Raw genomic sequence first — 230,686 nt, forward strand, 5'->3', positions numbered from 1 at the left:
AGCTAGAATTTCTCGATCGCCAGTGAGATGATGAAGTCGACTCACTGCTGTTTTTACATGATGTTCGCCAGACCTTTTGTACGTTCTTTCTATCATATATTTCGATGCGTTTTCTTGTTGGCCTAGTTCGAATGTAAAAGACACAAACATCTCGTCTTCCGCTTGATTTATAATGCCGTGAGTATTATTTGGGGCGCGCTCTACTTTCCCGTAAAGAGCTAAAGTCATCGCGTCTAATAAAGAAGATTTTCCGCTCCCTGTCGGACCAAATATACCGAAAACACCACCCTTACATAAATCGGAGAAGTTTATCGTTTGTTTTTCTCTAAAACTGTGAAGGCCTTTTATAGATAATTCAATTGGACGCATTAATTGCTTTCTCCTTCCTCTTCTATCATTTCCATAAACAAACGTATAAGGTCATCATCCGGTTTAGCACCTCCTGTTTGCTTTTCATAAAACTTTTGAAATAATTCATCAATAGGAAGATTATTTTTTTGTGTTGTAACGGCACGTTCTTTCATTTCTGGAAATATAGGATAAATATGAATAATACCCGGATGCGATTTTCTTATAAATTGTATCTCTTCCATACTAGGAGTTTCATTCATATGCAAACTTAATTCTATCCATGCATTTGTGTCCTTTTTTTCATCCAGCCATTGTTTTACTTGACTCATTCCATGCGTAGCTTCCCAGCGAACAAGGGGTTTTCCACTGGAGAGAGGTATTTCTTTTATGCTTGGGGTCTCGTCTTCTGATTTTACATCTACTACAGTAACAGACTTTGTAACTCCCGACTCGGAGAAGCTGAATGCGAGTGGAGATCCAGCATACCTAGTAATAGTTTTAGTATGACGAATATTCTGCGGACGGTGTAAGTGACCTAATGCCGTATATTGAATATTTTCTGGAATCGCATCTGCTGTAATTGTATACGCCCCTCCTACTTCAATTGGTCGTTCCGAATCACTGGCAGAACCTCCTGCAACAAACATATGACTCATAGCCATCCGAACGTGATTTTTTTTAAAAGAATGCGTTAATCTTTGAAAAATAGATTTTATTTTTTCATTATAGGCATCACGAAGTTGTTTTTCTTCACTTGATTCAGTGAGCACCGAACGCATCCGTGATTCGGATGGATAAGGAAGAGCTGCGAGTTGCAAAACGTCACCGTTAACTGGAATCTGTAAAGGCTCTACACCCGGGTAACCAACAATGTAGATTCCCTGAGTCTGTGCAATTTTCCTGGCAGCTGCAAGACGTTCTGGGTGATCATGATTCCCTGCTATAATGGCAATAGGAAGGTTGTATTGACGGCTTATTTTAGCAATACTTTCATAAAATAGCTCTTCAGCAAACGCAGGTGGATTTACTGAATCAAATACATCTCCAGCCATTAACAGTACGTCAATCTTTTCATCTTTTATTATGGTTTCTAGTTCTTCAAAAAACGCTACATGTTCTGCAAATCGGCTTCTTCCTTCTAATGTTCTGCCAATGTGCCAATCTGCTGTATGCAATATTCTCATACGTTCCAACCCCTAGTTAATCATATCTATTACGTATGCTCCGTCAAATGCGTATATATAGGCTTCTTTGATGTCTTTATTCCAGATGGAAGAAAGAGCTTCTCGATAAAGATCTATTTGAGATTGATATCTATTTTTCATCATCTCTATCCCTTGATCTATACTAGAAGAAAATCTGTTTTTAAATGCATCTGTCTTAAAATCCAATAACACGAGATTATCATCGGCTTCCTTAAATACACAATCGATAGCCCCTTGAATTAGAATCATGTCGTCTTCAAGGTTGTCTCGTTTACCATAACTAAACGGAATTTCTCTTTTTACCTGTTTTGCCTTTTTCATACGTTCACCTAATTCAGATTGAAAAAATGTGACAACACCATTTATGTCAATCATATCAGCTTGATCTGCAGTCAATAATTCTTTTTCCACAAGCCGACTCGTAAATTCTAGACAATACTGCTTGGTCACGTCATCTTGTATGGGCAAGTGTTCCATAAAGGTATGCAGTGCTGTACCTTTTTCGGCAGGTCGAGAACTTGACTGTTGCATAAACAAAGGCCTTTCCGCATATTTAGAATGAAAACCCGTTTGGAAAGACGATTCGCTGTATTCATCTTCTATCGTTCGTTTAAACTGACTTACTGTCTGTTTTGAAGGCTGAATAACAGCTTCTTCGTAAGGATATTTCCAAGTCAATTGGGAGTGGATGTGTTCATATTCACCTGTATTGGTTTCGATGATGTCTTGATTTATCAAAGCTTGCTCTGTAGCTTCGATTGAAACTTCGTCATCAGTTTCTGGTTCTGCTATTTCGTGCCGTTCAACAAAATGAATCTGCCATGATGAAGGATAGTGAAATAAGGCGTGATTTCCAACAATGTCTTTATTATGCCAAGCATTAGCCGCATTGTGTCGAAATACAGCTGGACCAACCCAGTCCAAAAATGATTTTGCTTTTAATCGTTCAAATTCCGGCAATAACCAATTCTCTTGATCCGTCCATTCAAGCCAAGACTCGATTGTTTTTTCTGCTTTTCTTAATGTTCCAATCATATATAACTTTTCTTTCGCTCGTGTCATTGCTACGTATAGCACTCTCATCTCTTCAGCAATGCTTTCCCGGTGATTTCGTATTTTCAAAGCTAATTGAGGGATAGAATTCTTCACTATTCGTTGTTCTGGATCTATATACTTACTTCCGATACCAAGTTGTTTGTGCAATAACATTTTGTTATTCAAGTCTTGAAAGTTAAACTGTTTATTCATTCCAGCAAGAAATACAATTGGAAACTCGAGCCCTTTACTTTTATGGATTGTCATAAGACGTATGACATCTTCTTGTTCACCTAAGGCCCTTGCTGTACCAAGGTCATCTCCTCGTTCTTGAATACGTTCGATAAATCTTAAAAAACGAAACAGGCCACGGAACGAAGTTTTTTCATACATACGTGCTCTATCATATAGTGCTAGCAAATTAGCTTGACGTTGTTTCCCTCCAGGCATACCACCAGAAAAATCATAATAACCTGTCTCTTGGAGTAAGTCCCAGATAAACTCTGACAAGGCTTCACTGCGTGCCCTCTGTCTCCATACACGAAGATTCTCGTAAAAGGAAACAGCTTTTTTCCGCCAATTTGCGTCAGGACCATGATGAACTGTTTCTTTTAAAGCGTCATAAAAAAGACCTTGTCTATCCATCATTCGAATATTAGCCAAATCTTCTTCATCCATCCCAACTATAGGAGAACGCAATACGGAAGCAAGGGGGATATCTTGTCTCGGATTATCAATGACCTTCAATAACGACAACATGACATTAATCTCTACTGCTTCAAAATAACCTCCGCTTAATTCTGCATAGACAGGCAGTCCCTGCTTCTTACACTCTTCCATAAAGGTAGAGGCCCAAGGCATAGAACGCATTAATATGACAATGTCACGAAAAGTCATTTGCCGCATCTGTTTGGTCTCTTTATCTAATACTTGATGCTTTTCGTTTATTAACTGCTTGATTTTTTTAGCTATCCAGCGTGCTTCTAGTTGAGCCGTTTCCATATCTTCTTCTGCATCTTCCTCATCAGAAGTCGTTTGTTGGATAGGATCTCCTTTATTAAGAAGCACAAGTTCTGATGTATTCGTTGTATCTGGATAATCTTCATTGCCAACCTTCAATTCGGCTGTGTCATCATACATCACTTCACCGGTACGTTCATCCATTAGCTGTTTGAAAATAAAATTCGTCGCATCAATAATTTCACGACGGCTCCTAAAGTTTTGGTCTAGATTAATCCTCCAACCCGGTATCCCATGTTCCCGATTATATTGCTTGTATTTATCTAAAAACAATCCAGGATCAGCAAGACGAAATCGGTAAACGCTTTGCTTTACATCCCCAACTAAAAATAAATTATTACCATTAGAAATCGTTTGTAAAATGGCTTCTTGAGCATGATTTGTATCTTGATACTCATCAACCATAATTTCTGCAAAGCGATGTCTAAAATCTTCAGCGGCTTCAGAACCTTCTTCGTTCAAAATAGCAAGACAAAGCTGTTCTAAATCAGAAAAGTCAACGACACCCTTCTCTTCTTTTGCTGCCTGATAACTTTGTGAAAACATCTCTACCGTTTCTACTAATGTATGAATGGGAACAGTCATTTCTTTAATATCTTGAAGCAGTTCCTGTGGAGACTGATTAAAAGCTTCTTGTTTTACGCTTGTCACTTCTTTTTTTATTGTTTCACGAAGTTTTTTTGCTTTTGATTGAAGGTGTTCGTCTACTTCTTCATCCTTTTTTATCGTTTTCAAGCGTCCGAAAGTAATATTTTGAAAAGAACTATATAAAGTGTTCCAATCAGTTGCCTCGATTAAGTTGTTCAATTGCTTTTCATCTTCTTCAAAGTTTTCTAGATACGGTAGTGGACCTTCTGTTTCCAAGCAAATATTTTTCGCCTTCTGAAGCATCTCCACGGAAGCGGTAAGTCTTGTCATTGCATCCTTCCAAATTTCTTCTCCCCACACTAAATCATCCATCGATTGATCAGTATCTACCTCATAATAATCAGCTGTCTTTTGCAACCAAGAACTTGGATCTGGATGAGACCTTGAAAAATGAAACAGCTTTCTAACAACATTTCTTAATCCCTCATCACTGCGATCTCCACTAAACCGTTCTGCTACATCTAAAAACTTTTCCTCGCTTTCTGATTTATATCTTTCTTCAAATACATCCTCTAATATTTCTTCTCTCATTAATTCCCCTTCCGTTTCATCCAATATACGAAATTGGGGGTCTATATTAAGTTTGTAATAATACTTCCTGATCACAGCCATACAAAAGGAATGCAACGTTGAAATATGTGCTCTGTTCACTAAAGATAGTTGTCGTTGTAAATGCAATGAGCCGGGATCTTTATTGATTTCCCGCATAAGTGCAGCAGAAATTCTACTTTTCATTTCAGCAGCTGCTGCTTTCGTGAACGTTACAATAAGAAGTTTATCAACGTCCACCGGTGGATCATTCTGTGTTATTTTATATATAATTCTTTCCACCAGTACAGCTGTTTTACCACTGCCAGCTGCAGCAGACACAAGAAGATTGCTTCCTGATCCGGAAATGGCTTCCCATTGACTGTCCGTCCAGCCTGATCCGTCAGGCTTACTCTTCCACTGCATATTACAATTCCTCCTTCTCTTGCGAAAATAATTCAGATGTAATCGTTCCTTTATCTTTAGATAAAAAACGATAGTCATTTGCTTCAAACGATGTATCAAATTGGCATACCGATTTAAAGGAGCAAAAAGTACATGCTTTGGCTTGTCCATTTTTAAAAGGATTGATGTTTGTATTCCCTTGCATGATCATCTCGCCGTCTTGTTGCAGTTTCTCTCGAATAAAACGCCGCAGGGATTCAAATTGTTCAACCGGAAGAACAGAGGAAGTTGAATAAAAGGACCCATCTTTTTTCATGGCAGCCGGAATAATTTGAGAGTGTCCCGTAGTCAACGTCTCGTCCATTAATCGAACGGGCTCTTCCTCTGCCATTAACAATCCTTTCATCTTAAACCTTTTTAAGAACTCATTCTCTAGTTCTTCTTGTTCCATATGTTGTTTGGCCAGAACAAATGGGTTATGAACATGGAAATACAATACTCCTGCTGGTTTGACAGGGCTTCCAATCCAATCTTGTGAAAAAGATAATACTACATCAAGATACACGAGCATTTGTAAGGCTAAACCAAAGTATACATCAGCTAACTGAATATCTTTTTCACTGGATTTATAATCTATAATTCTTACGAATACACCGTCTTCGCCTTGAGCACCATCAACGCGGTCAATCCGTCCTGCGACTTCCATTTCGGTACCATCCGACAATGTAAAACGAAGAGGAGGCATTTGTTCTCCAGGGCCAAAACCTAACTCAAGACCAATTGGAGAAAATCCAGACACTTTGGCTTGTCTGCTCAATATTTCAGAAGCGCGTACAACAGTATCTTCTAATTTCTTTTGTAAATACTGATGTCTGTGACTGCTCAATAATATCTCTCTTTGAATAGTCGGAACAATTCGTGCTACGCAACGGCGTGCAATCGTCTGACATTCTTGTGAAGTCAGAGCTCCCCATTCTTTTCCTTCATTTTTAATTTGCTCTGTCATATTTTTTAAAGCAGCATGGAACAATTGACCGATATCTGGTGCTTCAAGTTTATATATATCCCTTTCTTTTAGGCGTAGCCCATAAGAAACAAATTGCGAAAATGCACATGATTCGAAAGTTTCCACACGTGATACACTTGCTTTTAAGGTTTCTCCATACAATTGCTTACTTATCATGGATGATAATTGTACTGGCTTGTTTTTATAAAATAAACTGTTAATAAGGATAGACAATGGTGCCGATTGATTTTTTCTGACGTACCAGTTGTACACATCCCACCAAATGGGTGCTACTGGATAACCTTGTTTCCATCGTTGAAGCTGATAAGTTAAAAACGACAGAGTTTTTCTATTTGGGCCTATGAAGGCTTTTTGTTCTGTTTCGTTATATTCTTGTGGTTCATTAAATAACAGTTTTTCTTCGATATCGGGAAATATATCTTTTATTTGATTAATTAATACCGATGGTTGCAACGTTTTTCCTTCTTCATCTGCTAAAGGATAGCTTAAATAAAGTTTTTCCTTTGGTAAACTAAGGGCTCGATAAATGAGAAACTGTTCATTCAATAACCGTGTTCCAGCATCATCTGCAAGCTCAATACCCTGCTCTGCAAACCATTTTCTCTCTTCATCATCCAGCATACCCTCTTCTTCAAAAGAGGCTGGCAACAACCCTTCGTTCACCCCTAACAAAAAAGTAATGTGAACATCTGATATTCTCGAGCGTTCCATATCTGCTATCGTTACTTGATCAATAGCTGGAGGAACAATAGCAAAGGTCATTGACTCTAGACCTGTTTCCACTACCTGATAAAAGGTTTCAAATGTAATCTTTTCATCTCCAGCCATTTCTACCATTTGTTCTAGCATTTCAACAATGGAACTCCACACTTGTTCATGCTCTCGAGCTTCCGATAAATCATTGCGATCTAGAGCATCATCACGAATTCGTTCAATTTTTTCAGGGATTCGAAGTTCTTCCAAGAACTCATAAAGAACGACACTGTATTCTTTCATCGTTGATGCTGCTTTTATATGTTTTTCTAAATTCAATAAAGGAGCTGCATATTTCTCCCGTAAATGATTAAGATGACGTTCTGTTTCCATATCTTCCACTTTTTTTTGCGACACACCGTCAGCTGGTGTTCGTTGACTTGTATACGTCCAAGGCTGATCTTGCTTCCAATGCTTTTCAGAAACTCCATAAGCAAGCACGTAATTTTCCAGATAGTCTATTTCTTCCTTTGCTGTCTCCCAATGCTCATTCAATGAAAAAAACATATCCGTTTTCCATGCTCTAAAAAGCGGTTCGTATCTCCAACGCACGGAAAGAGTTTCTAATGAAGATCGAATACATTCCATGACAGGATGATTTAACATCGGACGCTGTTGATCAAGAAATATTGGAATATCATAATCTTGAAAAACGGTTTGAAGCATATCACCATAATTTTCAACGTGCCGAGACATCACGGCAATATCTCTATAACGATACCCTTGCTTTTGAACCAATCTGTTGATTTCTCTTGCGGTCGCTTCAATTTCTGTCCTTCTGTTCACAGCCGCACTAAGGTGTATATAATTATTAGCTTGCCCTGAGACAACCGGACGTTTTTCAAAATAATTCTCTGCATGTTGTAAAGCCTGATTTTTGTATTTAAAAGTCTGTACGTTCACCGTTACGTCTGATGCTTCATGTGAACTGTTGTCTGCTAAAGTTTTAACTTTCTGATAAGTAACAGCCGGCTGACGAAATAAATCTAAAAGAGGTGGCGGCTCTTCATCGTAAGGTTTATCCAACGTCAATGCAAATGTCATATGGTATGCTTTTTCCATTAAAGCCTCTAGAACACTTAGTTCTTGAGGAGTGAATGAATGAAAACCATCAACATAAATATCGGCACCGTCTAAATAATTAGATGCTTGTACTTTTTCAGACAATAATCGCAAGTAATCTTCTGCACCAGCGTACCGCTCCCCTAACATGATTTCCGCTTTCTTCCAAACTATCGCAATATCATGTAATTTATCAGATAACACTTGTTCCTTTGCTGTTTTATTCTCTATTGCTTCCAATTCTGCTTGGTTTTTTTGTAATTGTTCAATAGATACTATTTGCCGTTTGAATTCAGTGATTAATCGTTGCATATGATCAACGAATCCTGTTTTGTCTGCAGCTTTTTCATACAAACGAAATTGTTGTTTCTCTTCTTCTATTATCTTTCGAATGAGCATATACAGTCCATTTTGCTGCAAATAGGTTTTCGTAATACCACCCGTCTCTTGCAGCACTTTCCATGCCATTCTAGAAAAACTTAAAACTTGTGCCCGTGTTATTCCCGTCTGACTTTTTAAAACAAGATCCTGTTCTGCCTGAAACGTCATTTGGTCCGGAACTAGATAAATAATTGGCCGTGTCTCATCCGGATGATCCGCAAGTTTGTCCAACATCTCTTGACGAATCGCATGTGTTTTTCCAGTACCTGTCCTTCCGAGTAGAAATCGAACCCCCATTATTATCTCCTCCAGATTTCGTTTGTAAAGCTTAAATATTCACACGAATCATACGTTCGCCTCTTATATATTCTATACATTTTCATAAAAAAGATAAAGCCTTGTCATCTATGAAACTATTCCCACCAATTATACGGTCTTACGTTAAAAAATAAAAAGATTGTTATCCAACATAATGGTTAACAATCTTTTTAGTAGAGGAACTCATAAAACCTTGAACCTTCCGCATTATTTTATTTGTGAAACGAATTCTGCGAAATATAAAAGAATTCTGAATAATTAAACGCTTGTCTTTTTGTGAAAATGTTTAATCCCACTGCAACTAAGGTGTTTGAATGGACCAAACCCTGTAATGCGTATGCGTAATTCTTTTTTTATTTTTAACTGTTCATGAATGTAAATGTTAATACCTTGATAAGAAATTATCTCATACCTTGCTTCGTTTTCCGGTATATCAAAGGTTAACATTACATCAACCAGTCCTCGCTGTTTATTTTGATTAAATATAAATAATGGATTCAATGTAACAGATCCGTTATTCTTTTCAATCATATCTACTGTTTTATTATCTATATTAATATTGTACATTAAAAAAACCCCCTATTAATATCGATTCAATTAGATTATAACACGAAGATATAAGTATTTATCAATAGATATAAAGAGAATTTTTGATATGAAATGATTTCATTACAATTGACAAGGGTATATAACTTTTAAAAAGAACTCACTACTAATAATTAATCTTGTCTATATGTTCTGACGAATAAATTGACCAAAATGTTTGGAACTTAGGAAGTTTAGATTAAAAAAACCGTTTTCACTTTTTTTACGCTAGATCCGCCCACATAAAAAATTCTTATCTATTAATAAAAAGGGGCTGGGACTAAACCTTTATAAGATAGAAAAATGCCGAACGATTTTACAAAATCGTTCGGCATTTTTCGTTCTGCGCCAAAATACTTCGCTTTCCGCGGGCACGGCTCGAGCCTCCTCGGCAGAAAACCCCTGCCTGCGGGGTCTCGAGACACGTGCTTTTCCCGCAGGAGTCGAAGCATTTTGGCTCCGCTAATATGCAACTCTTGACCAGCGCAAGACATTCGTGTTCACTACCGCATATTTTTCTTTTGTCCCAACCTCTTTTTACATTAGCCCTCTAGAAGGAGTGACTCTGGATCTTCTAGAAGTTCTTTTAATTTCACAAGGAAGCTGACTGCTTCTTTTCCATCTACGATACGGTGGTCATAAGAAAGAGCCACATACATCATAGGGCGGTTTTCCATTTTATCTTGATCAATTGCAACGGGGCGCCATTGGATTTTGTGCATGCCTAAGATTCCGACTTGCGGTCCATTCAGAATAGGAGTAGAAAGCAATGACCCGAACACTCCACCGTTTGTTATTGTAAATGATCCACCTTGTAAATCTTTTAACGTTAACTTGTTATCTCTAGCTTTTAATGACAAATCGACAACCTCTTGTTCAAGTTCTGCAAATGATTTTCTATCGGCATCACGTACAACTGGAACAACTAATCCGTCGTCAGTTGATACGGCCATACCGATATCATAAAAATATTTTTGAATGATTTCATTACCACTTATTTCAGCATTAAGAAGTGGAAATTTCTTCAAGGAGGCAATAACTGCTTTCGTGAAGAAAGACATGAACCCTAATCGTACATCATGCTGTTGTTGGAAAGACTCTTTCCAACGCTTTCTCACATCCATAACAGCTGTCATATCAATTTCATTAAATGTAGTGAGCATAGCAGAAGTTTGTTGAACCTCTACAAGTCGATTTGCAATCGTTTGACGGCGTCTCGACATTCTAATCCGCTCAACTGGCTTTCCTTCAAATTCATCTGTAGGAACTGTTTCTTTTTTGGCCGTCTTTCCTTGTGAAGCTGAAGACGCTGCTATATTTTTTTCGTAGTCTTCTACATCTTCTTTTCTTACCCTGCCTAAAGGATCTTTTGTCGGTACTTGATTAAGGTCTAGTCCTTTTTCACGAGCCAGTTTTCTTGCTGATGGAGATGCAACCGGGCGATCCTCAGCAGAATCTCCGCCTTCTTTTTGAGCAGGTTGTGATGGTTCAGAGGATTGTTCTGGTTGATTTTCTTCTTTAGAGCTTTCTTTAGCAGCCGGTGGTGCCTGTCCTGCTTCGCCACTCTCATCAATATGACCAATAACATCTCCAACCTCTACTGTATCTCCCGCTTCTTTTAGAAGGTCTTGAATGACGCCGGATTGGTCTGTTGTAATTTCAACATTAATTTTATCTGTTTCTAACTCAGCTATGTTTTCTCCTTTTTCTACCTTATCGCCGGGTTGCTTTAACCATTCTGCAATCGTGCCCTCTGTGATTGATTCCGCAAGCTCTGGTACTTTAATTTCAGCCATGAATGAGTCCTCCTTATTCTTTTCCTGCTAATGCTTCATTTATAATCCGGTTTTGTTCTTTTTTATGTGCATTCGGATCTCCTTCAGACGGACTGGAACGGCGGCGTCTGCCAATATAACTTGTTTCCGCACCTTTTGGAGCAATGTCGCGCAGAAGCGGTTGAATATAACTCCAAGATCCCATGTTCTCAGGTTCTTCTTGTACCCACTTAACCTCTTTCACGTTAGGATAATCAGATAAAATGGCTTGTATTTCTTCTGCTGGGAAAGGATATAATTCTTCTACTCGAATAATGTGTAACCAATCAGGAACATTGTCATCAGCTATCGCTTCATGTAAATCTACCGCTACTTTCCCGGAAGCAAAAATAATACGGGTGACCTTCTTTTTAGATTTTCCTGTTTTAGGTTCTTCTACAACTGCGTGAAAATGTTCATTGGTCAGTTTCTCAGGTGATGATGCAACATTTTGGTTTCTTAAAAGTCCTTTTGGTGTCATTAAAACGAGTGGACGCATTTCTTCGGTTCCCAAAGTAGCTGCCTGCCGACGTAATAAATGGAAATATTGAGCGGAACTGGTCACATTCGCAACGTTCCAATTGTTCTCTGCTGCTAAAGTCAAGAAGCGCTCCAAACGCGCACTAGAATGTTCAGGACCCTGCCCTTCATAGGCATGTGGTAAAAGGAATACAATACCAGATTTTTGACCCCATTTAGCTCTTCCTGCTGAAATAAATTGATCAAATACTACTTGGGCCGCATTAGCAAAATCACCAAATTGCGCTTCCCATAATACAAGTGTTGTTGGTTCATGAACATTATATCCATACTCAAAGCCTACAATAGAAGCTTCCGACAAAGGACTATTGTAAATGGCAAAAGAAGCATTCGCGTTGGACAGAGTATGAAGTGGTGAATAAATATCGCCATTTTTATAATCGTGCAATACAAGATGGCGGTGTGCAAATGTTCCTCTTTGGGTGTCTTGGCCTGTCAATCGAACCGGCGTACCTTCTGACAAAATCGTCGCAAAGGCCAACGTCTCAGCGTGAGCCCAATCAACTTTACCGCCTTCTTCTAGAGCATCTTCTCTCCGCTCAAGTATTTTTTTCAACTTTGGAAATACGTTAAACCCGTCCGGCCATGTAATTAATTCTTTATTAATTTGTTTTAAATCGTCTGCATCATAGCCTGTTTCCACAACAGGTAATCGCCGCTCTACTTCTTGAGGAATTTCTTCTTCCTCTGGTTCAGCAGATTTATTGTCAGCAACTTTTTCATATTGATTAGCTAAAAAGTGATCTGTATCTTCTTTAAGCTTGTCGACTTCTTCTTGTGAAAACACATTGTCTTTTACAAGCTGATTAGCATAAACTTCTCGAACTCTTGGATGCTTTTTGATTATTTCATACATATATGGCTGGGTTGCAACAGGTTCGTCCATTTCATTATGTCCAAAGCGTCTATAACCAATCAAATCAATAAGAAAATCTTTGCTAAAGCGGTTTCTGTATTCATAAGCAAGCTTTACCGCTGCCATACAGGCATCGGGGTCGTCAGCATTCACATGGACGATTGGTATCTCATAGCCTTTTGCCGGATCACTTGCATACGTGGTAGAACGTGAATCGTGTGTATCCGTTGTGAATCCGAGCTGGTTATTGGCAATAACATGAAGGGTTCCGCCGGTTTGATACCCTTTCAATCTGCTCATGTTCAGCGTTTCTGTGACAATACCTTCTCCAGGAAACGCAGCGTCTCCATGAATAAGTACTGCTATTGCTTTAGAGGTGTCCTGTTGAGGGAAGCCTGCTTCTGAACTATCATCTTGTGATGCTCGAGCGTATCCTTCTACCACTGGGTTTACAAATTCTAAGTGACTTGGATTATTGGCTAAAGTTATACGAGAATCAAAAGGCTCTTGTTGTACTTTTTTATGGGCTCCTAAATGATATTTCACATCGCCCGTCCAACCATAGTTAATACCAATAGATCCTTCAGAAGGAACGAAATCCTTATTAGGGGCGTGCTGAAACTCTGAAAATATAAGGTCATAAGGCTTTCCTAAAACATGGGCAAGCACACTCAACCTACCACGGTGTGCCATGCCAATCATGACGTCTCTAGCACCATCTTGAATCGCATCTTGTGCAAAGTCATCAAGCATCGGTACAAGCGCGTCTACCCCTTCAATCGAAAATCTTTTTTGACCGACAAACGTTTTGTGGACAAATTGTTCAAAACTGTCCACCTCTGTCAAACTGTTTAATGTTTTTTTTCGTTTCTCAGGGGACAAAGAACGATAAATGTGCCCTGATTCCACTTGACGATTCAACCACTGATGCTCTTCTACATCATGTACATGATCAAACTCAAAAGCTATCGATTGGGTATACATTTCCTTTAAATGATTAATAGCTTCTAATCCGTCATTTATGTGATCTGGAGCATCAGGGCAAATCATTTCGACAGGGAGTTGTCTCAAATCACCTTCAGTCAACCCATACTCATCAATTTTTAAAAAGGATGTTTCACCGCTTGGCTCCTGAAGTGGATTAACATCTGCAGAAAGATGACCATGAATTCGGATATTATCCGTAAGTTTAACTGCTGCTGCAACTTTTTTTGCCATGTCCATGTCCGTTTTTTTGTCTGTAGTTACAGAGGTCTGTCCATTAGTAAACGATTGTTCAACTTGTGGAGCACCGTATTGATCAAACCACTTTTTTGTTTCGGGATCAAGCGACTCCGGATTTTCTTTATAGTCCTCGTAAAGATCCATTAAATAGCCAAGGTTCGGACCAAAAAATTCCTGCCATGGCTCTTCGTGCTTGGCTGCGTTTTTGCTCATCTGGCTATACCTCCAAATGGTACGTGATAGTTGGTTCTTGGAAAATATGTAGAATCTATTCCTCTTCAAAAGATTAACTTGTTTCTATCCCTTTCCAATCACCTCTTTCACTTGTTATACCTGCTTATTCTATATCCTTATTGCCTAGTTCTTTGTTGATACTTTTATTCTAACACGATACTAAAGGGTTCTCAAAAGTCGTCGCACATAAATATAACACGGAATGCAATAGAATATAAATATGTAGAAACAGGTATGAAAAAATATTTTTAGTAAAAAAATTTTTGTACAATTATTCTGGATGAAACTCACGTCCACACTGTTATTGTACAACAATTCAGTTATAATAACAGTGTCTCTTATAAAATTTTTAATGATTATCGTTATTTCAAAATGTATAATGTCGTTATGCAATAGAAAGGAGTACAAAAAATGATAAAAGCGTTAATGTTTGATCTTGACGATACATTATTGTGGGACAAAAAAAGTGTTAAGGAGTCTTTTCGAGCTGTTTGTTTAGAAGCAGAAAAAGAGACGGGTATTGATCATGAATCCTTTGAGCAAACCGTTAGAGATAAGGCAGCAGAATTATATGCTACTTATGAATCGTATGATTTTACTAAGAAAATCGGCATTAATCCGTTTGAAGGTTTATGGGGAGAATTTGATGATAAAACTAATATCGGGTTTCGAAAAATGCATCAAGACATGCCTGATTATCAAATAAAAACTTGGGTCAACGCCCTTAATGAACACGGTATTAATGATGTTGATTTAGGTAAAAAACTTGCTGCTCGTTTTCCCTATCATCGAAAAAAGCTTCCATTTGTATACGAAGATACATTTGAAGTACTAACAAAGCTTAAAAATAATTATCGACTTTTCCTACTTACCAATGGATCACCCACTCTTCAAGACAAGAAACTTGAAATGACACCTCAATTAATTCCTTACTTTGACTATATTTTAGTTTCAGGTGCATTTGGTGTCGGTAAACCTGATCCTTCTATCTTTGAACATTCTTTACAATTATTAAACCTAAAACCTTCCGAAGCAATAATGATCGGAGATAACCTTTTAACAGATATAGATGGAGCAAATAAAGCCGGGATGAAAAATATTTGGATAAATCGAGAGGGAAAACAACCTTTAGGTAATATCCCGTGCACCAATGAAGTGAGCAGCCTTTCGGAACTTCTCACATTATTATAAGACCGTCATTTTTAATCATAATTATTTGAAAATAGTTTAATCTATTGTCTCTTACCATCATCTCCTTTATAATGAATTACGAAATTTTATACATTGAACGCAATCTTTTTTTGTGTTTTTTCCCTCATTTCAAAGAGGATTAAGTATAAGTATACATTATATTTTATAAAGAGGTGGAACAATGGACAATAAAATAAGAGAAACAAAAGAAAGATCACTTATACGATTTCTCCTCCCCTCTTTAATTGGAATCTTTTTGTTCATGATACCGATTAAAGTGGATGGAGAAATAACGATTCCAGTAGCGATACTTGCTGATAAACTAGGTGGATTAGCCGAAAATGCTTTACCGGCTATTGCTGTATTGTTTATGGCTGTTGCTGTGGCTGGTTCATTCATTGTAAAAAAAGTAAAACCTGTTTCAACATTTGTTCAATCTTTATTTGAAGTAACCATACCTTGGTTGGTCATAAGAATTTTGGGGTTAATTTTCTCTGCCATGGTGTTGTGGAACATTGGTCCGGATTGGCTTATATCAAGTGCAACCGGCGGGCTATTATTAGAATCATTAATACCACTACTCATTACAGTATTTTTATTTGCTGGATTATTTCTTCCGTTATTATTAAATTTTGGTTTATTAGAATTTTGTGGCGCCGTATTCTCACCAATTATGCGTCCTCTTTTCACCTTACCAGGACGTTCATCTATTGATTGTGCCGCTTCTTGGCTGGGGGATGGGACCATTGGTGTGTTGCTCACAAATCAGCAATATGAACAAGGGTACTATTCTAAGCGCGAAGCTGCAGTGATTGGAACAACTTTTTCTGTTGTATCCATCACATTTAGTATAGTAATCTTGTCTGATCTAAATTTAACGGAATACATCATCCCATATTATTTAACAATAGTAGTTGCTGGATTCGTCGCAGCATTAATTATGCCACGCATCCCTCCATTATCAAAAAAGAAAGATGACTTTTATAATCAACCCAATCGAGAAAATGAAAGCAAACGACCTTCTCAATTAAATGTGTTTCAATGGGGGATTCGGGAAGCTTCGAAAAGGGCTGCACAAAACAACTTTTCATCCGTTTTGAAAGGCGGTACAAAAAATGTACTGGATATGTGGATTGGCGTCATTCCGGTTGTAATGGCACTTGGTACAATCGCGGTTGTCATTGCAGAAAGTACACCTTTCTTTTCGATTATAGGAACTCCTTTCGTTCCTTTATTGCAGTTATTCCAAGTTCCTGAAGCTGCCGAAGCTTCTCAAACAATGCTGGTCGGATTTGCTGACATGTTACTGCCTTCTATTCTGGGGGCAGAAATCGAGAGTGAAATGACTCGTTTTGTTATTGCTTCTTTATCTGTTACGCAGTTAATATATATGTCAGAAGTCGGTGGGCTTTTATTGGCATCAAAACTTCCGCTTAAATTCACGGATCTCGTTTTGATTTTCTTAGAAAGAACCATAATAACTCTTCCGGTTATTGTTGGTTGTGCTCACCTTATCTTTTAAAAAAGACTGGGATGCCTTTTGAAGGCTCCCAGTTTTTTAAGCTTCTTTACGTTTTTTTCCGTACCATTCGTCTAACACTTTCGCATCCAATACTTTATTTTCAATAAAGTGTCTTTGCGATTCATTAAATTCATCATGCCATGGAACGCTTAACTCTTCTGCCAGGCTCACAATGGTAAGTAATTCCTGCCATGCAACATATCGTTTATACCAAAAAAATTGAGGTTGCTCACTCATATAAGGATAAAGATCATCAAACTCCGTATGTTTGCAATCAATCGTACGTTCAAATTGGTCTTTCGCCCCTTGTATTTTTTCTGTAAAAAAATTCGGAATTTCTTGGTTCATCTCTCTCCCTCCAACCTTCACTATTTATACTACCAATTTTCTCATAGCCGGGGTTATTCGAAAAGCGTTTATATAGAATCTAAACATTATCGTTTAATATGGCGTGAATTAAAAAAACAGAACCTAGATTATCACCTAAGGTTCTGTTCATTAATTTTTATCCAATTTCGGTCATCCTTTTTTCTAACCTAGTCACTTTATAATCTTCAGAATGTCTCTTCTCTAGAGATTTTATTAATTTAATCATTTTCTTTTTTGTATAATCAGGCGAAAGTAAACCTTTGTTTATTAAATATTTTCTTAAAAAATCAATTCTACCGCTTTCAAACTTGTTTTTATCATCTGCAATTTCTAAGTATTTATATACAGCATCTTGTAATGTATCATTTTCATTTACAAAATAACCATAGCGATCAACGTAAATACGATAGTTATTCTCACTTAATTTATTCAAAAGTGCCGTTAAAAAAAGATTTTCATTTCCAGTCAGTTGGAATCCCTTCTTTTCCAACAATCGAATGAAAATCGAAAGATCTGTATTATAAAAATCAGTCGCTAATCTCATTTCGCTTATGACATGAAAGGAGAAAAAAAACTTCCCGTGTGAACGGGCAAACAATCTATTTTGCAAGACCTTCGCTGCATCAGGGTTCAACAAAAATGAAGGATGTATAGTATAAAGATACTTATCTATCTCCTGATGAAGTAAATGATTTGCTGTTTCTTCTCTTTTCATTTTCTCAAATGCTTCTCTATGTTGATTCTCTGCATAATCCTCTATTCTTTGAGCTGTTCCTTCTGCCAACATAATTCTTTTATGGTTCAGCTTTTGTTTCATTGCCTTCAACATTTGAAAGCCTCCCTCCACATTATTTTCTCTTCCCGCCACAGCGGTCACAAAAATCGTTCTGTCGATTTCCATAGATGAGTGTATCACATCAAATGTAAAAAGAAAATAGAGTAATTAAAAGTTTTTACACTTATTTGTGACTTATACAACTCTCATTCGAATTGAACACTATTAAAGCCCTCAAATCGAAAATAATCACCCGTAATCTGATGAAATGAAAATTTTCAGCAAACTTTAGGAGAGTGAAATTTTCGCTCTTACATTCAAAAATATATGATAAAACAATAAAAAGGAGCTGGGTATTACCCAACTCCCTTTTTCCTTCTTTATTTAATAAACAGCTTTATCGTACTTTTCCCAACCAAAAAAGCGCCGATTACGAATGCTTCTGCTTCTTCTTTAAAACGTTTAAAACCTGTTGGTCCTTTTTTTACTAAAACGTCATAATTTTCAGTTGTATCAATGGTATCGTTTTCAACTTTATTTAGAAATTGTGCCGATTCTTGTAAGGCCTGATCACCACTACTCATGACTTCATAAAAAGATACAAACCCATGCATAACACCATTGTATCTTGTGGTTTTCACCGTCACTCCTGAATTATGCAGTTTTTTTACCATACAGCTCTCCTTCATCTCGTAAAGGATCAAATTGAGCAGTAATAATATAAGCAGGCGGTAAACCACTTAAATCATCTGCATATAGTGGTGAACTGTATGGATTTTGCCACATTTCTTCTTCTGGTGTATAAGAGTTACGCGCTTTTAACATAACTTGCTTTGATAACAAATAATATCCTCTATCATACATAGTGCGAGAATCAAATTCCACGTCCCGAAACGTGGTTAGAGGATAATATAAGATTTGAGCAAACAATTTTGGACCATCTAGATTTCTAGACTTTAATGCTGTTACTGCTGCTAAATTCCCCCCGGCACTATCACCAGCTACAGCGATTTTATCAGGATTACCTCCATATTTTTCAGCATTTTCATGTGCCCATTGCAATGCTTTATAACTGTCTTCTACAGCAGTCGGGAAAATATGTTCCGGCGCGAGTCGATATCCTGGACTTACTACCACAGCCCCTGTTTTAGCAGCTAACGATCGTATAAGACTATCGTGTGTTTCTAAATTTCCATACCCTTCTAAAAAGGCACCACCGTGATAATACATGATTACCGGCGCGTTATCTGTATCAGAATAATGATAAATACGAACTGGAATTTTCGTGTTTTCCTCTACAGATATTGTAATGTTGTGTTTTTTTATTTGGTCTTTCGACGATGAGTCAGGAGATAAAAATCCAGGTGCTTCTATATTTGTGTTTAGTGACACTAAGTTATTGTTTATTGCGTGCAATATCACAGCTGTCTTTGAAGGAAGCTGTCCATGGGCTGTTTGTGACCAGTTTTCAATAGAAAGAGCGGTAACAATAGAAAATATCACCGTGGTTATAACGATAATTTTTATTCCTTTTTTCCACAATAGACTCCCCCTACCCTTCTTCTACAAGTTCATTATACCAAATTATCCGATGATTTATTTAGAATTATACATACTTTCTCATGATTACACATAATTGGGCGGCAATGAAAATAGCAAAACATCGATACTCATTACTTTGATATTCGTTTTGACATAAAAAAACAAGTCAGCGCAAACTTTCACTTTTTCATTATACAAAAAGACTGACCTTAAAAGTCGTTATTACAGACTTCGGCCAGCCTTTGTTTCTAAATTATTTAAATCAATTTCATAAGTACCATACTATTCGTATTTAATATTTAAGAAGTGAATAATGAAATTAATTTATTTAAGAAAACCTTTTTGTTTTACAAACTCATTTAAATATAGTCGTTTTGTCTTTTCAAGCGTAGAAGAAGTTTGTCCAGTCCACGTCACTTCTTTTTTAGTATTCATCCTTGTGCGGTAATATTCTAAAATACCGTCGTCGTATCGTAAAAGGCTTGATTGAGTTTGTCTTTTATCGTTTTGATATCGATTTTCATGAAAAACAACATCTTCCGGAAGCCTAGGTTTTTGTTCTTGATAAGAATCAGGGTAGCCAACGGCCATACCAAATAAAGGAAGTACGTTTGCAGGGGTTTCTAACAAAGAACTCACTTCTTTAAGATTGTTTCGTATACCTCCTATATAACATATACCTAAGTCTAAAGATTCCGCCGCTATAGCTGCATTTTGTGCAGCGAGTGCAGCATCAATGATAGCAATCATGAAACCTTCTGTACTTTCAATTGCAGTTGAAATATCTTTCGTTTGTATATCGGCGGCTTCTTGAAGTCTGGCAAAATCCGCACAAAACACAAAAAAGTATCCATTTTCAGCAACATAAGATTGGTTTCCAGCTAACTCTGCAATCTTTTTCTTTTTATTTGGATCCGTCACCCCAATAATAGAGTAAGCTTGAAGAAAGCTGGATGTTGAAGCTGCTTGTGCCGATTTAATAATATGATGTAATTGTTCTTCCGGTATAGCTTGATTTGTAAAAGAACGCACAGATCGATGATTCAATATAGTCTCTATTGTTGTATTCAAATTACCCCATCCTTGCTTATATGATTTCTCATCGCACAGATTATAACAAACGAAGCATGCTTCCCGCGAGAAACATGCTTCGTTGTAAATTATGTATGTCTGATTCATGAAGCTGTCCTATTTACATTTCTTCCACACCGAGACTGATTGCCAGCCCATTTTTCACCCGGTTCATTGTATCTTCATCCAGGTGTGTAATTTTATCGGTTAAACGCTGCTTGTCAATTGTTCTAATTTGTTCAAGCAGAATAACACTGTCGCGGTCAAACCTATGTTTTGCCGCATCAATTTCCACGTGGGTTGGGAGTTTTGCTTTCTTTATCTGAGCTGTAATGGCAGCAACAATGACGGTCGGACTGAACCTGTTGCCGATATCATTTTGAATAATCAGCACAGGTCTAACACCGCCTTGTTCTGAACCTACTACCGGTGAAAGATCAGCAAAAAAAACGTCTCCACGCTTTACAACTTTTTTGGATTGGTGATGATTATGACTCGTATCGCTCAAATCATCCATTCACCTCCTTCACCGGTTCCATTAAAAGGATATGCCGAATAGAAGAATCTTATTCATCCTTTGACGAATTAATTACTTTTTCTCCTTCAAGCAACGCCTCTTCTTCCACTTCCTCAAATTCTCTGCAAAGTTCCATATTAATTTGAGCCATTTCTAAATAACCTTGTTTCATTTGATTATGAAAATCCGTAGATTTCCTCTGCTGAATCTGTTCTTGTAACACGTTACGAAAAAATGAATTTTTTTCTTCCTCCGTAAAGTGCTCAATTTCAGAATATAGGTCCTCTGGTAATTCTAGTGCAATCTGCTGAAATTGAGACATATCCAGACAGCCCCCTATGCATGGTTTATTCCCATACACCATTATAAAGGATTTTGCTTATAAAATAAAACGTATTTTTTTAATTTTTTAATTACGGCGGCAAATCAATCCTAATCGAAATATAAACATTTAAATATTAATTGCAAATGTTATGATCTTCTGTTAAAGTTATAAGTAATTAACATTCTTAATATCCTACTTCTATTAAGAAGTGAGGTTAGAGGTGCAATGACCATTAGTAAGTAATAGGAGGAGCATGAAATCCTTTGATTATTACTGAAAGGGGAATTTGCCGAAGTGGACAGCTTTTCATGAGCTTGAAGCTGGTTTCGTATTGAAAAAATGCGAAACTGTCATATAGCATTTTTTTGCTATATGGAGGGCTATCTCACGCATAAACGGTTCTGAATAACTGAAACGTTCATGCAGCAATGATACCCTCATTGCTGCTTTTTTGTGAGAACATGGAATTCCGGAGAGAACCGGCCCTCATCCGTCTATTGGAATGCTGGATATATATAATGCGGAGGGTGATGAAAAATGAACGTTGGAAAAATAAGCACAGCAATGGTAACTCCTTTTGATGAACAAGAAGAAGTTGATTACGGGGCTGTAACAAAGCTAGTGAATAACCTTATTTCAAATGGATCAGATAGTCTTGTTATTGCAGGCACTACTGGAGAATCTCCTACTTTGTCTACAGAAGAAAAAATAACATTATTTGAACATGTTGTAAAAATTGTAAACGGAAGAGTACCTGTCATTGCAGGCACAGGGAGTAACAATACAAAAGCATCCATTGAACTAACAAAAAGAGCAGAACAAACGGGTGTGGACGCTGTTATGCTTGTGACTCCTTACTACAGCAAGCCTTCCCAAGAAGGAATGTATTTGCACTTTAAAAAAATAGCAGAGTCTACACATCTTCCAGTCATGCTTTATAATATACCTGGACGCAGCGCAGCTGGATTGAATCCCGAAACAATCGTACGACTATCGCGTATTGAAAATATTACTGCAGTAAAAGAAGCCAGCGGTGATTTAGACGCCATAGCTTATATCATTGAAAATACACCGGAGTACTTTCATCTATATAGCGGAGATGATACTTTAACGTTGCCGATCATGTCTATCGGCGGTACGGGAGTTGTATCCGTAGCTTCTCATATTCTTGGTAATGAAATGCAGGACATGGCTCAAAGTTTTGCTAACGGACATCCTCAATATGCTGCGAAAAGACATAGAGAACTGCTTCCTACCATGAAATCATTTACTGTTGCTCCAAGTCCAGCTCCTATTAAAGCGGCTCTTGAGCTCCAAGGTGTCATTTCTGCAGATGTTCGACTTCCTATGATTCGTTTAAATGAAGAAGAAATGAATGTTTTGCGGTCTACGCTTCACCCCACAACAACATTTTTTGTCAGCTAGTACTAGAGAAATGAAAGACAAAAATTTTCATATTAAAAAGGCTGTGGTCCTTCATTTGGATCGACAGCCTTTTTCTTTCTACAAATGTAATTTTAGCGTACAATCATAATTATAGGAAAGGGGAGACATCAACGTTGAAGCGACTGTTACTTTTTTTGATTTTGGGATATCGTAAATTTATTTCCCCCATCACTCCCCCCACATGCCGTTTCTATCCCACTTGCTCTCAGTATGGCAAAGAAGCCATAGAGATACACGGAGCATGGAAAGGACTTTGGCTTACTGTTAAAAGAATCAGTAAATGCCACCCCTTTCACCAAGGAGGGTTTGACCCTGTTCCTAAAACAAAACGTAAACATCCTCATCAGCATTGAGACAATATTACAGTAGCTGCAGCCACTTCATTAAACTTAAAATAAAAGTCATAATCACCATTAACGTAACAATAAAGAATGAATTTTTTCGCACGACATTCCATGGTGATTCCCTCATTATATTAGAGGCCATTAACACAGAACCTGAAAACGGAGAAATCTGAACGGCCAACATCCATGCACTTAGTAAAAGCACCCCCATAAACGCCGGGGTGACCCCAAAATGTTCTGGAGTTAAAGAATTACCAAGTCCTAATACAATGATGACGGGGTGAATACCCAACAGGGCGAGTAGCATGGCTGTCATCATCAATATTACTACAAAAACAGGAATGACTCCTTGTGAAAGTTGCAAAACAACATTGGATAACCACTCCCCCACGTTACTATGTGATAATGCTTCTCCAAAAAAACCAGCTGTTATAAAAATACCTATTTCATTATATAATCGCTCAAAGGAGTGCGTAATGTGGCGTACAGCTTCATGGATATAGGATTGAAAAAGTTTAATCATATAAGCCCAAATAAGTGGATAAACAATGGCAAGAACCGATACTATTGTTAACATATTTACCGGTAATATTAATTCCATTATGAAGGAAAATAGTAATAAAATAGCTACATATAGTAAAAATGATTGCAATAGAGACTTTGTTTGTTCAGGATCTTTTTGGAAAGATGGTGCATTAACCACTTGTTTATCATTAGCAAAACTAGAGAATGGAAAAAACAATATTACAACCCCTGTATAGATGAATGCTAAAACAATACCATATCCTCCTATCTCTCCCCAAGAAAGATCATAGAGAACAAGAATAAGTCCTACGTTCACAAAATAAGGAGACCAAAGCATACAAAAACCAAAACCTCTTAAAAGCATAAGCGTAAACTTTTTATTTTCAAATGAAGAAAAACTATCATACCCTATATTATAAACAAGCGGCATCGAACCTAAATTCAGTAACGACCCCATCGCTGCGGTCAACATATATCCCATGCGATAAGGGTGAGCTTTATGATTTTCTTCTCTTTGTAATAAAAATGTTTGTAGTGCCTTCAAGTAACCCGCTTCTGACATCAACGTACCAAATAGTGGTATTAATAAAAATAATCCAATGAGATTAAGGTTTTCACCAAAGCTTTTCAATACAACAAAAACAGATACTTCATAAAATAAAAAAAGAACACTTCCTATCATAAGAAGTAGTACCACGATTAATCGATTAATTATATTCATTTTATATATAGAAAATAACAATAATAAACCGGCAATAGTACTATAAAAAGCATGCAGTATGTCAGAATGATAAAAAATACTTATTAAATAAAGGATAACAGCTATAAAGGCTGCGACACCTAGATATCTTTGTATCATCGTTATTTCCGCCTTTCAGCACATCCTACTGTTTATCATCTTACCACGATGTCTTGTTATTGCACATAAAAACTCTGCAGTGACTTCTCACTACAGAGTGATAACTTTAAGAGCCCATTTCACCATCATTAGATGCAGTAATAGAGGACACACTAGACGGCTTTTTTATATGAAGATCTCGTGGAATCTTAGCGAACGTTTCACAACCATTTTCGGTAATTCGTATTGATTCTGTTATTTCCACCCCATAATTATCGAGCCAAATTCCAGGCATTAAATGGAAAGTCATATTTGGCTGTAAAATCGTACGATCTCCCTTTCGAAAACTAACCGTATGCTCTCCCCAGTCCGGTGGATAACTCAAACCAATGGAATAGCCCAGACGTGACTCTTTGAAGTATCCGCGTTGAGCAATTGTTTTACTCCATATATCTTCTACTTCTTCAGCAGTCAGCCCTGGTTTAATAGCATCCATCGTCGTCTCAATGCCTTCTTTCACAACATTCGCAAGGTCTTCCACCTTATCAGGGGCTTCTCCAATTGCCATTGTTCTCGCCATCGGAGTGTGATATCGATAATATGCTCCTGCTATTTCAATCGTTAAATAGTCACCATAATTATAGCGTTTATCTGTCCATGTCAGATGTGGACTAGCCGTGTTTTCGTTAGATGGAATCATTGGCACAATGGATGTATAGTCTCCCCCAAAGTCCGCAGTTCCGCTTATTTGAGCTTGATAGATTGCAGCAGCCACATCGTTCTCCCTAATTCCTATATCAGCTGTATCGTATGCTGCATACATTGCATTTTCCAAAATTCTAGAAGCCTTTTTCATACATTCAATTTCACTGTCTGACTTTATGAGCCGTACCCAATTAACAAGTGTACTAAAGTTTCGAAATTCCGCATTAGGAAGCCCTTGTGTGATTCTTTCATAACACATTGCCGTGAAATAAAAAGCATCCATTTCCAGTCCAATTTTTCGATTACCTTGACCAATTTCATTTAATATATTAGCTACAAAATCCATAGGATGTTTTATAGTAGATTGAACAAATTCATCTGGATAAGGAATAATATGATTATCATCTAACCATGTCGTGACTTGGGCACTATGTGCATCCATTTCTCTGCCGATCCAAATAGGCTGTTCTTCATCAATCATGACGACTAGAATTTGATGTACATAAAAAGACCAAGCATTATATCCAGTTAGATAAAACATGTTAGATGGGTTAGATACAAGCAGCACCTCAATACCATATTCCATCATTTTCTGTTTTGTATGATTCATCCTGATTAAATATTCTTCATTGGTAAACAAATACTTCACCCCTTTTCGCCAGTTCTTGTTATTGATTGAAATAAGGGGCGGAACTGTCCCACGATATGGGATAGCTCTATTTACTAAGCCATTGAAATACATGTAAACTCCTATGGAACAGAAGTAGCTGAAAATTCCAACGCTTCCGCTGAAGCATTGCCCGCGGAAAGCGGAATGTATTTCAACTGGATAATCCCTTTTAGGACAGTCCCTTTCCTATTCATCTAATATTTTAAAAGCTATGATTCGCTCTTCTGACATTTCCTTTATAGTATACTCTACTCCCTCACGACCGAGACCGGATCCTTTTATTCCTCCAAAAGGCATCGCGTCAATACGAAAATCACTACTGTCATTTATCATTACCCCACCAACACGAAGCTTTTTAGAAGCTTTCAATGCAGCGTTAACATTTGCTGTAAATATTCCTGCTTGTAATCCATAATTTACGTCGTTGGAACGTTTAATGGCTTCATTAAGATTTTTCACTTTGAATAAAAGCACAACTGGGCCAAAAATTTCTTCCTTAACAAGTGTTGCACTTTCCGGTACATTTTCAAGGACTGTGGGGTCATAATGAGCTCCTTTTCTAGTACCGCCGCTTAGAATCAAAGCACCAGCTTCTGTTGCCTCTTTCACCCATTGTTCAATACGCTCTGCTTCCTTTTCATTAATAACCGGACCCATCTCGGTTGATTCAGACAATTTATTTCCGGTTTTAACTTCTTTAACTTCCTTTAAAAATAACTCTTTAAAGGATTCGTACACATCTTCTTCTACATAAATTCTTTGTACCGAAAGACAATTTTGTCCTGCCGCTGCAAATGCTCCTGACGTTGTAGATACAGCCGCTTCGTATAAGTCCGCATCGTTTAAAACAATGGCTGGTGAATTTGATCCAAGTTCCATAGACAATTTTTTTAATCCAGCTTTTTTTGCTATTTTTTCGCCTGTTTCCATCCCACCAGTAAAGCTAATCATATTGACCTCTTTACTTTCAATAAGAACATCACCTATATCTCGAGCACGGCCGGTAATGACGCTTAAAATCTTATGAGGTAAACCGGCATACATAAACGCTTCTGCCATTTTCAAAGCACTCAAAGGTGTTTCTGTCGCAGGTTTAATGATAACTGCATTTCCTGCAGCAATGCCGGGACCAATTTTGTGAGCAATTAAATTAAGAGGGTCATTAAAAGGAGTAATAGCAGCTATAACACCTACAGGAAAACGGAAATAATACCCCATTCGATTCGTATTTCCAGGCATTTGGTCAAAGTTTATTGATTCTCCAGTTAAACGCCGTGCTTCTTCTGCGCTAATTCTTATTGTTTCAGCAGCTCTTTTCGTTTCACTACGAGCTTCATTTATTGTTTTACTACCTTCTAAAGCGATCGTTCTTGCAAAATCTTCTAAATTATCTTCAATATAAGTTGCGGCTTTATTTAAAATGTCCATACGCTCACGTATTGAGAGATTTTCTGCTATTTCCTTACCTTCTTGGGCAAGTGTTATGGCATCAATCATATCTTCTGCTTTGCCTGCTGGGATTGAACCGATAATCTCATTATTCTCAGGATTGTACACATTAATTTGTTCCGTTCTTTCGATCCATTCTCCCGCTAAAAGCATTCTTCCTCCCATCATTTCTGTTGCCATCATATCCGCCACCTTTCTATCGAAGATTTTTACAAATTATTACGCTCAAGGTTAATTAAATCAATCAATAAAGCAAATCCTGTTTCAGGGATACCTGCACCAGCTCCAATAAGCGTTACGGGCCCCGAGAGATCACACTCATACGTAATAGCATTTAGTGCACCTGATATTCCAGACAAAGGATCTTCTTCTGGAAGCATTTCAGGTGATACAGTAGCGTTTATCTGACCATTCTCATTTTTCACTTTACCTATTAACTTCCACTTTTTATTTTCCTGTTCAGCTCGATTCATATCCTCACGGGTTAAACTAGAAATCCCTTCACAAACAACATCTTCTTTTTTTAAGTCTGCGTTCATGATAACGTTAGCTAGAATAACGACTTTATAAAGAACGTCATATCCTTCGATATCACTTGTAGGATCTGCTTCTGCAAAACCTTTCGCTTGTGCTTCTTTTAAAGCATCATCAAAATCCATTCCAGCTTCCATTTTTGTAAGCATATAATTGGTGGTTCCGTTAAGGATACCTCGAATTTCTTTAATGTCATTTCCGACTAACGAAGTAAGGGGCATTCTAATAGCTGGAGTACCGCTCATTACTGTTCCTTCGAATGAAAAACAAACATTATTTGCTTCTGCGATTTCGTTTAGTTCTTGGTAAGCCAATGCAATGGGGCCTTTATTTGTTAAAACGGCATTCTTCCCTGAATTGAAAGCTTTTTTACAGTGATCAATAGCCGGCTGTCCCGTATTCACATCAGTGAAAGTAATTTCCACCATTGTGTCAGCATTAGATTTTTCTATAGTGGTTATATTATCCCAACCGCGAACCAATCCTTTAGTTTCGGGATAGCTATCAAGTGTCCCGTCTTTTTTTAATGCCTGCAACACTTTATCAATGTCTAATCCTTCCGAATGATGCAACGAACCTTTATATAAGTCAGAAATGGAGACAATTTTAAAGTCCATACCAAATTGTTTTTGCAACCATGTACCTTTGGTTTGAATAATTTCAGCCAATCCCTGTCCGACTCCTCCAAATCCAATAAATGCAAGTTTATGCGCCATGATACCCCTCCTTCGCAGACTTCCTCATTGCTTTACTGTAAATAACGAATAGCGGAACCAACTAGGATAGAAACTCCCACTGGCAATATATTTTCTTGTATATCAAAACCAGGCATGTGTAACCCCTTGTTACTTTTATCTGTAAAACCGGCACCTAAAAACAACATAGCGGCTGGAACCCTATCAGCGATATACCCGAAATCTTCTCCTCCTAATCCATATGGCTCATGCTTAATATAAAAGTTTGGAAAGATTTCTTCTATCGTTGACTCCAGTATTTGAACTGATTTTTTATCATTGTTTAAGGCCGGTTCCCCTTTTTCAACTTCCAATTTGTAAGAACCACCCATCGATTCTACGATAGAGAAAGCTTGATGCAATTCTCTTTCTAAATGGATTCTCGTCTGCTTATCGTAACTTCTCAGCGTCCCTTGAATTTTCACTTCCTCTGGAATGACATTTGTTGAGGAACCTGCTCGTATTTCACCGATACTGATAACAGCAGGGTCCAAAGGAGAAGTTCTTCGAGAAGTTATCCCTTGAACCGCTTGTATGACAAAAGAAAGCATCCACACAGGATCCGTTCCAAGGTGTGGATAAGCACCGTGCCCGCCTGTGCCTTTTATAACTGCTTGAAATGTGTCTACATTTGCCATACTTGGACCCTCATGTAATCTTATATGGCCCGGTGTAAACTCTGGATCCATGTGTAGCGCAAATGCAACCGATACATCATCCAGCAACCCGTGATTAATAAAGTATGGCGCACCTGAACTGCCCGTGTCGTCCGTCGCTTCTTCAGCTGGTTGAAATATAAATTTTATTGTTCCCGAAAACGTACTCTCCCTTTCAGACAATACATGAGCTGCTCCCAATAAAATAGTAGTATGAGCATCATGACCGCAGGCATGCATTACTCCCTTGTGTTCAGATTGATACACAGCTTCCGTTTCTTCTGTAATAGGAAGGGCATCCATATCAGCACGCAAAGCGACCACAGGCCCCTCCCCTTTTTTTAAGATTCCAACCACGCCTGTTTCAAGACCCGTTTCTTCTTTTCCAACTAGAACATTTATTTCCGGTATATTACGAAGTTGTTTTGCTACAAAAGAAGCTGTGTTATTTTCATTGAAGCTTAATTCCGGATAACGATGGAGATAACGACGCCATTCTGATAACTGTGAGAATATAGATTCGGCCTTTTTAAATATGGCGTGTTCAGAATGCATTACAAAGCCTCCTTTGTTTCGTTACGTGTTCGTATTGGTCTCCGGTAGATTAGAGAGAGCCTGATTGAGATCATTGATTAAATCATCTGCATCCTCAATACCTACAGAATAGCGGACTAAACTTTCTGGTATGCCTAAAGCAGCTCTTTCTTCCGGCGTATTTTCTACGTGACTAGTTGTTCTTGCTGGCCCTACGGTTGTCTCTACAGCACCTAAGTTTGCTGCCCGATTTGCAAATTCTAGTTTAGGGAGAAAGTCACGAACAGCTTCTAATCCACCCTTCATCGAAAAACTTAGCATTCCGCCAAATTGTCTCATTTGCCTTTGGGCAATATCGTGTCCAGGGTGATTTTTTAATCCAGGATAGAACACTTTGTCAACTTGTTCATGGGATTCTAAAAATTCAGCTATTTTCAATGCAGATTCACACGATTGTTTTAACCGAAGATGAAGTGTTTTCATACCCCGTAACAATAGATATGCAGCCATTGGATCCATAGTTGCACCATTGATTTCTCTGTAATGAAAAATCTTTTCTACGAGATCTTTATTGCCACACACGGCTCCCCCTAGTGCATCAGCATGCCCTCCAAGAAACTTTGTGGCACTGTGAATGACAAGATCGACCCCATATTCAAGTGGGTTTTGATTAATAGGAGTTGCAAACGTATTGTCAACAAAAACTAGTGCTCCTACTTCTTTAGCAACCTTCACCATGCGCTCGATATCGGTGATTTTTACAGTAGGATTCGTTGGCGTCTCCAAATAAAGTATGTTACATCCTTTTCTTACTTCCTTCTCAATTTCTTCATGATTACCGGTTTCACAAAGAGTAACGTTAATATTTAGCTGAGGCAAAAATTCACTGAATATTTTATTTGTACCGCCATACGTATCATTCATAGACACAATCCGATCCCCTGGTCGTAAGAATGTAGATAGTGAGTTACTGATAGCAGCCATTCCCGTTGAAAAACTGGTTGCTGCTTCTGCTCCTTCAAGCTCTTTTATCTTTTGTTCAAATGATTCAACTGTCGGGTTTGTATTACGGCCATAAATGTGACCCTTTTCGTTTCCGATCGCTACTTCATACCAATAATCTAAATCATCATAGGTATAAGCTACACTGTGTACTACAGGAACTTGTGTTGCTCCATGTGCTCTATATTCTTTCTCTCCAGCCCAAACCGCTTTCGTAGAACGCTGGATGTTACGGGCATCTTGATTCATCATAACAAACACTCCTTTTCTCACACTTTCTTTGTAACTATTTTTATCATATGATAGATAAGGAATAAATCCATTCATCAATTTGTATGAAAGTTTATATTGCTTTTCAAACAATATGGATAAAAGGTTTTCTGACATTCATTGTTTTAGGCATGAGGAGGTTTTTATGTTTACTGTTTACAACATGCTCCAACTTCCAATTATGAAACGAGCCGTTTCTCAAACGAATTCAAGTTTTGGTATGCAAACCCCTGTCGAATGGGTCTCTATTATAGAAATGCCGGTTGAAAATTTTGTTCGAAAAAATGAAGTCGTATTAACCGCAGGTATAGGATGTGAAAACGATGAAAATAAATTGCTGTCATTCGCACAAGAAGTTATAGATGCTGAGGCTGCTGCCTTAATTATTGCCACAGGAAGATATTTAAACGTCATTCCAGATAACGTTATTCAATTTTGCGAAACGCATGATTTTCCATTGATTGAAATCCCTTGGGAAATACGCTTTGCCGATGTTAGTCATGCCATTTCTACCGCATTACATCAACGAGAACGCAGTTTTGTCGAACACTCCGACAAAGTTCGTAAAGAATTATTAGAAATTATATTAAATGGCGAAGGTGTTGCACGCATCGCTTCCTATCTGGAAAAATCTCTATTCATGCCTGTTGTTATTACAGATCGGCAAGGGAATATAAAGACAAAAAAAAGCAAAAGCACTCAAGATTTGGAGGAACGGTGGAATGCACATTTGTTGCAACGCGGAGATCCCCTTTATTTTAAATTAGAAGAGTCCAGTGATAACAACACGCTTCCAAATAACATGCACTGGCTTATTATTGATAATAAAGAAGTGCTGCAACTTACCGTTCAAAGTGCTCGAGAAATTCAAGGTTTTATATTACTTGAGTGGCCCGAACATTTGCCGGAAGATGAAGTATTTCAAGAACATACTCTTATATTGCTTGAACATGCTGTAACGACTTCTGCCTTGTGTTTTCTCCATGATCAAGCTGCCTTAGAAACAGAAATGCGGTTAAAAGATGACTTTGTTTGGAGTCTTGCTAAAGGAAAATTTGATTCTAAAGATAACGCCTTATCCAGAGCGAAATCATTAGGATACAATTTAAATATTCCATATCTGTGTGTTGTCGCTAAACCTGAAAACTTTCACTACCTGTTTGAGAATGATAGTTCCCAAGATATTTCTTTTGAAAATTGGCGTAAACTTATCGGAGAGATGATGGAAGAAGAAGTCAATCATACAGGTAGAACCATGTACTTGAAAACGATGTCGACTTTTCAAAAAGAAGAACTGATTATCTACGTTGAGTTACAATCTGAAAAAAGCGTCGAGACAGCCTACCCCTTTATTGAATTACTACAATATAGGATAGAACAAAAAAAACCCAACATTATTGTATCATGGGGAATTGCCAAGACATATGGAGAAGATTTCTTTCATGTCGGATTCGAGGAAGCTTATTCCGCATTAGACATAGGCAGACGACAAAAAGGGAACGGATATATTACAACTTATGCTAATACACGATTTGATCGTGCTCTTCTCGCCTTAACAGAGAATGAAGAATTAAGAAATATTACAGAGGTTATCATCGAACCACTGCAACGATACTCGCTAGAAAGAAAAATTGACTTGGTTCATACTTTTATCATTTACAATCGTCATAAAGGAAATGTAAGCCAGACAGCTAGAGAATTAAATCTCCATCGTCAATCCTTACTATATCGGCTTCGAAAAATCGAAACCTTAACCGGTTGTAGTCTCGATGATTCCGATGAAATGTTTTTAATAGACCTGTCCATCCGTCTTCATACTATTAGTGTGAACAAAGACAAAAATACAAATCACCATACTAAGTAATACCGCCTTACCAACTTCATGGAAGGGCGGTTTTACTTATGAATAGTTAATGTAATAATCTCAAGTTATTTTAACTGATAATCGTGTTCTAGTCCTTTCAATGTCTCAAGAGACTTTTGAGAGTATTCGTCTATCTTTTCTTCTAGTTGTTGTTTAAGTTCATTGTAAGCTGAAATTAATGATTCTCTGTAATCTGGTACCTCCTCTTCATATATTTTTGCGTTGGCTGTAGGTATCCAAACTTTTTCAAACTTTGCAAGAGCCTTTCTTTCGTGGAATAACGGAACATCTACTTGTTTAGGATTGTGAAGATCTCCCTGCATTGGATGCTTTAATACGGCAACAATTTTAATAAGTGTTTTATCCTCTTTTTCTTGTAAAGGTTCTCCAATGTACACACCTGTTTTGTAAGCAGCTTTAACGAATCTATTTTCAGTCATTTATTATCCTCCTGTATTTTATGGTCTTTATTCATTCATGTTAACAAATTTAATACATAATATCATTTATATATTAAATACGGTACGTGAAATTTTAATAAAAAACAATAAAACTCAGCGCATTGTGTTAACGCTGAGTTTAAACATGTTTATGGTAAATTTGTCGTGCCCATTAAATGTCTGTCACATTCTCTTGCAGCTTCACGTCCTTCATGAATTGCCCATACTACAAGACTTTGACCTCTTCTGTTGTCACCGGCCGCAAAAATGTTTTCCTTACTTGTTTTATATACGCCATACTCTGCTTTTACATTACTATTATCATCTGTCTCTATTTCCATTTTCTCTAACAGTTCTTGTTCTGGTCCTGTAAAACCAACTGCTAAGAAAACAAGATCTGCTTTCCAAACTCTTTCGGTACCTGGAATTTCTTTTCGTATCTTTTTTCCATCCTCATAAATCGTATCGACATCAACGGTATGCAATTCTTTCACACGACCGTTTTCGTCTCCTACGAATTTTTTCGTCATTACTTTATAGGCTCTTGGATCGTCTCCAAATACAGCCTCTGCTTCTTTATGACCTTCTTCTTGGCCGTACACAATCGGATAAAGTGGCCATGGATTATCCTCATTTCTTTTCTCATCTTTTTCAGGATGAATGTCGAATTGAGTCAAAGAATTACAGCCGTGACGAATGGAAGTTGTGATACAATCTACTCCCGTGTCACCTCCACCAATAACGATTACATCTCTATTTTCCGCAGAAATATAGTTCCCATCATCGTGTCTTGAATCCAGCAATGATTTCGTATTAGGACGTAGAAAATCCATTGCATAATGAATTCCTTTCAGCCCTCTCCCTTCTGCCGGAACATCACGATGAACTTGAGATCCAGTGCATAACAGAACAGAATCAAAATCATTATTTAATGACTCTACGGAATAATTTTCACCAATTTCTATATTAGTAACAAATTCAATTCCTTCTTCTTCCATTATATCCAAACGTCTTTTGATGACATCATAAGATAGTTTTACATCTGGAATACCATACGTTAATAATCCACCAATCCTATCATCTTTTTCAAATACCGTTACCCAGTGTCCAGCTTTATTTAGTTGTGCAGCAGCAGCCAAACCTGCTGGTCCGGATCCGATGACCGCCACTTTCTTACCGGTTCTTTTTTCTGGTGGATTTGCTACAATCCATCCTTCTTTGAAACCTTTTTCAACAATATTAAATTCAATCGATTTAATCGTTACCGAATCATCATTTAGCGCTACCGTACAGGATCCTTCACAAGGCGCTGGACACACTCTTCCGGTAAACTCAGGAAAATTGTTTGTCTTGTGTAATCTTAGTAAAGCTTCTTTCCATTTACCTCGATAAACAAGGTCATTCCATTCAGGTATTAAATTGTAAACAGGACATCCTATCTCACCAGAACCATCCATTGTAGTACCAGCTTGACAGAAAGGAATTGCACAGTCCATGCAACGTGCACCCTGCGTTTGTAATTTCTCTTCAGGCATGACTAGTTGAAATTCCTGCCAGTTTTTCACACGTTCCATCGGTTTTATTTTCGGAGGAGCTTCACGTTCATACTCCATAAAACCCGTTGTTTTACCCATAACATCCACTCCAAACAATATATATCTTGATGCCGTTTATTACTTACCGCCAACTCTGGCTTTGTTCGTTTTTGTTTCATTAAAAGCACTCATGATTGCTTCTTCTTCTGTTAACCCATCATTCTTCGCATTTTCTATAGAGGCAAGCATATGCTTATAGTCATTAGGAATTACTTTAATAAACATAGGAAGTGAATCATTCCATTGTTGTAAAATACTTTCGGCTAGGGAGCTTTCTGTATAGCTTGCGTGACGCTCAACCATCGTTTTCAACTGTTTAACGTCTTCTGGATTTTCTACTGGTTCTAAATTGACCATTTCCTTGTTGCAACGTGTGGAAAAACTTCCATCTCTATCCAAAACGTATGCAACGCCGCCGGACATTCCAGCTGCAAAGTTTTTACCAGTAACACCAAGGTTAACAACCGTTCCACCGGTCATATATTCACAACCGTGATCTCCCAATCCTTCTACAACAATATTCACTCCGCTGTTTCGAACGGCAAATCTTTCTCCTGCAACACCTCGAATATATGCTTCACCAGAAGTTGCTCCGTAAAAGGTTGTATTTCCTATTAAAATACTTTCTTCTGGTGCAAAAGTTGAATTTTCCGGCGGATAAGCAATGATTTTTCCGCCTGACAATCCTTTTCCAAAATAATCGTTAGCATCGCCTATAAGGGTTTGAGTCATTCCTCTTGGTATAAATGCACCAAAACTTTGACCTGCCGATCCTCTGAACGTGAACCGGATTGTATCTTCAGCTAGCCCTTCCAGACCATATTTCTTTGTAACTTCACTTCCGACTATCGTTCCGACAACTCTGTCTGTGTTACGAATTGTAAATTCACCAAATACCGGTTCATTTTTACTAATAGCATTCTCAGCAGCCTTCAGTAACGTTGTAGAATCAAGTGATTCCTCAAGCTGGTGGTCTTGCTCTTCGTTGGCAAAGTGTTTTGATTGATCTAATCGTTTCGGACGATACAGTAAGTTAGATAAATCTACTGAATTTGCTTTCCAGTTGTCAATTTGATCCTTTTGTTTTAAAAGATCAGTTCTACCAATCATTTCGTTCAACGTCTTAAATCCTAGTTCGGCCATTACTTCTCGCAATTCTTCTGCGACGAAGTGCATAAAGTTAACAACATGATCCGGACTGCCCATAAACTTCTTACGTAACTCTGGATTTTGAGTTGCTACACCTACAGGACACGTGTCGAGATGACAAACTCTCATAATAACACAACCAAGTACAACAAGAGGTGCAGTAGAAAATGCAAACTGTTCTGCTCCCAACAATGCAGCTACTGCTACATCTCTACCAGTCATCAATTTCCCATCTGTTTCTACAGATATACGATTGCGCAAGTTATTTTCAACTAATGTTTGATGAGTTTCTGAAAGACCAATTTCCCAAGGAAGACCTGCATGTTTTATACTCGTTTTTGCTGCAGCTCCTGTTCCTCCATCATATCCGCTAATTACAAGTCCATCTGCGCGTCCTTTTGCTACACCAGCAGCGATAGTTCCAACGCCAGTTCCTGAAACAAGTTTAACGCTAATAAAAGCAGAAGGATTTGCATTTTTCAAGTCATGAATCAACTGTGCCAAGTCTTCGATAGAGTAAATATCGTGATGAGGAGGTGGGGAAATTAAACCAACACCAGCCGTGGTTCCACGCACCTTAGCAATCCAAGGGTACACCTTGTTTCCTGGCAGCTGTCCGCCTTCACCAGGCTTTGCCCCTTGCGCAATTTTTATTTGTATTTCATCAGCATTAACTAAATAATGACTTGTTGCACCAAAACGGCCAGATGCTATTTGTTTTATTGAACTGCGGCGTAAGTCTCCATTGGCATCCGGTGTAAAACGGTCCGGGTCTTCCCCACCTTCGCCAGAGTTTGATTTTCCACCAATTTTGTTCATTGCTATTGCTAAGGCTTCATGTGCTTCTTCAGAAATAGCTCCAAAAGACATGCCGCCCGTCTTAAATCTTTTAACGATTTCTTCAGCACTTTCTACTTCATCTAGAGATATAGAGTTCCTTCCATCTGTGTTAAAAGTAAGCATACCACGCAAAGAAGTTTGCTTTTTTTCTTGATCGTTTATAGCGTTTGAGTACTTTTTAAACAATTCATAATCATTTTTCTTTGTTGCATGTTGTAACATGTGAATAGTGTGAGGATTATATTGATGCGGTTCTCCGTTTCGTCTCCATTGCAGGTCATCACCGGGGTCAAGCGTTTTATCCTGCCCTTCTTGTTCCGTGAATGCACGGGAGTGACGAATCAATACTTCCTCAGCTATCATTTCAAGTGTTACGCCGCCTATTCTTGAAGGCGTCCATGTAAAGTATTTATCTACAACTTCAGGTGCAATTCCAACAGCCTCAAATATTTGAGCACCACGATAACTTTGAACTGTGGAGATACCTATTTTCGATAACACTTTCATAATTCCCTTGGTTGCAGCTTTTATATAGTGTTGAACAGATTCCACATAAGACGTATCTTCAAGAATTCCGTCTTTAATCATTCCATCAATGGAATCAAATACTAGATAAGGGTTAATCGCTTCTGCACCGTAACCTAAAAGCACAGCAAAATGATGAACCTCTCTAGGTTCCGCTGTCTCTATCGCAATACTTACCTGTGTTCTCATCCCATTTCGAATGAAATGATGATGCAGACCTCCTACGGCAAGTAGAGCAGGAATAGGAGCATAATTAGTGTCCACGTTACGATCACTCAAAATGATAATCGTAGCGCCATTTGCTACAGCTTGATCCGCTTCTGCAAATAGATTATCTAATGCTTTCTGCATAGCTTCTTTCCCTTTAGAAGCCTCAAAAACCATGGAAAGCGTTACAGATTCAAACCCTTTATCCTTATTAGTACGAAGCTTCGCAAAATCTTCATTGTTTAAAATCGGTGTCTTTAAATACAGATGTCTTGCACTTTCCGGTTCCGGATGCAAGAGATTCCCTTCTTTACCGATTGTAGTTCCTACAGCTGTCACTAATTCTTCCCGAATAGCGTCAATAGAAGGATTCGTTACTTGTGCGAATAGTTGTTTAAAATAATTATATAAAAGCTGAGGATTTTCAGATAATACTGCAAGTGGCGAATCATACCCCATTGATCCGACTGGATCAGCTCCACCTTCAGCCATCGGCTTAATCATTTTGTCTAGCTCTTCATACGTGTAACCGAAAGCCAACTGTTTTTCAGTTATTGATTCAAAGTCTGTATTATAGACCTCTTGGCTTTCCAGCACGTCTTCTAAATCCGTTAAATAAGTGTCTACCCACTCTTTATATGGTTTTTCTGTAACAATATCCTGCTTAATTTCTTCGTCTGGTACAATTCGGCCTTCTTCCATATCTACAAGCAACATATGCCCTGGATGAAGTCTTTCTTTATATAATACATCCTCGGGATCGATATCAAGTACGCCTACTTCTGAAGACATTAAAATATGATCATCTTTGGTTACATAGTACCTAGCTGGACGCAGACCATTCCTATCAAGACAAGCACCTACCTTTTGCCCATCCGTATACGCAATAGCCGTCGGACCATCCCAAGGTTCCATCAACGTACTATTAAATTGGTAAAACGCTTTTTTCTCTGCTGACATCAAGGAATTATTCTGCCATGGTTCAGGAATCATCATCATTGCCGAGTGCGGCATAGATCTTCCTGCCAACGTCAAAAATTCAAATGTATTATCAAACATAGATGAATCACTGCCATGATGGTCAATGATAGGATGAACTTTGTCCAAATCTTCCTTGAATTTCTCTGAACGGAAAATAGCTTCTCTTGCATGCATCCAATTAACGTTTCCTTTTACGGTGTTGATTTCACCATTATGGATAAGATACCGATTTGGATGTGCACGTTCCCAACTAGGGAATGTGTTCGTCGAAAAGCGCGAGTGAACAAGAGCAACAGACGTTTCAAAAGAGGAATCATGAAGATCCAAATAAAATTGCGGAAGCTGTTCGGTCGTGAGCATCCCTTTATAAACGATGGTGCGTGAAGACAAACTAGCAAAATAAAATGAATCTCCTTCTTCCACACTAGTTCCCACTTCTTTTTCTATACGTTTGCGAATAACATATAATTTTCTTTCAAAATCATCTCTTGTTTCTATATCTTCATTCCGGCCAATAAATACTTGAAAGATGGCAGGCTTTGTTTTGTAGGCTGCATTACCAATCATACTGTCGTCAATCGGGACTTCTCTCCAGCCTAACAAGCTTTGATTTTCTTCTAAAATCAATTGTTCTATTTCTTTTTCACAGTTTAAACGACTCTGCTCATCATTAGGAAGAAAAGCCATTCCGACACCATAATGCCCTTCTGATGGTAAACGGAATTTTAGCTCGTCTTCATATTTTTCAAAAAAACGATGTGGAATTTGGAGCAACATTCCTGCACCGTCCCCTGTATTTGGCTCATCACCTTGACCGCCGCGATGTTCAAGATTAGCCAGAATAGTCAACGCATTTTCAACAATATCATGCGATCTTTTTCCTTTTATATTGGCCAAAAACCCAATTCCACAGTTATCGTGTTCAAACTCGGAATTATAAAGCCCTTTTCTCTGTGAAATATAAGGCTGTGTCATTACCTTCTCCACCTCTCTCAAATCTTTCTAACAAATAAAGCTGTCTACTTCTTCAGTGTAATATACAAAAGCATATCATTTTTCTGACATTTCGGCAAATTATTTCACAATATTTTTTCTCTTTGTAAGCGTTTACTATGCGCTTTTAACCTGCATTTCTTTTATTACGGTCAAGAATTAATATAGTATGTTTATACCTATTTATGCAACAATATTCATAATTGTTGCATTTGAATTTCAATTCTAGTGTGACGGTCTAATATACCTTGTTCACGATATGTTTTTTCTTCCATAATCATAGAACCGTCTTTTGAAACCATTAAAACCGTTTGAGACCGAGTACCGTACTCTTTCATATTAATAAAGAGAGGAGATAGTTGCTGCTCTAAAGACAGCTCCACTCCGGTATTTGGTAACGATTCTACTTCTGCCTGCTTTGTATCCGTTAACATGTCAAAGAACACATCACATGTTAAATGATCTTCCCTATTTTTCAAAATATGTGAAAATCGATTCTTTGCCTTTTTAACTTTGGGCCACGGTGTATCTAAAAAAGCATTGCTTAAACCGTAAACACCAGATTTTAGAACATATTTACCATAGTTATTTTGATTCGTAGTATAGAGAAGTTCATCTAAGTTTCCTCCAATAAAATTGTAACCTCCGTATTGATCGCCTTTTTTGTTACAATTTTCTAAAAAAACATCTGGTTTCTCTGTCTTGAGATAATCTTTAACTATATCTCCTCGTGATTTTTTTGAGGGTGCTTCGTATGGATTTCTCACATTGGTTATAGCAGCAAACCGTCCGCTTTCCGTTACACCCATCCACGTACCGCCTTTTGCTTTATCCCGGCCAGCTATAATAGGTGAATTCGGCCAGCAGTGAAGAGATTCAGCAGGCCTTGCATAAAATTCATCACGGTTTGCTGCGATAATCAACGGGAAATCTTCGTGAACATGATACCCGCAAACAATAAGACACATTTTTTTCCTCCCTTAATCATCATCTGTTAAGGTGATTTTTTTTCTGTGATTAAATGTTTCGAACCATTCATGGTAATAGGAAATATACTCTTCTCCCTGTCTCCAGCAGAGAAAAATAGATTTTCCATATAATCTGGCCGGAAAATCAACAAGCCCATCATCAATACTCTTCACATAGATGCTATGTTTTTCTAACTGTTGAATAAAGTGTTGCGCTTGTATTTCAAGAAAGTCGATCCAAGCTTCAAGCATAAAAATATCTTCTTTATTTGTTATTTCATCTTCAAAACTTCCCTTTTTTATAGCTTGCAGATGATGATAAGCTGTCTTAAACTCTTTTTGCAAATGCTGAAGATGAGCCATGCTTTCTCGTATACTCGGTAGTATGTTGTTGGCTTCATGAAGCGCAAAGTACTTATTAAACATGATACATCCTCTCCTTATTCATAGAAAATTAACTAAATTTGAATCTAATTATAAATTACATCGTATCTAAAATATAGAATAAAGAAAAGCAATATGCTACGAAGGGTGTCAAAAAATGATATAATATAATGACAACACTTGATTAATATGGTGATTTTTAAATTTTTTATATAGATAATTTTTTAGTTTGGAGGGACAACGTTGAGCCAAAATGAACACAATCAACCGTTAGAACAATCTTCTGATGAAACTCGCAAGCAAGCAGAAAAATTTATGGAACGCTTTAAAAATGAAGCTGACTCCAATGAACTATTATCTGCTATTGGCAGCCTTGGAGAAACAGAACAAAAAAAGGCAGGTGACTCTTTAGATGCGTTAAAAAGACCTGTCCGTGAAATGATGAATCAAAAAGATAATGAATTACCAGAAAAATTACACGAGTTAAAAGGCGTAGTAGGCGAATTAGAGCCTGAACATTTAAAAGAGGGAAAATTGAAAAAAACATGGAATAAGTTACTAAGAAAAAGTCCCATGGAACAGTATGCTCAAAAATATGAGACCGTCGAAGCACAAGTCGAAAATATAATAGAAGCCCTACTTTCTGGTAGAGATAAACTTCAAGAAGATAATGTTATGCTGGAGCAACTTAAAGAGACTGCAAAAGAACGAATCACAGACCTTGAACAACAAATCGAAACGGGAAATGCATTAAATGAAATGCTTGAGCAAGAAATGACAAAAGAAGAATGGCAGGATAATCCGACATCACTCCAAAAAGGGCAGGAGAAAGTTATATCGCGCGTAAAAAACATGCATCAAGCTGTCATGGTCCTTCAACAATCCCTTGCTTCTGTCGACTTAATTTTAGACAACAACGAAAAACTCGAGGAAGCTATTTTCAACGCCATAACGATGACAAAAAATATTATTACCGTTACTGCATCTATCCAACTCGCACTAGGGAACCAACGCAAAGTCATTAATGCCGTCCAAAATGTTAATGAAGCGACAGAAAATATGATTTTAAATAACGCCCAGATGTTAAAAACGAATACAGAAGACACTTTAAAAACGTTAGAGGAACCAGCCGTAGCTATCGAAACGTTCCGCAAGGCATATGAAGACGTGTATGCTGCCATTCAGTTAACGGAACAATCTAATGAACGTATCGTTCAATCTGGCAAAGAATTTATTAGTGAATTAGACGAATTAAATCAGCAAATGAAATCAAAATTATTAAATTAATATAATGAATCCCTTCTATTGAAAGATTTGTAGAAAAAGGTGATTAACATTGTCAAAAGATTGGCTTATGCATCCTTGGTTGGAGAAATTTTTACCAGATCACCTCCGCCCCGTAGACGATCATATTTTTTCAGAAGCTCACGGTATAGTTCTTATCCAAGAAACAGAAGCAGCTTTAAATCGGTTAATCGAATATGGAAAACAAGTAAAATCGGCACAAACATTTAAAAAAAATGGAAAAAATTTTCAGTTCCGATTAAAAATTAATCAAAAGCGAATGAAATTATTAAGCTACGAAACCCACAAATCAGAAGCAGCCCTAAAAAAAAGGATTGTCATCGAATATATACGTAAAGCGTATGCACCAAAAAGCAAGCAGAAACGCTATAAAGAGGCGACTGTTCAATATATTAAAAATGGGCAGACATACGTTAGAGGTATTCAAAAATCTAAGTATTTCAATGGGATTATGGATAAACTCGAATTACTTGATGATGCCCTCCTTGGAGGATTAATTGAAAATAAACCAACGGAAACAGTGACATCTTCTCCAGCTCAAGAGCCTAAGGAGGATAAAGAGTTTATTCATTCTTCAGAAGAACCGTTTCATTTTATTCAACAGCTTGACAATAAAATAAAATCGGATTGGAAAACACTCGATGATCTATTGGAAAACCGTTTAAAACAACTTTTAGAGGAAACCCACCTCACTGGTTATATGTTCGATTCTTTAGACATCGAAGAACGTTATACGATAAAACGTATGCTCCAAACCGACATTCCTTCACTCGTAGATACCTATCTTTCTCTTTCTGAAGAGAATAGAAAGGAACAAATCGAACAAATTTATGAGGCGCTTGTGAAAATGGAAATAAATACCCGTTCACTAAGAGAAAAAGCAGAGTATGCCAAAGTGAATAAGATGGAACAGTTGCTCGAGCTCAATCAAAGAAGATATCGAGTGAAAAAAAACAATAATGACTCAGAATAATTGTTCACTCACTGAGATAGATGGATGTCCTTCTTGCCGAAACCCCCTTTTATTTCGTATAATAAATGTATTGAACACAAATACGTATAGTACATGTTAAAGTGAGGGTTTTCATGAAGCGTCTAGAAGCTACAAAAAATATTGGAAACACGGTCCTCGTCAATATCGGATCAGAAGGAATATATTACGGAACCTTAGAGGAAGTCTTCACCCCTCCTAAAAAAATTTGGTCTGGTCAAGTTTTTATATTAGGGGTAGCTGAAGCGCCAGATATCGAAAAAGCAGACACGATTAAACAGAAAAAAGATTCCTCCATCGTCGTTACGGGATCAAAAATTACGCTTCCTGATCAAACGTGGAATATGGACTTTAATACATCTGTCATTGCTGCTATTCAAACATTAATTGATGATTTTGACGAAAAAATTAACGATTATACTCAGCTAATTAGTAAGTGGAAAGAAATAGGGTCTTACTATGGAGAAACCTATGAGTCAGATGTAACAACACCTGAACTTGGACACAAAGATCAATATGTGTATTACTATATCGATAAAAAAGATGGCCATGCCTTTTTGTATGAACCTACCTACGGTGATGAACTCGAATTAGAAGGATGCCCTTTTGAATTTGAAATTCATAAATCAGGGAAATGGTTGAATGTATCCCATGATCATGGTTTTACATTTAAAGATGAAAAGGGAAAATCTTACAGTCTTCACCAAAACGAAACAATACGAGTTCATCAAGAACAATTCCAACCATTTACTATTTTATTGAATGAATTAGAACATCCCGCTCGTAAAAGTATTCTGCAAGACATTGAAGTTCTTGGCTTTACACGAGATGACTTACTTCACTGCCATAACCGTTTATTGTATGAATTACTACAATCCGAAGGGGCTTCTTCATTTAAAGGAGTTAACTTCATTACATTTCAGAAGTCAGGGAAAACTTTAATTGTTCAGCATCATTACGAAAGAATATTAAAAGCTGAATCACAAGACTATGTATATGATCGGTTTGAATATACAACAGACAATGGTGAACGACGGATATCTACCTACACTAGCGCTTATTCAAAAGATCATGAATCATAAGTAAACAAAAAACGACAGGTTAAAATACCTGCCGTTTTTTGTTATTTCGTTTTGCATACCAGTTAAACAAATTAGGATAGACTCCTGTTTCAATATCTTTCAACCTGTAAGTGCGTCCTCCTGTTGTCGATAAAATATTAGCTGATAAACTGTAGAGCTGTCTGTGCTTTTGAAAGTAAGATTGTTGGTAGGTCAAAGAATGAATTTTCATCCGAGGTAAAATATTGCGTGCTAAATTAAAATTTCTCGCTTGGATTACTAAGTATTCTGAAGATAAAAATATACCTGCGTCTTTATAACGCTGCCAACCAATATAAGTGAAAAGTATGGGAACAAGAATAAATAACCAACCACGAGGAACCCAAACAACGATAGCAAAGAAAAGAATCCACCATACGAAAGAAGCTCGAAGCATATATCGCAACGCAACCCTTCTTGGTAACGAATTTATTTCAGTTTGGAAATTAGTTTCTGGAAGTATCTGTTCTGCCAATCGTTGCACCCGATTTTTATCACCCAGCGGTAATAAAACTGTCGAAAATTGTTCTTCTTCTATTCCACCACCAGCACTATCAACGTATATGCTCCAGTAACCAAACCATTGCCTAATTGGATTGCTGACATATCGAACACCAGTTACTCTATCTAACTGCAATGTCAATTCTCGTTTTTCTAATAAACCTCTGGATATGATTATCTTATTTCCTGACTTTATGACTTTAAAATTTCCGTACTGTATGACAGTCAAAAGTACAGAAATCCCCCAGGCGATAAGTGCTAGCATTAAAAATGCCCCTATCAACAGAAAGGTTCCCATCGATAACAAAGCACCATATGATTTTTCGTAAAATCCCGCTGGCAACAATTGATCTATTTGAGAAAAGACTGCGGCTGCTGCTGAAAAAACAAGACCTACCTTACCTGAAGTGACCCCTGAAAGTATGATTGTTTTCATCGGTACATCCTCGATAATCGTACCGTCATTATCAGCTACTCGTGCCTCGTCTTGGGAATCACTATTTCGCTCTCTTTGATTTACTTCCATCTGTTCTCTTTCTTCTTGCTTTCCTAAACTCTGTCTTATATCATTTATCTGTTTTTCAGGAATCGCTATAAGTTCAACCTCTGCTTCCATCCCTCCACCTGCTGTTTCAATTTTTATTTTTACAACGTTAAACATTCGATGAAGTAATGGGGAATGAACAGCAACTGATTGAACCCGGTTTTTTTGTATATAACGGCGTTTTTTGATAAAAATTCCTTTTTCTATCCTTAGTTCATTATTTTCAAGCTGATATTTAAAATAAAACCAGTAGAAAAAACAATAAACCAATAGCACAACTATGAAAACAGGAAATATCCACCCTGTTATTTCATTTATTCCACCCGCAAACAATGAAACAAATAAAGGAATGAATAACTGTTTTATTTTCATCATGAACATTAACAAGATCGAAATTTTATTCATTCTATTCCAATCAGTCATCATTTTCATCCGTTCCGGCCAGTTCTGCAATCTGGTCTCTAAGTTCAATACCAACCTCTTCTGTTAAAGCCGGAATTTCATGAGCGCCGGCTGCTGTTGAAATCATTACCGTAGTCAAACCATACTTTTTATAAATGGGTCCCTGTTCCGTATCAACATGCTGCACTCTGGACATTGGAATAAGAGTATGTTTGACAATGAAAATCCCTCGTAACAATTCCACTTCTTTTTCAAAAACCTCATAGCGCCATATTTTCCATCTAATATGTGGAAGCAGAATAATTTCCCAAATTCCAGCTAATATAACAACACCGCTACTTATATATAAGTAATACATCGAAATGTCGTACCAAGAAAAAATGAAGAAAAGTCCTACGAGCAGCAATAAATATAAACACGAATCAATGGCACCTCGAATTCTCCAAACAGATATTGCTTTTTCAGAAATATTTCGTCTCGGCATTTTTCGCATTCAACCAATACTCCTTTTATTCCTCAGCTGGAATGTAAGTTATCTTCACCCCTTCTTCTTGTAAAACGTTAATAACTTCGCTATTCAACGTATCATTACGAAGCAGCCCTAATGATTCAACTAATTCTAATTCTCCTAGCTCTCCTTGTTCTGCTTCCTCAATAAGTTCTAGTACTTCGTCTAATTGTTCCTCTTGTAAACGTTCTTTGACTTCTGTTTTTGTCATCTGTATATCCTCCCATTAGATATAATATAACCAAATTATTATAAAAAAGTATCCAGGTTTTTCTTCTCAAAAAGCCGCCTCTTTATTCATCAAAGGCGGCCAATTTCTTATATTTTATCTCTTTCCATTCGTTCGGCCATTTGTTTCCAGACAGAACCTTTCGCTTCTTCTCCGCCTTCAATTCGTTCTAATGCCAATTTTGCTTGTAACGCCACTTCAAATGCAGGATCATCAGCAGCTTCCCGGAGTGATTCTATTGCTGTCTCATCACCTACTTCATATAAGTACATTGCAGCTCTCCAGCGCACTAGTTTGTTTTTATCCTGTAAAGATTCTATCATAGCTGGGATTCCGGCGGGATCGCCTAGGTCAGAAAAACAATCGGCTGCTGTCCGTCTTACCGTCACCGAATTATCCTGCATTGCCTGCCTTAACAATGGTAAAATGATTGGTTCTTCAATCATGCCAATGTGAACAACAGCAAGTCTTCTCACTGCAGATTTTTCATCATGCAACGCCTTTTCAAGAACGGGTAAGTCCTTTTCTTTCGGATTCATTTTATCCAACGCTGCATATCTATTTTTCCAGTCCGAATCGTCAAGCATTTCTTCGGTTACTTCTATAAATCTTTCTTCAAATTGCTGTGCGTTTTCTTCACCGGATAAAGATAATTGAATAAGTGTATCAAGTCTCTCTTGAGGATAAGCAGCTGCAATTTCTTCAGCAACTTCTTCTCCAATTTCTTCTAAATCGGCCCCATATCTAACACTTTGGTCTTCCCAGCTTCTTTGCATCACTATGTTGTCTTCATCCGTTTGAGCTTTAAATGCTGCTGTTTGAAAACGTTCTGGTAAACCTTGACGTTTCTCTTCTTCCGCATTTATTAACTTTATTTGCATAGGAATGGCTTTGAACATCTGAAGCTGTACTTTCACTTCACCAAACGCTTCTTTAGCGTCCATTTCCGTTTCAGAAATATGGGACTGCTCTTCACCGAAAGCAGTTCGAACTTGAGAAAGAAGTCCCTCCCAGTCCGATTTTGGATGTCTTTCAACTGCCATAAAATCCGAGACATGATAAACACCAGTAATCCCTTCAATTTCAAGTATTGGCTTTATAAAATCAGGTGCTTCTTCAAGTTTTTTTGATGTATAATTATTGCTTTCACCAACCGGCAGTGTCTCATCTAATATTAATTTCATTGTATTTGGACTCGGAGTCGGTTCTATAGATTTAATCTTCATTATATAGTTCGCTCCTTTCTAATATCTTTTGTTGTATCTAGTCAATTGCATACCACTGATTGTAACACAATACAATTGTTTTCTTCCAACTGGAAATAACGGAAATGATGGGTTATTGCAATCCGAATTCTAATGTATAATAAAGATATGTACACTTATAAAAACTATACATTTAACTAGGGAGGTTTCATTACATGCAAATAGCACTGTTATCTGACATACACGGAAACGCACGGGCTTTAAAAGCTGTTCTAAATGACTTGAAAGATAAAAATATCGATCAAATATATATACTGGGCGATTTATGCTATCGAGGACCAGAACCCAAAAATGCTTTAGAAACAGTTCGCTCTACTCCGGCAAAAGTACTAAAAGGTAACGCCGATGAATGGGTGACAAGGGGTGTTCAAAAAGGTGAAGTACCAGAGTCTGCACTAGCATTGATGAATCAAGAGAAAGAATGGACAGTCGAACGTTTATCATCAGATGATATAAACTACTTAAAACAATTACCAGAATCTTTTCTCGAAACATTAAATGAAAATGTAACAATGCATGCTTTCCATGCTACTCCAAATAGTTTTTTCGATATCGTAACCGTGGATGCTACAGATGAAGAATTATTTGAAAAATTAACTATCAACAATGGTGCTAATGTGATTGTTTATGGACATATTCATACACCATATATAAGAACTGTAGGGGATACAACATTTATTAACACCGGAAGTGTCGGATTACCGTTTGATGGCGACCCTCGCCCTTCTTACGTCTTGCTGCAAGTCGATAATTCCTCTTTTCATGCTGATATTCAAAGAGTTTCCTACGATACTGCACGAGTCATGGATCAATATGACGCAAATAATTATCCGAACAGTCAACAAATGAAACAAGTTGTGAAAACAGCAAAAAAACCTTAAAAAATCTTCACCCGACCTTTCTCATAAGATCGGGTGTATTAGTTTATTAAAGACTTTATCCCGTTCATAATATCTAAAAATGTTGCTTTGTCATTGTATCTGTTTATAATATTCAGCTCTTCATCAAGAATAAACGTTGTTGGCACACCCATACATTGATAGCGATCATATGTTTTAGTGTTATTGTCTCGAAGGACCGGAAACGTGTAGTTACTACTCTTCATAAAAGAAGCGGCATCTTCTATTTTCCCTTCCCTTCCCGTTACATTTATAGTTAAAAATTGCAACTTTGTATCATCAAGATTATCATAAAATGCTTGCTTTTGAGCTAAATCTTTTTTAGAGTCTGGGCACCAAGATGCCCAAAACGTGAGCATTATCGGTGTTCCTTTGAAATCTTTAAGCTGCACCTGCTTTTGATCAAACATATCTTCCAATTCAAACTCCGGGGCTTGCATTTACTTCTCTCACTCTCCTTCTATTTATTGGTTTTTATAAACTGTTTTAAATTCGGTTGTAACCTTTTAAGTAGAGAAGGAATAGAATGAAACGCATAAATTGTTTCCATAACTTGTCCGTTTTTATATAGTTTTAAACAAGGAACACTTTCAATCTTTTCTTTTTTTGCTATATCGGGCATCTGATTTATATTAGCTTTATAAAATAAAGAACCACCATAAATTTTTTCTACATGCTCCATCATTTGTTGAGCTAATTTACAAGTTCCACACAAGGGAGTGTAAAAAAATACAACTGCCGTATTTCCCTGATTTTGATTTTTAAATTCATCACTATCTATTTCATTCATTTAAAACCCTCTCAACATTAAAAAAATACTGCCTTACATATTATAGGGGAAAACCTGCTCTTGGAACCAGGTTCTCCGTTTGTCCTAATTATTCATAAACGCTTTTACAAGTTCCTTACAATATGCTGGAATATCAGGTGGGCGGCGGCTCGACACAATGTTGCCGTCAACAACTACTTCCTCATCACTCCAAATCGCACCAGCATTTTTCATATCGTCCTTAATTCCAGGTGTACTTGTTACTTTCTTTCCTTCTAAAATATTTGCTGACACGAGCACCCAACCCGCATGACAAATTTGTCCGATAATTTTTTTATTCTCTTCCATATGCTGAACCATATGAATCACTTCATCAAACCGACGTAATTTATCAGGAGCCCAACCTCCTGGAACAAGAATACCGTCAAAATCTTGAGGATTGATATCACTAAAATTAGCTTCCGCTTCTGCAGGTACACCGTACTTCCCGTAATATGTTTTTCCTTTTTCCTTACCAGTTAATATGACATTTGCCCCTTCTTCACGTAAACGCATTACTGGACCCCACAGCTCTAAATCTTCAAAATCTTCATCTACTAATGCAATGATTTGCTTTGTTTTCAATGACATTGTTAACCCCTTTCTATACATTGTTGGTGTTAGCTTCCGTTGTATTAGAATATACAAACCGAAATTGCCTAACGCATGGTTTGCCATCGCGATAAGCCTTTTTCATCCCTTTTTCAACTAGCTTTTGTTTTTGAATAATAATTCCATTTATCGTTATCTCGAGGTTTGAAAACAACGGAAACGGCTCTATATTTATTGTATCATTCGTATGGAAATGAGCATGTATTTTTTTATTATTTAAAAATACAAATCTTTGTCGAAACCCATTTTTAAACCAACTTACTTCTTCATTCTTGGCTGCTCCTGGTTTGTTCATACAAACATATAATGAAATATCATCACAGAATTGTAACACTTTCATGTGAAATTCTTCCGTATGAGGATGATGTAACTCTTTCCGTATATTATCTTGACGTTTCCGCTCTGATTGTAAAAACGTCCGGCCTGTCACTGTTTGACTCGAATCAAAAAAAGATGCGTAATGACGACTAACTAGGAGACCGCTATATAAATCTTTGTCAGTTACATCCTCAATTCCGTTTTCATAAGCGTTTATTTTCTCTTTTTCTGGATAATCGATGAAGGAATATGGTTTGAAGTGACTATCTAATAACGGCTCAGCATCAAGCGGTATCCATGCTCTATCATGGTGCCGTACAGCAAACAACAGTTCATTCCACCGCTTCCCGTTATATAAGGCAGGGTCTTTCCAATGCTCCAAAAACAGCGCAGCTATTCTGGCATGTTCATGCTGTGGAATTAATTCAAAATATGAACCAGCGTCATTTACAATCACCACAATCCCTCCTATATTTTATTTTCCTTCCTTTTCTTTTATTTAAACATTACTCAAAAACCTCATATCATAAACGTAAAATTGCCCCAAATCACTGCAGCTTTTTGACTGCAGAAAAAAACCTTCCTTTGGTTAGGAAGGTTAAATAAGAAAATGAAATAAACTTTCATCTTTATTTATTTCATTGTACTGGAATTTTTTCTTTTGCAAACTTTCAATAAGAGGCTGATAATCATTTGGATCTTTCAATTCAATTCCCACGAGTGCGGGTCCATTTGATTTGTTATTTTTCTTTGTGTATTCAAATCTTGTAATGTCGTCTTCTGGACCCAGTACTTCATGCAAAAATTCTCTTAACGCCCCTGCTCTTTGCGGAAAATCAATAAGAAAATAATGTTGAAGCCCTTCATAACGTAACGATTTTTCTCTCATTTCTTCCATCCGCCCAATATCATTATTTCCACCACTTACAACACACACTATAGTCTTACCTTTGATTTCTTCTTTGTAGAAGTCAAGAGCTGAAATCGGCATAGCACCGGCCGGCTCTGCCACTAAAGCATTTTCATTATATAACTCGAGGATAGTTGAGCATATTTTCCCTTCTGGAACAAGAGATATATCATCTACAACTGATTGACAGACTTCGTAAGGAATATCTCCAATCCTTTTCACCGCGGCTCCATCAACGAACTTGTCCATGTTCTTTAATTCCGTCACTTCATTCTTACGAAGCGACTCCTTCATTCCGGGAGCACCTGCTGGTTCTGTCCCTACAATTTTTGTCTCCGGCGAAATCGATTTAACATACGTTCCAATTCCAGAAATCAGTCCGCCTCCACCAATGGAACAAAACAAGTAATCGATTTGTTCTTCAATATCATTCATTATTTCCATACCCGCCGTTCCTTGACCAGCTATAATTTTTTCATTATTAAACGGGTGTATAAATGCCATTTCATGTTCTTCGCAATAAGATGTTGCTTCAGCATAGGAATCATCAAATGTGTCGCCGGTTAAAATGACTTCAACATATTCCTTGCCAAACAGTTTTACTTGTCCTATTTTTTGTCGCGGTGTTGTTGTCGGCATAAATATTTTCCCTTGTACTTGTAATGCTTTACACGAATACGCTACTCCTTGCGCGTGGTTACCAGCACTGGCACAAACCACTCCATTTTTCAACGTATCCTTTGATAGACTGTGCATTAAATGATAAGCTCCTCGAATTTTAAATGAACGAACAACTTGCAAGTCTTCTCTTTTTAAATAAATATTCGCATCGTAACGTTCTGATAATACATGGTTTTTTTGTAAAGGGGTATGGGTGACTACATCTTTTAAAGTTTGATTAGCAATGATGATATCTTCAATGTGAATCCTGCTCATATTTATTGTCCTTTCTATGTCCTAAAAACTCTTTTATTCTATATGTTCAAACGTTCTAAAAAGCCGTTACCTATTATAACATGTTTTCCAATCATGAAAAGTTTTGTACTTGTTAAGTCGGAAAGGGATAATCATTTGATTATATTGATAATTTTTGTTTCTATCGATATAATAAGTGATGATGGAATAATTCTATGTAATGATATGGATACTGCAAAATTGATTATATCCTATCTTTGATTACACTTTTGTACATACTAACTTCAAAAATTGTAAAAGGAGGAGTTACTTATGAGAAACAGACTGACCATGTTATTGCTTGCCTTTGCTCTCTTTATCGTACCGTCAAATGCGTATGCTTCGGTTAATGCTTGGAACGATGCTGAACCAGCTTTCATAACAGGACTCACGATTTTATCTGTTATAACTTTGATTTTGTTTATCTATTTAATGATTAGAGACAACGGTTAAAGATGTAAATAGTACTTGCAAAAAAAGGCTTGCCTGAATAGACGGATCTATTTACAGGGAAGTCTTTTTACACTATTTTATAGCACTTAAAAAAGGAGCGTTTCCCCATGAATGAAATGTTAAAAAAAGGGTTTTTCCTAGGACTAGGAGCTGCATCTTATGGTAAAGAAAAAGTTCAGCAATATGTTGATGACCTTGTTTCAAAAGGAAAAATCACACCGCGAGAAGCAGAACAGTGGAAAGATGAACTAGTGAAACGCGGAGTGGATACTCAATCCGAGTGGACCGGTCAAGCAAAAGATAAAATGCAGGATTCCTTTAAGGAAATGGGATTGGCTACGGAAAAGGATATTGAACGTATCGAAGAAAAACTTCATTCCTTAGAACAACAATTATCAACAGACAATCATAACCGAACGGATGATGAAAAGCAGTAAGCACCAAATGGATTGTTGATATTTAACTTTCTATTCGGTGGAAAGGAATTTTCATATGGAATTAACACGTGGTTTAAAACATGCCAATCGATACAGAAAAATAGCAGCCACACTTGCTCGTCATGGATTCGGTTATATTTTACAAGAAGTAGGACTTTTCCATATATTATCTCTTCCGAAAAGACTCGCTTCTGATCCAAATGAATTTAATATGCATTCAATCGGTGAACGCATTCGTCTCGTATTAGAAGAACTAGGTCCGACTTTTATCAAACTTGGCCAGTTAATCAGTACAAGAAAAGATATATTTCCTCCTTCTGTCATTGAAGAATTGGAAAAGCTACAAGATGAAGTACCCCCATTCGCATTTGAAGATGCTAAACAGATTATCGAAAACGACCTTGGGCATCCACTTACAGAGATTTATGATTCGTTTGACGAAACACCGATTGCTGCCGCTTCTATTGGACAAGTCCACAAAGCTGTTCTCTATGATGGAGAAGAAGTAGCTGTCAAAGTATCTAGACCTCACATTAAAGAAGTTATCGAAAAAGATATCGATATCCTTCGTGATTTGGCAAAATTGTTCACACAACGTTTTCAGTGGGCACGATACTATCGTTTACAAGACATCGCAGAAGAGTATATTGATGCCATAAGAGACGAAGTCGATTATTATGTTGAAGCAAGAAATACGGAGAAAATGAGGGCAAACATGGCTGACTTTCCTCATTTGGAGATTCCCGCTGTGTTTGAAGATTTTTCAAGCCGCCGTGTGTTAACCATGACCTTTCTAGAAGGAATAAAGCTTTCAGAATTGACTTATTCCAATAAAAAATTTAACAAAAAAGCACTAGCCCGTTCATTAACGGATGCCTTTTTACATCAAATATTGATAGACGGTTTCTTTCACAGCGATCCCCATCCAGGGAATATTATTTTTACTGACTATGAAAAAGCAAGTTTTATTGATTTTGGACAAATCGGTCGATTAAATAAAGAAATGCGAAAACATTTTATTAATTATGTAATCGCAATGACACGAAAAAAGCCTGATCAAGTAGCCGCTGCTATATACGAGATGGCAGATATTCCTGATACGATAGATCACGATCAGTTTGCCGAAGACGTTCATTATTTACTTTCAAAGTATTATGATCGCCCATTTCATGAGATACGTTTTGGTGAAGCTATCAATGATATTTTTGCAACGTCTCATCGCTATGAGATTCAAATTTATAAAGAATATACGATGCTCGCTAAAGCATTTATCACTTTTGAAGGTATCGTCGAACGCCTTGATCCTGACATTAGTATTGTAGAAATTGCGGAACCTTACGGAAAAAAACTCGCGAAAGAGCAGTTTAATCCTAAAAATAATGTAAAAGATTGGATCAAGGAAGGCCAACGACAAAAAGAATATTTCTTCGATATTCCAAGAGAAGTTAGGGATGCACTGGCGAAATTAAATAACAGCCATATTGGAATAGAGATGAAAGTACCTAAAATCAACATTTTCCTCAATAAATTAGATCGTATAAGTAATCGGTTATCGTTTAGTATTATCTTACTTGCCTTTAGTATCATTATGGTCGGTATGATTATTGGTTCTACTTTTGGAGATTCTTCCTCTCCCCTAGTCACCTTACCTGTCATTGAGATAAGTTCTATCGTTTCTTTTCTTATGTTTTTATGGTTACTGTATGCGATTTTTAAATCGGGAAGATTTTAGCTTATGCTTGGCCCATACAAAGGCCAAGCTCTTTTTTGGAACGGCATAATATTATATGTTTCTTCATGGAAAGGAGAAAGTTTTCTTGACTTGGGATATATTAAACGTTATCGGAACCATTGCTTTTGCTCTTAGTGGAGTTTTTGTCGCAATGGAAGAAGATTATGATCTTATGGGAATATATATTCTTGGCTTTGTTACAGCATTTGGCGGAGGAGCAATTAGGAATATCTTAATTGGCGTACCTGTTACAGCGCTTTGGGAACAAGGAACATTATTCTTTATTGCCTTTTTAATTATGACCTTTGCTTTTCTCTTACCTGCATTTCTATTTGAAACTTGGCAGAAATGGGGGCTTCTCTTTGATGCTATAGGTCTTGGAGCCTTTGCGGTTCAAGGAGCTATATTTGCTCAGGAGATGAATCTTCCTCTAAGCGCCTCGATTGCAGCTGCCGCTCTTACTGGAACAGGGGGAGGCATGATTCGTGATTTGTTAGCTGGGAGAAAACCTCTATTTCTAAAACATGAAATATATATAGCTTGGACGATGCTTGCCGGTATTGGGGTAGGCATGGGATGGATACAATCTATGCCAGGTTATTTAACATTATTAGCTGCTATCATCCTCTGTCGTATGCTTTCTGTTCAATTCAACTGGCGTCTTCCTAGAAGTAAATGGCATGAAAGACGAACGTGACGGCAAGCCATTTTACAGCTTGCATGCATCATTTCTTCTGTTGCTCAAAGTAAACAACCCTTCTTCTTAAAAGGTTTCAAAAAATTGATAAGTGCCGCAGAACGAACAGTAATCGAAAATCACCTCAAACGGGGAATCCCGTTTGAGGGAAAGTGAGGCGCTACCTGCAGAAAACGTTTTGGTAAGTCTCTTTATAATATTAGCCTTTACTTATTGGGAGGTCATCATAAGATGTCCAATCACTCCAGCTCCCTGCATAAAGCCTCGGAGAATTATAGCCTGCCTCCATTAAAGCTAACACGTTTACACATGCAGTAACACCAGAACCACAATAAGACACTATTTGATCAGCGTCAGCTACATTTTTAAAATGAGCCTGCAATTTTTCAGTGTTTTTCCAAACTCCATTTTCATCAAGGACGTCTTTCCAAAAGTATTGTTTTGCTCCAGGAATATGACCAGGAACTCCATCCACATTATCTTCTATTCCTTCATACCGTTTATCATCTCTTCCATCGATTAATTGAATTTCATCTTGTTGTAATGATAGCTTGACTTCTTCTAAATGTACAAGATTGTTCGGCTCTAATTGTGGTGTGAACTTTTTATTTTCATAGAAAGGTACTTCTTGTTCCAGCGGATAATCCAGTTGCTCCCAATGAGAAAATGAGCGGTCTAATATGAACGTTTTTTGATGTCCAAGATACCTCAACATCCACCAAAATCTCGCCGCCATAGCTCCACCCTGATTGTCATATGCAATTACCGTAGTGTCTTGGTCTATTCCGGCTTCCGAAAGACAATTTGCAAAATCGTCTATTTCAGGTAAGGGATGCCGTCCTCCATGGATACCAACAGGCGCCGACATATCTTTTTCTAAATCAAAGTAAACAGCACCAGGTATATGTGCATCTCTGTATTCCTTTCTTCCTTGTTCCGGATTTTCTAAATGAAAACGACAATCTACTATTCGTAAATTGTCTCTATCGAGTTGATTTAGCAGCCATGACGGAGTAACTAGATATTTCAAGTTCCCACCCCTTTACTTATCTATCTCTTTTTCAATTCCCGATAAAATATAATCTATTGATTGAATCATTTCCCGGAACCGTTTTTCTTTTGTATCTGATTGAAATGCTCTTACGGACGAAATCAATATGTTATCATGTGTATCTTCAATCTGTTTCAAATAAAAATATGCAGGTTTTTCTTCTATAATCCATTGTTCAGCCAATGGTTTCCATTGATCAGCGCACTCTTTCACTTTATCTGCAAATGGCTTAACTTCAGAAAAAAAATCAGGGGAATAATCCGGTGATTGGGCTATATTTATATAGGCATTTAGAGTTTCGTTATTATATTCTTTCAACTGTTCTGTTCTATAAATAAGTTTTGATTTAATATCTTCCACTAGTTTGATTCCCCTTTCATATGTCCATCTTATCAACGGAAGTCCTATCAATCAAATAAAAACAAACTTGGTATCAAACGTCTGCTCTTTTTTGTATCCTTTTCAAGTTCAGACTTTTTTTCTTCTTTTGGCTGCAAGTTGTCCAATTTTTCTTCGAGTTTCTGAATTCTTTTATTCAACTTTTCAACTTTTTTTCTATGTTCCACCAATTGAAAAGTAACGATGTCATCAGCTTTATTTCCTATCATTCGTTCAAGTATTTGGACTTTTTCTTCCGTAGTAGCAAGCCTATCCATAACATATTGCGAGGATACGACTTCCTTATGATTCAAATCTGATGGATTATTTTTTTGGTTTTCCTTTTTTATTGTATAAAACATAGACATGGTTTCTTCTTTGAAACAATAATGACCATATAAGTTTACAGAATAAGGTATGTCGTGTTTTTTCACCCATTTTAAAATAGTTGCAGGAGAAACATGTAATTTTTGCGCTACTTCTTTTGTTTTGTATGATTGTTCGGTCATGATTCACCCTCCTCGTTTTTAGATATCTACTATTTCTAACGAAGAAGACAAATGCCTGCACCATTGACAGAACTAGTGTTGATTCGAGTAAGAAAGAAAAAATAATTAATTATTCTACACGTAAAGCAAAGTTGTAGAAATTCGAGCACTCAGCGATAAAAAAATCTGATGGAAAAATATTTTTCCATCAGATTTTTTCATTCTAAGACCCACTATCGTTTTCATTTAATCGCTGTGCTACCGTTTCAGGTTGAATAGCTGATAATAAGACATGATCACTATCCGCTAAAATAATGCTTCTTGTTTTTCTTCCATTTGTAACATCAATAAGCATTTTTCTCTCTCGAGCTTCCTGAATAAGTCGTTTCGTCGGAGCGGAATCGGAGCTGACAATAGACACAATTCGCTCAGGCGGCATCATATTCCCAAAACCGAGATTAACCGGCTTTTCATTCATCGAATCCCTCACTTTCTGTACCCTCTTTATCGTAACATGACTATCCCCATTATTGTAAACTTTCACGAGGTGTTCCTACTTTAATACTGTTCTTTCATAAGGTAAGATATGCTAAGATATATAAATGGAATAATACGAAAAGGATGATGTCGTTATGGCCTTCCGCTACCCCGGGGGAAAAAAATATATTAAATCTAATCACTCAAAAGTAACTGATACACCAGCTCGTTTTGCAAACCGGGGTATGTCACTTGAACAAGATATTAATGAAACGAACAAACACTACAATGCAACTGGTAAAGCGGTCATCCATAAAAAGCCTACTCCAGTTCAAATAGTAAATGTTGATTATCCAAAACGAAGTGCTGCCAAAATAACAGAAGCTTATTTCAAACAACCATCAACGACAGATTATAACGGAATATACCGTGGGAAATATATTGATTTTGAAGCAAAAGAGACGAAAAATAAAACGTCTTTTCCATTTGGGAATATTCATCCCCATCAAGTAGATCACATGAAACAGGTATTGTATCATGGCGGGGTGTCATTTTTTATCATTCGTTTTTCTATTCTCGATGAAACCTATTTATATGATGCCTCCCATTTTATTTGGTGGTATACTGAACAAACTCAACGTAAATCGATTCCTAAACAACACATTGAAGAAAATGGACACCGTTTAGCCATCAAATATGCTCCACGTGTTGATTTTCTTGATATTGTAGACCATGTTTATTATTAATGTAACCTTTTTTTAAAACAGTCGACTAATGTTACGGTCTAAAGAGGAATGGATTTAAAGAAATAGAAAGGAAGAAACAGCTGATGAGTGACAATTATCGTTCCAGACAAGAAAGACGTAAAGCCCAAGAATCTTCCAACTCTAAAAGTACTAAATCAAAAGCTTCGAACAATAAAAAACCTAAACGATCCATCTTTAAAAAGATAGTTCTAACTGGTTTTATTGCAACAATCTTATGTATAATTGGTGGCGGAGTTGCTGCCGCTGTCATGATTAGCGGTGCACCTGAGCTGGATCCAGATGAACTGGTTTTTTCTCAAGCAGCAGAAATATATGATCAAAACGGGGAAGAAGTAACTCAGTTACAATCTGGTGAGAACCGAGATCTAATTGATATTAAAGATTTACCGGAACATGTAAAATCAGCCTTCATTGCTGTTGAAGATGAACGATTTTATGATCATTTTGGTATAGATATTAAACGTGTTTTCGGAGCACTTGCTGCTAACGTGACGGAAGGGTTTGGTGCAGAAGGAGCAAGTACTATTACTCAACAAGTCGTTAAAAATGCATTTTTGACATCTGAGAAAACCATTACCCGGAAAGTGCAAGAACAATATTTAGCAATTCGACTTGAACAACAATATTCAAAAGAACAAATTCTCGAAATGTATTTGAATTTAATATACTTTGAACAAGGTGCTTATGGCATAGGGGAAGCTTCCAGTGTGTATTTTAATACATCCGACGTTTCCGAACTTACCATTGAAGATGCAGCACTATTAGCTGCTATACCAAAACGTCCAAATCATTACGAACCCATTCAAAACCCTAAAGTTGCAAAAGAAAGAAGAAATACAATTATTGATTTGATGCAAGAAAATGATTTCATCTCCAGCGAAGAACAAGAACAAGCAAAAAGCGTTAATATAAATGAACAAATCGATTATAACCCGACAGAAGAGGGCATCGTATATGATTCTTTTATCTCACAAGTTCAAAACGAACTTGAAGATGTGGATGGCATCTCCACTTCTGATCTTTACTCGGCAGGGTTAAAAATCAACACGACACTTGATACGGACATTCAAGAGCATGCAGAGCAAGTCATTCAAACAGATGAATACATTAATAATTATCCAAACAATGAAGAATTTCAGGTCGGCTTTACACTTATTGATACAAAAACGGGAGCCATTAAAGCAATGGTTGGTAATCGTCAAAGTCAAGACATTGCAAAAGGGTTTAACTACGCAATGAACGGAAATGCCCAACCAGGTTCTACGATTAAACCATTATTGGATTATGGACCTGCCATAGAAAATAATCAGTGGTCAACGTATCATCAACTGGTTGATGAACCCCATTACTATACGGATAGTGAGGAAACCCAAATTCAAAATTACTCTGGTACTTACCGTGGGTCTGTCAGCATGAGAGAGGCTCTCAGAGATTCTATTAACGTACCAGCAGTGAAAGCTTTACAACAGACAGGGTACGAACAAGCAGGAGAATTCGCAAGAGACTTAGGTCTTCCAATGGATAATGTGAATCCAAGTGCCGCACTAGGCGGAGTTGACCCTGGGTTTTCCAGTGTAGAAATGGCTGGTGCTTATGCTGCTTTCGGTAACAATGGGACGTATTCCGAACCGTATTCCGTTCGCAGTGTGGAGTTCCAAGATGGGAGAGAAATAACTCTTGACCATGACTCCCATCAAGCCATGAATGATTATACTGCTTATATGATTACTGATATGTTAAAAGATGTTGTCGATGAAGGAACAGGTCAAGCAGCTAATATCCCAGAACTTCCTTTAGCTGGAAAGACTGGTACGACAAACTTTACTGATCAAGAACATCAAGAATACGGTATTCCAGCAGGCGGAGATCCAGACGTATGGTTTTCTGGGTATACAACTCAGTATACTGCGGCAGTTTGGACAGGATTCAGCGGTGACCGAGGCGAGAATTATTTATCAGGTAGTGATAGTGATATTGCAAAAGAGATTTTTCGACTTATTATGAGGGATGCCTCGGAAAATACAGACACCCCTGACTTCACTCAACCTGATTCTGTCGAAGAAATTGAGATTGAACGCAGTACTGGTCAAAGGGCAAGTGCGTTTACTCCAAATAATGAAATCATTACAGAATTATTCGTCGAGGGAACTGGACCAGAAGATGTCTCTGATGAATTTGCAAAACCTAGTGAAATTAATGGTTTAAACGCTGTTTATGACGAAGAAGCAGATGAAATTCAACTAAGTTGGAATTATAACGAAGATGAACTAGAAGGTAGATCGTTTGAAATTGAGCACCGCTTAGACGGAGAAGATTATCAATCATTAGACAACCAAACGAACACGACGCTTAACTTTTCTGAACCTGAAAAAGGAATGGCCCACGGATTTAGGGTAACCGTTGTGAATGAAGAAGGCCCCGACCAATCCAGTGATTCGGCCGAAGTGGAAGTGAACGTTCCTGATGAAGATGAGCTTGATGAGGAAGATGAAGCAGAAAACGACGATGACAATAACGAAAACGAAGATGAGCCCGATAACGGAAACCAAGATGAAAATAATACTTCTAATGAAGATAATACCAACAATGATGATAACGAAGAGAATAATGCAAACAATGGTCTAGATAACGATGACGATGATGGTGAGAATAACGGGAATCCAAATAACAATGAAAACAATGACGATAATACTAACGAAGGTTCTGACAACGACAATGAAGATGTCGAAGCAAATGCCAACAATCAAACAAATGATTCTACCAATAATGATAATGACTAAATGAGAAATCCCCAATTGCTAAGAGATATAACATAGCAATTGGGGATTTCTTCTATAGACTGGCTTGAATATAATCGTATTCTTCTTTAATTTCTTCTTTTTTGGAAATATCAAACATCCAATTTGCTTTTGACTTATCTTTTTCTACTTCATTTGCCAAATGAACTTTTGTAGAGCTTGTGAGTTCTTGTAAATAGCTTATTAAATAGTGTTCAACTTGGGTTTTAAATGGTTCCACCACTTCCCCTGCTTTTCTTTGAACATCATCAGCAAATGCCTCTTTTAACGTTTGAACTTTTTTATTTTCAAAGAAGTCTTTACCGGAATGATAGAACGAACTAAAATACTCTTGATCCAATACCATGTCCACATTTTTTTCTATCTTGTCGTTAAACTGAATGTTCTGTTGCGGCTCTAACATTGGAATAGAGTCCGGTTTTCGCTTTAATAAAAAATCACGAATATACCGACTAAATTCTTTCTTCATACGCTCTTCTAAGCGGATAATTATTGTTTCTTCTTCCTGGAAGATATACGTCCTCGCCAGCCCTTCAAGTTCCTGCAATGCCCCTTTTAATTGATCTTTTTGCTTGTTTTTAGTCGAAGCCGTAATAACTGTGGGATTTACTGCTTGTGAAAAATAGTCCTGCACAATATACCTTGTGCGATCTTTTAAATACGTACATTGCTGTTCTAATTCTTCCTTTAGCAACGGAGACAAAAACGAAAGATCAAACTCTTTCGATCGATGTAAAAATTGATCAGCAAGCGCATGTCTGTCTTCTAAATGTTGTGTTACGTTTTCTTCCTTGTTTTTAAAGGAAGATATAACAGCTCCAAGTTGTTTGTTCATTTGATTCCAGTAAGCCTTCATTTTCTTTACATGTACCGCCTTTAATTCGTCCATTATTGTATGAGAAAAGTATTTTTCAAAACTTCGAAATGCTTCTCCCTCTTCACTGGTTGCCGAGGTTTGTTTAACGTTTAGTCCACTCTTACTTGACAGCGCAAATAACCTTGGCTCTTGAACACCATTTTGGATGAGTTGGTCTTGAACATGATTTTTTACTCCTTGTAACTCGCGTTTATCCGTCGCAAGATCTGATGCATTTATAATGAAAAACAGCTTATCGGTTTCAAATTGTTCGTTGGCCCTGGCCATCTGTGTTAAAAACACCTGGTCTGCTTTAGAGAATGCATGATTATAATAAGTCACGTAAAGAATTGCGTCCGACTGCCTTAGATGATCAAACGCTACATTTGTATGCCGGCCATGAATAGAATTTACACCGGGTGTATCCACCAGCTCCAATCCTGCAAGGGTCCAGCTACAATTATAGTGAACAATGACTTCTTTGATAAGGCACGCTTTTTCTTCCTCTGCCACCCATTCTTCAAGTTTTTCAAGTGGTACCTCTATTTGACTATTTGGAGTAGCAATATTTTTTTTAATGCTTTGCTGTAACGTGTACAAATATGAAGCATACGTGCGCTGATAGTCGGTCATATTCGCAAGACTTGGCTTTTTCCATTTTTCCAAGGACTGAATGTCTAAATCTTTTCCTAGTTCTCTGGAAACGGTTTTTATCTCGTCATTTAAGAATTCTTCTTCTTTTATTTGGATAAGTGCTGTTCCATGTGAATAGGTATCATTGCTTTTTCTTATTTTATTCACTGCGGAAGTTGTCGGATGCGGAGAAACTGGTAAAATGTCATCCCCAAGCATTGCATTAATAAAACTCGATTTACCTGCGCTAAAAGCGCCGAATAACGAGACAATGGCGGTGTTATTATCAAACTGGTCTAACAATTCTCCTAATTTTTCCTTTTCTTCAGATAATAACGGACGATTACTATATTCAGTTAAATACTGACGTAAGTGGTATATAAAAGAGTCATCCACTTCCGTAAATGATTCTGAGACATACGAGATTTCTTCAGTGCCAATGATACTATCATCTGTATCCGTTATATAAATAACAGGTGCTTCCTCATTTGGATATCCTTGTTCAGACACTGTTCTTAGCGACTCAAAAAAAGAGGACGAATATTTTCTATCCTGTAACCATTGCTGACATGTTTCAATGGTCTTATCAAAATTTGCAGCGATGGATTCCCATCTTTCCCATTCCTTTTTCACTTCCGACGAATGAGTCATTTTGTTTCTTAAATTATTTGTCTTGTTATTTATTTGATTTTTGATTGCTTGCTCATATTCTTGAAACAAATGGTTGGAATCTGCTTTCACGCGTCTGACGATGGCAGAAGTAACTTGATCTGTAAATGTATACACAAAATTTCTATCAAACTCAGATGCAGGAGCAAACGATTGTAACATTTGCTCATCTACAGTGAACGATAATTGTTGTACGCGCTCGTCATATTGTTTTGGATTATTTAATGACTCTTTATCCACCGAGGAAAGCAACTTTTTTAGGTGAAATATAAGTTGCGTTTTCACCTTTTCATTCAACTCTTCTAATAACGATTTCAATCGTTTTCTTTGTTCTTCAGCAGTTTTTTGTTTCGTAAATAATAATCCAACTTTAAAGTTTTTACGTTTACTATCTAACCAAAATCCTGCTTTTTCGGTAGTTGTATATGGAAAAACATTAACATTCTTGAATAATTGATTTCTCTCTTGATATAAAGCTTTGATTTGTTCCTGTTCTTCTGTTTCAATATTATTCAGTTGTTGCTCTTGTTTTTCATTATCTTTAGCATCTTCAGGAGACAAACCTTTTTCTATTACGTCATTTCTCCATTCTTCGTAAGCTTCCTGCTTTTCGTCTTGCAACCGTTCAATTAATCGATGAACAGATCCATTTTCGAGTAACGGAACTCCTTCAGCTCTCAATGAATCACTATTGTACATAATCGATTTCAGCTTACTCTGAAAACTTTTAAATTGGTTAAGAGGATGATTCTCTTCTTTCATGGACGTAAAAAACATTTGAAAAGGCTTAATGCCGTTTCGGGCAAGCATAACTTGTAATGCATTCTCAAACGAGGCATGACTTAATTCCTTGTCATCGTGTTTATCTATTTGATTGATAACAAGAATAATAGGTTTTTCTTCGTCTGCCATTTGTTTTAAAAAGCGCACATTCGTTTCAGATTGAACATGGTTGTAATCCGTTACATACACGATTACATCTGTTGTATACAGCTGTTCTGCCGTAACTAATTGATGATTTGGATCTGTAGAATCTACACCCGGGGTATCCATAATTTTAGTCTGACTAGAAATAAAAGGGAGGGGTGCATAAATAGAAATCGATTGAATTCCTACTCCATCCATCCCCCATTCTCTGACTTTGTTCCAAGGGATTTCTTCAGCCCAAGTTTGTCGTTCTCCTTCTTTATCAACTAGTTCCAACGTCGTATCGCCGTATAAAATGGATATAATATTCGCACTAGTCGGAATAGGACTAGTCGGTAACAATTCATTTTCCAACAAACGATTTAATAATGTTGATTTTCCCGCAGAAAAATGACCGCAAAAAGCTATCTCAAAATACGGATGTTTCTTTTTCTCTTCTAATGCTCGAAGTCTTTTTTCATCTTCCGGATAAAACGGAAGGTCACGCAACGACGAAGTTTTCTTCGTTTGCACTTCCGGCATTCTTTGTCCCTCCAAGTTCTCAAAACTATTCTGTGTTATTTTGGCGTTCCGTGATTTTAACCATTGCAAATTGTTTTTTGCTTTCTATAAATAGTCCTTTAAGTTGATTAAAACTCAAATAATGGTCTGGACTTTGTACGATAAAGGTGACTCTCTCTCCTAAGTTCATTGGTACTTTTCCTATCCCGTCCATTTTCGTTTTTAATAATGGAGGAGTAGCCGCTGGTACTTCTTGACGATTCATCCATGAAATAGCACTTAATAGATTAGCTGTATGCTTAATCATATAAGGACGAGCTGCTTTTCGGTCTCTCTTTGAAAAAAAAGACTCAATGATTTCTGCCTCCTCGTCCCACGCTGCATGAACCTGTGGTACATAACGTAAAGGTAAATCCCAAGGAGGAACTGTAAGCTTTCGATTATGCCATAAAATTTCTGCTAAAAAAGGATAATGAAAATAATCATCATCCTTCCACTCGTATTGATCTTCTATACGAGTGTCCTCATAAAAAGGCAATACTGCGAACTTCTCCGGAATGACTAATTCAGCCATGTTTAACCTCCTGTTTCCGCATCCGCTTCTTCCCTTCTCGACACATATCCAATAAAGGGCATATTGAACATTGAGGATCCTTCGCTTTACAATGGTACCTGCCGAAAAAAATCAAACGATGATGAGTATCTGCCCACTTCTCTTTTGGTACTTTCTTCATTAACGTTTCTTCTACTTCACGAACATTGTCTTTCCATCTACATATTCCTAACCGCTTCGATACTCTTTCTACATGTGTATCTACAGCAATAGCAGGTGTTCCAAACGCCACGGAAGCTACAACATTCGCTGTTTTTCTTCCTACCCCAGCTAAACTCATCAATTCTTCTCTGGTTTGTGGCACTTCACCGTCAAACTGTTCAATTAAAGACTCGGAAAGCTTCTTAATATTTTTAGCTTTATTTCTATACAACCCAATGGAACGAATATCATGTTCTAATTCTTCTTGTTCTACAGCAACAAAATCCCGAGGTGCATGATATTTAGTGAATAAGTTTGGTGTAACTTTGTTTACAAGAGAATCTGTACATTGGGCGGACAACACAACCGCTATTAAAAGTTCAAATGGATTAGAATGAATCAATTCACATTCTGCTTCGGGATACATCCCTTCTATTATGTGAAGAGCTTCATTAACCTCTGTCTTTGTTAGCATTTTCTCCCCTCCTAAGACTCATCCAGCCAGTTAATATTTGGATATTGAGGTGGTTTGGTTTTGTCTTTCATTGTTGTTTTGCTAGTTTGATGTTTACGAAATTTTTCTCCATATGCCTTAGCCTCTTGATGTGTTCGAATCCCGTTTTTATGCCATTCATGTAATATCCTATCAATGTAGCGGAGATTCAATTTTCCTGCTAATACTGCTTCATGAAGGGCCGTTTTTATAAGTTCTGGTCTATATTTATCTTGATCCATCCATACATTTATCGTCTCACATTCCATCGGTGACAATGGTCGTGAAAATTCCTGTTCAAAAATCTCGTACAATTCTCCTTCTTGATTCGAAGAATCCTTTTCGGTTTCTCCCCCTGCTTCACTAAATTGTTCTTGCACAATTCTCCTGAATAGGGGAGTTAACGAGTATGTCTCATACATCACTTGATCGTCATCTTGATTTTTCTGCATTTCTAAATAGTCATTTTTAATCAATGACCGGAGCAGCTCTGTACATTCACTTTCAGACATAGACATCCGTTCTGACAATTCTGCCGGTGTCGGGAATGGATGGTTATCCTCGATGAAACGATGAATATGTAGTAATATCATCATTTGCGGCTCATTTAAGCCTATTTTAGCATAATAATCAAGCAATAGCTTAGAAACAGCTGTATGACCGTACTGCAATAACGAAATAATTTGTGGTCGTTCCAATTTGTTCTCTCCTTTCCGAGAACTTTTTCAATCCTTTATTCTTTTCTCAAGAAACACATTGACTCTACCTACACAAAAAAGAAAATCCCCCAAATAAAAAAGGGGGGACTTCACTCACCTGTTTTAAGACTGAAACATCATAATTCCCGCATTATTTCGTGATAAAGTGTTCTATTCTTTCTAACGCTGCCTCTAATAAGTCTAAAGATGTAGCATAAGACAAACGTATATTATCGGGTGAACCAAAGCCGCTCCCAGGTACAACTGCTACTTTTTCTTTTTCTAAAAGAGCTGTCACCCAATCATCAACAGATTGAAAACCAGCTTCAGATGCTGCCTGTTTTACGTTTGGAAACAGGTAAAAAGCACCTTTAGGTTTCACACAAGTAACTCCAGGGATTTGTATTAACTTATCATATACTTTATTTAAGCGATCTTCAAAAGCGGTGCGCATGGTTTCTACTGAACCATCTTCTTTAGTGTATGCCGCAATGGCCCCGTATTGGGAACTTGCCGTCGGATTTGATGTCGAATGACTTGCAAGATTCGTCATCGCTTTGACCAAGTCCTTATCGCCCGCTGCATAACCAATACGCCAGCCTGTCATTGAATGGGACTTAGACACTCCATTAACTACCACAGTCTGAGCTTTTAGTTCCGTTGAAATTTGCGCAATGGAATAATGTGCTGCATCTCCATATATAAGTTTTTCATAAATTTCATCGGAAACAATTAGTATATTATGTTTTAATGCAACCTCTCCAACTTTCTGCAACTCTCGCTGATTATACATACTACCAGTTGGGTTACTTGGAGAATTAATGATAACTGCTTTTGTTTTATCTGTCACAGCATTATCGAGCTGTTCAGGGGTTATTTTAAAGTCATTTTCCTCTAATCCATCTACGTATACAGGTTCACCTCCAGCTAATTTAACTTGTTCCGGATAGCTTACCCAGTAAGGAGTTGGAATAATCACTTCATCCCCTTCATCAAGCAACGCTTGAAATAGTGTAAATAATATATGTTTTGCGCCGGTACCAACGATAATTTCTTCATGAGAATAATCAAGATTTTGGTCGTTTTTGAATTTATCAGCAATTGCTTCTTTCAATGCTGGCAGTCCACCTGATGGAGTGTATTTTGTGTGACCTTCTCTCATCGAAGCTGCTGCTGCTTCAATTATGTAAGATGGAGTATTAAAATCAGGTTCACCTGCTCCAAGGCCTATAACATCATGCCCTTGTAATTTTAATTCTTTTGCCTTTGCGGTAATAGCAAGTGTTGAAGATGGGGTAAGCGCCGATACTCTTTTCGATAACTCCATGTTTTTATTCCTCCTATGGTTTACAAAACTGTATGCATTAAAATAAGTTTATAAAAATTGTGTCGCTTATTCAAGATTGGTTTTATTCCTTGTACTGCGATATATTATCTTTACATATCCTCAGTTTAGCCGAAGCTTCTTATTGTCATGATTTCTGCACACTATACCTTTTGATAAATTCTCCGTCCTCAAACGTCATATAATAAAAATACAGAGTATTGTCTATCTCAAAAGTTGCTTCATATAAAGCTTGCCGGTCTTCCATTCCTAGTTTTAAACTTCGTACTTTTTCAAGGTCGAAGCGGTCGAGTACAGTGTTTTCTGCTTCGGCGCGGCTTAATCCATCCTCTTTATTTATTCTGTCAATGACAGAGTTTTCTTGAATGAAAATCCACTCTTCTGTTCCATTATCACGTATCGTATCTGCTGTATACACCTCTGTTTCCCCGTAATAATAATCAACATCTTTTACTGTTTCAATACCCTCTTGAGCTTCGAGTTCATCTTTTACTGTTCCGGTTTCTTTTGCAAGGGGATGATGGGCTGTGAAAAATAGAATAAAACCTGCTGTTAGAACAATAAGGCTTAGAAATCCCGCTCCTAAAATCAAGCGTCGCATGAAACGACTTCCTTTCTGATATCAATCATAATAATAACACTTCATGTTTTTAACTCATTCTCTAATGCCTGAAAACAAGCATTTGCTTCAAATCTTATTTTCTCTTCATCTATTGTTTGAAGTTCTCGATTTTTCATTAGTTGTTCACCATTAACAAAAACATCTGTTACGTCTTTCCCACTTACCGCGTAAACGATATGCGAAAGCATATTTTCTTCAGGCTGTAGATGTGCTTCTTCTGCATTTACCATAATAAAATCAGCAGGAGCTCCTTCTTGCATGATACCATGCTCTGAAAAACCAAGCATATTAGCTCCATTTACCGAAGCCATATCAAATACTGTATCCGCCGTTATGACAGCGGGATTCATTTGATTTGCTTTTTGTAATAGAGCAGCAAAACGCATTTCTTCAAACATATCTAATGTATTATTGGATGCTGTACTATCCGTCCCTAAACCTACCATTATTCCAGCATCTAACATATCAGGAATAGGAGCAATACCTGATCCTAGTTTGGCATTACTCATTGGGTTATGGGAAATAGAAACGGGTTTATTTTTTAATAGTGTCATATCTTCTTCTGTAGGATGAACAAGATGCGTTAAAATTGTCGGTTGATCAAAAAAACCAAGTTCATGTAAATGAAACACAGGTGTTTTTCCATACTTATCTTGATGATTCATCACTTCTGTTTTTGTTTCTGCTAAATGAGTTCCAAGCATTAGATTACGTTTATGAGCCTGTTCCACTACGCTTTCTAGAAACTCCGGCGGGCAAGTATAGGGTGCATGTGGAAATAGCATTCCCTTTATCTTTCCTTCTCCGGCATCGTTCCACATCTTTGCCATACTACAAGCAGCCGATAATTTTGATTGAAGTTCTTGACTTGATCCAAATCCAATCATCCCTCTACTTAAGACTGCTTTAAGTCCGGATTCCATCACTAATTCAAACACACGGTCCATCTGTAAATGATACATGTCTAAGAACGCAATAGTTCCAGACTTTATCATTTCAACAAGTGCAAGAGACGTGCCAGCTTCTACCCGATTTTTAGTCAAAAGTGCTTCGCGAGGCCAAATTTGTTCTTCAAGCCATTTATTTAAAGGAACATCATCAGCTACTCCTCTAAGTAATGTCATAGGAGTATGTCCGTGTGTATTATACAGTCCAGGCATCACCCATTTTTCATTACAGTTATGTATTAAACCTTCCTTATTTTTTGGGACGGGAGTTTTAGCTATTTGTTGTATCGTTCCATTTTTCACTTCTATATAATGGTCCTTTAATATTCGCTCGTCTTTATTCGTTGTAACAATATGAACATTATCAAGGATAAAATGATTCATTATTATCCCTCCTCCCTATTCTTCGTAAAAAAATGTAGCAATTTCACTTAATAAATCATCGGATGGTTTTTGCATAATTGGTAGCGCAGGGAGTGATTTAATAAAGTCTGTTCCATAATTTGACTCTAATATTCTTCTATCGAGAACAACTACTACCCCTTTGTCATTTTTATGCCGAATGAGCCTCCCAAATCCTTGTTTAAAGCGTAAAACAGCTTGAGGAAGTGTCACATTCGCAAAAGCATTCTTTCCTTCCCTTTTCATCTGTTCGATTCTCGCTTGTGTCTGCGGTTCATCAGGTGGTGGAAAAGGTAATCTAACAATCACAAGACAGCTCAGGTCTTCACCTGGAATATCTATTCCTTCCCAAAAAGCATTTGTGCCAAGTAGTATTGCTTGTTTGTGCTGCCTGAATGTTTTCATCAATTTAGAACGGCTGCCACTTTTAACCCCTTGTGCTATTAAAGCAAAATCGCTCTCATCATCCCACTTTTTTAGTTGGTAATAAGTTTTTCGAAGCATATCAAAGGAAGTAAATAAAACTAGCATTTTGCCTTCTGTGATGGAGGCTGCATGATAAATAAATTCTGCAGTAGCCTTTATGAACTCTTTTTCTCCATTCTTTATAAGAGCCATATCCTCAGGTACTAATAGTTTTGCTCGCTTATCATATGAATAGTTGGACGTTAACTGCAATTCGGACGGACCAAAATCCTCCAAACCCCATTTTTTAATGACGTAGGAAAAAGAATCTTTTATGGTCAACGCAGCAGAGGTCAAAATAACGCTGTCCTTTTTAGCAAATAGGCGGTCTGCTAAAAGATCTGACACCTCAACAGGACGTGAGTATAAATAAGTAGCATTGGCTGCCCCTTTATTATCCACTTCCATCCAATATACATAGTTGTTATCTTCTTCGAGTAAAAGGGAAACAAGACTTTCACAAATCTCTTCTACCTGCTCAACAGCTGTCTTGAAATCATAAAGTTTGCCTTCTTCATTTGAACCTGAAGGTACACGCGAAGAAAGAAAATGATAAAACGATAACCATGCTTTCTCTTCTTCTTCAAATAAAATCAGGATTCTTTGAACAGTATCTTTAATAGTCTGCCACTCAGAAGATTTTTCGTTCCCTGGATTATAGCGGATAGAAAGTCGCCCAACATCGGTATGTTTTTGAATGGTCTGATCACGACAAAATTGATGAAGCATTCGAAAAAGCTCATCCATTTCGTACTTTAATAAAGTATAATAGTCTTCCCTTCTTTGATACCATGAAGATGAAAAATAATGTTGGGTGACTTGTTCATGCTCCAAAAGTTGTTGAAATAACCCTGGTTGGTCCTGGGAACCAATCCGCTGTAAAACTTGATTTAAATAAAAATAATTAAGGTCAGTGCCAAGATTTTTAGAAGCTAATTCATCTAAGTGATGGGCTTCATCAATCACAATATGTTTATATGATGGAAGCAGATTCTCTTTCTTTTTTATATCTGCAAACAATAGAGCGTGATTCGTAATTAATAAATCAGCTTTATCTGCCCTCGCTTTGGCACGTTCATAAAAATTTCGAGAGAACCATGGTTGGGATGCTTTTGAAAATATCGAGTCGTCTGTGCACACTTTTTCCCAAAAAGTACTGCCACTCCCACCTGCTATATTTATTTCTTCTACGTCACCTGTTTCTGTTTCAAGAATCCAAACAAGAATCTGTGATAATCCCAGTACTTCTTCATATGTAGATGGTGCAGTACTAAGAAATTGTTTAAATTTACGCAGACAAAGATAATGACTTTTTCCTTTTAGTAAAACACTATCAAAAGAAAACGGTACTGTTTCGCGGAGTAAAGGGATTTCTTTATGCATTAATTGCTCTTGTAAGGTTATCGTATGAGTGGACACAACAACTCTTTGACCCGTTTTTTTGCTATAATAAAGAGCGGGAATAAGATATGCAATCGTTTTTCCAATACCGGTTCCGGCTTCAATTAGCGCATGTTCCCTACTTTCTAGCGCCTCTTTTATCTTTGTACTCATTTGCTCTTGTGCTTTTCGATATTCATACTGATCCCATTTGGACGCTAACAATCCGTCCGTTGAAAAAAAAGAGGATTCCCCTTCCACCTGTTCTTCTTTATTACTCGTTTTTGTTGTCACTTGTTTTTTTAATGCAATTCCTTTAAATTCTTCAATTTGATCATTGTCCTCGATTGAGAATCGTACCTTTTCATTCTTTCTAGCCTTAATCAACCGTCCAATATCACTTTCTAGACCTAATGCCAAAGAATCAAGCCATGCCAATGTTTTTTTGGGGAGACTTTTTAACTTATTCAACAGTTGGATCAACACAGACGCTGTTACAATGGCATCACTATCTGCTTGATGAGGACGATCATGCGATATTTCAAGCCACTCGGCCAACTGAGAAAGTTGATACCCAGGAGCGGAAGGATATAGAATACGAGCACACTCGACCGTATCTATTATTTTTCCATTAAAAGGGTAAAAACCTGCATATTCAAGTTCTTGATTAATGAATTTTAAATCAAATGGTACATTATGTGCAACAAAGTAGGCATCATTCAATAAGTCCAGTATTTTAGGGGCGATATCGACAAACGATGGGGCGTCCGCTACATCATCATCTTTTATTCCGGTTAATTGTTGAATAAACACTGGAATATGCGTAAATGGGTGCACAAAAGAAGAGAACGTTTCCGTTATACGATCTCCTTCAACGACTGATATCCCTATTTGAATAATTTTGTCTCCATTTTTAGGAGCATTCCCTGTTGTTTCTGTATCGATAACTACAAATTTGTTTGACATGGCTTTCACCCCGGCTGTAAAAACTTAAAAATAGCGGATTTAATAAATCGTTGAAGAAGTTTCATGAGTTAACATGTCTATAATGTTATTATTTTCACCAAGAACGGCAACATTTGGTACAAAATCTTGACATTTATCCGTTTCAATACTGGCGTAGGCAATGATTATAACGATATCCCCAGGCTGGACCATTCTTGCTGCTGCTCCGTTTAGGCATATCACACCACTCCCTTTTTCCCCGGGAATGACGTATGTTTCCAACCTTTCACCATTATTGTTGTTAACAACCTGTACTTTTTCATTTGCCACTATATCCACTGCCTCTAACAGAGATTCATCTATCGTAATACTGCCTACATAATGAAGGTTTGCCTCCGTGACTTCTGCCCGGTGTAATTTAGATTTCATCATCGTTCGAAACATAATCCTTATCCCCTTTCACATGAACGATTAGATTATCAATGAGCCGGGCATTAGAAAATTGTAATGCAGCAGCTATAATTATTTGTCCGGATACCTCATCTTGATGTTCCAATTCGGGAAATGTGACTATTTCACAATAATCGATTGAAGCATCCGTATGAGTTAAGAGATAAGATTTCATTTCATCTTTTAAAACTGCGGACGACCTGTTTCCAGCCTCCAGTTTCTGTTTTGTTTGTTGAAGGCTGTCATACAATAATGGAGCCTGCATTCGTTCTTCTTTTGTTAAATTGATATTGCGTGAACTAACTGCCAGACCATCATCTTCTCTTATTGTTTCACAAGCGATAATCTCTACAGGCACGTTAAAATCAAAGACCATATTTTGAATGACAGCCACTTGTTGAGCATCTTTCAAGCCGAAGTAAGCACGATTCGGTTCTACAATGTGAAATAACTTCAATACTACTGTTGCTACTCCATCAAAATGACCTGGTCTATTTTTCGCGCAAAGCACTTGAACCCCTTTTTCAACACGAAGTTTACTATACATCGAACGTGGATATATTTCTTGAACGGACGGTGCAAAAATTATGTCTACTCCCAACTCATCCGCTCGTATTTTATCTTTGGTCAGTTCTCGAGGATATGAATCATAATCCTCACCGGCCCCAAATTGAAGAGGATTCACAAAGATACTCAAAACAACAATATCATTCATTTGCTTTGCAGCTTTTATTAAAGAACAATGACCTTCATGAAGAGCTCCCATTGTTGGCACAAAACCAATGGATTGATTCTGTACTTTGTGTACTTGAAGTTCTCGGCGGAAATCTGATACAGAGGTTATCGTCTTCATTCCTTCATTCCTCCATATAAATTTCCTAAAATATCTTGATCTATCACAAATGAATGTTGCTTTTCAGGAAATGCGGATTGTTTTACTTCATTGACATATGTCATTAATGCTGTTTCTATTTCTGATTGTATATGGGCATATTGTTTAACAAATGAAGGGACGTAGCCATCATTAAAACCGACAACATCGTGAAAAACAAGAACTTGACCGTCCGTCTCAACTCCCGCTCCTATCCCTATAACAGGAATAGTAAGTAAGTTGGCGATATAGGTTGCTAATTGTGCAGGAACACATTCTAAAACAAGAGCAAACGCACCGTTTTCTTCAATAGCCGCTGCGTCTTTCACTAATTTATCTGCAGCAGCCTGCGTTTTTCCTTGTACCTTATAACCGCCAATCGTACCAACAGACTGCGGGGTTAATCCTAAATGTCCGACAACCGGAACACCGCTTTCGGTTAACTTATTAATAACTGAAAGCGTCCTTCCCGCTCCTTCAAGCTTCACTGCTTGAATGCCAGTTTCTTGCAACAATCTTTTTACCGATGCTAACGTTTCAGAAAAATCTCCATTATACGTTAAAAAAGGTAAATCCGTCACTATGAAACTGGACGGAGCCCCTCTTTTCACAGCTTTTGAATGGAGAACCATATCATCTAGTGTCACCGGAATCGTGGAATCGTAGCCGTGTACAACCATTCCTGCCGAATCACCAACTAGTATTATATCCATTTCTGCTTTTGCTGCTGCTTTTGCAGTAGGAGCATCGTAGGCAGTCACCATAGCAATAGGATCACTAGCGGTTTTCATTTTCATAAACGATGTAATACTTTTCACTGTTTCTCCTCCTTTTTATTATGGAGAAGCAGAAGACACCCTTTTGAGGACTCTTCTTCTCCGTCCTTGTCCAACCAAATAGATCAAGGCAGAACTGTCAAAACCCAAGTAAAAGTGCAATTCCTAACGGATATTGCCTGTAATAAGTATAACAAATCTTTCCCTTTTGACGTTAATCTATATCTGCACTATATATATACTCTATTGTACCATCTTGTTTTTTAAGTAAAAGAACACCATCTTCTGTGATTCCTTCAGCTATACCCGAAACTGTTTCTTTCATCGTAGAAGCTTTTATTTGTTTTCCAATCGTAACAGCCAAAGACTCCCAGCGTTCCCTCACTTCTTTAAAGCCATGCTGCAAATAATGAAAATACCATTGTTCCAAGCGTTTTAAAATCGCAGATATAACAACTGCTCGTTGATAAGTAACTCCGTCATTTTCTAATGCAAGAGATGTTGCTTTAGGTAATAACTCTTCTGGAAAGTGTTCAACCTGTTGGTTAATATTCAATCCTATTCCGATAATGATTGCTTGCACCCGATCCGGTTCGGATTGCATTTCCGTAAGAATCCCCGCAATTTTTTTGCCATCAATTAAAATATCATTCGGCCATTTAATTTGTGCTTGTATACCGGTCGCTTCCATAATTCCCTCAGTAACGGCTACAGCGGTCATCAATGTTAATTGAGGAGCTTTCTGTGGAATAATATCCGGTCTTACTATTAAACTGAACCATAAACCTGTTCCAGAAGGAGAGTGCCACTCCCTATTCATCCTTCCTTTTCCTTTATATTGTGTTTCAGCAACAACAACCGTTCCCTCTTCTGCCTCATTACGTGCTAATTCATGGGCCACTTCCTGAGTTGATGTCACTTTCTTTTTATAAACAATAGAGGTGCCAAAATGTTCCGTATGAAGGCTTGCTTTGATTTCATCAATACTTGCTAAATCAGGCGCATGAGTCAATCGGTACCCTTTTCTCGGTACAGCTTCTAATTCATATCCGTTTTTCCTCAATTCCTCGATATGTTTCCAAACAGCTGTTCTTGATATCCCCAGCTTTGTACTGATTTCTTGCCCTGACACAAAAGAATCAGTTGCTGTTAACAGTTGCAATAACCTATCTCTCATTTAAACGTTTCTCCTTTATATACGCTGCCAGTTCCGCTTTTTTATTAGGTATGCTTCGACGAATCACCGCTAATTCCAATATATTAAGATAGCGTCCAATTTCTTCCTTTTTGATAGCAGGGAAAAGTTCCAGCAAATCTCTACCGTTTATATATAATTCTTTCCGACTTTTAATAGGCAGCGAATAATAGACGGAAGATATATATTGTAATCTTTTATTTGATTTCGTCCCTTTTAACCATTGATGAACTCTTTCGGTTTGAAGTGCTAACATCTCACCTGTCTCATAAATCAATGTTTCATCCCAAGGTATGCTTTCAGGATGTCGGCTGCACCTTTCGAGAATAGATTGTATTTTTTTCGTGTCACGTTTTGGTAACAACCATTGTTTACAATGGAATTTCGCATCTTCTTTATAGAGAAGCCACATGAAAGCAGACCATTTTTCGATGGATTGCTGCAACCTACACATATTATAACGTTTTTTGGACGAATCTTTTGGACTTACTTGAATTCTCTCCGGAAAATAAGCAGGGAAGCCATAAAAAAACATGAGATACAAGGCATCCGAATGTTTATTTCCTGCAAGCAACTTAACTATCTCTGTTTGGATTCTCTCCACTGGAACTGTTTCCAATTGTGATTGTTGGCAGAGGCATGCATGCCATGTAGTGGCCTCTATTTTAAACTCGAGTTGAGAAACAAATCGTAATGCTCTCATAATACGTAGTGGATCTTCTGAGAATCTTTTATCAGGATGAATCGTTCTAATTATTCCATTATCTAAATCTTCTTTCGCATTTAGAGTGTCAATCATAACTCCTGTTTTATCTATTGCCAGTGAATTGATTGTGAAATCTCTTAACTTTACGTCTTCCTCAAGCCGTTTTGCCTTAGACCGATACGGGGTTACCTCAAATAACAAACCATACCAACGAACAATCCACGTATTAAACCGATGAGTGGGAGTGATTACATGTGTAAATAAATTCTCTATATCAGATCGAGACGCATTTGTCACAATATCAAAATCATGGAGAGGACGATTAAGATAATAATCCCGAACGGCTCCTCCGACAATAAAAGCCTCCAGACCTGATTCACTGATATATCGAATAAAATCAAGTGCAATATGCCACTGTTCTTGACCCTTCATTAATTTGCATCGCCGCCTTTGGCTTCATCATAGATTGCTTCGTATTGTTTTACAATACTTTTTGATGAGAATACATCATTCGCACGCTTTTTTGATGCTTCAGCAAATGCTTGATATAAATCGGGATTCTTCAAAAGATAAGTACCAGCTTTCCCTGCGTTCTCAGCATCACCTATGTTACAAATATATCCGGTTTCTTCATCAATAATAACTTCAGGAATACCACCTGCATCTGTACCAATAACCGGAACGCCACAAGCCATTGCTTCAAGCGCCGATAAACCAAAACTTTCTTTTTCAGACAAGAGCAACATAAGATCAGATATGTTTAAAAAATCAACGACATGATTTTGATTTCCCACAAATAATACTCGATCTTCAATACCTAATTCTTCTGCTCTTTGACAAGCCCGTGTTTTTTCTGGTCCGTCTCCAATCATCAAAAGAGTGGACGGCATTTCGTTATTTATTACATAAAAAGCATTCACCACGTCTAATACTCTCTTAACAGGTCGGAAATTAGATATATGAATAATAACTTTACTCTCATGTGGAATGTTAAAGGATTTTCGTAAATCTTCATCAAGAACTTGTGGGCGGTATATTCTCTCATCTATAAAATTATATACCGTTTCTATAGGACGTTGTGATTCAAGCATATCTTTGGTTTGAGTAGCGAGAGCCCTGGAAACGGCGGTCACTTTATCGGAACGCTCTATCGCATAGCGAATAATATCTCGCAATGATGGATCATGCCCCAAAACCGTTATATCTGTCCCATGTAATGTTGTAACTACTTTCACATCATGATCAACCATATCTTTTGCCAGCAGAGCACATACTGCATGTGGAACGGCATAGTGAACATGAAGGATGTCCAATTTTTCTCTTTTTATAACTTCAGCCATTTTACTTGCTAAAGTTAATGAATAAGGCGGATATTGAAAAACCTCATACTGGTTCACTTCAACTTCGTGATAATAAATATTTGAATACGTTTTATTTAAGCGAAAAGGCAAACTGGTTGATATAAAATGGACATCATGACCTCTTTCAGCCAATAATTTACCTAGTTCTGTTGCTACAACACCAGAGCCTCCCACTGTTGGATAACATGTAATTCCAATTTTTTGTTTCATTATGTTCTCCTTTTCGGAGTAGAAGCGAATACGAGCGGTGCAGCACTCTTAAATCCTTCTGCGTAACGTACGCCTGCCTGTTTTCCGAACATAGCATCTCTGGATCGAACGCTTTCTATATACCCTTCTGTTAATGGAGTAGCCACACTTTCTGCCTGTAAGAGAAATTGACTTTCATAACACAAAAGAGCGCCCTCTTTTCGCTCTTGCTCCGATGAAATATCTAAATAAAAATCCGGAACATCAAATCCGTTAATAAAATAGTAGAAGAATGAATCTACTTTAAACGAAGGATACTGCACTTCAGGGTATTTTTTTATTCCAGCATCAAACACCGCTTGCCTTACTAACTCACTACAAGCAGAATGATCAGGATGTCTATCTTCAAAATAAGGTGCAAACACGACATCCGGTTTTACCTGTCGTATCATATCTAAAAGAACAATATATTCATGATGATTACTCGAAATACCCCGGTCTGGAAAGTGAAGTTGATACCTTCCTGTCACTTTCAACTGAGTTGCGGCTGCTTCTGCTTCTCTCTGCCGACTTTCCACAGTACCATTAGATGAAAGTTCTCCCTTCGTTAAGGAGCACACATAAACATCATCACCTTTTTTAGTATGCATGGCAGTTGTCCCACCCATCCCTATTTCTACATCATCTGGATGAGCTCCAATACAAAGAATAGTCATTTTACTCATAGGCAGAACCTCTGTCTTGTTTCAAAACCGTTCGAAACTCCAGTAAATCATTATCCAACCCTTTAACCAACACTTCCGCTGTTGCCATATTCGTTGCGAGCGGAACACCGTGGACGTCACACAATCTCAACAAGGCAGTGATGTCTGGTTCATGCGGTTGAGCGGTGAGAGGATCACGAAAAAATAAAATCATATCTATATTCCCTTCCGCCACAAGCGAACCTATTTGTTGGTCTCCACCAAGTGGTCCAGACAAATGTTTATGAAAATGAAGACCGGTTTCATTTTCTAACCTAGATCCCGTAGTACCTGTTGCATGCAACCCGTGTTTTTGTAACACGGGTTCGTAGGCTTGGACAAATCGAATCATGTCTTCTTTTTTCTTATCGTGAGCAATCAATGCAATGTTCAAAGTGGCTCCCCCTAATCCATTATATTTTCAAGACCGTAAACAAGTGTTTTCAAGCTTAGAACGTTTTCTACAGCAAGTTTCACCCCTGGCATAAAGGACTGACGATTCATAGAATCATGACGTATTTTTAACGTTTGTCCAGATCCACCAAACAATATTTCTTGATGAGCAATAAGACCTGGCAGACGTACACTATGAATACGTAGTCCATCTACATCAGCACCTCTAGCACCATCTAAATCTTCTTTCTCATCAGGGTGACCTTGCGTTTTATGTGGTCTCACTTCATTAATGAGAGAAGCTGTCTTAGCTGCAGTTCCAGACGGGGCATCTAGTTTATTATCGTGATGCATTTCGATGATTTCAGCATCCGAAAAGTATTTAGCGGTCATTTGTGCCAATTTCATCATTAATATTGCTCCGACAGCAAAATTCGGCGCAATGATTGCTCCTATTTCTTTATCTTCCGCCTTATCCCTCAACCTTTCCACATCTTCCTCTGAGAAGCCAGTTGTACCTACTACTGGACGAACATTATAATCCAATGCTAATTCCAAATGTTTTTTTCCCGCAGCAGGAGTCGTCAAATCAATTAAAACATCAGCTTCCGTTTCTTCTAGACAAACTTTCATGTCATCATACACAGGAGCTTGTTCGTCGGGCATATCAGGCAGTTCTTTAAGTATTTTTCCTGCATTTTTTGAATCAACGACGGCTTCTAATTGAAACTCTTCAGTTTCTCTTACAAGTTGAACCGTTTCTTTTCCCATTTTACCGCGCGGTCCTGCAATAATTATTTTGGTTACTTTACTCATAGCCATCAATCCTTTTCATCTTTTTTAGTCCAACGATCAGCATCTCTTGTTCGAAATTTGTTCATCACTAAATCAAACGCTTCGTCTAAATCAATATGTAAAGAATTTGCAAAGCAGATTAACACAAATAGAATGTCACCCATCTCTTGTTCGAGTGATTTTTCCGTTTCTGTATCTTTTTTAGGTTTTTCTCCGTAATAATGATTGATTTCTCTAGCCAGCTCTCCTGTTTCTTCACTCAAACGAGCCATCATAGCTAGAGGGCTAAAATATCCTTCTTTATATTGTCCAATATGCCTTTCTACTTCTTTTTGCATATCTTCCATTGTTTTCGTGTCCATCCTTCATCCCTCCCTATATCCCTTATCGTACCCGAATGTTATACCATTTGACAATCGTAGTAATGTTGCTCCTTGTCCTTCATTTTCTTATAATGAATGAAGCTCCATACAAAAAAAGGAGGGACATTATGACTTGGCACCTTAAAAATACATTCTTTATAATTTTTGGGTCAGCTATTATGGCTTTTGGGCTTGTTTATTTTAATATGCAAAACAATCTAGCGGATGGTGGATTCACAGGAATTACTTTACTTTTATATTTTATATTTGAGATAGATCCAGCCATTTCTAACTTAATATTGAATATCCCATTTTTTATCTTAGGATGGAAAATTTTAGGCAGGGATGTATTCCTTTATACAATCATCGGAACTCTGAGTATCTCATTATTCTTATGGTTATTTCAAACATACGTACTTATCGAGCTGACCTTGCAACAGGATATGACGCTAGCCGCTCTTTTTGCAGGTGTCCTCATCGGTACAGGACTTGGGATAGTATTTCGATATGGGGGGACAACTGGCGGTTCAGATATTATCGCAAAGCTCGGTGTTCGATACTTAGGTTGGAGTATGGGCAAGACACTATTTATTTTTGATGCTATGGTCATTACATCTTCCCTTGTCTATTTAAACTACAGAGAAGCAATGTACACGTTAGTTGCTGTTTTCGTTGCTGCAAAAGTCGTTGATTTTATTCAGCAAGGAGCATACTCTGCCAAAGCTTCCTTTATTATTTCTGAAAAACCGACTGAACTGGCGGATACCATTTTAAAAGAAATGAACCGCGGAGCTACCGTTCTTCGTGGCAGAGGTACTTTCACAGGTTCTGAAAGAGAAGTACTTTATTGTGTTGTTGCAAGAAACGAACTAGTTCGCCTTAAGAACTTAGTTGAAAAAAAAGATCCTCATGCATTCGTTACCGTCAATGACGTCCAAGATGTTATCGGGGAAGGTTTCACATTTGATGAAAACAAAAATCCTCTCCACACTTCTTAAACCACAAAAAAGCACCCTATAAAGTAGCCTTTTTTTCAAAGTGTCTACTCTATAGGGTACATTTTATAAGGCAGTCCTTTTTTACTAATTGTCCATAGCGAAATACATAAATATAAAACGTGCAAGTTCAAGAACAGCTACTACTGCTGCAGCTACGTACGTAAGAGCTGCGGCATTGAGTACTTTTTTCGTTTTTTTCTCTTCATTATTTCTAATAATCCCTGTAGAAACAATTTGTTCCATAGCACGATTACTTGCATTAAATTCAACTGGCAGTGTGACAAACTGAAACAAAACAGCGACTGACATGAAAACAATACCTACAAGTATCAAGTTTTGACTTGTCAATAAAACACCTGCAATAATTAAGAAAAAGGACATGTTTGATCCAAGATTTGCTGCTGGGGCGAGTGTGCTACGAAATCGCAGAAATCCATATTCTTCGGCATCTTGAATAGCGTGTCCTACTTCATGAGCAGCCACCGCTTGCCCGGCAACACTAATTCCGTAATAATTATCTTCGGATAAACGAACCACTTTTTTGGCTGGATCGTAATGGTCTGAAAGCCGTCCTTTAACAGGTTCAACCGCCACATTATAAATCCCATTTTCGTTTAGTATCCTTTTAGCTACTTCAGCGCCGGTCATACCGGATGAATTGGATACCCTAGAATATTTTTTATAGGCTTTTTTTACTCTGAACTGAGCCCAAATTGGAATAATAAGCAGAGCTACAATATATATAATCCACCAAAGTCCCATCAAATGACCTCCTCCCCATATTATTCTCGTTAATCATTATTTTATTTAAAACGTCAAAGAAAGTCAATAAAACTGCACGCTTATATTTGACAGTTATTTTACGGTTAGTCTCTCATTTGATGACGTTCTTTTTCCCCTTTATATTTTTTCCACCCCGCATAAGTTAAAGAAACGAACAATACTCCTCCTATCGATAATATAACAGCCCACAAGGAAGGATCTACATTAGATCTTTCTTCATTTGACAACGCCTTTTGAAATAGTTCTTTTAATTTTTTAAGATTGTCTTGACCATCGGTTTCTATCCATTCTTCATTATCCAAGTGCTGAATGTAGGATGTAAGCGGCAAGATTTCTTCTTCCTTCATTCCTGTGTACATAGCCGGTCTGATTGTTTCAAATTGATGCCGCCACTCTCGAAAAGCTTGAACAGCTTCATCCGTATTTCCATTTTCTATTTGCTTATTGATATCATCAAGAAGGAGAATCAGGCGTTCCCCTGACTTTTTCCATAATGGATGATCTTCGCTAATAGATGCATCAACAGCTAAACGAAAAGCAGTAATATACTGAAGACGAGTTCGTTCGTCTAGTCCTGCCCTTGTCACCGCTTCCCCGGCCCTGTCAAAGGAACGAAATAACTCAGACAATTGGTAAGTATCCATATTATATTCATCAAAAGAAACAGACGGAAATCGAACAACCAGCCAGCTGTGAATCTGCTTTGCTTCTTCGTATTGATTATTCAACGCCATTTCATGCATCAATTTTGCCTTTTCTTCAACGGTTTGCATGGATACGTCTTTATTTTCTTCCGCTATAGTTTGTCCAACGTTTCCGAAAAATAAAGTGAAAAGTAAAAAAGATAAAAAAAACACTTTTTTACATAGATTTTTGCCCATAAAAAAGTCCCTCCTTTCTCCTTTTTCCATACTATGAAGATATGGACAAGAGTAGACCGGAAGGGACGTTCCTTTTTCACAAACTATTCTACAAAAACGTCTTACGTTTGACACTTGCTACATATATTAAAATAAGAGAAAAAATACTTAACCAAAATGTAAAATAGCCGATATGCGAGATTTGATCTGCAATCGCCGAAGACACCCACGGATACATGCCATATACGTAATCTATAATATCATTATGTATTGTCCATAGTGCAACAATAAGAAGATGCCATGGTTTTATCCGATAATAAGGTGCAAACAACAAACCTTGCATAGCCATTCCAAAGTGCGAGATGATCAGCATATAATTTTGCCAACTCAATTCATCACCCGCTACTCCGCCTGCAATATTCATTACTACCGCCCATAGTCCATATTTAATCAACGTTACACTGGCTAAAGCTTCTAAAAGTCCGTTATTCCTTTTTAATAGAAAAAGAAACAACACAATACAAAAAAAGAGACTAGCGGTCGGGCTATCCGGTACAAATACATAAAAAACAGGCGGCGTTTGTTCTAGTTGGATCTTATACCACCAATACCCATAAATCGTTCCAAACAGATTAACAATAAGTAAAGCGGCAATCATTGAAGGCATTCCTAAAAAGCGTATAAACATACCCATTTATTTCACCACCATCATTTCTAAAAAAGTGCCACGTACATTTTTTAAATCTTTCAAGAAAAAGGGGGCTGTATCAAAAATCAAAAGTCTACTACTAGCCAAAAAATGCTTCACTAACATTCAGGGCATACGCTGCAGGCGGACGCTTTCACTCCAGAGCACAAGAGCGACATCGGCTCCCTGCGGATCACCGTGTCTCCTTTGCCGCGGACAGCGCCTCAGCTTCTCTTCCCGCAGGAGTCGCCACCTTACGCTTCTGCCCATGGTTGAATTCTCTTTGTTATAGAAAAGGAGCTGTACCTTTTATACAGCTCCTACCAAACACGATGTATATGTTTATTCTGCATTTTCTTCGTTATTATCTCCTGAGGATTCTTCTTCTGATTCTTCCTCAGACCCACTATCGCCGCCACCGTTTCCTGGATTACCACCATTGGAAACAAATTCAGCCAGCACTTCTAACTCTTCATCACTTCCGTCAAATTGATCAGCCGGCATTTCACCAATACCTTCTACCGCAATTTCTTGAATCATATCTGCATCATATTGCGTGTCGTATAAGGAAGGCCCGGCAGCACCTGTACCTTGAAGCTGATCACCATGACAGCTGATACAGCCTTGATCTGTGTATATCTCATAGCCTTCTGCATTCGTATCTACGTCTTCGAGTGCTTCTTCTTCTTCTTCATCGAGCATTTCACCTTGTTCTGCTGCTGCTTCCCAATCGTGGTGATCAACTGATTCCCACGTGAGATAAACGGTTGAAATGATACCAAAAATCATCAAGCCGGAAGCTATCGGTCTTCGTGACGCTCTTCGCTCTGGTCCTTTATCAAGCCAAGGAGCCAACAACAACGCCCCAAAAGCAAGCCCCGGTATGATAACCGCCCCGATAACTGTGAAATCACTAGATGCAAACTCATACTTCAATAGTTGATACAAAAACAGAAAGTACCAATCCGGTAACGGTATATAACCAGAATCAGTCGGGTCCGCAACTCTTTCAAGCGGAGCTGGATGAGCTACCGTCAAACACAAATACCCGATAAGAAAAACAGCCCCTACTAACCATTCTTTTAATAGGAAATTTGGCCAAAATGCTTCTGTTTTCCCGGGGAACTCCGAATAGTCTTTCGGAATATTAGGTTTGCGATCGGCGGGTACACGTGAATCCCCAACGAATTTCATACCTTTTCCACGATGCATCTGTTTCCCTCCTTAGTTTATCTTGTCTTATCATTTGCGTTGTCTTGTCAATTTTTACAATGGTCCGGAGATACCTTGTCTTCGGATCATAATAAAATGAGCCGCTAATAAGCCAAGCAATGCCCCTGGAAGGAAAAACACATGGATAGCAAAAAAACGTGTCAACGTCTGTGCGCCGATAATTTCAGGATCACCCGATAATAAGGTTTTTGATAGAGTACCTACCAAAGGAACGCTTTCTGCAATCTGTAATCCAACGACGGTTGCAAAATATGCTTTCATATCCCATGGAAGCAAATAGCCTGTAAAACCTAATCCAAGCATAACAAAAAAGATAAGTACACCTACGACCCAGTTCAACTCACGAGGTCGTTTGTATGCACCTGTGAAGAACACACGTAATGTATGTAAAAAGATCATTACAATAACTAAACTAGCTCCCCAGTGGTGCATGCCTCGAACAATTGTACCATACGCTACGTCTCCTTGAAGATAACGTACAGATTCATAGGCGTTAACAATGTCAGGCACATAATACATGGTTAAAAACATTCCGGACAATATCTGAATGACGGTTATGAAAAAAGTCAATCCTCCAAAACAATAAACAAACGCTGAAAAATGATGAGCAGGGTTAACATGTTCCGGCACTTCATGATCAGCTATATCCCGCCACATTGGAGTAATGTCCAGGCGTTCATCTACCCATTCATAAACTCGTTGTAACATAAATGACGCCCCCTCCTAAACTTGTGATTCTGCTTTTCCAACATAGACTGTACCTTCCTGTACTTCAACTTCATATTTATGAAGAGGTTCTGTTGGCGGAGTACCTTCAATATTCGTACCATCTTTTTTAAAACGTCCACCATGACAAGGACAGAAAAATTCTTCCGGATGATCTTGATTGGCCTCCCATCCTACTGTACACCCTAAATGAGTACAGGTTGGCGAGAGTGCTACAATTTCATCCCCTTCCTGATAAATCCATGCCGTTTCTGTTACCTCCGATGTATTCCAAGCATCTTCCTGCTCGTAGGAAAAATCAAAGCGCTGTGGTTGATCGGTAAGATCATCGACACTTGCCACAGCTTTCATATCTCCTGCACTTTCTGCTTGGAGAACCGGGTCAATAGCAAAACGAGCCATCGGTAAAATAATACCTGCCGCCATGAAACCGCCAACACCTGTAAGCGTATATGTTAGAAATTGACGCCTCGACACATTATGATTTTGCTCTTCACTCACCAGTATCCCCCCCTACTATATAAGTTCAGTCCTCCCGGACAATCGTTACACACACACTTTTACAAAACTAGGACATACTCATGATAGCCTAGTGAACAACAGGCTGTCAATCTTTTGTGTATGCATTTTCCGAGTAATTTTGCAACTTTTACTGACCCTTCCATTTATCCATGACTAATGGAAGTAACTGTTTTATTTGTTCCGAGATAACTTGCTTTTTATACTCAGCATCCATATTCTCAAACGGAACCAACGGCATCCATACCAAAAGTTCATCTAAGTCAGCCTCTACTTTTTTCCAAGACGGATCCGCTGTAATCATAACGACATGTTTCACTTGTTCTTTTTTCATGTGTTGAATCCATTGCTCTATTTCTTTGTGACATTCTTCAATATCCTTCGTCTCCAGGTAAGTAAATGGGGGGACTAATAACATTCTCCCTCTGAATTGTCTTTCAATTTCAGCGGTCATCACCGTGATAAACTCTGTCATGGCGGAACTTTGTCTAATGCCATCCCCAAAGTCTATCGGTAACATGGGGACTAATGCAGTATCTACATATTGTCTTTCTTTAACAAAAGAAGGAATGTCATCTGTTGACCATCTCATTTTATTGTAACCCTCTCTCCATTTAATTATAATAATAATATCCCCGCACATAACGGGGATAATAACTATTTATCCATCCATACCATCTGTATCTTCCAAATCTGTTATCAATTCTTGTAATGTTTCGTTAGCAGACTGTAAAGAAGCCGCTTGTTTAAAATAAGCTAAGGCGTCAGACCGGAAACCTTGCTCTAGCAGCAAACGTCCATAGTCTTCGAGGAAATCTTCATTTTCAGTATATACTGTACGAATACCTTCGTAAGCCTGATTGGCACTTTCAAACTCCTCCATTTCCCACATCGCCTTTCCATAATACCAGTCAAAACGAGGGTCATCTTCACCTATTTCTTTCAAATAGGTAACCATTTCTATCACTGAATCAAAGTCTTCTTGCTTGTTCCAAAGTTCCAGAATGGTATATGCCGCTTCGATGTTACTCGGATTTAAAGAAATCGCTTCTTTCAGCCTGTCTTCAGCAACGGATTCATTTCCCAAAGCCATTTGTAACTTTCCGGCCTCAACATACAAGACATCGTTATATTCATCCACAGAAAGTCCATTTTCGGTTACCTGCAACGCTTTATCGTAATTCTCCATACCTTCGTAAGCTCGGATGAGATATGGATATAATGTAACAAATTCAGGATCCATATCTTTTAATGCTTCTAACTGTTTAATCGCTGTTTGATATTCACCTATTTGGAGTGCGGTATATCCATAACCAAACAAAGAATGCGGCTCTTTCTTTTCTTTTATTCCTCGTTCATAGTACGATAGAGCATCTTCAAATTCTCCAGTGGAACTATATGCTTCGGCAAGTCTCAGATCTAGACTTCCTTCCGGAAATTCAAATCCTAGTCTCTCTGCTTGTTTTAAATACGGTATACTTTTTGAAAAGTCGCCGCGCTCTAAATAATAATCTCCTAAACCTGCTAATAATACCGGTTCTTCCGGGGCTTCTTGAAGCGCCGTTTTCAGCTTTGTTTCTGCCACTTCATCAAGTCCCTGCAGTTGATACAAATCAGCCAGCAACATTTGTGCCCTAATAAATACTTCATCTTCTTTTTTTACTTCAAGAAGCCATTCAATCGCTTCTTCTTCTTGATCCAAATCAACCGCTAGTTCTGCTGCTATTGTAAGTAACTCTCCTTCATCAGGATAATTACTAATCAGTTCTTCCACGATAGGTTTTGCTCTATCAGGTCGACCTAGTTCATCATATAATTGAGCAATATCATATTTTTCCTGATGATCAGCTTGTCCTTCTAATTCATCCAGCATTTTTAACCCTTTTTCAGCATCGCCTTTCTGAATCGTTTCCATTACGCTTTCTAAACTGTTTTTCATTCTGTAACCCCCACATTGTTCATAACAAATTAATCGATCGAAGGCGTCCAGGAAAAATGTTATCGCAGTTTTGTCCATTCTTTAAAGACAAGTAGTAGTTGGAGCCTGCTTTTATAACTTTTCCTCTAAGCACTACAATATCCGGTTCTTGATTTGTTTGTTTTGTTGAGTTGTCTTTATTATCTTCGACACTATAGTATAACAAATAATCAGCATCACCTCGAACAAGAGACCCTTTTTTCGGATAAATTCCTGCCATTTGCATTTCATTTTTATTTAACAGCGGCCCGTTATCAAAAGGAAGAACATGAAACATTGAACGTAAATGCGCCTCCCATTGCATTTTTCTTATTTTCTCCTTTTTCGTTTTTACAACAGGGAAACGGAAGATAAAACTTAAAGTTGCAGGGCCTACCGCTTGTCGAACCCAATCCCATGGAACATATTTACATTCACTTAAAGATGAAAAACAAACTTCAATTACCGGAACTTTTTTTAAGACAAGCGTTTGTGTGAATTCAGAACTCAAAATGTGGCTAGGAACAGACGGAACGACAAGATAATCTATCGGGGCATTCAACTTGTCACTAATATCTTGATAATATTCTTCTAACTCCCGCGGCTTAGAAATATGCATTAATAAAAAAATAGTAGTTATTCCTTTTGAAATAATGGTTTTCCACTTTTCATCATTATTTTTTATATAATAAAAATTTTTAACATTTCCACCAAGTGCCACTTTACTAGATTCAATTCTAAAACCATTCGCATTCATTTTCATCGATGTTTCTAGGTCATGATAGTCTTTATGAACAATTGTTTCGTTTTGCACCTTTATGTTCATTTCCTCTCCTTTTTCTTCATAACGCGCATACAAAATCCAATAATTCATAGTCTTCCTCCCCCATTTTAGTTATAGCAAGACTATGAGAAGAAAGCATATATTATGTGAAATAAAAAAACACCCGGAAAGTAAACGCTTACAAACCGGGCTAACAATAAGTGTTAAAAAAGAGTATGGATAGGAGTGGAGAGAAACCATACGCTGACTACAATTATATAGAAATTATGTGTATTGTCAATGTTTTAATTAGTATTTTTAAGAAAACTGCAAACGCCCCGTAAGCCGAGACTTCTGTATCGGGATGAAGGGCGCTTACAACTAAAATGTGCAGAAATAATCTTGAGAGACAACGTACTGTCTCTTCAACATATATCTTTAATCTATAATATATGTCTCATACAAAGCTTCTTCTAAAGAGGTTCTCCCTTGTCCCCTATCTTCACCTGTTCGAAAGGTCAATTGAAGAACCCCCATAATATCCTCTCTCGTTTCGATAATACGAATATTTGTAATGCTTATTTCCGCTTCTGCAAGAATACTTGTCACATCGGAAATGACACCTGGATGGTCCGGTACATCGACAAACAAATCAAAAAATGAAGGAAGTGCTCCTTGATCTTTAACCGGGAGTCCATCCCGAAATGTTTTAGCCTCTTCAAAATAGTCATAAATAAAAGCTGCATCTTCAGATTCGAGCATTTGTTCTATGCGCTCCATCTCTATTTTCCAATCTCGAAGCAAATGAAGCATTACATCTTTATTGTGTAGTAAAATGTCTCTCCACATAACTGGATTAGCTGAAGCTATTCGCGTAATGTCACGAAAACCTCCCGCTGCTAATCTAGAAATGAGCCCGTCTTCGTTCTCTGTATTTTTTACTTGATGAACTAAAGCGGAAGACACAATATGAGGGAAATGGCTGATGATCCCAGCTAAATTATCGTGTTGTTGCGGGGAAAGATCAATAAACTTAGCGTTCGTTCCTTTTAACCAGTTTTGAAGCTGAATAATTTTATTTGCAGGAGTTTCTTCGGTAGGAGTTAAAACATAAAAAGCATTCTCAAATAAGTGAGGCTTTGCTGCTTGTACTCCACTTTTATGCGATCCTGCCATCGGGTGGCCACCTATGAATACAACACCTTGTTCCTGTAGACCTTCCGCTTTCTCGACAATTCGTTTTTTTGTGCTTCCTACATCCGTTATAATAGCCCCTTTTTCCATAGGGACAGATTTTAAACTTTCCAATATATTTTCTGTTTTAGTTACTGGAACAGCGAGAATAACCAATTCTGCATCTTTAACACCCTGAATGACATCGGTTGTCCCTTCGTCTATCACCCGCAGGGATTGAGCTAATTTTAATTGATTTTCATTAATATCTACACCCATTATATGTACGTCATGTTCTTTCTTTATAGATAAAGCGATAGAACCGCCTATTAAACCCATGCCTACTACACAAATTTTCCGTGTCACAGCTCTGTCCTCCTTCCTTTTTCACCACCTTGTTTCATTATAAAGCACAAGGCACGTTTAACGCAGACAATCGTTGGACTCCCCAAAATAGGTGAAAGTGTCTTTGGGTACCTAGAATTAGATTAAAAAAGCCGCCCTACCTCCTTGGCAAGACGGCAGCATTTCTTATTTATTTTTCTGCGACAAATTTATTTTCCTTTAAACATTCACTTATTGCCTTTAGAAAAGTCTGATTTTGCTCTTCTGTTCCTACTGACACTCTAATAGAATGCGGAAACCCGAGTGCTTCTCCAGAACGTACAATGACACCTTTTTTCAATAATGCGTCAAACATGGCATCTCCGGAAACTCCAGTATCCATTAACAAGAAGTTAGTTTGAGACGGTAGGTAAGAAAAACCTTTTTCTTCACAAAATTTTTCGAACGCATTGAGTCCTTCGCGATTTTTTTGTCTACAGTCTTCTATAAACGCTTGATCTCCTAAAGCAGCGGCAGCAGCATATTGAGCCATCGTTGTCGTATTAAAAGGGGGACGCACTGGATCAAGTGCGCTGATTAAACTTTCTGAAGCTACACCGTACCCCATACGCAACGAGGCAAGTCCGTAAGCCTTCGAAAAAGTTCTCAGTATCATTACATTAGGATGCGTTTCTAAATAGGAAAGTGTATTCGGAAAGTCATCTGCCGTCACATATTCAATATAAGCTTCATCAGATACAACAAGTACATCTTCTGGCACCTGTTTTATAAACGACTCAAACTCTGCTTTTGCCGTATACGTTCCCGATGGATTGTTAGGATTACATACCCAGACAATTCTCGTATTTTCATCAATTTGGTCAAGCATACTAGTAAGATCATGACGGCCATTACGAAGGGGAACTTCTCTTATCTCAGCCCCTTCAATAACAGCGTTATGTTTATATTGAGAAAATGTCGGTGTTGCCATTACCGTGTTAGTCTCGGGGGTTAAAAACGCACGACATAGCATCAAAATGACTTCATCAGACCCTGCGCCAAATATTAATTGACTCGGTAAAACATTTAAATGAGAAGCGACAGCGCCACGAATCTCTGTTGCGTATCCATCTGGATAAATTTGCGGTTGTTCCGCCATTTTTTTTATTGCTTCCTGTACGGCCGGCGAAGCTCCATATGGATTTTCATTCGAAGCCATCTTGTGTACTTCCGTAAGGCCGAGTTCTCTTTTCACTTCTTCCATTGGTTTACCAGGCTTGTACGGTTCCATACCTAGTATTTGCGGTTTCACTTTCATACTTTAGCACCTCACATCGGCAAATTCTGTCTTCTTCTATATTACGACGAAATGAGGGAAGACACAAACGATTTTATATTATCCAAGCCTTTTTGTCTGTTTTGCTGACTGGATAAAAGAGAAAGATTATCTTCCACCGTTTTCATAATAGCACTGCCAACAATCACACCATCACACACATCGCGTAAACGCTCTACTTGTTCTTTTTTAGAAATACCAAACCCTACGGCAACAGGAACTTGGCTGTTTTCTTTTACGTTTTCAATAAATGTGTACGCTTCTGGCGGAAAGGAGTCCCTAGTTCCGGTCACACCTAAGCTGGATACACAATATAAGAATCCTTCTGCATTTTCAGCGATTTTCTTTATTCGTGAAGCAGAAGTAGGAGCTACAAGAGAAATGTTCACTAATCCCTTGTCATGTGCAGCATCATTTAGTGATCTGCTTTCCTCAAAAGGTAAGTCTGGTATGAGTACACCATCTGCTCCTTGTTTTTTAACGGTATCTAGAAAATTCTCTATCCCCATTCTCATAACAGGATTATAGTACGTAAAAATAATAACAGGTATGGTCAATCCTCTTTTTCTCATCTCCGGCACTAGCATAATGGCTTTTTGGAGACTCATATCTTGTTCTAATGCCCGTTTAGCGGATCGTTGTAACAACGGACCGTCCGCTAACGGATCAGAATATGGAATACCCAGCTCTAAAATATGTGCTCCTGCCTCCTGCAATTGTAATGCAATCTCTATAGTTGTTTGTGCATCAGGATCTGCAGCCATTATAAACGGAATAAAAAGTGGGTATTCCGCCTTTGATGCAGCTTCCTCTACTTTCGTTATTTCCATTAAAAAGACTCCTTTTCCATAAATGCTTTTATTGAATTGACATCCTTATCTCCTCTACCAGATAGAGAAATAACTATGGTTTGGTCTTTTTTCATCTGTTTTGCTTTTTCAAAAGCGATGTGGAGCGCATGGGCGGATTCCACTGCTGGTAGAATACCTTCAACTTTAGTTAAAAGGGAAAGGGCGTCTAGTGCTTCTTGATCTGTAACTCCTTCATAATTAACTCTTCCACTTTTAGCAAGATGGGCATGTTCGGGCCCAATACCCGGATAGTCCAACCCTGCCGAAATCGAATACGGCTCAATAATTTGGCCGTTTTCATCTTGGATTAAATATGTCAAGGATCCATGTATAACACCTTTTGTTCCCATTGTAATAGTTGCGGCATGTTTGTCAGTGGACAGGCCTTTCCCTGCAGCCTCTGCTCCATATAACTGCACATTGTCTTCCAAGAAAGGATAAAACATGCCGATTGCATTGCTTCCACCGCCTACACATGCTACCACAGCATCCGGTAGAATGTTATCTTTTTCGTTCAGTTGTTCTTTGGCTTCATCCCCAATAATTCTTTGAAAATCTCTTACCATTCTTGGATAAGGGTGAGGTCCTACTACAGATCCGATAAGATAAAAAGTATCTTCTACATTCGTAACCCAATACCGTATTGCTTCGTTTGTAGCATCTTTCAACGTTTTACTTCCTGAATTTACAGGGATAACTTCTGCACCTAACAATTCCATACGAAATACATTTAGTTCTTGCCTCTGTGTATCTTCTTCACCCATAAATACTTTACATTCAAGACCTAGTTTTGCACAAATCGTTGCAGTGGCCACTCCGTGTTGTCCAGCTCCAGTCTCGGCAACAATCTTTGACTTTCCCATACGCTTAGCTAGTAAAGCCTGCCCCACCGCATTATTCAATTTATGCGCTCCAGTATGAAGAAGATCCTCTCGCTTCAAATAAATGGATGCTCCTCCCAACTGATCTGTTAAACGATCTGCATATGTTAATGGGGTTGGTCTTCCAGCATACTCTGCCAATATCTCTTTATATTCTTGTTGAAAGGACAAATCGTTCCATGCCTCATCCAAATAGGCTTCCAACTCCTCTAACGCAAACATTAATGTTTCCGGAACGAATTTTCCTCCAAAATCACCATAACGACCATTTTCATCTGGATATGTTTTGTTCATATTCTTTCAACCTCTTTTCTAACTCCATCAATCGGTGTTTATCTTTTTTACCGTTTGCCTCTATACCGCTTGAAAGATCTATGCCCCAAGGATCGTACGCCAATACATTATCAACATTTTCCGCAGTAATTCCACCTGCTATAAATACAGGCAGTTGTTTTTCCTGCCCAAACGCGACATACTTCGGTACGTGAGACCAATCAAAACTTTCACCAGTCCCACCCCATGCGTGTTTCGCTTTTGCATCTACTATAAAACCATCTACTGCCTCTGTATATTCCATCATTTTGTTTAAAGAGCCTTCATCATGCGGTATTGCTTTCCATACTTTTGTTCCAGTCGTTTGTTTTATCTTTTTTATTTCTTCTACCGATTCCGTACCATGACACTGGATGATATCTGGTGACAACTGATCTGCTGCTACTTGTATTTCTCCTGAAGTCGCATTAACAAAGAGAAGAACTATCTCCTTCTTATGAAACTGGTACCTTTGTAACCATAAAGCAGCATCTTCTGGTTTCACTTCACGTTTACTTCTTGCCATCACAAAACCTACATAATCAGCATCCGACTCCACAGCCAATTGAACATCTTCTTCAGAATGTAATCCACACAATTTTAAAAAGGGACGTGACATCGGTTTATTCCCCTTTCAAATGACGTAATGCTTTCTCTACATCAGCTTGCTTCACTAAAGATTCCCCTACTAATACTGCCCTTGCGCCTGATTGTTGAACAACCGTTATATCTTCTTGCGTATGAATACCACTCTCACTTACGACAACGCTCTGAGAAGGTACTTCATTACGCAAATGTTCTGTAACCGATAAGGATGTTTCAAATGTGTTTAAATCGCGATTGTTAATACCAATAATCGCTGGTTCAAAGACACGGAGGACATTTTCCAGTTCTTGCTTGGAGTGGAACTCAACCAGTACCTCCATCCCCTGTTCTTCAGCACTTTGGTATAACTCAAATAATTTTTTTGGATCAAGAGCAGCAGCAATCAATAAAACCGCGTCCGCTCCCATTCGTTTACTTTCTTGTATTTGAACATCCTCAATAATAAAATCTTTTCTTAAAACAGGCAATCCCACTTCTCTTTTTATTGCGGTTAAATAATCCCGATGACCTTGAAAGTAGGATACGTCGGTTAATACTGAAAGCGCAGCTGCCCCGCCTGCCTTATAACTTCGCGCTATTTCTACAGGATAAAAAGGGCTTCGTATTACACCTTTTGATGGAGAAGCTTTTTTCACTTCAGCAATTACTTGCACTTTTTCCTTTTCAGCAGTTAGAGCCTTTTTTAAAGAGTAAGGAGTTACATCTGCTTGGTCTGGCAAAATTAATTTCTCTACTTCTTGTTTTTTTGTAGCTAGTATTTTATCAAGCATGATTTTCTTCCACCTCAGCATCTTGTAACCGATATAAATGTTGTTGTACGGTCCTCTTTTCAATTGCTTCTATAGCCTTATCCGCTCCTTCTTTCAAAGAAGACGCATTATTCGATATATAAATTCCAGCAGCCATATTCATAATTAATATGTCTTTAGCGGCTCCCTCTTTTTCTCCATCAAAAATGTCCTGAATGAGAGCAGCACTTTCTGAAGCATCGCTTACTTGAACAGAATGAATATCTGCTGTATTTAAGCCAAGATCTTCTGGTGTAACAGAATATTGTTTAATTTCGCCATGCTTTAATTCGGTGATGAATGTTGTTCCGGTAATTGTTAATTCATCCATCCCATCTTCTCCTGTAACAAACATGGCTCTTTTGGCTCCAAGACGCTGCAACGTTTGTGCCATCATTTTCCCGTACTCTTTATTAAATACTCCAATCACTTGAGCTGTAGCATTTGCTGGATTTGTAAGTGGGCCAAGTAAGTTAAAAATCGTGCGAAAGCCAATCTCTTTTCTCGGCGCAACAGCGTGTTTCATAGCAACATGATACAAAGGAGCGAATAAAAACGCCATGTTGTAGTCTTTTAGTGAGGAAATTGCTGTTTCCGGTGTTGTTTGGACAGATATACCAAGTTGTTCTAAAACATCTGCACTTCCACTTTTCGAGGATACAGAACGATTTCCATGTTTAGCGACCTTCACTCCAATCGCAGACAGCCCGATGGCAGAAGCCGTTGAAATATTATAAGTAGAGCTCATATCACCGCCTGTTCCACATGTATCGATGACTTCTTTTTCTTCATGAGGGATGGAGATAACATGGTCTCGCATTGATGCCGCAAAACCAGTCATTTCATCAACCGTTTCTCCCCGAAATCTCAGCATTGTTAGTAGGCTAGCAATTTGGCTTTCTGTTGCGTTACCGTTCATAATTTCATCCATTGCTGCTTTTGCTTCTTTTTCTGATAGAGAATAACCTTCAATACACTTGTTCAGAATTGACTTTAACATCGTGTTCATCCTCCTTTTGCCCAAACATTGCTTCAGCTGCCTCAATCGCTTTTAATAATGCTGCTGCTTTATTTTGCGTTTCTTCGTATTCATTTTCTGGAATAGAGTCAGCCACGATACCGGCACCTGCTTGAATTTTTGCCTTACCATCCTTCACTACCATTGTCCGGATTGCAATACAGGAATCGATATTGCCATCATAGCCAAGATAGCAAACAGCACCTGAGTATATCCCGCGCCGGTGGGGTTCGAGCTCTTTTAAAATTTCCATCGCACGAAATTTAGGAGCGCCAGATACTGTTCCAGCAGGAAAAGATGCCTCAAGTGCTTCAATAGGCTTCACATTGGTAGCTAATACTCCGGTTACTTTTGAAATGATATGCATGACGTGTGAAAATTTTCCAATATCTAGAAGAATAGGCGTCTGAACAGATCCATATTCTGCTACTCTACCTACATCATTTCTAGCAAGATCTACTAGCATATAATGCTCGGCTTTCTCCTTCTCATCATGAAGAAGTTCCTCTATCAATCGGTCGTCTTCTTCCATCGACTGCCCTCGTTTTCTTGTACCGGCAATCGGATGAATTTCCACGTGTTTTTCTTGAACTTGAATAAGCCGTTCAGGTGAACTACCAACTACTTCTTGATCACCAAGCTTTAAGTAAAATAAATACGGGGACGGGTTAATCATTCGTAATGACCGATAAATATCAAATGCAGTGACAGATATATCCCTTTCAAAACGTTGAGATAACACGGCTTGAAATATATCTCCCGCTTTAATGTATTCTTTAATTCGTTCTACATCTTGTTTAAATTTATTTTCTGGATAGTTTGAGGTAATTGCTTGATAATCAACTTGTGTTTCTTTAGCCATCGGGGCAAGAAATACTTCCTCTTTCATACCCGACATAAGATTATTCATTAAATCTGATACAATCGTTTGAGCATTCTCATACCTAACCTCTGTATCTTTGTTATGATTTGCATCATAATGGATGAACGTTAATTCTTTCGTCTCATGGTCCATTGCTATAAGAGTTTGACAAAATAGCAATGATACGTGATCTTCTCTTTGATCTTCATTTTCCGTTTGTAAGTCCGGCTCAAAATCTTCGACACTATCATAAGGAATAACTCCAACTGCTCCGCCTTTAAAAGGTATATCTATCGAAGCTGGAGCAGGGTTCAATAATTCTATTGTTTGTTCAAACAAAACGGCCAGCTGCTTTTCTTCTAACAAAACTTGACTCTTGTTATCAATCAGCTGATATACTCCTTCTTGTTTATCTCTTATTTTGTATTGGGGAGTCAACCCAATAAACGAATATCTCGACCACGGAGAAGCTTCATCTTTACTTTCGAGCAAAAATACCGCTTCATCTTTCAGCTTTTGAAATACTTCGATTGCAGTAAGAGTATCCGTAAAAAATGTTCTTACATAGGAAAGCATACGATAGTTCTGGGATTGTTCTTTGAACACTTGAAATGATGTTTCAGACATGGGCTCACCTCTTTTAATTAGTAAGAAGAGAGCAAAAAGAGGGGAAAGAACAAAAACTTACATAAGGGGCATGTATTCAGTATAGTAGGTATAAATAGACACTGTTCATGCTAATATAAAATGCCTGAAACAGAAACAGTTTCAGGCATTCGAATACTACAGCCACTCTGCTCCACTGTTCTCTGCTCTTCTCATCACTCTCTACTCTGCTAAAACAAATAATTTAACTCATCTCATCTATAACTAATTCCTATATTACATGTTCTTTTTCTTTTTTGTCAACTCAAGATCCGGACGCAAACTAACCGCATCATTTAAGTAAACATGGTGTATTTCTTCCTGACTGACATCAGTTTGTGCCGTCAACATTACTCTAATACATAAAGGCAAACTGCCAGGAACAGGAACCTCTTGCGCACACATAACCGGAACAAATTGCCAGTCATCAAGTAAACGTGTCGCTTTCGCTGGAAAAGCTGCATCAAGATCTGTAGTCGTCGTAAACCATATATGAGAAACATCTGCAGAAGAAATATTATTTTCATTAATCATTTTTTCGAGCAATCTTTTTGTACTGCTTACAATTTGTTCTTCCGTGTTTTTTTTGACAGTTGTTGCTCCCCGAAACCCTCTAATCATTGGAAGTCTCCCCCCTTTTTATATCCTTTTAGTAAAAATAAAATATCTGATTCATTTACGGTTTGTAAAAAAGGAACTCCTGGTTTTTCGGTCAATACAAAAGTAAGTTTACCAGCATTCGATTTTTTATCCAGTTTCATCGCGTTTATTAATGTTTCTGGTGAATAAAGGGTAGGCGCATCGATGGGATAACCAAGTTGTTGAAGCCATTTTTTTTCGTTATTGATATCCCAATCTGATAGTTCTAAGTAATTACTTAAGCGCATAGCGAAAATCATGCCCGCAGCAACGCCTTCTCCATGAGTAATTTGGCCATACCCTGAAACTTTTTCCAGTGCATGGCCTAATGTATGACCAAAATTCAAAAAAGCTCGAACACCTGCTTCTTTCTCATCTGTTTTAACAATTTCAGCTTTTATAGATATGGAGCGTTTCAAAAATTGAAGCAGTTTACTATTTTTCATGTCTTCCGTTGTTGACACATTACTTTTTAACCAATGTAAAAACTCTGGATCTTTAATGTAGGCGTGTTTAATCATTTCAGCAAAACCAGAACGCCATTCATTATCAGATAACGTTTCTAATGTCTTTGTGTCGTACACAACTGCTTCCGGTTGATGAAAAGCACCGATAAGGTTTTTTCCCAACCGGTGATTAATACCTGTTTTTCCGCCAACACTGCTGTCTTGAGCCAATAGTGTTGTCGGCATTTGAACAAAAGAGATACCCCTCATATATGTAGCCGCAACAAAACCAGATAAGTCACCCACCACACCTCCGCCGAAAGCGACAATGACAGAATGTCGATCTAAGTTTTCTTCGATACAGGCAGTCAGTCCTTTTTCATACGCTTCGATAGATTTGGATTGTTCCCCTTCAGGAAGGGTGAAAAGGCTTGTTGGAAGTATTGTTTCCAGCGTTTTCTCTAGCTCTTCTCCGTATAAAGCACCAACCTTTGAATCAGTAATGATGAGCGCTCTACTCTTTTTGGACAATAAAGGTTTTAACAGTTCTGCACTATCACGTCTTATATTTTCCCCAATATAAACCGGGTAAGTTAAACTAGGGGTTTCTACCAACAATTGTTCCATTAAAACTCCCTCGCCCATTTAAAATGTTCGGTAATATTTTGTTGAATAGCATCAACACGATCTGATCCAAACATATCAAGTAAGCCTTGTGCTACTTCAAAAGCAATAACATTTTCCATCACAACGGAAGCGGCTGGTACAGCACAGCTGTCCGAACGTTCTATACTTGCATTGAACGGTTCCTTGGACTCAATATCTACGCTTTGTAACGGTTTATACAACGTTGGAATGGGTTTCATTACTCCTTGAATAACAATTGGCATACCAGTAGTCATTCCGCCTTCAAAACCACCCAGATTATTTGATTTTCTGTAGTAACCTTGCTCTTGATCCCACGCTATTTCATCATGTACTTGACTGCCTGGGATACTAGCGGCATCAAAACCTATCCCTACTTCTACACCTTTAAAAGCATTAATACTCATGACAGCACCTGCTATTTTAGAATCAAGTTTTCGATCATATTGCACATGACTGCCCATGCCAACAGGTACTCCAGTAATCACTGTCTGAACAACGCCACCAATCGAGTCACCATTTTGTTTGGCATCATCAATTGCCTGCATCATTTTTTCCTCTGCTGATTTGTCAAGACAACGAACAGGAGATGATTCTGTACGCTCTTTTAAATCATAAATATCTTTATAATCTATATCCTCTGCTTCGATTCCGCCAATTTCCAGTACTTGGCCTCCCACGTCTATTCCGAACGTTTGTAAAACTTTTTTTGCCAATGCTCCAGCACAAACTCTCGCTGTCGTTTCACGAGCTGATGAACGTTCGAGAACATTTCTCATATCACGGTGATTATACTTTATTGCACCATTCAAATCAGCATGTCCAGGGCGGGGACGACTAATTTTTCTTTTAATATTTTTTTCTTCTTCTTCCGTTAACGGGTCTGAACCCATTATTTGTTCCCAAGATTTAAAATCATTATTTTCAACCACCATCGTGATTGGCGCTCCCGTGGTTTTGCCATGACGTACACCACTAAGAAATTGTACCTTATCTTTTTCTATTTGCATGCGCCTTCCTCGCCCATACCCGCCTTGTCTCCGTCTAAGCTCCTTGTTTATATCTTCTTCAAGCAGTTCCATATTAGCTGGAACCCCTTCGACAATTGTTGTTTGTTGAGGACCATGCGATTCTCCGGCTGTTAAATATCTCATATGTTCCACTCCTTTTTATGGCATAACAATTCTCTTTAGTGCTTTTATGCATTAAATAATAACATACATCTTTTATTCTGTGGCGATGTTTTGATTATTTTGTCATTTAAAACAAAAACATATTACAACTATAAATTATTAACTTTTTTATAAAAGAAAGTATCTTCGGCTTCGAAACCATAGCGAGCTGGATTGAAAATTTGTTCGGTACTGCCGACAAATAAGATACCACCAACTTTTAATGCTCTGTTGAATTTTAAGTATATTTCTTGTTTCGCTTCTTCTGTAAAATAAATTAAAACGTTACGGCAAATGATTAAATCAAATCCAGTATCATATGTATCGGCAAGAAGGTTATGTTTTCGATATGTAACGGTATTTTTCACTTTATCACGAACCCGATACCCTGGATCTTCACGTATGAAGTATCTGTTAATCACTTCACTTGATAGCTCTTTTAATGCCCGATCTGAATATAAGCCGGATCGTGCACGTTTTAAGATAACTTCATCAATATCTGTCGCTAAAATTGTATGACGGTTTTCTCCGAATTTTTCCATCAAAATCATCGAGAGCGTATACGGTTCTTCACCGGTAGAACACGCGGCTGACCATATTTTTAGATGGTTAGAGTTTTGTTTTAACCTCGGAATAATCTGTTCAGACAATACATCCCATCTTTTTGGATTTCGATAAAATTCTGAAACGTTAATAGTCATTCTTTCCAAAAATTCTGCTAAAATGTCTTCATCTTTATTTAGACCATTTTGAAAAAAATCCTGAAAACTTGTAAAACCACGTTTTTCATAGAATGACATAAGCCTTCGTTTCATTTGTGCCTCTTTGTACAGCGCTAAGTCTATGCCTGTTTTTTTCTTTACTTCTTTAATGAAATGATGATAGTCATTTTGACTATAACCACTATCTTCTAAGTTTTTCATTTATGCTGTCCTCTCCAATATCCATTCGAAATGATGGATATATTATATCATGAGTCAATGCAGGTGAATAGTACTAGTAATGTCGATACAACTCTAACAAAAATCGTTGATGGTGGCTGAGTGGCCTGCAATGCAGACGAATGCCCCTCAAGATCTGCTCTCGAGGAGGCACCTCATGTTGTTTCCGCCATACTTGCTTGTCTTCCGCATCTAATGAGTATTGTATTTGATGCACAAACTCCAAATGTTATCAATTCTTATCTTTTAAAAAAACGAGGTTGTTCCCTCATACAGGGAATCCTCGTTTTTTCGTTAAATCCAATCATTTACTGTTTTTTTGTAATCAACAATGTCATCGTTATTAAAAAATAATTTGATTTCTCTTTCTGCACTTTCGCTGGAATCAGAACCGTGAATGACGTTCATACTGACCCTAACGCCATAATCACCTCGAATAGTTCCTGGTTCTGCTTCAGCAGGATTGGTGGAGCCCATCATTTTTCGAGACGTTTTAATTACGTCTTCCCCTTCCCAAATCATCGCAAAAACAGGTCCAGAAGTAATAAAAGAAACCAAGTTTTCAAAAAATGCTTTACCTTTATGTTCACCATAATGTTGTTCTGCTAGTTCAGGAGAAATAGTTATTAACTTTCCAGCAACTAGTGTAAATCCTTTTTTTTCAAAACGTTGTACAATTTCTCCGATAAGATTACGTTGTACTCCGTCTGGCTTTACCATTATGAAAGACTTTTCCATATCAATCCCTCTTTCTATTATGGCTTGTAAATCTATCTGATTATATCAAAACATGAAAGCGTTAGCAACATACGGTAAAGGGCGAAACGTTAACTGCTTCTACTCCCTATGTATTTCGCAATATCCCGAAGCGATTTTTTTGCTGAAATATCACTGAGGTCATCTAGTGATTCAAAAGCTTTGTTCAAATATTTTTTGCTCAATTCCTTGGAATATTCAATTCCTCCTGATTGTTTCACGATATTAAGAAGCGGGACCATATCTATTTCTGTTTTATTTTTTTTCAACGTTTCTGCAATAATATTTTTAGCTTCCGTGCTGTGGCACATGGCATACAGAGCAGGTAAAGTGATATTTCCTTGTAGTAAATCATCACCCGCTGGCTTACCTAACTCTTTTTCACTTCCTGTAAAATCGAGAATATCGTCAATGATTTGGTATGACATCCCCACATTGTAACCATATTGAAACAATCTCGTTTGATCGGTTAGTGAGGCTCCTGCACTAATTGCACCTAGTTGGCAACTTACTGCAATTAAAAGAGCCGTTTTACGTTTTATTCTTCGTAGATATGTTTTTAAATTTTGGTGCCAGTTGTATTGATCACGGATTTGTTCAATTTCACCTGAACACATTTCATACATCGCATTTGATATTACTCTATGTATATCTTCATTTTTAAAATAAGCTGCTCTTTCAATTGCTTTTGCAAAAATATAGTCACCCGTATACATCGCTACTCGATTATCCCATTGTGCCTTAATTGTTTTTTTTCCCCGCCTTAAATCAGCGTTATCAATAACATCATCATGGACGAGGGATGCCATGTGAATTAACTCTAATGCTACAGCTATATGTTTGATTCGCTCAATATCATAGTTTCCAAATTTAGCACTGAGCAATACAAAAACAGGGCGAATTCTTTTTCCGCCCGCTTGAAGCAAGTGAAGAGAAGCTTCTTGCAAAACCGGATGATTTGCCTGCACAGCTATCTCGAGTTCTTCTTCTATTCTCTCGATATCAGATTTTAAAAATAAATACAAATCCGTCAACTTCATGATATTCACCTTCAAGATAAGTATTGCACCTCGTTCCCAGATGACCATACTTCTATTTCTGTCACCGGGTGTTTTAAATACCCATGTTTGTAGTTAAGTTCATAATAATACAGTAGGCCTTTTTTTTCATTATCCTGAAAATCGTAATGAAGGCCGCGAAAATAGTTTTTCCAGAAGGTTGTTGTTCCTTTGTGACTTATTTGAACATCATTCACCATATCATCAAAATAAGAATCCAAGGAAAGACTTTTACTGGATAACATTTCTTTATAAAGCTTATTTACTATATCGGGTTGATGTTTCGCTGCTTCTTTTCTCACCGCAAACACAGCATAGGTCATAGGCAGACCGGTATTTTGATACCATAATTCCCCTAGATCATAACAATACCAATTTTCGGTTGTATTCCACGATGCCTGTATAGCGTCATCCCCTATTAATAAAAAGCCATCATTTCCTTTTTTCATTTCTACAGGGTCTGGACTCATTGTTTGATAAGTGATTTCTTTATAACCATAAAATTCTTTTAAGATTAATTTCAATAAATGAACAGACGTAGCACTAGAAGAAGTTAATGCAATATTCGTTCCTTCCATGTCTTCGATTCGTTTATTACAAAATAAAAAAATCGAACCTACTTTTCCATAAGAGGAAACTGATAAATGAGGTAATAATTCATACTCCCCAACAGATTGTCCAAATGCAAATGAAGAAATACCCGCCACGTCAATATCTCCATTTTTCATACCTTTGTTCAGTTGAGACGGAACCTGTGGTTGAAACTGACAGCCTTGAGCCTTTAATTTTTTCCGATCAACACAATAAAATGCAGGAATAATGTTAGTATAAGAAATTTCACCAATAGTAATGCTCATTTTAACTCCCCCATCTTGTAAACAACGAATGATCAACGTGCAGGGAATCTAGTACCTTACCTACAACAAAATTTATAAGATCGTCTTTCGTTTCAGGTAGATGATAAAATCCAGGCATGGCTGGAATAATATGAGCTCCATTTTTTTCTGCTTTTACTAAGTTATCCAAATGAATACCGTTTAAAGGAGTTTCACGTGGCACTAGAAGAAGAGGGCGCCGTTCTTTTAAATTAACATCGGCCGCTCTTTCCAGAAGACTTCCAGATGAAGCATGTGCAATTTTAGATAATGTTCCCATCGAACATGGAATAATAACCATACCGTCTGTTCGATACGATCCGCTTGCTATCGGGGCTTTAAAATCATAAAGATCATGCGAGTCTAATAAATCGGTGGAGGAAAACAATTGATAAAGACATTCCTGTCTATCCGACGTATCCAACTCTAACTCTTCTCTGAATACTTGCCAGCCGGCTTCACTGATTAATAAGTGAACATGATGCTTTTGTAAAAGCAGTTCTTCCGTTAAACGAACCCCATATATCGCACCACTTGCTCCAGTTATAGCTACAGTAAATGTCTTTGTTGCTTTAGTCATAGAAGCATATCTCCAATCGTAAATATAAGCATTACTATACTAATGATACCGTTCATAGGGAAGAAAGCAACGCCCACTTTTGAAAGGTCATGTGGTTTTACCATAGAGTGCTCATACGTCATAATTAAACCGGCAATGATAACTCCGGCTAAATAAAAGACAGATAGCGGCGAAACAAAATGAAGAGTTAATAAAGCGAATAAACTAATAGTATGAAAAGAACGAGAAATATACAGTGCTTTCGTTATACCAAAACGAGCTGGAATTGAATAAATTCCCTCTTTTTGATCGTGTTCCTGATCTTGTGTTGCATAAATGACATCAAAACCGGCAATCCAAAAGGCTACGGCTATAAACAATAAAAAGGCCTCTCCTTGTAGAGTGCCAGTCGCTCCAACCCATCCGCCAAGCGGGGCGATAGCTATTGTAAAACCTAGAAATACATGGCATAACCAAGTAAATCTTTTCGTATAAGAATAAACAGTTAAAAATAAAACAGCTATTGGTAGTAAATAAACGGACAACATATTTAATTGGAAAGCAGATAAGAATAATAACAGAAAAGAAGCAGTTATAAATAGAATGCTTTGACCGACAGATATAAGTCCCGCCGGAATGGCTCTTTGTGCCGTCCGTGGATTTTTTTTATCAATTTCAGCATCTATCAAACGGTTTAAGGTCATAGCTGCGCTTCTCGCCCCCACCATCGCCAACGTAATCCAGATCCACTCCATAAACGATGGCCACACATTTTCTACCATCAGATTACCCAGAGCCGCTCCAAGAAAAGCAAAGGGAAGTGCGAAAACAGTATGTTCAAATTTTATCATTTCTAAAATAATTTTTAATTTTTTCATATAACGATATCCTCTCTTCAGACAGAACCCATTTTTCTCGCAAAATGAGCGGCAGCAGTGCCCATAGTAAAAGGGGTTACATCCACATGATTAAATCCCGCCTCAAAAAACATAACTGCTAGTGAACTTTTATTAGGAAAAGACATAGTCGATTCCTGCAGCCATGAATATTCCTTATAATTTCCAGCAAGATACTTTCCAAGAAGAGGCATAATATGCGTAAAGTAAACGGAATACATTCTATTAATTTTTTTATTTTCAGGTTGAGATGTTTCAAGGCAAACAGCAAGTCCATTCGGTTTTAATACACGGTGTATTTCATTTAGTACTGTTTGATAATCAGATACATTACGAAGTCCAAAACCAATCGTTACAAAATCAAATGATTCATCATTATAAGGCAATTCCATTGCGTTTCCGGGCATCAACTCTACATTAGATAGACGTTCTTTCTGAATCTTTTTTTTTCCGATAGAAAGCATATTGTCACTAAAATCCAGACCGACGACATGTCCACTGTTTCCTGCTGCTTTAGCTAATTCAATCGTCCATTCTGCAGTACCACAACAAACATCCAAAGCCGTTGCTCCTTCAAAAACATCCATCGACTGCATCGTTTTCTTACGCCACGACTTATGAAGCTGAAAGCTAATAACAGAATTCATTCGATCGTATTTCGTATAAATGGTTTCAAAAACATCATGAACTCGTTCTTCCTTAGACTTTTGCACCTAATCCCTTCTTCCATTATTTGATCTCAAGTTTATTATCAAACGAAACCCATTCCTGCATTCTATCGTATAATGGCGTATTGTGAATAAATGAATATGTTTGCAGCTTATAGTATAGTTGTTGCTGCAGATGATATATTGTTTCTGACATCCATCTTTTTGTGTTACTAGGAGGCCATTCTCGGACTATCTCTTTCTCTTCTCCTTCTTGATAAGCATGAACAGCAAAAGTAAAGGCTGAGAGATATTTATTATTAGCCGGCTTTTGTTCATCAATAAGCTTTTTTAAAAGAAAAAATACTTCAGCGAGAGAACCAAGTTCTTGTTCTCCATAGTAGGTTGCGATTTCACTCAAAAAACTGCCTTCCACTGCATACAAACGATTCATGAGTTCCTCTTCCGTACGAATGTCATTAAAATGTAAACTCATTTTTTCTTCATTAATGATTTGAATGGCATTGCTAAAAACCGGTATGATACCGGAGTGTACTTCTTTTACGAGCATGGCGTGATATAAACTACTGAAAAAATCGCCGGCTAAAACAGTTAATTGTCTCGTTTTTTTTCGTTCTGGTTCATTTTCATTATGAGACTGTACTTTATCATGCGTTTCAAAAGCTGCTTGTACTAATAAAGCTGATAGAATTTGTTCTCTTTTATCTGATGGCAAAAGGGTTGAATACTGCATTATTTCCAAAAGAAAATAAATAATATCTTCTTCCACATCAACATCATCAATGTACTGCAATAGATAAGGGTGAGTCGTAACTTTTCGAAACTCATTTTCAATAATGTGCACTTCATGAAGTGATTGCTGCAAGTTCACCATGCCTCTCCCCCTATCTTTCTATATGTATGACCTTTATATTAATTAAAAATTGCGTTCAGCCTATTATAGCATAGAAACAAATAGCCCTGTACCCCGTAGGTTGACATAACGAGGCGCCAGGTGCCATTATTACTCTTCGGTTTTTACTTCTCCATGACTAGTTTGAATGAGCGCTTTTCCCCTTACTTTCACCGCGGAAGTATGTTCAGTAAATTGCGCAATCATCACTTCTCCCGTGTCCAGTTTTTCTGAATGATGAAAACGTGTATCTGTTCCCCTTGTCAAACCGATAACATTGACACCATCTTCTTCTGCCTTTATCACAAAAAAATCATCTTTATCAGACATTTTTGCGTACTCCTCCTTTTTATTTGCGATTAATTAATGATAGCACCTCGGCTCTTGAAGCCTCATCCTTTTCAAATGATCCTCGAACTGCAGAGGTTACGGTTTCGGTTCCGGGTTTTTGAATCCCTCTCATTGTCATACACATATGTTCTGCTTCCACTACGACTATTACACCGTGTGGATCTAATGTGTCTATTATCGTATCAGCTACTGTTGATGTAATTCTTTCTTGCAACTGTGGTCTTTTTGCTACTGTTTCAACAGTTCTTGCTAATTTGCTCAAACCAGTTACTTGTCCACCTTTTGGTATGTAGCCGACATGCGCCTTTCCGTAAAAGGGAACAAGATGGTGTTCACACATAGAATAAAACGGTATATCTCGAACTAGTACCAATTCTTCATGGTTTTCGCCAAAAACGGTTTTTAAATGTTCTGACTCATCTTCATGAAGTCCTTGGAAGACTTCTTCATACATTTTTGCTACTCGTTTAGGTGTATCAATTAATCCATTTCTGTCTGGATCTTCTCCGACTGCCTCTAGAATTAGTTTGACTGCTTCTTGTATTTTATCATGATTAACGGTAGACACTTTAATTTCCCCCTATCGACAGTAATGTGACCTTTGAAAAATTTTAGCATAAGGGTATATATAAAGCAAAGAATCAGTGCTTTTATCTCGATATTAGTTTACACATATTATATTATGTAAACTTAACTTAAACATAAAAAGAAACAGCTTCTTTATACTAAAGCTGCTTCTTTTTATAAAATTTAGAGGATAATAGCAATTAACCCTCCGGAACCTTCGTTAATAATTCTTTCTAACGTTTCTTTTAGCTTATACCTCGCATTTTCAGGCATGAGGGATAATTTGGCTTGAATCCCTTCTCTAACAATCGAATTTAACGATCTTCCGAAAATATCCGAATTCCATATCGATAAAGGATTTTCTTCAAAATCCTGCATTAAATAACGTACCAACTCTTCACTCTGTTTTTCTGTCCCAATAATTGGTGCAAACTCTGATTCCACGTCCACTTTAATCATATGAATGGACGGTGCAACCGCTTTAAGTCTGACACCGAACCGTGATCCTTGCTTTATAATTTCCGGCTCATCCAAGCTCATGTCAGTTAAAGCTGGTGCAGCAATACCATATCCCGTTTGTTTTACCATTTTCAATGCTTCACTTACTTGATCATATTCGCTTTTGGCATGAGCAAAATCCTGCATCAGATGGAGCAGGTGATCTTTGCCTCGTATTTCTTCACCGACAACCTCTTTTAGTATTCGGTCATATAAATGGTCTGGCGCAAACAAATCGATTTCAGCTATTCCTTGGCCCATCTCAATGCCCGCAAGTCCAGCTTCTTCAATAAATTCAAATTCCGTTGAAAATTGATGTACCACTCTATCAACGTCACGAAGACGTTTTATATCCTTTACTGTATTGCGAACCGATTGTTCATAATCTTGACGTAACCAATGGTTATCTCTTAAAACCATAACCCAACTTGGTAAATTTACATTAACTTCATGAACAGGAAATTCAAACAATACTTCTCTTAGCACATTGTGTATGTCGTGCTCAGTCATGCTTTCAACACTTAGGGCTAACACCGGAATATCATGTGTTTCCGAAAGTTCCTGTCGAAGCGACTCCGTTTCCGGGTGATGAGGGCGTACCGAATTAATAATCATAATATAGGGTTTTCCAACTTCATTTAATTCTTCTATCACACGTTCTTCTGCTTCTAAATAATCAACCCTTGGGATATCTCCTATTGTTCCATCTGAAGTGATGACAACGCCGAGTGTGGAATGTTCTTGAATGACTTTCCTCGTTCCGATTTCAGCCGCTTCCTGAAAAGGGATAGGCTCTTCATACCACGGTGTATTAATCATTCGTGGTCCGTTTTCGTCCTCATACCCTTTTGCACCATCTACAGCATAACCAACACAATCAACGAGCCGGACATTCACATCCAGCCCTTCATCAACTTCTAGTGATACAGCAGTATTTGGTACGAATTTCGGTTCCGTTGTCATAATCGTTCTACCGGCTGCACTTTGTGGTAATTCATCTTTAGCCCTCGCTTTATCTGCTTCACTTCCCATATTCGGAAGCACTACGAGTTCCATGAATTTTTTAATAAAAGTGGATTTACCGGTACGGACGGCCCCGACTACTCCTAAATAAATATCTCCTCCAGTCCGTTCTGCGATATCTTTAAAGATATCAACTTTTTCCACTAGATCCCCTCCTGTTCAATATAATTCCGATACCGGTCTTACATGTATGACAATATATATTTATGATTGTCTCAGGAAGATATGACCTATTTTGTGTTTGTGTGAATTAAAACTTTTTCAAGATTGTAAGTTATTCCTCTTGTTTAAACGTTGGTTCTTTCTTTTCATCTAACGTATACGGTACAGAAAACGCAGGGACAATAGGATAATTTCTAGTTAAGACAGCACGAATATCGTCGCCTTCTTCAAAGTCATGATCGAAGTCTTGAAGAGCAATATTTATATCTATAGCATAGTCTATTCTCACTTCTCCACGTTCATTCATTAACAACGGAAGGGACGTGTCATCGTGATAAGGGCTTTCGACTACCGTATCTCCATTATAATCGAGCCGGTCAAAATCAATTTCAAATAATCCAGGTCCTACAGACTCTTTAATTGGAGCATAATCATTTTCACCTATGTACATATTAATTGCTCTTTGTAATTCTTGGATGTTTCTCATCACACTTAAATCAATAACTTTAACTTCTGCTTTGTCTTCCGGATCAATGATGACATATTGATAGCTTCCACCATTTTCAAATGAATTACCTGGAGGCTCCTGCATATACCTTGGAATTAATTTGCCAAAATCTATAGTATACTTTTGATATGTAGGAGTCTCTTGTTCCGTTGTTTTAATTGGAAGAACATTGTTATCTTCACGAAATTGATCCAATGCTTGCTGCACCGATGAAAGTTGACTATCATATGGCACTTGGTTTTCAGCTCTTTCTCCCTGCGGAAACATGCAACCTGATAAAAGGAGAGCAAAACTTATGGATATCATAGTAATTATCTTTTTTGATCCGCTCACTCATTTGTCCCTCCTTAACGTATAGAGTAATTTTTATAATCACGTCATGCTTGATATATTGTTAGTCTGCAATTGGTCCTCTAACTACAATAATTAAAACAATCAGCCCTGCTACGATAAGACACATGAAGGAAAAGGTAAGGACTACAATCCTCCAAAACCCTGATAATTTTTGGGACAACATAGTGGACCCAACTGATACAAACATTAAAAAAATCCCAAAAAAAGCAAACCACATATTTTGTAAGGCTGTCATCTATTTTTGCCTCCTTTATTCAGACCACATTATAACATAACTATATCCCATGCGGCAGGTCATTAAATAAGGATTTACAGATGAAAATTGTCTAAAAAACACTAAAGAAGTTCGCCTAGGCTCCATCCTTTTTTAATCCTATATGGTAACTGAATGATCTGAGCTGCAGGCGGACGCTTTCCGCAAGATTGATCTTAGTCTCCTTTAAGCTCTTCGAAAGGGGGCGCTTCATGCTTTTCCCACTTGATTCAATCACCCTTTGATTCAGCTCACGTAGAGGATGCTGCCGCAACGTGCATCACCTTCATTGTCAAAAGTTAACAGAAAACTCGCAGCGTCAGTACACGTTTACACTTACCCAACTTAAGAATAAGAAAGCCAGCCGGAATCGGGGCGAATCCGGCTGGCTTTGGCTATATTCTTTCCGTTTTTAGATACAGCCTTTGGTCTATTCTGTTTACTGTATTCATAAAAGTGACTATTGGAATGAGCATATGCCTTTGAAGCATAAAGAAATATGCAATTATTTTGATTGGAACCATTTACTTAATGAAGCCAAATCAAGCGGGACGTTATTGTTCATAATTGCTTTTACTAAGTCATCTTCCTGTTTGCGTGATACATTCTTGCCAGCCAGCTTGGCTACATCACCTATAACCTTTCGCACCGTGTTTTCGTCTTTAAAATCTGCACCATTTAATGATTGTACTAATTTAAGCAAATCATCCTGTTTCACATTCGTATTTTTCTCAATCTGATCAAAAATTGAATGTTGCTGATGTCTCATGCGGCTTCCTCCCTTAATCACTTGTCACGTTACTATATGCGTGATTTTGAAAGAAGTGCCTCGCCTAACCATCCCGTTATTCAAAGTCAGTTCCTAGAAGGAGAGACATGTTTTCCACCTCATGCTTTCTCACTCTACCCATAAGTTGTTGTACCGCAACCTCTGGTTTTTTATTTTCAAACAAGACATCATATAAAGCCGTTGTAATTGGCATATCGACATCGATATCATTAGCCAATTCATAAACAGCTTTGGTCGTCCGCACACCTTCTACAACCATTCCCATTTCTTCAAGTACTGTTTGTAAATCATTACCGCTTCCTAACTTATAACCAGCTCTCCAGTTACGACTATGTTGGCTAATACATGTAACTATTAAATCACCCAACCCCGATAAGCCCGTAAAAGTAAGTGGATTTGCACCCAGCTTAACACCAAGGCGTGCAATTTCAGCCAACCCTCTAGTCATTAACGCGGCCTTCGCATTATCGCCATAACCCAACCCATCGGTCATTCCGATACCTAAGGCTATAATATTTTTTAAAGCTCCACCTAGTTCCACGCCAATTAAATCTTGATTTGTATATACTCGAAATTGGTTGTTCATAAAAAGTTCCTGTACATCTTCAGCGGCTTCCATGATATGTGAAGACACTGTAACAGTAGTAGGTTGTCTTTCACAAACTTCTTCAGCATGGCTTGGACCAGACAATACGACCGTAGCTTTAGCTTTTGTTTCTAACAATTCTTCTTCCATCATTTCAGAAATACGTTTGGACGTACCAGGTTCAATTCCTTTAGAAGCGTGAATTAATACAGTATTTTTATGTACAAATGTACGTATTTGATGAATCATTTCCCTAACAGCTTTGGTTGGAACAACTAATAAAATGTAATCTGCACCATTTATGCAATACTCTAGATCAGCCGATGCTTGTATAGCTGCAGGAAGTTCAAATCCTGGTAAGTACTTATGATTCGTTCTATTCTGATTTATCTCTGTTGCTTGTTCTTCTCTTCTCGTCCACAATCTAACATCGTGATTATTATCAGCTAGCACTCCGGCTAGGGCTGTTCCCCAACTTCCCGCACCAATAACAGCGATTTTTTCACTCATAACGAACCACCTTTATGAATTATGAAATCTTTTTGCCGATCTTGTTTTCGGTCCCTTTCAACAATCGTTCTACATTTGTTCGATGCTTCCAAATGGTCAGCAATCCAAAAACAGCTGTTAAATAAAAATAAGGGTCTGGGTGCCCATAGTGTGATTTTGTGAATCCTATTAGTATGGGAGTTCCCACCGCAAAAATGAGAGAGCCGAGGGAAACATATCTTGTTAAAACAATCGCCAAAATAGCAACTATACCAACATAAATGGATGGAAAGAAAACAAGACTGGCTACCACTCCAATTGTTGTAGCGACTCCTTTACCACCTTTAAAACCATAATAAATCGGCCAATTATGCCCTAAAATAGCTGCAGCTCCCGCCATTGCAGATGCCAGCCCTTCTATTTCACCTAATGTGGTGAATGTGGGCAATACTTCTGTTAACTCCAGCCATTTTGCTATCCATACCGCTGCCACACCTTTTAATACATCAAGAGAGAGCACTAAAATTGCCGGCCCTTTCCCCAAAACTCTTAATATATTGGTAGCACCCGCATTGCCACTTCCATGTTTTCGAATATCAATTTTTTTTACTTTCCTAGCAATAACGTAGCTAAAGCTGATAGAACCTAGTAAATAAGCAATAATAATAGAAATGATAAGTTCCACAAGGATTCTCCTTTTCTCTCTTGCGGTTACATCATTCATTGAAACGAATTCAGTCGTTTTTCTTTCTCGCTAATACTTTTAACGGAGTCGCTTCAAATTGAAAGGCTTCCCGCAGTCTATTTTCTAAATATCTCCTATATGAAAAATGTAATAACTCCGGATCGTTCACAAACAAAACAATCGTTGGAGGTCCTACAGCAACTTGTGTTGCGTAATTAATTCTTAAACGTCTGTTTGCTTCAGTCGGTGTTGGATTCATAATTACCGCATCCAAAATAACATCATTTAACACGTTAGTCGGCACTCGTAGTTTATGATTATCCGCTGCCTGTTTGACCATAGGAAGCAAATGTTGCATACGCTTTTGTGTTTTTGCAGATAAAAACAAAATTGGCGCGTATGACAAAAATTGAAATCCATCTCTAACCTTCTCTTCAAATTCAGACATCGTTTTATCGTCCTTATCCACTGCATCCCATTTATTGACGATGATGATAATAGCCCTTCCGGCATCATCTGCATATCCGGCTATTTTTTTGTCTTGTTCTCTAATACCTTCTTCAATGTCAAGAACCATTAAAACAACATCTGAACGTTCCATCGCTCGCAAAGCTCGTAAAACACTGTATTTTTCCGTATTTTCGTATACTTTACCTCGTTTTCTCATCCCTGCTGTATCAATTAATGCATATTCCTGGTTATCTCTTTCAAAAACGGTATCGACTGCATCTCTCGTCGTTCCTGGGATATCGCTTACAATCACTCTCTCTTCTCCAAGCACTGCATTAACAATGGATGATTTGCCGACATTGGGTCTACCAATCACCGACATACGAATAGTATCTTCGTCATATTCTACTTCATCTTTTTCTGGAAAATGATGAATAACAGCATCAAGCATATCTCCTATTCCAAGTCCGTGGGACCCTGAAACAGGATATACATCTTCTATCCCCAACGCATAAAATTCGTAAATTAATTGTTCCATTTCATGATTATCTATTTTGTTGACAGCGAGAACAACCGGTTTGTTTGATCGGTGAAGAATGGCAGAAACTTCTTCGTCTGCACCTGTTATGCCATCTCTTCCATTGGCTAAAAATATAATAACATCAGCTTCATTAATAGCCAATTCTGCTTGTTGTTTCATTTGCGAAAATAAAGGCTCGTCTCCTAAATCTATGCCGCCTGTGTCTATAACATGAAACTCTTTGTTAGTCCATTCGGCTTTGCTGTATATTCGGTCACGCGTCACTCCTGGAATATCTTCTACAATCGCCATACGTTCTCCTATAATGCGATTAAATATCGTCGATTTTCCAACGTTTGGTCGGCCTACTATTGCAACGACGGGGTTTGGCATATATGTTCTATCCTTTCTGCTTAAAAAACACATTCATTCTATAATCAAAGTATTTTTAGGTTATATTTAAAAAGTAAATCTGTAAGGTAATTTTTACTATCATACCAATAAAACAACTTTCTTATTTTAGCAGATGAATCGTCATTGAGGCAAGTTTATATTACGAGGAGATATCAACCGCTGCAGATGTAGCAAAAGAACACTTAACATATTCCATCCATAAATGAATGAAATCATTAGAATGATATATTGTAAGATAAAATCCTGCCCCAAATAAACTGTAGAAGTTAACGGATATAAATGAATTTGATACAATATTTCTCCGGCAGATGAAGCTATTGTCACAATGGACAATCTTTCTTTAAAGTGTTTACTAAAAATAAAAAGTAAAAATGAAAAGCTGAACGCATAAGTAAAATAGTGCCCAAACAAAAATAGGATTGGTTCATACCACTCAGTCATTCTCATGGAAGCAAATAAAAATGCAAATGCTGCCGCAATGATAAATGTTCGCCATTTTTTTCGTCCCTTACAAGTGGCAAGAAGCATAAAACCAGCTAAACACAGAATAAGAAAAGATGGTCTGATAATAACAGTTTCAGTCGACCACTCCAATGGAAAAGTTATAATCAACCACAATATAAAAATCGTTGTTAACAACCGAAACTTATCTTTTGATGCTAAAAAAGTCTGAAACAGCCACAAATACCACAATAACGTTAAATAAATAATCCCACTCATTTTTTTCCTTTTTTTATTCATAGTCTTATCAATCAAACCATTTTTTAAACAAAAATTGGTTTATCCTTTTTGATAAACCAATTTTTGTTCAGATTATGCGCGCTGGCTGTATTTTTTCGTATCGACTCCTCTTTCTTTCAACCATTCTCTTGAACTACCTGTTATAACTAACGGAGCTCTTTTCAAGTCCGTAATGTTCTCTGCACCAACTGCAGCCATTATCATACTTAATTCACGAAGGCACCTTTCGATAAATTGTTCTGCTCCTGCTTGTCCACCTTGTTGTACTGCTGCTAATATATTTCCTGCCATACCGCCTGCATCAGCTCCAAGCGCTATCGCTTTAGCTACATCTGCTCCATTTCTGATTCCACCAGAACCAATAATCGACAAAGAAGTGTCTTCGTCCACGGATTCTACTATAGAAGTGACAGTAGATATGCCCCATTCATTGAAGAATTGAAATGGTGCTGTTCTTCGCTCGTTTTCAATCGAAGCAAAATTAGTTCCACCATTCCCTCCTGTATCAATGGTCGTAATACCAGAATCTTTTAATTTTCTGACTACCTCGCCTGACAGACCAAATCCAACTTCTTTAACAATTACTGGTACGTCTATAGCTTCAGTAACTGCACGAATACGGTCTAAAGCTCCTGTAAAGTCTCGATCCCCTTCTGGCATAACTAGCTCTTGAATCACATTAAGATGAATTTGCAAGGCATCAGCTTGAAGCATTTCTACAGCTTGCTTTGCTTGACTAATTGTTAATTCACTTCCAAGGTTAGCAAAAATCACTCCATCTTTATGGTGTTTCCTCACCGTCTCATATGTATTTTGTTCGTTGGAATCTTTAAGTGCAGCCATTTGAGAACCCACAGCCATAGCAATTCCTGTGTTATTTGCAGCAGCTGCTAAACGGCTATTGATAACTTCCGTTTCATTACCGCCGCCTCCTGTCATCGCATTAATAATAATCGGCGAACTTAAAGAAAGTTCGCCGATTTTTACAGATAAATCAACATTAGAGACAGAAGTTTCCGGCAAGCTGTTATGAACGAAATGAACATCATCAAAGCTGTTCGTTTGTTGAACTCCGCTCGCTAGTGCATAGTTAATGTGATCTTTTTTTCGTTCAGCTCGTGACACTTCACCAAACTCCTTATTCTTTATACTTTTTTAGTTTATCTCCAATCATATCTCCTAGGGAAAAACCAGAATGATCTTCTTCTGGTGCTTCATATTCGTTTAAAACTTTCTCATCAGGAGTGTCTTCCCTTTCAAGCTCACGAATACTTAAAGAAATACGTTGTTCTGCTGGGTTGATATCCAACACTTTCGCATTAACCGATTGACCTTCTTCAAGAACTTCGTCTGGTGTACCGATATGTCGGTTAGCTATTTGTGAAATGTGAACAAGTCCTTCAACACCCGGAGCTACTTCGACAAATGCTCCAAACGAAACTAAACGTTTAACTGTTCCCTCGATAATATCTCCCGGTTCCATTTGTCCTTCAATCGTAGTCCATGGACCAGGAAGCGTTTCTTTTATTGAAAGAGAAACCCTTTCGCTCTCGGAATCAACCGCAAGAATTTTAACGTCAATTTGATCTCCTTCATTGACAATCTCACCGGGGGATTCTACGCGATGATGAGCCATTTGAGAAATATGAACGAGACCGTCAACGCCTCCAATATCAACAAAAGCACCGAAATCGGTTAACCTTTGTACTGTTCCTTTGACAACATCACCTACTTGAAGCTTGTCTAATAAATCTTTCTTTTGGGATTCTACTTCTTCATCTAAAACAGCTCTTTGAGACAAAATAAGTTTATTATCATCAGGATCAATTTCTGCGATTTTCAACCGCAGAGTACGACCTTTGTACTCACTGAAGTCTTCAACAAAGTGACGTTCAACAAGGGAAGCAGGAATAAATCCTCGCACTCCTAAGTCCACAACAAGTCCACCTTTGACTACTTCTGCTACTTCTGCTTCAATAATTTCTTCAGCATTAAATTTGTCTTGTAATTCTCCCCATGCTTTGTCAGCAAGTGCAGCACGACGGGATAAAACAAGTTCATCATCTTCTACTTTTGTAACTTTACATTCTAACTCATCACCTTCAACTAGAATGTCGCTCACTTTTTCTACATGCAGGCTTGACAACTCGCTTATCGGTATAACGGCATCTACTTTATATCCAGCATCTGCATATGCCTGTTTTTCTTCTACTTTTGTAATCTTCGCTGTTACGAGTTCTCCTACATTTAAATCTCTCATACCTGCTAGCTCATTGTTCATTTCATCTACCATGACAACTGCCTCCTTCGCTATCCTTAGAGAACTTCAAATCATTTAATATCATAAATTCTTATGCTAAAAGAATTTACATGCTAATCTTAATTTTTTATTTCTTCTATATGTTTTTCTTTTAATGCTTGGATTCCACCCATTATTTTTTTGGTAGCCTCTGCTGCATTCACTTTTTCATCCCGAAGTTCCTGGAAGTTCATGGGTTCACCATAAGCGATAGTAATCTTGCCAAATGGCTTATACGGACCAAAAATGACGACCGGAACAACTGCCGCTTTGGATCGGATTGCAAAAAATCCTGAACCCGATAACCCCTCGCCAATTTCTCCCGTCTTGCTCCTTGTACCCTCTGGAAAGAGACATAAAACTTCTCCTTCTTCAAGTAAATGCAATCCTTTACGCAATGATTGGCGATCTCCAACTCCTCTTTTTACCGGAAATGCCCCCAATGACGATAATAACGGCCCTACAATTTTTTTACTAAAAAGTTCTTGTTTTGCCATAAAGCGTATTTTACGCTTCATAAATGTTCCGACTAATGGTGGATCCAAATTGCTAATATGATTGGAACAAAGTAAAACAGGACCGTCAGCCGGTATATTATCCTTTCCGATGACGGTGACTCGTGTGAAGAGAGAAAAAAACAACTTGCACAACGTTTTGCCTACAGGATAAAGGTTCATAAAATACGAATCCTTTCTTCGGCTAAATTAATAACACGACTTGCGACCTCTTCAGCGGATAGTTTGGTAGTATCAATCTCTATTGCATCTTCCGCTTTAATTAACGGAGATATTTCTCGACTGGCATCTTTTTCATCCCGAGATTGAATATCACGCCTAATCGTTTCTAAATCGGAGCTTCTTCCTTTATCAACGTGTTCATCATGACGTCGTTTTGCCCTCTGTTCAACAGAAGCTATTAAGTAAACTTTCAACTCCGCATCAGGTAGTACCGTAGTTCCAATATCTCTACCGTCTAAAACGGCCCCTTTCCCTTCAGCAAGCAGTTGTTGTTTCTTTACCATTTGCTCTCTCACTCCAGCATGAGCCGAGACGTCAGAGACCGCCGCAGTTACCTCGTTTGAACGAATCGCATCGGTTACTTCTTCTTGGTTAACAAATACCCTATTTCCTATAGAAGAAGGTTCTAAAACAATATTTGTATTTTGAAGCAATGCAGATAGACTCCAATCATCCTGGGTATCCATGTTGTTTTTTAAAGCGACCCATGCTAGAGCACGATACATGGCACCAGTATCAATATAAACATATTGTAATAGAGAGGCAACGGCTTTTGCCACCGTGCTTTTCCCCGCTCCAGCTGGTCCGTCAATAGCTATATTAATCTTATTCATAGTGCACCTCATTGTTACAATATGTAATGGTGTGATGAGAACGGTTGATTCTCTATAATTATTATCGATTATAGGTTATCATACCATAATCGTTTGAACAACTCTAACGATTCCGACTGTGACTATTAAGCCCAACTTGTAATTGTTGCTCGAAACAATATTTGATAATTTTTTGCCGATCAGCTTCATTTATTTTTTCAAATTTTAACGAACAACGATCATTTGTACCTGATTCTCCATGGGTTATTCGGATGACTTTACAGGATGCCTTTGCGTAATTAATGGCATCTTCTTCACCGGGCAACACAATCCATGTTTTAATCACATCTGCTTCTTTGAGACCGTAATTTGTAGGAAGCGATAAAGCCATTCCTCCTCCACTGATATCAACGGAAGAAGTTACAAAGGCAGGAAAATCTCTGTCTATAGAATCAACAGCAACGTCAATAGACGTGTCGATTCGAACATAATTTCGTCTTTGGATTCTTGTATATTGATCAAGTCCCGGGTCACTTAGTATTAGTGATCTAATTTTATCTTTTGATCTTCCCAATATTTCTGTTTTAAAAGAGTAAACAGCATTATCCGTTCCAATAAACCATCCATTCATCTGTTCCCCATCCATTAGGAAACTTGTTTGTCTCGTAGATTCATTTACAGGAGGATCTACAATAAAAGAATCCTCTTTTTTATCTATTAGTTTACAACGATATTTTTTCAGAGAATCAGCTGACCTTTGATTTTCTGTTATGTTCTCTTTAGTCATTAATTCTAAGTATATGGTGTCGCCTATATTTAACAATGTCATTCCCCCTAATAGAAACCAACAATACATTTGAAAGTAAATCAGCTTCTAAATGGAAAAAGAAGGAGCTGTCCCATAAGTCGGGATAGCTCTATTTTATTAAGCGATTCAGTTGAAATACAGGTAAATCCCTGCGGAAACAGCAATAGCTACGTCTCCCTCAGTTAGCGACTTTTGCTCACAAGAAAGCTAAAGCATTGCCCGCAGAAAGCGGAGTGTATATCAACTGGATAACCCGTTTTGGGACAGCCCCTTTTTTCCTTCATTTTTCTATTACATCGTATCATATACTGGTTCTGCATGCTTCATTTTTTCTACAATTTCCTCTTGCCCATCTTCAGCATTTATATATATTCGATACGTATCGTCATTTATTGTACCAAAAAACTCATAACAGAGCACTTCTTCTTCATTTTGATTCTCAATGACAGCTAAATGAGATTCCATAACTTCCACATTCGGATTAATTTTTTCTTGAGCCTCTTTTTTGCTTAAGACCGGTTCCATATTCTCTCTTTCCTTGTGATTTGCTACATATTCAACACCTTTATATCCAACTACTTCTCCATCATCTAAAGCTGTCTCAACATAAACACTCTCCGGATATATTCTTACGCCATCTAATACAGGTGCAAATTGAAAATTCCCAACCGTATCATATTGTTTACCGTCTATCATTTCCATGTTTTCAAATCCATTATCTTCTAAAAATTGGAGTCCCTTTTTCGAAGCCTTATTTAGACTTATTTCTTGGTCATCAATCGGTCTAGATTGCAAAAGCCATAGTGGATATCCTCCTCTTTTTGTCATATCCAAGTAGATGACATCCTCCCCTTCTGGCTCTTCTATCGTTAAAGCATACCCTTCAAATTCTAACGATTTCCCTAACTCTTCGACATCAACCTGCATAGACTCAGGAATATCAAGAAACTGTTTTGCTTTTTCTGCTGCCTCTTCTTTAGTAATTCGTTCTTTTTGTTTAATTTGTTCTGCTAATTCTTCATCTAAATCGGCCGAAAACCCTGTTTTTGTACCAATATCTGCTTCAGAATAACCTTTAGCCTTATCATCTATATTCTGGAATCCATTCACGATTGAATTATCCATCGGTTCTCCTTCAGACGACATGGCTTCTTCTGCTTCTGTCCACTTTAATTGATCTTTTATCGAGGAAGCTTGCAATTTTCTCAATTCTTGTTTGATTTCCCCGGATTGATCGTAATACGTTTGAAGTTGATTATACTCTTCATCTGACAGAGGTTCATTTCCTAAATCTCGAATCGTCGTTTCGTAACTAAAATCACCAATTTTATTGAGTAACGCTTCGGTCTCATGTAAAGCCATCATTCCGAGCGGAAGCTGCCCCAATTCACTTTGAGCCATAGAACTAATTCGCCATACGTCAGCAAGTGAACTCGAAAGTTGTTCTTTTGAATTCATCGCTAAGGTTGATCCGACTTCGTCTTGAATTTGATCGATATGAAACGTTAAATCGTGAAAAGCTCGTTGATAGTTATTTTCATTATTAACAAGCAGTGACTCCTTTTCACTTGCCTGGTTACTTCCCCAAATGCCCGTACCAATTAGGGCCACAGCAAGTAATCCTATTATCACATTACGAATCATTTATTCGTTCACCTCCATTATTCACTAAACCTGTGTTTCCCGATTTTTTTGATTGTTTCTCGTCCAAAAACCCAATCAGATGTTGCAGTATCAGGATTGTAATAATAAAGAGCCCCTTCCGAAGGATCTTGCCCATTCATAGCATCCAACACTGCTTTTCTTGCCTGTTCATTAGGTGTCATGTAAATTTGACCGTCAGCTACAGCCGTAAAAGCTCGCGGTTCAAAAATGACACCTGAGGCTGTATTTGGAAATTCCGCACTTTCAACCCGATTTATTATTACTGCAGCTACCGCTACCTGGCCTACATAAGGCTCTCCCCTTGCTTCTCCATAAACAGCATTCGACATAATTTGTACTTCATTTTCTGAATAGCCATTGGGAACATTCATTGCTTTTTGAATGTTTGCATCGTTAGACTGATTTTCATCAGCCTGCTCTGCAGTGTCTGATTGTTGGTCACTTTCAGGTGTAGAATTCTCACCGTTTTGACCTCCGCCTTGTTGTTTTCCTTTTCCATTTCCTCTATTATTGCCGTTTCTTTGTTGATTGTTAGGCTGCCCTCCGCTTTCTTTTTTGTTTTCGGGTTGAGGTTGTTGATCGGGAGTTTCATTTCCCGCACTTCCTTTTTCGCCTTTCTGTACATCTTTAGGCGTACCACCATAATGAGTGAACTCGCGCCCATTTTCTAAAGCTTCTTTAACGAACGCCTCATCGTATTCGGTTGATTTTTGAAGCATATTCTTCATGTCATCTCCAACTAGGCCATCCGTTTCGAGTCCAAACTCTTCTTGAAAATTTTTAACTGCCCAAAAAGTGGTCCATCCGTATACCCCATCAATTGTTCCGTCATAAAATCCGTTATGTTGCAATCTTGCTTGTAGTTCAACCACGTCATCACCCGTTGCTCCCTTTTGAATCAATTGCTCAGAAAAGGCATCTGCCGATTTATAGGGATAAGCAAAAGTTGTGATGAGTAGAATGAACGAAAAGACAATTAAACAGTTCCGGCGCTTCTGATGTAACATTGCTGTCTATACCTCCTTATACTTACATAACCCACTAAATCTTGAGGTTACGATTATTTTCTTCCAACTGCCCTTTTTTATTCATAGTCCACAAATTTTGAGTGATTTTAATGTAACTATAGAAAGACATGTAAAAAGCTCCTCCCGACTTATCATCGAGAGGAGCTTTTTCAGATTATAAAACGCTGAAATATCTAGCTTCAGGATGCGCGAATACCATCGCTGATACCGAAGCCTCAGGCTCCATCATATATTCATCCGTCAGTTGAACACCTATTTTCTCGGGTTGAAGAAGGCGAAACAGTTTTGCTTGATCATTTAAATCGGGACAGGCCGGATAACCAAATGAAACCCGAATTCCCTGATACTTGGCAGAAAATCTTTCTTCCATGCTAAGGTCGGGTGAATCCGGAATTCCCCATTGATCTCTCATCATTTGGTGAAGTCTTTCTGCAAAACCTTCCGCTAATTCTAAAGCCGTTGCCTGTACTAAATGACTAAATAAATAATCACCGTTCTCTTTTGCAGTTGCTGACAATTCACGTACACCTTCTCCAGTAGTAACTGTTAAAAAACCTATATAATCGATTTCCCCACTTTCAACCGGACGAACAAAATCCGCCAAACATAAGTAAGGGGAACGCGGTTGACGTGGAAATGAGAAAGTTTCCAATACGTTTTGTTCTACCTCATTGTCATAGATAAAAATAGAATTTCCTTTAGACTGCGCCGGATAAAACTTGTACATACCGTGTGCTTTCAATAAATCTTCCGTTTTAATTCGTTCAATCAATTCATCTACCTTTGTTTTCAAGGCCATAGCCTTTTCATTTTCTTCAGACAATAAACGGCTGACTTTACCTTGTAAGCCTAGATGCTTACCCATCAGCATTTGTAAATTAATATAAGGTTCCAAGTGTTTTGGGCTGAAATTTTTCAATACATGTTCTTTTAAATCTGGAGGTGACTGAACAGGTACTTCCAACGAAACATTGGAACGGTTCGGGATTTCCTCCACAGGTTGAACAACTTTTTTATTTCCAGTCTGCTCTGAACGCTTTTTCCGCTTTTCAATGATATCTTGTTCTAACTTTGACTTTTCATCCGGTACTGCTAATTTATTAGCAATGTCTAATCCATTCATAGCGTCTTTTGCATATAAAACCATACCTTCATACTCAGCACTAATCTTTTCATCTGTGAATTTTCTTGTGAGTGCGGCCCCGCCGACGAGAACTGGTATGGATATTTGCTGATTTTTCAAATCTTGAGCGGTGAGTACCATTTGCTGAGCAGACTTGACCAATAAACCGCTCAAACCGACAACATCTGGTTTTTCTTGATTAATCGCTTCAATCAATTCATTAGATGTAACTTTTATACCTAAGTTAACGATTTTAAAACCGTTATTTGATAAAATAATATCGACTAAATTCTTGCCAATATCATGTACATCGCCCTTAACTGTAGCTAATAATATCTTCCCTTTGCCAGAATCATCCTCTTCTTTCGCTTCCATATGAGGTTCTAAATGAGCGACAGCTGCTTTCATTACTTCAGCGCTTTGTAATACTTCTGCTACAATTAGCTCGTTGTCGTTGAATAATTTACCAACTTTATCCATCCCAACCATTAATGGGCCATTAATAATATCCAATGGCGTGTTATACGTCGCAAGTGCTTTATCTAAATCTATGAATAAGCCTTCCTTCGTACCTTCTACTACATATTCTGCGAGCCTGTCTTGAAGCGAAAGGTTTTTTTCTACTTTTTTCTTTTCGGCTTTTTTTCCACGGTAATGTGCAGTGAATTCTGCTAATGTAGCATCAGACGTTTCAAATAGCAGTTTTCTGGCAAGCTCTTTTTCAGCATCTGGTATGCTCGCAAATCGTTCTAGTTTCTCTGTATTTACAATGGCATAATCCAATCCTGCGTTCGTACAATAATACATGTATGCTGCGTTTAGTACCTCTCGTCCAACGGGAGGCAAACCAAAAGAAACATTGCTTACCCCAAGAATTGTCAAACAATCTGGAAGTTGTTCTTTAATCAATTTAATTCCTTCAACTGTGGCTTTGGCTGAACCTATATATTGTTCATCCCCTGTCCCGACTGGAAAAACAAGCGGATCAAAAATAATATCTTTTGGATTCATCCCATACTTATCAACGAGTAAGTCATGAGACCGTTTGGCAATTTCAAATTTTCTCTCTGCTGTTACAGCCATTCCATCCTCATCAATCGTGCCAACTACAACGGCAGCGCCAAATTGTTGAATAATTGGAATAATATCTGCAAATCGTTCTTCTCCATCTTCTAAATTAATGGAATTGATAATAGCTTTTCCTTGAGAATATGTTAATGCTTTTTTTATAACTTCAGAATCGGTTGAGTCAATCATTAATGGAACTTTTACTTTATTCACTACATAACTTAAGAAAGCTTCCATATCTTTCAATTCATCTCGATCTGGATCAGCAAGACAAACATCAATGACGTGTGCCCCTTTTTTCACTTGAGCTCTTGCTATTTCGGACGCTTCTTCAAACTTTTCCTCATTGATGAGTCGTTTAAATTTGCGAGAACCGATAACATTGGTCCTCTCCCCTACAAAAAGAGGTCTCATATCTTCCTCATAAATAAGTGGTTCAATACCCGAAACACTATGAGAATGTGCTTCTGCTGGAACCCTCGGTTCATAATCTTTTATTGTTTCTCTTAATACTTTAATGTGTTCTGGTGTTGTTCCACAACAGCCACCTACGACGTTCAACCACCCTTTTTCAGCAAAAGTTTTCAACTTGGAAGCCAGTGATTCTGCTGATTCATGATAATGACCTTCTTCATCTGGAAGACCCGCATTCGGATAACAGTGAACGTGTGTTGTAGCTAGCTCAGATAAAGACCGTAGATGATCTCTCATAAACTCTGGTCCTGTTGCACAATTAAGACCAACTACAGTTGGTTTCATATGTTCTAGCGAAATATAAAACGACTCAATTGACTGCCCTGCAAGCGTTGTTCCCATTGGTTCAATCGTTCCCGAAATCATTAACGGTAACTCTGTGTTCTGATCTGTTTCTGCTTTCTTGATACCCAGATAAGCAGCCTTAACATTTCTCATATCCTGACTGGTCTCTAATAGGAAAATGTCAGAGCCGCCTTCTATTAATCCGATTGCCTGTTCTTGGTAAGCATCTACAAGTTCATCAAATGTAGCTCCACCTGTGACAGACAATGATTTCGTGGTCGGCCCCATTGCTCCTGCCACAAACCGTGGCTGATCAGTGCTTGAGTATTCATTTGCTGCTTTTTTGGCTATTTTGGCAGCTTCGATGTTCAACTCTCTTGCTCTTTCCTGTAAGTCGTAATCGGCCAATACAATACTTGTAGCACCAAATGTATTCGTTTCAATAATATCAGCACCCGCTTGTAAATATTCTCTATAAATCCGATCAATAACGTGGGGCGCTGTTACGTTCAAGTATTCATTACAGCCATCGTAATGCTCTCCACCAAAATCCTCCGCATCTAAATTTGCATTTTGGAGCATTGTTCCCATTGCTCCATCTAAAAATAGTATGGATTGTTTAAGTCTTTCTTTAAAATCGGTTGTTGTATTCAAATTCCCCACTCCTTCGTATATCTGCCCACTGCACTGCCGCTATAATTTTTTTGTCGAACATATGAAGTTAATTCGGCCGTAATATCATAGCGTAAAAATGGAGTAATAAAATATAACCCGTTAAAATATTGCAAAGCTTTGTCAATCAAATCTTTAGAAATAGAAATTCCTTCTTTTTTTGCTTTATCTTTATCTTCTCCGCATTGAGCCATGCGTTCTCTTATATCGTCTGTTAACGTGATACCCGGGACCTCATTATGTAAGAATTCAGCATTTCTACTGCTAATTAATGGCATAATTCCAACATAAATCGGTGCAGATAAATGTTTGGTCGCTTCATATATCTCTTCAAATTGGTTTTCTCCGTAGATAGGCTGAGTCATGAAATAGTCTGCACCTGCTTCTATTTTCTTTTCCAACCGCTGTACTGCTTTATGAAGGTTTCTAACATTCGGGTTAAATGCAGCCGCTACAGTAAAAGACGTTTTTTCTCCAAGTGATTTTCCTGAAAAAGAACGTCCTTCATTCATCTCTTTCATTAACGACATCAATTTAAGCGAGTTCATGTCATATACTGATGTAGCACCAGGAAAATCGCCCACTTTAGTAGGATCACCAGTCACTGCTAACACATCTTGGATACCAAGGGCATGTAGCCCTAATAAATGAGATTGCAGCCCAATTAAATTTTTGTCTCGGCAGGCAATATGTAAAAGCGGACGCGCATTTGTTTGATTTTTAATAATAGCACCCATTGCAAGATTATCTATACGAGGCGTTGCTAGTGAATTATCAGCCATCGTTACAGCATCAGCTCCTGCGTTATACAACGCTTGTGCCCCTTCCACAAATTTCTCTGTGGCTAGCTTCTTTGGCGGATCTAATTCCACAATGACAGATGGTTTTTCGTCGCTTACATCATCAAGTTGATAAGAAAATGATGAATCAGAAGAGGAGGTTGGAGTTTCAACCTGCGCTATATATTCAATTTCTTTCGTTTCAATAGGTGCACTATTTTTAACTGCTTTGGCAACTTCTGATATATGTTCAGGTGTTGTGCCGCAACACCCGCCAATTAAGCGAACTCCCTGTTTTTTAAAATCTAACGCTCTTTCGTAAAAGTAATTAGGATTAGATTGATAGACAAAACGACCATCATCTAAATCTGGCAAACTTGCATTCGGATAAGCTGAAAAATAGACATCATCCATTAACGGTACTGGTTCAAGTGATCGTAGAATATGATAAGGTCCCATCCGACAATTCAATCCAACGATATCGGCCCCTACTTCTTTTAATTGCTCAAACGCTTCTTTTACAGAAATACCTCCGTGCATGACACCCACTTCGCCTAACGCTGCTTGAGCAATAACAGGCATCGTTGTTATGTCTCGTACAATTTTAATCGCATCAAGAAGTTCCGATAAATCATAAAATGTTTCTAATAATAGACCATCCGGATTCTCAGACAAAAGGGCCTCCGCTTGTTCTTTGAAAGCAGCTTGAATTTGCTCTTTGGTTTTATCGTTTTGTTGAACTCCTTTGATTCCCCCAATCGTTCCCACAACAAATGTATCGTTTGTTGCGGCTTTTTTAGCAAGCTTAACACCCTCTTGGTTGATTTTAGCAACCTCGTCTTCCAATTGATATTTTTCCAACTTTACCCTATTGGCAGCATATGTATTAGACTGAATAACATCTGCTCCAGCTTCCACATATTCTTGATGAATTTTTTCAATAACTTTGGGCTCTCGGACATTCATCGCTTCAAACGAACCAGTATATCCTTTTTCGTATAAATACGTCCCCATTGCCCCGTCACCAATCAATATTCTACGCTTCACTTCACTTATTATATTCAATGTGAATTCATCCTTCCTCCGTATCATGTATCTGTTTAAAGTATAGAAAGGGCTTGATCCAAATCAGCTATTAAATCTTCCGCATTTTCAATACCAACGGAAAAACGGAGAAGTCTGTTACATACACCATTTGCTATTCTAACTTCTTCTGGCATATCAGCATGCGTTTGAGTTGCGGGATATGTCATGAAACTTTCTACTCCACCTAAGCTTTCAGCAAAAGTGATGACTCTCAATTCCTTAAGAAGTGTATTCACCCATTCTTCTTTTTGTAGGCGAAACGACAGCATACCGCCTTTTCCTGGATATAAAACGTCTAAGATCTTATCATGATTTTCTAAATATTGAGCTATTTCCCTGGCATTCTGGGTATGTTTTTCCATGCGAAGCGATAAGGTTTTCATTCCACGCATTAACAGCCAAGAATCCATGGGTGATAGAATAGTTCCCATTCCATTTTGAAAATCACCAAGACGTTTACAAACCTCGTCATCGTTTGCAACTAACAGTCCGGCAATGACATCATTATGTCCGCCTAAATATTTAGAAGCACTATGAACTACAACGTCCGCCCCCATTTTGATAGGTTGCTGCAAAAGTGGCGTATAAAACGTGTTATCTACAATAAGCAATATATTATTTTCCTTCGCTATCGTAGATAAAGCATGTATGTCTGCTTCCTGCATTAATGGATTTGTCGGTGTTTCAATAAACAAAGCACGTGTCTTTTTATTTATTAGTAATTTGAAATCTTCTAGATTCCTTGGGTCTCCGTATTGGATGGAAACGCCCCAGTTTCTCCAGCCTTCCTCAAATAATCTGTATGTTCCTCCATATAAATCTTGAGAAGCTACTATTTCATCATCTTTATCAAAAATGGCAAACAGAGTCTGTATCGCAGCCATTCCTGAACTAAACGCAAAACCCTGCGTTCCGCCTTCTAGTTCGGCAATTGAATTCTCGAGAATATCTCTTGTTGGATTACCAGTTCTCGAGTAATCATATCCCGTTGACTCACCGATTCCGTGATGACGGTATGCTGTTGAAAAATAGACTGGTGGATTAACTGCTCCTGTTTTATCATCTTGATTGTTCCCAATTTGCACTAAGTTTGTTTCTATGTGATAGTTATTGCTCATATTTTTCACACCTTTATAACGTTTTTTTTAATACGAAAGCCTTCTTCAAGATAGAAGAAGGCCTGCTTTTAAATGCATGTTCACTTCATCCTATCTCTCAGACATAACATCTGACGGAATTAGCACCTGACCACTTTAGGCTGGTTGCTGAGATTTCTCAGGGCCTGTCCCTCCATCTCTCTCGATAAGAATACAGAAAATTTAGTTGTTATTAAAACCGTACACGATACAAAGAAGTTTTGCAACAGTTATTATTACTCTGGTGTAGCATCAATATGAAGATTGGATTCATTTCCACATATACACTGTTTAAATCCTGTCTCCAATTCGCCTTTTTCGTTATTTCGGCCGCGAAGAATATATCTTTCACCACATTTCGGGCACCGAACAATGACCCGATAACGAGTTTCCCCAGTCATAACCTGCATCCTTTCTAAGCCATTTTTTCGTTTGCTTTTTTTGTTCTGGATAAAGCAAACCACCACAAAAAAAACATAAATGGCACAATAATAAACATCACATTTTCGTGAATTGTTAATAGTATCAAGTCGTATACACCATGCAAAATAATAGGTACAACAAGTGATAAACTAATCCAAAGTTTAAAGTTATTAGGCTTGGATTTTTTTGCACACCCCATATAATACCCCATTACCACACCAAATAACGCATGACTTGAAACAGGAAGAAATGCTCTGCCAATAGCAGAATCTATTCCTAACGCCATTAAATACATTACATTTTCAGCTGAGGCGAATCCTAATGATAAAGCAACTCCGTAAATAATACCATCATAACGAGATTGAAATAACACAAAACGATATATTGCAAAATACAAAAGAAACCATTTAAAAAATTCTTCCAGTCCTGCAACTCCAACAAAAGCATGTAACCACTCTGCCTCAAATATCGATTCTGCTTCTAACGCATATTGAAGCACCATAATAGGGAACACAAGCAGCGCACCAATAATGAATGCTCTTAAAACTTGTGTAAAAGTCCTTGATTCATATTCATTACGTAAGTAAAAATAACTTAATAAGGCAATACCCGGTGCCAGAGCTGCTGTTACAAGGGCAATCACTTTTGCATCCCATCCCCTCTTCTTATAATAATAGTAACACGCTGTTTTCACACCGGAAAAGAGAGCTTATGATAGAATATAGCAATAATACATCAATGAAAGGAATGAAATAAGTGAAAAAAATACTTATTCTTCATACAGGCGGAACTATTTCTATGCAGGAAAACAAAGAAACAGGAGGAGTCACTACAAGTGATCGAAACCCCTTACACCAATGGGATGGGATTGCAAGCGAAAATGTCGACATTATATCAGAAGATGCTTTTCACCTTCCGTCTCCACACATAACATCAGAACATATGCTGAGTTTATTCCAACTAATGAATAAACGCTTGCAAGAAACAAACGCTGATGGTGTGGTGATTACACACGGAACCGATTCACTTGAAGAAACAGCCTATGCCATTGACCTGCTTCACAGCAGTAGTATTCCGGTTGTGTTCACGGGTGCCATGCGTTCAAGTAATGAAATTAGTTCAGATGGCCCTTACAATTTTATTACTGCTGTTCAGACTGCTGCGAATGAAAATGTTCAAGGGGCTGGGGTTCTCGTTGTAATGAACGAACATATTCATTTAGCAAAATACGTAACTAAATCGCATTCATCAAATGTTGCTTCCTTTCAAAGTCCAATGACAGGTCCGGTTGGAGAAGCTACAAAACATGAAATACTTTTGTATCAACAACCAGAACGTATAGATGAATCTTTTAATGTTTCATATTTTAATAAAAAAGTATTGTTAATGAAAACGTATGCCGGGATGGAAGAAAATGTTTTTCAGCACATTATATCTCAGCCTTTGGATGGCGTTGTCATCGAGGCAATGGGACAAGGAAACGTGCCTTCTTCGCTGTTAAAACCTATTCAATCACTAATTAAACAACAAATCCCAGTAGTAATAGCTACAAGATGTTTCAGCGGCAGCGTCCACGCTGTATACAGTTATGAAGGGGGCGGCCAACATTTAAAAGAAATAGGAGTTATATTCGCCCATGGATTGAATGGACCCAAAGCACGTTTAAAACTTATGGCTGCGCTTGAAAGTTCTTTTTCGTTAGAAGAGATGAAACGCAGTTTTGAAAAGAAGTAACGAATCATCAATCAACCGGAAGGGTCACAACCCTTCCGATTCTATTGACGCAGCTATTTTCTCCCCATGGTGACGCCCATTTTCTATAAATATTTCATTGGCATCGTTACCAGCGGCAATAACACCTGCTATGTAAATACCTTTCACATTTGACTCCATTGTCTCTTTATTGTGTATAGGTAGGCCCGTATCTCCCTCTATTTTGACTCCCATCCGCTGCAAAAAAGTATGATTCGGATGATATCCTGTCATGGCCAAAACGAAATCCGTCTCTACTGCTAACTCTTTTCCGTTTTTCTTATAGTGGACATGAGACGAAGTAATTCGGTTTACTTCAGCTTCATATTCCATTGTCACAGCGCCGTGACGAACTAGAGAATGAAAGTCAGGGAGTATCCACGGCTTCACCTCTTTAGTAAACTCTTCCCCTCGATAAAGGACAGTTACTTCTGCACCTGCTTGTTCGAGAGCAAGAGTTGCATCTACCGCCGAATTTTTACCTCCTATGACCGTTACCTTTTTTTGAAAAAAAGGATGGCTCTCTTTGAAGTAGTGATAGACATGTGGCAAATTCTCACCTGGTATCTCCATCAAATTAGGATTATCATAATATCCCGTAGCCACTATTATTTTACTCGCGTTATACATCTTGTAAGCTCCAGTTTGTTTTTGTGTCTTCACATAAAAACAGCTCTCCTCCTCAACGATGTCTTCTACTCGCTCATACGATTGAATTCTCAACTTACTTCTGTTCGCTACTTGTCTATAATAAACAAGTGCTTCATGTCTTTTGGGCTTTCGTTCTATTGAAGGAAACGGAAAGCCGCCAATTTCTAACTTCTCACTTGAACTGAAGAACGTTTGATGCGAGGGATATTGATATATCGAATGGACAACATTGTTTTTCTCTATCAACAATGGATCATATCCTTTGTTTTGTAGAGCAAGCCCTGCCGCTAATCCGCAAGGACCAGCTCCAATGATAATAATTGTTTCCTTTTTCATCCTTATGTCTCCTTGCTTTTCCTGTTATTTTACTGTTTTAGACTATTCAAATTTGGCGAAGATAAACTGCAAGGCAGAATCATTGCTAATAATTTTTCCTTTTTCTCTAATATAATCTGGATTTAAAGGAGATCTTTCCCCATATTCTTCTAATAACATAATAATTTTATCAGCATTTTTAAAGAGAAAAGGATCGAATAACAAATAATAACATGGGTAAAAAAAGATATATGTTCCACCTGTCAATCCATGAATTTCGGCTCGTTTGGCAAAAGTTAACACATCTTCTTCCCGTGCAAACCGAAATAAAATACTGTATGGCGATGTAGATTGTTCCTGTTTTAATTTGTTTCCTTTTTCATCTAAGCAATCAATAATGAGAAAAATAGCATCTTGCTCCGATTCTCTAATTTCTGCATCAATGTGTATATCGGTGTTCCAATTAAAATGATTACAAATTGTGTGAAGAAGTTTAGAAAAAAACAACTCTGCTTCATGGTTACTGACAAACCCTTGATGCGGATCTAAACCATTTTCAAACAACTCTTTTTTATTTATTAGTATTTTCACTCTATCTTCCGGCCAAGTATATAATTCCATCTTTTATTCCTCCTGCTCTACCTTGCTTAAAAATAAGCAAATAACTGGGCGCGATAATACTACATGGTATTCACAAACCAGAAAGAGGTGAGAAAGAGAAAGAAATCATTCTGTAAAAACTTTGCTTTTAGTGTAAGAGTCGTTTTATTGATTGTAAAATTTTATGGCTCCTTCTTCCTTTCGTTTTAAGGTAATAAGGTGAGTTTCAGCTGGAGCTCCCCAACGTAAAGGCAACGTTGTCGTTCCATATCCATTACTAATTAATAAAGGAATCCCGCGTCTAACCTTCCATCCTCCTTTTTCTCGAAGTCCAAACGGCCCTAGGCGAATTTGTCCACCGTGCGTGTGTCCTGTAAGAGCCGCACAAATTGATTGCAAATGGGAAAGTTTATTTAATACCGCTGGATCATGTGTGACTAAAATGGAGATATCACTGGACCTATTACCACTCAAAAAACGATCATCAACAACTTGATTTTGATCGCTTATTCCTGCAATTTCAACTTTTTCATTGTTCACTTCCCAAGAAATACACTCATTCTCAAGAATGATAACTCCCTCGTCTTGAAGCAAATCTCGCAGTATTTCAGGTTGTTCTTCTATGTCATTGTTTCCCCATACAAATACAACTTGAGCGACTTTTTTTAACTGACGTATGTTGTGTAAAACATTTTGCAACGGAACATCCTTCTCCGTTAAATCACCACCAACAATAACGAAGTCCGGTGTTTTTTCAATATTTTGCAATAACTTTCCTGGAATTTTGCGAAAATGAATATCTGAAATAAAAAAAATGCTTCTTCCTGAGAAGCTTTCGGGCAAGTCGGTAACAGGCAAAATTTCTGATTTCACAACGTTTTTTTTGGCTTCTTGGAACATCCAAAACAACCACAGCAGCAAAAGTATAGGTAATAACACTAACTTTTTCATCTTTATCGACCTTTCCACTTGATTTATTTCATCATGTTTCTATTACCTAGCATTTTGTATGTGTAATAGCTATAATAATATCAAGTAATATTCTTGGAGGAACTTTACATGGATTTGATAATTTTTTTAATTGGAGCCGGTTTATTTGGAATTGGATTTTTTTTATTGTTATTTTTCTTAATGAGAAAAATAACATTAGTCATCCCTTTTATTATGATGGGAATAGGCGTCATTATTTGTTTTGTCGGATTAGCTCTGTCTTCTCCATTGACAGAGGAAAGCGCCACACTCATTTTAAATAAATAGTTTTATTTATAGGGCTATTGTTATTACAATCCTTTTCTCTCTTATTTGCTTCATAGTTTGCTTTCGCGCAATTTTAAAAAACGGGTTTCTTACTGATCAAGCCATAGCGGAGCAAACACTGCAATTAAGACAAGCAGCACAAATAAGATAAGTAATAACCGCGCTAAAGGAAAACTGATTCGTACTTTCATTTTATTACGTTTATTTTTGTGGGTTTCACTTCTCGATGGTAAAGAAGAGACAGACATCTGCTCTTCTTTACTTTCTTTTTGAGAGCGACGCTCGGATCGTTGACGTAATTGTTCCGCCTGATCCTCTTTATAATTTGGTTCCATCCTTCCATCATCCTTTATGTGTCTGTTGTTGTAATAGCGCGTATAGTCTGTCCTGCCATGACATCATTGGAAAGCCAGCATCTCCCGCCTCATCAACATCTTCCAACGGTTCTGTTATACCACATACATCACAGCATTGTTTAGCGGGAGATTGTAGCGTTTCTCCAAACGTTTCGAGTAGTGTTTCCCGTCTGCACTTATTGTTATTGCTTATCCATTCTTCCATTTGGATGAGCTTATTGAATTTCCAGCCTTTACGCCTTTTTATAACCATGTTTATGAACTCTTCCTGAGAACGAGCATCTTCCTTATTTCTCCATTCTTCCCAATAATGCGATATAAAACGGGCATGAACATCTTCAAAACCATAAGATTCAACCCTTTTTCGCGTAACGTCATGGCTATCATCTGTGCGTAACACTTCACAAATATATTGTACCTCTTCTTCGGTTGGAAATTCCCATTCAATCATTTTCCTCGGAAAAACGTGATCAATCTCTGTGTACAATAAAATCGAGGTGCTTCGTTGTCCGTCTCTTCCCGCTCTTCCCATTTCTTGAACATAAGACTCAATATCTTTTGGATAATCAAAATGAATGACAAACCGAATATTAGGCTTATTTATCCCCATACCAAAAGCATTAGTACAACAAATAATTTGTACTTCATCTAATAAAAATTGCTGTTGAATAAGGTGGCGATCCTCTTTAGTCATGCCTCCGTGATAAGCTGAAGCAGCAAATGGCATCTCATTTTTTATCGCTTCCGCTAACTCCTCTGCCTTTTTACGACTCCCTACATAAACCATGCCTGGTTTTGGTAGTTTTCGCACGCAATCTATTAACTCAATTCGTTTTTCTTCTTCCGTTTCTTTTTTTATCGTGCGAATAGATATATTCGTTCGATCCACAGTATCGCACTTAATAACGGGATCTTTCATATTCAGCTTATCTAGGATATCCTTTCTCACTTCTGGAGCAGCTGTAGCTGTTAATGCTAGACATGGTGGACTTCCCATCTTATTTCGCGCTTCACCGATTTTTAAATAATCCGTTCGAAATTCGTGACCCCATTGCGAAATGCAATGTGCTTCATCTACAGCAAGTAACGACACATTCAATCTAGATAATTTATCTAGTACATCTTTTTGCTGTAGACTTTCCGGTGATATGTATATCAGCTTATATTCAGGCAGTCGATTTAATACACTTTTTTTTTCTTTTAAGCTCAAAAAACTATTATAGGATGCAACATTTTTTATCCCAAGCTGTTTTAATTCCTGTACTTGGTTTTCCATTAAAGCGAGCAGAGGAGACACAATAATTGCCGTACCTTGTTTCAATAAAGCTGGTAATTGGTAACAAAGCGATTTCCCTGAACCTGTTGCAGTCATCAAAAATACATCTTCACCCGATAAGACAGATTCTATGATTTCCCGTTGATTGTGTTTAAATGAAGAATAACCAAACCATTCATATAAACGATTATCAAGTGTTCCCATGATTACCTCCATAATAAGCGAGCGTCAAACGAATGATAAAATAATTTACTCCTGGCTCTGGTAATGCTTCTTTTATCGTCTTTAACTTCATTGTTTTTTCCGACTTCATTTTATTTACAATCAAATTTTTCCAGTATTCAGATACATACTGATGTATCTGAAATTCCTCATCCTCCGAAGCAATTTCCACTACGTGATCTTCTATTGTACTTCGCTTTAACTGGCGAATGTATGATATTTCATCCATCGTAAAACCTTGCTTGAGATAATAGAGTGTATGTTTAGTGGTTCTGGTTAAGACAGTTTTTTCTATTAAATTATAAGCGGCTTCTTTAAGATACGTTGTTTGATCAACATGTTCCAGTAAATAGTGTATTACTGCTTGAAACCGGAAGTAACATTCATCTTCCTCCAACAAAGTCATTTCCGAAAGCTGGCGCATGGTAAGACCTGTATAATTATAACCGGATAAACGATAACTAAATAAAAAAGCATCCTGGTTAGAAAGCTGTTCCAGCAATTGAAATAACTCCCCCAACAACGCATCTGCTAGAACTTGTTTCGTTTTATCATTTTTAGGCCACCGTTGTTTCAACCATTGCTGTACTTCTTCCTCTTCAAATACCGGTAAAAACGAACGATTTTTTGCTAACGCATAAGATAAACATTGAATAAGCAAGGATACTCTTTTCCAAAACAGCGATTCTGCTTGTCCATATTTCCAGCCGTTAAAAAAAGCAGGCCAGTCATAATGTAATAGAAAATCAGTAAGATATTGTTTACCTTTTGCTGTCATTCTTACTAAGTTTTCATTTGTGTCAATAAGTTCATATTTCACTAATTCATCGGTTTCTGCTGTGAAATCCGAGATTTTCCAGTAAGGAAACATATGAAAATATTTTGTAAGATTATACCATTTTATATCTTGAATCGTTTGCGACGATCTTTTGCCAGTTAATATGTGAAAGATGGAATTAACAGAACGTTCTCCATCTAGATGATCTGATAAGTATAAAAAAATAGTTTGGCGAAAGGAAAGATTATTCAATACACCAACCTCACCTTTTTAATTTTATAGGAAATAGAGATTTTGGAATATGTCTTAAATCGTTCACTTCTTCTATTTTGTCCCTATTGAAAAGTTTATCACGAAAGCATACAATATGAAACAGAATACTCTCAGAAACATGAATATACTTGTATACTTATACATTGTATCTTTTAGAGGTGATATATATGGCAAGCTTCACTATAGTAGATAAAGATACCTGTATAGCATGCGGAGCATGCGGAGTTGCTGCTCCGGACATTTATGATTACGATGACGAAGGGCTTGCCGAAGTAATCATCGACGATAATACAGGAACTTCTCCTATCTCTGACGCGTTGGAAGAAGATATGTTAGACGCTTACGAGGGATGTCCTACTAATTCTATTCAAGTCTCTAATACGCCTTTTGAAGGTGATCCGTACAAAATTGAATAAAGAATAAACTTTTATTTTTTTCTTGTTTTTATTTTATTGCCATTCCTGCTATAATTCTTAGTGAAATTGTTTACATATTAAGGAGGCTGTATGATGTCAGCAGAAAACAGAGAAGTAGAAGCAATTATTGAAATTCCAACCGGTAGTCAAAACAAATACGAATTTGACAAGGATAAGGGCCACTACAAATTAGACCGCGTTCTTTTTTCCTCCATGTTTTATCCAGCAGAATATGGATATATCGACAACACACTTGCACTTGACGATGATCCTTTGGACATCCTTGTACTCGTTACAAATCCAACTTTCCCAGGATGCGCTATTGATTCACGTGTCATTGGATACTTGGAAATGGTTGATGATGGAGAAGAGGACCAAAAGCTTTTGGCTGTCCCTACAGAAGACCCAAGATTCGATAATATCCAATCCATTAAAGACGTACCTCAACATAAACTCGATGAAATCTCCCATTTCTTTAAAACATATAAAGACTTGGAAAACAAAAAAACCGAAGTTGGTAAATGGGAAGATGCAGCCGCTGCTGCTAAGCTGGTTGACGATTGCATTGAACGCTATAAAAAATAAAACTAAAAAAAGCATTGGGATGTCTCTATCCTAATGCTTTTTTTAGAGAAAAAAATATATCCCTATTTCTGGGATTTCATTAGACATGCACATCTCTCAAATCATGAGAAATCTGGAAAAGTAATACTCTCCAACAACAAGGGCAGACAAGTTATCCAAATTCTTTTAGACGCTTCTAACGGTAATGGATTCTGACCTGTTCCAGTTTCGACAGTAAATCCAGGACGTTTAAATTCTTTGATGAACCAATCTTTATACCCTGCTTTACTATCCGCTGTTTTAACAGCCCTATACGAACTAGCTCTAGCGAGACGATTCGCGAGCTCCTTACTTTCATCAGGTTCTTGATTCTGATAGCCCCAATAAATTTCTTCACCTTGAGAGTGTAGGGCAATGACATGGGAAAATTCTTCTTTCGTTGATAATTCATGAATTGCTTTCGTTTCTGGTTCAGATAAAGGGGAGTACCCTCCAAAATGCCTGAAAAAAGGTCGTCCCGGACTCGATCTCGCTTCTTCGTACCAGTCTGCTGGCCATTGGTGATTTAAATCTACACCCGATGCATTAGCCGACCAATGTCTAAAATCTTTGTAACCTTCATTTATTTGCAAAATATCTTGCTGATAATTGTTTAACCCATAAATACCTTCTTGAACTAATTCAACCCCATCAGGATTCACCAATGGTACTACAAATAACGTAACATTTTGATACAGTTCTTCTATATTTAACCCGAACCAGCTTTTTCTTTTATTAAGTCTTGTTTCCCATTCTTGCAAAAACTTCATTAGCAACCACGTGTTAAGCCACTCATTTCCGTGCCATGCAGCAGAAATAAATATTTTTTTCTTCCCTGTTCCAGTGCGAAATAGCCAAATAGGTTTACCAAGAACTGATAATCCGATTTTTTCACAATGTATGGACGGACCGACTTTCAAGCGGTCATTTTCCAACTCTCTCCACCCATATTCGTACAAACATCCGTTATCTTTCTCAGAAAGATTGTATGAATTATCTGTTGGAATTCGAAGAAAAGTACCAGGTTTCAAATACGAATGAAAAGCAGGATTACTTTGATTTTCATACGTTAATGCTTCCAGCCTGACTTTATGATTAAATGCAATTTTTGCCTGTGTGTCCCCTTTTTTAACCTCATACCACCTAATTAGCATCCTCCCCTTTTTCATTCATTTGTTCCTGTTTTAGTATATTGACTTTTTATGTCACCTATGATACATTTACAAGCAATGAATAGAGTATACATACTTTATTAAATGATTACTAGTAACAAGTGAAAGCTACTGTAATCACTTTCATGAACACTCCTCGGTTAGAGTGTTCTTAGAATTCACAAAAAATTTAATTATTAATGCGTAGATGAAGAATGACGAAATGAATGTTTATCTCAGAGAGCCGGGAAAGCTGAGAACCGGTATAACACATTTCTGATAGCACTTCTGAGCATTCGCTTTGAAACAATAACAGTAGAAGCGAACGGCTAATCCGTTACCTTGGAGCTTTAGCTCCCTAAGAAAGTATTCATTTGCTTAAAAATGAGGGTGGCACCGCGGAAACTTCCGCCCCTTGCGAATCTTATTCGTGTGGGCAGGGAGTTTTTTTTGTACCATAAATGACTGAGTGCTAGTCATTCAATACATGGACCTTGCCATTAGGAACAATCTTTTGAAACATAAAAAGGAAATATAATTCTAAAAAGGAGTGGAGAGATCATGATTCAACAACCAGCTGAGGAAACAAAAAAAGAGGCAAACAATCAAATTTCCAGAATTTTAGTGTCTGATTCAATGAGTAAAGAAGGACTTGCCCCACTTTTAGGAAATGAAGGTGTAGAGTGTGTCCAAGAAAATGTTCATGATGTGAATGATCTTGATAGTTATGAGGCCCTTCTAGTAAGAAGTGGAACAACAGTTACTCCAGAAATCATGGACAAAATGACCAGCCTGAAAATTATTGCACGTGCAGGGGTTGGAGTTGACAATATAGATGTTGATGCAGCAACGAAACGAGGTATTGTTGTAATTAATGCTCCTGATGGTAACACCATTTCGACTGCAGAGCACACATTCGCAATGATTATGTCTCTTGCTAGAAATGTGCCGCAGGCTAATGCATCGATAAAAGGAAAAAAATGGGATAGAAAAGCATTTCAAGGTGTGGAACTTCGCGGAAAAACGCTTGGTATTGTTGGCTTTGGACGTATCGGTTCGGAACTAGCGAAACGAGCCCGCAGTTTTGATATGTCTATTATTGTGTACGATCCTTTCTTAACACAAGAAAGAGCGGAAAAACTTGGTATTGATATAGGAGAATTGGAGGAAGTATTGGGTGCAGCTGATATTATCACTGTTCATACTCCATTAACTAAAGATACAAAAGGATTATTAAATAAAGAAAGTATCGCGAAAACAAAACCTGGTGTATTCCTTATTAATTGCGCACGTGGTGGTATCATTGATGAAGAAGCTCTTTATCATCACCTTGAAACAGGACAAGTTGGCGGTGCAGCACTTGATGTATTTGAGGAAGAACCAGCACAACACAATAAACTATTAACGTTTAAAAATGTTATTGCTACTCCGCATATAGCCGCTTCTACTAAAGAAGCACAGTTGAATGTGGCAGCACAGGTGTCAGACGAAGTTCTTCAATTTTTAAATGGAATGCCTGCCTTGAATTCGATTAATTTACCTACTATGTCTAAAGAAAAATTCGAAAGACTGCAACCTTACTATGAGCTATCGAAGAAAATGGGATACATTTTGTCACAAAGTATGAAAAGCCCAGTTCAAGACGTTGATGTTCATTACAGTGGAGAAGTGACAGAATTGGAGACTTCTGTCCTTACCCGTTCATTGGTAGCAGGTTTCTTAAGTACTAGAATCGACGCACCTGTTAATGACGTAAACGCATCAATCATCGCAAAAGAACGCGGAATTACGTACGGAGAAAAACACCATACAAACGCTCTCGGATATTCTAATCTTATGCAGGCTACCGTAAAAGGGGAAAACCGTAGCTTTACTATTCACGGAACATATGTAAAAGAATATGGACCAAGAATTGTACGTATTAACGATTTCAACGTAGACTTTTATCCAACGGGGCACTTAATTTATATCCAACATTCCGATAAACCTGGTGTCATTGGAAAAATGGGACAACTACTTGGAAAACATGAGTTGAATATTGCAACGATGCAAGTTGGTCGTAAAGAAGAAGGTGGAGATGCTATAATGATGCTTGCTGTGGATAAAGAGGCTACAGAAGAAGTATTAACTGATTTGACATCTATTGAAGAAATAACATCTTCTGAAAAAATTGAAGTGTAATGCTAGTAGGAGCTGTATCAAAAGGTGCAGCTCCTTTTCTATGACAGGGAGAAGTCGACTATGGGCAGGAGTGGAAGCGGAGACTCCCCACCCATAGGAATGCTCCAGCTCATCAGAGAAGCGAGGCTGCTGAATAAGGTTAAACAAAGTATTTTGACGAAGCGATGTATTACAATCAGAAATGAAAAAGTCCGAATGGATTCAAGAGAATCATTCGGACTTTCCTTATGAATAAAACACTTTTGTCCCAACCTTTTTAAAAAATATCAAGTTCGTTATTGTTGAGGCCATATGTATCCTAATATTTGATTCCACTGTGCTTTTCTTGGTAAACGCAAAAAAGCTTCTCCCTTATCAGTGATAGAAGCATAATAAGAGTCTTTTATTATCCATTCTTCTGTTATTAATACCGTTTCGATAAAGTGATATAAAACAAAATCACCTGGTTTTTTTCTTTTTGTTAATAACTTATAACGAAATGGAAACTCCATTCCTTTCCAAAAACGACGGTGTAAATAGAAGTCTTTGTCCAGCCGGATAAAGTTATGTCTCGAAATTTTTCGCAATGAAAATAAAAAGGCATCAAGCATCCATTCTTCATTTTCAAGATAATCCGTCTGCTTATTAAGCCATAGCAAAAAAGAGGCATCAAGATTAATATCATCGTATAAATATGGTTCCATATCATAAGCTTCCTTTACTCTTTAGAGTACCCCTATTCTATCACAACTTTTTTTGTTATTCATGGGGAGGTCTTAATTAATCGTCAATTCTTGATCTGGATATATTAAAGAGCCTGCAATATCATTTGTTTCTTGTAATGTTTCCACCGTTACATCATATGTTTGCGCTATTCCCCATAATGTATCTCCTTCTTCCACCGTATAAGTAGTTTGTTCTTTATGTTCATTTGTTTCCTGCATTTCACTTCTAACCAAGGACAATACTTCATCGGTACGATTATTTTTATTTGTAGTATCTACAGACTCAATTCCCTTTTTTAAAAAGGACAATGGATTAACAGCATAAGATTTAGATGGATTCCACTTTCCTTCATGGAGTTCAAAATGCAAATGCGCTCCTCTGGAATGCCCCGTATTTCCTACTTTACCGATGACTTCCCCTTTTGATACTATGTCTCCGTCCTCTACTAATCTTTCTGACAAGTGAGCATATACGGTTTCATCATTATTTTCATGAGAAATGAAAATGACATGTCCATAAGAAGCGGAATAATCAGAACGTATTATTTCCCCGGAACCTGAAGCGACGACATTTGCCCCTTTTTTTGCTGCAATGTCAATACCATCATGATTTCCTCCTCTTGTCCCAAAAGTGTCCGTGATTTCTCCATCTGTCGGCCACATATAATCATCATCAACTGCATATGTAGAAGAAGCACCAATAAAAAGCATCAGACAAATGAGAATGGCAGTAAATAATCCAACTACTAAAAACCGCTTCATATAATCCATGAGACAAACCTCCAGATATATTTTCTGTATTTACTATAATGATATGAAGGCTTGTCTCATTTTATGATATATTTTTGTCCAATACTTATTTTATAGTAGTATCCAAAACATTAATGGGGTATATTGTTTTATTTTTCTTTATTCGATGTATGAAAGACGATAGCGCTGCGTTCATATTCAACGTCCGCTATTTCTAAACGATAATTAACTACCCTTGCTGCAGCAAAAAAATAATCGGATAGCCGGTTAAGGTACTTAAAAACATCCTCATTCATTTCTTCTTCTCTCATTAGTTTTGCTGTCAGCCTCTCTGCTCTTCTAGTAACAGTACGGCATACATGAAGTTCCGCTGCTGCACTTGTTCCACCAGGTAGAATAAAACGCTGTAATGACGGAGCTTCTTCTGTATAATCATCCATTCTCTCTTCTAGGAAAGTAATCATTGATTCGTCTACCTTAAACGTTGTATCTTTTTTTATAGAAGAAAGATCGCTACCGCAATCAAATAATTCGTGTTGAATTTGGGCTAATTCCATTTTAATGTCAGGAAACCGTTCATAATCTAATAGTGCTGCGGCTCTCCCAACAAAGGCGTTCAACTCATCACATGTTCCATACGCCTCGATTCGAATATCATCTTTATCCCTTTTGCCACCAATAACACTCGTTTTTCCTTTATCTCCACTACGTGTGTACAATTTCACGTTACGACCTCCCTGACTTTAATTGTTGTGATATACCAAACCATATACGGTGAACTTCTTCCGCATTTTGATAAAGTTGTTGATATAGACGGCCTGTTTCATCACGCCATTCTCTCGTTTCTTGGTTTAAAGGAACGACACCTTTGGTTATATCCGTTCCTATTATAATAACCTTTCTATCAACATTAACCTCTTCCCATTTTAACAAGGGCAGCAAATACTGATTAAAAAAGTGTGAGGCATCTTTTTTATCGTTTGCTAACGTTTGTTTTAAACCTTGTTCAATTCCCTGGATCACTATTATATTATTTTCTAGTTCTGTAACAGGAAGCCACTCGTATGCAGTGTATTTATAAAGATCAAACCATTCATATCTATTCGATGTAAGAACAAACTCTGCTAATACCCAGTCTTTTTTTCCATTAAAGGCGCCTCCTGTAACAACGTACAATGCCACTTCCCTCCCTTTCTTTGAAACGATGCCTTTATTCCTGCTGCATATGGAATATGCCATAAATTATTCAATGGATGATCTTTCACATACAGCTGACACCACTCTCTTATCCACCCACTGTGTGTTACAACTGCAATACGTTTACTTTTGGTTTGTTTTATTTTTTTCCAGGCCTGGTGTATACGATTATGAAAATCATCCATTGTCTCTCCATTAACCGGAGCTCTTTCTTTCATATCATTCAACCAATATCTATATTCAGACTGCTTTTTTAATTCATTATAATCCTTTCCCTCGAAATCCCCAAAATACATTTCTCTTATCATCCACGTTTGTCTTAACGTATGGCCCGGGAACAATACGTTAGAAGTTTCCACCGCTCGTTTTAAGTCACTACACCATACCTCGTCAACAACTGGTGCTGACGCATGTTTTAAACGAAAACGTTCACTTGGCAAAATACAAGGATCTGACCAGCCTGTGTATTGTTTTAAACGATTCCCTTCCGTCATCCCATGACGAATGAAATAAATAACGCACTGCTCAGCCATAAAATAGTTTCCATCCCTTCACACATTGCCCCTGCAGTATCCCCGTTTATCCCACCAAACATCGTATAAAAGAATAAGCGTCCTATCCAGTAAAAAAGAATAGCAACAACTAGAATAAATACAAAAAAGAAAAGGGGTGTCATCGTACTATACATCATCATTCCTGTTATCATAACACTTACGGTTAAAACCATCCATTTATCCAAAGGTTTTGTTTTTTCACGAAACCAGGCTGCCAACCCCTCTTGTTTTAATAGCGGAGCAGTTATTAGTAGATGGGCCATCGCTGTTCTTGAAAAAACGGGAATAATCACAAACAAAAACCAATGAGACACATACTGTATGTCAATGACATATAAGATAAATAAAAATCGTCCCCCAAGTAATAACATGGTGGACCATACCGCAACTGCTCCAGTATAACTATCTTTCATTATTTTAATTTTTTTCTCTTTATCCTGCCAAGATCCAGCAGCGTCTGAAACATCCATCCAGCCGTCAAGGTGCAATCCGCCGTGTAGACCGATCACAATAATGATTGCAAAAAAAGCAATAATATAAACCGGCAACGAAGACATCATTAATACAGATATCGTGATTGCTGTAATGAGACCGATCACTACCCCGCAAACGGGAAAAAAGAAAATAGAATGTCGAGCTGTTTTTTGATCCCAAGAAACAGACCCACAGGGCAAAATAGTTAAAAAAGCAAAAGCCATTTGTAATCCTTGTATGTATAAAATCAGCCGTCTTTTCATTTCTTTGCACGCTCCATCACGCGTATAATTTCGTCCAAATCTAAATAAGTTTCAAAAGTATCCGCTAACTTATCTAATTGTTCATTTTTAGAATCCTTAAAGGGGATAGGGTCTTTCCTTTTTAGTTTTTTACTAAGACGTATCTGATTTAACCAGTGCGATCTCCATTTGTCATTATAAAAATGATGATGGATGTACGTTCCTATTAAACGATAGTCACTGGACCGCAACCCTTCCGGCTCCCCATATTCATCATAAAATAATGGTATACAAGCTGTTTGATTGTTGCAATCAGTCTGACCTGTATGAATTTCGAAACCAGAAATAGGGTAACGCGAACTATCTTCCGTTATAAAATATCCATTCCATTGCGTAGTTTTTTTATTGTCCATGAAATACGTTCGTGCCGGAAACAAGGACGCTCCCTTAACGACCGTTCCGCTCTTTTTACTATCATGCCCTTCGTTATCCTTTAATTCTTCCCCTAACATTTGAAATCCACCACAAATCCCAACTACGTAGCCTTTTTCCATTTCATAAAATGAAATAATTTTGCTTATAAGCCCCTTTTCTAAAAGATACAAATAATCATGAATCGTGCTTCTAGATCCAGGCAAGATAACGGCATCTGGAAAGCCAAATTCATTACTATTTCTAACAATACGAACAGAGACATCAGGTTCAGCAGAAAATGGTTCTATATCCGTATAATTTGAAACGTATGGAAGTGCAATGACTGCTATATCAATACTGGGCTCAGTTGAAACAGAAGAGAATTCTATAGCTGAAAACGACAACGAATCTTCCCCTTCGATACGTATATCAAGTTTCGGCAGTATGCCATGAACGGGAAGTCCGGTACGTTTCTTAAGCCATAGCTCCCCGTCTTTAAATAAGCGGCGATCCCCTCTAAATTGATTTACAATCAATCCCTTAACTCTATCTCGATGGGGGTGCGGAAGAAGATTCAAAGTTCCTATGACACTGGCGAATAGTCCACCTTTTTCAATATCTGCTATTAAAAGAGCTGGTACATTTGTCATGGACGCCGTGACTAAATTAGCAATATCTTTGTCCATTAAGTTCACTTCTACTGGGCTTCCTGCCCCTTCCATAATGACTAAATCATATGACTGTTCTAATATTGACAGTGATTTCTCCACTGCAGAGGATGCTTTCCCAAAAAAATCTTGACGGTATTCCATTGCTTGCGGACTTCCTAAAGATTCTCCATGAATGATTACTTCTGCAGTAGAATCTCCGCGAGGCTTTAGTAAAACAGGATTCATATGTACTGTAGCCTCAACTCTAGCCGCTTTTGCCTGTAATCCTTGTGCTCTGCCAATTTCATGACCCGAATCCGTGACAAAAGAGTTATTAGACATGTTTTGTCCTTTGAATGGAGCTACTTTATATCCTCTGTTAGACAATGCGCGGCATAGACCAGTTACTAAGTAACTTTTACCAGCATCTGATGTCGTCCCCCATATCATCAAACCTTTAATCATAAGTATTCTCCTTTTCTCAGCAAAGGTTTTCCTGCTTCCATTTCAATAACATTTTTTGCTTGTTGCACGAAATATTGATGTAGTTCCCCAAGTATTTGCATGTATAGATACGTTTCTTTATGTACTGGTACAGGTTCATGAAAAATATCATTACTAATAATGATTAAATGAGCACACGATGCCTCTAGTTGCTCCACCGTTTCTTTCATATAATGTTTGATATGATTAGAACAGATATCCGAATAATCGTAAAACATTTCATTACTAAGCCATGTCGTTAAACAATCGAGAAATACAATATCCTTTTTTTTAAGTCTTCCTACTATTGTATCTATGTTGGTAGGTTGCTCTATCGTTATCCAATATCCATTTCTATTTCTTCTATCTAACTTATGATGTTGAATTCTTTTAATCATTTCTTCATCTGTATAACGGCAGGTTGCTAAATAAATAAGACGGCTTTCATTCGTTATTCTGTTCTTTTCCGCTATGTTTTCCCCTATTCTGCTTTTTCCGCTTCGAACTCCACCACAGATAAACGTTAGCATTTGTCGTTCCACCTTAATAAAGTATCAATCAAATAATCGTTTTCAGGCTTTGTCCTTACAGCAAGTCGAATGTATTTTCCTTCTAACTTAGGAAAATGATAAGTGTGTCTTGCGTGAATATTATTTTCAGCTAGAAATACGAGCAATTCTTTTGTATCCCGAAAATCTCTATGACAGAGTAAAAAGAAATTGACATCCGCTGTAAATATATAAAATGACGTATGATGATCAAGTTCCTTTTTTATTCGATCTCGTTCTTGTGAGATAAAAGAAACCGTATGCTCAACAAATTGTTTTTGATGTAAAACAGAAGACATTGCTTTTTCTGCAACGATATTGACATTCCAAGGTGGAAAAAATCGGTTTAGTTGATGTATAACATTTTCTGAAGCTACCATGTAACCCGCACGTAACCCGGGAATAGTAAACATTTTAGTTAAGGAACGGAGTTGCACTACTGGATACTCATTTTTTGTGTACGCCAAAAAGGGGAAAGGTTCTTGTTGAAAATCGTAAAAGGCTTCATCAACAACTAACGTTTTTTGCTTCTTCTTACAATATTCTAATAGCTTCATTAATTCCGATTGATCAGCCGCTTTACCGGTAGGGTTATTAGGATTACAAATCCACACACCGTCAGCGTTTTCCAAATAAATCTTTATATGTTCAAACGACCATTTCCATTCAGATGACTCTGAAACATAGATAGGCACAATAAAAGCTTGGTTCGCTTCAAGTGCTTTTCGGTATTCGGTGAAAGTCGGCTCTATGAGAATTACTTTTTTTTGTTGAAAAAGTCTTGCTGCTGCGTAAATAAGTTCCGCTCCACCGTTTCCAGGAAGAACTTGACCTGGCTTCACATTTAGTGCTTCGGAAATAGCTTGCTTTATTGTCTGTAACGAAGGTTCAGAATATTGCGTTGATAGCAATACCCATTTAGGCATATTATGATATAGTTCATCCGGAGGTCCCAATGGATTAGTATTTACACTAAAGTCCATAGGTTGATCTTGTCTTACTTGATTCAACTGTTTCATAAGTGCATGTGGCATCGCGCCATGTTCAGGCCAGGACAAAATAAATTCCTCCTATCATCCATAAAAAAACAAGAACCATTACTCCGCTCCAATTCCATATAATTATACCGTCATTTATGCACTGGTGATTTAACACGCGTTTTCCGTTTCCAAGATAAGGACGGGATACAGTTTTTCCGTGATAACTAGTGGGACCACCTAATGTCACATTTAATACTGCCGCCATTGCAGCTTCTCCGTATCCACTGTTGGGACTGTCATGAAAAGACGAATATTTTTTCATTATCAAAAACGCTTCTTGCCACGTCGCTTTTTTTATCTTCCATGCAGTAAATATCATCAGAAATGCTGTCAATCGTGCAGGGATATAATTTAACACATCATCAAGGCGAGCAGCAGCCCAACCAAAATCGATATATTTTTCTGTTTTATAACCTACCATCGCGTCCGCCGTATTAACAAATCGATACCAAACAGCAAGTGGGGCCCCTCCAAGCAGAGCATAAAACATTGGAGCCGCCATACTATCAGAAATATTTTCCCCCGTACTTTCAAGCACCGATCTCGTAATTTCTTGATCATTCATATGTGTAGTATTCCTTGATACTATCATGGCAGTCTGTTTTCTAGCGTTTTCTATATCATTATTTTTTAAACAAAGGTGTATGCGATTTACGGATTGAATCATGCTCTTACCGCCAATACTAAACCAAATCAGACACGTTTCAAATACAAATCCTGCTGCGATGTGAAGACGATACAACACTAAAGTTGTTGACAAACTAATCCCAAGAAAAAAAACAGTTCCTAAAATGACGACTAAAAGACCTTTTTGTTTTATATGTTTTCCCTTATTAAAAACATTATCGAAAATAGAAACGATTTTCCCCATAATGGACACAAGATGCCACGGAATTCGTGGGTCCCCAAGCAATCGATCAAAAAAATAAGCCAACGTTACGGCTCCTAAATGTAAAAAGATTATCATTTTTTATCCTCGTTTTGACGAACATGATAGTTATCTAATGCATGGCAGACTGCTTCATATATAGATTTTGCCACTTTTTTCCCAATGGGGATATTGTACCCCCGTATTCAAAAGTCGGACCGGTTTGTGAGGCAGCTACTAATAAACTATCCGTCGATGTCCCTGTCGCCATGGTCCCTGTTTCTTTATCAAAAATATTTTTATCAAATAACGCTTTTGACTTTGCTTCTGTCGCCGTCATCATCACTTGAGCATAAGCTGCTTCTGTTAATGTGCCATCTATGAATATCCATCCATTTATTGTACCATTTTGATTTAATGTTGTTTCTTTTTGATTAGCTAGTGAAGCATCTACGGCATTTGATATACCTGCGGTCACATATACAAAAATATCTGGGTAACCATGCACTCTAACAAAAGATCCATCATAAAGTACAGCTGCAGTCATCATAGCAGCTGTGTCTGCCACATCATATTTTTCTTTTTGTAAGTAATATTCAAATTCTGCTCGTACATCATCAACATGATAATTTTTTTCGACGTGTCGATTCACAAAATAACGATGCCATCCAAAACCAGCTCCTATCACCGCTGAAGAGAATGTTTTCCAATAAAAAGGAGATTCTATGCACACTAGTTTTTCCGTTTCATTAACTGTTAGCTGGTCTAAAGACAAATTCATCTCCGAAAGGTTAGAATAAGCAGGTTCAAGTGAAATTAACGGTCGTGGAACCGATGCATGTTCTTCCCTTTGCAAAGATGCCTTATATACATTTTCCAACTGTTCTTTTTCCAATACATACCCTGGTTTATCTAACGCTTTTTGTTTTCCATTCTCTAATAATAACAATCGGTCACTATAAAGCCCTGCCATGTTTAAATCATGGAGAACCGCAATGACAGTCAAGTTTTTAGATTTGGTCCATTGTTTTAACGTATCCAATAAACTTAATTGGAAAGATATATCAAGATGGTTTGTCGGCTCATCTAAAAGTAAAATTTCTGGTTCTTGTGTAAGTGCTCTAGCCAAAAATACCCGTTGCTTTTCACCACCGCTCAAGCTGTCTAAAGAATGATTAGCAAAAGAATGGACGTTCGTTTCCTTCATCGCGTTCTCCATTATCTTTTCGTCTTCCATCGTATGGCGGCTGAACCACCCTTGTTGATGAGGATACCTGCCAAGTTCAACAACATCACGAACTGTATACGAAAAAGTTTCCTCCATATGCTGAGGCAGAACAGCAATTTTTTTAGCTAACTTTTTTTGAGAAAAAGAGTGTAGCGGTTTTTGATGTATAGAGATGTTACCAGAATCAAGTTTTATGCCTCCATAAATCATTTTTAACAATGTGGATTTTCCACTTCCGTTGGGACCGATAATTCCTAACGTTTCTCCCGGTTCAACCTGGAAACTGACGTCCTCAACGGCTAAAATGGAGTCATATCCCCCACTCACATGTTCTACGTTTAACATATCATCACCCTTTTCTTCGATGGCGTCTTTGATGGTATAGAAGTATCCCAAATACAGGCGCTCCTAAGATAGCTGTAATTACCCCAATCGGTAATTCCGTTGGAGCTATGATGGTGCGGGCTCCTAAGTCCGTTAGAACAAGAAACCCCGCTCCAGCAAATATTGAAAGAGGCAGTAATAAACGGTGATCTGGACCATATAACAAACGAACTACATGAGGGACTACAAGTCCTACAAATCCAATGGTTCCAGAAACAGCAACTGCCGAACCTGTCAAAAGAGACGCACCTGCAAGAATTACAATTCTGCGTTTATCCGTATCGACTCCTAATGTTTTAGCTGTTTCCTCCCCGAACACTAAAGCATTCAATTCTTTACCATTTAGTAACAACAATAAAACACCAATGATAAAAAAAGGAAACATTAATCCGAAATACTCCCATCCTCTCATCGACACACTTCCCATTAACCAATTGATGATTTGTCGAAGTTCTTCTCCGGTCAATGCGATAAGTAGAGAAATAAAAGCACCTAAGAATGAACTTACAATAATTCCTGCTAGAATAATTGTTTCTGTTCGTAACGTTTTTTCAATCATTCGGACAAAACCCAATATAAACAGCAAAGTTAGAAAACCAGTGATAATACTTATCACTGGTAAAGTAAAGCTGCCCAATAACGGAAGTGATAATCCTGAATACAGCACAATAACCGCACCTAGGGCAGAACCTGATGATACCCCTATCGTATAAGGATCCGCTAATGGATTCTTTAACAACCCCTGAAATGCAGCACCAGCTATTGCTAAGGCAGCACCAACAAGTACGGCTAACATCACTCGTGGCAGCCTAATATTCAAAATTATCGATACGTCCGTTTCATTCACAGCAGCCGGCATATTTAAGTTCCATAGTGAACGCCACAAAATGTCAGCACTTGTTGATAACGGAATCGATACACTTCCAACAGATACCCCTATTAAAACGCAAATACAAACAAATGCAAATCCGCTTAAATAGGCAAGATAAATATTATTCCGCAAAAACATCTGGATACACCAGTTCAGCTAATTCTTGTACCCCTTCTACAAGACGAGGACCAGGTCGGCTGACAGTATCATTATTTACGTCATAAATTTCATTATTTTCAACCGCCGGTACGTTTGACCACCCTGATCTTTCTTTTATTTTTTCAGCTGGATTTCCCTCTGAATAACTGCCATAAGTTGTAATAATAACATCTGGATTCAAGTCAACAGCTTCTTCTTCACTATATGGAACCCATCCCTCTTCCTCCGCAGCAGCATTTTCAGCGTTAATAGTTTCTAACATCTCATGTACAAATGTTCCTTGACCAGTAGTAAAGATTTCAGGAGCAGGCTGGACTTCCATCCATACTTTCTTTTGTTCGTCTTCTGGTATTTCTTGAGCTGTTTCTTCCAATTCTTCCATGTCATCTTTCATGTCTGAAACGATGGAGGTAGCTTGTTCCTCGGTTCCAGTAGCTTGTCCTATCATTTCCATTGATTCATATGCATCGTCAAATGATGAGGCATTATTAACAATGAGTACATCAATACCAGCTTCTTCAAGTTGATTGAGTCCACTTTCTGCTTGTTGTAGAGAGGAAGCATCTGATAATACTAAATCAGGTTCTAAGGAAATAATGGTTTCCACATCAAAATCCAGTCCCCCGACTCTTTCTTTTTCTGTTGCCTCTTCTGGATAATTAGCATGATCTGACACACCAACTATTTCATCCCCCAGTCCAAGAGCAAATGCTATTTCTGTATTACTTGGAACAGTGCTGACAATGCGTTCCGGTTTCTCCTCAATGGTTAGAGAATCATCAACAGCATCTGTTATTTCCACAGGAAATGCAGAATTTTCCTGTTGGTCATTGTTTTGGTTTTCTTCCGTTTCATTTACGTTTTCTTCGTCTGAACTTTGATCCTCTTGACCATCACCACAGCCTGAAATCACCACTAAACTAATCGACAATAGTCCGCTATACAACCATTTTTTCATTTAAAATTCCCTCCTATGTAAAATAAATGACCCATATTTGCTAGAAAAACGAAGAATAAAAAAGCTCTCCTTATTATGAAGGAGAGCGGAATTATCCATTAAAAAAAGAAAAACACTTTTTAATAACAAAAAACTCCGGCTGTTCCTTTCCTCGAAGGATAACCACCGTTTAGAAAGGCAGGTTTCCTGACTCGCATTGTGAAACTGTTAAAACATTTATTTAACAGTAACAAAGAGCACCTTCCCATCTAGATTTACTAGACAGTGGTCTATTGCTCACTTACCATGCTTACAGTGGCGGGACCGTACCGGATTTAAACCGATTTCCCTTTTAACACGTATCTTTCACCACACGTGACCTTTCTATCCCATTCATTCAGTTTTAACAAAACGTTCCTTATTATATAAGATAACGTATAAAATAGAAAGCTATCCATTTAAGGTGACCGTTTTCGACAAATAAATATTTGTCGAGGTGATTCATCTTCACGAAAAGGTGTCGCGTCATAGTCGCCAAACATATGTTCAATTACAAAACCATTACGGGACAGCATTCTTTGTAACTCGAACTGTTCATATAATTTCACACGTTCTCTATATTCCCGTTTTGACTCTTGTTCTTGAATCGTAATACGTTTGTTAACAAAACCTGAAGAAATACGGCGCTCCTGCGTAATCTTAAGTCCATCTTTCTCAGAATAATCTTTTGGGACAAGATTCTGCTTCACATAATTAGGATTTAAATAATCAAAAAAGAACCAACCATCTTCTTTCAACGCTTCAAATGCTCTCACAAACACAAGTTCATTTTCCGCATCATCTGAAAAGTATCCAAAACTTGTAAATAAATTAAACACGGCATCATGCTCAGCTTTAAAAGATATATTTCTAACATCCCCGCGCATATATTGAACAGGAAGATCTGATGTTAAATCAATTGCTTTCTTCAAAAGAGCCGGTGATAAATCAACAGCAGTCACATGAATGCCGAGTCGAGCCAGCCAACGGGAATGCCTGCCATTACCACAGCATAAGTCAACTGCATTCATGCCCCTTTGCAAAGGTATATATTGCATAATATACGAAAGCTCATCCGCAGCCTTTTCTTCATCCCTGTGATCATAGACTCTTAAATAGTCTTCTTGAAAATGTTCTTCAAACCAAGCTTTCATATATACCACCTTTCACATCGGTTATTGTTTATCATCGTCACTTTTGGGTAAGTAGAAACGGAATGTTGTCCCTTCCTGCCACTTACTATGAGCAGAGATTTCTCCATCGTGTGCCTCTACTATATTTTTGGCGATTGCAAGACCGAGACCCGTTCCTCCGTTTTCTCTTGTACGCGCCTTATCTGCTTTATAGAACCTTTCAAATACGTTAGGTAAATCTTCCTCTGGAATTCCAGAACCTGTATCTTTTATTTCTACTGTTATTCCTGATTGATTAGTAATAACGATTATTTTCACAGTCCCATGTTCACTTGTATGTCGAATAGCGTTGTGTACTAAGTTTGTCATCACTTGTTCAATGCGGTCAGGATCGATATAGACAAGTCTTTGTGTTCCTTGTTTATCAAGAGTCATGATAACTTCTGCATCTCTTGCTAACCCTTGAAACTTTTTATAAATTTTGTCTGAAAATGCGTGGAAATCAATCCAATCTTTTTCCAGTTGAATATGGCCTGCTTCCATACGAGCAATATCTAATAATTCATTGACAAGACGTCCCATACGTAGTGATTCGTCATATATAATTTGCCCTATTTCTTTCTTTTCTTCTTCGCTGCCAGCAATATCATCAATAATGGCTTCACTATATCCTTGAAGCATAGATATTGGAGTGCGCAGTTCATGAGATACGTTAGCAATAAAATCTTTGCGTAACTTGTCATGCTGACGTTCTTCGGTCATGTCGCGAATAACTGCTACTACGCCTCTCACAAATTCACCATCGTATAATGGAGTCATGAGTACAACGTAACTTCTTCCTTGAACATCCATTTCTGTAAATTGTTCTTCTTCAATCGCAACGACTTTTTGAAATAATTTTTTCACTTCTTTAGGAAGACGATCATTAGCATCAGGGATACCACTATCATAATAATAAGCTTGTAAAAAGCGGTGTGCCGGCGGGTTTGTTACTACAATAGCACCTTTTCTATCAATCGTAATAACACCATCTGCCATACTGCTTAAAATGCGGCTTAGTTGTTCTTTTTCCTGGTTTAATGCCATAATACTGCGGTTCAGTTCACGTCTCATTTTGTTAAATGCATTTCCAAGCTGCCCTATTTCATCATTTGTCAAAATAGGCACTCTCGTTTCAAAATCACCTTTGGATACATTAAGAGCCAATTGTCTCATCTTTCGAAGTGGTGCTGTTATTCTGGTTGACAGAAAAAAAGCGAAAACCGTTGTCAATATAATTGCAATACCAGCAGATAATAAAATTATTTGTTTTGTTTCGCCTGTTGTATCTTCTATAATTTCTAATGATTGATAAAGATAAAGCGATCCTTCTTCACCGTTAATGGACTCAAACGGCATTCCTACAACAAATATTTCATTATGGATTTCTTCTCCATTTTCTTCTGTAGGAAAGTCACCATGTGTAATAACCTCAGCTCGTTCTTCCTGTACAGAAGTTAATCGTTCATCCTCTTCAAAAAGAGATAGTGGTAAATGCACATCTGCCTCGTCATTCTTTTCAGATTCCCACTTTTCATCATTTTGCATAATAACAACTGATGTATTATACGAACCTGCTATTTTCTCAACAGTATCAAGTGATTCAGGCGGTCGTTCGTACTCTTCTAGTACTGACACGATCGCATTGGCGTGATTGGTTAATTGTTCTTCTGCCTCGGTAATATGAAATTGCTCAAAAAATTGCAGCAAAAGAATTGTTAAAATGACTAAAACAACTGAAACAAGAAGCAGAATCGTCCCCCAAACCTTGCCAACAACACTTCTCCATAGCATTATTCGTTCGCTGCCTCAAACTTATATCCTATTCCCCAAACTGTGGAAATCATATCCGCTGCTTCTTCAGAAACATTACTTAGTTTCTCGCGCAGCCTTTTTACATGGGTATCTACCGTACGTAAATCTCCAAAGAAATCATAGTCCCATACATCTTTTAACAGTTGTTCCCGTGAAAACACTTTATCCGGAGCTTGCGCCAAATATAAAAGCAGCTCATATTCTTTAGGCGTCAAACTAATAATGTTTTCATTTACCGTAACTCTATGAGCATCGTTATCTATGGTTAAATGAGGATACACTAATATATCCTTCGTCTGAGTTTCTGTTTGAAGAAACTTTGTAGTCGAAGATCTTCTTAATATCGCTTTCACTCTTAAAACAACTTCTCTCGGACTAAAAGGTTTGACGATGTAGTCATCTGTACCTACTTCAAAACCTTGTACTCGGTTATTCTCTTCTCCTTTAGCAGTCAACATAATTACCGGGGTTGCTTTTGTTTTGCGCAATTCTTGACATACTTCTATTCCATCTATACCAGGCATCATTAAATCAAGTAGAATAACATCATAATCTCTATTTAATGAAAGGTCTAGCGCCTCTTCCCCGTTTTCTGCTTCTTCCACTTGAAAATCTTCTCGTTCTAAATACATTTTCAACAAACGACGAATTCGTTCCTCATCATCCACAACAAGAACTTTTGCTTCATTTTCCATCACGCGTTACCTCCTGTAACGTTTATTATAGCTTATTTGAAGAAAAGAGATCGCATCAAAGTCATACATCGTATCCTTTTACGCATATGAATGTAACCCTGCAATTACAAGATTCACGAATACTAAGTTAAACATAATAATAACAAACCCGATTACACAAAGCCAAGCTGAACGCTCTCCGTGCCAGCCGCGTGATAATCGCAAGTGTAAATAAGCCGCATAAAATAAAAACGTAATTAAAGCCCAAACTTCCTTAGGATCCCATCCCCAGAACCTGGTCCAGGCTATTTGAGCCCATATCATTGCGAATATGAGTCCACCCAAAGTAAACACAGGAAATCCTATCGCAATCGCACGATAACTTACTTCATCTACGGTATCAGGACTAATGCCTCTTAAAAGGGGTTGAATAGCTCCACCCAGTGGTTTGCGTAAAACCAACCTTAATAAGAAGTAAAAAATCAACCCTGCTCCTAGCGACCAAATGACCGTATTAGCATCATCACTGCGAAGCCAAGCGGGCATTGATATTAATGGTTCCATCATACCATTTGTCAAAAGAGTTCCTTCGTTTGGACCCAATAACGCAGGCATATTATATGTCATTTCGGCTGACTCACCTGCTTCGTTTACATACTCAAATGTTGCTTGATATTGTAATAATTCAAAGGCATACCGAATAATAATAAAACTAACAAGACTGACTAAACTGTACATGATAAATTCGAGCCAGAACACTTTTTTATTCCGTTTTGTAAAATCTAAAGTCCTGATAAGATATATCAGTCCTGCCGCAAAACCAATGGAAAGAATTCCTTGACCTAATGCTGTAGTTGTAACATGAATTTTTAACCAGTTGCTTTGCAATGCTGGTATGAGAGGCTCAAGTTCTGTTGGAAAGACAGAAGCAAAAGCTATAACTAGTAAAACAATCGGCATCGTAAACATACCGAGTACATTCGTCCTATAAATACCATATAAAATGATAAAAGCTAAGCACAAAGTTGTACCCAGAAACGTGGTATATTCAAACATGTTACTAACAGGAACGTGCCCCGCAGCAATCCACCTTGTTATGAAGTAGCCCACAGAAAAGCAAAATCCCAAAATCGAAAACACATAACCAACTGTTCCCCATCGATTTCCGATTACATCTCCTTGTTTATCACGCCATTTTCTTCCTGTTACTGAAACAGCAAAACAAATCGTCGCGATTAAATACAGGAAGAATGCAATTAACAATAAATTAGCACTAATTTCGGCCATTGCCGTCATCCCTTCCATTTGATTGTTCATCTTCCTCTTCCTTCAACTGCTGTTTATCCTCTGGAACATCCAGTTTCGTTTCCTTTGATAGAGCCCTGAATTCCTTTTTCAACGATTCCCAATGCTTGTTCGTATGACCTGCAATCCAGACTTCATTGTCGAACCTGCGTATCCAAACTCTTCGATGCGACCAATACGAACCTTGAACAAGACCAATCATAAAAATACTCCCTCCCACTATCAAAAACGGAAGAGTTAGGTCTTTTCTAACAGTCAGTCCTGTTACATCTTTTGTTTCTACCCCTTCAAAGCTCATCTGGTAGTCATTTTCGTTAAAGATATCTTCATTACGCTGTATTCCAACAAAGCTGTATTCTCCATCTTCATCATGCTCTGGAGAAAACATTTGAAATATAAAAGCAGGGTTATCAGGAATATCCGAAACCGTAGATGGTTCTCCTTCATCATCAAATTCAAAATTAGGGAAATAAGAATCAATAACAACACGGTAACCATCCCCTAAATCATACTCTGCTTGGGGATCAAATAAGTCAATTTCAATCGTTCCTATGCTCTCATCTGTTTCTCTATCGGTCATCGACAATGACATTTTATTAAATTCATTAACCTTATAGTCAGATTGATAAAGGGAAAAATTGTTAAAGCGTAACGGGTGATTGACTTCAATTTCTTTCGATTTCACCTCATTCAAATCCGGTTCTGCTCCAACAGTTCCCCCTTCTTCCCGTTGATACAGGATTGCATTTGTTTGATATGTTTCGACAGTTTGCCCGCTTGCTCTCTGCATAGCAGGACCGAACACTTCATCGTTTTCGTCATAAAGATCCACAAAAAACTCATCGTTTTCTATAAAATATTCTCCATCTGTACCAGGAATAACTTCGGTTTCTCCTTCTCTCACCCAAACCAGATCATCTACATACATCCCAGGAAAAAAACGAAGCATACAGCCGGTTAAAAATACAATCAGACCAATGTGATTAATATACGGGCCCCACCTTGTAAAACGGTTTTTTTCAGCTAACAAACTTCCGTTTTCTTCTCTGACATTGTATTTTTTTCTTGCAAAAAACTGTTTCGCATCCGTCATTGTCTGTTCCGGATCCTCCGAATGACTAACACCAAACATACGCTGTCTGCTTAAAAAACCTTCATTTCTTGATACACGTTGATGCTTTAAGACTCGATAAAGTGGGACTACTCTATCTAAACTTGCAATAATTAGGGAAATTCCTAAACTTGCAATTAAGGCCATATACCACCACGAGCCGTACAAATTGTGAAAGCCTAGAGTATAATATACTTGTCCCGCTATTCCATACTCATTTTCATAGTGTTGCGCTGCACTTACATTACTTGGTATGTACATCTCTTGCGGGAAAATGGTGCCAATAGAAGATGTAACTAATATTAATATAATTATACTTATTCCGATTTTAACAGACGAAAAGAAATTCCAAATTCTATCCACTATTTTCTTATTATACGTTTGTGAGCGCCTAGCTACACCATCATAGCGCATATCCACCATGGTTGCATTCTTGTCTTTTTCTTCAAGCGGTTTCCCACATGATTCACAAAGATGAGTACCATATGGATTTAGATGCCCACATTCACATTTCTGTTTTTCCATGAGCACACCTCAATTATCATCCGTATCATATACACAAATACCTATTTTCTATTATAACGCTTGAAGGTATGTTATTATAAGTTGGATTTTTTGAAACTTATGTGACAGCACTTTCTTTTAATTTTTTAACTTCAATTGGTTTCAACTCTCGTTTTTCTCCAGGCTTCAAGTTACCTAATGTTAACTGATCATATTTTTCACGCTTTAATTTAATAACTGGATGGCCAATTGCTTCAAACATTTTTCTAACTTGATGATTTCTTCCTTCGTGAATGCTGATTTCAATAATCGATGAATTTGTTTTTTTCGTTGTTGACTTAACTCTCGCTTTGGCCGGGGCTGTTTTTATACCTTCTAGTTCTATGCCTCTTTTTAACGATTCAATTTCTTCTTTTGTCGGTTTTCCTTCTACCTTGGCGATATACGTTTTATATATTTTGTTTTTAGGATGCATCATCATGTTGGCAAACTCTCCGTCATTCGTTAACAGAAGTAGACCTGATGTATCATAATCCAGCCTGCCGATGGGAAATATCCGCGCATTGACATCCTCGAAATAATCAGTGACTACTTTACGATTTTTATCATCACTGACAGCCGAGATAACTTGTTTTGGCTTATAAAGCAAGTAATATACGGGTTCTTCTTTATCAATAAGAATATCATCGACTTGTACCGCATCCCTATGGGAAACTTTAGTTCCTAATTCGCGGACGACTTTCCCATTTACTTTCACTCTGCCATCTTCTATAAAATTTTCAGCTTTTCGTCTTGAAGTAATACCTGCATTAGCAATAACTTTTTGCAATCGTTCCATTCACTTTTCACCTCATTCCCCATCTTAACCATCTATAGTTGTTTTCACAAGCTTAAGTGTAGTTAATAAATATTTAAAGAAAAATCAGTTAATAATAATTAAGGAAGGATCTCCTATAGAAAAACTGAACATTCTCTCACAGCAGATGTTAAATCAACCTGAACAAAAGATAGAAAATCTGTAAATCACAACAAAAAATTGCCGCCTTATAATCGTAAGGTGGCAATTTTTTAATATTTTGTTTGTAGGTGAAATGACTTCCATTATTTATATAAATACCATAGTAACAATAATAATAGATGCCACAACCCCTACTGCATCTGCGAGTAATCCTACCTTAAGTGCATCTCCTATGTTTTTAATACCGGCAGCCCCAAAATAGATAGTAAGTACATATAACGTTGTATCTGTACTACCTTGCATTGTGGATGCCAGCCTTCCTATAAATGAATCAGGACCATGTTGACTGACAAGATCACTCATCATTCCAAGTGCCCCCGTCCCCGAAATTGGACGAATTAAGGCAAGGGGAACAATATCAGCTGGAATCCCTAGCAGAACAAGCAGCGGTTTTATGAGGTTTAAGATTAAATCCATAGCACCAGACTCTCTAAAAACAGATATAGCAACCATCATTCCTACTAAATAAGGAATCAATGAAACAGCAAGCTGAAATCCATCTTTACCACCTTCTACGAAACTATCATAGGCCGGCACCCTTTTTATCGCTGCGTGAGCAATGATCACTAACAGGAAAGCGGGGATAATCCATAATGATACTGTATTCATCCAACTCATGTGAATCCTTTCCTTTTCCTTAACCTCCGATAATAAAAATAACGGTCAATACATAAAGCAGCTATTGTCGAACAAGCAGTGGCCATTATAGTTGTACCTACAATTTCTGCCGGGGCGGCCGACTCGTAATTCATCCGTATGGCAATAACCGTTGTTGGAATAAGTGTTAAACTTGCTGTGTTTAGTGCCATTAATGTGACCATAGAACGGCTTGCTTCCTCTTTATCATCATTTAGTACACGTAATTCTTTCACCGCTTTTATTCCCATAGGAGTTGCAGCATTTCCAAGACCCATCAAATTAGCTGTAATGTTAGATAAAATGTATCCCATCGCTGGATGTTCTGGTGGCACTTCTGGAAACAAACGAATCGCAAGCGGCCTCATCCACTTTGTGAAAATATTTAATAGACCACTGCTTTTTGCTAAATTCATCATTCCCAACCAGAAAACCATGACACTTATCAAGCCAAAACAAAGTGTTACTGCTTCTTCTGCTCCGGTAAAAATGGCCTCCGATACATTTTCCATTCTTCCGTTAAACATGGCTGTGATAATTCCAACTGCTAACAAGAACATCCAAATGATATGGACCAATCATTACTCCCCCCTTATAAAGAAACGTAAAATTTTTCTAAACCAACCTTCCTTTTCTGTTCTCTCCTTTTCATACATAATTGGAATACTATATATATCTTTGTTATCCAAGGACCACGTTACTTTCCCAGCAGGTGATATCATGTGATTATGCTGTAAGTAATCTTCTTTAAGCGTTACATGTTTTTTCAGTTGATCCTTTTCTTCATCTGCTAAAGGGTAATGATAGGAGTGAGGATAGAAAAACCTGCCGTTATGTGCTTGTTCAACTTTTAATTGTTCTTTTTTTTCAGCTAATTGTATGAATTCAAAACGATCGAATCCCCATTCAAACATTTCAATATGATCTTTCCAATCGGAAGGAGCATCCAACGTAACAGCAATTAATGACATATTATTTTTTTCTGCTGTCGATACAAGCGTCCTTCCAGCAGCTTTTGTGTAACCCGTCTTTCCACCCGTAGAATAATCATATAAGGAGGTTAATAATTTGTTTTTATTTCGCCAAACTCTTTCCCATTTTTCTCCTTCCTGAGGAGCCTTGTAGCGTTCAGTTGCGGTTATATCTCGAAATGTTTCATTTTTCATTGCGTATTTCATTAAAAGTCCCATATCATACGCTGTTGAATAATGATTGTTTTCGTCATCAAGTCCGTGAGGGTTAGTAAATTGAGTGTTTTCCATACCAATTTCGTTCGCTTTTTCATTCATCATATAGATAAATCCATCTAGACTCCCACCAACATTCTCCGCAATTGCTACAGCAGCATCATTACCTGATCGCAACATCAGGCCGGTCGTTAAATCCTTTAATTTTATGTGTTCTCCGGGCTTAAGAAACAAAGATGACCCTTCTACTCCAGAGGCTTCTGCACTCACTTCAACCATTTCTTCCATTTTTTCTGATTCAACCGCTAAAATAGCAGTCATAATTTTTGTTATACTTGCGATTTTCCGCGGTTCGTGAGCATTTTTTTCAAACAGAACCCGTCCACTTTCTTGTTCTAATAATACCGCAGACTTACCAGAAACGGGTACACCCTCCCCATGGTCAGCAAACATTGGAACTGGTGCACTTGCAAATAAAATAATAAAACTTAGAACTATTTTTAATGAAGTTTTCATAAGCGACCTCATCTTCCTTATCGACTTGTCCATTTGTTTTACATTGTATGTCCATGCGTATGAAATATGCTTTTTAGAACACAAAACCTTGTATAGAAGGAAGGACTTACTTTTTTAACCGTAGAGAGATAAAGAGAATGCTAACCTTTATCCTTTTGGCTTGAAACAAAGGGCCGCCAAAAAAGAAAAAATAATCGCAGCTGAAATCCCGGCACTTGTTACTTCGAAAATACCAGTAATAACGCCAATAAAGCCATTTTGTTCCGCTTCTGCCATTGCCCCATGAACTAAAGCATTTCCAAAGCTTGTAATAGGAACAGTAGCTCCTGCTCCGGAGAAATCAATGAGTGGTTCATAGAGCCCCAATCCATCGAAAATCGCTCCTAAAACGACGAGTGTACTCATCGTATGAGCTGGAGTTAATTTAAAAGCATCCATCATCAGCTGACCAAGTACACAAATACCTCCTCCAACAACAAATGCCCAAAAATATATCATGATTGCTCAACTCCTTTTTGTTCAATAGCAACAGCATGAGCAATACATGGGATTGATTCTTTTTGTTGATAGGTAAGGGGACTCAATAGTGCACCTGTCGCAACTACTAATATTTTTTTCATTTGATTTTTTTTCATTCGGTTTAACATATGACCATATACAACAGCTGCTGAACAGCCTGAGCCGCTCGCACCTGATTGTACTTTTTGATTTTCTTTATATATGAGCATTCCACAATCTATGCATTGTTCATCTGTCACCATTATCCCACGCTCTCTTAGTAATTCTTTCATAAGAGGGAGTCCTACTTTCCCTAAATCACCTGTCACTATAAAATCGTAATAAGAGGGATCCCTGTCAAGATCCGTAAAGTGAGCTTCCACTGTATCAGCTGCAGCAGGAGCCATCGCCCCCCCCATATTAAAAGGGTCAGTCAGTCCCCTATCTATCACTTTTCCGATGGTGGCAGCAGTCAAAACAGGGCCTTCTCCATCTTTTCCGACAACAGCAACACCCGCCGCTGTTACCGTCCATTGCGAGGTCGGGGGCTTTTGTGCGCCATATTCCGTCGGATAACGAAATTGCTTTTCTACAGCAGCATTGTGACTAGCCGAGCCCGTTAATATATAATCTGCGCCGTTATTATCAATCACTAATCCGCCAAGCGCCAAACCTTCCATCGAGGTTGAACAAGCTCCAAATAATCCTATATACGGTATTCCAAGTGTACGGCAGGCAAGGCTAGTTGCTGTTATTTGATTAATCAAATCACCGGCAAATACGAATTGAATATCTTCAGCCTTCTTGTTTATTTTTGACAGAGCAATAGTAGAGGCTTCTTCCATTAAACGTGTTTGAGCATTTTCAAATGATGACTCAGACATCCAAATATCCGAAAAAAGATGATCAAAATCTCTACTTAACATTCCTTTACCTTCAAATGGACCTCCCACTACTCCTGTTGATTGAATGACTGGATTATTTTTATACGTCCATGATTGTTTACCTTGTTGCATATTATCCTCCCGTCCATTGCAGCCAAAGTGTCTTGATAATAGCAACTATAAACGCTGCTACCGTTCCAAAAACAATGACAGGACCTGCAATTTTAAACATATTTCCACCTATACCCAATACTTTGCCTTCTGTTCGATATTCTATTGCAGCACTTGCCATTGCATTAGCAAAACCTGTTATAGGTACAGCCGTGCCAGCACCTGAAAACTGAGCTATTTTGTCATAGACACCAAATCCAGTTAATAATACAGCTATTAATATAAGTACAGCTAAAGTTGGGTCCCCGGACGTCACCTCATTGAAATTGAAAGTGTGTAGAAAAAAAGATTTTAACGCCTGTCCAATAAAACAAATAAATCCACCTATAAAAAATGCTTTCACACAATTTTTTAAGACAGGGCGTTTAGGTTCATCTTTCGCAGCCATAGCTTGATACGTCTGATTCAATGTATCCTGATTATTTGAACTCATCGTTACACCAGCTATCCTTTCATAAGATCTTCAATATTATTTAATCGTTTTATCTTTTCCTTTTTTTTTATTTTCGTTTGAGCCATGTCTTCTTTCAGGTTCTTTAATTCCAGAACTACTTTTTTATCAGTAGAAAAACGAACAGTATCATTAGGCCACCTTTTTTTTAATAATGAGTGAGCCTCCTTTCTAATTTTTTCTAAGTTAAACCTGGATGTATGCTTCACATCAGCTGCAGCATACAAGTTCTCCCCTTCTTTTATCGCAACAGCATCTGTAATCGAATCTACTTTTTTTTCCAACAATTGTTCGGCTTGATTAACATTATTGTTATTCATTTTTGTAGGGGTAACTCCCTCTGTTTCTTCTTCACCACAACTCGACAAGAGTAAAATTATCGTGCTCACCAACAGTAAAAAGTATTGTTTCCATGAAGATTTTTTCATTTTACCCTTCCTCCTAATAAAACCTGCGTTTATAGTATGAAATAAAGGAAAGTTTTTTATGTAAATTTTTATACAAAAGGAGATTTGGCGTGATGACTCAAAGTATTGTATTATTGTTTATTTTTCTATTCATTTGTCTTTTTATGGGCTTACTATTTTTATATCGAAAAGTACACGATTTGTCTTCGGAGCTATACGAATGGAAGAATGCACTACTATTATTAAAAAGTGGTCTTGAAAAAGAGGGGAAGGAGGCTGAAAAGGAAGAAATTCGTCATCATTTACATATGCGAGCCCTACAAATAAGAGATACTGTCTACAAGCAAACGAAAGCACCGCATCCGAGAGCAATTGAAGAGACTTCAACAGAAATTGGCTATCACTCTTCTACATTAAGAAACATGTTTGGACCCGAAAAATCGTTAAAAATGGAAAACTTCTTCAAGATATATAACTCCTACATAAATACATATTGGAAGACATCAAGAGGAAACATAAGAAAAGTATTTAGAGGAAAATCGAGTGAACCTGATAACGAATATGACACCATTAAACAGGCATCTTTTCAATTGTTATATGAATTAGACAAAGGTCTTGAGGATTTTGAATAAACCACTCGATATTTTTAGATCATGGAAATAATGAATGTAGATAAAAAACTACATTCGGTAGGGAGACTTGATATGACAGAGAATTTTTTTCAGCTTACAATCGAATTAACTGTTGGTTTTTTCGCTTTGTTTGTTATTACAAAAATTCTTGGAAAAACCCAGATGAATCAACTGACCCCGTTTGACTTTATATCATCGATTGTTATGGGGGAATTGGTAGGTAACGCTATATTTGATGAGCAAATTACGTTAAATTATATTCTTTACGCTATTTCACTATGGACGGTTTTGATAAGTGTTGTAGAAGTGATTACGCAGAAATTTAAACGAACTCGAAGTATGTTAGAGGGACAGCCTTCCATTGTTATTAGAGAAGGACAATTAGATTATAAAGCCTTAAAGAAGAATCGTTTAGATTTAAATCAACTGCAGCATTTGCTGCGGGATAAAGATGTATTTTCTATAAAAGATGTTCATTATGCCATATTAGAAGCAAACGGAAGTGTGAATGTTTTAAAAACACCACAGTCTTCCGCTGCTATGAAGCCTGATGTATTAAGCAATCTTCCTGCCCCCTCCCCCCTTCCTCTAGCTGTAATTTTGGATGGAGAATGGGTGGAGGATAATATTAAAGAAGCCAATATCTCAAAAAATAAGATTTTGCGGCACCTTTATTCTAAAGATATTCCTGATATTGACCGTGTTTTGTACGCAGAATGGAATGGAGAATTCCCCCTCTACATTAATACGTATAATTAAAAATAACAGTGCTCAAGACTACTCCTCATCCAATTGGTTAAAAAACAAATCAGCTTCTTCGGTTTCCTCCTCTATGGATTCATGTAAATCCGGTAATTCCTGGATAGAAGGAATATTAAAATACTCAAGAAACCGTTCTGTTGTTTGATATATTATCGGGCGTCCCGGTGTCTGAGCACGGCCAGCATCAATCACCAATGCTTTATTAACCAACGACTGTACCGCTTTTTCAGATTTAACGCCTCGTATATCATCAATTTCTGCTTTTGTTACCGGTTGATTATAAGCAATAATTGCTAAAGTTTCTAGGGCTGCCTGTGATAGGTTATTTTTTTCGGGCACCTCGGCAAGTTTTTCAATATAAGGTGCCGCTTCTTCACTTGTTACCATCTGAAATTTACTTCCATAATTCTTAAGTTGCAGTCCTGGCATATTTAACTGCATCCAGTCTTTTAATTGATTTAAGTACTGCGTTGTTTCTTCTTCGGAGATTCCAAGAACTCTTGCTGCGTCATGAACAACTAATCCCTCGTCTCCGCAAACATAAAGAAGTCCCTGCAATGCACCTTGAAGTTCTTCTTCACTCACTTACAAGATCCTCCTCCGTCTGATGAACGACAATTTCTTCAAAGTTCTCTGATTGAACACAGGTGACTTGTCGATTCTTCATTAATTCTAATATGGCTAAAAACGTTACGACAATATGCTGTCTTTCATGCAAAGGGAATAATTCAAAAAAGCCACTTTTCCCTTGATGTTGATGAAGATAGGTTAAAACTTCCGACATTCTATCTTCCATAGAAATGTCATCTCCCTTGATTTTTGTCATTTTAGGAGATTTGTAACGAACTCTTTTCTTTAATTTTTCATAGGCATCGAGCATGTCAAATAATGATATATTATCTGGAAGATTGCTCTCTTTTTCTTTTCCACTTGATTCATCCGGCACAGTTGGTGCTTTTGCAAATTGAGCAGATCCTTGCTCTTCTTTTTCTTTCAGATGCTGAGCGGCCTCTTTATATTTCTTATACTCGACTAATCTTGATAGTAACTCTTCTCGTGGATCTTCCTCTTCTATGTAAACCTCTTCATCCGTATTCGTATCTCCAGGAAGCAGCATCTTACTTTTTATTTCAAGTAATGTTGCAGCCATCACTAAATATTCGCTGGCTGCATCTAGTTCAAGTTCTTGCATAGCTTGTACATATTGTAAATACTGCTCTGTAATAGTCGCAACCGGTATATTATAAATATCTACTTCGGCTTGATGAATTAAGTGAAGTAATAAATCCAATGGCCCTTCGAAACTGTCAAGTTGTACATTATATTTTTCCATTTCAATCCTCCACTGCAAAACTTCATTCGTAAGGATAAAACAAATTATATCATATCGCCTTCTTTGCAGGTCATATCTTTTATTATTTCATTATATAGAAAAGTAAATAATATGTATGTTACGATTTTCTCACCTTTACTATAATGTTTATGTTTATAAAACATGACGAAAAGGAGGGACCAAAGTGTATCCAGATTCATATATTGAATATTTAATACAATTTCATTCTTATCGGGACTTCTTTGAGTGTCATGAAATTTTAGAAGAACATTGGAAAGAAAACGATATAACAAATCGTAACAGCCCTTGGGTAGGATTAATTCAAGTAGCAGTCGGTCTTTATCACCATAGAAGAGAGAACTTTCGCGGAGCAGAAAAGATTTTGAAAAGCGCCTATTCCATACTAGAAAAAAATTCTGAACACATACAGCAATTAGGTATTAATTATTCGGAGTTCCTAACTTTAGTGAACGACCGTATTGCTGCTATTCAAGCAGACAAAGACTATGTTGACATCAATTTACCATTAACGGACCATGATTTAATCGATCAATGTAAAAAAGAATCCATAAAGCAAAATGTCCCTTGGATTGCTGCAAGCGACATGACAAATAAACACTTAATACACCGCCACATTCTTCGTGACCGCACGGAAATAGATGAAGAAAGACTTCATCAAAAACAAATGAAAAGAAAGACTACTCCACGAAAGTAATAGAAGCTGTCCCGGCAACATTCCGGAACAGCTTCATTTATTAGCCACTTGCTTCCCCTGTTTCTCCATTTGTAGGTTTATCTTCCTTCATACAAGTTCCAAGAAAATCGGTTGTTTCATCGCAACCAATAAGTTCTCCATCCAGACGTTCTTTCATTGTTAGTACCATTTTTCGTCCTATACCTTCATCTCTATATGATGGATTGACACATATATGCTTTAATTCGGCGGATCCTTCATCAAAGAAATATAGACCCATCACTCCGATAATATCCTCTTTTTCTTTCCATAGATATAGCTGCCATTGATTGTCATTTTCATAAGTGTTGACTGTTTCCTGGAGTTTTTTGACTTCCTTTTCTTCCGGCATATATGAAAGTAGACCCATAGCAATTTTTTTGTAGGCGGATTTAAACTTTATAAACATCTTAACCATCCCTTATTTTTGAGAGAAAAAATTTTTCTCTCACTATACTTCATGAAAAGCGTTCCAATTGGGGAATGTGCGAAAATGAGTTTCTTTCCATCGTTCGCTTACTCACCCACATCATATACAAATTTCATTGTAACTTTCGCCTAATTTAACTTGAAATTTGTAACTGGCTATAAGGGCAAAGAGAAACATGACGGGTTTCCGCCATGTCCATGTCGTCCTATATTAGTTTACCCTTTTTGTAAGCTTTTATCAAGGTTGGCCATTTCAATTGCAGCAAGGGCTGCATCCGCTCCTTTGTTACCTGCTTTCGTTCCAGCTCTTTCAATGGCTTGTTCAATTGTATTCGTCGTTAATACACCGAAAATAACCGGCAATCCTTTTTCAAGAGATATATTTCCTACTCCTTTTGCTGCTTCTCCACAAACATAATCAAAGTGAGGAGTTGAACCTTTAATAACCGTTCCTAATGTTATAATCGCATCATATTTGTTAGTTTCTGCCATTTTCTTCGCAGCATATGGAATTTCAAAAGCACCGGGAACCCAAGCAATATCAATGTTTGTTTCCTCTACACCGTGTCTTTTTAAAGAGTCTTCTGCTCCTTCAAGAAGTTTTTCGGTTATAAAATGATTGAACCTACCGGCAACAATCCCAATTTTTAAATTTGTTCCGACTAGATTACCTTCAAATACATTTGTCACTATCTTTCATCTCCTTTTTATTAAAAATGCAGCATATGTCCAAGTTTAGAGTACTTTGTTCGCATATATTTTTCATTATCTTTATTATAAGGAAGTTGCAACGCTACTCTTTCTGTTACTTCAAGTCCATATCCTTTCAAACCAGTTATTTTACGCGGATTATTCGTTAAAAGTCTCATCTTTGTCACACCTAAATCCCTTAGAACTTGTGCTCCAATTCCATAGTCACGTAAATCCGGTTTAAATCCTAATTTTTCGTTTGCTTCCACTGTGTCGTACCCTTGTTCTTGAAGTTGATATGCTTTCATTTTATTAATTAATCCAATACCTCGGCCTTCTTGTCTCATGTAAAGCAGTATTCCCCGTCCTTCTTTTTCAATCTGCTGGAGAGCAGCTTGAAGTTGAGGACCACAATCGCAACGATGCGACCCGAAAACATCACCAGTAAGACACTCCGAATGAACTCGTACGAGAGTCGGTTCATCTGGAACCAACTGTCCTTTTATTAAAGCAATACTTTCCTTATCATCAACAACAGACGTATATCCAACTGCTCGAAAGTCACCGAAATCTGTCGGAAGGTTGATTTCTGCTTCTTTTTTCACTAGTTTATCTTTTTTATGACGGTATTGTATTAAATCCTTAATCGTAATCATTTTCAGTTCGTGCGTATCTGCTATTTCTCTTAAATCAGGAACACGTGCCATTTCACCATCGTCCTTTATCACTTCACAGATGACACCAGCTGGTTCAGAACCAGACAGCCTTGCTAAATCAATAGCTGCTTCTGTATGTCCTGCTCTGCGGAGGACGCCACCATTTTTTGCAATTAGAGGGAAAACATGACCAGGACGCTTGAAATGATAACTTTTGCTATCTGGTTTAAGCAAGGCTTGAATCGTTTCTGCTCGCTCTGTTGCTGAAATACCGGTTTTAGCAGATTCATGATCAATACTAACAGTAAAAGCTGTGCCATGTGGATCTGTGTTATGATCAACCATCGGAACCAGTTCTAGTTCTTCAGCTTTCTGTTCTGTAATAGGGGTACAAACCAGTCCTCTTCCGTGGGTAATCATAAAATTAATCGTCTCTGGCTTAATCTGATCAGCCAATGCGACAAAATCACCTTCATTTTCTCTATCTTCATCATCACATACAATAACTGTTTTCCCTTGCATTAACTCATATATTGCTTCCTCAATAGGGTCAAAAATATGTTCATTTGCCACTATAATCCCTTCTTTCCCCTCCAAATAATAACTATTACATAAAACCATTCTCTTTTAGCGTTTGCTCATTTATCCTCTCAGCTGAAGAATGATAACGCGTATTTAATAACCTATCCGTATACTTCATCAGCATATCCGTTTCGATATTTACGGGATCACCTGGCGCTTTTTCACCTATGATTGTTTCCTCCCAAGTATGTGGAATTAGCGATATAGTAAATGAATGACTGTTATCATCCACTCCAAAAATGGTAAGACTAATGCCATCGACCGCAACCGATCCTTTTAGCATCATATAAGGCATTAGATTTTCTGGAACAGTAATGTCTACATAATACGCATTTTCATAAGGAACCATCGTAGAGATTGTTCCAAGTGCATCCACGTGACCACTGACAAAGTGTCCGCCAAATCTTCCATCAGCAGGCATAGCTCTTTCTACATTAACAGCTGTGCCTTCTTTTAGTTTCTTTAAACTGGTAGCAGTCATTGTTTCCGGCATGACATCCACTGTAAAAGATTCTTCGTCAAACGATGTCACCGTCAAGCACACTCCATTAACAGATATGCTATCTCCCAATGCGATACCTGAAATAATATCCTTTGCTTTTAATGTAAGGACCATCGTATCGGATGTTTTATTTATTTTCAAAACGTTTGCTTTTTCTTCAATTATTCCTGTAAACACTATGCATTTTCACCCCTTTTAACCGTAGCAGTAATTTTTATGTCATCTCCAATGTTTTCTACTGAATGAATATTTAAATTCGGAACTTCCATTATAGATGCAATACCTTGGCCACCAATAACAGAAGGCGCTGCTTTTCCACCAATAAGCTTTGGTGCTATATAACAAATCATTTCCTGAAAAGCTTGATTTTCGAGAAAACTTCCATGAATCTCAGCGCCTCCTTCAACGTAAACAGATAACACTTTTTTATCACCTAAAATTTGTAACACTTCGTTTATGTTCACATAGGGAGAGGACGAAGGAAATACAGAAGCGCCTGACTCTTCCAAGGACTTCAACTTTTCTTTGTCCGCATTTTTGGCACAAAAAATCCAGACTGGAGCTTCATCATCTTGTAACATGTTAGCCGTTAAAGGAATCTTTAAATGATGGTCAAGTACAATTCTAGTCGGCTGGCTTGCTCCATTTTTCAATCGTGCGGTTAAAGTTGGATCATCTTGCAGGACAGTGCCAATACCAACTAGGATAGCATCATGTTGGTGCCGCAAAACATGACTATCTTCTCTAGCTTTTTCCCCCGTAATCCATTGACTTTCACCACTATACGTAGACGTTTTGCCATCTAAGGAAGCAGCTGTTTTGAGGGTTACATATGGCTTTCTTGTTTCAATATAGTGAAAAAAGTGTCGATTGAGCCAGTCTGCTTGTTCTTTTCCCACCCCTGTTGTAACCTCGATACCTGCCTGCTCTAAACGTTTCACACCTTGCCCTGCAACATCCGGATTAGGATCATACGTTGCGATAACTGCCCGCTTAATATTTTTTTCAATAATCAAATTGGCACATGGCGGCGTTAGTCCAAAATGACTGCAGGGCTCTAATGTAATATAAATTGTTGCACCATCAGCTTGAGCACCTGCCATTGACAATGCATGAACTTCAGCGTGTTCATGACCTGCCTGTAAATGTGCTCCCATTCCTATAACTTTTCCATTCTTCACCACTACCGCTCCAACCACCGGATTCGGTGATGTTTGACCTTGTGTACTTTCAGCCATTTGTAAAGCAAGTCTCATGTAGTCCGTGTCTGTCATTCTTATTCTTCCTCTTTTCGTTTCTTAAATTACTCAAGAAAAGCGTAATGTCCGCCTGTGGCTAAACACACACTAAAATCGCAATCTTATACCATAATAAACACCCTGAAGAAAGATATACTTCTCCAGGGTGTAAACAGCGTGCTCAAATAAGCCATTATATAAAAATATAATGAAAAGATTAGACCATCACCTTCATGTTTATAAGGACAAAGGTGCAACGTGAGCGTTATAAGTCTATGTCTCATTTATTGAACACGGTTCTCCTTCTCCCATCCAGACTTTCACTGTCGGCTCTGGAATTTCACCAGATCCACCGCAAAAGATAAATAATTCCTTTTACGGGTCGCGGACTAAAAAGTGATTTGACTTTATCACCGCCGATTGGGAATTTCACCCTACCCCGAAGTTTGCACAAGCCGTATTAGTGACTCATGACTGAACCGTTTTATTGTATTTTGATACTTGATATATATAGATTTTATCCTTCTTGTTAGTAAAACGTCAACTATTTGAATTTTCATGTTCAATAGGGTTCGCACAATCAAAACAATATAATCTTTCGTGTTTACTTATTACTCCATTTAAAAATCCATCCATACACAAAATTTCTTTTCCACAAACACTGCACTCCCCGACTACCTCTTTCATTAATTCTCCTCCTTAAGCTCTTACACGGTAATACTTGCATCCAACACTCCAAGTGCGAAGAATCGAGGCTGCTGCTAAAAAAAGCATGAGTCGAAGACCCTGGAGAACGAAACATGAGCTCGATAGCTCACACGAAGGCGGCAAAAAGTTGAAAAAACCGGCAGCTATCATCACTGCCGGTAACACTTATTCATCCCATACCTTCACTTTTTTCATAATATCCCCTTGCTGGATGCGATCTACCGACTCCATTCCATCTATCACTTTTCCAAAGACAGTATGAACTCCATCCAAATGCGGCTGATTTTGGAACAAAATAAAAAATTGACTTCCACCTGTATCTTTTCCTGCATGCGCCATAGATAAATAACCACGTTCATTCTTATAAGGATTACCTTCTGTTTCACATTTTATGGTATATCCGGGACCACCTGATCCTATGCCATTCGGACATCCTCCTTGTGCAACAAATCCTGGTATAACACGATGAAAATTAAGCCCATCGTAAAAACCTTGATTAGCCAGATGTTCAAAGTTTTCTACTGTTTTTGGCGCAGCATCCGGAAAAAACTCAAGCTGTATCTTTTCTCCATTTTCAAATTCAATGGCACCTGTTTTCATATTCATTCCTCTTTTCTTATACTTTTTCGTTCGTATGAAGTGGTAAATCATTTTTCAACAAATCTTCAAGTGTCTCCGCTTGCACAACAAGGCTACTTTCCCCGTTTTCAACAAAAACAACAGGCGGCCGTGCCACTCTATTATAATTATTAGCCATCGAATAGCCATATGCCCCTGTACAGAATACGGCCAATACATCTTGAAATTCCACTTCCGGAAGAGCTAAATTCCATATTAACATATCGCCGCTTTCACAGCACTTTCCAGCAACTGAAAAAGTTTCATTTGTTTCATCGTTAGCTCGATTTGCGAGAATACCTTCATATTCTGCTTGATATAATGCAGGTCTTATGTTATCCGTCATCCCTCCATCAACAGAAAGATACCTGCGGACACCAGGAATATCCTTTTTTGAACCTACAGTATATAAAGTTGTACCTGCATCCCCTGTGATAGAACGTCCAGGTTCAATCCATATTTCCGGCACATTCATTCCTGTGTTTTCCGCTTCCCTTTTTATAGCTGCAATTAAGTCTTTCACATATTGCTCAGGTGGAAGTGGTTCATCTCCTTCTACATAACGAATACCAAAACCTCCGCCTGCATTAAATACTTCCGGAACAAAGTCATATAGTTCTTTCCAGCGCTGAAACTCTTTGAACAACTTCTCTACTGTAAGAACAAATCCATCTGTATCAAAAATTTGTGATCCTATATGACTATGAACTCCGCGAAGATAAAGGTAACGATCCGCTTGAATAATTTCAATCGCCTGATCAGCTTGTCCACTCGATAAATCAAAACCAAATTTTGAATCTTCTTGACCTGTTGAAATATATTCATGGGTGTGTGCTTCGACGCCAGGAGTTGTTCTTATTAATACATCCATTGTTTGTTGTCTGAATGCTATTTTTTCCTGCAACAACGATAGTTCATAAAAATTGTCAAGCACTATACATCCTATTCCCAAATCTAAAGCAAAGTCAATTTCTTCCGGACTTTTATTGTTGCCGTGAAAATGCACACGCTCCATCGGGAAATTTGCTTTTTTGGCAGTCATCAATTCTCCGCTTGACACAACATCTAAACTAAGTCCCAGCTCGTCAGCCAATTGGAACATAGCGATGCAACTGAATGCTTTGCTGGCATATGCAACCTGATGATTAATTCCGGCTTCTTCAAATGCTTTTTTAAACCCAATTGCTCGTTCACGTATCAAAGCTACGTCATATACGTAAACAGGAGTTCCAAATTCACGTGTTATATGAACCGTATCAACCCCACCTATTTCCAGGTGATTTTTGTTATTTATCGTACTCGTTCCGTGTAAATACATAATCTGTTCTCTCCTTAACACCGTCAAATGAATGATTACATTTTAGCATCATTTCCTCAGTAGAAAAAGGGAGTTACATTTGATTAAATTATTCTGGGGATTGTCTTATTGGATCTTGCGGATCCACAATACTTGGACGTCGTCGTAAACTTGGCACCGTTGTTCTTATTAGTATCTGCCATAAAGCCGCACCATCAAACGGTAAAAACGGCCACATATATGGTTTATCTAGTGAGCGAATACCAACTAATAGTAATAATAAAATAGTCGCGGCAATCACGAATCCGCTAAGTTGAAAACTGACAACAGCAATCAACAATATAAATCTGAGTATTTTTATCGCTATACCAAGTTCGTAACTTGGTGTGGCAAATGTACCTATTGCACTAAGCGCAACGTATAAAATAACTTCTGAAGTAAAAAGCCCAACTTCTATAGCAATTTCACCTATTAGTAAGGCAGCTACTAAACCCAAAGCTGTCGTAAGTGGCGATGGAGCGTGAATAGCTGCCATGCGCATCAGCTCTATCCCGAATTCTGCTATGGCAATCTGCATAAACTCTGAAACATTAGTATCCTCACTTGGACCAATATATTCAAGAGCATCAGGAAGTAGCTGTGGTTCTAATACCATTAAAAGCCACAAAGGTAAAATAAATAAGGAAGCAAACATACCCAAGAAGCGAGTCCAGCGTAAATACGTTCCAATAAAAGGAGCCTGCCGGTATTCCTCTGCATGCTGTACATGGTGAAAAAAAGTCGTTGGTGTAATAATTATACTTGGAGAGGCATCCACCATAACGATAACATGGCCTTCATATAAGTGAACGGCTGCGACATCCGGACGTTCTGTATATCTAACGAGCGGAAAAGGATTTCCGGCTTGATTAACAATATATTCTTCAACAACTTTATCTGCCATTGGTAACCCATCTAATTCTATCGCTTCTAATTCTTTGCGAACAATATCAACTAAATTTGGATCTGCTATATCTTCAATATAAGATATACATATATCCGTTTTAGAACGAACTCCTACTTGTAGTATTTCATGGCGGAGTCTTTCGTCACGAACTCTTCTTCTTGTTAGACCAGTGTTTTCAATTATATTTTCTGTATAACCATCTCTTGCTCCTCGAACAACTTTTTCATTGTCAGGTTCTTGCGGACTTCTTCCCGGATAATTACGAACATCAAGAACAAACGCTTTCTCTTCCCCTTCGACAAGAATGAATACAAGGCCGGAAAGCATATCGGTAATACAGTCTTCAAGAGTCTCTTTATATTCTACTTGTACATGAGTAAGATGATTTTCGATCGCATCTCGTACATAAGGCGTTTCTCTATCTCTTGCATCTAATTTCATTAATTCTTTCAAAAGTTCTGTAATGGCTGTCATGTCACAAAGACCATTGACAAAATAAATTTGAACCTGTTTTCCTAATATTTCTAACGTACGAACACCGGTATCAAAACTTACTCCTAATCCTACACGTTTTTCTATTATTTCTTTGTTAACCTCAATATCTTTAGAAATATATGTTTTATCACTATTTTCAATACCATTTCCATCATTTGTATTATTATGTTGAAATTTGCGGAAGGTAGATTTTCTTCTTCTCATATGAATACTCCTTATTCCTATAAAGTTTAAAACGTGACATAAAACACCCAATGAAACAGCGATCCGATAATTTTCCCAAACACAATAGCCATGACGAGACTCATTAAATTCTCTTCCATGCCAATACGTTTAGCAAGTATCGGAAATACGTTTAGTACTTCTGTTAGAGCTGCTGCGAGCATTCCAACAAAGATACCTGCAGCAAGCCCCACCGGAACGGTAAATAAATCCGGCAATGATAAACGTAAACCGTGTAAACCAGAAATCGTCCCAACTAACGCCCCAATAACTACAGCGAGTTCATAAGCTTGCACTGCTTTGTATGTTTTTGTTAATTGCACTAATCTCGGAATAATACCAAGTACTGTAATGAAAGCAACCAGCCCGCTACCGACAGCAAGCCCTCCGCTTAATCCGACGAAAATGGCGAATAAGACTTCGATTGCCAAGGTTTTGATCTCCGATCTGTGTTTGTTTCAGCTAAATAATTTTCAATCTCCTGCCTATACTGAAACATTTCAATTTCAAGCGGGCTCGGTTCTTCATTAATTCGCTTTTTAAACAGATGATTAAAGAACAATATCATGCCTAGTCCTAGTCCAAAGGAATAAGGAATCTGCAAAAGCAAGGGTTGAGTTAAATTTTTACCAGTAATCAGACTATATAATTTTTGATGTACAGACAGCATACTGACATCTTCATGAAAATTCATAATTGCAAGTGCAGCTCCGATAAATAACAAAAACCAAACGAGAACCAACATAACAGGAGTAACAATTTTTCGTTGTATTTTTATTTCCAATACCGTTTGTTCTCTTCCAATCACGTGTACAGTTATTTGTGGAAAGAAAGAATGTATTTGTTGGAGAACCGTTAAAGCATCTATTACGACGTGACTTTTGTCTTTTGCATTAATTTTATATATCGGAAGTTCCATAATGGATGGCAGAATATCGCTTTTTCCTTCTAATCTGGCAATATCTTTCACATATATTGTTTGATTCGAAACGACTGAACCTTTTGAAAAAAATTGTAAATAAATGTGTTGTTCCATTATCCAACCTCCTCCTTCTTAGTATGTAAAAAAGCCAGCTGTCTATTCTGACAACTGACTTTTCATTTTATCCAAGATACGTTTTTCCAATCTTGATACTTGGACTTGTGATATATCCAATCGTTTTGCCACCTCTGATTGAGTTTGATCCTTGTAATAACGTAAGTAAACGATTATTCGTTCTCTTTCTTCTAACTGCTCTACCACTTCTTTTATTGCAATTTGTTCAAACCATTTAGAGTCTCCTTGATCCGCTATTTGATCTATTAAAGTTATGGGGTCCCCGTCATTCTCATAAATCGTTTCATGAAGAGACGATAAGCTTCTGGTCGCTTCTGTAGCAAACACGATTTCCTCCATCGGTATTTCTAGCGCTTCCGATATTTCCTGAAGGTTCGGAACTCTGGCTAACTTTTTCGTCAATTCTTCTTTCTTCTTACGTATTTTATTGTTTAGTTCCTTCAATGAACGGCTTACTTTCACCGTGCCGTCATCTCTAATAAATCGTTGTATTTCACCAATTATCATCGGGACAGCATAGGTGGAAAATTTCACCTCATAGGATAAATCAAATTTATCTATCGACTTGATTAACCCAATTACACCGATTTGGAACAAATCCTCTGCTTCATAACCCCTATTAATAAAGCGCTGAACAACGGACCAAACAAGCCTCGTATTTTTATTGACAATCTCATCCCGAGCTGTTTTATTACCATTTTGACTATCCTTAATCAGTTCTCTTACTTTGTCGTCTTGAAGAGGCTGTTGTTTTTTTAATTTAACGTCCATACAGAATCCCCTTAATTACAAAGTGTTTGACTTCTAGCCAGACGTTTTCTCAAATAAACAGTAGTTCCAGTGTTTTGCTCAGATATCACTTCTACTTCATCCATGAAGTTTTCCATAATTGTAAAGCCCATTCCGGATCTTTCTAATTCAGGTTTTGTTGTATATAAAGGTTCTTTTGCTTTATCAATATTTTCAATCCCGACTCCCTCATCTTTTATTGTTACCTCTACTGTATCTGTATCGATCTTCACTAAAATTGTAATAGTTGCAGCAGGATTTTCATTGTATCCATGAATAATTGAATTCGTTACAGCCTCTGATACAACTGTCTTTAATTCAGTCAATTCATTCATATCTGGATCGAGCTGAGCTGTGAAAGCCCCAACGCTGACCCTTGCAAAAGCTTCATTTTCACTTACCGCGGAAAACTCCAGTTTCATTTCGTTTTTCATAATCAGGCCACCCCCAACTTTCGTAGTGCGTCTGTCTCTCGGTTTTCTAAACGCAATATTTTAAACAGACCTGACAGCTCAAATAAACGTTTTACAGGAGCTGATATGGAGCAAACCACCATTTCTCCACCGTTTTTGCTAATTTGCTTGTACCTTCCTAGAATGACACCTATCCCTGAACTATCCATGAAAACAAGTTCTTCTAAATTCAATACAATATGCATCGTTCGATTTTGTTCCAAATAACGTTCAACTTCTGTCCTCAATTCCAGTGACGAATGATGATCTAATTCACCTTTTAATCGAACACAAAGAACGTCACCCATTTGTTCAAGGTCCATTGATAAACTCATTAGCACACTCCCCCATCGTTAAATTAATACGCGGTGCTATAGCTTTCTTTTTTTCAACCGGACTTTCCTGTCCTGGTGACAAAACTAGTGGCTGTTCGGTAAAAATACTGACATCTTACAATCTTTCGTTTTTTTACGACAGTTTACCAGTCATCGTCGAAAGAGTTCGTTTAAATAAAACCGCCCAGTTGGCAGAAGGAGCCTCGTCTTTTAACACTAAGCTTTTTTCGGTTAACAACTCTCCATTTTCATAAAATTGCAACGTTCCTACTTCATCGTGCTGTTTAGCTGGAGCTGTAACAGTATCAGAAACAATTACTTTTCTTTTAATGTCATTCAACTGCTTGCCTTTTGGCAGCACAACAGCAGCATTTTGTCTTAAAGTTATAGGCACCACTGATTGCTTTCCCTTTTCGACCGTTACTTCCGTAATGTCTTCCCCTTTTTCAGCAAGTACATGGTAGTCGTGATTTTGAAAAGCAAAATCAAGCAGTTCCGCTGATAAACGATTACGTTCTTTAGGAGACTCAGCACCCATTAAAACAGTAATAATACGCATCCCATTCTTTTCAGCTGTCGCAGTAAGGTTATATTTCGCTTCTTTTGTAAATCCAGTTTTTAATCCGTCCACCCCGTCATAGTGTCTTACCAAAGGATTCGTATTAACTAACCAAAACTCATTCTCTTTACCTTCTCTTAAATAATCTTCATATAAACTTGTGTACTCCAACACATTCTCATACCGAAGCAGGGCTTGGCTAATAACAGCTAAATCTTGAGCTGTTGTATAATGATCATCACTCGGAAGGCCTGTCGTGTTTTGAAATGTTGTATTTTCTAACCCTAGTTCTTTTGCTTTCTCATTCATTTTGTCAATGAACTTCTCCTCTGTTCCGGCTACATATTCGGCCATAGCAACAGACGCATCATTACCAGATGCAACAGCAATACCTTTCAACATTTCATCGACAGTCATCTCTTCTCCTTCTTCTAGGAATATCTGAGACCCTCCCATTGACGCAGCCCTTTTACTGGTTGTCACTTTGTCATCAAGCTCGATGCTTCCTTCCTCCAAGCTCTCCATGATTAATAATAACGTCATAATTTTGGTCATGCTTGCAGGTGGAAGTTTTTCTTCTGCGTTTTTGTTATAAAGGATTTGTCCTGTATCTGCTTCCATAATAAAAGCAGATGTTGCTTCATTAGCTAATTCTTCGGTTTCTTCTTTTGCTAACAAATTGTCAACGTGTATAAACATCAAAAGCAATCCAATACACAAAAAGACACTTTTATTTAAGACTTTACTTCTCAATGACAGACACCTCCCAATTAAGTATAAATATATTTTTTCCATTATTTTCATCAGTTATACTATAAAAATAAAACCCGTCTTTGGAATAAAAATTCCAAAGACGGGTAAAAGAATACATTGTGATATTTAATATATAGTATCAAAAATTAACGTTTGTTTTTTCACTTTTTCCTCAGAAAAAGAATAAGCGTTCATTACCATCTCAACAACATGTTCTGTATCATGTTGATTTGCATGGAGGACAGCTATTGGCTCTCCTTTTTTAACATAATCTCCAATTTTCTTCACGAGTTCAAGACCTACCGCATGATCGATATCATCATCTTTAGTTGCTCTGCCTGCTCCAAGCATCATAGCAGCCTTGCCTATTTGAGCGGCATCCATACCACTTACATACCCTGAATGTTCAGATGTGACACTTACAATGTGGTTGGCATTGGCTAACATTGCTGGGTGATCAACGGCTTCAGGATTGCCGCCTTGACCTTTTATAAAGAGCTTCATCTTTTCTAAAGCCGTTCCATCAGACATCACTTTTTCAACTAAACGGCGACCTTCCGCTTCATTGGATGCTTTACCACCTAACACAGCCATATGAGAAGCAAGAGCAATACTCAATTCATGAAGGTCATCCGGTCCGTTCCCTTGTAAGGTTTCAATCGCTTCTTTCACTTCAAGTGCATTACCGACAAATCTCCCTAATGGCTGATCCATGTTGGAAATAAGAGCCATTGTTTTTCTACCGAGAGAATTACCAATTTCAACCATAGCCTCAGCCAATTTTTTAGCTTCCTCTATATTTTCCATAAATGCCCCTGAACCTGTTTTCACGTCTAACACAATAGCATCAGACCCCGATGCTATTTTTTTGCTCATAACAGAACTGGCAATTAGAGGAATCGAATTCACTGTAGCTGTTACATCCCGTAAAGCATACAATTTTTTATCAGCAGGCGTTAGATTCCCACTCTGACCTGCCAGCGCCATTTTATTTGTATTTACTAACTGGACGAATTCATCTTCATCAATTTCCGTCCGAAATCCTTCAAATGCTTCAAGTTTATCAATCGTTCCTCCGGTATGGCCCAATCCTCGTCCTGACATTTTTGCTACCGGAATATCCAAAGCCGCTACTAAAGGTCCTAAAATTAATGTAGTCTTATCTCCTACACCGCCCGTAGAATGTTTATCAACTTTAACACCCTCGATAGCGGACAAATCTAATTGATCTCCTGACTCAGCCATAGCATAAGTCAGAGCTGCTGCTTCTGCTTGACTCATACCTTGAAAGTAAATAGCCATCGCAAAAGCCGAAGCTTGATAATCTGGAACGTCGCCATCACTATAAGCATTTACGAACCAACGGATTTCTTCTTCACTTAATGATTCCCCATCACGTTTTTTTGTAATGATATCAACCATTCTCATTCACGGCACGCTCCTTTTATTTCTTAACTATGTGACATAGTTGATAATACTTCCTTAACCAACGAGATAAAACGAGGCTTAGTTTTGGAAGCCGTTTCCATTACTTCTTCATGAGAAACACCTTCTATTTCTTCGCCGACTGCCATATCTGTAATACAAGAAATTCCGAGTACTTCGATTCCTGCGTGGTTAGCTACAATTACTTCTGGAACAGTTGACATTCCAACCACATCGCCGCCTAAACGACGAAGCATAATAAGCTCAGATGCTGTCATAAAAGTGGGACCAGATATACCGGTATACACACCTTTTTGTAACGAAAAACCGAGATTTTCAGCTGCTCGTACTGCTATTTCTTTTAGTTCGCTATTATAAGCCTGGCTCATATCAGGAAAACGAGGTCCCATCTTTTCATCATTAGGCCCAATTAATGGATTCGCACCTGTTTGATTTATGTGATCTTCAATAACCATCAGATCTCCGGGATTAAACGATGGATTCATACCTCCGCATGCATTTGTAACAATAAGCTTTTTTGCTCCCAGCTCTTTCATTACACGTACAGGGAACGTTACTTCCTGCATAGAGTATCCTTCGTAATAGTGAAACCGGCCTTGCATAGCAATAACGGTTTGACCTTGAAGTGTTCCCATAACGAGGCGGCCGGCATGACCTTCTACAGTCGATACGGGAAAATGAGGAATGGATTCATAGTCCACCTTCACCTCGTTTTCAATTTCTTCAGCTAGGTCACCGAGTCCAGAACCAAGAATCAATCCGATTACTGGTTGTGTTTGCGACTTTTCTTTTAAATAATTAGCAGCTTCGATTACTTTTTGCCCTAGATTTTCCATTTTAAGAATCACCCTTCCCAATTTGATAAACAATTTCTTTCATCAAACGTAGAAAATCTTCTTTTACTTTTTCAGTGGTTTCTATTACTTCACTATGACTTAGCGGTTGATCTAATATACCGGCTGCCATATTAGATATACAAGAGACACCAAGTACATTCATGCCAGTGTGAACAGCCTTTATCACTTCAGGAACAGTCGACATACCAACAGCATCGGCCCCTAATGTTCTAATCATTCTCACTTCTGCAGGTGTTTCGTAACATGGACCAGTATTTGCTGCATAAACTCCTTCTTGTAGTGGTATATTTAATGAATCTGCAGCTTGTTTAGCAATTTTCATTAACTTCGGTGAATAGGCTGTAGACATATCAGGAAAACGAGGGCCTACTGCCTCATCGTTTTTTCCGATTAGCGGATTGTCACCAAGTAAATTTAAATGATCTTTAATAAGCATTAAATTACCAGGTGAAAATGATGTATTAACACTGCCTGCAGCGTTAGTCACTAACAAATGTTCTACTCCAAGTGCACGCATAACGCCAACAGGAAAAGTCACTTCTTGTAATGAATATCCTTCATAATAATGAAACCGCCCCTGCATCGCTATTACAGGTGTCCCTTCTAGAGTACCGGCAACTAATTGACCAGCGTGACCTGCAACGGTAGAAACTGGGAATCCAGGCACATCTTCATAGGGTACTTTCACCGCATCTTCTAGATCTTCAGCCAGCACACCCAATCCAGAACCTAATATAAGACCTATTTTTGGAGTTATCCTTACCGTATTCCTTACTTTTTGTGCAGCTTCTTCTAACAGTCTATTCGTTGTCATAACCATCACCCTTTGCGTATGATATTATTTAAAAAACTCGTCCCGTTTTTTGGCATATTTACGTTAAAATTATCCGCAATGGTTGCCCCGATGTCGGCAAATGTACGGAGACGCCCTAAGTTTTGTCCAGGTGAGAATTTTTTAGCATAGACAAGCAACGGCACTAACTCTCTTGTATGATCTGTGCCGTGATGTACCGGGTCGTTTCCATGGTCAGCTGTAATCATTAACATATCGTTTTCATCAAGTTCCTGAACCAACTCAGGCAATCGTTTATCAAACTCTTCCAATGCTTTCCCGTACCCTTCTGGATCACGGCGATGCCCGAACTTCGCATCAAAGTCTACCAGGTTCAAAAAACTGATACCAGTGAATGATTCTTTTGCGGAGTTAATCACTTTGTCCATTCCATCATTGTTCGACTCGGTACGGATTGTTTTTGTAATCCCTTCCCCGTCATAAATATCGCTAATCTTTCCAATCGCAATACTATCGAATCCCTCCTCTTGCAACTCATTCATGACAGTCCGGCCGAATGGTTTAAGAGCATAATCATGACGATTCGGCGTCCTTTCAAAAGCTCCAGGTTCTCCGACAAAAGGACGGGCAATCACTCTTCCTATCATATAAGGGGCTTCATATGTCATTTCTCTTGCTTTTTCACAAATATCGTATAGTTCATCAATAGGTACCACATCTTCATGCGCCGCAATCTGCAGTACAGAATCCGCAGATGTGTAGACAATTAAATCGCCTGTATTCACATGTTCAGCACCTAGTTCCTTTATAACTTCCGTTCCGGAGGCAACTTTATTACCGATAATGTTACGACCTGTTGTCTGCTCTAATTTATTAATTAACTCATCTGGAAAGCCATCTGGAAATGTTCGAAATGGTTCGGTAATATGAAGGCCCATAATCTCCCAATGACCTGTCATTGTATCTTTACTATGTGATGATTCCTGCATAACTCCGAAATGAGCAGAAGGTGATTCAACTGGTTCTACTCCTTTAGCTTTCTTTATATTTCCCATCCCCATTTTTTCCATATTTGGCATATGCAGTCCATCCATTTTTTCAGCGATATGTCCAAAGGTATCGGCACCAAGGTCACCATACTCTTTCGCATCAGGCGCTTCACCAATACCAACAGAATCCATTACAATCACAAATATTCTCTTAAAACTATTATCTAACAAGATGTATGTCCCCTTTCTTTATTAAGTATTACGCTCTCGGATGATAGTTTAAATAAACATCCTTTAATTTGTGGTTTGAGACATGGGTATATACTTGAGTTGTCGAAATATCGGCATGTCCCAGCATTTCCTGAACTGCTCTTAAATCCGCTCCGTTTTCAAGCAAATGTGTAGCAAAAGAATGCCGCAGCGTGTGAGGTGTTAGCTTTTTATTAATATTGGCCCGTTGCGATGTTTCTTTTAGTATTTTCCAAAAACCTTGTCTCGATAGGCTATTACCATGATGATTTACGAATAAAGTGTCGTGCTTTTTCTTTTTCAACAAATGGGAACGACCTTTATTTACATAACTTTCTACAGCGTCTGCTGCTACTTTTCCAAGAGGAATAATTCTTTCTTTATTACCCTTTCCCATACAGTGAACAAACCCCATTTGCAAATGAATATCACCGGTTTTTAAACTGCAGAGTTCACTTACGCGAAGTCCAGTCGCATACATTAGCTCAAGCATAGCTTTATTTCGCCTCGCAAAAGCGGTTGTCCCATCACTTGCAGTTAACAATGCTTCTATCTCACCAGTTGAGAGAACATCTGGTAATTTCTGTTCCCCTTTAGGAATCTCTATCAATTCAGACGGATCCTTGATAGAACGTTGATTGCGAAGCAAAAATTGATGAAAAGCACGGATAGAAGAAATGGTTCTAGCAATAGTCGAGGAAGAACGGCCGTTATCTTTCAACGAATAAAGAAAATCAACAATATGAGAACGTTCAATCTGCTGAACGCTCTTAATATCATTAGATTGCAAATGGGCCGCATAGTGATGAAGATCTCGTTGATAAGAACGGATGGTATTTTCGGAAAGACCTTTTTCAACCTGGCAGTAATGAATAAAATCAGATATATCCGTATTCAATCGAAATCAAATCCCCTTTGTTACATTAATAAATATGGGAGTGAACAGAATGTTGAACCTTCTCAGCATCTGTATCAGAAAAACGCAGGCGTTCATCCCCTTTGTAATTCTCACTTAACCATATAATACCATAATAAAATGCACCGAGACATACGCAGAAAACCATAAAAATTTTAATCGTTTCCAAACTATAAGACAACCACTGTTTCACAATCATCATTCCTTTCATTTAAAACTATTAATCAGCTATGACAATATCACTGAAAAATATACATAGGAACGATAAACGTAAAAATGGGAAACGTTTTCTACACATTCTCATTATATTAAAATAAAAAACTTTTTCACAACTAAATAGAGCTGCTTTTTTTAATTTCCGATCTGCCATAGACGGGACGCTTGCCGCAGGCATAGCCTCAGCTTTACTTTCACACAAAACTCTTATTTTATACATCCCATTCTTATTACAATCTTACAAAAAAACACCTTCAATGTCTTATTCAACATAAAGGTGTTATTTAATGAGTGATAGTTTTTTAATAGAGTTAGACTGCGTTACTCTTGCGAATTTCAGGGAGCTTGGCAATCTCAATCAGTTCAATTCTTTGACTTCACTACCGGACTCTTCTCCTGTATCCTGTTTCTCATGACATCGATAGCAAATACCGTGAAACGTTAAACGATGATCTTTTATTTTGAAACGCCAATCGTTTTCGACAATCTTTTCTACCTCACCAAGTAAATCTTCTTGAATTTCGTCGACGGATCCACATTCGATACAAACTAAATGATGGTGGAAGTGATCGGCTCCTTCTTTGCGAAGATCATATCTAGAAACACCATCCCCAAAATTAATCTTATCTACGACCTCTAATTCATTAAGTAATTCAAGCGTACGATAAACCGTTGCAAGACCGATTTCTGGTGCTTTTTCTTTCACTAATAAATAAACATCTTCAGCACTTAAGTGATCTTTTTCGTTTTCAAGAAGAACGCGTACGGTTGCTTCCCTTTGGGGTGTGAGTTTATAGCTTTGAGAATGAAGTTGCTTTTTTATCCGATCAATACGTTGCTCCATTGATTAACCTCCCCCTGCTGAGCGACTATAATTAATTATAGTGTATCATTGAGAAAGGTGTCAAATGATAATGATAATAAAAATCACTTTATAATAATTATAATGTATAAACGAATGATAGTGTCCAATCCATGACGTTTCTCATCATAAGGGGTGATAAAAAGCCTTCAATAGCAGCTGCCCCAGCAAGGCATATCAACATACAACCTGCAATAACAAAAGATTTCCCTATAACCGCAGGGACAGGAGTCTTACGGCTTTGTTTAAACAAATGCTTGATAATACTTAAAGAAATACTGATGGAAACTACAGCCATAATAAGATAGGCAGGGACAATGATTACATTTTGAGGCAAAATAGATGTGAAAGCGAGAAAGAAACCATCACTCCCCATCTGTTGGACGAGAAACCCGATTGTAAATCCCGAAACCACTCCTTTTAAAAATAGCAATATAAGAATAAAAGGAACACCTGCTACAGATAATCCCAATACCCACATAAGTGCAATATAGCTGACATGTTGAGATAAGCTTTCTACAAAAATTTGTTTTGAGGTAATATCCGTGCCTTCCCCAAACTGAGTAAGAAACTGTTGAACAAACCCATACAAATCATTTTTTAAGGGAAGGGATAAGCTATTAACTAATACTGCTCCGAATATAATCCCCATAAACAACAGTACGATTGAAAACCAATAAAATGAGCGATATTCTATCCAATGTTTTCGAATAAGAAAAGGTATAGATTCTATCACGTCGGACTACCTCCCTGCATTTAGGACATGTTTCACCTTATGAAGAGGGAGGAGATTCTATTACTGATTCTATCAATTGTTTTAGAAAATGCTTTCTTTATCCGAACTTCTGTTTAACATATTGAACAGCAAATACCGTTTTAGCGTCGTGAATTTTTTCCTCTTTCATCAACCGCTCTGCTTCTTCAAGTGTCACTTCTACTAATTCAACAAATTCATCATCATCGGTGTAAGTTACTCCTTCATATAAATGTTCCGTTTCATATATATGTATGATTTCATCCGCAAAACCAGGGGAAGTGTAAAAAGACATCACTTTCGTCAATTTATTCGTTTTATAACCTGTTTCTTCTTCTAGTTCCCTCGCTGCAGAACTTAACGGATCTTCATTATCTTCTAGCTTCCCTGCTGGTATTTCCAGTAATTCTTTTTCAAGTGCTTTTCTAAATTGTCTCACCATTACCATTTTATTTTCATTTGTGACAGCAATAATCGCAACAGCTCCAGGATGATTGATAATTTCCCGTTTACTCGTTTTTCCATCCGGTAACTCTACATCGTGAACACTCACATCTACAATTTTTCCCTCATAGATTGATTCCTTGTGTAACGTCTTTTCGTTAAAATCCATGGCTCTTCCTCCTATAAATCAAGTATATGTTTCACCGGAGCTAGTACCCCTTTTAGAAATTCGACATTATCATCAACAACCGTTCCCATTGAATGAATCTCCAATGCATAATTCTCATACCAAGCAATCCAGTATTCTAACAGTTCGTTAACATTTTGATAATGTAACTTAATGTGTTCCTGTTGTCGAAGAGATGTTAGTTGAGATTCTATTATTTTTTGTTGTTCTGTTTTTAATTGTGGTAAAACTAATTCCGATGATACATGGGTGAATTGATGCAACGGTGTGACTGTATGATGACTTAATCCAACATGACGTTCTCGTTTATCTTTAAAAGATATTCTGGGTACCCAAATCGGACGCCCTGCCAACGAGCCGACAATATTGGACCAATTAGCTAATGCCATACCGCTATATCCAAAAGGAGTTGCAGTACCTGCTGTCCCAGGCCCCATTGATATAATGATATTATCGACATTTTGTTTAACTACGAGCCACTGAATCGCATTTACGATAGTCACCGCTTCTTCTGTCCCGCCAAATGCCTGACCAGTTGTAACGATATGTATGCGATCATGCTGTTTCCATTCGGTCATATGATCGCTCAAACCTGCAGCCAAAGAAGCCTCATCAGAAAGGATAACCCCTATGTTTTTATATGGATGACTATGAACAAATAAAAGAAGTATTATAGGAAGCATACTGTGCAATTCTGCTAACAAGACAGGTTTCCCTTGAAGCGAAAATGAAGATTGAAAAATGGAATGATCAGGATGTTCCGGAGAATCAATCGCAAATACACTGTGCTGTAAAGGTGTGTAACGAGCTTTCATTATATGCCCTTCACCAGAAACCTTTTCTTTATTGTGAAATGTTGTAATGGCAATATCCCAACCACCTGTACCTAAATCAAGCAAATTTGCCGTTGTATTAACTTTTATGTAATCTCCGACATTCACTGGTTCACAGCAGCATAAATATAATACAGCACGCCTTGCGCCTCCATTTGTTTCTAATTTGAGAAAATCTTTCGTTTTTTGAATGACTTTTGTTACTTGAACGGTTAACGCCTGATACACATTTTATCACCTCTTTGTCACTATACGCACTTTTTTATCGTTTATTTATAAAATTACAGATTTTCTTCTACCATTTCTTCGAGTTGTTCAAAAGTTAATGGTCCTGCATGTTTTTCAACAATAGTTCGATCTCTATTGATTATATAAGTTGTCGGTAAATGATTGATATTATAAAGTTCATCTACTTCTCCATCCGCATCTCTCATTGCAGGTGTGTTCGTCATATTATAATTTTTCACGAATTCTTCTGCTGCATCTTTACTACCCTTTAAATCCATATTCACTGTTAACACAGTCACACCTTTTTGTTTATAAGATTGAGAAAAATCCATTAAAGCAGGAATTTCTTCTTCACAAGGTTCGCACCAGGATGCCCACATATTCATTACAATGACATCTCCTTCATAATCAGTTAATGATCCAGTTCCTCCACTATACATGGGAAGCTCGTAGTTAGGAGCAGCATCACCGATATCCGTTCCTACTCTCTGAACAGATACGTTTGCAAAAAAGACATAAGCGATAGCTGCTACCGCTGTCACTAAAACGATGATAGTTACAGATTTACGATTCAATGTCACTGTCCCCCTGTTTCCATTATTTTAACTCCATATATCATTTTACTAGCATTCTCACAAGAATCCTATCATACGAATGTGACTGAGTTTTGACATATTTCAGTCGTAAAATTTATCTTCCCTGTCTATTATTGTTTTGCTAAACTAACAGAGGGTCTTAAAAAAGGAGTGGAATACATGAGCGTTATAGAAGCACTAATATTCGGGATTGTACAGGGCATTTCAGAGTTTTTGCCCATTTCAAGTACAGCACATATTATTATTGCACAATTCATCTTCGGGACAACGTTTTCAGGGTTATCTTTTGAGGTCATATTGCACCTAGGATCCATTGTTGCTGTTGTTCTATATTTTCGACGAGATTGTATCCGTTTAGTCAATACATTTTTCCGCTATTTATCAAATCGTTCTCCCCAGGATCGACCGGACTTTTTCTTCGGTATATACATTATTATTGCGACAATAATTACGGGAGTTCTTGGGATTTTTTTAGAAGATTTCTTTGCCGAAACGATGAAAACACCAGTTTTTATTGCATCTGCGTTAGCAATCACCGGTATATTTTTAATCATCATAGAGAAATTCCACCAAATAGGGAATCGAACCGAAAAAGAAATGACCTTTCTCGATTCGGTTGTTGTTGGGCTAGCGCAAACTTTAGCTGTATTCCCTGGTATCTCTCGTTCTGGAAGTACTTTAATCGCCGCCTTGCTTTCCGGACTTAATAGAGAAACGGCCGTACGTTATTCTTTTTTATTGTCCATCCCTGTTATTCTAGGATCATCTGTCCTTGCCTTTGATGACTTAAATGCTGGGAATCTTGGTACTTTTGGGACTTTACCGCTTATCGTGGCTTTTCTTGCTTCTCTTATTTCTTCTTGGATAGGTATTGTCTGGTTAATTCAGTTTTTAAACAAAGGCAGATTAATTTACTTCGCACTTTATTGCTTTCTATTAGCAATCATTGTAGTAACCATGCTAAACAATGGTACCGTCACTTCCGTAAACTAATAGATGAGAAACGCCAAGCGGCTAGGCGCTTCTGCTAGACACCGAAGACGAATAAAATATTTTTTCCTATCTTACGAAAAAGGCTTGGAAACAGTTAGTATTACTGTGTTTCCAAGCCTTTTTCAACAATGAAGTAACTAGACATTATCAAGGGTATGAACATTCATCACTCACACCGTTTACTTTTCTAATGGTTACTTACACCTATATCTCGTGTAATTGGCGTTGTTTTATTTTTTATCAATCGGTCCTCATGCTTCATGAAGTAATATCGAATGCTGTCTACTAATGCGTGCCAACTTGCTTCAACTATATTCCCAGACACGCCAACTGTACTCCATGTTTCCTTGCCATCTGACGATTCAATTAATACTCGAACAGTAGAAGCAGTTGCCTCTGCTTCGTCTAGAACGCGGACTTTGTAATCTGACAAGTACATTTCGTGAACTAATGGATAGTATTCACCGATTGCTTTACGTAACGCATAATCAAGCGCATTCACCGGACCATTTCCTTCGGCAGCCGTCATAATGCTTTGGTCTTGTATATCCATTTTAACAACAGCTTCTGTCGTAAAGTTTCCTTGTTTTTCTTTATCAGTAATGATCTTGAAATGATCCAAATGGAAATATTCATGTTTTTCTCCAATTCCATTCCTAATCAGAAGCTCAAAAGACGCTTCGGCTGCTTCGTATTGGTAGCCAATATGCTCCATTTTTTTCATTTTTTCAATTGTTTCTTTCACAGCGGGGTTATCTTTATCAAGCGGAATACCTAGTTCTTTCGCTTTAAATAAAAGGTTGCTTTGACCCGACAATTCTGAAACAAGAACCCTTCTTTCATTCCCAATATCTTCAGGGTCTATATGTTCATATGTTTCCGGATGCTTTAACACAGCGCTTACATGCATTCCCCCTTTATGAGCAAACGCACTTTTACCAGTGAACGGTTGGCTGTTTGGAGGAGTCTGATTGGCAAGCTCATGCACGTATACAGATACTTCTGTCAATTGTTTTAATTGCTCATCTTCCATACAGGAAATTCCCATTTTCATTTGTAAATTTGGAATAATGGAGATTAAATTAGCATTTCCACATCTTTCTCCGTAACCGTTTACCGTTCCTTGTATATGAACAGCTCCTGTTTTGACAGCTTCTAATGTATTGGCTACTGCCAGTTCTCCGTCGTTGTGACAGTGAATACCAATTGCAACGGTTACCTGCTGCTGCACTGTATTTATTATTTCTGATATTTCTGACGGCAGTGAACCACCATTTGTATCACACAACACGATACAGTCAGCTCCTGCTTCTTCAGCAGCTGATATTGCATGTAAAGCGTAGGTCTTGTTATGCTTATATCCATCAAAAAAATGCTCCGCATCAAAGATAACTTCGAGACCTTTCTCCTTTAAATACCGAACAGAATCATAAATCATCTGAATGTTTTCGTCTAAAGTCGTTTGCAAAGCTTCCGTAACATGAAAATCCCATGTTTTACCGAAAATAGCAGCTGCTTCCACTCCGCTCTCAATAATTCTTTCTAAATTAGGATCTTTTTCAGCAGTAACTCCTGGACGTCTAGTGCTTCCAAAAGCGGTAATAACTGCAGACTGCAATGACAAATGTTTCACTTCTTCAAAATAACTCATATCTTTTGGGTTGCTGCCTGGCCAACCGCCTTCAATGTAATGCACACCTAATTGATCAAGTTTTTTAGTGATTTTTAATTTATCATCAACGGACAGGCTAATCCCCTCTCCTTGCGTTCCATCACGTAAAGTTGTATCATACATTTTTACATGAGAAGCCAATTTAATCCCTCACTTTACGTCCTAATTTCTCTTTATTCATATAGTAGTCCTAGCTAGAATGTTGACATAAAGTATAGCACATGAAAAGACATTTGACCATTGCATAAAAACAGAGAAATGCTAGTTTTGGTTGGTGAATCCCCTGCTCATTAAACGTTGGAGATGCATTGCTATATAAATGCTTTCATCCTGAAGAATCGTGAAACCATAGCGGCTTTTAAGTAAAGACACAGCTTTTTCTGCTGCTTTATAAGAATCCGGGTATCTGCTTTTCATCATTTCAATCATCTCCGGTGGAGCCTTTGTTAAATCTTCACCATGTTCCGCTGCTTTAACCGTTACATGTAAGTGACTCACTAATCCTTCATAAGCAATAGTGTGACGTGGAAATATTGTATTTAATTCTTCCTCCATCGTTGTTATCATAAAGTTTAATATTTCCGTATGTTGTTGAATGGAAGATGGTGTAGTTTTCTTTTTTCCAGCGGCATACAGATGCATCGCTAAGAAACCTATTTCATCTTGAGAAATAACAAACCCCGTATTATCCGATAACTTTTCGCCGATTTTTTCTGCTGCTTGAAAGGAATCATAATATAATGTTCTTATTTCCTGAAGTAAATGATTCTCAATTTTTTTACCTTGATGAAGCCTTTTCATCAAATGAATCAAATGGTCAAATAGTAAAGCATAAGATTGGTTATTGAAAGACATGTTTTGCTCTGTTTCCAACCATGACATAACCTCTTGAACGGTATTTGTATCTTCATGATTTGCAGAAGCTAATAGGTCAGCAAAAGGGTCCGATTGTTCATTGTGCAGGACGAAAAGTTTTTCCACCTTATCGGGGTTAATTTTTTCATTTTTTTTCTTATGAAAAGCAATGCCTGATCCTATAGCAACTTTTTCCTCTTCATTATCCGTTATAATAGCCGCATTGTGATTTAATACTTTTTGAATGATCATGTTGATCTCTCCATCTTTAAACTAGCTGACGATTTTATTGTACGAAAATACTTAATGTATTAAAAGAGATAATCTAATTACGATTTAACCTTTATCGTCATTATTTCAGTATCACCAGCAATTAAGTTACTGACTTCTTCGCGCATCATTTTAACAACTTGAGAACCCTCTGTAAAAACAACTGGCGTTACAGCACAAATGGAATCTTGAACAACTTCTTCAAGGTTAAACTCTATTAAAATATCTCCCGTTTTAATTCTATCTCCTTCATTCACATGTACCTCAAATCCTATCCCCTTTAACGATACGTTCTCAAGTCCTATATGAATAAGAATATCTAATCCCTCTTCGGATTTAATACCTATAGCGTGCTTACTCGGAAATATCTGTACAATTTTTCCATTTATGGGCGAAACAATTTTTCCCTCGTCCGGTTCTACAGCAAAACCGTCCCCCATTCTTTTTTCAGAAAAAGTAGGATCGGGAATATCCGCCAAATCAACATACTTTCCTGATACAGGAGACTTAATAATAACTTCTTTTGACACTGCAGTATTACCAAACAGCCTTTTTAACATAAGTGTTCACCTCTTTCACATTCTTTTTAATGGTACTATTAATTAGTAAAGCAAGTGATATAAAAATACGCATAAGCATCAGTGAAAAAGGAGAATAATAGTGTACATGATTGTTAGAACGTAACGTTTACATTGCATTATCATTTCTATTAACCTTATTAACTGTTGCCTTCTTAGGCAGACACATATTTATTTTATACATGATTAAGAGACGACGTCCAATATTTTGTTTTCATATACAGAACAAAAAAAGGAGGCTGATAATTCCAACCTCCGTATCTCTCAAACAGATTCCGTTATATTCAGCGCTATTTATCTTTATTGTACTTACGTTTAATAATCGTTTAGCTAATCTTGACGTTATACGCCTCCAACCAATAGTTCACTTGCCAAAAATATGCAAGCAGTTGCGGTCCAGACATTAATTGTCCATACCAAGGATAAGGAAAAGAAGCCCCTTTGCTCTGGACTAGCTGTTTTAATTGTTTCGGGTCAATTAATTCATATAATGGCGCATCTTTCTTATCAATAACTTCAGATAGTTTTGCTGTCATCTTGTTTGTATAATCAGGATGATGCGTTTTGGGATAGGGGTTTTTTTTGCGATATAACACTTCACTCGGTAACACGTCTTCTAATGCTTTACGCAAAATCCCTTTTTCTTTATCTTCTAACCGCTTCCATTCAGATGGTATATTCCATACATATTGGACAAGCTCGTGATCTGCAAACGGTACTCTTACTTCTAAACTAGCACGCATACTCATACGATCTTTTCTTTCTAACAGTGTTTGCATAAACCAGTTCATATTTAGGTAAGCCATTTCTTTATGACTTTTTTCTTGTTTTGTTTCATTCCCAGATAAAGGTGTGTCTTTAATTGTATTCAAATACCGCATATACGCGTATTCATCTATATTTAGACGATTTCTCCATTTTTCATTCAAAAGGGAGTGACGCTGCTGCAAGGAATTAATCCATGGAAACCCCTTTTTTTCCATCAATTCTTTTTTATAAAACCAAGGGTATCCCCCGAATATTTCATCGGCACATTCTCCTGACAAAGCAACAACAGCCTGTTGCTTAATTTTTCGGCAAAACCATAGTAAAGATGAATCAATGTCGGCCATTCCTGGTAGATCACGAGCTAAAACCGATTCTTGCAGCATATGAATCAATTCATCTATTGTAATTGTTTCATAATGATGTTCCGTATTAAAAGTATCTCTCATTTTATCAATATACTTTTTATCCGTATCCGGCTGAAAATCATTTGTTTTGAAATATATGTCATTTTCTTCATAATCAATGGAAAAGGTATGAAGTTTTTCTTTATATTTTTCCGCCGCAATAGCGGTCAAAGCACTCGAGTCGAGACCGCCCGATAGAAATGCGCTAACTGGTTTATCAGAAATTAGTTGTCTCTGAGTTGCATTATAAAGGAGGGATTTCACTTGGTTTGTTGTATCTTCTAGTGAATCAAGATGCGGCTGGCTTTTGACGTTCCAATAATGTGTTGTTTTTATACCCATTCGTGTAATTTTCATCGTATGAGCTGGTTTCACCTCATGTATGCCCTCATATATTCCACAACCTGGTGTTCTAGAAGGTCCCAAGCTAAACAATTCATGCAGTCCTTCTTCTTTTACAATCGGGGATACACTTTTGTGAGCAAGTAGCGCTTTTATTTCAGAACCAAAAATAAAACCTTCTTTCGATTCTGTATAAAATAATGGTTTAACCCCTAGTCTATCCCGAGCTAAGTAAAGGGTTTGATCATTTTCAGCCCATACCGCAAAAGCAAATATTCCATTCATTTTTTCCACACAACGGCTTCCCCATTCTATATAGGCGGTTAATACAACCTCTGTGTCTGAATGAGATCTGAAAATATGCCCACACTTCTTCAATTGAAGCCGCAAACGTTCTGTATTGTACAATTCACCGTTATAAACTAAAACATACCGATTCCCATCGTACTCTTTTTGCATCGGCTGTTGACCGCCTGCTGGGTCAATGACAATCAAACGCGTATGCCCAAAACTGATATGCTGATCAGTGTATATCCTTTTGTCGTCTGGACCTCTATATTGAAGGGTGTTCATCATTGTTTCTATTTGATTCCCATTATCTTTCCCGTTTCTGTCATAGTGAAGCCATCCGGTGATTCCGCACATACATAAAAACCCCTTTCTGAACAAGACACACATACATCTTATTCAAAAAGAAGGGGGAATGTGACACTTTTTTATTTTGCATATCTCGATAAAATCTTATCAACGGCAGAACCGTAACTTTCCCCAAAAATATTCAGGTGAACAAACAAATAATATAGTTGGTACAAAGGTTTTCTCTCCTCGAACAGCTTGTCTATTGGATTGCACTCATTATATGCAGCATAGATAGTGTCAGAAAATCCACCGAACAAATAAGTGAAAGCTAATTCAAATTCAAAGTCCCCGTACCAGACAGCAGGATCAATGAAGTAAGGATGACCACTGCTATCAGCGAGCCAATTTCCATTCCATAGGTCACCGTGAAGTTTTACAGCATTATCGTGATCTGGTACCCATTTTTCTAAATGATCTAAAATATAATATGCGTATTTCGCACGTGATTTGGAAAGACGGCCAAGAGAACGTGCCAGCTCTATTTGCGGAAGCAACCGTTTATCACGTAAAAATGGAATCCAAGACTCATCCCATGCATTAATTTGAGGCAGTTCCCCTATAAAATTATCTTCCTCAAGACCAAATACAGAGCCCTTACAAGAATGAAGAGCTGCTATTCCATGACCCAGTTCTTCTTCAGTTGTTGCCGTTTTTTGACCATTTATAAATTCCATCACTATAAATTTTTTGTCCCAACCATATACTGTTGGTACATTAAGTGCTTCTGCTTCTTCTAAAAATTGCAATCCTAACGATTCTTGACGAAAAAAATCAGTAGGAGCTTCTTCGTGCCACTTTACAAAATACTTGTTGGTTTTTGTTTCCACAGTATAAGCCTTACTGATGCTGCCTCCAGAGATTTCTTTAATATTCAACGCTTCTTCGTTAATACCTGCATGCCTTAGTGCCTTATTAATATCTATTTCCATACATTTTCCCGCTTCTGAAGCCAATTTAAGAAATATGTACAGCTCGTTTGAATCATGTCATATACTTCATCAAAATTACCAGTAAAATAAGGATCAGGCACGTCTTTTCCTTTTAAATCTGGATGAAAATCCAAAAGTTTACCAGTGAACCCATCATTATTCGACATGGACGTTTCTAGTTCTTTCATGTTTGCATTATCCATTGCAATAATATAAGAATAAAAGCCATTATCGTCTTTTCCTAATTGTCTTGCAGTTATATTTTCATATGAAATATTATTTTTTCTTAAAATATTTTTTGTTCCTTCATGTGGTAATTTACCAATATGCCAATGACCTATACCAGCTGAATCTATTTCTATTTGGTCACTCAATCCCGCTTTTTCCACTTTATTACGGAATATAGCTTCAGCCATCGGCGAACGACAAATATTGCCTAAACATACAAATAAAACTTTTATACTCATACTACAGCACTCCTATCTATGTATTATATTATAACGGATTTAAAATATCTTACAAGATGAGTTCTTTTTAGACAAAATTCACGTTTCACTCATAAAAGAATCATAATGACAAGAAAAGTCACTATGAATCCATCATAATGACCCGTAAACTGATATATTATTACTTCGTAATCACGTGAAATTTCTTTCAAAAAGACAAAAAGAACCATTCGATGAATAGTTCTTTTTGTTACGTATAAACATTGACTAACATGCCTCTAATTTCCCCGACTTGATCAAGGATTTCCAAACTGCTTTTTTGATCTTCCACAATTGCATTCGTTAAATCCATAAGCTTCTGGTCCACTTCTTCGACAACTTTATACATTTTCGTGCGACCTCGGCGATTAAATCCACGTTTTTCTTCTAAATTCAATCCGTTATCAACAGCTTCTTTCATAAAATCTTTAACAAGTTGCTTATATTTACGTAGTTCTTCAACAGATCGTGTTTCAGATAAGACTTTGCCTTGATCATCAATTTGCTCCATCATTTTCGAAAAACGCTCATAGGCCTTGTCATTACGGCGTTGATTCATGATTTCAGTAAAGTTAACACCCGTCTGTGAAGTCTCTTTTGTTTTTTTAGAAGGAGGCGTTACTCCAGTTTGCATCACTTTTTGAATATCCATTCCTTCACGACCTTTGCGGTTTGTTCTTTTCCCATTTTATCATAATCCTGTCCAGCGTGAAGACTGAATTTATTCTTATTGCAACAGCTGCAGAACTCCTTGAGGCATTTGATTGGCCTGAGCAAGCATCGCTGTAGCTGATTGATTAATAATATTGTTGCGGGTGAACTCTGTCATTTCTTCTGCCATGTCCGCATCCCGAATTCTCGACTCTGCTGAAGAGAGATTTTCATGTGTTATTTGTAAATTGTTAACGGTATGTTCTATCCGATTTTGTACCGCTCCTAGCTCTGAACGGGCGGACGTGACAGTGTTAATAGCCTCATCAAACGTACTAATTGCTGCGGAAGCACCACTTTGCGTTCCAACATCAACATTATCAATATTAAGAGTTTCGGAATCCATCCCTGATATATTTAATTCAATGGTTTGATCAGAGTTTGGTCCTATCTGAAAACTAAGACTTAATTGCCCTGATCCTCCTGCTCCAGATGAGTCAGGATTTAAAAGACTTTTCGTGTTAAACTCTGTGTTTTCAGATATATTATCGACTTCATCTGTTAATGCATCGATTTCCTTTTGAATTTGTTCCCGGTCAGATTCAGAGTTAGAATCATTCGCAGATTGAACCGATAATTCCCGCATTCTTTGTAACATTGAGTTGACTTCTTGCATCGCACCTTCTGCAGTTTGTATTAAAGATACACCATCCATTGCATTCCGTTCTGCTTGATCAAGTCCTCTAATTTGTGACCGCATTTTTTCAGAAATAGCAAGTCCTGCTGCGTCATCAGAAGCTTTATTAATCCGTAAACCGGAAGATAATTTTTCTAGATTCTTCGACAGTTCTGTTTGGTTTTGGTTCAAGTTCCTATAAGCGTTCAATGCTTGAATATTGCTATTAATTTTCATGATTATTCACCTTCTACTTCCCGTATTTTATATGCTGCTCATATGCGTTTGTTCTTGCTTTTGTCAATTGCGATTGCTTATCTGTTTGTGATTGCAGCGCTAGATTCCAAGAAACGGCTAGGTTATTTACCAATGTTAATATTTCCTGGGTTATTTCAACATTTTTTTCGATATTCGCTCTGAGCAATTGATTATTTATGTAGTTATATAATGCATCTAATTCATCTGCAATAATTCCTGCTTCGTAATTTATGCCAGCACCGAGCCGTTCTACGATATCAATGGACTTTTGGACCTTCTGATTGGACTCCATATATTTTTTATTTTCCATGTAATAAATTGCTTCTTCAAGATTACGAATACAAGCTTCATATAATAAAGCAGTTAGTTGTTGAGGTGTCTTTTTCTTCAAAATTTCTTCCGTTAAAACCATCGTCCATCCTTCTCCTCCCAGCATGCGCTGGTAGTTTTTATATCGGTTGTATAGAAATATTTATTAATATTTTTTTTCCATTTCTTCAATCAATAGAAGCACCTCTGCGATAACAGAATATAATTGAGGTGGTACGTTTTCCCCTAAATCCATGTCTAGCAAACTTTCCAATAAACCTGGGTCTTCTTGTAAATAAATATCGTTTTCTTCAGCCATCTCTAAAATCTGTTTGGCAACTTCTCCGGTTCCCTGTGCTGTCACACGAGGAGCTTCCCCCTCATCATACTTAACAACAGCTGCAGTAGGACCGTTTTGTACTCTTCGTTGTTTTTGATTATAGTAATTTGTTGCCATCATATTTTGTAGTCAAATCCTTTCTCTGTATAAAAAGGCAAAAAACCTTGTTCTGTTTCCTCTTGGATTTCATCAATTTCTTCTACCGTTTCAGCGTTGGCACTCATAGGCTGATAGTTTATATCATTAATGTTGTATCCGATCTCACTAATAGCTTCTGTCGTCTGATCAACTAATGGTTCCATCATTTCTTTAAAATCTGGGTCATCATTTTTTAACGTGATCGAGAGCTGTCTTTCTGTAGATTGAACCATAATCCCGGTTTCTCCTAAAGTAGGAGTATCAATTAGAAAATATAAGTTACAATTTTCCCAATCCAACTGGTCAACTTCCTGTCTCGACTGCACATATACCTGCAATTGCTCATGCTTATCCTTCATAGGAACAGGTAGATTAAATAATAGATGCTGCATATTGTTTCCTTGTTCTGACTTACTCATTAACTGCTGCCCAGTTAGGTTGGAAACACTTTGATTTGCTTTTTGTTGCATTCGACTTCCCTCATCTTCAGTTTTAAGAAGTTGAAGTAGCGCCTCTTTCATATTTTGCTGTTGTGAACCTGATTGTCCTTGCTGCTCTTTTCCAGAAGACGCAAACATCTGGCCTATTTCACTTTCCCTATTTAATCCTAAAGATCGAACCAGCTCAAATACTTGCCTTGAAGAAGGATCTTGCGTGACAGTTCTAGCCTGATCGGTTACTTGTTGAGAAGCAGCTTTCACCCCTTTATCTGCGCTGGATGTTGCTTCCCTTGTTATTACATTTTTCACTTTTTCCTCGGAAGGTTTGAAATCCAGTTGTTCCATTGAACGTTGCACTTCTTTTACAATGTTTAAAGCAGCTGAGGTTTGACCTTTAGAGAGCAGTTGTTTTGCTTCTGCAAGCTGACTGCTTGCCTGCATCATTTTTCTTTCTGTCTTCATATCAGTAAATAACATAAAGTCACTTCTTAGAATGGCTCGATCCATTTGTTTAATTGTTGCTTCGAGTACTTGCTTTGCTTGTGGGGCGGATTGTTGATTGATTATTTTTTCTGCTTGCTGTAGTTGTTTTACAGTATTTTGCCTTACCTGCTTAAACTCATCCGTAACTTTTAAGATTCTGTCTGTAATCCTTGTTTCGAGCATTTGTTTCGTTTCAAAAGGGGGAGACGTTTGAATTTGTTCATTCGCATTATACTGAGCCGCTGAAGCAGATACGGCGCCGTTTTTTGAAAGAACATCAGACAATTCCTGTAGCGATTGCTGGACTGTTTGTCTAGCCGCCATTTCTTTACCTTCATTTAAAAGAGTGTTTGCTTTTTCCATCTGTTCAGCAGCTGATTTTTGAACATTTTCCGGCAAAGATGCAGGAAGTTGCTTTTGTATTTGATTAATTAACGTTTCTACATTAGGCTCTGTGTGTAATTGATTTTGAAGAGAAGAAATCATATTTTGTACATTACTTGCCTGAGAACCTTGATTAGCAACAGCCGCTTTTTCGTTCATTGCTTGAGTTAATGTGTTCATCAACCTCTGTTTTCCAGCTTGGTCCAGTTGGTCGAGCTGTTTGACCAGTTTTAAAATACGTTGTTCATCCTCACCGTTCACACCACTTGCATGAAGCAGTTGCTTAATTTGCTGTTGTATCGCTTCCGTTGATCCTCCATTGTTTCGTATCTGGTTAATGATTTGAACCAAATCAGAAGGCTTCGAGGAAGAGCTGGATGACGATGAAGACTGAGTCAGCATTCTATCCAGTTGATTTCTGGCTGCAGATCTATCCCCCTGTTTTAGAAGCTGCTCTACTTCTTTTAATTGGTTCTCTATAGCTTTAGCAGATTCTTTATCAACATTTGCTGACGTTAACGCTTCGCGTACTTGTTGTACAGACTTTTCTGCTGCCCCACCGCTGTTCAATTGACTTCGTAATTGTTGAAGAGCTTTCTCAACATCTGCTCGAGAATGATTTGCTTTTTCTTTACTCACCACAGATTGCAATGCACGATCTAACCTTTCCTTGCCCGTGCTAGTAAGATGCTCTGCCTCTTTAACGGCTTTTTCGATTTTTGCAGCGTCTTCTTTTGATAAATCAGGATGGTTCATGACACGGTTTTTTATAGCTTTTGTTGCTTCTTCAACCGAACCACCATCGTTTAAACGTTTTCGAACATCTTGTACCGCCTCTTTTAAACTTTGACTTGAATCTGCTTCTGCTGCTTTGATTGCTTTTTTTACAGCACCATCTAAAGCGGCATTCCCTGTTTTACTCGACGATTCAGATTTAGAAGAAAGGTCATTTATGAAATCAACAGAGCTTTTACTATTTAGCCCTTCGTGTATATTTTTCAAATTACTGTCATTTATATCGACACCCTTTGTAGCTGCCGTTTTTATCGTATTTAATTTTTGCTCATTGGTACCGTTTGAACTGTCGATAAAACGTTGCATAGATTCGGCTGAAAATTTAGTTAGCGGTGAACCCGTATCCAACATAACTTTTGCGGCATTTGTCATCGTTGCAGAAGGTTGTTGTATACCTAAATTTTTTAAAATAGAATTTGTATTAACAGCTTTACCTGAACCATTATTGGTAGCAGAAGAACTCATCGCTCTAACTTGAGCAATTCCTTCTTTTTTACCCATTACCTGAAAATCAACTTGGTTCTGCTTAGGCATACTCCCTTCAAATACAGCTTTCATTTTACCGCTTCGCATTCCTAATACTGCTTCATTGCTATTTCTTCTTTCTAGTACCCGCGCACGGTACACTCCTCCTTCTTGTAATCGAAAAGAGGATTCTTGTGTTTGTTTAGAAGGTAAATACGTACTAACTTGCATATTGTCACCCCGTTCAATCTCTCTTTCCCTTATATCGGCTGCTATTCATTTTTATTTATCGTACTTAGGTACCAAAAAAGTGCTCGTAAGGAGTTATAAACAGTCCTTGCGAGCACTTTTTTACATTGGATTAACTATGAATCCGTATGATTATGACCTTTTTTTAATATATGGTTCCCATATTTATTCGTTAATTGTGACATAGTAGCCGATAACTTTGCTTCTTTTATGTCCTTTTTATAAGAAAATAAATCCAACTGCTTATATGCATCGGCAATTGGTATCACTTCTAAACCAGTAATTCCAAGCAAGCGGACACTTTCACCGTTCCAATAGCGCTCTAATAGTTCAACAGCCTGTGTTTTTATTTCTTCTTTAGTAAAAATCGGGTTAAGAAGCTTTCTACTTCTTGTTATTGTTTTTCTGTCACTATACCTTATTGTAATTTGAAAATTGTCAGAACAAACTTGTTTGTGCTTCAATCTCGCTTCGACTTTTTCAGAAAGCATGGAAATGACATTTAGCAACTCTTGTTTTTGATTTACATCAGCAGACATGGTTGTCGAACTTCCTACACTTTTCACTTCTTTTGCAGCCTCAGGATCTACTATCCGATAATCGATTCCATTTGCTCTTTCATAAAGTTTTTTCCCCATTACTCCAAACCGGCCTTTTAGAGAATCTACAGAATAAGCTGCTAAGTCACCTATTGTATAAATATCCCACTGCTTTAATTTATCTGCGGTCTTCATCCCTATTCCATGCATATCTTCAACTGGAAGAGGCCATAACTTTTGAGATAGCTCCCGTTTTCTTAACACTGTGATACCAAGTGGTTTTTTCATATCACTTGCCATTTTTGCTAAAAACTTGCCGGGTGCTATACCAATGCTGGACGGTAACCCTAGTTCTTTATACAGCCTATTCTGTATTTCTTCGGCCATGTGCAACACGTTTCTTTTTTTAAAATTACTCGTTACATCCATGTACCCTTCATCAATAGAAACCGGTTCAACTAAGTCTGTGTACTCCTCAAGAAAATGAAATAATTCAGCAGACGCAGCCCTGTATTTAGTAAAATCAGGCGGACGAATAATGAGGTTCGGGCATTTTTTTAACGCTTGCCATACGGGCATCGTTGTTTTCACACCATATTCTCTCGCTTCGTAGCTCGCTGTGACCACAATGCCTTTGCGTTGTTTTGGATTCCCTGCTATAGCAAGAGGTTTTCCGGCCAAAGATGGATCATGGTTACTCTCTACACTTGCATAAAAGCTATTCATATCGACGTGAAAGATTATTTTTCCGTTCCAATCATGCCCATTCATCCTCTGTCTGCTCCTTTCCGCAGAAACAAGCTGAATCATTATGAGAAAAAAACGTTGATTTTAAGTATCCTACCATAAAAGGCTATTTTGTTTTTTTAACCCAATCTACAAATTCTTTGCCATGAAATTGTAGATTAATTTCTTCTAAAAATCGATGGAAATCCTCTAGTTCTTGCATATGTTCATCACTATTATTACCGTATTGTTCTATGAAGTTTAATAATTGATGAGGCTGTTCAGCCGTTACTCTTCTAATTTCTTCGCCTTTATTAGTCAATGAAACGTAAGAGACGCGTAAATCGTTCTCATTTTTTTCAATCTTGACAAGCTTCTTTTCTCTTAATCTTTTTATAATCTGCATAACCGTGGACAAATCCCACAAACCAATATCGGCGATTTTTGTCATTGTAGCTTGGCTTTCCATATATAAAATCCAGAGGATATGCTGTTCAGCTTGTGTGATTCCTAAATCTTGAGCTGATTTTTGCCAATCTTCTTCCATCACTTTCAATATCCCACGAAGCAAGTTCAAATAAGAGTGATAATTCCATTGATACTTTTCCATATCATCTTTCTCCTTTCAATATCACTCTATTGTATCAGTAGTAGTTTTATTATGAAAGAAATTTACTTTTATTGAGCGCTTGTGACTGTTTCTGCAACAATAGATGTCACCATTTCTGCCAACTTCATTAGTTCAGTGACAGGAATCCTTTCGTTTGTTGTATGAATTTCTTCATATCCTACCGCCAAGTTTACAGTAGGAATTCCATATCCACTTATAATATTTGCATCACTTCCGCCGCCACTTTGTAGCAGCTCAGGATTTCTTCCTATCTTTTTTGCTGCACGCATGGCTGTTTGAACGACTTGGTCTTGTTCGTTCAATTTATATCCTGGATAAACTATTGTAATGTCCAATTCAGCTGTCGTGCCCATTTTTTCCGCTGTTTGCTCTATTGCTTTTTTCATTTTTTCTACTTGAACATCTAGTTTTTCCCTAACAAGCGAACGTGCTTCTGCTGAAATATGAACTTCATCGCAGACAACATTCGTCTGTGATCCTCCTTCAAAACGACCTATATTAGCTGTCGTTTCGCTATCGATGCGACCAAGTGGCATGTTAGATAAAGCTTTAGCAGCAACAGTTATTGCAGATATTCCTTTTTCAGGAGCAACCCCAGCATGAGCCGTTTTTCCATTTACTTTAATATGCAACTTTGCCTGTGTCGGAGCAGCAACGATGATATTACCAACTTTGCCGTCACTATCTAACGCATAACCAAAATCTGCTTGTAACAACGAAGAATCGAGAGCTTTCGCACCTACCAAGCCAGATTCTTCACCAACTGTTATAACAAATTGAATGGTTCCATGCGGTTGTTCGTCTTCTTGAATCGAACGAATGCTTTCTAGCATTACGGCAATACCAGCTTTATCATCAGCTCCTAAAATAGTCGTTCCATCTGTCTGCATATATCCGTCTTTAATAAACGGTTTAATTCCATTGCCTGGTGTAACAGTGTCCATATGACTCGTGAAATAAATGGTTTCACTGTTTTTTACGTTAGCTTCCCACGTACAAATAAGATTTCCGGCTTCATGTTCGGTCGATTGTGCTGCTTCATCTTCTTCCACGGTAACCCCTAAACTTTCAAACTTCTCTTTTAACATTTCGGATATTTCTTTTTCGTTTTTCGTTTCAGAATCAACTTGTACTAACTCCATCATTTCATTGACGAGTCGTTTCTCATTAATCATGCCCATTCTCCTCATAGTAATTATTTTTGTTGGTTTTTTCGATAAATTCATAAAGAACTTTGCCTGTGCTAGAAGGGTGTAGAAAGGCTGTTTTTGCGTTATCTGATCCTTTTATGTAATGATCGTGTATCGTTTTAATACCAGCTTTGCGTATTTCTTTCAGCCTTTCATCAATCGTTGAGACGGTTAAACCTATATGATGAAGCCCCTCCCCTTTTTCATCTAAAAATGTTGCAACCGGACTATCCGGACCCTGGGGTTCTACTAATTCAATTTTAGATAAACCAATTTGAAAAAAAGCTACCTTTACTTTTTGGGAAGGAACCGACTCTATTTTTAACAATCGCAGACCCAATATATCTTTATAAAAGGAATAGTGTTCATCAATAGAATAAACAGCAATCCCCACATGATCTATACCCTCTGGTGCTTTCATACATTTCACTCCTCATTGAAGTGTTAAGGAAATAATTAAAGGTTGAGTCACACGCGTGATACCCGTACAATACAAGTAAAGAATATAAAGGTTGGAGGGAAAACCAGTGCCTAAAAAATTCCAAAAGACAATCATTTACATTATGATTATAACATTAGTTGTAGGTAGCGTGCTTACCGGAGCATCGGCATTATTAAACGGGTAACGTAGTCAATAAGCTGTCCTCACTTTTAAAGGCCCTAAATAATGGGCCTTTTCGGGGGAAATAGAAATATATAAACGCTCTTCGTATCTTTAAGCTCCACGCGGAAGTTGTCATTTATTATTGAGCCGGTGTTACTAAAGGAGATAATTGTTCTAACCGCTGTGATTCGTGCCAAAAGAATCTCTTCGTCCTCGTCTATACTCTTTGGCTGTCGATGAAGACAATAGTAGTTTTCTTTATGCTATGCTATGAAAGTCTTTTTAAATCTTCCTCTATATAAAGGGGTTTTGGAACCTTCATAACGCCTCTTTCTTTGGCAATTTGTTCTATTGTTTTAGGACTTTGCTCGATCCAGACTTTCACTCCGTTCTCCATTTTCTCAAACAGTTGATTTACATCTTCGTTCCTCATGCGGATGCATCCATTGGAAACATAACGACCAATTGACTCTGGTCGATTCGTTCCATGAATCCCGTATATACGCCCATTTGTATTATGAGCATCAAATCCTATCCACCTTGTCCCCAAAGGATTTTTAGGATCACCGCCTTTTATATCAAGCTTACGATAGTAAGGGCGTATCGCTTGCACAATAATTGTAAATTCTCCTTCCGGTGTTAATTTCTCCGTCTTACCTGTTGCAACTGGATAGCGAGCTTCTATTTTTCCTTCATTTATAAACGCAAGCTCATTTGTTTGTTTATTAATAATAACGTAAGGATCACCCGCTTCTGGTGATGTATTTAATGGCCACAAAATAGAAAACACACCTACGACAACCGTTAAAATTTTCACATTCGCACCGCCCCTTTATGGTGGTTGTTGATATTCTTTCTATTTAGTGTCCCTTTGTTTGTGGTCTCTATTCAAACGTTTGGCTGAAACTGTTTTTGTACGTTTTGGATCTGGTTTAAACTTTTTCTTTGTTAATAAATACTCCTCTAACTCGTGAAGAATGTAAAATAATGAAGAACGAACTTCAAATTCCTCTCTTGTTTGTGGTAGCTCCATTTGTTTAAGTTCATTTCTTAACTCATTTAAACGGACAAGAAAATAGGCAGATGTGTTCCCTGGAGAAACCGCTTGACTTAATTCTTCCATAAAAGAAGCCATTTTTTCTCCTTGAATAAGGGTCCTGTCTAATGTTGAGATAAAAGGTAAGATACTTTTTATAACAGCAAACTGTTTTTCTCGCATTTTAAAATAATGATAAAAATAATCATCATTACGTAAAAAATGGTTATCAACATTTTTTAATGCCATTTCTTTTCCTTCTTCAATAAATGCTGCGGCATCTGCAATTTCTTTGCCATCCCAGGTATTATCTCCAAATCGTAAGTATGAAGCAAATTCCTTCCAAATCGACCTAAAACAATCCTCAAGCCTTACCTGTTTCCACGTTAAATCTTTTTCATTACTTGGCATATACATGTTCATAACAAGGGCCACACCAACACCGATGAAAATTAATAAAACTTCGTTTAGAAGAACTTCAACGCTTACTCCTTCTGTCGTATAAAGATGTAGCATAATAACCACGCTTGTTACGACTCCACGTTTAGCTCCTATTCCAACGGCCGTTGGAATAAACAACAGAAACAATAAAGCAATAGAAATAGGATGATAACCAATAAGTTCATAAACAATACTTCCGTAAATTAAACCAACGAGACAGGCAACAATTCGTTCCCATGAAGCACGAACTGATTCTTTTTTTGTAACAGATATACATAGAACAGTAATAATACCTGCCGAAACATAAAAATCCAGCTGCAACAACTGAGCGATGAAAATGGACAGTGCTGCCCCTATTGCTGTTTTTAACGTACGATAACCTATTCTCCACTTTGGCATGGGAAGCTCCTTTTCATGTTCACTTTTTTGTCAGAGCAAAAAACTACACATTTATTCATGTGCAGCAATGTAAACGATATGTTATGTAATCCACTTTTTAAATGATGGCGCGCCTACCAGGATTCGAACCTGGAATACGAGAACCGGAATCTCGCGTGATATCCCTTTCACCATAGGCGCAATGTCAAACAAGACAATCACGATTGTACCTAAAATTATCAAAGCTGTCAATGTATAAAAGAAATGGGGGTTATTGCCCCCCTTTCGCTCTTATGAATTTAAGACTCTGGTTGTCCTTCTTCTAACATTTTTTCAAAACGTTCTTCTATTTGATCTTGGTTGTAACCCATCTGATTTAATTTTTTAGTAAAATGTTGAGCATAAAGTTTGGTTCGTTCTGCCATTTTTTTATATTTTTTTCGTTCTGCTACCTTTTTCGACGTTTGAGCCCTATTTTCTGCGTTAGACATAATGCTTTCAACAACAAATAATGACTTCCAAATCTCGTCTTCATCTAACTCCTGATTTTGACCTTCAAGACAAGACAAAACATCTTGATAATAGTCTCTAAACTCTTCGAAATCTATTTCTGTGTCCATATTCAAATATTCTTGTATTTTATCATAATACTTATCCATAACATTTTTCCGTCCTTTATGTATTGAAGTGACATTCATTATACCATATTATAAATTGTCATAGTCAAGAGAATGTAAATTATGAGCGGGAAAGACTCCCATGTTACTAGGAAGAAGTCTACATGAAGAGAGGCTGACCTCAAACGTGGTATCTAACCACTTTGGGACAGCCCCTTGTACGTTTAATCACAGTATTCGTCAAATGCTTTTTCTAACTCTTGTACCACTTCAATCGGTTCGTGTCCTTCTATTTCATGACGCTCCACCATTCTTTGAATCTCACCATCTTTAATTAAAGCAAAAGAAGGAGAAGAAGGAGCATATCCTGTGAAATAAGAACGCGCTTTATCTGTTGCTTCTTTATCTTGACCGGCAAATACAGTTACAAAACGGTCCGGCTTCTTTTCATAATTTTTCATGTAAGCAGCTGCTGGACGTGCAATACCTCCGGCACAACCACATACTGAATTTACCATAACAAGGGTTGTACCTTCTTGTGATAATGTATCTTCCACCTCTTCTGGTGTAGATAACTGTGTATATCCTGCTTCATCCATTTCCTGTCGGGCTGGATTAACTACATCATTAACATAAAAGTTAAAATCCATATAACTCATCCTTTCTTTATAGATATCGTTTCAATTCTTATTGTATCCGAAAACCGGAAAGAAGCACAAGTAACTGACACTCAAGTAACAAAAAGAGTAAAAACTCCGGAAACATTCCGGAGTATCATCAGTATTAGTAAACATGTTCTTTTTCTTCATTGAATTCTTCCAATTTCTGTTTTATCCTCGCTAGAAAACGTCCGCATATGAGCCCATCCAACACTCTATGATCAAGTGACAAACATAGATTTACCATGCTTCTGATTGCAACCATATCGTCTTGCACAACAACAGGTTTTTTTATAATGGATTCGATCGAAATGATGGCTGATTGCGGATAGTTTACAATCGGCATAGATTGTACTGAACCAAAGGACCCCGTATTATTAACGGTAAACGTGCCATCCTTCATATCTTCATTACTTAATTGCCCCAAGCGCGCTTTTTTAGCAAGGTTGTAAACTTCCTTACCGATTCCTTTAATACTTTTCTCGTCTGCGTTCTTGATCACAGGGACATATAACGATTCTTCTGCTGCAATAGCGATAGAAATATGAATATCCTTCTTTTGGACAATCTTATCACCGCCCCAAACGGCATTGACTTCAGGGAATTCTTTTAATGTTTCAACGATTGCCTTAATAAAGAATGGTAAGAAGGTCAAAGAGAATCCCTCTTTTTGTTTAAAATCTTCTTTAATCCGGTCACGGTATTTTACAATATTGGTTACATCTGCTTCTACCATCGTCCAAGCATGAGGAATTTCTTCTTTGCTCTGTACCATATTTGAAGCAATCGCTTTTCTCATTGGACTTAATGGTACTTCCTTGTCCTCAGAAAGAACTTCAATTTTTTCAGCTGGTTTTTTCTTATAAGTAGGAAATACAGCTGGATCTTCCTGCGTTTCCTTTTCCGTCTTTTGTACTGCTGCTGTAGATGATGACAACGATTCTATATGGCGTTTCATATCTTTACGAGTAATTCTGCCACTTTTCCCTGTACCTTCTACACTAGTTAAATCAAGGTTATGCTCTTGTGCTAACCTCATCACAGCTGGAGAATATCGTGTTTTCATCGATGTATCGTTTTCGCTCAACTTCGTCTCTTTTTGAGCGGAGGAATTTACAACTCCAGACTGAGCGTCATCTGTTGGCTCATTTGACATGGTTTCTTCCGTTTCAATATAGCAAATAAGCTCTCCTACCTGTACCGTTTCATCTTCCTCTACTACAATTTCTTTAATGATACCAGTATAAGAAGATGGCACCTCAGCATTTACTTTATCGGTCATCACGTCAGCAATTGGATCATATTTATTTACTTTATCTCCGGATTTCACCAGCCATTTAGTAATGGTTCCTTCTGTCACACTTTCTCCTAATTGCGGCATTTTTATTTGTTCAGACAACATAATCACCTCCTAGAACTGCGCTAATTCGCGGATTGCTTTCTCGATTTTCTCTGGGTTCATCATGAAATACTTTTCCATTGTCGGGGCATAGGGCATAGCTGGAACTTCAGGCCCCGCTAACCGTTGAACTGGAGCATCTAAATCAAAAAGACAGTGTTCAGCGATAATCGCGGAAACTTCCCCCATAAGACTACCTTCTTTGTTATCTTCGGTTACTAATAAAACTTTACCTGTTTTAGATGCTGCCTCTATAATTGCTTCTTGATCCAATGGATATACCGTTCTTAAGTCTAAAATATGTGTGGAAATCCCTTCATCTTCCAGCTTTTCTGCAGCTTCCATGGCAAAGTGAAGACAAAGACCATAACTAATGACAGTTATATCTTCTCCTTCTTTTTTTATGTCTGCTTTACCGATTGGCAAAGTATATTCTTCATCCGGTACCTCACCTTTAACTAACCGGTACGCTCGTTTATGTTCAAAAAACAAAACAGGGTCCTCATCTTGAATAGCCGATTTTAATAACCCTTTAACATCATAGGGTGTGGAAGGCATAACGATTTTTAAGCCAGGCACATGTGAAAATAATGACTCTACCGATTGAGAATGATATAACGCACCGTGAATGCCTCCACCGTAAGGAGCGCGAATCGTAATTGGGCATGTCCAATCATTGTTAGAGCGGTATCTCGTTTTTGCAGCCTCAGAAATAATTTGGTTTACAGCCGGCATGATAAAATCAGCAAACTGCATTTCCGCTACCGGTTTCATCCCATACATAGCAGCACCAATACCAACTCCAGCTATAGCTGATTCAGCAAGCGGGGTATCTAAAACCCTTTCTTCACCAAATTCTTGATAGAGCCCTTCTGTTGCTTTAAAAACGCCTCCTTTTTCTCCGACATCTTCACCGAGAATAAATACCTTTTCATCTTTTTCCATTTCTTCACGCATTGCAGCATTTACAGCCTGAATATATGAAATTACTGCCATTACACCTCACCATCCTTGTCGGCGTATACGTACTTTAATGATGATTCAGGATCAGCATAAGGTGCGTTCTCCGCCGCTTCTGTCGCTTCATCTACGATTTGTCGTATTTTATCCAGCATTTCGTTTTCTTTTTCTTCCGTCAATACATTCATTTCTTTTAAATACTTAGAAAACGTATGAATAGAATCTTTTTTCTTTTCTTCTTCCACTTCTTCTTTTGAGCGATAAGAACTGTCATCGTCATCACTTGAATGCGGAGTTAGACGATATGAGACCGTTTCTATCAAGGTAGGCCCCTCTCCATTTTTACAACGATCTGACGCATTTTTCACGGCTTCATATACAGCGAGCGGATCATTACCATCTACTGTATAACCTGGCATTCCATACCCTATAGCTCTATCTGAAACTTTGTCACAAGCTAACTGTTTTTCAATCGGTACAGAAATAGCATACTTGTTGTTTTCGCATAAAAATATTACGGGTAAATTGTGCACTCCAGCAAAGTTCGCTCCTTCATGGAAATCACCTTGATTAGAAGATCCTTCTCCAAATGAAACGAGCGTAACAAAATTTTTCTTTTCCATTTTGGCTGCTAAAGCAATGCCTGCAGCATGCGGAAGTTGTGTCGTAACCGGAGAAGATCCAGAAACAATTCGATTTTTCTTTTGACCAAAGTGACCGGGCATCTGTCTACCGCCAGAGTTTGGGTCTTCTGCCCTTGCAAAACCTTGCATCATTAAATCCGTCGCAGACATACCAAAGCCTAAAACAAGACCTATGTCACGATAATAAGGAAGGAGATAATCTTCTTTAGTATTTAATGCCATCGCTGCTCCTACCTGTGCCGCTTCTTGACCTTGGCAGGATACGACAAAGGGTATTTTCCCAGCTCTATTTAAAAGCCACATTCTTTCATCAATTTTTCTAGCTAAAAGCATCATTTCGTACATCGATAAAACTTGTTCATCAGATAGACCAAGTTCTTCATGTCTTTTCGAGGTCATTTAAGGTACCTCCCCTTTTTAAAAGTAAAAAATTACGAGTGGATTGCTTTCCCTTCAACTGCTAAAGCTGCTTCTCCTATTAGTTCTGAAAGGGACGGATGCGGATGAATCGTTTCACTTATTTCTAGATTAGAAGCATCTATCAGCTTAGCGAGAGACGCCTCAGAGATAAGTTCTGTCACATGAGCTCCAATCATATGGACACCAAGCAAATCATCATTTTGTTCATTGATAATAAACTTTGTAAACCCTTCTGTGTCACCAAAAACAAGAGCCTTGCCATTGGAACGAAAGGAAACGCTTCCCGTTTTAACCGAATATCCTTGTTGACGTGCTTGGGTTTCCGTTAAACCGATACTCGCCACTTCTGGTCTGCTGTATGTACATCTTGGTATCATCGTTGAATCAATCGGTGACGGAGAGTTATTTATAATATGATTGATAGCGATTAAACCTTCATGAGAAGCAACATGAGCTAATTGCATTCCGCCTATGACATCTCCAATGGCGTATATGTGTGATTCTTTTGATTGATAATGTTGATTCGTAACAATACATTCATTATTTGTCTCTATTTCTGTATTTTCTAAACCGATATCTTCTATGTTTGCTTTTCTTCCGATACTTAATAATACTTTTTCTGCCGAAATCTCTAGTTCTTTTCCCTCATCATCCAAAGTCAACGTAACAACATCTGACTTTTGTGTCTTCTCTGGTCTAATATTAGCATTAGTCAACACCTTCACACCACGGTTTTCAAGTGTTTTTTTCATATGCTCAGATATAGCTTCATCTTCTCCTGGTAAAATCGAAGAGGCGTATTCGACAATAGTTACATCTACCTCAAAATCTGACATCATAGATGCAAACTCAATGCCTATAACCCCACCACCAACTATAATAATAGATTTTGGTAATTCATCCAAATTCAATGCCTCATCAGAAGTCATCACTTGATCTCCATCTGGTTTCAAATCAGAAAAAGTTTTTGGCCTTGAACCGGTTGCTACAATAACATTTTTCGGTAGTAACATAATATTTTCTGAGCCGTCTTCCATTTCCACTGATATCGTTCCCGAAATTGGGGAAAATATAGAAGAGCCAAGAATACGCCCATGACCTTGATAAATGTCAATTTTCCCTTTTTGCATAAGCTGTTCTACACCATGATGTAATTGTTGAACAATCATATCTTTTCTTGCTTGTACTTTATCAAATTGAATAGATACATCGTTTGCTGTAATACCATATTGTTCACTGTTTTTTAATTCAGAGTATACTTCTGCACTTCTTAGCAGGGATTTGCTAGGGATACATCCTTTATGTAGACAAGTGCCTCCGACTTTATCCTTTTCGACAATTGCGGTTTTTAATCCTTCTTGTGCTGCTTTAATCGCTGTGACATACCCGCCAGTTCCAGCACCTAGTATTACAACGTCATATTCTTCCGGCAATGTCCTTCCTCCTTTTTCCTCCTGCAACTTTAGCAATTTATTTCTCATTATCCAGTTACAAACTAAACATCTATTTATTTTAGCATGTTTTATGTTCCTTTTTCACTTCTCACACATTATATTAAAAATATATTCAAAATTTAACACAAGTAAAAACTTGAACACCATTCTTTGAATAGAGTACAATACAAAAGTAACGATAGATAGTTAAACTTTAGGAGAGATTACATACCATGCGGATTATTGCTTTATTTGTTCTTGTTATACCCGGATTACTATCAGCGCTCGGAATAAAACTAATGAGAGACACTTTGTTTCAAATTTTACAGAATCCGTTCCCTTTTCTTTGGCTGCAATTTGTTATTGGGTTATTATTGCTGATTTTCGGTGTTTGGTTTATTTCTGGTTTCGTCTTATATCGCGATCGTAAAAACAATAAGCCCGGAGTACGCCATTCCGAATAACGAGTCATATTTCTTTCCAGCCCCACTGATCAATCCACTTTAATAAACGGCTTTGTTGAATCTTTTCATGAAAAGATATTCTCTCAGCCATCAACGTTAGTACGGTGTACAATAGAACCATGACGATTTTAACGATAAATGGAAGAGTTGAAAACCCAAACCACGCAATAATGCCTCCAACTAACGCCGCTCCATTATCTCCAAGCATTGCCTGTTTTGTTTTTTCAATATACCACCAAATGGTCATCATAGCCAGCACAAACACTATCACTTCTCCTCCATGTAAAGAAGGAATCATTATGAAGTAAATCAAAAAATGACAAGAAGTCCATTTCCACACTCGAAGTGGCCGTGTATCCAATATATTAGTCACATGAGGAGACAACACGAAAATAAATAACGAAATAATACTTTCCCACCCCAGAATCAAATCTACTTCACTTACTACCACAAAAAGAGCTGCGGCGCTGGTGAAAATTATCTTCATTAAACCCGTCGTCCATTCTCCTCTTTGTACAAAATACATCATATGACCCCGTATCCCTTTAGGAAAAGAACTTCCAAAAAAATCATCAATCCAACCAGCAAGCCATATCGTAATAATATAAAGAACAAAGGTAGTTGAAGCTCCCAAAAAAAGAGACATAATAGCAGCAGCTAAAAGAATAACACCTAGCGAATAAGGCACCCGTCTTTTTTGATAATTTTCAGCGGTCCACTCCAACCGTTTAAAATAAGAAGTCGACAGCTTCCAAATAAGAATAATTAACGCGAGGAGGAGAGCGACTTTCCATACTTCCACAAACACTGTTCCACTTCCAACCATTGCTTCCCACGGTGGTATAATCCTTGTAACCCCCATCCCTTGCCTTCGTGAACAAACGGTACTTTTACCTCTTCTATATATAGCCCTTGTTGCAACGCTTTTAAAGTCATCATTGTCTCAAGAGCAAAACCTTTTGCTTCCAACAACTGAAAACTTTTTAGATGTTTACGGTGAAACGCCCTTTGACCAGATAAAGGTGTTTGTAATAACAGACCACTCTGTTGCTTTATTACATGCTGTACTCGTCTTTTAACTAAACCAAAGCCATTTTTTCCTTCTCCTTTTACCGTCCCTATAACCAAATCAGCTTCGTTCCTATATAAAGGGGTTAGTAACTGTCTTCCATACTTGGCGCTTTCTTTTAAATCTGCATCCAATGTAACAATATACTCTCCTTTACTGGCCAGCCAACCTGACTTTGCAGCAGTTGCTTTTCCATGATTTTTAATAAAGGAAATAGCTACATCACAATATTTTTCCATCATCCTTCCTGTTCCATCCCTGCTCCCATCGTTAATTCCTATTACTTCATCGGCCCATCCCGATTTTCGAATGGCCTTAAGCGTCGTACAAAGATGCTTTTCTTCATTAAAAGCTGGTATAATAACACTGATACTCATATTTTCACCCCTCTAACCTTTTTCGGTGTTTTATGATGATTAAAAACAGAACGGAATGAATGAATGGTTTTGTTTAACCATTGCGATCGATTTAATCGCCTCTGCCTTTCAAACACGGAATGAATACCTTTTAGATCTACTATTTTGCTTCCAGCAAGCATCTTCATTAAAAGGGATGACCCCATCCCTTTACGACCTTTGCTGAGATATTCCGACATATCTCTATGCCCGCCGATTAAATAAATTTTTTCTGCCCCTTCCTTTAATGCAAAAGCAATCGCTGCATCCTCACTTAACCCTAAAAACTTTAATGTATTCGCAGCAAGATCGTATTTTTGTATCCTTTGCATCCCTGGAGCGTCCCCTTTTACACCTTGATGTACTATTAATTGAGAACCACTTTTCAAAGAATCTTTACTAACAGAGTCCATGTCACCTATAATATAATCTGGTGTGATACCTAAATGAATCATTTCATCAGCCGAACCATCCACTGCAATCGTCCGCATATCTTTCCTCAAAAAAAATTTATTGGCGTAATATAAGTCTTTTTTATAATCAGCACCACGAATAACAATAACAACATCTTGTCCCGCTAAACTTTCACCTTTTTCCCACGTATCCCAGCAATGTAATAATGACGATAACTCATCTTTAGCAAAATCAATGCTATTCTCACAAAATTGTTCGAAGTTTTTTAAGTTGTTGTCCACCGCTTTGTTCTTTAATGTTTGTACTATTTTTTCATCATATTCTCGTAAAGAACCGATGTCGATTCGATAATTACCATAAGGAAGAACCACTTTGTTATGAACAATTTCAATAAAACGATAATTTATCCAAGATCCGATTCCGGCAGTATCCTCCATATCGAATACTTTAATATTTTTATCTAACAACCGAAGAACACCGTCGTTTTGGAAAGATCCTGTCATCGAGCATTTTATATTAATAACCGCTTGTACTTTTTTAGCAATTAAACTTTCTGCGGCTGCTGCATCTATATCTTCATGGGCGACAACAGCTATTTGGTGTGGCTCTAAATATTGAACAAGTTGTTTTGTTTTCGTATGAAACTGAGCCGTCCCTTTTATTTTTCCCATAAAAAACCGCCTCCTTTTTTTAGTATGGTCCAAAAGAGACGCTTTACATGCATAGAAATGAAGAAGAAGATAATCATAAGAGTATCTTATCGGTTGATGGAGGAATTCAATATGTTTAGATATATGGAATCACGCCATGGTTTTGATATGTATGTCTCTTCTTACAACGGTGAACTATATACCATTCAATATAACCCAGATTTAGAACGAATAGAGCAAATGCGTCCGATCAACTACACATTATCCCATTTATTTCACTCCTATATAGAAGAAAAGAATAATGATGAAAAAAAGAGGCCTTTTCCTTAAAAGGCCTCTTTTTTCTCAACTTACTTTATGTTCAAGGCGAAGTTTATCAGCAACCATTGCGATAAATTCACTGTTTGTCGGTTTTGCTTTTGTAACATTAATGGTATAACCAAACATACGTGAAATGGACTCAAAGTTGCCTCTGCTCCAAGCTACTTCAATAGCATGGCGAATCGCTCTTTCTACTCGGCTGGACGTTGTATTATATTGTTTAGCAATATCCGGATATAACACTTTCGTTATCGATCCTAATAAATCTATATCATTGTAAACCATAGAAATCGCTTCTCTTAAATACATATAACCTTTAATGTGAGCAGGTACACCAATTTCATGAATAATATTTGTGATACTCTGACTGAGATTAATTTCCGGTTCTTCTTCCTTCGAATCGTTTTTTAGTATAGTATTAGGAATAAATGAAGAAGACATTTGTTCACCGCTTACTTCTCTTATGTTTGAGATCAACGTTTCCATATCAAACGGTTTTAATACATAATAAGAAGCACCTAAATTCACAGCTTTTTTTGTTACATCCTCTTGACCAAAAGCTGTAAGCATAATAATTTTTGGTTTAACCTCTAAATCGCTTGAATACACCTTCTCAAGAACTGCCAATCCATCAAGATGGGGCATAATGATATCAAGTACTAAAACATCCGGCTGCGTTTCATTTACAACGTTTAAACATTCTTGTCCGTTGTAGGCAATCCCAGAAACCTCCATGTCCTCTTGAGCACCTATGTACTCATTTAATAAACCAACCAATTCTCTGTTATCATCAGCTACACAAACTTTAATATTATTCACTGATTGAACCTCCTCATTTTATGTTTACAATTGCGTCTCTTTATATCCATTCAACAACAAATTCAAATTACCTTTAATTTTATCAATTTTTTTAAAAAATATGGATTAACTCCCGAAAACTTAATTATTCTATAATATATGACTTATTTCGACGTTTGACATTTTGTTCATTGTATGTATTTGTCGAAAAATATTTGTATTTTTATCATAACATAATTTTGTAAACATATTGAAGGAAACTGCCGAAGCGCAGTTTCCCTCTCACATGTTTAACTCGCTGTTTGTGTTCTTTTCTCTAAAAACGTATTAATTCCTGCCTCTTCAAGCATCCATTCAATATGACAAGCATATCCAGATGTAGCATCATTAACAAATACGTGTGTTACAGCACCGACGATTTTCCCTTTTTGGATAATAGGACTGCCACTCATTCCCTGTATTATTCCTCCTGTTTTTTCTAATAACTCCTCGTCTTTCACTTTAATAACCATACCCTTTGATGCAGCATGTAATTGTGGCATCGTCTGGACGATTTCTATATCAAATGACTCGACTTTTTCATCTTCTATCACCGTCAGCATTTTTGCAGGTCCTGTTTCTACTTCTTGAGCAAATCCAACCGACATAGGTTTATTATAATCATTATTTGACTCGTTCAATTTATTCTCTTTCAGATGACCAAAAACACCAAACGAACTATTTTTTGTAACATTCCCTAATTTTTGTTCATCGGAGTCCAATGTAGCTTGTTTTTCCCCCGGATTTCCATTGACCCCTCTTTGGATAGATCCAACAGATGAACGCATTATAGTTCCATTTTCAACAACCACCGGCTTTTTAGTATCCGAATCAGCAATAACATGGCCTAACGCACCGAATTTCCCATCCTCTGGTTCATAAAAAGTTAACGTCCCTACTCCTGAAGCAGCATTTCTTATATAAGCCCCTAACACATAGCTATCTTTCTTTTCGTGTGGTGTTAATTGTGTTTCATGCAATGTCGATTTTCTCATATACTTTAGAGATAAGTTGTCTTGAATATCTTTATTTTTCAACTCATCCACAACATCTTCAAGCTTATTCATTTTCTTTCCATTCATTTCAATGATCCGATCACCAACTTTCAATCCTGCTTTTTCCGCCGGTGAAAAACGTTCTTCATTGGAGAGAACTTGATGAAATCCAACCACCATCACTCCATCAGACTGTAACTTCACACCAATCGAATCTCCTCCAGGTATAACTTTTAAATCTGGAATTTTTTCAATTTTCGTTTGTTTTTTCGGAAACCCTGTGACTTCAAGGCTAATATTTGAATCCTCGTTGTTTTCTAAGACGTTTATATTTTCCTTATTCTTTATATCCATTTTTTCTGCTACATTTGTTGTATCTGACTCAAACATAGTAATTTGTTCTGGTATTTGAATATAAGACTGTAAACCATCATTTGATAAAACACATGTAAATAGTGCGATTACTAAAATGCCGGTTAATCTTCTCCCCCATTTCATTCATTGCGTCCTCCTCATCCCCATTAATATTTTCTTTAGTACTTCTAATGTTGCCTCCCGAAAGCCGATTTATAAGCGTTCAATCATAAAAAAGCTGACCTTTTTTGGTCAGCTTTTCATGATTTGGTTTTGATTTTTTCTGCCATCGTTAATAATTCATGTGCATGATCCTTCGTTAAATCTGTCACTTCTACACCTGATATCATTCTGGCAATTTCATCCGTCTTATGCTTCTCTTCTAAAGAGCGTACGGAAGTAATGACACGATTTTCTTTTTCGAACTTTTCAATATATAAGTTCGTATCAGCCATGGCAGCCACTTGGGGGAGATGAGAAATACATAGCACTTGCGAACCTCTGGACACTTGGTAAATTCTTTCGGCAATAGCTTGCGCAACCCGACCACTTACCCCTGTGTCAACTTCATCAAACACAAGCGTTGTTACATGTTGAAATCCTGATAAAATTGTTTTTAATGCCAACATAATTCGTGATATTTCCCCTCCAGACGCTACTTTAGCAAGCGGCTTGAGCGGTTCTCCAGCATTTGTCGCCATTAAAAATTCTACATTATCTTGTCCATTTTCATTAAAAGACGATTTAGATTGTTCCCATTCATATGTTTTCCCTTTTGATGTTTGCGTGATTCGTACTTGCATGTCTGCATTTTCCATGTATAATCCTTGCAATTCATTTTTTACATCTACTGCCAATTTTTCTCCTGCTTGAACTCGGAGATCTGTTAATGTATCGGCTTCTGCTTGGAGATCCAGGGCTGCATGTTTCAACTGTTCTTCAAGTTCATGAATTTTTTCATCTTTGTTCGTTAGAGATTCCATTTCTTCTTCTAACTTGGATGACAATTCAAGAATTTCTGTAACAGAATCACCGTATTTTCGTTTTAATTTCTTTATTTCTTCTAAGCGCGTTTCAATTTCTTCGAGCCGTTCCGAATCAAACGATAAAGAATCGATATTCTCACGGAGTGAAAAAGTTGCCTCTTCTAACATATAGTAAGCAGAATGTATGGATTCCTTCAGTTTTTGTAAATCACCATCTATGCCGGCAGCTTCCTCGGAATGGTTCATGGCCAGTCCTGCCCAATCCAACCCTTTCCCTTCACCATACAAACTGTCGTACGCATAACTTAATTGATTATACAACTTTTCACTATTGGCTAATATATGTTTTTCTTTTTCTAGATCCTCATCTTCTCCCGGTGTCAGTTCAGCATCTTCAATTTCTTTTAATTGATATTGAATAAAATCAAGCCGATTCGCAGTTTCCTGGTCGTTTGCTTTCCATTTTTCTAAATCTGACTGAAGACTGGAAAAGGTTCGATATCTCGCTATGTAGTCTTTGTATGATTCTTGTATTTTTTGTCCCGCAAACCGATCCAACATCGATATATGTTTTTCCTGCTGCATTAAATCTTGATGCTCGTGTTGACCATGAATATCAACAAGCGATTGACCAGCTTCTCTTAATACAGCTAACGTGACCAATTTGCCATTAATTCGACAGACACTTTTTCCATGATTGGTTATGTCTCTTCTCATAACGACCATATCTTCTTCGACTTCAATACCTGTATTTTCTAAAATTGCACGAGCAGGGTGCGACCCACTTATTCGAAACAAGCCCTCTATTTCAGCTCGTTTCTCTCCATGTCGAACATAATCGACAGATCCTCTTCCGCCAATCAATAAGCCTATGGCGTCTATAATAATCGATTTACCCGCTCCTGTTTCACCAGTTAATACTGTTAATCCTTCTCCGAAAGGAACCGTAAGTTCTTCTATAATAGCGAAGTTTTTTATTGTGATTTCTTCGAGCATGACAGCACCTCGATTTCAATAAAATTAAAGCATATCCAAAAATCGATCAATTGTCGCCGTTGTTTGTTCTTTTTCCCGACAAATAATTAAGATTGTGTCATCTCCACATATTGTTCCTACAATTTCTTCCCAATCCAAATTGTCTATTAACGCCGCAACTGCGTTCGCATTCCCCGGCAATGTTTTCATTACAATTAAGTTCTCCGTTTGATCGATACCGATGAAACTGTCAATCAGTGCCCTTTTCAACTTTTGTAATGGATTGAAACGTTGGTCTGCTGGCAGACTATATTTATAACGACCATCAGCCGTCGGTACTTTCACTAAATGTAATTCCTTAATATCTCGTGAGACCGTTGCCTGGGTTACATTATAGCCTCCTCTTTTCAACCGATCGACTAAATCATCTTGTGTCTCAATATCAAAATCCGAGATAAACTCTCGAATTTTTATGTGACGTTGTCCCTTATTCATCCTTCACCCTCCAATAAAATCCGACAAATATAAACAGTCTGAATATATCATAACCAATTTTTTATATTTATACAATGGAATGAGTAAAACAAACATATGAAAGAAGAGAAGAAGAGGTTACATGTTATGGAGGTTGCATTTGTGCAGGAACTCCTTTAGAACGTAACCTATGAGGGGGAGAAGAAGGTTTTCCGAAAAAATAATAATTCTGTGTGAACATATGGATGAAGAAATAAACGCCTTATCAACCGACAACAAAATGAGTATGTGCTTTTGCTACTATCTCGCTAATCTCGTTGTATGATAAGTTATGCAATTGGTTCTCTGGAGTCCAAACAAGATATAGTAAAAATTCTATATTTCCATCTCCTCCAGTAACAGGAGAGTAGGAAAGCGCGTTCGCACAAAATCCTAATTGGTTGGAGAAGTCGACAATATCCTGAAGTACTTCTATATGTGTTTCACGATCCCGAACAATTCCCTTTTTGCCTACCTTTTCACGGCCAGCTTCAAATTGCGGTTTCACTAACAAGCATGCTTGTCCGCTTTCCGGCAAAAGTCGACTTAAAGGTTCGAGTAACAATTTTAATGATATAAACGATACATCCGCTACTGCTACTTCAGGTTTCTGTTTTTCAAAACGATGCGGTTCTGCGTAGCGGAAATTAAAACGTTCCATTACTTCTACTTTTTCGTGATTACGTAATTTCCAAGCTAATTGGTTGGTTCCAACATCAACAGAATATACATATGCCGCCCCATTCTGTAGGGCGCAATCAGTAAAACCGCCGGTAGAAGCTCCTATATCAATAACCACTTTATTTTCAAGATTAAGTGGAAAAATATTCAATGCTTTTTCTAATTTAAGTCCGCCCCGGCTTACATAGGGTAGTGTCTCTCCTTTTATACGCAGAGAGACATTTTGATTAACTTTTGTTCCAGGTTTATCGATTCGTTCATTATCTGCTAATACAACACCTGCCATAATGGAACGTTTTGCTTGTTCTCTTGAATCAAAAAAACCTTGTTCAACCAATAATACATCAATTCTTTCTTTTTTCATTCGCTACGCCCTTTTTTGTTTTCTTGGAATAAGAGCTTTTATTCTCTTAGAAACTTCATCTGAGGTCAAGCCAATTTCTTCATATAATTCAGGAACACTACCATGTTCGATATACCAATCCGGCACGCCCATACGTTCTATAATCGTGTGGTGCCAACCATTATCGTGAAAATGTTCGAGTACTGCACTCCCAAAGCTTCCTTTTAAAGCGGCTTCTTCTAGAGTCAAAATAGGATGATTTTCTTCATGAAGTTCCTTTAACATCTCTTCATCAAGTGGTTTAGCCGAACGAGCGTTAACAATACGTACATTAATATTTTGTTCCGCTGCTAGGTTATCTGCAGCTTCATGAGCTATCGGAAGCATCGTACCAAAAGATAAAATTGTCACGTCTGTACCATCTCTTACGATTTCCCATTTGCCTATTTCAAGTTCTTTTAATTCCGCATCCATTAGAACACCGTATCCATTTCCACGTGGATAGCGCACCGCTACAGGACCATCATCGTATTGAATAGCTGTGTAAGTCATATGCTGTAATTCATTCTCGTCTTTTGGCATTAGTATTTTCATGTTTGGCAGACTACGTAAGTACGCGATGTCAAACACACCTTGATGAGTTTCTCCATCAGCACCAACAAGCCCTGCACGATCGATTGCAAAAAACACATTAAGATTCTGTCTGCATATATCATGTACTAATTGATCATACCCACGTTGTAAAAATGTAGAATAAACAGCAAAAACAGGCTTCATTCCTTGCGTCGCCAAGCCTCCTGCCATGGTTGTTGCATGCTGCTCAGCAATCCCAACATCAAACATTCGATCTGGAAACTCGGCCCCAAATTGATCAAGCTTCGTACCACCAGGCATCGCTGCTGTTAAGGCAACAACTCTTTTATCATTGGAGGCGATTTTTTGTAACGTATTACTAAATACTGCACTGTAAGCAGGAGGGCCTGGTTTTTTTACTACTTCACCGGATTCAATTTTATACGGTCCAAGTCCGTGCCACGTACCGCTTGCATCATTTTCAGCCGGGGCATATCCCTTTCCTTTTTTGGTTAGCACATGAACAATTACCGGACCTTTTGTGTCTCTTGCGTATTTAAGATTGGACATCAAGTCATCGAGATCATGACCATCTACCGGTCCTAAATAAGTAAAACCTAGTTCTTCAAAAAACATACCTGACACGAGCAAGTACTTCAGACTATCTTTAACCCGTTCTGCTGTAGAGGCCAATCGTCCTCCAAAAGCAGGAATTTTCTTTATAAGAAACTCCAGATCATCTTTTACTTTTTGATATCTTCCCATTGTCCTTAGACGGCCCAAAATACTATGAAGGGCACCCACGTTAGGTGCAATAGACATTTCATTATCATTGAGAATAATGGTTAAATCGGTCTCTTGATGACCAATGTTATTTAACGCTTCAAGCGCCATTCCACCAGTTAAGGCTCCATCACCAATAATAGCAGCAACTTGGTCATCTGTCCCCTTGATATCTCTAGCAACAGCCATTCCCATCGCTGCTGAAAGTGAGGTCGAACTATGTCCCGTTTCCCACACATCATGTTCACTTTCATTTCGTTTAGGAAAGCCGCATAACCCTCTGTATTTACGGAGGGTATCAAACTGATCTGCCCGTCCCGTTAGTATTTTATGGACATATGTTTGGTGACCAACATCCCAAACTAATTTATCTTTTGGAGTTTGATATAAAGAATGTAGGGCAAGAGTTAATTCAACTACACCCAAATTAGGCCCTAAATGACCTCCCGTTACCGATAATTGCTGAATGAGAAACTCTCGTATATCACTCGCTAGTTCCAACATTTCTTTTCGGCTGCAAGCTTGAATGAATTCCGGGTCCTTAATTGATTTTAAGTCCATAGTGCGAACCCTCACTTTCAGAGTTAATTATACTTTGTTTGATTTTTTATTTTGTTTCTTTTTAAAAAACGTAATTTTTAATTTTTTTTCTAAAATATATAAAAAGCGACCTACCTGAAATATAATGGTTGTCGAATGATTCATAGCCAATGCTTTGCCTAAGGCTTTGCCACCTACAGTAAGCGAAGCTACAACTGCTGTGAATATTACATTTAATACGAATTGCAACGTACTACCGTCACTGGATCCTGCACTAAATGTCAATTGTAAAACAACTGCTGAAGCTGCCGTTCCGCTAACAACGCCGGCTATATCCCCTATCACATCTGCACAAAAGTTTGCCACTTTGTCAGCATTACGCGTAATTAACATCGCTTGGAAAGAGCCAGTTATTTTTTTTGCTGCCATCGCATGAAATGGTTTCTCTGAGGCAGCCGTTGCGGCAACACCTACCATATCAAAACTGACTCCTATTAAAACAATCACAAACACAACGACCATTCCTACAGCCCACGATACTCCAGATAGAAATGCTGTTGAAATTATTGAAAAAATAGCCGCTAACACTAGAGTGATAACGGCAATAAAAATACTCCATCTTATAGATTCTTTCCAAATGTTCTTCATTTTTTTCATTATCACCTAATATTTCTCGTGACTTTGGTTAAACTAAAGTTATGTAGCACTTAAAAATCGGATGGTCGGTATGAAACGTAAACATTGTGTCTTAGGTCCAGTAGGTTTTCCCACTCGTTTACCGGAACGTCGCCGTCCTGGCGGTTTCCCTTTAAAAACGAGTTGATGACGTTGCCGTTCATCAGACTGGATTACCACTTAGTACACACTGCAATCCGCTTCAACCGTACTAAATAACAGTCTAGGAGTTTTCCTCGACAATTCCGTGCCACTTTCTTAGCCTCTTTTGCAGAGCAGGTTTCAGATAATAGAAAGATAGTCGCTGGCCGGCGGTGATATCTTCCTACATGCGATCTTCCCCACTGCTCCACTCAAGGCAGGCTACGCTGCACGTAAACCTTCCCTTGGCTTACGTTGCAGGTCTTACCTTTTCCATAGAAAAGGCCTCCGCGGCGAAAGGGTTCGCGCCCACATGCCTTTGTGGATCGCCCTTACGCCTTTACTCCCAACATTGACCCAAGGCTGGGCGCCTCGAGCCGACATCAGGAACTTCATCGATGTGCCCTTCAGCGGATTTTTAGGCCCGCCCTCGAAAATGGAGAACCGACTAGAATACTGCACCATCCGATTTTCATGTGATTACATTATATCACGAATGTAATATTCTATACAAACGTTTCATATGCGTCAATTTTTTAATTTAAACGCATCATCACATAATCGACAAAGTTTTCTAGCAGTGTAGACGAAGCAGACGTCGTTTGTAAAGAGCTTTTTGCTATATCAGCATGATAAACAAGTTTTTCTTTGGCACCTTCAAGTGTTAACAACCGTGGGTAAGTGCTTTTGTTTTTATTCTGATCAGCGCCTGTCGCTTTTCCCATTTCTACTTCATTACCTTCTACGTCCAAAATGTCATCCTTTATTTGAAAAACTAACCCAAGTTCTTGGGAAAATATTCGTAGCTGTTGAATGTCGTCGCTTGGTGCCCCTCCAAGAATACCACCAGCAACTATAGAAAAATTCAATAAAGCTCCGGTCTTGTGGTGATGAATGTATTCTAACTCTTCAAGTGATAGGTCTTTTCCCTCTCCTTCTAAGTCAGCTGCTTGACCTCCTACCATTCCTTCTGCCCCTGAATCTTTAGCAAATTCTTGTATTAACTTTACTTTGTTCAGGTCATTAACGTTAGATAAATTGCTCAAGGTTTCAAATGCTTTTGTCAATAAAGCATCTCCAGATAAAACAGCAAATGCTTCGCCATATACTTTATGATTTGTTAATTTACCACGTCGATAATCATCATCATCCATAGCTGGTAAATCATCATGTATTAATGAATATGTATGAACCATTTCTACTGCACATACTGCATCATAATCCGTTTCGTTAATATTTCTATAAGACTGAATGGCAGCGAGCATCAATAAAGGTCTAATCCTCTTCCCACCTGCGTTAATAGAATAGAGCATTGCCTCTTTCAGTTTGGAAGGGCACTCCATCGTCTCAAAGAGCTGGACAAGACGTTGATCTATTTCATCTTTATGGGTATCAATGAACGATTTTAGTTCTGAGTTCATCAACCTTCGTCCTCCTCCGATAGAAGTGGCTTAATTTCCCCATCTTCTTCAACCACTCTGTCCATCTGTTCTTCAACACGACGCAGTTTTTCATGACATGTATTAGATAAATTCATCCCTTCTTGGTACATGGTAATTGCTTTTTCAAGGGGAACTTCTCCTTCTTCAAGCTTTTCAACGATATTTTCCAATTTTTCCATCGCTGCTTCAAACGATACATTTTCTTCTAGTGTTTCTTTTGTTTCTTCGGAATTATCGCTCATTTCAATCCTCTCCTTCGTTGCTATGCTCATCAGTTTGCCACAGAGATACGTCAGAAAATGATTCTGCTTTAGTTTGTACAGCTCCATCTTGTAAGTACATCGTTATCCGTTCACCCGCGTCAACATGCTTAATTGATTTTATGATAGTTCCTTTTTCTGAATAGGCCACATTATAGCCGCGTTTCATAATATCCAACGGATTAAGTATTTGCAGTTTTTGCAACACATGATTAAATCGGTCTTCTTTACCCGAGATAAAACGTTTCATTGCAATATCCATTCTTTTATTCATTTGATTTAAGTTGTTTTTCTCAATATCTAAAAGTCTGTAAGGATGCTGACGGTAAAGGCGCTTATAGATTGATTGTAGACGTTCTTTTTGACTGACTTTTTTGGCGGTTAGAGCTTTTTCCAACCTAGATATTAAACGGTCCAACTCTTGTTCTTTTTGCTTTAATAGATGTGTAGGATAGCGAAAGGCATAGGATCTTTTCATGCGATTCAACCGTTCTCTTTCACTACTCAAACGTCCTTGTACAGCACGTTGTAGCCTTGCTTTCAATTGATTGTGTTGACGCTCTAATTCGTTCACATCAGGAACCGCAAGTTCAGCCGCAGCCGTAGGTGTTGCCGCCCTTATATCTGCTATAAAATCTGCAATCGTGAAGTCGGTTTCGTGGCCAACGGCTGAGATGGAGGGAGTAGATAGAGCAGCAATTTTTCTAGCTACTGCTTCTTCATTAAATGCCCACAATTCCTCAATGGAGCCGCCACCTCTTCCAAACAGCAACAAATCAAACGATCCCATTGATTCCATTTGATTCATTGCTGTAACAATAGATGAAGGAGCTTCTTTCCCTTGCACCAACACTGGAAACAGCGTAATTCTCGTTACAGGAAACCGTCTCTTTAACGTTGTGACCATATCTCTTATAGCGGCACCAGTAGGAGAAGTAATAATAGCTATTTCTCTTGGAAAGGAAGGAATATCCTTTTTTCTTTCTTTGTCAAATAAACCTTCCTGCTCTAATTTTTTCTTTAATTGCTCATATTTAATATATAACTGACCAATTCCGTCAGGTTCCATCTCCCTCACATATAATTGATATTGCCCAAAAGGTTC

At 37.8% G+C, this 230,686-nt stretch carries 231 protein-coding genes, 1 tRNA gene, 4 riboswitches and 1 other annotated feature (2 of these 237 only partly in view); of the genes, 28 read left to right on the forward strand and 204 right to left on the reverse strand.

Annotated features, from left to right (window positions below; all coding sequences use genetic code 11):
• From J2S78_RS08705 to J2S78_RS08735, 7 genes are all read right to left on the reverse strand, one after another.
• Positions 1 to 369: the beginning of an SbcC/MukB-like Walker B domain-containing protein gene (locus J2S78_RS08705; protein WP_306897846.1), read on the reverse strand. 3,042 nt of this gene lie to the left of the window's left edge; 369 of the gene's 3,411 nt are visible here — the first part of the coding sequence; it begins with the start codon at positions 367 to 369; its stop codon lies off the left edge, out of view.
• Positions 369 to 1,535 carry a metallophosphoesterase family protein gene (locus J2S78_RS08710; RefSeq protein WP_306897848.1) on the reverse strand — a complete coding sequence of 389 codons (1,167 nt, stop codon included), beginning with the start codon at positions 1,533 to 1,535 and terminating at the stop codon, positions 369 to 371. The genes J2S78_RS08705 and J2S78_RS08710 overlap by 1 nt, the downstream gene beginning before the upstream one ends.
• Positions 1,536 to 1,547: 12 nt before the next feature.
• A complete protein-coding gene (addA, locus tag J2S78_RS08715; protein WP_306897849.1) occupies positions 1,548 to 5,213 on the reverse strand; it encodes a helicase-exonuclease AddAB subunit AddA in 3,666 nt (1,221 codons plus the stop codon).
• Between the two features lies 1 nt (position 5,214).
• Positions 5,215 to 8,712 (reverse strand): helicase-exonuclease AddAB subunit AddB, encoded by a 3,498-nt coding sequence (gene addB / locus J2S78_RS08720; protein WP_306897851.1) that lies wholly within the window; start codon positions 8,710 to 8,712, stop codon positions 5,215 to 5,217.
• 279 nt (positions 8,713 to 8,991) lie between these two features.
• Positions 8,992 to 9,300: a CC/Se motif containing family gene (locus J2S78_RS08725; protein WP_306897853.1), complete on the reverse strand. Its 309-nt coding sequence runs from the start codon at positions 9,298 to 9,300 to the stop codon at positions 8,992 to 8,994.
• Between the two features lie 560 nt (positions 9,301 to 9,860).
• Positions 9,861 to 11,114, reverse strand: a complete 1,254-nt coding sequence (odhB, locus tag J2S78_RS08730; protein WP_306897855.1) for a 2-oxoglutarate dehydrogenase complex dihydrolipoyllysine-residue succinyltransferase — start codon at positions 11,112 to 11,114, stop codon at positions 9,861 to 9,863.
• A gap of 13 nt (positions 11,115 to 11,127) precedes the next feature.
• The gene (locus J2S78_RS08735) at positions 11,128 to 13,965 is read right to left on the reverse strand and encodes a 2-oxoglutarate dehydrogenase E1 component (protein ID WP_306897856.1); all 2,838 of its coding nucleotides are present in this window, start codon (positions 13,963 to 13,965) and stop codon (positions 11,128 to 11,130) included.
• A gap of 432 nt (positions 13,966 to 14,397) precedes the next feature.
• On the opposite strand from J2S78_RS08735, the gene J2S78_RS08740 reads away from it, so the two are divergent.
• A complete protein-coding gene (locus J2S78_RS08740) occupies positions 14,398 to 15,177 on the forward strand; it encodes an HAD family hydrolase (RefSeq protein ID WP_306897857.1) in 780 nt (259 codons plus the stop codon).
• Positions 15,178 to 15,358: 181 nt separating this feature from the next.
• A complete protein-coding gene (locus J2S78_RS08745) occupies positions 15,359 to 16,699 on the forward strand; it encodes a YjiH family protein (RefSeq protein ID WP_306897858.1) in 1,341 nt (446 codons plus the stop codon).
• Positions 16,700 to 16,735: 36 nt separating this feature from the next.
• On the opposite strand, the gene J2S78_RS08750 is transcribed toward J2S78_RS08745, so the two are convergent.
• From J2S78_RS08750 to J2S78_RS08780, 7 genes are all read right to left on the reverse strand, one after another.
• Positions 16,736 to 17,047, reverse strand: coding sequence for a hypothetical protein (locus J2S78_RS08750; protein ID WP_306897860.1), 312 nt, complete (start codon positions 17,045 to 17,047; stop codon positions 16,736 to 16,738).
• 157 nt (positions 17,048 to 17,204) lie between these two features.
• Positions 17,205 to 17,897: a hypothetical protein gene (locus J2S78_RS08755; RefSeq protein WP_306897862.1), complete on the reverse strand. Its 693-nt coding sequence runs from the start codon at positions 17,895 to 17,897 to the stop codon at positions 17,205 to 17,207.
• Positions 17,898 to 18,223: 326 nt separating this feature from the next.
• A complete protein-coding gene (locus J2S78_RS08760) occupies positions 18,224 to 18,517 on the reverse strand; it encodes a hypothetical protein (RefSeq protein ID WP_306897864.1) in 294 nt (97 codons plus the stop codon).
• Positions 18,498 to 19,385 (reverse strand): alpha/beta hydrolase, encoded by an 888-nt coding sequence (locus J2S78_RS08765; protein ID WP_306897865.1) that lies wholly within the window; start codon positions 19,383 to 19,385, stop codon positions 18,498 to 18,500. The genes J2S78_RS08760 and J2S78_RS08765 overlap by 20 nt, the downstream gene beginning before the upstream one ends.
• A gap of 324 nt (positions 19,386 to 19,709) precedes the next feature.
• On the reverse strand, positions 19,710 to 20,456 hold the full coding sequence (nfsA, locus tag J2S78_RS08770) for an oxygen-insensitive NADPH nitroreductase (RefSeq protein WP_306897867.1): 747 nt from the start codon (positions 20,454 to 20,456) through the stop codon (positions 19,710 to 19,712).
• 121 nt (positions 20,457 to 20,577) lie between these two features.
• A complete protein-coding gene (locus J2S78_RS08775) occupies positions 20,578 to 20,973 on the reverse strand; it encodes a type II toxin-antitoxin system PemK/MazF family toxin (RefSeq protein WP_306897869.1) in 396 nt (131 codons plus the stop codon).
• 49 nt (positions 20,974 to 21,022) lie between these two features.
• Positions 21,023 to 21,295, reverse strand: a complete 273-nt coding sequence (locus J2S78_RS08780; protein WP_306897870.1) for a hypothetical protein — start codon at positions 21,293 to 21,295, stop codon at positions 21,023 to 21,025.
• 210 nt (positions 21,296 to 21,505) lie between these two features.
• A riboswitch (Lysine riboswitch) is annotated at positions 21,506 to 21,689 on the forward strand.
• Between the two features lie 146 nt (positions 21,690 to 21,835).
• On the opposite strand from J2S78_RS08780, the gene dapA reads away from it, so the two are divergent.
• Together dapA and yidD are read left to right on the forward strand one after the other, a co-directional pair.
• Entirely contained in the window at positions 21,836 to 22,723 is an 888-nt protein-coding gene (dapA, locus tag J2S78_RS08785) for a 4-hydroxy-tetrahydrodipicolinate synthase (protein WP_306897872.1), read from the forward strand.
• Between the two features lie 134 nt (positions 22,724 to 22,857).
• Complete coding sequence (gene yidD / locus J2S78_RS08790; protein WP_306897874.1) at positions 22,858 to 23,097, forward strand: membrane protein insertion efficiency factor YidD; 240 nt, start codon at positions 22,858 to 22,860, stop codon at positions 23,095 to 23,097.
• A 7-nt stretch (positions 23,098 to 23,104) separates the two neighbouring features.
• On the opposite strand, the gene J2S78_RS08795 is transcribed toward yidD, so the two are convergent.
• The 6 genes from J2S78_RS08795 to J2S78_RS08820 form a co-directional block, all read right to left on the reverse strand.
• On the reverse strand, positions 23,105 to 24,472 hold the full coding sequence (locus J2S78_RS08795; RefSeq protein WP_306897875.1) for a TRAP transporter large permease subunit: 1,368 nt from the start codon (positions 24,470 to 24,472) through the stop codon (positions 23,105 to 23,107).
• A 106-nt stretch (positions 24,473 to 24,578) separates the two neighbouring features.
• A complete protein-coding gene (locus tag J2S78_RS08800; RefSeq protein WP_306897877.1) occupies positions 24,579 to 25,796 on the reverse strand; it encodes a M24 family metallopeptidase in 1,218 nt (405 codons plus the stop codon).
• A 216-nt stretch (positions 25,797 to 26,012) separates the two neighbouring features.
• Positions 26,013 to 27,455, reverse strand: coding sequence for an aldehyde dehydrogenase family protein (locus tag J2S78_RS08805; RefSeq protein WP_306898763.1), 1,443 nt, complete (start codon positions 27,453 to 27,455; stop codon positions 26,013 to 26,015).
• Positions 27,456 to 27,484: 29 nt separating this feature from the next.
• Entirely contained in the window at positions 27,485 to 28,525 is a 1,041-nt protein-coding gene (locus tag J2S78_RS08810) for a homoserine dehydrogenase (protein ID WP_306897879.1), read from the reverse strand.
• A 32-nt stretch (positions 28,526 to 28,557) separates the two neighbouring features.
• Positions 28,558 to 29,754 carry a M20 metallopeptidase family protein gene (locus tag J2S78_RS08815; RefSeq protein WP_306897881.1) on the reverse strand — a complete coding sequence of 399 codons (1,197 nt, stop codon included), beginning with the start codon at positions 29,752 to 29,754 and terminating at the stop codon, positions 28,558 to 28,560.
• Positions 29,755 to 29,775: 21 nt separating this feature from the next.
• The gene (locus J2S78_RS08820; protein ID WP_306897882.1) at positions 29,776 to 30,987 is read right to left on the reverse strand and encodes a cystathionine gamma-synthase family protein; all 1,212 of its coding nucleotides are present in this window, start codon (positions 30,985 to 30,987) and stop codon (positions 29,776 to 29,778) included.
• 163 nt (positions 30,988 to 31,150) lie between these two features.
• Here J2S78_RS08820 and J2S78_RS08825 point away from each other — a divergent pair, with 163 nt between their 5' ends.
• Positions 31,151 to 32,869, forward strand: a complete 1,719-nt coding sequence (locus tag J2S78_RS08825) for a PucR family transcriptional regulator (RefSeq protein WP_306897885.1) — start codon at positions 31,151 to 31,153, stop codon at positions 32,867 to 32,869.
• Between the two features lie 65 nt (positions 32,870 to 32,934).
• Here J2S78_RS08825 and kapB read toward each other — a convergent pair whose 3' ends face one another.
• The 5 genes from kapB to J2S78_RS08850 all read right to left on the reverse strand — a co-directional run bounded on the left by kapB (position 32,935) and on the right by J2S78_RS08850 (position 40,993).
• Positions 32,935 to 33,309 (reverse strand): kinase-associated lipoprotein KapB, encoded by a 375-nt coding sequence (kapB, locus tag J2S78_RS08830; protein ID WP_306897887.1) that lies wholly within the window; start codon positions 33,307 to 33,309, stop codon positions 32,935 to 32,937.
• Between the two features lie 149 nt (positions 33,310 to 33,458).
• Positions 33,459 to 34,943: a glutamate synthase subunit beta gene (locus J2S78_RS08835; protein ID WP_306897889.1), complete on the reverse strand. Its 1,485-nt coding sequence runs from the start codon at positions 34,941 to 34,943 to the stop codon at positions 33,459 to 33,461.
• Positions 34,944 to 34,982: 39 nt separating this feature from the next.
• Positions 34,983 to 39,581: a glutamate synthase large subunit gene (gene gltB / locus J2S78_RS08840; RefSeq protein ID WP_306897890.1), complete on the reverse strand. Its 4,599-nt coding sequence runs from the start codon at positions 39,579 to 39,581 to the stop codon at positions 34,983 to 34,985.
• Between the two features lie 215 nt (positions 39,582 to 39,796).
• The gene (locus tag J2S78_RS08845; protein WP_306897891.1) at positions 39,797 to 40,567 is read right to left on the reverse strand and encodes an NRDE family protein; all 771 of its coding nucleotides are present in this window, start codon (positions 40,565 to 40,567) and stop codon (positions 39,797 to 39,799) included.
• Positions 40,568 to 40,579: 12 nt separating this feature from the next.
• Complete coding sequence (locus J2S78_RS08850) at positions 40,580 to 40,993, reverse strand: DUF2203 domain-containing protein (RefSeq protein WP_306897893.1); 414 nt, start codon at positions 40,991 to 40,993, stop codon at positions 40,580 to 40,582.
• 273 nt (positions 40,994 to 41,266) lie between these two features.
• On the opposite strand from J2S78_RS08850, the gene J2S78_RS08855 reads away from it, so the two are divergent.
• From J2S78_RS08855 to J2S78_RS08865, 3 genes are all read left to right on the forward strand, one after another.
• On the forward strand, positions 41,267 to 42,238 hold the full coding sequence (locus J2S78_RS08855) for a toxic anion resistance protein (protein ID WP_306898764.1): 972 nt from the start codon (positions 41,267 to 41,269) through the stop codon (positions 42,236 to 42,238).
• A gap of 49 nt (positions 42,239 to 42,287) precedes the next feature.
• Complete coding sequence (locus J2S78_RS08860; protein ID WP_306897894.1) at positions 42,288 to 43,229, forward strand: hypothetical protein; 942 nt, start codon at positions 42,288 to 42,290, stop codon at positions 43,227 to 43,229.
• Between the two features lie 113 nt (positions 43,230 to 43,342).
• Entirely contained in the window at positions 43,343 to 44,329 is a 987-nt protein-coding gene (locus tag J2S78_RS08865; RefSeq protein WP_306897896.1) for a DUF2777 family protein, read from the forward strand.
• A 19-nt stretch (positions 44,330 to 44,348) separates the two neighbouring features.
• Here J2S78_RS08865 and J2S78_RS08870 read toward each other — a convergent pair whose 3' ends face one another.
• The 4 genes from J2S78_RS08870 to J2S78_RS08885 form a co-directional block, all read right to left on the reverse strand.
• Positions 44,349 to 45,863, reverse strand: coding sequence for a PH domain-containing protein (locus J2S78_RS08870; RefSeq protein WP_306897899.1), 1,515 nt, complete (start codon positions 45,861 to 45,863; stop codon positions 44,349 to 44,351).
• Complete coding sequence (locus tag J2S78_RS08875) at positions 45,808 to 46,287, reverse strand: PH domain-containing protein (protein WP_306897901.1); 480 nt, start codon at positions 46,285 to 46,287, stop codon at positions 45,808 to 45,810. Before J2S78_RS08875 ends, J2S78_RS08870 begins: the two co-directional genes overlap by 56 nt.
• Before the next feature lie 16 nt (positions 46,288 to 46,303).
• Positions 46,304 to 46,513, reverse strand: a complete 210-nt coding sequence (locus J2S78_RS08880) for a hypothetical protein (protein ID WP_125555440.1) — start codon at positions 46,511 to 46,513, stop codon at positions 46,304 to 46,306.
• Between the two features lie 107 nt (positions 46,514 to 46,620).
• Positions 46,621 to 47,757 carry a conserved virulence factor C family protein gene (locus J2S78_RS08885; RefSeq protein ID WP_306897903.1) on the reverse strand — a complete coding sequence of 379 codons (1,137 nt, stop codon included), beginning with the start codon at positions 47,755 to 47,757 and terminating at the stop codon, positions 46,621 to 46,623.
• 194 nt (positions 47,758 to 47,951) lie between these two features.
• Between J2S78_RS08885 and J2S78_RS08890 the strand changes: the two genes are divergently transcribed.
• On the forward strand, positions 47,952 to 48,677 hold the full coding sequence (locus J2S78_RS08890; RefSeq protein ID WP_306897904.1) for a metallophosphoesterase family protein: 726 nt from the start codon (positions 47,952 to 47,954) through the stop codon (positions 48,675 to 48,677).
• Positions 48,678 to 48,715: 38 nt separating this feature from the next.
• On the opposite strand, the gene J2S78_RS08895 is transcribed toward J2S78_RS08890, so the two are convergent.
• From J2S78_RS08895 to ilvA, 5 genes are all read right to left on the reverse strand, one after another.
• Positions 48,716 to 49,135 carry a TlpA disulfide reductase family protein gene (locus J2S78_RS08895; RefSeq protein WP_306897905.1) on the reverse strand — a complete coding sequence of 140 codons (420 nt, stop codon included), beginning with the start codon at positions 49,133 to 49,135 and terminating at the stop codon, positions 48,716 to 48,718.
• Positions 49,136 to 49,155: 20 nt separating this feature from the next.
• Positions 49,156 to 49,485 carry a thioredoxin family protein gene (locus J2S78_RS08900; protein ID WP_306897906.1) on the reverse strand — a complete coding sequence of 110 codons (330 nt, stop codon included), beginning with the start codon at positions 49,483 to 49,485 and terminating at the stop codon, positions 49,156 to 49,158.
• Between the two features lie 84 nt (positions 49,486 to 49,569).
• Positions 49,570 to 50,094: a type 1 glutamine amidotransferase domain-containing protein gene (locus tag J2S78_RS08905; RefSeq protein ID WP_306897908.1), complete on the reverse strand. Its 525-nt coding sequence runs from the start codon at positions 50,092 to 50,094 to the stop codon at positions 49,570 to 49,572.
• 13 nt (positions 50,095 to 50,107) lie between these two features.
• Complete coding sequence (locus J2S78_RS08910) at positions 50,108 to 50,890, reverse strand: DUF3891 family protein (protein ID WP_306897909.1); 783 nt, start codon at positions 50,888 to 50,890, stop codon at positions 50,108 to 50,110.
• 141 nt (positions 50,891 to 51,031) lie between these two features.
• The gene (ilvA, locus tag J2S78_RS08915) at positions 51,032 to 52,279 is read right to left on the reverse strand and encodes a threonine ammonia-lyase IlvA (RefSeq protein WP_306897911.1); all 1,248 of its coding nucleotides are present in this window, start codon (positions 52,277 to 52,279) and stop codon (positions 51,032 to 51,034) included.
• Between the two features lie 291 nt (positions 52,280 to 52,570).
• Between ilvA and J2S78_RS08920 the strand changes: the two genes are divergently transcribed.
• From J2S78_RS08920 to J2S78_RS08935, 4 genes are all read left to right on the forward strand, one after another.
• Positions 52,571 to 52,750, forward strand: a complete 180-nt coding sequence (locus tag J2S78_RS08920) for a hypothetical protein (protein WP_125555448.1) — start codon at positions 52,571 to 52,573, stop codon at positions 52,748 to 52,750.
• Positions 52,751 to 52,857: 107 nt separating this feature from the next.
• On the forward strand, positions 52,858 to 53,187 hold the full coding sequence (locus tag J2S78_RS08925; protein WP_306897913.1) for a phasin family protein: 330 nt from the start codon (positions 52,858 to 52,860) through the stop codon (positions 53,185 to 53,187).
• A gap of 55 nt (positions 53,188 to 53,242) precedes the next feature.
• Entirely contained in the window at positions 53,243 to 54,919 is a 1,677-nt protein-coding gene (locus tag J2S78_RS08930; RefSeq protein ID WP_306897916.1) for an ABC1 kinase family protein, read from the forward strand.
• Positions 54,920 to 55,004: 85 nt separating this feature from the next.
• A complete protein-coding gene (locus J2S78_RS08935; protein WP_306897918.1) occupies positions 55,005 to 55,616 on the forward strand; it encodes a trimeric intracellular cation channel family protein in 612 nt (203 codons plus the stop codon).
• Positions 55,617 to 55,815: 199 nt separating this feature from the next.
• Here J2S78_RS08935 and J2S78_RS08940 read toward each other — a convergent pair whose 3' ends face one another.
• The 4 genes from J2S78_RS08940 to J2S78_RS08955 form a co-directional block, all read right to left on the reverse strand.
• Positions 55,816 to 56,646 carry a sulfurtransferase gene (locus J2S78_RS08940; protein WP_306897919.1) on the reverse strand — a complete coding sequence of 277 codons (831 nt, stop codon included), beginning with the start codon at positions 56,644 to 56,646 and terminating at the stop codon, positions 55,816 to 55,818.
• A gap of 12 nt (positions 56,647 to 56,658) precedes the next feature.
• Positions 56,659 to 57,027: a YppE family protein gene (locus J2S78_RS08945; RefSeq protein WP_185819584.1), complete on the reverse strand. Its 369-nt coding sequence runs from the start codon at positions 57,025 to 57,027 to the stop codon at positions 56,659 to 56,661.
• A gap of 47 nt (positions 57,028 to 57,074) precedes the next feature.
• Positions 57,075 to 57,554: a helix-turn-helix domain-containing protein gene (locus J2S78_RS08950; RefSeq protein ID WP_306897922.1), complete on the reverse strand. Its 480-nt coding sequence runs from the start codon at positions 57,552 to 57,554 to the stop codon at positions 57,075 to 57,077.
• 202 nt (positions 57,555 to 57,756) lie between these two features.
• A complete protein-coding gene (locus J2S78_RS08955; protein WP_125555557.1) occupies positions 57,757 to 58,011 on the reverse strand; it encodes a DUF370 domain-containing protein in 255 nt (84 codons plus the stop codon).
• Between the two features lie 154 nt (positions 58,012 to 58,165).
• Here J2S78_RS08955 and recU point away from each other — a divergent pair, with 154 nt between their 5' ends.
• Positions 58,166 to 58,756, forward strand: coding sequence for a Holliday junction resolvase RecU (gene recU / locus J2S78_RS08960; RefSeq protein WP_306897924.1), 591 nt, complete (start codon positions 58,166 to 58,168; stop codon positions 58,754 to 58,756).
• Positions 58,757 to 58,839: 83 nt separating this feature from the next.
• Complete coding sequence (locus J2S78_RS08965) at positions 58,840 to 61,557, forward strand: transglycosylase domain-containing protein (RefSeq protein WP_306897926.1); 2,718 nt, start codon at positions 58,840 to 58,842, stop codon at positions 61,555 to 61,557.
• A 52-nt stretch (positions 61,558 to 61,609) separates the two neighbouring features.
• Here J2S78_RS08965 and J2S78_RS08970 read toward each other — a convergent pair whose 3' ends face one another.
• The 18 genes from J2S78_RS08970 to J2S78_RS09055 form a co-directional block, all read right to left on the reverse strand.
• Positions 61,610 to 65,182 carry a dynamin family protein gene (locus J2S78_RS08970; protein WP_306897927.1) on the reverse strand — a complete coding sequence of 1,191 codons (3,573 nt, stop codon included), beginning with the start codon at positions 65,180 to 65,182 and terminating at the stop codon, positions 61,610 to 61,612.
• 25 nt (positions 65,183 to 65,207) lie between these two features.
• The gene (locus J2S78_RS08975) at positions 65,208 to 65,735 is read right to left on the reverse strand and encodes a YpoC family protein (protein ID WP_306897929.1); all 528 of its coding nucleotides are present in this window, start codon (positions 65,733 to 65,735) and stop codon (positions 65,208 to 65,210) included.
• Positions 65,728 to 66,390, reverse strand: coding sequence for an endonuclease III (gene nth / locus J2S78_RS08980; RefSeq protein WP_306897930.1), 663 nt, complete (start codon positions 66,388 to 66,390; stop codon positions 65,728 to 65,730). Before nth ends, J2S78_RS08975 begins: the two co-directional genes overlap by 8 nt.
• Before the next feature lie 11 nt (positions 66,391 to 66,401).
• On the reverse strand, positions 66,402 to 67,106 hold the full coding sequence (locus J2S78_RS08985; RefSeq protein ID WP_306897932.1) for a DnaD domain-containing protein: 705 nt from the start codon (positions 67,104 to 67,106) through the stop codon (positions 66,402 to 66,404).
• Positions 67,107 to 67,257: 151 nt separating this feature from the next.
• The gene (locus J2S78_RS08990; RefSeq protein ID WP_306897933.1) at positions 67,258 to 68,433 is read right to left on the reverse strand and encodes a pyridoxal phosphate-dependent aminotransferase; all 1,176 of its coding nucleotides are present in this window, start codon (positions 68,431 to 68,433) and stop codon (positions 67,258 to 67,260) included.
• A 145-nt stretch (positions 68,434 to 68,578) separates the two neighbouring features.
• Positions 68,579 to 69,052 (reverse strand): hypothetical protein, encoded by a 474-nt coding sequence (locus J2S78_RS08995; protein WP_306897935.1) that lies wholly within the window; start codon positions 69,050 to 69,052, stop codon positions 68,579 to 68,581.
• A gap of 41 nt (positions 69,053 to 69,093) precedes the next feature.
• Positions 69,094 to 70,404, reverse strand: a complete 1,311-nt coding sequence (locus J2S78_RS09000; RefSeq protein WP_306897937.1) for an amidohydrolase — start codon at positions 70,402 to 70,404, stop codon at positions 69,094 to 69,096.
• Between the two features lie 15 nt (positions 70,405 to 70,419).
• Positions 70,420 to 73,233 (reverse strand): ATP-dependent DNA helicase DinG, encoded by a 2,814-nt coding sequence (gene dinG, locus J2S78_RS09005; RefSeq protein WP_306897939.1) that lies wholly within the window; start codon positions 73,231 to 73,233, stop codon positions 70,420 to 70,422.
• A 39-nt stretch (positions 73,234 to 73,272) separates the two neighbouring features.
• The gene (gene panD, locus J2S78_RS09010) at positions 73,273 to 73,656 is read right to left on the reverse strand and encodes an aspartate 1-decarboxylase (RefSeq protein ID WP_125555558.1); all 384 of its coding nucleotides are present in this window, start codon (positions 73,654 to 73,656) and stop codon (positions 73,273 to 73,275) included.
• Entirely contained in the window at positions 73,631 to 74,515 is an 885-nt protein-coding gene (gene panC, locus J2S78_RS09015) for a pantoate--beta-alanine ligase (protein WP_306897942.1), read from the reverse strand. Before panC ends, panD begins: the two co-directional genes overlap by 26 nt.
• Positions 74,512 to 75,351, reverse strand: a complete 840-nt coding sequence (gene panB / locus J2S78_RS09020; RefSeq protein WP_306897943.1) for a 3-methyl-2-oxobutanoate hydroxymethyltransferase — start codon at positions 75,349 to 75,351, stop codon at positions 74,512 to 74,514. Before panB ends, panC begins: the two co-directional genes overlap by 4 nt.
• Before the next feature lie 172 nt (positions 75,352 to 75,523).
• Positions 75,524 to 76,486, reverse strand: coding sequence for a biotin--[acetyl-CoA-carboxylase] ligase (locus J2S78_RS09025; protein ID WP_306897945.1), 963 nt, complete (start codon positions 76,484 to 76,486; stop codon positions 75,524 to 75,526).
• Entirely contained in the window at positions 76,476 to 77,642 is a 1,167-nt protein-coding gene (locus J2S78_RS09030) for a CCA tRNA nucleotidyltransferase (protein WP_306897946.1), read from the reverse strand. The genes J2S78_RS09025 and J2S78_RS09030 overlap by 11 nt, the downstream gene beginning before the upstream one ends.
• A complete protein-coding gene (gene bshA, locus J2S78_RS09035; RefSeq protein WP_306897948.1) occupies positions 77,642 to 78,781 on the reverse strand; it encodes an N-acetyl-alpha-D-glucosaminyl L-malate synthase BshA in 1,140 nt (379 codons plus the stop codon). Before bshA ends, J2S78_RS09030 begins: the two co-directional genes overlap by 1 nt.
• Entirely contained in the window at positions 78,781 to 79,485 is a 705-nt protein-coding gene (gene bshB1 / locus J2S78_RS09040) for a bacillithiol biosynthesis deacetylase BshB1 (RefSeq protein ID WP_306897950.1), read from the reverse strand. Before bshB1 ends, bshA begins: the two co-directional genes overlap by 1 nt.
• The gene (gene mgsA / locus J2S78_RS09045) at positions 79,478 to 79,897 is read right to left on the reverse strand and encodes a methylglyoxal synthase (RefSeq protein WP_306897952.1); all 420 of its coding nucleotides are present in this window, start codon (positions 79,895 to 79,897) and stop codon (positions 79,478 to 79,480) included. Before mgsA ends, bshB1 begins: the two co-directional genes overlap by 8 nt.
• A gap of 11 nt (positions 79,898 to 79,908) precedes the next feature.
• The gene (gene dapB, locus J2S78_RS09050) at positions 79,909 to 80,712 is read right to left on the reverse strand and encodes a 4-hydroxy-tetrahydrodipicolinate reductase (RefSeq protein ID WP_306897954.1); all 804 of its coding nucleotides are present in this window, start codon (positions 80,710 to 80,712) and stop codon (positions 79,909 to 79,911) included.
• Positions 80,713 to 80,717: 5 nt separating this feature from the next.
• Complete coding sequence (locus J2S78_RS09055) at positions 80,718 to 81,053, reverse strand: nucleotide pyrophosphohydrolase (RefSeq protein WP_306897956.1); 336 nt, start codon at positions 81,051 to 81,053, stop codon at positions 80,718 to 80,720.
• 128 nt (positions 81,054 to 81,181) lie between these two features.
• On the opposite strand from J2S78_RS09055, the gene J2S78_RS09060 reads away from it, so the two are divergent.
• Positions 81,182 to 82,051: a YitT family protein gene (locus J2S78_RS09060; RefSeq protein ID WP_306897959.1), complete on the forward strand. Its 870-nt coding sequence runs from the start codon at positions 81,182 to 81,184 to the stop codon at positions 82,049 to 82,051.
• An 84-nt stretch (positions 82,052 to 82,135) separates the two neighbouring features.
• Here the strand turns inward: J2S78_RS09060 and J2S78_RS09065 are convergent, their stop codons facing one another.
• The 50 genes from J2S78_RS09065 to prsW all read right to left on the reverse strand — a co-directional run bounded on the left by J2S78_RS09065 (position 82,136) and on the right by prsW (position 131,133).
• A complete protein-coding gene (locus tag J2S78_RS09065; RefSeq protein ID WP_306897960.1) occupies positions 82,136 to 82,813 on the reverse strand; it encodes a zinc metallopeptidase in 678 nt (225 codons plus the stop codon).
• 104 nt (positions 82,814 to 82,917) lie between these two features.
• Positions 82,918 to 83,715 (reverse strand): sporulation protein YpjB, encoded by a 798-nt coding sequence (locus tag J2S78_RS09070; RefSeq protein WP_306897961.1) that lies wholly within the window; start codon positions 83,713 to 83,715, stop codon positions 82,918 to 82,920.
• Between the two features lie 88 nt (positions 83,716 to 83,803).
• Positions 83,804 to 84,388 carry a lipoprotein heptaprenylglyceryl N-acetyltransferase LhaT gene (gene lhaT / locus J2S78_RS09075; RefSeq protein WP_306897963.1) on the reverse strand — a complete coding sequence of 195 codons (585 nt, stop codon included), beginning with the start codon at positions 84,386 to 84,388 and terminating at the stop codon, positions 83,804 to 83,806.
• A 336-nt stretch (positions 84,389 to 84,724) separates the two neighbouring features.
• A complete protein-coding gene (locus J2S78_RS09080; protein ID WP_306897965.1) occupies positions 84,725 to 85,594 on the reverse strand; it encodes a menaquinol-cytochrome c reductase cytochrome b/c subunit in 870 nt (289 codons plus the stop codon).
• Between the two features lie 54 nt (positions 85,595 to 85,648).
• A complete protein-coding gene (gene qcrB / locus J2S78_RS09085; protein ID WP_125555479.1) occupies positions 85,649 to 86,323 on the reverse strand; it encodes a menaquinol-cytochrome c reductase cytochrome b subunit in 675 nt (224 codons plus the stop codon).
• A gap of 15 nt (positions 86,324 to 86,338) precedes the next feature.
• On the reverse strand, positions 86,339 to 86,845 hold the full coding sequence (locus tag J2S78_RS09090) for a Rieske (2Fe-2S) protein (protein WP_306898765.1): 507 nt from the start codon (positions 86,843 to 86,845) through the stop codon (positions 86,339 to 86,341).
• Positions 86,846 to 86,990: 145 nt separating this feature from the next.
• The gene (locus tag J2S78_RS09095; RefSeq protein WP_306897967.1) at positions 86,991 to 87,452 is read right to left on the reverse strand and encodes a YpiF family protein; all 462 of its coding nucleotides are present in this window, start codon (positions 87,450 to 87,452) and stop codon (positions 86,991 to 86,993) included.
• A gap of 69 nt (positions 87,453 to 87,521) precedes the next feature.
• Positions 87,522 to 88,799: a tetratricopeptide repeat protein gene (locus tag J2S78_RS09100; protein ID WP_306897969.1), complete on the reverse strand. Its 1,278-nt coding sequence runs from the start codon at positions 88,797 to 88,799 to the stop codon at positions 87,522 to 87,524.
• Between the two features lie 19 nt (positions 88,800 to 88,818).
• Positions 88,819 to 89,691, reverse strand: a complete 873-nt coding sequence (locus J2S78_RS09105) for a hypothetical protein (RefSeq protein ID WP_306897971.1) — start codon at positions 89,689 to 89,691, stop codon at positions 88,819 to 88,821.
• A gap of 327 nt (positions 89,692 to 90,018) precedes the next feature.
• A complete protein-coding gene (locus J2S78_RS09110; protein ID WP_306897972.1) occupies positions 90,019 to 91,119 on the reverse strand; it encodes a prephenate dehydrogenase in 1,101 nt (366 codons plus the stop codon).
• A gap of 169 nt (positions 91,120 to 91,288) precedes the next feature.
• The gene (hisC, locus tag J2S78_RS09115; protein WP_306897974.1) at positions 91,289 to 92,395 is read right to left on the reverse strand and encodes a histidinol-phosphate transaminase; all 1,107 of its coding nucleotides are present in this window, start codon (positions 92,393 to 92,395) and stop codon (positions 91,289 to 91,291) included.
• A gap of 41 nt (positions 92,396 to 92,436) precedes the next feature.
• Complete coding sequence (gene trpA / locus J2S78_RS09120; protein WP_306897976.1) at positions 92,437 to 93,243, reverse strand: tryptophan synthase subunit alpha; 807 nt, start codon at positions 93,241 to 93,243, stop codon at positions 92,437 to 92,439.
• On the reverse strand, positions 93,243 to 94,439 hold the full coding sequence (trpB, locus tag J2S78_RS09125; RefSeq protein WP_306897977.1) for a tryptophan synthase subunit beta: 1,197 nt from the start codon (positions 94,437 to 94,439) through the stop codon (positions 93,243 to 93,245). Before trpB ends, trpA begins: the two co-directional genes overlap by 1 nt.
• Entirely contained in the window at positions 94,417 to 95,076 is a 660-nt protein-coding gene (locus J2S78_RS09130; RefSeq protein WP_306897979.1) for a phosphoribosylanthranilate isomerase, read from the reverse strand. The genes trpB and J2S78_RS09130 overlap by 23 nt, the downstream gene beginning before the upstream one ends.
• Positions 95,077 to 95,080: 4 nt before the next feature.
• Positions 95,081 to 95,833, reverse strand: coding sequence for an indole-3-glycerol phosphate synthase TrpC (gene trpC, locus J2S78_RS09135; RefSeq protein WP_306897981.1), 753 nt, complete (start codon positions 95,831 to 95,833; stop codon positions 95,081 to 95,083).
• Complete coding sequence (gene trpD, locus J2S78_RS09140; RefSeq protein WP_306897983.1) at positions 95,826 to 96,851, reverse strand: anthranilate phosphoribosyltransferase; 1,026 nt, start codon at positions 96,849 to 96,851, stop codon at positions 95,826 to 95,828. Before trpD ends, trpC begins: the two co-directional genes overlap by 8 nt.
• Positions 96,820 to 98,358 carry an anthranilate synthase component I gene (gene trpE, locus J2S78_RS09145; protein WP_306897985.1) on the reverse strand — a complete coding sequence of 513 codons (1,539 nt, stop codon included), beginning with the start codon at positions 98,356 to 98,358 and terminating at the stop codon, positions 96,820 to 96,822. The genes trpD and trpE overlap by 32 nt, the downstream gene beginning before the upstream one ends.
• Positions 98,359 to 98,613: 255 nt before the next feature.
• On the reverse strand, positions 98,614 to 98,997 hold the full coding sequence (gene aroH, locus J2S78_RS09150) for a chorismate mutase (protein WP_306897987.1): 384 nt from the start codon (positions 98,995 to 98,997) through the stop codon (positions 98,614 to 98,616).
• Positions 98,994 to 100,088, reverse strand: a complete 1,095-nt coding sequence (gene aroB / locus J2S78_RS09155) for a 3-dehydroquinate synthase (protein ID WP_306897988.1) — start codon at positions 100,086 to 100,088, stop codon at positions 98,994 to 98,996. Before aroB ends, aroH begins: the two co-directional genes overlap by 4 nt.
• Entirely contained in the window at positions 100,088 to 101,260 is a 1,173-nt protein-coding gene (gene aroC / locus J2S78_RS09160) for a chorismate synthase (protein WP_306897991.1), read from the reverse strand. The genes aroB and aroC overlap by 1 nt, the downstream gene beginning before the upstream one ends.
• A 128-nt stretch (positions 101,261 to 101,388) precedes the next feature.
• The gene (locus J2S78_RS09165) at positions 101,389 to 102,201 is read right to left on the reverse strand and encodes a CheR family methyltransferase (RefSeq protein WP_306897992.1); all 813 of its coding nucleotides are present in this window, start codon (positions 102,199 to 102,201) and stop codon (positions 101,389 to 101,391) included.
• Between the two features lie 312 nt (positions 102,202 to 102,513).
• Positions 102,514 to 102,957, reverse strand: a complete 444-nt coding sequence (ndk, locus tag J2S78_RS09170; RefSeq protein WP_306897994.1) for a nucleoside-diphosphate kinase — start codon at positions 102,955 to 102,957, stop codon at positions 102,514 to 102,516.
• An 89-nt stretch (positions 102,958 to 103,046) separates the two neighbouring features.
• On the reverse strand, positions 103,047 to 104,015 hold the full coding sequence (gene hepT, locus J2S78_RS09175) for a heptaprenyl diphosphate synthase component II (protein ID WP_306897996.1): 969 nt from the start codon (positions 104,013 to 104,015) through the stop codon (positions 103,047 to 103,049).
• A gap of 11 nt (positions 104,016 to 104,026) precedes the next feature.
• A complete protein-coding gene (locus J2S78_RS09180) occupies positions 104,027 to 104,890 on the reverse strand; it encodes a menaquinone biosynthesis protein (RefSeq protein ID WP_306897998.1) in 864 nt (287 codons plus the stop codon).
• 1 nt (position 104,891) lies between these two features.
• On the reverse strand, positions 104,892 to 105,488 hold the full coding sequence (locus J2S78_RS09185) for a UbiX family flavin prenyltransferase (RefSeq protein ID WP_306898000.1): 597 nt from the start codon (positions 105,486 to 105,488) through the stop codon (positions 104,892 to 104,894).
• Positions 105,485 to 106,345, reverse strand: coding sequence for a UbiA-like polyprenyltransferase (locus J2S78_RS09190; RefSeq protein WP_306898003.1), 861 nt, complete (start codon positions 106,343 to 106,345; stop codon positions 105,485 to 105,487). The genes J2S78_RS09185 and J2S78_RS09190 overlap by 4 nt, the downstream gene beginning before the upstream one ends.
• A gap of 17 nt (positions 106,346 to 106,362) precedes the next feature.
• Positions 106,363 to 107,076 carry a demethylmenaquinone methyltransferase gene (locus tag J2S78_RS09195; RefSeq protein ID WP_306898006.1) on the reverse strand — a complete coding sequence of 238 codons (714 nt, stop codon included), beginning with the start codon at positions 107,074 to 107,076 and terminating at the stop codon, positions 106,363 to 106,365.
• 16 nt (positions 107,077 to 107,092) lie between these two features.
• Positions 107,093 to 107,905: a heptaprenyl diphosphate synthase component 1 gene (locus tag J2S78_RS09200; RefSeq protein ID WP_306898008.1), complete on the reverse strand. Its 813-nt coding sequence runs from the start codon at positions 107,903 to 107,905 to the stop codon at positions 107,093 to 107,095.
• Positions 107,906 to 108,034: 129 nt separating this feature from the next.
• On the reverse strand, positions 108,035 to 108,253 hold the full coding sequence (gene mtrB / locus J2S78_RS09205) for a trp RNA-binding attenuation protein MtrB (RefSeq protein ID WP_306898009.1): 219 nt from the start codon (positions 108,251 to 108,253) through the stop codon (positions 108,035 to 108,037).
• Positions 108,254 to 108,272: 19 nt separating this feature from the next.
• Positions 108,273 to 108,842, reverse strand: coding sequence for a GTP cyclohydrolase I FolE (gene folE, locus J2S78_RS09210; protein ID WP_306898011.1), 570 nt, complete (start codon positions 108,840 to 108,842; stop codon positions 108,273 to 108,275).
• A 182-nt stretch (positions 108,843 to 109,024) separates the two neighbouring features.
• On the reverse strand, positions 109,025 to 110,506 hold the full coding sequence (gene spoIVA, locus J2S78_RS09215) for a stage IV sporulation protein A (protein WP_125555503.1): 1,482 nt from the start codon (positions 110,504 to 110,506) through the stop codon (positions 109,025 to 109,027).
• A gap of 130 nt (positions 110,507 to 110,636) precedes the next feature.
• Positions 110,637 to 111,365 carry a YphF family lipoprotein gene (locus tag J2S78_RS09220; protein ID WP_306898013.1) on the reverse strand — a complete coding sequence of 243 codons (729 nt, stop codon included), beginning with the start codon at positions 111,363 to 111,365 and terminating at the stop codon, positions 110,637 to 110,639.
• A gap of 61 nt (positions 111,366 to 111,426) precedes the next feature.
• Positions 111,427 to 111,621: a DUF2768 domain-containing protein gene (locus J2S78_RS09225; RefSeq protein WP_306898014.1), complete on the reverse strand. Its 195-nt coding sequence runs from the start codon at positions 111,619 to 111,621 to the stop codon at positions 111,427 to 111,429.
• A 523-nt stretch (positions 111,622 to 112,144) separates the two neighbouring features.
• Positions 112,145 to 112,408, reverse strand: coding sequence for a stage VI sporulation protein F (locus tag J2S78_RS09230; RefSeq protein WP_125555505.1), 264 nt, complete (start codon positions 112,406 to 112,408; stop codon positions 112,145 to 112,147).
• A 76-nt stretch (positions 112,409 to 112,484) separates the two neighbouring features.
• Positions 112,485 to 113,525, reverse strand: a complete 1,041-nt coding sequence (locus J2S78_RS09235) for an NAD(P)H-dependent glycerol-3-phosphate dehydrogenase (protein WP_306898015.1) — start codon at positions 113,523 to 113,525, stop codon at positions 112,485 to 112,487.
• Between the two features lie 19 nt (positions 113,526 to 113,544).
• Complete coding sequence (plsY, locus tag J2S78_RS09240) at positions 113,545 to 114,228, reverse strand: glycerol-3-phosphate 1-O-acyltransferase PlsY (RefSeq protein WP_370871549.1); 684 nt, start codon at positions 114,226 to 114,228, stop codon at positions 113,545 to 113,547.
• A 10-nt stretch (positions 114,229 to 114,238) separates the two neighbouring features.
• Positions 114,239 to 115,552, reverse strand: coding sequence for a ribosome biogenesis GTPase Der (der, locus tag J2S78_RS09245; RefSeq protein WP_306898017.1), 1,314 nt, complete (start codon positions 115,550 to 115,552; stop codon positions 114,239 to 114,241).
• Positions 115,553 to 115,693: 141 nt separating this feature from the next.
• Positions 115,694 to 116,293 carry a YphA family membrane protein gene (locus tag J2S78_RS09250; protein WP_306898018.1) on the reverse strand — a complete coding sequence of 200 codons (600 nt, stop codon included), beginning with the start codon at positions 116,291 to 116,293 and terminating at the stop codon, positions 115,694 to 115,696.
• A gap of 93 nt (positions 116,294 to 116,386) precedes the next feature.
• A complete protein-coding gene (fni, locus tag J2S78_RS09255; protein ID WP_306898019.1) occupies positions 116,387 to 117,439 on the reverse strand; it encodes a type 2 isopentenyl-diphosphate Delta-isomerase in 1,053 nt (350 codons plus the stop codon).
• A 13-nt stretch (positions 117,440 to 117,452) separates the two neighbouring features.
• The gene (rpsA, locus tag J2S78_RS09260; protein ID WP_306898020.1) at positions 117,453 to 118,607 is read right to left on the reverse strand and encodes a 30S ribosomal protein S1; all 1,155 of its coding nucleotides are present in this window, start codon (positions 118,605 to 118,607) and stop codon (positions 117,453 to 117,455) included.
• An 86-nt stretch (positions 118,608 to 118,693) separates the two neighbouring features.
• The gene (locus tag J2S78_RS09265) at positions 118,694 to 119,290 is read right to left on the reverse strand and encodes a lysophospholipid acyltransferase family protein (protein WP_306898022.1); all 597 of its coding nucleotides are present in this window, start codon (positions 119,288 to 119,290) and stop codon (positions 118,694 to 118,696) included.
• Positions 119,287 to 119,964 carry a (d)CMP kinase gene (gene cmk, locus J2S78_RS09270; protein WP_306898024.1) on the reverse strand — a complete coding sequence of 226 codons (678 nt, stop codon included), beginning with the start codon at positions 119,962 to 119,964 and terminating at the stop codon, positions 119,287 to 119,289. The genes J2S78_RS09265 and cmk overlap by 4 nt, the downstream gene beginning before the upstream one ends.
• Positions 119,965 to 120,067: 103 nt before the next feature.
• Positions 120,068 to 120,766, reverse strand: a complete 699-nt coding sequence (locus J2S78_RS09275) for a flagellar brake protein (protein ID WP_306898025.1) — start codon at positions 120,764 to 120,766, stop codon at positions 120,068 to 120,070.
• 276 nt (positions 120,767 to 121,042) lie between these two features.
• Positions 121,043 to 122,395, reverse strand: a complete 1,353-nt coding sequence (ypeB, locus tag J2S78_RS09280) for a germination protein YpeB (protein WP_306898026.1) — start codon at positions 122,393 to 122,395, stop codon at positions 121,043 to 121,045.
• Positions 122,396 to 122,412: 17 nt separating this feature from the next.
• The gene (gene sleB, locus J2S78_RS09285) at positions 122,413 to 123,423 is read right to left on the reverse strand and encodes a spore cortex-lytic enzyme (protein ID WP_306898027.1); all 1,011 of its coding nucleotides are present in this window, start codon (positions 123,421 to 123,423) and stop codon (positions 122,413 to 122,415) included.
• 175 nt (positions 123,424 to 123,598) lie between these two features.
• Positions 123,599 to 126,985 carry a methionine synthase gene (gene metH, locus J2S78_RS09290; protein ID WP_370871562.1) on the reverse strand — a complete coding sequence of 1,129 codons (3,387 nt, stop codon included), beginning with the start codon at positions 126,983 to 126,985 and terminating at the stop codon, positions 123,599 to 123,601.
• Positions 126,986 to 127,044: 59 nt separating this feature from the next.
• A complete protein-coding gene (locus tag J2S78_RS09295) occupies positions 127,045 to 128,910 on the reverse strand; it encodes a bifunctional homocysteine S-methyltransferase/methylenetetrahydrofolate reductase (RefSeq protein ID WP_306898029.1) in 1,866 nt (621 codons plus the stop codon).
• Between the two features lie 35 nt (positions 128,911 to 128,945).
• Complete coding sequence (locus J2S78_RS09300) at positions 128,946 to 130,049, reverse strand: methionine biosynthesis PLP-dependent protein (RefSeq protein ID WP_306898030.1); 1,104 nt, start codon at positions 130,047 to 130,049, stop codon at positions 128,946 to 128,948.
• Between the two features lie 87 nt (positions 130,050 to 130,136).
• Positions 130,137 to 130,240, reverse strand: a riboswitch (SAM riboswitch).
• A gap of 63 nt (positions 130,241 to 130,303) precedes the next feature.
• Positions 130,304 to 130,468, reverse strand: coding sequence for a hypothetical protein (locus tag J2S78_RS09305; RefSeq protein WP_306898032.1), 165 nt, complete (start codon positions 130,466 to 130,468; stop codon positions 130,304 to 130,306).
• A gap of 14 nt (positions 130,469 to 130,482) precedes the next feature.
• Positions 130,483 to 131,133, reverse strand: coding sequence for a glutamic-type intramembrane protease PrsW (prsW, locus tag J2S78_RS09310; RefSeq protein ID WP_306898033.1), 651 nt, complete (start codon positions 131,131 to 131,133; stop codon positions 130,483 to 130,485).
• Between the two features lie 113 nt (positions 131,134 to 131,246).
• On the opposite strand from prsW, the gene J2S78_RS09315 reads away from it, so the two are divergent.
• Positions 131,247 to 132,224 (forward strand): asparaginase, encoded by a 978-nt coding sequence (locus J2S78_RS09315; RefSeq protein WP_306898034.1) that lies wholly within the window; start codon positions 131,247 to 131,249, stop codon positions 132,222 to 132,224.
• Positions 132,225 to 132,248: 24 nt separating this feature from the next.
• Here the strand turns inward: J2S78_RS09315 and J2S78_RS09320 are convergent, their stop codons facing one another.
• The 3 genes from J2S78_RS09320 to J2S78_RS09330 all read right to left on the reverse strand — a co-directional run bounded on the left by J2S78_RS09320 (position 132,249) and on the right by J2S78_RS09330 (position 134,759).
• Complete coding sequence (locus J2S78_RS09320) at positions 132,249 to 133,229, reverse strand: YpdA family putative bacillithiol disulfide reductase (protein ID WP_306898035.1); 981 nt, start codon at positions 133,227 to 133,229, stop codon at positions 132,249 to 132,251.
• Between the two features lie 42 nt (positions 133,230 to 133,271).
• On the reverse strand, positions 133,272 to 133,829 hold the full coding sequence (locus J2S78_RS09325; RefSeq protein WP_306898036.1) for an adaptor protein MecA: 558 nt from the start codon (positions 133,827 to 133,829) through the stop codon (positions 133,272 to 133,274).
• A 144-nt stretch (positions 133,830 to 133,973) separates the two neighbouring features.
• On the reverse strand, positions 133,974 to 134,759 hold the full coding sequence (locus tag J2S78_RS09330) for a metallophosphoesterase (RefSeq protein WP_306898038.1): 786 nt from the start codon (positions 134,757 to 134,759) through the stop codon (positions 133,974 to 133,976).
• Between the two features lie 108 nt (positions 134,760 to 134,867).
• Between J2S78_RS09330 and J2S78_RS09335 the strand changes: the two genes are divergently transcribed.
• Positions 134,868 to 135,065, forward strand: coding sequence for a hypothetical protein (locus J2S78_RS09335; protein ID WP_306898040.1), 198 nt, complete (start codon positions 134,868 to 134,870; stop codon positions 135,063 to 135,065).
• Between the two features lie 89 nt (positions 135,066 to 135,154).
• On the opposite strand, the gene J2S78_RS09340 is transcribed toward J2S78_RS09335, so the two are convergent.
• The 3 genes from J2S78_RS09340 to J2S78_RS09350 are packed head-to-tail and all read right to left on the reverse strand — an operon-like array spanning position 135,155 to position 137,949.
• Entirely contained in the window at positions 135,155 to 135,400 is a 246-nt protein-coding gene (locus J2S78_RS09340) for a hypothetical protein (RefSeq protein ID WP_306898041.1), read from the reverse strand.
• A 7-nt stretch (positions 135,401 to 135,407) separates the two neighbouring features.
• On the reverse strand, positions 135,408 to 136,901 hold the full coding sequence (locus J2S78_RS09345; protein ID WP_306898044.1) for a RecQ family ATP-dependent DNA helicase: 1,494 nt from the start codon (positions 136,899 to 136,901) through the stop codon (positions 135,408 to 135,410).
• Positions 136,888 to 137,949, reverse strand: coding sequence for a YpbB family protein (locus J2S78_RS09350; protein WP_306898045.1), 1,062 nt, complete (start codon positions 137,947 to 137,949; stop codon positions 136,888 to 136,890). Before J2S78_RS09350 ends, J2S78_RS09345 begins: the two co-directional genes overlap by 14 nt.
• Positions 137,950 to 138,137: 188 nt before the next feature.
• Between J2S78_RS09350 and J2S78_RS09355 the strand changes: the two genes are divergently transcribed.
• Together J2S78_RS09355 and J2S78_RS09360 are read left to right on the forward strand one after the other, a co-directional pair.
• The gene (locus J2S78_RS09355; protein WP_306898047.1) at positions 138,138 to 138,386 is read left to right on the forward strand and encodes a ferredoxin; all 249 of its coding nucleotides are present in this window, start codon (positions 138,138 to 138,140) and stop codon (positions 138,384 to 138,386) included.
• A 93-nt stretch (positions 138,387 to 138,479) separates the two neighbouring features.
• A complete protein-coding gene (locus J2S78_RS09360) occupies positions 138,480 to 138,971 on the forward strand; it encodes an inorganic diphosphatase (protein ID WP_306898049.1) in 492 nt (163 codons plus the stop codon).
• A gap of 101 nt (positions 138,972 to 139,072) precedes the next feature.
• On the opposite strand, the gene J2S78_RS09365 is transcribed toward J2S78_RS09360, so the two are convergent.
• The gene (locus J2S78_RS09365) at positions 139,073 to 140,143 is read right to left on the reverse strand and encodes a M14 family metallopeptidase (RefSeq protein WP_306898050.1); all 1,071 of its coding nucleotides are present in this window, start codon (positions 140,141 to 140,143) and stop codon (positions 139,073 to 139,075) included.
• Between the two features lie 193 nt (positions 140,144 to 140,336).
• Positions 140,337 to 140,559 (forward strand) — a binding site (T-box leader).
• A 142-nt stretch (positions 140,560 to 140,701) separates the two neighbouring features.
• Between J2S78_RS09365 and serA the strand changes: the two genes are divergently transcribed.
• Complete coding sequence (serA, locus tag J2S78_RS09370; RefSeq protein ID WP_306898052.1) at positions 140,702 to 142,321, forward strand: phosphoglycerate dehydrogenase; 1,620 nt, start codon at positions 140,702 to 140,704, stop codon at positions 142,319 to 142,321.
• Between the two features lie 275 nt (positions 142,322 to 142,596).
• Here the strand turns inward: serA and J2S78_RS09375 are convergent, their stop codons facing one another.
• From J2S78_RS09375 to J2S78_RS09500, 26 genes are all read right to left on the reverse strand, one after another.
• Complete coding sequence (locus tag J2S78_RS09375; protein ID WP_306898054.1) at positions 142,597 to 143,004, reverse strand: hypothetical protein; 408 nt, start codon at positions 143,002 to 143,004, stop codon at positions 142,597 to 142,599.
• Between the two features lie 72 nt (positions 143,005 to 143,076).
• Positions 143,077 to 143,796, reverse strand: a complete 720-nt coding sequence (locus J2S78_RS09380; RefSeq protein WP_306898057.1) for a peptidoglycan DD-metalloendopeptidase family protein — start codon at positions 143,794 to 143,796, stop codon at positions 143,077 to 143,079.
• A 128-nt stretch (positions 143,797 to 143,924) separates the two neighbouring features.
• Positions 143,925 to 144,500 (reverse strand): cob(I)yrinic acid a,c-diamide adenosyltransferase, encoded by a 576-nt coding sequence (locus J2S78_RS09385; protein ID WP_306898059.1) that lies wholly within the window; start codon positions 144,498 to 144,500, stop codon positions 143,925 to 143,927.
• A gap of 1 nt (position 144,501) precedes the next feature.
• Positions 144,502 to 144,951, reverse strand: a complete 450-nt coding sequence (locus J2S78_RS09390) for a bifunctional adenosylcobinamide kinase/adenosylcobinamide-phosphate guanylyltransferase (RefSeq protein ID WP_306898060.1) — start codon at positions 144,949 to 144,951, stop codon at positions 144,502 to 144,504.
• Positions 144,900 to 145,505 carry a histidine phosphatase family protein gene (locus tag J2S78_RS09395; RefSeq protein WP_306898062.1) on the reverse strand — a complete coding sequence of 202 codons (606 nt, stop codon included), beginning with the start codon at positions 145,503 to 145,505 and terminating at the stop codon, positions 144,900 to 144,902. The genes J2S78_RS09390 and J2S78_RS09395 overlap by 52 nt, the downstream gene beginning before the upstream one ends.
• Positions 145,463 to 146,263, reverse strand: coding sequence for an adenosylcobinamide-GDP ribazoletransferase (locus J2S78_RS09400; protein ID WP_306898064.1), 801 nt, complete (start codon positions 146,261 to 146,263; stop codon positions 145,463 to 145,465). Before J2S78_RS09400 ends, J2S78_RS09395 begins: the two co-directional genes overlap by 43 nt.
• On the reverse strand, positions 146,260 to 147,771 hold the full coding sequence (locus J2S78_RS09405) for a cobyric acid synthase (protein ID WP_306898066.1): 1,512 nt from the start codon (positions 147,769 to 147,771) through the stop codon (positions 146,260 to 146,262). Before J2S78_RS09405 ends, J2S78_RS09400 begins: the two co-directional genes overlap by 4 nt.
• Positions 147,768 to 148,319 (reverse strand): bifunctional adenosylcobinamide kinase/adenosylcobinamide-phosphate guanylyltransferase, encoded by a 552-nt coding sequence (locus tag J2S78_RS09410; protein WP_306898068.1) that lies wholly within the window; start codon positions 148,317 to 148,319, stop codon positions 147,768 to 147,770. The genes J2S78_RS09405 and J2S78_RS09410 overlap by 4 nt, the downstream gene beginning before the upstream one ends.
• Positions 148,313 to 149,395, reverse strand: a complete 1,083-nt coding sequence (locus tag J2S78_RS09415; protein WP_306898069.1) for a pyridoxal phosphate-dependent aminotransferase — start codon at positions 149,393 to 149,395, stop codon at positions 148,313 to 148,315. Before J2S78_RS09415 ends, J2S78_RS09410 begins: the two co-directional genes overlap by 7 nt.
• The gene (cbiB, locus tag J2S78_RS09420) at positions 149,382 to 150,344 is read right to left on the reverse strand and encodes an adenosylcobinamide-phosphate synthase CbiB (protein ID WP_306898070.1); all 963 of its coding nucleotides are present in this window, start codon (positions 150,342 to 150,344) and stop codon (positions 149,382 to 149,384) included. Before cbiB ends, J2S78_RS09415 begins: the two co-directional genes overlap by 14 nt.
• Positions 150,345 to 150,378: 34 nt before the next feature.
• On the reverse strand, positions 150,379 to 151,869 hold the full coding sequence (locus tag J2S78_RS09425) for an adenosylcobinamide amidohydrolase (RefSeq protein ID WP_306898071.1): 1,491 nt from the start codon (positions 151,867 to 151,869) through the stop codon (positions 150,379 to 150,381).
• Complete coding sequence (locus J2S78_RS09430) at positions 151,823 to 152,866, reverse strand: FecCD family ABC transporter permease (RefSeq protein WP_306898073.1); 1,044 nt, start codon at positions 152,864 to 152,866, stop codon at positions 151,823 to 151,825. The genes J2S78_RS09425 and J2S78_RS09430 overlap by 47 nt, the downstream gene beginning before the upstream one ends.
• Positions 152,850 to 153,845 carry an ABC transporter substrate-binding protein gene (locus tag J2S78_RS09435; protein WP_306898075.1) on the reverse strand — a complete coding sequence of 332 codons (996 nt, stop codon included), beginning with the start codon at positions 153,843 to 153,845 and terminating at the stop codon, positions 152,850 to 152,852. Before J2S78_RS09435 ends, J2S78_RS09430 begins: the two co-directional genes overlap by 17 nt.
• 159 nt (positions 153,846 to 154,004) lie before the next feature.
• Positions 154,005 to 154,223: riboswitch (cobalamin riboswitch) on the reverse strand.
• Between the two features lie 59 nt (positions 154,224 to 154,282).
• Positions 154,283 to 155,017 (reverse strand): class I SAM-dependent methyltransferase, encoded by a 735-nt coding sequence (locus tag J2S78_RS09440; protein ID WP_306898076.1) that lies wholly within the window; start codon positions 155,015 to 155,017, stop codon positions 154,283 to 154,285.
• Positions 155,018 to 155,038: 21 nt separating this feature from the next.
• Entirely contained in the window at positions 155,039 to 156,829 is a 1,791-nt protein-coding gene (locus J2S78_RS09445; RefSeq protein WP_306898077.1) for an ATP-binding protein, read from the reverse strand.
• Positions 156,829 to 157,545, reverse strand: coding sequence for a response regulator transcription factor (locus J2S78_RS09450; protein WP_306898079.1), 717 nt, complete (start codon positions 157,543 to 157,545; stop codon positions 156,829 to 156,831). The genes J2S78_RS09445 and J2S78_RS09450 overlap by 1 nt, the downstream gene beginning before the upstream one ends.
• A gap of 78 nt (positions 157,546 to 157,623) precedes the next feature.
• A complete protein-coding gene (ccsA, locus tag J2S78_RS09455) occupies positions 157,624 to 158,811 on the reverse strand; it encodes a cytochrome c biogenesis protein CcsA (protein ID WP_306898766.1) in 1,188 nt (395 codons plus the stop codon).
• Positions 158,798 to 160,465 (reverse strand): cytochrome c biogenesis protein ResB, encoded by a 1,668-nt coding sequence (gene resB / locus J2S78_RS09460; protein ID WP_306898080.1) that lies wholly within the window; start codon positions 160,463 to 160,465, stop codon positions 158,798 to 158,800. Before resB ends, ccsA begins: the two co-directional genes overlap by 14 nt.
• A gap of 97 nt (positions 160,466 to 160,562) precedes the next feature.
• Positions 160,563 to 161,282: a pseudouridine synthase gene (locus tag J2S78_RS09465; RefSeq protein ID WP_306898081.1), complete on the reverse strand. Its 720-nt coding sequence runs from the start codon at positions 161,280 to 161,282 to the stop codon at positions 160,563 to 160,565.
• A 267-nt stretch (positions 161,283 to 161,549) separates the two neighbouring features.
• Complete coding sequence (locus J2S78_RS09470; RefSeq protein ID WP_306898083.1) at positions 161,550 to 162,080, reverse strand: spore maturation protein; 531 nt, start codon at positions 162,078 to 162,080, stop codon at positions 161,550 to 161,552.
• Positions 162,077 to 162,676: a nucleoside recognition domain-containing protein gene (locus J2S78_RS09475; RefSeq protein WP_306898085.1), complete on the reverse strand. Its 600-nt coding sequence runs from the start codon at positions 162,674 to 162,676 to the stop codon at positions 162,077 to 162,079. Before J2S78_RS09475 ends, J2S78_RS09470 begins: the two co-directional genes overlap by 4 nt.
• Before the next feature lie 3 nt (positions 162,677 to 162,679).
• Positions 162,680 to 163,801 (reverse strand): D-alanyl-D-alanine carboxypeptidase family protein, encoded by a 1,122-nt coding sequence (locus tag J2S78_RS09480; RefSeq protein ID WP_306898086.1) that lies wholly within the window; start codon positions 163,799 to 163,801, stop codon positions 162,680 to 162,682.
• Positions 163,802 to 163,948: 147 nt separating this feature from the next.
• Positions 163,949 to 164,299 (reverse strand): stage V sporulation protein AE, encoded by a 351-nt coding sequence (gene spoVAE / locus J2S78_RS09485; protein ID WP_306898087.1) that lies wholly within the window; start codon positions 164,297 to 164,299, stop codon positions 163,949 to 163,951.
• Positions 164,296 to 165,315, reverse strand: a complete 1,020-nt coding sequence (spoVAD, locus tag J2S78_RS09490) for a stage V sporulation protein AD (protein ID WP_306898088.1) — start codon at positions 165,313 to 165,315, stop codon at positions 164,296 to 164,298. Before spoVAD ends, spoVAE begins: the two co-directional genes overlap by 4 nt.
• A gap of 1 nt (position 165,316) precedes the next feature.
• On the reverse strand, positions 165,317 to 165,787 hold the full coding sequence (gene spoVAC, locus J2S78_RS09495; RefSeq protein ID WP_306898089.1) for a stage V sporulation protein AC: 471 nt from the start codon (positions 165,785 to 165,787) through the stop codon (positions 165,317 to 165,319).
• Positions 165,788 to 165,798: 11 nt separating this feature from the next.
• Positions 165,799 to 166,233, reverse strand: coding sequence for a hypothetical protein (locus J2S78_RS09500; protein ID WP_306898090.1), 435 nt, complete (start codon positions 166,231 to 166,233; stop codon positions 165,799 to 165,801).
• A gap of 92 nt (positions 166,234 to 166,325) precedes the next feature.
• Here J2S78_RS09500 and J2S78_RS09505 point away from each other — a divergent pair, with 92 nt between their 5' ends.
• Both J2S78_RS09505 and J2S78_RS09510 read left to right on the forward strand, forming a co-directional pair.
• Complete coding sequence (locus tag J2S78_RS09505; protein WP_306898092.1) at positions 166,326 to 166,844, forward strand: hypothetical protein; 519 nt, start codon at positions 166,326 to 166,328, stop codon at positions 166,842 to 166,844.
• A 72-nt stretch (positions 166,845 to 166,916) separates the two neighbouring features.
• Positions 166,917 to 167,603, forward strand: a complete 687-nt coding sequence (locus J2S78_RS09510; RefSeq protein ID WP_306898094.1) for a DUF421 domain-containing protein — start codon at positions 166,917 to 166,919, stop codon at positions 167,601 to 167,603.
• Positions 167,604 to 167,621: 18 nt separating this feature from the next.
• Here the strand turns inward: J2S78_RS09510 and scpB are convergent, their stop codons facing one another.
• The gene (gene scpB, locus J2S78_RS09515; RefSeq protein ID WP_306898095.1) at positions 167,622 to 168,191 is read right to left on the reverse strand and encodes an SMC-Scp complex subunit ScpB; all 570 of its coding nucleotides are present in this window, start codon (positions 168,189 to 168,191) and stop codon (positions 167,622 to 167,624) included.
• Entirely contained in the window at positions 168,184 to 168,939 is a 756-nt protein-coding gene (locus J2S78_RS09520) for a segregation/condensation protein A (protein WP_306898096.1), read from the reverse strand. The genes scpB and J2S78_RS09520 overlap by 8 nt, the downstream gene beginning before the upstream one ends.
• A 184-nt stretch (positions 168,940 to 169,123) precedes the next feature.
• Between J2S78_RS09520 and J2S78_RS09525 the strand changes: the two genes are divergently transcribed.
• Positions 169,124 to 169,654: a DUF309 domain-containing protein gene (locus J2S78_RS09525; RefSeq protein WP_306898098.1), complete on the forward strand. Its 531-nt coding sequence runs from the start codon at positions 169,124 to 169,126 to the stop codon at positions 169,652 to 169,654.
• A gap of 40 nt (positions 169,655 to 169,694) precedes the next feature.
• On the opposite strand, the gene J2S78_RS09530 is transcribed toward J2S78_RS09525, so the two are convergent.
• The 26 genes from J2S78_RS09530 to J2S78_RS09655 all read right to left on the reverse strand — a co-directional run bounded on the left by J2S78_RS09530 (position 169,695) and on the right by J2S78_RS09655 (position 191,349).
• Positions 169,695 to 170,081 (reverse strand): GNAT family N-acetyltransferase, encoded by a 387-nt coding sequence (locus J2S78_RS09530; RefSeq protein ID WP_306898100.1) that lies wholly within the window; start codon positions 170,079 to 170,081, stop codon positions 169,695 to 169,697.
• 236 nt (positions 170,082 to 170,317) lie between these two features.
• Entirely contained in the window at positions 170,318 to 170,791 is a 474-nt protein-coding gene (gene ribH, locus J2S78_RS09535; RefSeq protein WP_306898101.1) for a 6,7-dimethyl-8-ribityllumazine synthase, read from the reverse strand.
• Positions 170,792 to 170,811: 20 nt separating this feature from the next.
• Positions 170,812 to 172,005, reverse strand: coding sequence for a bifunctional 3,4-dihydroxy-2-butanone-4-phosphate synthase/GTP cyclohydrolase II (locus J2S78_RS09540; RefSeq protein WP_125554912.1), 1,194 nt, complete (start codon positions 172,003 to 172,005; stop codon positions 170,812 to 170,814).
• A gap of 49 nt (positions 172,006 to 172,054) precedes the next feature.
• Positions 172,055 to 172,708 (reverse strand): riboflavin synthase, encoded by a 654-nt coding sequence (gene ribE, locus J2S78_RS09545; protein WP_306898102.1) that lies wholly within the window; start codon positions 172,706 to 172,708, stop codon positions 172,055 to 172,057.
• Positions 172,708 to 173,805, reverse strand: coding sequence for a bifunctional diaminohydroxyphosphoribosylaminopyrimidine deaminase/5-amino-6-(5-phosphoribosylamino)uracil reductase RibD (gene ribD / locus J2S78_RS09550; protein WP_306898103.1), 1,098 nt, complete (start codon positions 173,803 to 173,805; stop codon positions 172,708 to 172,710). The genes ribE and ribD overlap by 1 nt, the downstream gene beginning before the upstream one ends.
• Positions 173,806 to 174,065: 260 nt before the next feature.
• A riboswitch (FMN riboswitch) is annotated at positions 174,066 to 174,220 on the reverse strand.
• 89 nt (positions 174,221 to 174,309) lie between these two features.
• Positions 174,310 to 174,456, reverse strand: coding sequence for a hypothetical protein (locus J2S78_RS09555; protein WP_306898104.1), 147 nt, complete (start codon positions 174,454 to 174,456; stop codon positions 174,310 to 174,312).
• A gap of 186 nt (positions 174,457 to 174,642) precedes the next feature.
• Positions 174,643 to 175,077 carry a peptidylprolyl isomerase gene (locus tag J2S78_RS09560; protein ID WP_306898107.1) on the reverse strand — a complete coding sequence of 145 codons (435 nt, stop codon included), beginning with the start codon at positions 175,075 to 175,077 and terminating at the stop codon, positions 174,643 to 174,645.
• A gap of 16 nt (positions 175,078 to 175,093) precedes the next feature.
• Complete coding sequence (gene lysA, locus J2S78_RS09565; RefSeq protein ID WP_306898109.1) at positions 175,094 to 176,413, reverse strand: diaminopimelate decarboxylase; 1,320 nt, start codon at positions 176,411 to 176,413, stop codon at positions 175,094 to 175,096.
• Positions 176,414 to 176,501: 88 nt separating this feature from the next.
• On the reverse strand, positions 176,502 to 178,037 hold the full coding sequence (locus J2S78_RS09570; RefSeq protein WP_306898110.1) for a spore germination protein: 1,536 nt from the start codon (positions 178,035 to 178,037) through the stop codon (positions 176,502 to 176,504).
• 26 nt (positions 178,038 to 178,063) lie between these two features.
• Positions 178,064 to 178,486: a stage V sporulation protein AB gene (locus J2S78_RS09575; RefSeq protein ID WP_306898112.1), complete on the reverse strand. Its 423-nt coding sequence runs from the start codon at positions 178,484 to 178,486 to the stop codon at positions 178,064 to 178,066.
• Positions 178,447 to 179,091 (reverse strand): stage V sporulation protein AA, encoded by a 645-nt coding sequence (locus J2S78_RS09580; protein WP_306898113.1) that lies wholly within the window; start codon positions 179,089 to 179,091, stop codon positions 178,447 to 178,449. The genes J2S78_RS09575 and J2S78_RS09580 overlap by 40 nt, the downstream gene beginning before the upstream one ends.
• Positions 179,092 to 179,133: 42 nt before the next feature.
• Positions 179,134 to 179,883: an RNA polymerase sporulation sigma factor SigF gene (gene sigF, locus J2S78_RS09585; RefSeq protein WP_306898115.1), complete on the reverse strand. Its 750-nt coding sequence runs from the start codon at positions 179,881 to 179,883 to the stop codon at positions 179,134 to 179,136.
• 11 nt (positions 179,884 to 179,894) lie between these two features.
• A complete protein-coding gene (gene spoIIAB / locus J2S78_RS09590; RefSeq protein ID WP_125554846.1) occupies positions 179,895 to 180,335 on the reverse strand; it encodes an anti-sigma F factor in 441 nt (146 codons plus the stop codon).
• 2 nt (positions 180,336 to 180,337) lie between these two features.
• Positions 180,338 to 180,688, reverse strand: a complete 351-nt coding sequence (gene spoIIAA / locus J2S78_RS09595; RefSeq protein ID WP_125554845.1) for an anti-sigma F factor antagonist — start codon at positions 180,686 to 180,688, stop codon at positions 180,338 to 180,340.
• Positions 180,689 to 180,821: 133 nt separating this feature from the next.
• Entirely contained in the window at positions 180,822 to 182,000 is a 1,179-nt protein-coding gene (locus tag J2S78_RS09600) for a D-alanyl-D-alanine carboxypeptidase family protein (protein ID WP_306898120.1), read from the reverse strand.
• A 126-nt stretch (positions 182,001 to 182,126) separates the two neighbouring features.
• The gene (locus tag J2S78_RS09605; protein ID WP_306898122.1) at positions 182,127 to 183,428 is read right to left on the reverse strand and encodes a pyrimidine-nucleoside phosphorylase; all 1,302 of its coding nucleotides are present in this window, start codon (positions 183,426 to 183,428) and stop codon (positions 182,127 to 182,129) included.
• A 23-nt stretch (positions 183,429 to 183,451) separates the two neighbouring features.
• Positions 183,452 to 184,282, reverse strand: a complete 831-nt coding sequence (locus J2S78_RS09610) for a purine-nucleoside phosphorylase (RefSeq protein ID WP_306898124.1) — start codon at positions 184,280 to 184,282, stop codon at positions 183,452 to 183,454.
• Position 184,283: 1 nt separating this feature from the next.
• Positions 184,284 to 185,117, reverse strand: coding sequence for a purine-nucleoside phosphorylase (locus J2S78_RS09615; RefSeq protein WP_306898126.1), 834 nt, complete (start codon positions 185,115 to 185,117; stop codon positions 184,284 to 184,286).
• Between the two features lie 5 nt (positions 185,118 to 185,122).
• Positions 185,123 to 186,316: a phosphopentomutase gene (gene deoB / locus J2S78_RS09620; protein ID WP_306898129.1), complete on the reverse strand. Its 1,194-nt coding sequence runs from the start codon at positions 186,314 to 186,316 to the stop codon at positions 185,123 to 185,125.
• Between the two features lie 28 nt (positions 186,317 to 186,344).
• Complete coding sequence (xerD, locus tag J2S78_RS09625) at positions 186,345 to 187,232, reverse strand: site-specific tyrosine recombinase XerD (protein WP_306898131.1); 888 nt, start codon at positions 187,230 to 187,232, stop codon at positions 186,345 to 186,347.
• Positions 187,233 to 187,257: 25 nt separating this feature from the next.
• A complete protein-coding gene (locus J2S78_RS09630; protein WP_306898133.1) occupies positions 187,258 to 187,443 on the reverse strand; it encodes a DUF4227 family protein in 186 nt (61 codons plus the stop codon).
• Between the two features lie 381 nt (positions 187,444 to 187,824).
• The gene (gene fur / locus J2S78_RS09635) at positions 187,825 to 188,310 is read right to left on the reverse strand and encodes a ferric iron uptake transcriptional regulator (RefSeq protein WP_306898135.1); all 486 of its coding nucleotides are present in this window, start codon (positions 188,308 to 188,310) and stop codon (positions 187,825 to 187,827) included.
• A gap of 97 nt (positions 188,311 to 188,407) precedes the next feature.
• Positions 188,408 to 189,064, reverse strand: coding sequence for a stage II sporulation protein M (gene spoIIM, locus J2S78_RS09640; protein WP_306898137.1), 657 nt, complete (start codon positions 189,062 to 189,064; stop codon positions 188,408 to 188,410).
• Between the two features lie 97 nt (positions 189,065 to 189,161).
• Positions 189,162 to 189,695 (reverse strand): NUDIX hydrolase, encoded by a 534-nt coding sequence (locus J2S78_RS09645; RefSeq protein ID WP_306898138.1) that lies wholly within the window; start codon positions 189,693 to 189,695, stop codon positions 189,162 to 189,164.
• 11 nt (positions 189,696 to 189,706) lie between these two features.
• Positions 189,707 to 190,774, reverse strand: a complete 1,068-nt coding sequence (locus J2S78_RS09650) for a DUF3866 family protein (protein WP_306898140.1) — start codon at positions 190,772 to 190,774, stop codon at positions 189,707 to 189,709.
• 53 nt (positions 190,775 to 190,827) lie between these two features.
• Positions 190,828 to 191,349 carry a TlpA family protein disulfide reductase gene (locus tag J2S78_RS09655; RefSeq protein ID WP_306898142.1) on the reverse strand — a complete coding sequence of 174 codons (522 nt, stop codon included), beginning with the start codon at positions 191,347 to 191,349 and terminating at the stop codon, positions 190,828 to 190,830.
• 180 nt (positions 191,350 to 191,529) lie between these two features.
• Between J2S78_RS09655 and uppP the strand changes: the two genes are divergently transcribed.
• Complete coding sequence (gene uppP, locus J2S78_RS09660) at positions 191,530 to 192,363, forward strand: undecaprenyl-diphosphatase UppP (protein WP_306898144.1); 834 nt, start codon at positions 191,530 to 191,532, stop codon at positions 192,361 to 192,363.
• 187 nt (positions 192,364 to 192,550) lie between these two features.
• On the opposite strand, the gene cimA is transcribed toward uppP, so the two are convergent.
• From cimA to mce, 15 genes are all read right to left on the reverse strand, one after another.
• Positions 192,551 to 194,176 (reverse strand): citramalate synthase, encoded by a 1,626-nt coding sequence (gene cimA, locus J2S78_RS09665; RefSeq protein ID WP_306898145.1) that lies wholly within the window; start codon positions 194,174 to 194,176, stop codon positions 192,551 to 192,553.
• A gap of 120 nt (positions 194,177 to 194,296) precedes the next feature.
• Entirely contained in the window at positions 194,297 to 195,142 is an 846-nt protein-coding gene (locus tag J2S78_RS09670) for a PRD domain-containing protein (RefSeq protein WP_306898147.1), read from the reverse strand.
• 77 nt (positions 195,143 to 195,219) lie between these two features.
• Positions 195,220 to 195,720 carry a PTS sugar transporter subunit IIA gene (locus J2S78_RS09675; protein ID WP_306898149.1) on the reverse strand — a complete coding sequence of 167 codons (501 nt, stop codon included), beginning with the start codon at positions 195,718 to 195,720 and terminating at the stop codon, positions 195,220 to 195,222.
• A gap of 344 nt (positions 195,721 to 196,064) precedes the next feature.
• Entirely contained in the window at positions 196,065 to 197,897 is a 1,833-nt protein-coding gene (gene asnB / locus J2S78_RS09680; protein ID WP_306898151.1) for an asparagine synthase (glutamine-hydrolyzing), read from the reverse strand.
• A 71-nt stretch (positions 197,898 to 197,968) separates the two neighbouring features.
• Positions 197,969 to 198,820, reverse strand: a complete 852-nt coding sequence (locus tag J2S78_RS09685) for a fructosamine kinase family protein (protein WP_306898153.1) — start codon at positions 198,818 to 198,820, stop codon at positions 197,969 to 197,971.
• Positions 198,811 to 199,287, reverse strand: coding sequence for a low molecular weight protein-tyrosine-phosphatase (locus J2S78_RS09690; protein WP_306898155.1), 477 nt, complete (start codon positions 199,285 to 199,287; stop codon positions 198,811 to 198,813). Before J2S78_RS09690 ends, J2S78_RS09685 begins: the two co-directional genes overlap by 10 nt.
• 229 nt (positions 199,288 to 199,516) lie before the next feature.
• Positions 199,517 to 199,957, reverse strand: coding sequence for a YaaR family protein (locus tag J2S78_RS09695; protein WP_306898157.1), 441 nt, complete (start codon positions 199,955 to 199,957; stop codon positions 199,517 to 199,519).
• A 75-nt stretch (positions 199,958 to 200,032) separates the two neighbouring features.
• A complete protein-coding gene (locus J2S78_RS09700) occupies positions 200,033 to 200,869 on the reverse strand; it encodes a flagellin N-terminal helical domain-containing protein (protein WP_306898159.1) in 837 nt (278 codons plus the stop codon).
• Between the two features lie 13 nt (positions 200,870 to 200,882).
• Positions 200,883 to 201,302 carry a flagellar export chaperone FliS gene (fliS, locus tag J2S78_RS09705; protein WP_306898160.1) on the reverse strand — a complete coding sequence of 140 codons (420 nt, stop codon included), beginning with the start codon at positions 201,300 to 201,302 and terminating at the stop codon, positions 200,883 to 200,885.
• A 63-nt stretch (positions 201,303 to 201,365) separates the two neighbouring features.
• A complete protein-coding gene (locus J2S78_RS09710) occupies positions 201,366 to 201,659 on the reverse strand; it encodes an EscU/YscU/HrcU family type III secretion system export apparatus switch protein (protein ID WP_125554822.1) in 294 nt (97 codons plus the stop codon).
• On the reverse strand, positions 201,656 to 204,475 hold the full coding sequence (locus J2S78_RS09715; RefSeq protein WP_306898162.1) for a hypothetical protein: 2,820 nt from the start codon (positions 204,473 to 204,475) through the stop codon (positions 201,656 to 201,658). The genes J2S78_RS09710 and J2S78_RS09715 overlap by 4 nt, the downstream gene beginning before the upstream one ends.
• A gap of 134 nt (positions 204,476 to 204,609) precedes the next feature.
• Entirely contained in the window at positions 204,610 to 205,803 is a 1,194-nt protein-coding gene (locus tag J2S78_RS09720; RefSeq protein WP_306898164.1) for a DNA polymerase IV, read from the reverse strand.
• 82 nt (positions 205,804 to 205,885) lie between these two features.
• The gene (locus tag J2S78_RS09725; protein ID WP_306898165.1) at positions 205,886 to 206,368 is read right to left on the reverse strand and encodes a MarR family winged helix-turn-helix transcriptional regulator; all 483 of its coding nucleotides are present in this window, start codon (positions 206,366 to 206,368) and stop codon (positions 205,886 to 205,888) included.
• A 68-nt stretch (positions 206,369 to 206,436) separates the two neighbouring features.
• Positions 206,437 to 207,564 (reverse strand): M20/M25/M40 family metallo-hydrolase, encoded by a 1,128-nt coding sequence (locus J2S78_RS09730; protein WP_306898167.1) that lies wholly within the window; start codon positions 207,562 to 207,564, stop codon positions 206,437 to 206,439.
• On the reverse strand, positions 207,557 to 208,000 hold the full coding sequence (gene mce, locus J2S78_RS09735) for a methylmalonyl-CoA epimerase (protein ID WP_306898169.1): 444 nt from the start codon (positions 207,998 to 208,000) through the stop codon (positions 207,557 to 207,559). The genes J2S78_RS09730 and mce overlap by 8 nt, the downstream gene beginning before the upstream one ends.
• Positions 208,001 to 208,106: 106 nt before the next feature.
• On the opposite strand from mce, the gene prli42 reads away from it, so the two are divergent.
• Positions 208,107 to 208,205, forward strand: a complete 99-nt coding sequence (gene prli42 / locus J2S78_RS09740; protein WP_306898171.1) for a stressosome-associated protein Prli42 — start codon at positions 208,107 to 208,109, stop codon at positions 208,203 to 208,205.
• Between the two features lie 246 nt (positions 208,206 to 208,451).
• Here the strand turns inward: prli42 and J2S78_RS09745 are convergent, their stop codons facing one another.
• From J2S78_RS09745 to lpdA, 9 genes are all read right to left on the reverse strand, one after another.
• Positions 208,452 to 209,000 (reverse strand): L,D-transpeptidase, encoded by a 549-nt coding sequence (locus tag J2S78_RS09745; RefSeq protein WP_306898172.1) that lies wholly within the window; start codon positions 208,998 to 209,000, stop codon positions 208,452 to 208,454.
• A 39-nt stretch (positions 209,001 to 209,039) separates the two neighbouring features.
• A complete protein-coding gene (locus tag J2S78_RS09750) occupies positions 209,040 to 210,059 on the reverse strand; it encodes an aromatic acid exporter family protein (RefSeq protein ID WP_306898173.1) in 1,020 nt (339 codons plus the stop codon).
• A gap of 105 nt (positions 210,060 to 210,164) precedes the next feature.
• Positions 210,165 to 210,239, reverse strand: a tRNA-Arg gene (locus tag J2S78_RS09755).
• 98 nt (positions 210,240 to 210,337) lie between these two features.
• On the reverse strand, positions 210,338 to 210,697 hold the full coding sequence (locus J2S78_RS09760) for a hypothetical protein (protein WP_306898175.1): 360 nt from the start codon (positions 210,695 to 210,697) through the stop codon (positions 210,338 to 210,340).
• 182 nt (positions 210,698 to 210,879) lie between these two features.
• Positions 210,880 to 211,305 (reverse strand): BrxA/BrxB family bacilliredoxin, encoded by a 426-nt coding sequence (locus J2S78_RS09765; RefSeq protein ID WP_306898177.1) that lies wholly within the window; start codon positions 211,303 to 211,305, stop codon positions 210,880 to 210,882.
• A gap of 133 nt (positions 211,306 to 211,438) precedes the next feature.
• Positions 211,439 to 212,716, reverse strand: a complete 1,278-nt coding sequence (locus tag J2S78_RS09770) for a dihydrolipoamide acetyltransferase family protein (RefSeq protein ID WP_306898179.1) — start codon at positions 212,714 to 212,716, stop codon at positions 211,439 to 211,441.
• Positions 212,717 to 212,725: 9 nt separating this feature from the next.
• Positions 212,726 to 213,709, reverse strand: coding sequence for an alpha-ketoacid dehydrogenase subunit beta (locus J2S78_RS09775; protein WP_306898181.1), 984 nt, complete (start codon positions 213,707 to 213,709; stop codon positions 212,726 to 212,728).
• The gene (locus J2S78_RS09780; RefSeq protein WP_306898183.1) at positions 213,709 to 214,716 is read right to left on the reverse strand and encodes a thiamine pyrophosphate-dependent dehydrogenase E1 component subunit alpha; all 1,008 of its coding nucleotides are present in this window, start codon (positions 214,714 to 214,716) and stop codon (positions 213,709 to 213,711) included. Before J2S78_RS09780 ends, J2S78_RS09775 begins: the two co-directional genes overlap by 1 nt.
• A gap of 32 nt (positions 214,717 to 214,748) precedes the next feature.
• Positions 214,749 to 216,170 (reverse strand): dihydrolipoyl dehydrogenase, encoded by a 1,422-nt coding sequence (lpdA, locus tag J2S78_RS09785; protein WP_306898184.1) that lies wholly within the window; start codon positions 216,168 to 216,170, stop codon positions 214,749 to 214,751.
• Between the two features lie 233 nt (positions 216,171 to 216,403).
• Here lpdA and J2S78_RS09790 point away from each other — a divergent pair, with 233 nt between their 5' ends.
• A complete protein-coding gene (locus tag J2S78_RS09790; RefSeq protein WP_306898186.1) occupies positions 216,404 to 216,634 on the forward strand; it encodes a DUF2627 domain-containing protein in 231 nt (76 codons plus the stop codon).
• A 4-nt stretch (positions 216,635 to 216,638) separates the two neighbouring features.
• Here the strand turns inward: J2S78_RS09790 and J2S78_RS09795 are convergent, their stop codons facing one another.
• Genes J2S78_RS09795 through steA form a run of 3 tightly spaced genes read right to left on the reverse strand, consistent with a single transcriptional unit; the run spans position 216,639 to position 219,183 of the window.
• On the reverse strand, positions 216,639 to 217,496 hold the full coding sequence (locus tag J2S78_RS09795; RefSeq protein ID WP_306898188.1) for a hypothetical protein: 858 nt from the start codon (positions 217,494 to 217,496) through the stop codon (positions 216,639 to 216,641).
• On the reverse strand, positions 217,400 to 218,080 hold the full coding sequence (locus tag J2S78_RS09800) for a glycosyltransferase family 2 protein (RefSeq protein ID WP_306898190.1): 681 nt from the start codon (positions 218,078 to 218,080) through the stop codon (positions 217,400 to 217,402). The genes J2S78_RS09795 and J2S78_RS09800 overlap by 97 nt, the downstream gene beginning before the upstream one ends.
• Positions 218,077 to 219,183, reverse strand: a complete 1,107-nt coding sequence (gene steA, locus J2S78_RS09805; RefSeq protein WP_306898192.1) for a putative cytokinetic ring protein SteA — start codon at positions 219,181 to 219,183, stop codon at positions 218,077 to 218,079. The genes J2S78_RS09800 and steA overlap by 4 nt, the downstream gene beginning before the upstream one ends.
• 111 nt (positions 219,184 to 219,294) lie before the next feature.
• Here steA and J2S78_RS09810 point away from each other — a divergent pair, with 111 nt between their 5' ends.
• A complete protein-coding gene (locus J2S78_RS09810) occupies positions 219,295 to 219,492 on the forward strand; it encodes a hypothetical protein (RefSeq protein WP_306898193.1) in 198 nt (65 codons plus the stop codon).
• Between the two features lie 15 nt (positions 219,493 to 219,507).
• Here J2S78_RS09810 and spo0A read toward each other — a convergent pair whose 3' ends face one another.
• The 10 genes from spo0A to xseA form a co-directional block, all read right to left on the reverse strand.
• Positions 219,508 to 220,302 carry a sporulation transcription factor Spo0A gene (gene spo0A, locus J2S78_RS09815; RefSeq protein ID WP_306898197.1) on the reverse strand — a complete coding sequence of 265 codons (795 nt, stop codon included), beginning with the start codon at positions 220,300 to 220,302 and terminating at the stop codon, positions 219,508 to 219,510.
• Positions 220,303 to 220,571: 269 nt separating this feature from the next.
• Positions 220,572 to 221,813: a SpoIVB peptidase gene (gene spoIVB / locus J2S78_RS09820; RefSeq protein ID WP_306898199.1), complete on the reverse strand. Its 1,242-nt coding sequence runs from the start codon at positions 221,811 to 221,813 to the stop codon at positions 220,572 to 220,574.
• A gap of 116 nt (positions 221,814 to 221,929) precedes the next feature.
• Positions 221,930 to 223,651 (reverse strand): DNA repair protein RecN, encoded by a 1,722-nt coding sequence (recN, locus tag J2S78_RS09825; RefSeq protein ID WP_306898200.1) that lies wholly within the window; start codon positions 223,649 to 223,651, stop codon positions 221,930 to 221,932.
• 24 nt (positions 223,652 to 223,675) lie between these two features.
• The gene (gene ahrC / locus J2S78_RS09830; RefSeq protein ID WP_125554801.1) at positions 223,676 to 224,125 is read right to left on the reverse strand and encodes a transcriptional regulator AhrC/ArgR; all 450 of its coding nucleotides are present in this window, start codon (positions 224,123 to 224,125) and stop codon (positions 223,676 to 223,678) included.
• A 244-nt stretch (positions 224,126 to 224,369) separates the two neighbouring features.
• Positions 224,370 to 225,188 carry a TlyA family RNA methyltransferase gene (locus J2S78_RS09835; RefSeq protein WP_306898203.1) on the reverse strand — a complete coding sequence of 273 codons (819 nt, stop codon included), beginning with the start codon at positions 225,186 to 225,188 and terminating at the stop codon, positions 224,370 to 224,372.
• 3 nt (positions 225,189 to 225,191) lie between these two features.
• Positions 225,192 to 227,084, reverse strand: a complete 1,893-nt coding sequence (gene dxs / locus J2S78_RS09840; RefSeq protein ID WP_306898206.1) for a 1-deoxy-D-xylulose-5-phosphate synthase — start codon at positions 227,082 to 227,084, stop codon at positions 225,192 to 225,194.
• Between the two features lie 27 nt (positions 227,085 to 227,111).
• Complete coding sequence (locus tag J2S78_RS09845; RefSeq protein WP_306898207.1) at positions 227,112 to 227,711, reverse strand: hypothetical protein; 600 nt, start codon at positions 227,709 to 227,711, stop codon at positions 227,112 to 227,114.
• 704 nt (positions 227,712 to 228,415) lie between these two features.
• Positions 228,416 to 229,300: a polyprenyl synthetase family protein gene (locus J2S78_RS09850; RefSeq protein WP_306898209.1), complete on the reverse strand. Its 885-nt coding sequence runs from the start codon at positions 229,298 to 229,300 to the stop codon at positions 228,416 to 228,418.
• Positions 229,300 to 229,563 (reverse strand): exodeoxyribonuclease VII small subunit, encoded by a 264-nt coding sequence (gene xseB / locus J2S78_RS09855; RefSeq protein ID WP_306898211.1) that lies wholly within the window; start codon positions 229,561 to 229,563, stop codon positions 229,300 to 229,302. The genes J2S78_RS09850 and xseB overlap by 1 nt, the downstream gene beginning before the upstream one ends.
• 1 nt (position 229,564) lies before the next feature.
• Positions 229,565 to 230,686, reverse strand: partial view of an exodeoxyribonuclease VII large subunit gene (xseA, locus tag J2S78_RS09860; RefSeq protein ID WP_306898213.1) — the 3' portion only. It continues 270 nt past the right edge of the window; the window shows 1,122 of its 1,392 coding nt (coding positions 271–1,392); the start codon falls outside the window, past its right edge; its stop codon occupies positions 229,565 to 229,567.

The sequence above is a fragment of the Salibacterium salarium genome (genome assembly GCF_030813635.1).
Taxonomy (GTDB): domain Bacteria; phylum Bacillota; class Bacilli; order Bacillales; family Marinococcaceae; genus Salibacterium; species Salibacterium salarium.

What these genes read in the sequence shown, in the direction of transcription:
- J2S78_RS08710 (WP_306897848.1), bottom strand. Translation starts at nt 1,535, where the DNA reads ATGAGAATATTGCATACAGCAGATTGGCACATTGGCAGAACATTAGAA.
- addA (WP_306897849.1), bottom strand. Translation starts at nt 5,213, where the DNA reads ATGCAGTGGAAGAGTAAGCCTGACGGATCAGGCTGGACGGACAGTCAA.
- addB (WP_306897851.1), bottom strand. Translation starts at nt 8,712, where the DNA reads ATGGGGGTTCGATTTCTACTCGGAAGGACAGGTACTGGAAAAACACAT.
- J2S78_RS08725 (WP_306897853.1), bottom strand. Translation starts at nt 9,300, where the DNA reads ATGTACAATATTAATATAGATAATAAAACAGTAGATATGATTGAAAAG.
- odhB (WP_306897855.1), bottom strand. Translation starts at nt 11,114, where the DNA reads ATGGCTGAAATTAAAGTACCAGAGCTTGCGGAATCAATCACAGAGGGC.
- J2S78_RS08735 (WP_306897856.1), bottom strand. Translation starts at nt 13,965, where the DNA reads ATGAGCAAAAACGCAGCCAAGCACGAAGAGCCATGGCAGGAATTTTTT.
- J2S78_RS08740 (WP_306897857.1), top strand. Translation starts at nt 14,398, where the DNA reads ATGATAAAAGCGTTAATGTTTGATCTTGACGATACATTATTGTGGGAC.
- J2S78_RS08745 (WP_306897858.1), top strand. Translation starts at nt 15,359, where the DNA reads ATGGACAATAAAATAAGAGAAACAAAAGAAAGATCACTTATACGATTT.
- J2S78_RS08750 (WP_306897860.1), bottom strand. Translation starts at nt 17,047, where the DNA reads ATGAACCAAGAAATTCCGAATTTTTTTACAGAAAAAATACAAGGGGCG.
- J2S78_RS08755 (WP_306897862.1), bottom strand. Translation starts at nt 17,897, where the DNA reads ATGTTGAAGGCAATGAAACAAAAGCTGAACCATAAAAGAATTATGTTG.
- J2S78_RS08760 (WP_306897864.1), bottom strand. Translation starts at nt 18,517, where the DNA reads ATGGTAAAAAAACTGCATAATTCAGGAGTGACGGTGAAAACCACAAGA.
- J2S78_RS08775 (WP_306897869.1), bottom strand. Translation starts at nt 20,973, where the DNA reads ATGGATGATTTGAGCGATACGAGTCATAATCATCACCAATCCAAAAAA.
- J2S78_RS08780 (WP_306897870.1), bottom strand. Translation starts at nt 21,295, where the DNA reads ATGTCTCAATTTCAGCAGATTGCACTAGAATTACCAGAGGACCTATAT.
- dapA (WP_306897872.1), top strand. Translation starts at nt 21,836, where the DNA reads ATGAACGTTGGAAAAATAAGCACAGCAATGGTAACTCCTTTTGATGAA.
- J2S78_RS08795 (WP_306897875.1), bottom strand. Translation starts at nt 24,472, where the DNA reads ATGATACAAAGATATCTAGGTGTCGCAGCCTTTATAGCTGTTATCCTT.
- J2S78_RS08805 (WP_306898763.1), bottom strand. Translation starts at nt 27,455, where the DNA reads ATGGCAACAGAAATGATGGGAGGAAGAATGCTTTTAGCGGGAGAATGG.
- J2S78_RS08810 (WP_306897879.1), bottom strand. Translation starts at nt 28,525, where the DNA reads ATGGCGCATAAACTTGCATTTATTGGATTTGGAGGAGTCGGACAGGGA.
- J2S78_RS08815 (WP_306897881.1), bottom strand. Translation starts at nt 29,754, where the DNA reads ATGCATTCTGAACACGCCATATTTAAAAAGGCCGAATCTATATTCTCA.
- J2S78_RS08820 (WP_306897882.1), bottom strand. Translation starts at nt 30,987, where the DNA reads ATGATGAATCAAGATGCCCGTAACATCCAGCGTTCTACGAAAGCGGTT.
- J2S78_RS08825 (WP_306897885.1), top strand. Translation starts at nt 31,151, where the DNA reads ATGTTTACTGTTTACAACATGCTCCAACTTCCAATTATGAAACGAGCC.
- kapB (WP_306897887.1), bottom strand. Translation starts at nt 33,309, where the DNA reads ATGACTGAAAATAGATTCGTTAAAGCTGCTTACAAAACAGGTGTGTAC.
- J2S78_RS08835 (WP_306897889.1), bottom strand. Translation starts at nt 34,943, where the DNA reads ATGGGTAAAACAACGGGTTTTATGGAGTATGAACGTGAAGCTCCTCCG.
- gltB (WP_306897890.1), bottom strand. Translation starts at nt 39,581, where the DNA reads ATGACACAGCCTTATATTTCACAGAGAAAAGGGCTTTATAATTCCGAG.
- J2S78_RS08845 (WP_306897891.1), bottom strand. Translation starts at nt 40,567, where the DNA reads ATGTGTCTTATTGTTTGCGGGTATCATGTTCACGAAGATTTCCCGTTG.
- J2S78_RS08850 (WP_306897893.1), bottom strand. Translation starts at nt 40,993, where the DNA reads ATGTTTAATAAGTACTTTGCGCTTCATGAAGCCAACAACATACTACCG.
- J2S78_RS08855 (WP_306898764.1), top strand. Translation starts at nt 41,267, where the DNA reads ATGGAACGCTTTAAAAATGAAGCTGACTCCAATGAACTATTATCTGCT.
- J2S78_RS08865 (WP_306897896.1), top strand. Translation starts at nt 43,343, where the DNA reads ATGAAGCGTCTAGAAGCTACAAAAAATATTGGAAACACGGTCCTCGTC.
- J2S78_RS08875 (WP_306897901.1), bottom strand. Translation starts at nt 46,287, where the DNA reads ATGCGAAAAATGCCGAGACGAAATATTTCTGAAAAAGCAATATCTGTT.
- J2S78_RS08880 (WP_125555440.1), bottom strand. Translation starts at nt 46,513, where the DNA reads ATGACAAAAACAGAAGTCAAAGAACGTTTACAAGAGGAACAATTAGAC.
- J2S78_RS08885 (WP_306897903.1), bottom strand. Translation starts at nt 47,757, where the DNA reads ATGAAGATTAAATCTATAGAACCGACTCCGAGTCCAAATACAATGAAA.
- J2S78_RS08890 (WP_306897904.1), top strand. Translation starts at nt 47,952, where the DNA reads ATGCAAATAGCACTGTTATCTGACATACACGGAAACGCACGGGCTTTA.
- J2S78_RS08895 (WP_306897905.1), bottom strand. Translation starts at nt 49,135, where the DNA reads ATGCAAGCCCCGGAGTTTGAATTGGAAGATATGTTTGATCAAAAGCAG.
- J2S78_RS08900 (WP_306897906.1), bottom strand. Translation starts at nt 49,485, where the DNA reads ATGAATGAAATAGATAGTGATGAATTTAAAAATCAAAATCAGGGAAAT.
- J2S78_RS08905 (WP_306897908.1), bottom strand. Translation starts at nt 50,094, where the DNA reads ATGTCATTGAAAACAAAGCAAATCATTGCATTAGTAGATGAAGATTTT.
- ilvA (WP_306897911.1), bottom strand. Translation starts at nt 52,279, where the DNA reads ATGAGCAGGATTCACATTGAAGATATCATCATTGCTAATCAAACTTTA.
- J2S78_RS08920 (WP_125555448.1), top strand. Translation starts at nt 52,571, where the DNA reads ATGAGAAACAGACTGACCATGTTATTGCTTGCCTTTGCTCTCTTTATC.
- J2S78_RS08925 (WP_306897913.1), top strand. Translation starts at nt 52,858, where the DNA reads ATGAATGAAATGTTAAAAAAAGGGTTTTTCCTAGGACTAGGAGCTGCA.
- J2S78_RS08930 (WP_306897916.1), top strand. Translation starts at nt 53,243, where the DNA reads ATGGAATTAACACGTGGTTTAAAACATGCCAATCGATACAGAAAAATA.
- J2S78_RS08950 (WP_306897922.1), bottom strand. Translation starts at nt 57,554, where the DNA reads ATGACCGAACAATCATACAAAACAAAAGAAGTAGCGCAAAAATTACAT.
- J2S78_RS08955 (WP_125555557.1), bottom strand. Translation starts at nt 58,011, where the DNA reads ATGAATGAAAAGCCGGTTAATCTCGGTTTTGGGAATATGATGCCGCCT.
- recU (WP_306897924.1), top strand. Translation starts at nt 58,166, where the DNA reads ATGGCCTTCCGCTACCCCGGGGGAAAAAAATATATTAAATCTAATCAC.
- J2S78_RS08965 (WP_306897926.1), top strand. Translation starts at nt 58,840, where the DNA reads ATGAGTGACAATTATCGTTCCAGACAAGAAAGACGTAAAGCCCAAGAA.
- J2S78_RS08970 (WP_306897927.1), bottom strand. Translation starts at nt 65,182, where the DNA reads ATGCCGGAAGTGCAAACGAAGAAAACTTCGTCGTTGCGTGACCTTCCG.
- J2S78_RS08975 (WP_306897929.1), bottom strand. Translation starts at nt 65,735, where the DNA reads ATGGCTGAATTAGTCATTCCGGAGAAGTTCGCAGTATTGCCTTTTTAT.
- nth (WP_306897930.1), bottom strand. Translation starts at nt 66,390, where the DNA reads ATGCTAACAAAGACAGAGGTTAATGAAGCTCTTCACATAATAGAAGGG.
- J2S78_RS08990 (WP_306897933.1), bottom strand. Translation starts at nt 68,433, where the DNA reads ATGGAGTTATCGAAAAGAGTATCGGCGCTTACCCCATCTTCAACACTT.
- J2S78_RS08995 (WP_306897935.1), bottom strand. Translation starts at nt 69,052, where the DNA reads ATGCGACGCTTGATTTTAGGAGCGGGATTTCTAAGCCTTATTGTTCTA.
- J2S78_RS09000 (WP_306897937.1), bottom strand. Translation starts at nt 70,404, where the DNA reads ATGAATCATTTTATCCTTGATAATGTTCATATTGTTACAACGAATAAA.
- dinG (WP_306897939.1), bottom strand. Translation starts at nt 73,233, where the DNA reads ATGTCAAACAAATTTGTAGTTATCGATACAGAAACAACAGGGAATGCT.
- panD (WP_125555558.1), bottom strand. Translation starts at nt 73,656, where the DNA reads ATGTTTCGAACGATGATGAAATCTAAATTACACCGGGCAGAAGTCACG.
- panC (WP_306897942.1), bottom strand. Translation starts at nt 74,515, where the DNA reads ATGAAGACGATAACCTCTGTATCAGATTTCCGCCGAGAACTTCAAGTA.
- J2S78_RS09025 (WP_306897945.1), bottom strand. Translation starts at nt 76,486, where the DNA reads ATGAGAGATAGGTTATTGCAACTGTTAACAGCAACTGATTCTTTTGTG.
- J2S78_RS09030 (WP_306897946.1), bottom strand. Translation starts at nt 77,642, where the DNA reads ATGAAGGGTCAAGAACAGTGGCATATTGCACTTGATTTTATTCGATAT.
- bshA (WP_306897948.1), bottom strand. Translation starts at nt 78,781, where the DNA reads ATGAAACAAAAAATTGGAATTACATGTTATCCAACAGTGGGAGGCTCT.
- bshB1 (WP_306897950.1), bottom strand. Translation starts at nt 79,485, where the DNA reads ATGAGTAAAATGACTATTCTTTGTATTGGAGCTCATCCAGATGATGTA.
- dapB (WP_306897954.1), bottom strand. Translation starts at nt 80,712, where the DNA reads ATGAGTAAAGTAACCAAAATAATTATTGCAGGACCGCGCGGTAAAATG.
- J2S78_RS09055 (WP_306897956.1), bottom strand. Translation starts at nt 81,053, where the DNA reads ATGGACACGAAAACAATGGAAGATATGCAAAAAGAAGTAGAAAGGCAT.
- J2S78_RS09060 (WP_306897959.1), top strand. Translation starts at nt 81,182, where the DNA reads ATGACTTGGCACCTTAAAAATACATTCTTTATAATTTTTGGGTCAGCT.
- J2S78_RS09065 (WP_306897960.1), bottom strand. Translation starts at nt 82,813, where the DNA reads ATGGGACTTTGGTGGATTATATATATTGTAGCTCTGCTTATTATTCCA.
- J2S78_RS09070 (WP_306897961.1), bottom strand. Translation starts at nt 83,715, where the DNA reads ATGGGCAAAAATCTATGTAAAAAAGTGTTTTTTTTATCTTTTTTACTT.
- lhaT (WP_306897963.1), bottom strand. Translation starts at nt 84,388, where the DNA reads ATGGGTATGTTTATACGCTTTTTAGGAATGCCTTCAATGATTGCCGCT.
- J2S78_RS09080 (WP_306897965.1), bottom strand. Translation starts at nt 85,594, where the DNA reads ATGCATCGTGGAAAAGGTATGAAATTCGTTGGGGATTCACGTGTACCC.
- qcrB (WP_125555479.1), bottom strand. Translation starts at nt 86,323, where the DNA reads ATGTTACAACGAGTTTATGAATGGGTAGATGAACGCCTGGACATTACT.
- J2S78_RS09095 (WP_306897967.1), bottom strand. Translation starts at nt 87,452, where the DNA reads ATGAGATGGTCAACAGATGACATTCCTTCTTTTGTTAAAGAAAGACAA.
- J2S78_RS09100 (WP_306897969.1), bottom strand. Translation starts at nt 88,799, where the DNA reads ATGAAAAACAGTTTAGAAAGCGTAATGGAAACGATTCAGAAAGGCGAT.
- J2S78_RS09105 (WP_306897971.1), bottom strand. Translation starts at nt 89,691, where the DNA reads ATGAATTATTGGATTTTGTATGCGCGTTATGAAGAAAAAGGAGAGGAA.
- hisC (WP_306897974.1), bottom strand. Translation starts at nt 92,395, where the DNA reads ATGAAAGTGAAACCGCAAATACTAGGTATGGAACCGTACAAGCCTGGT.
- trpA (WP_306897976.1), bottom strand. Translation starts at nt 93,243, where the DNA reads ATGGAAATAACGAAAGTAGAGGAAGCTGCATCAAAGGCGGAATACCCA.
- trpB (WP_306897977.1), bottom strand. Translation starts at nt 94,439, where the DNA reads ATGAACAAAACATATCCAGATGAAAATGGTCGTTATGGTGATTTTGGA.
- J2S78_RS09130 (WP_306897979.1), bottom strand. Translation starts at nt 95,076, where the DNA reads ATGTCACGTCCCTTTTTAAAATTGTGTGGATTACATTCTGAAGAAGAT.
- trpC (WP_306897981.1), bottom strand. Translation starts at nt 95,833, where the DNA reads ATGCTTGATAAAATACTAGCTACAAAAAAACAAGAAGTAGAGAAATTA.
- trpD (WP_306897983.1), bottom strand. Translation starts at nt 96,851, where the DNA reads ATGTTAAAGTCAATTCTGAACAAGTGTATTGAAGGTTATTCTCTATCA.
- trpE (WP_306897985.1), bottom strand. Translation starts at nt 98,358, where the DNA reads ATGTCTGAAACATCATTTCAAGTGTTCAAAGAACAATCCCAGAACTAT.
- aroH (WP_306897987.1), bottom strand. Translation starts at nt 98,997, where the DNA reads ATGATTAGAGGGTTTCGGGGAGCAACAACTGTCAAAAAAAACACGGAA.
- aroB (WP_306897988.1), bottom strand. Translation starts at nt 100,088, where the DNA reads ATGGAACAATTGTTGGTAGAAACCCCTAGTTTAACTTACCCGGTTTAT.
- aroC (WP_306897991.1), bottom strand. Translation starts at nt 101,260, where the DNA reads ATGAGATATTTAACAGCCGGAGAATCGCATGGTCCTCAACAAACAACA.
- J2S78_RS09165 (WP_306897992.1), bottom strand. Translation starts at nt 102,201, where the DNA reads ATGAAAAACTTAGAAGATAGTGGTTATAGTCAAAATGACTATCATCAT.
- ndk (WP_306897994.1), bottom strand. Translation starts at nt 102,957, where the DNA reads ATGGAAAAGTCTTTCATAATGGTAAAGCCAGACGGAGTACAACGTAAT.
- hepT (WP_306897996.1), bottom strand. Translation starts at nt 104,015, where the DNA reads ATGAAGTTGACGGATTTGTATTTATTTTTAAAATCTGATATCGAGAGA.
- J2S78_RS09180 (WP_306897998.1), bottom strand. Translation starts at nt 104,890, where the DNA reads ATGAGCATTACTATTGGTGAAATTTCTTATACTAACATTATTCCTGCA.
- J2S78_RS09185 (WP_306898000.1), bottom strand. Translation starts at nt 105,488, where the DNA reads ATGACTAAAGCAACAAAGACATTTACTGTAGCTATAACTGGAGCAAGT.
- J2S78_RS09190 (WP_306898003.1), bottom strand. Translation starts at nt 106,345, where the DNA reads ATGAAAAAATTAAAAATTATTTTAGAAATGATAAAATTTGAACATACT.
- J2S78_RS09200 (WP_306898008.1), bottom strand. Translation starts at nt 107,905, where the DNA reads ATGGTGAACTTGCAGCAATCACTTCATGAAGTGCACATTATTGAAAAT.
- mtrB (WP_306898009.1), bottom strand. Translation starts at nt 108,253, where the DNA reads ATGTCTGATAAAGATGATTTTTTTGTGATAAAGGCAGAAGAAGATGGT.
- J2S78_RS09225 (WP_306898014.1), bottom strand. Translation starts at nt 111,621, where the DNA reads ATGACAGCCTTACAAAATATGTGGTTTGCTTTTTTTGGGATTTTTTTA.
- J2S78_RS09230 (WP_125555505.1), bottom strand. Translation starts at nt 112,408, where the DNA reads ATGAGACATCAGCAACATTCAATTTTTGATCAGATTGAGAAAAATACG.
- J2S78_RS09235 (WP_306898015.1), bottom strand. Translation starts at nt 113,525, where the DNA reads ATGAGTGAAAAAATCGCTGTTATTGGTGCGGGAAGTTGGGGAACAGCC.
- plsY (WP_370871549.1), bottom strand. Translation starts at nt 114,228, where the DNA reads ATGAATGATGTAACCGCAAGAGAGAAAAGGAGAATCCTTGTGGAACTT.
- der (WP_306898017.1), bottom strand. Translation starts at nt 115,552, where the DNA reads ATGCCAAACCCCGTCGTTGCAATAGTAGGCCGACCAAACGTTGGAAAA.
- J2S78_RS09250 (WP_306898018.1), bottom strand. Translation starts at nt 116,293, where the DNA reads ATGAGTGGGATTATTTATTTAACGTTATTGTGGTATTTGTGGCTGTTT.
- rpsA (WP_306898020.1), bottom strand. Translation starts at nt 118,607, where the DNA reads ATGGTAGATGAAATGAACAATGAGCTAGCAGGTATGAGAGATTTAAAT.
- J2S78_RS09265 (WP_306898022.1), bottom strand. Translation starts at nt 119,290, where the DNA reads ATGAACCTTTATCCTGTAGGCAAAACGTTGTGCAAGTTGTTTTTTTCT.
- cmk (WP_306898024.1), bottom strand. Translation starts at nt 119,964, where the DNA reads ATGAATAAGATTAATATAGCTATTGACGGACCAGCTGGAGCGGGGAAA.
- ypeB (WP_306898026.1), bottom strand. Translation starts at nt 122,395, where the DNA reads ATGATTCGTAATGTGATAATAGGATTACTTGCTGTGGCCCTAATTGGT.
- sleB (WP_306898027.1), bottom strand. Translation starts at nt 123,423, where the DNA reads ATGTTACATCAGAAGCGCCGGAACTGTTTAATTGTCTTTTCGTTCATT.
- metH (WP_370871562.1), bottom strand. Translation starts at nt 126,985, where the DNA reads ATGGGAACAATGCTCCAAAATGCAAATTTAGATGCGGAGGATTTTGGT.
- J2S78_RS09300 (WP_306898030.1), bottom strand. Translation starts at nt 130,049, where the DNA reads ATGAGCAATAACTATCACATAGAAACAAACTTAGTGCAAATTGGGAAC.
- J2S78_RS09305 (WP_306898032.1), bottom strand. Translation starts at nt 130,468, where the DNA reads ATGACTGGGGAAACTCGTTATCGGGTCATTGTTCGGTGCCCGAAATGT.
- J2S78_RS09320 (WP_306898035.1), bottom strand. Translation starts at nt 133,229, where the DNA reads ATGAAAAAGGAAACAATTATTATCATTGGAGCTGGTCCTTGCGGATTA.
- J2S78_RS09325 (WP_306898036.1), bottom strand. Translation starts at nt 133,829, where the DNA reads ATGGAATTATATACTTGGCCGGAAGATAGAGTGAAAATACTAATAAAT.
- J2S78_RS09330 (WP_306898038.1), bottom strand. Translation starts at nt 134,759, where the DNA reads ATGAAAAAGTTAGTGTTATTACCTATACTTTTGCTGCTGTGGTTGTTT.
- J2S78_RS09335 (WP_306898040.1), top strand. Translation starts at nt 134,868, where the DNA reads ATGGATTTGATAATTTTTTTAATTGGAGCCGGTTTATTTGGAATTGGA.
- J2S78_RS09340 (WP_306898041.1), bottom strand. Translation starts at nt 135,400, where the DNA reads ATGGAACCAAATTATAAAGAGGATCAGGCGGAACAATTACGTCAACGA.
- J2S78_RS09345 (WP_306898044.1), bottom strand. Translation starts at nt 136,901, where the DNA reads ATGGGAACACTTGATAATCGTTTATATGAATGGTTTGGTTATTCTTCA.
- J2S78_RS09355 (WP_306898047.1), top strand. Translation starts at nt 138,138, where the DNA reads ATGGCAAGCTTCACTATAGTAGATAAAGATACCTGTATAGCATGCGGA.
- J2S78_RS09360 (WP_306898049.1), top strand. Translation starts at nt 138,480, where the DNA reads ATGTCAGCAGAAAACAGAGAAGTAGAAGCAATTATTGAAATTCCAACC.
- J2S78_RS09365 (WP_306898050.1), bottom strand. Translation starts at nt 140,143, where the DNA reads ATGCTAATTAGGTGGTATGAGGTTAAAAAAGGGGACACACAGGCAAAA.
- serA (WP_306898052.1), top strand. Translation starts at nt 140,702, where the DNA reads ATGATTCAACAACCAGCTGAGGAAACAAAAAAAGAGGCAAACAATCAA.
- J2S78_RS09375 (WP_306898054.1), bottom strand. Translation starts at nt 143,004, where the DNA reads ATGGAACCATATTTATACGATGATATTAATCTTGATGCCTCTTTTTTG.
- J2S78_RS09380 (WP_306898057.1), bottom strand. Translation starts at nt 143,796, where the DNA reads ATGGATTATATGAAGCGGTTTTTAGTAGTTGGATTATTTACTGCCATT.
- J2S78_RS09395 (WP_306898062.1), bottom strand. Translation starts at nt 145,505, where the DNA reads ATGGCTGAGCAGTGCGTTATTTATTTCATTCGTCATGGGATGACGGAA.
- J2S78_RS09400 (WP_306898064.1), bottom strand. Translation starts at nt 146,263, where the DNA reads ATGAAAAGACGGCTGATTTTATACATACAAGGATTACAAATGGCTTTT.
- J2S78_RS09405 (WP_306898066.1), bottom strand. Translation starts at nt 147,771, where the DNA reads ATGATTAAAGGTTTGATGATATGGGGGACGACATCAGATGCTGGTAAA.
- J2S78_RS09410 (WP_306898068.1), bottom strand. Translation starts at nt 148,319, where the DNA reads ATGCTAACGTTTATCTGTGGTGGAGTTCGAAGCGGAAAAAGCAGAATA.
- cbiB (WP_306898070.1), bottom strand. Translation starts at nt 150,344, where the DNA reads ATGATAATCTTTTTACATTTAGGAGCCGTAACGTTGGCTTATTTTTTT.
- J2S78_RS09430 (WP_306898073.1), bottom strand. Translation starts at nt 152,866, where the DNA reads ATGTTTTTGCGGAATAATATTTATCTTGCCTATTTAAGCGGATTTGCA.
- J2S78_RS09435 (WP_306898075.1), bottom strand. Translation starts at nt 153,845, where the DNA reads ATGAAAAAATGGTTGTATAGCGGACTATTGTCGATTAGTTTAGTGGTG.
- J2S78_RS09440 (WP_306898076.1), bottom strand. Translation starts at nt 155,017, where the DNA reads ATGAAAGCTTGGTTTGAAGAACATTTTCAAGAAGACTATTTAAGAGTC.
- J2S78_RS09445 (WP_306898077.1), bottom strand. Translation starts at nt 156,829, where the DNA reads ATGCTATGGAGAAGTGTTGTTGGCAAGGTTTGGGGGACGATTCTGCTT.
- J2S78_RS09450 (WP_306898079.1), bottom strand. Translation starts at nt 157,545, where the DNA reads ATGGAAAATGAAGCAAAAGTTCTTGTTGTGGATGATGAGGAACGAATT.
- ccsA (WP_306898766.1), bottom strand. Translation starts at nt 158,811, where the DNA reads ATGGCCGAAATTAGTGCTAATTTATTGTTAATTGCATTCTTCCTGTAT.
- resB (WP_306898080.1), bottom strand. Translation starts at nt 160,465, where the DNA reads ATGGAAAAACAGAAATGTGAATGTGGGCATCTAAATCCATATGGTACT.
- J2S78_RS09465 (WP_306898081.1), bottom strand. Translation starts at nt 161,282, where the DNA reads ATGGAACGATTGCAAAAAGTTATTGCTAATGCAGGTATTACTTCAAGA.
- J2S78_RS09470 (WP_306898083.1), bottom strand. Translation starts at nt 162,080, where the DNA reads ATGAGTTGGATGAATACAGTATCATTATGGATTATCCCCGCTTTCCTG.
- J2S78_RS09480 (WP_306898086.1), bottom strand. Translation starts at nt 163,801, where the DNA reads ATGAAAACTTCATTAAAAATAGTTCTAAGTTTTATTATTTTATTTGCA.
- spoVAE (WP_306898087.1), bottom strand. Translation starts at nt 164,299, where the DNA reads ATGATATATTTTTGGGCATTTGTTGTTGGAGGAGGTATTTGTGTACTT.
- spoVAD (WP_306898088.1), bottom strand. Translation starts at nt 165,315, where the DNA reads ATGCAACAAGGTAAACAATCATGGACGTATAAAAATAATCCAGTCATT.
- spoVAC (WP_306898089.1), bottom strand. Translation starts at nt 165,787, where the DNA reads ATGAGTTCAAATAATCAGGATACATTGAATCAGACGTATCAAGCTATG.
- J2S78_RS09500 (WP_306898090.1), bottom strand. Translation starts at nt 166,233, where the DNA reads ATGAAAAAATCTTCATGGAAACAATACTTTTTACTGTTGGTGAGCACG.
- J2S78_RS09505 (WP_306898092.1), top strand. Translation starts at nt 166,326, where the DNA reads ATGACTCAAAGTATTGTATTATTGTTTATTTTTCTATTCATTTGTCTT.
- J2S78_RS09510 (WP_306898094.1), top strand. Translation starts at nt 166,917, where the DNA reads ATGACAGAGAATTTTTTTCAGCTTACAATCGAATTAACTGTTGGTTTT.
- J2S78_RS09520 (WP_306898096.1), bottom strand. Translation starts at nt 168,939, where the DNA reads ATGGAAAAATATAATGTACAACTTGACAGTTTCGAAGGGCCATTGGAT.
- J2S78_RS09530 (WP_306898100.1), bottom strand. Translation starts at nt 170,081, where the DNA reads ATGTTTATAAAGTTTAAATCCGCCTACAAAAAAATTGCTATGGGTCTA.
- ribD (WP_306898103.1), bottom strand. Translation starts at nt 173,805, where the DNA reads ATGACAGACACGGACTACATGAGACTTGCTTTACAAATGGCTGAAAGT.
- J2S78_RS09555 (WP_306898104.1), bottom strand. Translation starts at nt 174,456, where the DNA reads ATGAAAGAGGTAGTCGGGGAGTGCAGTGTTTGTGGAAAAGAAATTTTG.
- J2S78_RS09560 (WP_306898107.1), bottom strand. Translation starts at nt 175,077, where the DNA reads ATGAAAACAGGTGCCATTGAATTTGAAAATGGAGAAAAGATACAGCTT.
- lysA (WP_306898109.1), bottom strand. Translation starts at nt 176,413, where the DNA reads ATGTATTTACACGGAACGAGTACGATAAATAACAAAAATCACCTGGAA.
- J2S78_RS09570 (WP_306898110.1), bottom strand. Translation starts at nt 178,037, where the DNA reads ATGAGAAGAAGAAAATCTACCTTCCGCAAATTTCAACATAATAATACA.
- J2S78_RS09580 (WP_306898113.1), bottom strand. Translation starts at nt 179,091, where the DNA reads ATGGAACAACACATTTATTTACAATTTTTTTCAAAAGGTTCAGTCGTT.
- sigF (WP_306898115.1), bottom strand. Translation starts at nt 179,883, where the DNA reads ATGGACGTTAAATTAAAAAAACAACAGCCTCTTCAAGACGACAAAGTA.
- spoIIAB (WP_125554846.1), bottom strand. Translation starts at nt 180,335, where the DNA reads ATGAAAAACGAAATGAAACTGGAGTTTTCCGCGGTAAGTGAAAATGAA.
- spoIIAA (WP_125554845.1), bottom strand. Translation starts at nt 180,688, where the DNA reads ATGAGTTTATCAATGGACCTTGAACAAATGGGTGACGTTCTTTGTGTT.
- J2S78_RS09605 (WP_306898122.1), bottom strand. Translation starts at nt 183,428, where the DNA reads ATGAGAATGGTTGATATCATTACAAAAAAACGTGATGGGGAATCATTA.
- J2S78_RS09610 (WP_306898124.1), bottom strand. Translation starts at nt 184,282, where the DNA reads ATGGAAAATCTAGGGCAAAAAGTAATCGAAGCTGCTAATTATTTAAAA.
- J2S78_RS09615 (WP_306898126.1), bottom strand. Translation starts at nt 185,117, where the DNA reads ATGACAACGAATAGACTGTTAGAAGAAGCTGCACAAAAAGTAAGGAAT.
- fur (WP_306898135.1), bottom strand. Translation starts at nt 188,310, where the DNA reads ATGGAGCAACGTATTGATCGGATAAAAAAGCAACTTCATTCTCAAAGC.
- J2S78_RS09645 (WP_306898138.1), bottom strand. Translation starts at nt 189,695, where the DNA reads ATGGATTTTAACGAAAAGACGTTACACAAGGAATCAATCTATGAGGGA.
- uppP (WP_306898144.1), top strand. Translation starts at nt 191,530, where the DNA reads ATGAGCGTTATAGAAGCACTAATATTCGGGATTGTACAGGGCATTTCA.
- J2S78_RS09670 (WP_306898147.1), bottom strand. Translation starts at nt 195,142, where the DNA reads ATGATCATTCAAAAAGTATTAAATCACAATGCGGCTATTATAACGGAT.
- J2S78_RS09675 (WP_306898149.1), bottom strand. Translation starts at nt 195,720, where the DNA reads ATGTTAAAAAGGCTGTTTGGTAATACTGCAGTGTCAAAAGAAGTTATT.
- asnB (WP_306898151.1), bottom strand. Translation starts at nt 197,897, where the DNA reads ATGTGCGGAATCACCGGATGGCTTCACTATGACAGAAACGGGAAAGAT.
- J2S78_RS09685 (WP_306898153.1), bottom strand. Translation starts at nt 198,820, where the DNA reads ATGGAAATAGATATTAATAAGGCACTAAGGCATGCAGGTATTAACGAA.
- J2S78_RS09690 (WP_306898155.1), bottom strand. Translation starts at nt 199,287, where the DNA reads ATGAGTATAAAAGTTTTATTTGTATGTTTAGGCAATATTTGTCGTTCG.
- J2S78_RS09695 (WP_306898157.1), bottom strand. Translation starts at nt 199,957, where the DNA reads ATGGATATTCAAAAAGTGATGCAAACTGGAGTAACGCCTCCTTCTAAA.
- J2S78_RS09700 (WP_306898159.1), bottom strand. Translation starts at nt 200,869, where the DNA reads ATGAAAATTAATAGCAATATTCAAGCATTGAACGCTTATAGGAACTTG.
- fliS (WP_306898160.1), bottom strand. Translation starts at nt 201,302, where the DNA reads ATGGTTTTAACGGAAGAAATTTTGAAGAAAAAGACACCTCAACAACTA.
- J2S78_RS09710 (WP_125554822.1), bottom strand. Translation starts at nt 201,659, where the DNA reads ATGATGGCAACAAATTACTATAATCAAAAACAACGAAGAGTACAAAAC.
- J2S78_RS09715 (WP_306898162.1), bottom strand. Translation starts at nt 204,475, where the DNA reads ATGCAAGTTAGTACGTATTTACCTTCTAAACAAACACAAGAATCCTCT.
- J2S78_RS09720 (WP_306898164.1), bottom strand. Translation starts at nt 205,803, where the DNA reads ATGAATGGGCATGATTGGAACGGAAAAATAATCTTTCACGTCGATATG.
- J2S78_RS09725 (WP_306898165.1), bottom strand. Translation starts at nt 206,368, where the DNA reads ATGGAAAAGTATCAATGGAATTATCACTCTTATTTGAACTTGCTTCGT.
- J2S78_RS09730 (WP_306898167.1), bottom strand. Translation starts at nt 207,564, where the DNA reads ATGATTAATGAGAAACGACTCGTCAATGAAATGATGGAGTTAGTACAA.
- mce (WP_306898169.1), bottom strand. Translation starts at nt 208,000, where the DNA reads ATGAAAGCACCAGAGGGTATAGATCATGTGGGGATTGCTGTTTATTCT.
- J2S78_RS09750 (WP_306898173.1), bottom strand. Translation starts at nt 210,059, where the DNA reads ATGCCAAAGTGGAGAATAGGTTATCGTACGTTAAAAACAGCAATAGGG.
- J2S78_RS09760 (WP_306898175.1), bottom strand. Translation starts at nt 210,697, where the DNA reads ATGGATAAGTATTATGATAAAATACAAGAATATTTGAATATGGACACA.
- J2S78_RS09765 (WP_306898177.1), bottom strand. Translation starts at nt 211,305, where the DNA reads ATGGATTTTAACTTTTATGTTAATGATGTAGTTAATCCAGCCCGACAG.
- J2S78_RS09770 (WP_306898179.1), bottom strand. Translation starts at nt 212,716, where the DNA reads ATGTTGTCTGAACAAATAAAAATGCCGCAATTAGGAGAAAGTGTGACA.
- J2S78_RS09775 (WP_306898181.1), bottom strand. Translation starts at nt 213,709, where the DNA reads ATGGCAGTAATTTCATATATTCAGGCTGTAAATGCTGCAATGCGTGAA.
- J2S78_RS09780 (WP_306898183.1), bottom strand. Translation starts at nt 214,716, where the DNA reads ATGACCTCGAAAAGACATGAAGAACTTGGTCTATCTGATGAACAAGTT.
- J2S78_RS09790 (WP_306898186.1), top strand. Translation starts at nt 216,404, where the DNA reads ATGCGGATTATTGCTTTATTTGTTCTTGTTATACCCGGATTACTATCA.
- J2S78_RS09795 (WP_306898188.1), bottom strand. Translation starts at nt 217,496, where the DNA reads ATGGGGGTTACAAGGATTATACCACCGTGGGAAGCAATGGTTGGAAGT.
- J2S78_RS09800 (WP_306898190.1), bottom strand. Translation starts at nt 218,080, where the DNA reads ATGAGTATCAGTGTTATTATACCAGCTTTTAATGAAGAAAAGCATCTT.
- steA (WP_306898192.1), bottom strand. Translation starts at nt 219,183, where the DNA reads ATGGGAAAAATAAAAGGGACGGCTCAGTTTCATACGAAAACAAAACAA.
- J2S78_RS09810 (WP_306898193.1), top strand. Translation starts at nt 219,295, where the DNA reads ATGTTTAGATATATGGAATCACGCCATGGTTTTGATATGTATGTCTCT.
- spoIVB (WP_306898199.1), bottom strand. Translation starts at nt 221,813, where the DNA reads ATGAAATGGGGGAGAAGATTAACCGGCATTTTAGTAATCGCACTATTT.
- recN (WP_306898200.1), bottom strand. Translation starts at nt 223,651, where the DNA reads ATGCTCGAAGAAATCACAATAAAAAACTTCGCTATTATAGAAGAACTT.
- ahrC (WP_125554801.1), bottom strand. Translation starts at nt 224,125, where the DNA reads ATGAATAAGGGACAACGTCACATAAAAATTCGAGAGTTTATCTCGGAT.
- J2S78_RS09835 (WP_306898203.1), bottom strand. Translation starts at nt 225,188, where the DNA reads ATGAAAAAAGAAAGAATTGATGTATTATTGGTTGAACAAGGTTTTTTT.
- dxs (WP_306898206.1), bottom strand. Translation starts at nt 227,084, where the DNA reads ATGGACTTAAAATCAATTAAGGACCCGGAATTCATTCAAGCTTGCAGC.
- J2S78_RS09845 (WP_306898207.1), bottom strand. Translation starts at nt 227,711, where the DNA reads ATGAAGAACATTTGGAAAGAATCTATAAGATGGAGTATTTTTATTGCC.
- J2S78_RS09850 (WP_306898209.1), bottom strand. Translation starts at nt 229,300, where the DNA reads ATGAACTCAGAACTAAAATCGTTCATTGATACCCATAAAGATGAAATA.
- xseB (WP_306898211.1), bottom strand. Translation starts at nt 229,563, where the DNA reads ATGAGCGATAATTCCGAAGAAACAAAAGAAACACTAGAAGAAAATGTA.